General features: G+C 66.3%; 170 protein-coding genes, 3 pseudogenes and 1 riboswitch. Of the genes and pseudogenes, 78 read left to right on the forward strand and 95 right to left on the reverse strand.

Annotation, left to right across the window (positions count from 1 at the left end):
- Positions 1-52: 52 nt before the first annotated feature.
- Entirely contained in the window at positions 53-1,621 is a 1,569-nt protein-coding gene (locus tag D3H54_RS29090) for a PTS transporter subunit EIIC (RefSeq protein ID WP_149383125.1), read from the reverse strand.
- Positions 1,622-1,732: 111 nt separating this feature from the next.
- Here D3H54_RS29090 and D3H54_RS29095 point away from each other — a divergent pair, with 111 nt between their 5' ends.
- The 5 genes from D3H54_RS29095 to D3H54_RS29115 all read left to right on the forward strand — a co-directional run bounded on the left by D3H54_RS29095 (position 1,733) and on the right by D3H54_RS29115 (position 5,760).
- Positions 1,733-2,203: a PTS sugar transporter subunit IIA gene (locus D3H54_RS29095; protein WP_149383126.1), complete on the forward strand. Its 471-nt coding sequence runs from the start codon at positions 1,733-1,735 to the stop codon at positions 2,201-2,203.
- A 6-nt stretch (positions 2,204-2,209) separates the two neighbouring features.
- The gene (gene nagB / locus D3H54_RS29100) at positions 2,210-2,995 is read left to right on the forward strand and encodes a glucosamine-6-phosphate deaminase (RefSeq protein ID WP_149383127.1); all 786 of its coding nucleotides are present in this window, start codon (positions 2,210-2,212) and stop codon (positions 2,993-2,995) included.
- Positions 2,996-4,126 (forward strand): N-acetylglucosamine-6-phosphate deacetylase, encoded by a 1,131-nt coding sequence (gene nagA, locus D3H54_RS29105; protein ID WP_149383128.1) that lies wholly within the window; start codon positions 2,996-2,998, stop codon positions 4,124-4,126. It begins immediately after the preceding gene.
- An 86-nt stretch (positions 4,127-4,212) separates the two neighbouring features.
- The gene (locus D3H54_RS29110; RefSeq protein ID WP_149383129.1) at positions 4,213-4,680 is read left to right on the forward strand and encodes a DUF4262 domain-containing protein; all 468 of its coding nucleotides are present in this window, start codon (positions 4,213-4,215) and stop codon (positions 4,678-4,680) included.
- Positions 4,681-4,839: 159 nt separating this feature from the next.
- Positions 4,840-5,760, forward strand: a complete 921-nt coding sequence (locus tag D3H54_RS29115) for an esterase family protein (protein ID WP_286199337.1) — start codon at positions 4,840-4,842, stop codon at positions 5,758-5,760.
- A 6-nt stretch (positions 5,761-5,766) separates the two neighbouring features.
- On the opposite strand, the gene D3H54_RS29120 is transcribed toward D3H54_RS29115, so the two are convergent.
- Genes D3H54_RS29120 through D3H54_RS29135 form a run of 4 tightly spaced genes read right to left on the reverse strand, consistent with a single transcriptional unit; the run spans position 5,767 to position 8,259 of the window.
- A complete protein-coding gene (locus D3H54_RS29120; protein ID WP_149383130.1) occupies positions 5,767-6,120 on the reverse strand; it encodes a VOC family protein in 354 nt (117 codons plus the stop codon).
- 27 nt (positions 6,121-6,147) lie between these two features.
- Entirely contained in the window at positions 6,148-6,840 is a 693-nt protein-coding gene (locus D3H54_RS29125) for a mycothiol-dependent nitroreductase Rv2466c family protein (RefSeq protein ID WP_149383131.1), read from the reverse strand.
- The gene (locus tag D3H54_RS29130; RefSeq protein ID WP_210419619.1) at positions 6,837-7,619 is read right to left on the reverse strand and encodes a maleylpyruvate isomerase family mycothiol-dependent enzyme; all 783 of its coding nucleotides are present in this window, start codon (positions 7,617-7,619) and stop codon (positions 6,837-6,839) included. The genes D3H54_RS29125 and D3H54_RS29130 overlap by 4 nt, the downstream gene beginning before the upstream one ends.
- Positions 7,620-7,674: 55 nt before the next feature.
- Positions 7,675-8,259: a M15 family metallopeptidase gene (locus D3H54_RS29135; RefSeq protein WP_149383133.1), complete on the reverse strand. Its 585-nt coding sequence runs from the start codon at positions 8,257-8,259 to the stop codon at positions 7,675-7,677.
- A 69-nt stretch (positions 8,260-8,328) separates the two neighbouring features.
- On the opposite strand from D3H54_RS29135, the gene D3H54_RS29140 reads away from it, so the two are divergent.
- On the forward strand, positions 8,329-9,258 hold the full coding sequence (locus D3H54_RS29140; RefSeq protein ID WP_432246562.1) for a lytic transglycosylase domain-containing protein: 930 nt from the start codon (positions 8,329-8,331) through the stop codon (positions 9,256-9,258).
- A 1-nt stretch (position 9,259) separates the two neighbouring features.
- On the opposite strand, the gene D3H54_RS31385 is transcribed toward D3H54_RS29140, so the two are convergent.
- The 3 genes from D3H54_RS31385 to D3H54_RS29150 are packed head-to-tail and all read right to left on the reverse strand — an operon-like array spanning position 9,260 to position 9,905.
- Complete coding sequence (locus D3H54_RS31385; protein WP_163789027.1) at positions 9,260-9,412, reverse strand: hypothetical protein; 153 nt, start codon at positions 9,410-9,412, stop codon at positions 9,260-9,262.
- Between the two features lie 2 nt (positions 9,413-9,414).
- Positions 9,415-9,588, reverse strand: coding sequence for a CsbD family protein (locus D3H54_RS29145; protein ID WP_115317828.1), 174 nt, complete (start codon positions 9,586-9,588; stop codon positions 9,415-9,417).
- Between the two features lie 41 nt (positions 9,589-9,629).
- Positions 9,630-9,905: a S26 family signal peptidase gene (locus D3H54_RS29150; protein ID WP_172507258.1), complete on the reverse strand. Its 276-nt coding sequence runs from the start codon at positions 9,903-9,905 to the stop codon at positions 9,630-9,632.
- Between the two features lie 85 nt (positions 9,906-9,990).
- Between D3H54_RS29150 and sodN the strand changes: the two genes are divergently transcribed.
- Complete coding sequence (sodN, locus tag D3H54_RS29155) at positions 9,991-10,413, forward strand: superoxide dismutase, Ni (RefSeq protein ID WP_036342074.1); 423 nt, start codon at positions 9,991-9,993, stop codon at positions 10,411-10,413.
- A 60-nt stretch (positions 10,414-10,473) separates the two neighbouring features.
- Here the strand turns inward: sodN and D3H54_RS29160 are convergent, their stop codons facing one another.
- The 14 genes from D3H54_RS29160 to D3H54_RS29225 all read right to left on the reverse strand — a co-directional run bounded on the left by D3H54_RS29160 (position 10,474) and on the right by D3H54_RS29225 (position 23,288).
- Positions 10,474-11,190, reverse strand: coding sequence for an NUDIX hydrolase (locus D3H54_RS29160; protein ID WP_149383134.1), 717 nt, complete (start codon positions 11,188-11,190; stop codon positions 10,474-10,476).
- Positions 11,191-11,291: 101 nt separating this feature from the next.
- Positions 11,292-11,579, reverse strand: a complete 288-nt coding sequence (locus tag D3H54_RS29165) for a hypothetical protein (RefSeq protein ID WP_115317830.1) — start codon at positions 11,577-11,579, stop codon at positions 11,292-11,294.
- Positions 11,580-11,702: 123 nt separating this feature from the next.
- A complete protein-coding gene (locus tag D3H54_RS29170; RefSeq protein WP_149383135.1) occupies positions 11,703-12,524 on the reverse strand; it encodes an SDR family NAD(P)-dependent oxidoreductase in 822 nt (273 codons plus the stop codon).
- Entirely contained in the window at positions 12,524-12,925 is a 402-nt protein-coding gene (locus D3H54_RS29175; RefSeq protein WP_115317832.1) for a nuclear transport factor 2 family protein, read from the reverse strand. The genes D3H54_RS29170 and D3H54_RS29175 overlap by 1 nt, the downstream gene beginning before the upstream one ends.
- Positions 12,926-12,937: 12 nt before the next feature.
- Positions 12,938-13,294, reverse strand: coding sequence for a VOC family protein (locus D3H54_RS29180; protein WP_083117830.1), 357 nt, complete (start codon positions 13,292-13,294; stop codon positions 12,938-12,940).
- A 26-nt stretch (positions 13,295-13,320) separates the two neighbouring features.
- Entirely contained in the window at positions 13,321-14,211 is an 891-nt protein-coding gene (locus D3H54_RS29185) for a hypothetical protein (RefSeq protein ID WP_172507259.1), read from the reverse strand.
- A 6-nt stretch (positions 14,212-14,217) separates the two neighbouring features.
- Positions 14,218-14,646 carry a cupin domain-containing protein gene (locus D3H54_RS29190; protein WP_115317834.1) on the reverse strand — a complete coding sequence of 143 codons (429 nt, stop codon included), beginning with the start codon at positions 14,644-14,646 and terminating at the stop codon, positions 14,218-14,220.
- Positions 14,647-14,663: 17 nt separating this feature from the next.
- Positions 14,664-15,398: an SDR family NAD(P)-dependent oxidoreductase gene (locus D3H54_RS29195; RefSeq protein WP_115317835.1), complete on the reverse strand. Its 735-nt coding sequence runs from the start codon at positions 15,396-15,398 to the stop codon at positions 14,664-14,666.
- Positions 15,395-15,985: a sigma-70 family RNA polymerase sigma factor gene (locus D3H54_RS29200; RefSeq protein WP_149383136.1), complete on the reverse strand. Its 591-nt coding sequence runs from the start codon at positions 15,983-15,985 to the stop codon at positions 15,395-15,397. Before D3H54_RS29200 ends, D3H54_RS29195 begins: the two co-directional genes overlap by 4 nt.
- 107 nt (positions 15,986-16,092) lie before the next feature.
- A complete protein-coding gene (locus D3H54_RS29205; protein ID WP_149383821.1) occupies positions 16,093-18,888 on the reverse strand; it encodes a helix-turn-helix transcriptional regulator in 2,796 nt (931 codons plus the stop codon).
- Between the two features lie 204 nt (positions 18,889-19,092).
- The gene (locus tag D3H54_RS29210; protein WP_149383137.1) at positions 19,093-19,848 is read right to left on the reverse strand and encodes an SDR family oxidoreductase; all 756 of its coding nucleotides are present in this window, start codon (positions 19,846-19,848) and stop codon (positions 19,093-19,095) included.
- Between the two features lie 91 nt (positions 19,849-19,939).
- Positions 19,940-20,764 carry a cutinase family protein gene (locus tag D3H54_RS29215; protein WP_149383138.1) on the reverse strand — a complete coding sequence of 275 codons (825 nt, stop codon included), beginning with the start codon at positions 20,762-20,764 and terminating at the stop codon, positions 19,940-19,942.
- 56 nt (positions 20,765-20,820) lie between these two features.
- Positions 20,821-22,293 carry an FAD-dependent monooxygenase gene (locus D3H54_RS29220; RefSeq protein WP_149383139.1) on the reverse strand — a complete coding sequence of 491 codons (1,473 nt, stop codon included), beginning with the start codon at positions 22,291-22,293 and terminating at the stop codon, positions 20,821-20,823.
- 152 nt (positions 22,294-22,445) lie between these two features.
- Positions 22,446-23,288: an LLM class flavin-dependent oxidoreductase gene (locus tag D3H54_RS29225; protein WP_149383140.1), complete on the reverse strand. Its 843-nt coding sequence runs from the start codon at positions 23,286-23,288 to the stop codon at positions 22,446-22,448.
- Between the two features lie 142 nt (positions 23,289-23,430).
- On the opposite strand from D3H54_RS29225, the gene D3H54_RS29230 reads away from it, so the two are divergent.
- Both D3H54_RS29230 and D3H54_RS29235 read left to right on the forward strand, forming a co-directional pair.
- Positions 23,431-24,426 (forward strand): Lrp/AsnC family transcriptional regulator, encoded by a 996-nt coding sequence (locus D3H54_RS29230; protein ID WP_149383141.1) that lies wholly within the window; start codon positions 23,431-23,433, stop codon positions 24,424-24,426.
- A gap of 51 nt (positions 24,427-24,477) precedes the next feature.
- A complete protein-coding gene (locus D3H54_RS29235) occupies positions 24,478-25,353 on the forward strand; it encodes a polysaccharide deacetylase family protein (RefSeq protein ID WP_149383142.1) in 876 nt (291 codons plus the stop codon).
- A 19-nt stretch (positions 25,354-25,372) separates the two neighbouring features.
- Here the strand turns inward: D3H54_RS29235 and D3H54_RS29240 are convergent, their stop codons facing one another.
- Together D3H54_RS29240 and D3H54_RS29245 are read right to left on the reverse strand one after the other, a co-directional pair.
- A complete protein-coding gene (locus D3H54_RS29240) occupies positions 25,373-25,993 on the reverse strand; it encodes a TenA family protein (RefSeq protein WP_149383143.1) in 621 nt (206 codons plus the stop codon).
- 23 nt (positions 25,994-26,016) lie between these two features.
- Positions 26,017-26,649 carry a TetR family transcriptional regulator gene (locus D3H54_RS29245; RefSeq protein WP_286199039.1) on the reverse strand — a complete coding sequence of 211 codons (633 nt, stop codon included), beginning with the start codon at positions 26,647-26,649 and terminating at the stop codon, positions 26,017-26,019.
- A gap of 163 nt (positions 26,650-26,812) precedes the next feature.
- Here D3H54_RS29245 and D3H54_RS29250 point away from each other — a divergent pair, with 163 nt between their 5' ends.
- Genes D3H54_RS29250 through D3H54_RS29265 form a run of 4 tightly spaced genes read left to right on the forward strand, consistent with a single transcriptional unit; the run spans position 26,813 to position 31,408 of the window.
- Positions 26,813-27,682: an amidohydrolase family protein gene (locus D3H54_RS29250; RefSeq protein ID WP_149383144.1), complete on the forward strand. Its 870-nt coding sequence runs from the start codon at positions 26,813-26,815 to the stop codon at positions 27,680-27,682.
- A 4-nt stretch (positions 27,683-27,686) separates the two neighbouring features.
- A complete protein-coding gene (locus D3H54_RS29255) occupies positions 27,687-29,903 on the forward strand; it encodes an acyl-CoA dehydrogenase family protein (protein WP_149383145.1) in 2,217 nt (738 codons plus the stop codon).
- Positions 29,904-29,920: 17 nt separating this feature from the next.
- Positions 29,921-31,114: an amidohydrolase family protein gene (locus D3H54_RS29260; protein ID WP_149383146.1), complete on the forward strand. Its 1,194-nt coding sequence runs from the start codon at positions 29,921-29,923 to the stop codon at positions 31,112-31,114.
- Between the two features lie 9 nt (positions 31,115-31,123).
- Positions 31,124-31,408, forward strand: a complete 285-nt coding sequence (locus tag D3H54_RS29265; RefSeq protein WP_149383147.1) for a hypothetical protein — start codon at positions 31,124-31,126, stop codon at positions 31,406-31,408.
- 4 nt (positions 31,409-31,412) lie between these two features.
- Here the strand turns inward: D3H54_RS29265 and D3H54_RS29270 are convergent, their stop codons facing one another.
- Genes D3H54_RS29270 through D3H54_RS29285 form a run of 4 tightly spaced genes read right to left on the reverse strand, consistent with a single transcriptional unit; the run spans position 31,413 to position 35,272 of the window.
- Positions 31,413-32,378, reverse strand: a complete 966-nt coding sequence (locus D3H54_RS29270; RefSeq protein WP_149383148.1) for an ABC transporter substrate-binding protein — start codon at positions 32,376-32,378, stop codon at positions 31,413-31,415.
- A 2-nt stretch (positions 32,379-32,380) separates the two neighbouring features.
- Positions 32,381-33,154: an ABC transporter ATP-binding protein gene (locus tag D3H54_RS29275; protein ID WP_149383149.1), complete on the reverse strand. Its 774-nt coding sequence runs from the start codon at positions 33,152-33,154 to the stop codon at positions 32,381-32,383.
- A 1-nt stretch (position 33,155) separates the two neighbouring features.
- Positions 33,156-33,962: an ABC transporter permease gene (locus tag D3H54_RS29280; RefSeq protein WP_286199040.1), complete on the reverse strand. Its 807-nt coding sequence runs from the start codon at positions 33,960-33,962 to the stop codon at positions 33,156-33,158.
- Entirely contained in the window at positions 33,959-35,272 is a 1,314-nt protein-coding gene (locus tag D3H54_RS29285) for an aryl-sulfate sulfotransferase (protein ID WP_149383150.1), read from the reverse strand. The genes D3H54_RS29280 and D3H54_RS29285 overlap by 4 nt, the downstream gene beginning before the upstream one ends.
- 132 nt (positions 35,273-35,404) lie before the next feature.
- On the opposite strand from D3H54_RS29285, the gene D3H54_RS29290 reads away from it, so the two are divergent.
- From D3H54_RS29290 to D3H54_RS29300, 3 genes are all read left to right on the forward strand, one after another.
- The gene (locus tag D3H54_RS29290; protein WP_286199041.1) at positions 35,405-36,433 is read left to right on the forward strand and encodes a LacI family DNA-binding transcriptional regulator; all 1,029 of its coding nucleotides are present in this window, start codon (positions 35,405-35,407) and stop codon (positions 36,431-36,433) included.
- Between the two features lie 70 nt (positions 36,434-36,503).
- Positions 36,504-38,030 (forward strand): purine-cytosine permease family protein, encoded by a 1,527-nt coding sequence (locus D3H54_RS29295; protein ID WP_149383151.1) that lies wholly within the window; start codon positions 36,504-36,506, stop codon positions 38,028-38,030.
- A 10-nt stretch (positions 38,031-38,040) separates the two neighbouring features.
- Positions 38,041-39,351: an NtaA/DmoA family FMN-dependent monooxygenase gene (locus D3H54_RS29300; protein ID WP_149383152.1), complete on the forward strand. Its 1,311-nt coding sequence runs from the start codon at positions 38,041-38,043 to the stop codon at positions 39,349-39,351.
- 17 nt (positions 39,352-39,368) lie between these two features.
- Here D3H54_RS29300 and D3H54_RS29305 read toward each other — a convergent pair whose 3' ends face one another.
- Complete coding sequence (locus tag D3H54_RS29305) at positions 39,369-39,746, reverse strand: hypothetical protein (RefSeq protein WP_149383153.1); 378 nt, start codon at positions 39,744-39,746, stop codon at positions 39,369-39,371.
- An 88-nt stretch (positions 39,747-39,834) separates the two neighbouring features.
- On the opposite strand from D3H54_RS29305, the gene D3H54_RS29310 reads away from it, so the two are divergent.
- Positions 39,835-40,620, forward strand: a complete 786-nt coding sequence (locus tag D3H54_RS29310; RefSeq protein WP_149383154.1) for an SDR family NAD(P)-dependent oxidoreductase — start codon at positions 39,835-39,837, stop codon at positions 40,618-40,620.
- Between the two features lie 207 nt (positions 40,621-40,827).
- Entirely contained in the window at positions 40,828-41,481 is a 654-nt protein-coding gene (locus tag D3H54_RS29315) for a nitroreductase (protein ID WP_149383155.1), read from the forward strand.
- Here D3H54_RS29315 and D3H54_RS29320 read toward each other — a convergent pair whose 3' ends face one another.
- Positions 41,482-42,237 carry a DUF1906 domain-containing protein gene (locus D3H54_RS29320; protein ID WP_149383156.1) on the reverse strand — a complete coding sequence of 252 codons (756 nt, stop codon included), beginning with the start codon at positions 42,235-42,237 and terminating at the stop codon, positions 41,482-41,484.
- Complete coding sequence (locus tag D3H54_RS29325; protein WP_432246451.1) at positions 42,234-42,887, reverse strand: L,D-transpeptidase family protein; 654 nt, start codon at positions 42,885-42,887, stop codon at positions 42,234-42,236. Before D3H54_RS29325 ends, D3H54_RS29320 begins: the two co-directional genes overlap by 4 nt.
- A 97-nt stretch (positions 42,888-42,984) precedes the next feature.
- Between D3H54_RS29325 and D3H54_RS29330 the strand changes: the two genes are divergently transcribed.
- From D3H54_RS29330 to D3H54_RS29365, 8 genes are all read left to right on the forward strand, one after another.
- The gene (locus D3H54_RS29330; protein WP_149383826.1) at positions 42,985-43,593 is read left to right on the forward strand and encodes a TetR-like C-terminal domain-containing protein; all 609 of its coding nucleotides are present in this window, start codon (positions 42,985-42,987) and stop codon (positions 43,591-43,593) included.
- Between the two features lie 177 nt (positions 43,594-43,770).
- Complete coding sequence (locus D3H54_RS29335; protein WP_149383827.1) at positions 43,771-46,620, forward strand: MMPL/RND family transporter; 2,850 nt, start codon at positions 43,771-43,773, stop codon at positions 46,618-46,620.
- A 139-nt stretch (positions 46,621-46,759) separates the two neighbouring features.
- A complete protein-coding gene (locus tag D3H54_RS29340) occupies positions 46,760-47,233 on the forward strand; it encodes a hypothetical protein (RefSeq protein ID WP_149383157.1) in 474 nt (157 codons plus the stop codon).
- Between the two features lie 86 nt (positions 47,234-47,319).
- Positions 47,320-48,402, forward strand: a complete 1,083-nt coding sequence (locus D3H54_RS29345) for a sulfite oxidase (RefSeq protein WP_149383158.1) — start codon at positions 47,320-47,322, stop codon at positions 48,400-48,402.
- Between the two features lie 76 nt (positions 48,403-48,478).
- Positions 48,479-51,019: a DEAD/DEAH box helicase gene (locus tag D3H54_RS29350; RefSeq protein WP_149383159.1), complete on the forward strand. Its 2,541-nt coding sequence runs from the start codon at positions 48,479-48,481 to the stop codon at positions 51,017-51,019.
- 116 nt (positions 51,020-51,135) lie between these two features.
- On the forward strand, positions 51,136-52,290 hold the full coding sequence (locus tag D3H54_RS29355) for a C39 family peptidase (RefSeq protein ID WP_286199043.1): 1,155 nt from the start codon (positions 51,136-51,138) through the stop codon (positions 52,288-52,290).
- Positions 52,287-53,441, forward strand: coding sequence for a C39 family peptidase (locus D3H54_RS29360; protein ID WP_149383161.1), 1,155 nt, complete (start codon positions 52,287-52,289; stop codon positions 53,439-53,441). Before D3H54_RS29355 ends, D3H54_RS29360 begins: the two co-directional genes overlap by 4 nt.
- A gap of 37 nt (positions 53,442-53,478) precedes the next feature.
- A complete protein-coding gene (locus D3H54_RS29365) occupies positions 53,479-55,122 on the forward strand; it encodes a peptide chain release factor 3 (protein WP_149383162.1) in 1,644 nt (547 codons plus the stop codon).
- A gap of 6 nt (positions 55,123-55,128) precedes the next feature.
- Here the strand turns inward: D3H54_RS29365 and D3H54_RS29370 are convergent, their stop codons facing one another.
- Positions 55,129-55,806 carry an SDR family oxidoreductase gene (locus D3H54_RS29370; RefSeq protein WP_149383163.1) on the reverse strand — a complete coding sequence of 226 codons (678 nt, stop codon included), beginning with the start codon at positions 55,804-55,806 and terminating at the stop codon, positions 55,129-55,131.
- 255 nt (positions 55,807-56,061) lie between these two features.
- Here D3H54_RS29370 and D3H54_RS29375 point away from each other — a divergent pair.
- A pseudogene (locus tag D3H54_RS29375) lies at positions 56,062-56,988 on the forward strand (YbfB/YjiJ family MFS transporter); the annotation flags it as partial.
- A 42-nt stretch (positions 56,989-57,030) separates the two neighbouring features.
- Here the strand turns inward: D3H54_RS29375 and D3H54_RS29380 are convergent.
- On the reverse strand, positions 57,031-57,963 hold the full coding sequence (locus tag D3H54_RS29380) for a LysR family transcriptional regulator (protein WP_149383164.1): 933 nt from the start codon (positions 57,961-57,963) through the stop codon (positions 57,031-57,033).
- Positions 57,964-58,079: 116 nt separating this feature from the next.
- On the opposite strand from D3H54_RS29380, the gene D3H54_RS29385 reads away from it, so the two are divergent.
- Together D3H54_RS29385 and D3H54_RS29390 are read left to right on the forward strand one after the other, a co-directional pair.
- Entirely contained in the window at positions 58,080-58,784 is a 705-nt protein-coding gene (locus tag D3H54_RS29385) for an SDR family NAD(P)-dependent oxidoreductase (RefSeq protein ID WP_149383165.1), read from the forward strand.
- On the forward strand, positions 58,771-59,133 hold the full coding sequence (locus tag D3H54_RS29390) for a YybH family protein (protein ID WP_149383166.1): 363 nt from the start codon (positions 58,771-58,773) through the stop codon (positions 59,131-59,133). Before D3H54_RS29385 ends, D3H54_RS29390 begins: the two co-directional genes overlap by 14 nt.
- Here D3H54_RS29390 and D3H54_RS29395 read toward each other — a convergent pair.
- The gene (locus D3H54_RS29395) at positions 59,130-60,020 is read right to left on the reverse strand and encodes a DUF732 domain-containing protein (RefSeq protein ID WP_149383167.1); all 891 of its coding nucleotides are present in this window, start codon (positions 60,018-60,020) and stop codon (positions 59,130-59,132) included. The genes D3H54_RS29390 and D3H54_RS29395 overlap by 4 nt on opposite strands.
- Positions 60,021-60,154: 134 nt before the next feature.
- On the opposite strand from D3H54_RS29395, the gene D3H54_RS29400 reads away from it, so the two are divergent.
- Complete coding sequence (locus tag D3H54_RS29400; protein ID WP_149383168.1) at positions 60,155-61,186, forward strand: fused (3R)-hydroxyacyl-ACP dehydratase subunits HadA/HadB; 1,032 nt, start codon at positions 60,155-60,157, stop codon at positions 61,184-61,186.
- On the opposite strand, the gene D3H54_RS29405 is transcribed toward D3H54_RS29400, so the two are convergent.
- From D3H54_RS29405 to D3H54_RS29430, 6 genes are all read right to left on the reverse strand, one after another.
- A complete protein-coding gene (locus tag D3H54_RS29405) occupies positions 61,179-61,814 on the reverse strand; it encodes a chemotaxis protein CheB (protein ID WP_149383169.1) in 636 nt (211 codons plus the stop codon). The two genes, D3H54_RS29400 and D3H54_RS29405, sit on opposite strands and share 8 nt — an antisense overlap.
- A complete protein-coding gene (locus D3H54_RS29410; RefSeq protein ID WP_149383170.1) occupies positions 61,801-62,667 on the reverse strand; it encodes a CheR family methyltransferase in 867 nt (288 codons plus the stop codon). The genes D3H54_RS29405 and D3H54_RS29410 overlap by 14 nt, the downstream gene beginning before the upstream one ends.
- A complete protein-coding gene (locus D3H54_RS29415) occupies positions 62,660-66,202 on the reverse strand; it encodes a response regulator (protein ID WP_149383171.1) in 3,543 nt (1,180 codons plus the stop codon). Before D3H54_RS29415 ends, D3H54_RS29410 begins: the two co-directional genes overlap by 8 nt.
- Entirely contained in the window at positions 66,199-68,799 is a 2,601-nt protein-coding gene (locus D3H54_RS29420) for a two-component system response regulator (protein ID WP_149383172.1), read from the reverse strand. The genes D3H54_RS29415 and D3H54_RS29420 overlap by 4 nt, the downstream gene beginning before the upstream one ends.
- Before the next feature lie 201 nt (positions 68,800-69,000).
- On the reverse strand, positions 69,001-70,395 hold the full coding sequence (locus D3H54_RS29425) for an APC family permease (protein ID WP_353620041.1): 1,395 nt from the start codon (positions 70,393-70,395) through the stop codon (positions 69,001-69,003).
- A gap of 13 nt (positions 70,396-70,408) precedes the next feature.
- Positions 70,409-71,272: a universal stress protein gene (locus D3H54_RS29430; protein WP_149383174.1), complete on the reverse strand. Its 864-nt coding sequence runs from the start codon at positions 71,270-71,272 to the stop codon at positions 70,409-70,411.
- Between the two features lie 387 nt (positions 71,273-71,659).
- Between D3H54_RS29430 and D3H54_RS29435 the strand changes: the two genes are divergently transcribed.
- Positions 71,660-73,783 (forward strand): EAL domain-containing protein, encoded by a 2,124-nt coding sequence (locus tag D3H54_RS29435; RefSeq protein WP_149383175.1) that lies wholly within the window; start codon positions 71,660-71,662, stop codon positions 73,781-73,783.
- Between the two features lie 57 nt (positions 73,784-73,840).
- On the opposite strand, the gene D3H54_RS29440 is transcribed toward D3H54_RS29435, so the two are convergent.
- The 6 genes from D3H54_RS29440 to D3H54_RS31990 form a co-directional block, all read right to left on the reverse strand.
- Positions 73,841-74,320 (reverse strand): hypothetical protein, encoded by a 480-nt coding sequence (locus D3H54_RS29440; protein WP_149383176.1) that lies wholly within the window; start codon positions 74,318-74,320, stop codon positions 73,841-73,843.
- 53 nt (positions 74,321-74,373) lie between these two features.
- A complete protein-coding gene (locus tag D3H54_RS29445) occupies positions 74,374-77,250 on the reverse strand; it encodes an MMPL/RND family transporter (protein WP_149383177.1) in 2,877 nt (958 codons plus the stop codon).
- The gene (locus D3H54_RS29450; RefSeq protein ID WP_110918490.1) at positions 77,247-77,693 is read right to left on the reverse strand and encodes an MmpS family transport accessory protein; all 447 of its coding nucleotides are present in this window, start codon (positions 77,691-77,693) and stop codon (positions 77,247-77,249) included. Before D3H54_RS29450 ends, D3H54_RS29445 begins: the two co-directional genes overlap by 4 nt.
- A 120-nt stretch (positions 77,694-77,813) precedes the next feature.
- On the reverse strand, positions 77,814-78,644 hold the full coding sequence (locus tag D3H54_RS29455) for an LLM class F420-dependent oxidoreductase (protein ID WP_149383828.1): 831 nt from the start codon (positions 78,642-78,644) through the stop codon (positions 77,814-77,816).
- Between the two features lie 52 nt (positions 78,645-78,696).
- Entirely contained in the window at positions 78,697-79,281 is a 585-nt protein-coding gene (locus D3H54_RS29460; RefSeq protein WP_149383178.1) for a TetR/AcrR family transcriptional regulator C-terminal domain-containing protein, read from the reverse strand.
- Between the two features lie 153 nt (positions 79,282-79,434).
- Entirely contained in the window at positions 79,435-79,590 is a 156-nt protein-coding gene (locus D3H54_RS31990) for a hypothetical protein (RefSeq protein ID WP_286199045.1), read from the reverse strand.
- On the opposite strand from D3H54_RS31990, the pseudogene D3H54_RS31995 reads away from it, so the two are divergent.
- The 6 genes and pseudogenes from D3H54_RS31995 to D3H54_RS29485 all read left to right on the forward strand — a co-directional run.
- Positions 79,538-80,260 (forward strand): annotated as a pseudogene (locus D3H54_RS31995) (molybdopterin-dependent oxidoreductase); the annotation flags it as partial. The gene D3H54_RS31990 and the pseudogene D3H54_RS31995 sit on opposite strands and share 53 nt — an antisense overlap.
- Positions 80,261-80,585: 325 nt before the next feature.
- Entirely contained in the window at positions 80,586-81,692 is a 1,107-nt protein-coding gene (locus D3H54_RS32000; RefSeq protein WP_286199046.1) for a molybdopterin dinucleotide binding domain-containing protein, read from the forward strand.
- A complete protein-coding gene (locus tag D3H54_RS29470) occupies positions 81,689-82,462 on the forward strand; it encodes an emopamil-binding protein (protein ID WP_149383179.1) in 774 nt (257 codons plus the stop codon). The genes D3H54_RS32000 and D3H54_RS29470 overlap by 4 nt, the downstream gene beginning before the upstream one ends.
- 64 nt (positions 82,463-82,526) lie before the next feature.
- Positions 82,527-83,051, forward strand: coding sequence for a hemerythrin domain-containing protein (locus D3H54_RS29475; protein WP_149383180.1), 525 nt, complete (start codon positions 82,527-82,529; stop codon positions 83,049-83,051).
- Entirely contained in the window at positions 83,048-83,296 is a 249-nt protein-coding gene (locus D3H54_RS29480; RefSeq protein WP_149383181.1) for a hypothetical protein, read from the forward strand. Before D3H54_RS29475 ends, D3H54_RS29480 begins: the two co-directional genes overlap by 4 nt.
- A 4-nt stretch (positions 83,297-83,300) precedes the next feature.
- Positions 83,301-83,975, forward strand: a complete 675-nt coding sequence (locus tag D3H54_RS29485; RefSeq protein ID WP_149383182.1) for an alpha/beta hydrolase — start codon at positions 83,301-83,303, stop codon at positions 83,973-83,975.
- Positions 83,976-83,987: 12 nt separating this feature from the next.
- On the opposite strand, the gene D3H54_RS29490 is transcribed toward D3H54_RS29485, so the two are convergent.
- From D3H54_RS29490 to D3H54_RS29505, 4 genes are all read right to left on the reverse strand, one after another.
- On the reverse strand, positions 83,988-84,926 hold the full coding sequence (locus D3H54_RS29490) for a lysophospholipid acyltransferase family protein (RefSeq protein WP_149383183.1): 939 nt from the start codon (positions 84,924-84,926) through the stop codon (positions 83,988-83,990).
- Entirely contained in the window at positions 84,913-85,305 is a 393-nt protein-coding gene (locus tag D3H54_RS29495) for a DMT family transporter (protein WP_149383184.1), read from the reverse strand. The genes D3H54_RS29490 and D3H54_RS29495 overlap by 14 nt, the downstream gene beginning before the upstream one ends.
- Before the next feature lie 2 nt (positions 85,306-85,307).
- On the reverse strand, positions 85,308-86,294 hold the full coding sequence (locus D3H54_RS29500) for an IS481 family transposase (protein ID WP_149378248.1): 987 nt from the start codon (positions 86,292-86,294) through the stop codon (positions 85,308-85,310).
- A 109-nt stretch (positions 86,295-86,403) separates the two neighbouring features.
- Positions 86,404-86,718, reverse strand: coding sequence for a DMT family transporter (locus tag D3H54_RS29505; RefSeq protein ID WP_149383185.1), 315 nt, complete (start codon positions 86,716-86,718; stop codon positions 86,404-86,406).
- Positions 86,719-86,732: 14 nt separating this feature from the next.
- Positions 86,733-86,800: riboswitch (guanidine-III (ykkC-III) riboswitch) on the reverse strand.
- A 238-nt stretch (positions 86,801-87,038) separates the two neighbouring features.
- On the opposite strand from D3H54_RS29505, the gene D3H54_RS29510 reads away from it, so the two are divergent.
- The gene (locus tag D3H54_RS29510) at positions 87,039-88,568 is read left to right on the forward strand and encodes a phospholipase D-like domain-containing protein (protein ID WP_149383186.1); all 1,530 of its coding nucleotides are present in this window, start codon (positions 87,039-87,041) and stop codon (positions 88,566-88,568) included.
- Here D3H54_RS29510 and D3H54_RS29515 read toward each other — a convergent pair.
- A complete protein-coding gene (locus tag D3H54_RS29515) occupies positions 88,453-89,157 on the reverse strand; it encodes a TIGR03086 family metal-binding protein (protein WP_149383187.1) in 705 nt (234 codons plus the stop codon). The two genes, D3H54_RS29510 and D3H54_RS29515, sit on opposite strands and share 116 nt — an antisense overlap.
- Positions 89,158-89,244: 87 nt before the next feature.
- Here D3H54_RS29515 and D3H54_RS29520 point away from each other — a divergent pair, with 87 nt between their 5' ends.
- Together D3H54_RS29520 and D3H54_RS29525 are read left to right on the forward strand one after the other, a co-directional pair.
- The gene (locus D3H54_RS29520; protein ID WP_432246563.1) at positions 89,245-89,649 is read left to right on the forward strand and encodes a MarR family winged helix-turn-helix transcriptional regulator; all 405 of its coding nucleotides are present in this window, start codon (positions 89,245-89,247) and stop codon (positions 89,647-89,649) included.
- A 94-nt stretch (positions 89,650-89,743) separates the two neighbouring features.
- Positions 89,744-91,171 (forward strand): NAD(P)-binding protein, encoded by a 1,428-nt coding sequence (locus D3H54_RS29525; RefSeq protein WP_286199047.1) that lies wholly within the window; start codon positions 89,744-89,746, stop codon positions 91,169-91,171.
- Here the strand turns inward: D3H54_RS29525 and D3H54_RS29530 are convergent.
- The 5 genes from D3H54_RS29530 to D3H54_RS29550 all read right to left on the reverse strand — a co-directional run bounded on the left by D3H54_RS29530 (position 91,144) and on the right by D3H54_RS29550 (position 101,471).
- Entirely contained in the window at positions 91,144-92,490 is a 1,347-nt protein-coding gene (locus tag D3H54_RS29530; RefSeq protein WP_149383189.1) for a cation:proton antiporter, read from the reverse strand. The genes D3H54_RS29525 and D3H54_RS29530 overlap by 28 nt on opposite strands.
- 5 nt (positions 92,491-92,495) lie before the next feature.
- Positions 92,496-93,287, reverse strand: a complete 792-nt coding sequence (locus tag D3H54_RS29535) for an ABC transporter permease (protein WP_286199338.1) — start codon at positions 93,285-93,287, stop codon at positions 92,496-92,498.
- A gap of 67 nt (positions 93,288-93,354) precedes the next feature.
- Positions 93,355-94,203: an ABC transporter ATP-binding protein gene (locus tag D3H54_RS29540; RefSeq protein WP_149383191.1), complete on the reverse strand. Its 849-nt coding sequence runs from the start codon at positions 94,201-94,203 to the stop codon at positions 93,355-93,357.
- Positions 94,200-99,698, reverse strand: coding sequence for a type I polyketide synthase (locus D3H54_RS29545; protein ID WP_286199048.1), 5,499 nt, complete (start codon positions 99,696-99,698; stop codon positions 94,200-94,202). The genes D3H54_RS29540 and D3H54_RS29545 overlap by 4 nt, the downstream gene beginning before the upstream one ends.
- Before the next feature lie 3 nt (positions 99,699-99,701).
- Positions 99,702-101,471: an NAD(P)/FAD-dependent oxidoreductase gene (locus D3H54_RS29550; protein WP_286199049.1), complete on the reverse strand. Its 1,770-nt coding sequence runs from the start codon at positions 101,469-101,471 to the stop codon at positions 99,702-99,704.
- A gap of 270 nt (positions 101,472-101,741) precedes the next feature.
- On the opposite strand from D3H54_RS29550, the gene D3H54_RS29555 reads away from it, so the two are divergent.
- Positions 101,742-103,013 (forward strand): flavin monoamine oxidase family protein, encoded by a 1,272-nt coding sequence (locus tag D3H54_RS29555; protein WP_149383192.1) that lies wholly within the window; start codon positions 101,742-101,744, stop codon positions 103,011-103,013.
- An 11-nt stretch (positions 103,014-103,024) separates the two neighbouring features.
- Here D3H54_RS29555 and D3H54_RS29560 read toward each other — a convergent pair whose 3' ends face one another.
- Positions 103,025-103,372 carry a DoxX family protein gene (locus tag D3H54_RS29560; RefSeq protein WP_286199339.1) on the reverse strand — a complete coding sequence of 116 codons (348 nt, stop codon included), beginning with the start codon at positions 103,370-103,372 and terminating at the stop codon, positions 103,025-103,027.
- Between the two features lie 122 nt (positions 103,373-103,494).
- Positions 103,495-103,932 carry a MarR family winged helix-turn-helix transcriptional regulator gene (locus D3H54_RS29565; protein WP_149383193.1) on the reverse strand — a complete coding sequence of 146 codons (438 nt, stop codon included), beginning with the start codon at positions 103,930-103,932 and terminating at the stop codon, positions 103,495-103,497.
- Positions 103,933-104,120: 188 nt separating this feature from the next.
- Here D3H54_RS29565 and D3H54_RS29570 point away from each other — a divergent pair, with 188 nt between their 5' ends.
- From D3H54_RS29570 to mmuM, 4 genes are all read left to right on the forward strand, one after another.
- Positions 104,121-106,154, forward strand: a complete 2,034-nt coding sequence (locus D3H54_RS29570) for a toprim domain-containing protein (RefSeq protein WP_149383194.1) — start codon at positions 104,121-104,123, stop codon at positions 106,152-106,154.
- Positions 106,155-106,163: 9 nt separating this feature from the next.
- Positions 106,164-108,302 (forward strand): DNA gyrase subunit A, encoded by a 2,139-nt coding sequence (locus tag D3H54_RS29575; RefSeq protein ID WP_149383195.1) that lies wholly within the window; start codon positions 106,164-106,166, stop codon positions 108,300-108,302.
- A gap of 40 nt (positions 108,303-108,342) precedes the next feature.
- Positions 108,343-108,837, forward strand: a complete 495-nt coding sequence (locus tag D3H54_RS29580; protein WP_149383196.1) for a TspO/MBR family protein — start codon at positions 108,343-108,345, stop codon at positions 108,835-108,837.
- Positions 108,838-108,905: 68 nt separating this feature from the next.
- Positions 108,906-109,814 (forward strand): homocysteine S-methyltransferase, encoded by a 909-nt coding sequence (gene mmuM / locus D3H54_RS29585; RefSeq protein WP_149383197.1) that lies wholly within the window; start codon positions 108,906-108,908, stop codon positions 109,812-109,814.
- Between the two features lie 33 nt (positions 109,815-109,847).
- On the opposite strand, the gene D3H54_RS29590 is transcribed toward mmuM, so the two are convergent.
- From D3H54_RS29590 to D3H54_RS29600, 3 genes are read right to left on the reverse strand one after another with little or no spacing between them, the layout of a single operon-like run.
- The gene (locus tag D3H54_RS29590; RefSeq protein ID WP_149383198.1) at positions 109,848-112,232 is read right to left on the reverse strand and encodes a PEP/pyruvate-binding domain-containing protein; all 2,385 of its coding nucleotides are present in this window, start codon (positions 112,230-112,232) and stop codon (positions 109,848-109,850) included.
- Between the two features lie 4 nt (positions 112,233-112,236).
- Positions 112,237-113,214 carry a TIGR03617 family F420-dependent LLM class oxidoreductase gene (locus tag D3H54_RS29595; protein WP_149383199.1) on the reverse strand — a complete coding sequence of 326 codons (978 nt, stop codon included), beginning with the start codon at positions 113,212-113,214 and terminating at the stop codon, positions 112,237-112,239.
- Positions 113,211-114,338: an Rv3169 family protein gene (locus D3H54_RS29600; RefSeq protein WP_149383200.1), complete on the reverse strand. Its 1,128-nt coding sequence runs from the start codon at positions 114,336-114,338 to the stop codon at positions 113,211-113,213. Before D3H54_RS29600 ends, D3H54_RS29595 begins: the two co-directional genes overlap by 4 nt.
- Positions 114,339-114,383: 45 nt before the next feature.
- Between D3H54_RS29600 and D3H54_RS29605 the strand changes: the two genes are divergently transcribed.
- On the forward strand, positions 114,384-115,013 hold the full coding sequence (locus D3H54_RS29605; protein WP_149383201.1) for a TetR-like C-terminal domain-containing protein: 630 nt from the start codon (positions 114,384-114,386) through the stop codon (positions 115,011-115,013).
- On the opposite strand, the gene D3H54_RS29610 is transcribed toward D3H54_RS29605, so the two are convergent.
- From D3H54_RS29610 to D3H54_RS29620, 3 genes are read right to left on the reverse strand one after another with little or no spacing between them, the layout of a single operon-like run.
- Positions 115,010-115,957 carry an alpha/beta fold hydrolase gene (locus D3H54_RS29610; RefSeq protein WP_149383202.1) on the reverse strand — a complete coding sequence of 316 codons (948 nt, stop codon included), beginning with the start codon at positions 115,955-115,957 and terminating at the stop codon, positions 115,010-115,012. The genes D3H54_RS29605 and D3H54_RS29610 overlap by 4 nt on opposite strands.
- A gap of 17 nt (positions 115,958-115,974) precedes the next feature.
- Complete coding sequence (locus tag D3H54_RS29615) at positions 115,975-117,363, reverse strand: oxygenase MpaB family protein (RefSeq protein ID WP_149383203.1); 1,389 nt, start codon at positions 117,361-117,363, stop codon at positions 115,975-115,977.
- Between the two features lie 44 nt (positions 117,364-117,407).
- A complete protein-coding gene (locus tag D3H54_RS29620) occupies positions 117,408-118,610 on the reverse strand; it encodes a lycopene cyclase family protein (protein WP_286199050.1) in 1,203 nt (400 codons plus the stop codon).
- A gap of 139 nt (positions 118,611-118,749) precedes the next feature.
- Between D3H54_RS29620 and D3H54_RS29625 the strand changes: the two genes are divergently transcribed.
- Together D3H54_RS29625 and D3H54_RS29630 are read left to right on the forward strand one after the other, a co-directional pair.
- The gene (locus D3H54_RS29625) at positions 118,750-119,166 is read left to right on the forward strand and encodes a DUF4174 domain-containing protein (RefSeq protein ID WP_286199051.1); all 417 of its coding nucleotides are present in this window, start codon (positions 118,750-118,752) and stop codon (positions 119,164-119,166) included.
- Positions 119,166-119,750 carry a CIA30 family protein gene (locus D3H54_RS29630; RefSeq protein WP_286199052.1) on the forward strand — a complete coding sequence of 195 codons (585 nt, stop codon included), beginning with the start codon at positions 119,166-119,168 and terminating at the stop codon, positions 119,748-119,750. The genes D3H54_RS29625 and D3H54_RS29630 overlap by 1 nt, the downstream gene beginning before the upstream one ends.
- A 15-nt stretch (positions 119,751-119,765) precedes the next feature.
- Here D3H54_RS29630 and D3H54_RS31390 read toward each other — a convergent pair whose 3' ends face one another.
- From D3H54_RS31390 to D3H54_RS29655, 3 genes are all read right to left on the reverse strand, one after another.
- Complete coding sequence (locus tag D3H54_RS31390) at positions 119,766-120,650, reverse strand: coiled-coil domain-containing protein (protein ID WP_168215007.1); 885 nt, start codon at positions 120,648-120,650, stop codon at positions 119,766-119,768.
- A gap of 170 nt (positions 120,651-120,820) precedes the next feature.
- A complete protein-coding gene (locus tag D3H54_RS29650; RefSeq protein ID WP_149383208.1) occupies positions 120,821-121,696 on the reverse strand; it encodes a universal stress protein in 876 nt (291 codons plus the stop codon).
- Positions 121,697-121,748: 52 nt separating this feature from the next.
- Positions 121,749-122,060, reverse strand: a complete 312-nt coding sequence (locus tag D3H54_RS29655; protein ID WP_149383209.1) for a hypothetical protein — start codon at positions 122,058-122,060, stop codon at positions 121,749-121,751.
- A 146-nt stretch (positions 122,061-122,206) separates the two neighbouring features.
- On the opposite strand from D3H54_RS29655, the gene D3H54_RS29660 reads away from it, so the two are divergent.
- Positions 122,207-123,160 carry an amidohydrolase family protein gene (locus D3H54_RS29660; protein ID WP_286199053.1) on the forward strand — a complete coding sequence of 318 codons (954 nt, stop codon included), beginning with the start codon at positions 122,207-122,209 and terminating at the stop codon, positions 123,158-123,160.
- Between the two features lie 138 nt (positions 123,161-123,298).
- The gene (locus tag D3H54_RS29665; RefSeq protein WP_149383210.1) at positions 123,299-124,390 is read left to right on the forward strand and encodes a methyltransferase; all 1,092 of its coding nucleotides are present in this window, start codon (positions 123,299-123,301) and stop codon (positions 124,388-124,390) included.
- A 36-nt stretch (positions 124,391-124,426) separates the two neighbouring features.
- Here the strand turns inward: D3H54_RS29665 and D3H54_RS29670 are convergent, their stop codons facing one another.
- From D3H54_RS29670 to D3H54_RS29680, 3 genes are all read right to left on the reverse strand, one after another.
- Positions 124,427-125,539 (reverse strand): VldE C-terminal domain-containing protein, encoded by a 1,113-nt coding sequence (locus D3H54_RS29670; protein ID WP_149383211.1) that lies wholly within the window; start codon positions 125,537-125,539, stop codon positions 124,427-124,429.
- A 129-nt stretch (positions 125,540-125,668) separates the two neighbouring features.
- Complete coding sequence (locus D3H54_RS29675) at positions 125,669-126,109, reverse strand: pyridoxamine 5'-phosphate oxidase family protein (protein ID WP_149383212.1); 441 nt, start codon at positions 126,107-126,109, stop codon at positions 125,669-125,671.
- A gap of 60 nt (positions 126,110-126,169) precedes the next feature.
- The gene (locus D3H54_RS29680; RefSeq protein WP_149383213.1) at positions 126,170-127,783 is read right to left on the reverse strand and encodes an arylsulfatase; all 1,614 of its coding nucleotides are present in this window, start codon (positions 127,781-127,783) and stop codon (positions 126,170-126,172) included.
- A gap of 157 nt (positions 127,784-127,940) precedes the next feature.
- Here D3H54_RS29680 and D3H54_RS29685 point away from each other — a divergent pair, with 157 nt between their 5' ends.
- The gene (locus D3H54_RS29685; RefSeq protein ID WP_286199054.1) at positions 127,941-128,297 is read left to right on the forward strand and encodes a hypothetical protein; all 357 of its coding nucleotides are present in this window, start codon (positions 127,941-127,943) and stop codon (positions 128,295-128,297) included.
- Between the two features lie 492 nt (positions 128,298-128,789).
- On the opposite strand, the pseudogene D3H54_RS32410 reads toward D3H54_RS29685, so the two are convergent.
- From D3H54_RS32410 to D3H54_RS29735, 10 genes and pseudogenes are all read right to left on the reverse strand, one after another.
- A pseudogene (locus tag D3H54_RS32410) lies at positions 128,790-130,058 on the reverse strand (LAGLIDADG family homing endonuclease); the annotation flags it as partial.
- 15 nt (positions 130,059-130,073) lie between these two features.
- Positions 130,074-132,308: a replicative DNA helicase gene (dnaB, locus tag D3H54_RS32415; protein ID WP_149383215.1), complete on the reverse strand. Its 2,235-nt coding sequence runs from the start codon at positions 132,306-132,308 to the stop codon at positions 130,074-130,076.
- A gap of 483 nt (positions 132,309-132,791) precedes the next feature.
- The gene (gene rplI, locus D3H54_RS29700; RefSeq protein WP_149383216.1) at positions 132,792-133,250 is read right to left on the reverse strand and encodes a 50S ribosomal protein L9; all 459 of its coding nucleotides are present in this window, start codon (positions 133,248-133,250) and stop codon (positions 132,792-132,794) included.
- Between the two features lie 17 nt (positions 133,251-133,267).
- A complete protein-coding gene (gene rpsR, locus D3H54_RS29705; RefSeq protein WP_149383217.1) occupies positions 133,268-133,528 on the reverse strand; it encodes a 30S ribosomal protein S18 in 261 nt (86 codons plus the stop codon).
- Positions 133,529-133,589: 61 nt separating this feature from the next.
- Complete coding sequence (locus tag D3H54_RS29710; protein WP_083117754.1) at positions 133,590-134,108, reverse strand: single-stranded DNA-binding protein; 519 nt, start codon at positions 134,106-134,108, stop codon at positions 133,590-133,592.
- A 104-nt stretch (positions 134,109-134,212) separates the two neighbouring features.
- Positions 134,213-134,503 carry a 30S ribosomal protein S6 gene (gene rpsF / locus D3H54_RS29715; protein ID WP_036342207.1) on the reverse strand — a complete coding sequence of 97 codons (291 nt, stop codon included), beginning with the start codon at positions 134,501-134,503 and terminating at the stop codon, positions 134,213-134,215.
- A 111-nt stretch (positions 134,504-134,614) separates the two neighbouring features.
- The gene (locus tag D3H54_RS29720; protein ID WP_149383218.1) at positions 134,615-135,253 is read right to left on the reverse strand and encodes a DJ-1/PfpI family protein; all 639 of its coding nucleotides are present in this window, start codon (positions 135,251-135,253) and stop codon (positions 134,615-134,617) included.
- Positions 135,222-136,796: a glycosyltransferase family 87 protein gene (locus D3H54_RS29725; RefSeq protein WP_286199055.1), complete on the reverse strand. Its 1,575-nt coding sequence runs from the start codon at positions 136,794-136,796 to the stop codon at positions 135,222-135,224. Before D3H54_RS29725 ends, D3H54_RS29720 begins: the two co-directional genes overlap by 32 nt.
- 68 nt (positions 136,797-136,864) lie before the next feature.
- Complete coding sequence (locus D3H54_RS29730; RefSeq protein WP_149383220.1) at positions 136,865-139,195, reverse strand: transglycosylase domain-containing protein; 2,331 nt, start codon at positions 139,193-139,195, stop codon at positions 136,865-136,867.
- Positions 139,196-139,340: 145 nt separating this feature from the next.
- Positions 139,341-139,775, reverse strand: a complete 435-nt coding sequence (locus D3H54_RS29735; RefSeq protein ID WP_047333912.1) for a DUF5318 family protein — start codon at positions 139,773-139,775, stop codon at positions 139,341-139,343.
- A 63-nt stretch (positions 139,776-139,838) separates the two neighbouring features.
- Between D3H54_RS29735 and D3H54_RS29740 the strand changes: the two genes are divergently transcribed.
- From D3H54_RS29740 to D3H54_RS29770, 7 genes are all read left to right on the forward strand, one after another.
- Positions 139,839-140,741 (forward strand): DUF1707 SHOCT-like domain-containing protein, encoded by a 903-nt coding sequence (locus D3H54_RS29740; protein WP_149383221.1) that lies wholly within the window; start codon positions 139,839-139,841, stop codon positions 140,739-140,741.
- Positions 140,742-140,902: 161 nt separating this feature from the next.
- Complete coding sequence (locus tag D3H54_RS29745; RefSeq protein WP_005142205.1) at positions 140,903-141,448, forward strand: PadR family transcriptional regulator; 546 nt, start codon at positions 140,903-140,905, stop codon at positions 141,446-141,448.
- A 57-nt stretch (positions 141,449-141,505) separates the two neighbouring features.
- Complete coding sequence (locus D3H54_RS29750) at positions 141,506-142,609, forward strand: inositol-3-phosphate synthase (RefSeq protein ID WP_149383222.1); 1,104 nt, start codon at positions 141,506-141,508, stop codon at positions 142,607-142,609.
- A 77-nt stretch (positions 142,610-142,686) separates the two neighbouring features.
- Positions 142,687-143,604 (forward strand): Rv0045c family esterase, encoded by a 918-nt coding sequence (locus D3H54_RS29755; RefSeq protein ID WP_149383223.1) that lies wholly within the window; start codon positions 142,687-142,689, stop codon positions 143,602-143,604.
- Positions 143,605-143,667: 63 nt separating this feature from the next.
- The gene (locus tag D3H54_RS29760; protein ID WP_149383224.1) at positions 143,668-145,737 is read left to right on the forward strand and encodes a PhoX family protein; all 2,070 of its coding nucleotides are present in this window, start codon (positions 143,668-143,670) and stop codon (positions 145,735-145,737) included.
- Positions 145,738-145,790: 53 nt separating this feature from the next.
- Positions 145,791-146,666, forward strand: coding sequence for a recombinase family protein (locus tag D3H54_RS29765; protein WP_149383225.1), 876 nt, complete (start codon positions 145,791-145,793; stop codon positions 146,664-146,666).
- Positions 146,667-146,702: 36 nt separating this feature from the next.
- Entirely contained in the window at positions 146,703-147,488 is a 786-nt protein-coding gene (locus D3H54_RS29770; protein WP_149383226.1) for an LLM class F420-dependent oxidoreductase, read from the forward strand.
- Positions 147,489-147,502: 14 nt separating this feature from the next.
- On the opposite strand, the gene D3H54_RS29775 is transcribed toward D3H54_RS29770, so the two are convergent.
- On the reverse strand, positions 147,503-148,675 hold the full coding sequence (locus D3H54_RS29775; RefSeq protein ID WP_149383227.1) for a cytochrome P450: 1,173 nt from the start codon (positions 148,673-148,675) through the stop codon (positions 147,503-147,505).
- A gap of 113 nt (positions 148,676-148,788) precedes the next feature.
- Here D3H54_RS29775 and D3H54_RS29780 point away from each other — a divergent pair, with 113 nt between their 5' ends.
- The 4 genes from D3H54_RS29780 (at position 148,789) to D3H54_RS29795 (ending at position 152,554) form a co-directional block, all read left to right on the forward strand.
- Entirely contained in the window at positions 148,789-149,454 is a 666-nt protein-coding gene (locus tag D3H54_RS29780) for a GntR family transcriptional regulator (protein WP_149383228.1), read from the forward strand.
- 44 nt (positions 149,455-149,498) lie between these two features.
- On the forward strand, positions 149,499-151,292 hold the full coding sequence (locus D3H54_RS29785) for an ABC transporter substrate-binding protein/permease (RefSeq protein WP_149383229.1): 1,794 nt from the start codon (positions 149,499-149,501) through the stop codon (positions 151,290-151,292).
- A complete protein-coding gene (locus tag D3H54_RS29790) occupies positions 151,292-152,032 on the forward strand; it encodes an amino acid ABC transporter ATP-binding protein (protein ID WP_149383230.1) in 741 nt (246 codons plus the stop codon). The genes D3H54_RS29785 and D3H54_RS29790 overlap by 1 nt, the downstream gene beginning before the upstream one ends.
- 63 nt (positions 152,033-152,095) lie before the next feature.
- Entirely contained in the window at positions 152,096-152,554 is a 459-nt protein-coding gene (locus D3H54_RS29795) for a MarR family winged helix-turn-helix transcriptional regulator (RefSeq protein WP_149383231.1), read from the forward strand.
- A 44-nt stretch (positions 152,555-152,598) separates the two neighbouring features.
- Here the strand turns inward: D3H54_RS29795 and ggh are convergent, their stop codons facing one another.
- The gene (gene ggh, locus D3H54_RS29800) at positions 152,599-153,939 is read right to left on the reverse strand and encodes a glucosylglycerate hydrolase (RefSeq protein ID WP_083117907.1); all 1,341 of its coding nucleotides are present in this window, start codon (positions 153,937-153,939) and stop codon (positions 152,599-152,601) included.
- Between the two features lie 53 nt (positions 153,940-153,992).
- On the opposite strand from ggh, the gene D3H54_RS29805 reads away from it, so the two are divergent.
- Entirely contained in the window at positions 153,993-154,694 is a 702-nt protein-coding gene (locus D3H54_RS29805; RefSeq protein ID WP_149383232.1) for an SDR family oxidoreductase, read from the forward strand.
- A gap of 17 nt (positions 154,695-154,711) precedes the next feature.
- Here the strand turns inward: D3H54_RS29805 and leuS are convergent, their stop codons facing one another.
- Positions 154,712-157,579 (reverse strand): leucine--tRNA ligase, encoded by a 2,868-nt coding sequence (gene leuS, locus D3H54_RS29810; protein WP_149383233.1) that lies wholly within the window; start codon positions 157,577-157,579, stop codon positions 154,712-154,714.
- Between the two features lie 223 nt (positions 157,580-157,802).
- Here leuS and D3H54_RS29815 point away from each other — a divergent pair, with 223 nt between their 5' ends.
- The 3 genes from D3H54_RS29815 to D3H54_RS29825 are packed head-to-tail and all read left to right on the forward strand — an operon-like array spanning position 157,803 to position 160,097.
- Positions 157,803-158,726 carry an LpqN/LpqT family lipoprotein gene (locus D3H54_RS29815; RefSeq protein WP_149383234.1) on the forward strand — a complete coding sequence of 308 codons (924 nt, stop codon included), beginning with the start codon at positions 157,803-157,805 and terminating at the stop codon, positions 158,724-158,726.
- Between the two features lie 23 nt (positions 158,727-158,749).
- Complete coding sequence (locus D3H54_RS29820) at positions 158,750-159,094, forward strand: hypothetical protein (RefSeq protein WP_149383235.1); 345 nt, start codon at positions 158,750-158,752, stop codon at positions 159,092-159,094.
- A gap of 16 nt (positions 159,095-159,110) precedes the next feature.
- A complete protein-coding gene (locus D3H54_RS29825) occupies positions 159,111-160,097 on the forward strand; it encodes a bile acid:sodium symporter family protein (protein ID WP_149383236.1) in 987 nt (328 codons plus the stop codon).
- Here D3H54_RS29825 and D3H54_RS29830 read toward each other — a convergent pair.
- Positions 160,084-160,689 carry a YqgE/AlgH family protein gene (locus D3H54_RS29830; RefSeq protein WP_115317935.1) on the reverse strand — a complete coding sequence of 202 codons (606 nt, stop codon included), beginning with the start codon at positions 160,687-160,689 and terminating at the stop codon, positions 160,084-160,086. The two genes, D3H54_RS29825 and D3H54_RS29830, sit on opposite strands and share 14 nt — an antisense overlap.
- Before the next feature lie 71 nt (positions 160,690-160,760).
- On the opposite strand from D3H54_RS29830, the gene D3H54_RS29835 reads away from it, so the two are divergent.
- The 4 genes from D3H54_RS29835 to D3H54_RS29850 are packed head-to-tail and all read left to right on the forward strand — an operon-like array spanning position 160,761 to position 165,916.
- Positions 160,761-162,032, forward strand: a complete 1,272-nt coding sequence (locus D3H54_RS29835; RefSeq protein WP_149383237.1) for an MFS transporter — start codon at positions 160,761-160,763, stop codon at positions 162,030-162,032.
- Positions 162,033-162,059: 27 nt separating this feature from the next.
- Entirely contained in the window at positions 162,060-162,833 is a 774-nt protein-coding gene (locus tag D3H54_RS29840) for a TIGR03084 family metal-binding protein (protein ID WP_149383238.1), read from the forward strand.
- A 42-nt stretch (positions 162,834-162,875) separates the two neighbouring features.
- On the forward strand, positions 162,876-163,451 hold the full coding sequence (locus tag D3H54_RS29845; protein ID WP_149383239.1) for a molybdopterin-dependent oxidoreductase: 576 nt from the start codon (positions 162,876-162,878) through the stop codon (positions 163,449-163,451).
- Entirely contained in the window at positions 163,448-165,916 is a 2,469-nt protein-coding gene (locus D3H54_RS29850; RefSeq protein WP_149383240.1) for a putative bifunctional diguanylate cyclase/phosphodiesterase, read from the forward strand. Before D3H54_RS29845 ends, D3H54_RS29850 begins: the two co-directional genes overlap by 4 nt.
- Here D3H54_RS29850 and D3H54_RS29855 read toward each other — a convergent pair.
- Positions 165,826-166,338: a pullulanase gene (locus tag D3H54_RS29855; RefSeq protein ID WP_149383241.1), complete on the reverse strand. Its 513-nt coding sequence runs from the start codon at positions 166,336-166,338 to the stop codon at positions 165,826-165,828. The genes D3H54_RS29850 and D3H54_RS29855 overlap by 91 nt on opposite strands.
- Positions 166,339-166,345: 7 nt before the next feature.
- Entirely contained in the window at positions 166,346-167,806 is a 1,461-nt protein-coding gene (locus tag D3H54_RS29860; protein ID WP_149383242.1) for a CCA tRNA nucleotidyltransferase, read from the reverse strand.
- Positions 167,807-167,877: 71 nt separating this feature from the next.
- On the opposite strand from D3H54_RS29860, the gene D3H54_RS29865 reads away from it, so the two are divergent.
- From D3H54_RS29865 to D3H54_RS29900, 8 genes are all read left to right on the forward strand, one after another.
- Positions 167,878-168,672, forward strand: coding sequence for an NUDIX hydrolase (locus tag D3H54_RS29865; protein WP_210419622.1), 795 nt, complete (start codon positions 167,878-167,880; stop codon positions 168,670-168,672).
- On the forward strand, positions 168,669-170,999 hold the full coding sequence (locus D3H54_RS29870) for a DUF6049 family protein (RefSeq protein ID WP_149383244.1): 2,331 nt from the start codon (positions 168,669-168,671) through the stop codon (positions 170,997-170,999). The genes D3H54_RS29865 and D3H54_RS29870 overlap by 4 nt, the downstream gene beginning before the upstream one ends.
- On the forward strand, positions 170,996-174,517 hold the full coding sequence (gene murJ / locus D3H54_RS29875) for a murein biosynthesis integral membrane protein MurJ (protein WP_149383245.1): 3,522 nt from the start codon (positions 170,996-170,998) through the stop codon (positions 174,515-174,517). Before D3H54_RS29870 ends, murJ begins: the two co-directional genes overlap by 4 nt.
- 63 nt (positions 174,518-174,580) lie before the next feature.
- Complete coding sequence (gene sigM, locus D3H54_RS29880) at positions 174,581-175,144, forward strand: RNA polymerase sigma factor SigM (protein WP_149383246.1); 564 nt, start codon at positions 174,581-174,583, stop codon at positions 175,142-175,144.
- Between the two features lie 12 nt (positions 175,145-175,156).
- Positions 175,157-175,651 carry an RsmA family anti-sigma factor gene (locus D3H54_RS29885; protein WP_149383247.1) on the forward strand — a complete coding sequence of 165 codons (495 nt, stop codon included), beginning with the start codon at positions 175,157-175,159 and terminating at the stop codon, positions 175,649-175,651.
- Positions 175,652-175,730: 79 nt separating this feature from the next.
- Positions 175,731-176,702 carry a thioredoxin-disulfide reductase gene (gene trxB / locus D3H54_RS29890; RefSeq protein ID WP_149383248.1) on the forward strand — a complete coding sequence of 324 codons (972 nt, stop codon included), beginning with the start codon at positions 175,731-175,733 and terminating at the stop codon, positions 176,700-176,702.
- Positions 176,699-177,031, forward strand: a complete 333-nt coding sequence (trxA, locus tag D3H54_RS29895; RefSeq protein WP_036342267.1) for a thioredoxin — start codon at positions 176,699-176,701, stop codon at positions 177,029-177,031. The genes trxB and trxA overlap by 4 nt, the downstream gene beginning before the upstream one ends.
- Positions 177,032-177,234: 203 nt before the next feature.
- Positions 177,235-178,482: an N-acetylmuramoyl-L-alanine amidase gene (locus D3H54_RS29900; protein ID WP_168215009.1), complete on the forward strand. Its 1,248-nt coding sequence runs from the start codon at positions 177,235-177,237 to the stop codon at positions 178,480-178,482.
- Here the strand turns inward: D3H54_RS29900 and D3H54_RS29905 are convergent, their stop codons facing one another.
- From D3H54_RS29905 to rpmH, 9 genes are all read right to left on the reverse strand, one after another.
- Positions 178,483-179,211 carry an acetyltransferase gene (locus D3H54_RS29905; RefSeq protein ID WP_149383249.1) on the reverse strand — a complete coding sequence of 243 codons (729 nt, stop codon included), beginning with the start codon at positions 179,209-179,211 and terminating at the stop codon, positions 178,483-178,485.
- Positions 179,212-179,439: 228 nt separating this feature from the next.
- Positions 179,440-180,405, reverse strand: coding sequence for a ParB/RepB/Spo0J family partition protein (locus D3H54_RS29910; protein ID WP_149383250.1), 966 nt, complete (start codon positions 180,403-180,405; stop codon positions 179,440-179,442).
- A 12-nt stretch (positions 180,406-180,417) separates the two neighbouring features.
- The gene (locus D3H54_RS29915; RefSeq protein ID WP_149383251.1) at positions 180,418-181,359 is read right to left on the reverse strand and encodes a ParA family protein; all 942 of its coding nucleotides are present in this window, start codon (positions 181,357-181,359) and stop codon (positions 180,418-180,420) included.
- Positions 181,356-182,063: a 16S rRNA (guanine(527)-N(7))-methyltransferase RsmG gene (rsmG, locus tag D3H54_RS29920; protein ID WP_149383252.1), complete on the reverse strand. Its 708-nt coding sequence runs from the start codon at positions 182,061-182,063 to the stop codon at positions 181,356-181,358. Before rsmG ends, D3H54_RS29915 begins: the two co-directional genes overlap by 4 nt.
- A gap of 47 nt (positions 182,064-182,110) precedes the next feature.
- Positions 182,111-182,674: a Jag family protein gene (locus tag D3H54_RS29925; RefSeq protein WP_149383253.1), complete on the reverse strand. Its 564-nt coding sequence runs from the start codon at positions 182,672-182,674 to the stop codon at positions 182,111-182,113.
- A 34-nt stretch (positions 182,675-182,708) separates the two neighbouring features.
- Entirely contained in the window at positions 182,709-183,809 is a 1,101-nt protein-coding gene (yidC, locus tag D3H54_RS29930) for a membrane protein insertase YidC (RefSeq protein ID WP_149383254.1), read from the reverse strand.
- Entirely contained in the window at positions 183,802-184,080 is a 279-nt protein-coding gene (gene yidD / locus D3H54_RS29935) for a membrane protein insertion efficiency factor YidD (RefSeq protein ID WP_083117721.1), read from the reverse strand. The genes yidC and yidD overlap by 8 nt, the downstream gene beginning before the upstream one ends.
- Positions 184,077-184,433: a ribonuclease P protein component gene (gene rnpA / locus D3H54_RS29940; protein ID WP_149383255.1), complete on the reverse strand. Its 357-nt coding sequence runs from the start codon at positions 184,431-184,433 to the stop codon at positions 184,077-184,079. Before rnpA ends, yidD begins: the two co-directional genes overlap by 4 nt.
- A gap of 18 nt (positions 184,434-184,451) precedes the next feature.
- A complete protein-coding gene (gene rpmH, locus D3H54_RS29945; RefSeq protein WP_046365060.1) occupies positions 184,452-184,595 on the reverse strand; it encodes a 50S ribosomal protein L34 in 144 nt (47 codons plus the stop codon).
- Between the last annotated feature and the right edge of the window lie 460 nt (positions 184,596-185,055).

The raw sequence follows: 185,055 nt of genomic DNA on the forward strand, positions 1-185,055 counted from the left end.
TGCGCCGCGGGTGCGACACTTCCCCGTTTCAGCGATACTGCGCGCCCGGCCGTCACAGAGCGTCGTTGATCTCGTTCTTCAGCACCTCGGCCTGCGTCCCGAAGACGGCCTGCACGCTGTTGCCGACCTCGATCACACCGGCGGCGCCGAGGCTCTTCAACCGGTTCTGGTCGACTTTGCCGGCATCCACGACCTCCATCCGCAGTCGGGTGATGCAGGCGTCGACGCTGCGCAGGTTCTCTCGCCCGCCGAAGGCCGCGATCAGCTGCTCGGCCTTGCTGTCGGTGACCGTGGGGGCGGTCTTCACCGCGGTCCCGGCCTCCACGGCGGTGGCCGACTCGGCGCCCTCGCCCAGGTTGGCCCGCTCCTCGGCGTCGAACTCGGCGTCGGGTTCGCGGCCGGGGGTGCGCATGTTCCACCGGGTGATCGCGAAACGAAATAGCAGGTAGTACACCGCGAAGAAGACCAGGCCCATGACGATCAGTAGCGGAATGTTCTTGGCCGCCGGCGCGGTGCCGTAGAGCAGTAGATCGATCAGGCCGGCCGAGAACGAGAAGCCCAGGTGGATGTCGAGCAGGTAGGCGATCGCCAGCGACAGCCCGGTCAGCACCGCATGCACGATGTAGAGCGGGAACGCCACGAACATGAAGGCGAACTCCAGCGGCTCGGTGACACCGGTGAGGAACGCGGTCAGCGCGGCGGCGGACAGAATGCCGAACGCGACCTTGCGCTGTTTGGCGTTCGCGACGTGGATCATCGCCAACGCCGCTCCCGGCAGGCCGAACATCAGGATCGGGTAGAAACCTGACGTCAGCAGCCCGGCGCTGGGGTCGCCCGCGGCGAACCGGCTGAGTTCACCGGTGACCACATGCCCGTCCCCGCTCGGATAGCTGCCGTAGATGAACCACACGTACGAGTTCAGGATGTGGTGCAGCCCCAGCGGGATCAGCATGCGGTTGGCGAAGCCGTAGACGAACGCCCCGAGCGCGCCGGCACCGCCGATGAAGTGGCCCAGTCCGGTCAGCCCCGCGTCGAAGATCGGATAGAAGTAGCTCATCGCGAAGGAGACCACGAGGCTCGCCAGCGACACGACGATCGGGACGAAGCGCCGGCCACCGAAGAAGCCGAGGTACGGCGGCAACGCGATGGTGTGGTACCGGTCGAACAGCCACGCGGTGAGCAGCCCGACCACGATTCCGCCGAACACGCTGTAGTTGATCTGCGCCTGTTCACCGGCCTTGTCGAGTTGCCCCGCGAGCACGAACGGCGACATCGTTTTGAAGACCGCCTGCATCACCAGGTAGCCGACGACCGCTGACAACGCCGTCGAGCCGTCGGCCTTGCGGGCGAATCCGATCGCGACACCGACGGCGAACAACAACGCGAGATTGTTGAACAGCGCTCCGCCGGCCGCGCTCATCGCCTGGAAGAAAGGGCCGATCACCGGCGCCTTGATCCGGCCCAGCAGGTCGTCCTGGCCGAGCCGAAGCAGGATGCCTGCCGCCGGAAGCACGGCGATCGGCAGCATCAAGCTCTTACCGAGCCGTTGCAGCTGCGCGAAGCCTGGTATGCGCAGCCCCGACTTCTGCTGTGCGCCTGAGTCTTTGGTGGTTTCACTCATGACCGGCCGGCCTCCCGTTGTCGCAGCACAGCCGAAGCTTAGACAAATCGCCGGAGGTGAGGCGTTGTTTCCGCCGCGGCCAGGTGGGTCAACTCTCTATTGTCTTCGACAATGAGCACAACGTCCGTTCACGCGCCGGTCTCCGGGCGTGCCGTCGCGCTAGCCGACGTACCCGATCCCGTTTTCGCGCAAGGCATGGTGGGATACGGCGCCGCGGTCGATCCGCCCCGCGAGGTGATCGATGCGGTGGCACCGGTCAGCGGCCGCGTCCTCAAGCTGATGCCGCACGCCTACATCATCATGACGAGCGAGAATGTCGGAGTGCTGGTTCATCTCGGCCTCGACACTGTCGCATTGAAGGGGGCGGGATTCAGCGCCCACGTCAACGAGGGCGATACCGTGACCGCCGGCCAGACGATGATCACCTATGACGTGCCATCGGTGGTCGCGGCCGGGTTGAACCCGATCGTTCCCGTCGTGGTGATGGACGAACGCGAGCCGGGCAATGTCGCGGTGGGCGACGAGGTCGCTACGGGTACTGAAATCGCCGCAGCTTCAACACTTTTCACTGCCAACAAGTAGGGCCTGATGGAAGTCGTCATCCTCCCCGACGCCGCACAGATCGGCGCGGTGGCGGCCGATGCCGTCGAGTCTCTGCTCGGGCGCACGCCGACCGCGGTGCTGGGGCTGGCCACCGGCTCGTCCCCGCTGGCGATCTACGACGAGCTGGCCGCCCGGTGCGACGCGGGGCGCATCTCCTTTCGGCAAGCTCGCGGATTCACCCTCGACGAGTACGTCGGGTTGCCGGCTGATCACCCCGAGCGCTACCGCACCGTCATCGACACGGTGTTCGTCTCACGCGTCGACTTTGCACCGGGCGCGGTCGCCGGGCCCGACGGGCTGGCCGAGGACATTCCGGCGGCATGTGCCGAGTACGAGGCGGCCATCGCCGCGGTCGGCGGCATCGACCTGCAAATCCTGGGCATCGGCACCGACGGCCACATCGGCTTCAACGAGCCCGGGTCGTCGCTGGCGTCGCGCACCCGGATCAAAACACTGACGCGCCAGACCCGGATCGACAACGCCCGCTTCTTCGGCGACGACGTCGACCAAGTCCCGACGCATTGCCTCACCCAGGGGTTGGGCACGATCATGGCGGCTCGTCACGTCGTGCTGGTGGCCCTCGGCCGGAGCAAGGCCGAGGCGGTGCATCAGCTGGTGGAGGGGCCGGTGAGCGCGATGTGGCCGGCCACCATCCTGCAGCACCACCCGCACGTGACGGTCCTCCTCGACGGTGGCGCGGCGCGACGGCTGCAGTTGGCCGACTACTACCGGGAGACCTACCTGTCCAAGCCGTCATGGCAGGGCATCTGAGTGCTGATCACCGCTGCGACCTTGCTGACCGGCCGAGAGTTGTTGCGGCCGGGCTGGATTGAGGTATCCGGCGGGTCAGTGCTGGCGCTGGGTGCGGGTCCGCCGCCGCGGACCGCCGACCGCGAGCTGGGCACAGTGGTGCCCGGTTTCGTCGACACCCACGTGCACGGCGGCGGCGGTTCCGATTTCTCGGTGGCGACGACGGACGACACAACGACCGCTGTGGAGCTTCACCGCCGGTACGGCACCACCACCCTGATCGCGTCGCTGGTGTCGGCCGGACCGGCCGAACTGCTGCGTCAGGTCGAGGTGCTGGCCGGTCAGGTGCGCGACGGACTGATCGCCGGTATCCACCTGGAGGGGCCGTGGCTGGCGGCCGAACGGTGCGGGGCACACGATCCTGTGGTGCTTCGCGATCCGGACACCGGCGAAGTCGGCCAGCTGTTGCAGGCCGGCGGCGGAGCCATCCGAATGGTCACCCTCGCACCGGAACGTCCGGGGGCGCTGGCCGCGATCGAGCGCATCGTCAGTGCCGGCGCGGTGGCCGCGATCGGACACACCGAGGCGACCTACGAGCAGACCCGCACGGCGATCACCGCGGGCGCGACGGTGGGTACACATCTGTTCAACGCGATGCGCCCGATCCACCACCGCGAGCCTGGCCCGGTGATCGCACTTCTGGAAGACCCCCGGGTGACGGTGGAGTTGATCGCCGACGGAGTGCACGTCGACGCCGCGCTGTACCGGCATGTGGTCCGTGCGGCCGGTCCCGACCGGTTGTCGCTCGTCACCGACGCGATGGCGGCGGCCGGGGTGACCGACGGGCGATATCACATCGGCCGGATGGACGTCGAGGTGGCCGACGGCGTGGCCCGGCTGGCCGGGACGTCGACGATCGCCGGAAGCACCGCCACGATGGACCGGGTGTTCAGATTCGCCGTCGTCCACAGCGGGCTCCCCCACGACGAGGCACTGCTGCTCGCGGTCCGCCAGTCGTCGCTGAATCCGGCTCTTGCACTGGGACTTCCGTCCCCCGAACTGGTCGCGGGCGCACGCGCCGACCTGGTCGCGCTGGACACTGAGCTCGCGGTCACCGACGTCCTGCATGGCGGTGCGTGGGTTCCGCGCTGAGCACGACGAACGTCTGTTCGACTTTTTGTCAGACCCCCGGTGCATCGTGTCTCCTACGCCGTCGAACTGACGAAAGGGGCCCAGCAATGTGCTGGTTGTGCGACCACCCGGAGAACACCGTCGCCAACTATCTCGACGAAGTCCGCGCCAAAATCCTGCGGCGAGGCTGGGCAGTGCAGTACGTCGAATCGCCCCGGATGCCGTTCGCCTACACGGTCGGCTTGAGCGACTACGACGTCCCCGAGCTACTGATGACGAATGTGTCGCCGCAGCGGGCCGCCCGCCTGCTGAGCAAGTCGGCCGAGCTCGTGGTGCGCGGAGCCGAGTTGACCGCCGGCCAGCAGTTCACCCTCTGCGGAGGTCCGATGCTCGAGGTCGTCGAGGTCGAACATCCCGATGCACATATGGGTTTCGCGACAGCCCTGTACGGCAGGGAGATTCGGGCATTGCAGCTCGTCTGGTCGGATGGTCGCGGCCGGTGGCCGTGGGCCGCGGACTTCTGTGACCGCGAAAGCCGGCAACCGGTGTTGGGGGTGCGCACCCGAGCCGCGTGAGTTGCCACCGATCACAAAGCAATTACGGCAGGCGCGCCAGACCGTCTCGACGCCGGCGACGTTGTTACCTTGCTGCTCGTGAGGAACCTCGTGCACCGCGCGACCCGCTGGGTGCGACGGCTCGGCGTCCTCACCGCAACGGTGCTGCTGGTCCCGGGCATGGTCGGCCTGGCGGGCCCGATCGCACCCGCCGCGGCCTACTCGCGCTCCGGCTTACCGGTGGAGGCCCTCGACGTGCCGTCGCCGGCGATGGGCCGCACCATCCGAGTCCAGTTTCAGGGTGGCGGCGCGCACGCGGTCTATCTGCTCGACGGCTTACGCGCCCGCGATGACGAGAACGGCTGGGACATCAACACCGCCGCATTCGAGTGGTACTACCAGTCCGGGCTGTCTCTGGTGATGCCGGTCGGTGGCCAGTCGAGCTTCTACAGCGACTGGTACCAGCCGGCGGCCGGGTCCAACGGGACGCTGACATACAAGTGGGAGACATTCCTGACCCAGGAGCTGCCGTCGTGGCTGGCGCTCAACAAAGCGATCACTCCGATCAACAATGCGGTGGTCGGGCTTTCGATGTCGGGCAGTGCGGCCCTCACACTGGCGATCTGGCATCCCCAGCAGTTCATCTTCGCGAGCTCGCTGTCCGGCTTCCTCAACCCGTCGCTGGGCCTGTGGCCCACCCTGATCGGGCTGGCGATGAAGGACGGCGGCGGGTACCGCTCCACCGACATGTGGGGGCCCTCCAACGACCCGGCCTGGCAGCGCAACGATCCGATGGTCAACGTGGCAAGGCTGGTCGCCAACGGCACCGCGGTGTGGATCTACTGCGGGACTGGCGCCCCGTCCGAACTCGACAACACCGACGACCCGACCTTCGGTGGGCTGTTCACCGCCGGGTACCTGGAAAACATCACGTTGAACACCAACAAGGAATTTCAGCGCAAGTACCAGGCCGCCGGCGGCCGCAACGCGGTCTTCAACTTCCCGCCCAGCGGCACGCACAGCTGGGGATACTGGGGCGCGCAACTGCAGGCGATGAAGGGTGACCTGCAACGGGTGCTGGGCGCGACGCCCGCCGGCTAGCGCGCGCTAGTCCCGATGCGCCACAACGTTGATCACGTTGCCGTCCGGATCGCGAACGAAGAACCGCCGCACCCCCCACGACTCGGTCGTCAACGGATGCACAATCTGGTAGCCGCGGGCGCGGGCCTGCTCGTAGGCGGCGTCGACGTCATCGGTGGCCACCGAGATGACGGGCATCTCGGGCGCCGTCGCATCGGCGGTGACCAGTTGCAGATTCGCGCCCGTGTCGGGCGAGGTGTATCGGGCAACCCAGCCGAGGTTGAACTCCTCGGTGGTCAGCCCGAGGTAGTCGGTGTAGAAGCCTTTGGCCGCCTCGATGTCGGAGACCGGCAGGTCGGCAATGATCCGGTTGACTCGCATAGCTCGATCTAACCGCGACGGCGCCCGCTAGTCCCCGAAGCCGATCACCTCGCCCCGGTTGATCGACACCCAGTCGCGGGCTTCCAGGTATGGGCGGAACGTCGCGGCGATCAGCTGCTCATCGGCGGGTGTCTTGGGGCGTTGGAGTTCGTAGAGGTGCGGGAATTCCGTCCACGCGACGACGGCGTCCCACAGCCGCACCGCAGCCTCGCCGGTGGGCGGGTCGATCAGCACCGGGCCGAACAAGCACTGGCCGTCGGGGAAGAACAGTGTCGGCACGCCGTAGCCGTCGGCTGCCACGACGCGGTTGTGGTCGGCCAGCACCTCATCGCCGGTCGTGGGGTCGGCGATGGCCTGATCCACCAGCGCGGGATCAAAACCGAGCTCAGCCAACAGGTGTCGGGCCACCGCCGGATCGTGCGGTTTGTGTCCGTCGACGTGCAGGGCCTGGCCGGCGCGCTGATACCAGGCCTCCACGTCCGCCATGGACTGCCGCCGCAACAGGGCTCCGATGCGCATCATCGACCAGCCGTAGGACCAGTCCCGTTCCCACGGGTGCTTCTTACCCTCTTTGCGGTTGATCTCCTCGAGGCTGAAGAACCGCCAGTTCACCACCAGCCCGGTCTGGTCCCGAACCTCGCGGATCCACAGCGACGTCTGGTAGGCGTACGGGCACATCACGTCGAAGTGGAAGTCGACGAACTCCGGCCGCCCGCTCACATCGTGAACCGCAGATTGCGGGCGGCACGCTCACCAAGCTCGGCGTCACCGGTCCAGCTCACCGCACCCGAATCGATCTGGGCCTGCGGATCGATGCGCCCGCACGCCAGCATGATGAATGTGGTCGAGTCAGTGGTCAGCACCGCAGTCGGATCAGTCAGGTGCCCAACCTGCGTGGCCCGACCATCCACCGCGACATTGATCTCCCGCACCAGCGGGCCGGTCAGCCGGAAGGCGATGCTGCTGCCCTCAGGCACGCCCACCTTCTTGCCGGCGATGTACCCGATCGAGCTCTCGACCTGCCCCAGCGCGATCTCCGCCGCCACCCCGCCGTCGTCGGTGGAGCGGCCCAGCGGAATCGTGATGTCGCGCACGTGAACCCAGAAATCGAACACCCGGATCTCCAAAAACCGGCCGTAGGTCCCGCGCCCGGTGGGCATCCACGACGGCCGATCCAGATCGGCGGCCGTCAGCGAACTCAGCTCCCGCCTGCGCTCGGCGAAGACCGCGGTGACCTTCTCAGCGAGCGTGGCCGGATCGTCGGTCCCGGCCAGGAACTCCGCCGCCCGCTCGAACGGCGGCGGGGTGGCGTCGTCCTGCGGTACCCAGCCGGCCATCACGGCTTCGATGCTGACGACGTGCTGAACGACATCGCGCACCACCCAGTCCGGGCACAGCGACTGTGTCTTCCAGTCGGCGTCACTCAGATCAGCGCACAGACCCTCGATCGCCGAGTAACAGGCCTCCAGCGCGGAGCGGATCTCATCAAGACTCCTCATGATCCCGATCCAACTACGCCCGGCGCATACCCGGGCATGATCGACGGGATCTGCTTTAGCCCGCGGCGTTGGGCAGCAGCGGTGGACAGACGCCGGCAGCATCGGTGGCCAGCTCGAAGTGCCACACCTCGTTGGCATAGATGCGGCACAGACCGAATCGGGCGCCGTTGGTCATCAACCACTGGTCGGCACCAACACCGCCCACGTCGACGGCCTCACCCACCACATGTTTGGACGCCTCGGGGGTCTGTACGTACTCGCGGGCAGCCGCCAGGCTGCCGTACTGGGCGACCGCGCTGTCCAACAACCGCTGCTGGAATTCCGGTGAGCGCCACCCCGATGTGATCGTCATCGTGATGCCGTCGGCCGACGCCGCGGAGTCGGCCTGCTGAATGGCGTCGAGCAGTCGCGGATCCAACCGTCCGACAGCTGGGTTCTGCACGTCGAACGGTGTCAGAATCTGGCCGTCGACCAGCGAGCCGTCACCAGCCGCAACGGCCGGCGGGTCGACACTGACGGTGTTGTCGGCCAGAGCAATTCGGGGTGCGGGGGCCGGTAGGCCGGCGGCACCGACCAGCAGCGCCGTTGTCGTGGCCGCACCCAGCACAACGGCTGAGACGGAGGTGGCATCTATCCGCATGATCCACCCATCCTCCCAGACCGAATCCTGGTGCTGACCGTCGTCGTACGACAGACTTCAGCGGTGCGCATCCGATTCGCTCTCCTGCCCGCGACGGTCCTGCTGGCCATTGCCGCCTGCGCATCGAGCACTGTCCACCCGGTGAGCACGCCGGTCAGCGGGCCGCACGCCTCATCGGTGCCCGCGGCCGCGCTGGATTCGACTACTCCACCGGACGCGGCACCCGCCGACGCGCAGCCCCGGCTGGCGTCCGATCCTGCTCAACTGGCCGACGACCTGGTCGCCGATGAGCTGGCCATCCGCGATCCGTCGACTCCGCAGGCCGCGCTCGTCGCGGCGGCGCGCCGTCAGCAGGTCGCTTACCGCAGCATCGGTCGCCACCCCGAATGGGATTCGACTATCCGGCCGCGGATCCCGCCAGGTTTGGTCGATGCATACGACCGTAACGTCGACGCGCGGCGGCAACTCGCTTCGATGGCCCACCCGCGGGACACTCTGCCGGCGTGGCGGATCCAACCGCCGGCGCCTGCCGAGGAATTGCTTGGTTACTACCGCGAGGCCGAGGCTGCCACCGGCGTCGGCTGGAACTATCTGGCGGCGATCAACCTGATCGAAACCCGGTTCGGCAGCATCGTGGGACTGAGCTCCGCCGGAGCGGACGGCCCGATGCAGTTCTTGCCGTCGACATTTGCCGCCCACGGCGATGGCGGCGACATTCGCTCACCCCGCGACAGCATCATGGCCGCCGGACGTTACCTGGCTGCGAACGGTTTCGGCGCGGACCCCGATCACGCCATCTACCGCTACAACCATGCTGACGAATACGTCGCTGCGGTAAAGGATTACGCCGCGGTCCTGGCCGACCCCGCGACTTTCGCCGGCTTCTACCAGTGGGATGTCTACTACGTCACCACCGAAGGTGACGTCGTTCTACCGATCGGATATTCCGCCGATGAGCCCATACCGGTCGCCGAATACCTGGCCACCCACCCGCAGTAGCTCAGGTCTCGTCGGCGACCTGGTGCCTATCGACCTTGCCCGGGCCAGCTGGATCGTCGTTCTGACGATCCAGCTGGTCCTGCAGGATGCGCTGCTCTTCACTCGCTTTCCTGGCATCCGCCGGCGTGGCCGGTGGCTGCTGGCTGAGCTCCACACTCAGCTCTTGAAAGCGTCTTTGATCTTCTCGCCGGCGTCCTTCAGGCTCGACTTGGCCTGATCGACCTTGCCTTCGTTTTCGGTGCTCTTGTCGCCGGTGGCCTTGCCTACTCCCTCTTTGGCCTTGCCCGCGGCGTCGTCGACTTTATTGCTGATCTTGTCTGAGATACCCATGCGCCCCGGTTACCTCAATAACCCTGAAACGAAACTCAGACTCAGCTGTGTGTACCGCGGACGGTCCACACCACCCGGTAGGAGCCCGCGGCCGGAACCCAGCCGAATCGACGCGAGTCGACGACACCCGGCGCGTGCGGATTGTCCGAGCACGCCTCGAAGGTCGCGGCCCGGCCACGCCCCCGCACTGTCCCGACCCGCTTGATCAGCCACCTGGTCGGCAGAGTGGGATCGGGGAACACCCGCAATTGTCCGGTACGCGGGGTCCCGGCCCGAACCGCCAACAGCCCGTCACCAGGGCGAAGGGTCGGCAACATCGACTCCTCCACCACCCGAAACCGGCGCAGCGGCCAGGAACCGAGCCCATGGTTCTCCCGCACAGTGAAAGGGTAAGTTAGGGCCATGCTGCAACGACTTTTCGCCAACGCCACCCCTGCCCACGCTCATTGCGACCTGTACTGCGGCGTCTACGACCCCGCGCAGGCCAAGATCGAGGCGCTGTCGTGCCTCAAGACCATCCAGAAGTACAACGACTCGGATGATGAGCACTTCCGGACCCGCGCGATCCTCATCAAGGAGCAGCGCGCCGAGGAGGTCAAGCATCACCTGATGGTGTTGTGGGCCGACTTCTTCACCAAGGAGCACTTCGAGCAGTTCCCGAACCTGCACCAGCTGTTCTGGGACGGCGTGCACGGTGCCGGTGATGTCAAGAAGTCGACCGACGCCGCCACCGCTGAGAAGCTGCTCGCGACCATCGATCAGATCTCGGACATCTTCTGGCAGACCGAGAAGGCCAAGGGCATGGGCGTCTACCCGCCTGCCTGACAATCGTCGTCCACGTACCGCGCGGTCCTCACGGCCGCGCGGTACGTGCTTTTCAGGGGACTATTTCCAGGCAAAGACAGGTTGTTCGAGCTCGTCGACGGGATCGTGACGGCCTTCCAGGCACAGCCACCGAAGTTGAAGCAGCACAGCACCTGTGGGCGCATGGATGAGGTCGTTGCCCAACGGCATCTGCACGACGGGACGCGGGCTCTCCGGGATGGTGATGAACCGCGGCGAATCCGGGCGCTGCAATTGGTGCAGTCCTACCCGATAGACGGCGACAACCTCGTCGGGCGCCGGACGCGGGTCCAGGCGCCCGCCTCCCCAGATCACCACCGGGGTGATGATGTAGCCCGACCGCGTCGGGTAGTCGTCGAGCACACCGAGCACCGATGAATGGGGCAGCGTGACCCCGACTTCCTCGTCGAGCTCACGCAACGCCGCGTCGATCGCGGTCTCCCCCGGGTCCAGCCTGCCGCCGGGAAGAGCCCACTGCGCAGCATGCGAGTTCAACCGGGAAGCCCTGCGACACAACAGAAATGCGGCACCACCCGAGACTTCGACCATCCGGCCGTCCAAGCCGGGTTCCATCGGCCGGCCGGCAATCCAGTCGTCGACGGGAGCCGGGTCGACCCTGTCCTCACCCGCGTCGGAGTCGACGAGCACCACCGCGACGGCGGCATGCCGCTTGGTGGGGTCGGCCGCCGAGCGACGTTGATGGCCGCTCAAGTGATCGCGGATCTGGTCCCGCAGCGCGTCGTCGTAGGTGATCGTCACTGTTCGACCATAGAGCGATGTCCCGGATGCCCACACGCGAGGACGCCGCGGGTGCCGTCACCCCAGGCGATCAGACGGCATCCCGCGGCGTCATGCGCAGATCAGTAGGTCGGGACGAAGACCCCGTTGATCCAGACGCCCCAGTGATTCCAGCCCTCGTCCCACACCTGCTTGTTGCCGGCGGCCCAGGTCGGGTCCACGGGCTTCGGCGGGGCCCAGGCCGGCGGAGAGCCCGCATCGGGTCCGGCCGGCGGCAGCGCGGGCTGGACAGGGCCGGGAGGCGGGGTCCAGCCGGGGTCGGCGCCCGCGGTCGCGGCGCTCAATCCCAGTGCGGTAGCAGCCAATCCGCCGGCGACAGCGGCACCGGCGACAATCTCGATCAACTTCATGGCTTCGTGCTCCAATCGTGCGTCAATCGTGCGTGAGTAACGACCTGCCTGGTACCGGTACTAGCTATCCAGATCTGAGATCGGTAAACATCCGACGCACTGAACAGGGCAAAAACCCGAGCGTCAGTTCGGTCCCATTGCCGCGGTGATCGACTGTGCCATCAGCCGCGCCGCGTCGTTGCGATCCATCGATGCCAGCAACTGCCCGACACCGCGCATCTGCTCACCGACGAGCACCGTCGGCCCGTTGGTGAGGTTCGCGAAGGCTTCGGCCACCACGTCTTCGACCGGTACCGCGTCCTTGGGTGTCTCGTCTTCCGAGGCAAGGGTGCCGCGTTGGTGTTCGAGCTTGCGCAGCGCGGGGGTGTCGGTCTTGCCGAGGATCAGCCCGATGACGTCGACGCCCTTGTCGTGCAGCTCGCTCCACAGCGCTTCGGCGAACACCATGTCGAAGGCCTTTGACGCGCCGTAGGCCACCATGTTCGGCCCGCCGACAAAGCCGGCCCCGGAGCCGAACACGACGATCCCGCCCCGGCCCCGCTCGACCATCGGTGCGGCGTAGTGGTGGCACAGCTGCATCGGCACAACGCAGTTGCGCTGCACCATGTTCTCGGCCGCCTCGATCGAATTGCTCAGGAACGGCCTGAAATCGGGGTCAGCGCCCGCGCAGTACACCACAAAGCCGATGTCGAGATCTGCCGTCGCCTCGACCACGGCGGCCGCCGCACCCGCTCCTGCGAGATCGATTGCCAGCGTCCTGGTTTCGATTCCGTGCCGGCCGCGGATGTCCGCGGCGACATCGTCGAGCACCGGTTGCCGGCGCGCAAGCAACACAACATCGAGCCCGCGCGCGGCCAGTGCGTCCGCGAAGGCGGCACCCACGCCGTCGGAGGCACCGGCGACCAGCGCCCAGGGTCCGTATCGCTCGGCGAAGTTGTCAGCCATCAGTACACCACCTGCACAGTGGTGAAGGTGCGCCGCGCGATCCGCCAGCCGGCGTCGGTGCGGACGATCTCGTCGTCGTAGAAGCCCCTGGCGTTCACCCCGGAGTTGTTGTCCGCAGCCATGATCCACGCATCGACGTAGCAGCGGCTGGTGGCCCGATCGTCCTGCAGATCGATGACGATGTTGCTGATGCGATGCATGAGGTAGCCGGCGGCGGCATGCGCGACGTCCATGAACTCGGTGACCTCATCGACGCCGTCCCACACTCCGATCTGGCCGTAGTCCAGGTGGCAGTCGGCAGTGAACACGGTCCGGAACAGGTCCCAGTCGCGCCGGTCGATGCCGCTGGCGTAGCGGATCAGGAGATCTGAAATATCCTGCCGGTCTTGAAGTTCGGTCACGCGGGCCGTGCCCTACTTGCGCGCGAGCGGGCTGTAGAAGACCAGGCCGTTGCCCTTGTTGTCGTAGACGACGGCTCGACGTTCGTGCGCGTCGTCGTAGGGACCCTTGACAATTCCGCCACCACTGGCCTCGACGGCCTTCGCGGCTGCGTCGACGTCGGCCGTCTTGATTCCGACCACGACCTGTCCGGGGATCGGGTGGTCGACCTCCGTCGCCAGCGCCACAGTGACCGGACCGCCGTCGAGCGCCGCGAAATGCGTGCCGTCGCGGAACTTCACGGCCATTCCGAGGGTGTCACTGTAGAACCTGATCGATTCATCCAGATCGTCGGTCGACAGGATGATCATCTTGACTTCGTGCTCGCTCACTGGCGCCTCCTGTGTGTGAAGCGCATTCAGAGTACGACAGTGCGGCGCGCTTGGGGCTCAACATCGGCACCGGTGCGCACAACCGGGTGCAGCCAACTCGCGGCGTTGCGCACATAGTCCGTGAACACCCTCAGCCGGGCCGGATCGGCCAGGATCTGGCTCCCGGGCGGCTCACTGACGAACGACGGCGCTCCACGATTCACATCCCAGTTGTAGTCGGCGAAGTGGTGGAACGTCGATTCCGCGAGCGCCCGCCCCATCGGCAACCCGTCGTAGGTCTCACCGTCGATCGCGACGGCGAGGTTGAATCGGCGGCCACTGGCGCTGCTTCGCCCCTCGGCCACGACGACCGCGCAGGGAACGCTCGCCGAGACCGCGCCCTCGTGGGGGTGTGCGGGGAACCATTCGACTCGGCCACTGGCGGAGTGTCCAGTGCGCAGCAGCGGGTGCACCGGGTCCGTGGCGAGGACCGGCTGGTAGTCCCCGTTGGCTCCGGAATGGAAGTTGGGCCAGGAGATGCTCGGGGTGCCCTGATCGTCACAGAGGTGGCTTTGATCGACCGTCTTGTCCTGGAACTCGTTGACCAGTCCCAGCGACCCGAGCCGGGTAAGGCAGGACCCCAGGTCCTGGTGGTCACGGGCGGTCAGCACTCCGCCGCCACCGCGGCGGAACCTGGCGATGGCGTCGGCTTCGGCGTCGGTCAGGCCGTCGCCGGTGTCGACGGCCATCAACCACAGCTGATCGAACCCCAGGTCGTCCAGGGCGCTGAGCACCGGATCGTCGTCGTGGGATGCGCGGTTGCGGGCGAGCACGTCATGCCCGGCGGCGCGCAATTCGGCGGCAAGGAGTGCGAAGCGGTCGATGTCCCAGTCATCCGGCTGGGCGGTGATGGTCGTTTGAAGCAGGATGCGAGACACAGTCATTCAGTCCTTTCCGGCGGCGGGTTCGGCCGCTACCCGCAGGTGTTTGCGGGCGGTCAGTTCGCTATCGTCGACGAGTTCGAGCATCGGCCGGCCCGGGACGCACACCATCGTGACGACGAACCGGCTCTTGACGTCGTCTCGGTTGTTGGCGTCCGAGTAGTGGATGACGTCGCCGCCGGGCTCCCAGAAGGCTTCGCCCGCGCGGATGACACGTGGTGGCTCGCCTTCGAGTTCAAAGAGCATCTCGCCTTCCAGCATGTAACCGAACGCCGGCCCGCTCGGATGGCGGTGCGGTGGGGCCCCAGGACTGCCCGGCGGGTACTCGATGACGACAGTCATCACATCGGCTCCCTCTGGGATGAACGGCGGGTGCACGTCCTGAACGACGGTCAGTGCGTTCTCCCATTGCGGGTCATGGTTTTTCGTCATGATTATTCTCCTTGGTGTCAGACGGCGGTCCCGCCGCCGTCCGCGTGCAGGGTCGATCCGGTGATGAAGCTCGACCGGGGGGACGCGAGGAAGAGCACCGCGTTGGCGATCTCCTCGGGGCGGGCGGTGCGCCCGAGGGGCAGCGCACGGCCGAGTTCGTCGTTGGTGTCACCCCATTGCGCGACGACGCCTTCGGTATCGGTGGGCCCGGGCGCAACGCTGTTGACGCGCACGCCGAAGGGGCCGAACTCGACGGCCCACGATCGCGTCAGTGCTTCGACCGCGGCCTTCGACGCGCCGTAGGTGGATGCGCCGCCAACCCCTTTGGACGCGACCATCGATGTGATGTTCACGATGCTGCCCCGGCGTCGGCGCAGCATGCCCGGGACCAAGCCCGCGGTCAGAAAATACGTTCCCCGCACGTTGGTGTCGAACGTCGTCTGAAACGTCGTGAGGTCTTGGTCGACGGTGAGTGCTCCGGGAAAGCTGGCGGCGTTGTTGACCAGGATGTCCACCTCACCCACCCGGTCGACCAGTGCCTGTACCGCGCCGGCATCGGAGAGGTCCGCTGCCACGAAGCTCGCCTGGCCGGAGATTTGGCCGACCGCGGCCGCGCCGCGCCGACGGTCTCTACCGGTGACGATCACGGTGGCGCCGGCGCCGGCCAACAGCCGGGCGCATGCCAGCCCGATCCCGGCAGTGCCTCCGGTGACCAGCGCCGTCTGCCCGCTGAGTTCCGTCGCGGTGCTCATGCGATCTGAGCGGTCGGTGCGTACGCGCTGGCGGCGAGAGCCACCCGCAGCCGCGCCCGGCCGCGGGAGGCCCGGGACATCACCGTGCCGCGCGGGATGTTCAGGATCATCGCGGTCTCGGCGTAGGTGTGGCCCTGGACCTCGGCGTAAAACAGCACCGTGCGGAAATCCTCGGGCAAGGTGGCCATCGCCGAACGGAGGTCGCCGTCGGGCAGCCGGGTGAGCGCCTCGGACTCGGCCGAGCGCGAGGCGGTGGATGTCCGGGCTGCGCTGACGGCAAGGTCGCCCTCGGCGACATCGTCCACCGGGACCTCCGACGGCCGGCGCTGCTTGGCACGGAAGCCGCTCACCCAGCGGTTGTAGAGAATCCGGAGCAGCCATGCCTTGAAGTCGGTGCCGTCGCGGAACGTGTGATAGCCCATGAACGCGTGCAGCAGGGTGTCCTGCACCAGGTCCTCGGCGTCGGCCGTGGTCTTGGTCAATCCCCTGGCCCGGCGCAGCAGGGCCCCGAACAGGGGTTGTGCGTCGCGGGCGAACCGGTCCGCGGCCTCTGAGTCGGTTGGCCGGGGAACACACGTGACGGTCATGAACGGTCTCCTGGGTGCGAAGTGCTGATGACCTCAGCCTCGCGGTCACGCCGCGCAGGCGAACCCTTGAAAACCCGTAGTCCGTAGTCGTCGGCCCGTGGTCAGGCCTAACTTGCCCAGGACATCGCCCGCAGTTGTCTGCGTGAGGTGATGCCGAGCTTGGCGAACACCTTTCGCAGGTGCCACTCGACGGTGTGCGTGCTGATGAACAGCTGCGCGCCGATCTCTTGGTTCGTCAGGCCTTCGCCGGCCAGTCGCGCGATCTGCGCCTCTTGCGCCGTGAGCTCACCGCCCGAGGCCGGCTGCTGCGCGCGCACCTTCTCTCCGGTGGCCGCCAGCTCGCGGCGGGCACGCTCGGCGAAAGCGCCGGCACCCATCCGGACGAACATGTCGTGAGCCTCGGTCAGCTGCCGCCGCGCGTCGGCTCGGCGAAGCACCCGTCGCAGCCACTCCCCGTACACGAGATGCGCGCGGGCCCGGTGCACAGCGATCGTGGTGCGCCCCAACCTCTCGATGGCTTCGGTAAAAAGCGCGTCGGCGTCCTCGTCGTCGGCGAGCATCGCCTGGGCCGCGGCCAATGCGCCCAGGCCCCAGTCGGTTCCGCTTGCTCCCGCGCGATCGGCGAGGTCGTGGATCGCCGCGGCCGCAGTGTCCCGCGCGCCGCTGCGTGCGGCCGCTTCGACCAGTTCGTACAGACACCAGCTGTAGAAGCCGATGTCCTGGTATTCGCACACCGTCCGGGCGGCGGCCAGCGCCTCGTCGTAGCGGCCGAGTCCGTTGTATAGCACCGCCGCGGCGTACCCGGTCAGCCCGAGAACCCGGCCCTCACCCCGGCTGATTCCGTCCGCTTCGGTGGCCTTGATCAACCGTTCGGCTTCGGCCGCGTCGCCCCGCCAGGCGGTGAGCATCAATGCGTGATACTTGACCGCCGCGTAGTGGTCGGTGGCGGACGTGATCGCGTTGGCTTCTTCGACAAGTGTTGCTGCCGTGCGGAATTCGCCTTCGAGCAGGTGGACGCCGGCCTGGTACACCAGCGCACGCGGCAGGATGGCAAGGGCACCGGCGTTGCGCGCAGCGCGCACAGCCGCGGCGGAGAGCTGTTGCACGGTGGCCTGGTCCCACAGTTCGTGGGCCGACGATTCTTGCAGGATCGGGAACGCCGGTACCAGCCACCGCAGGACGTTGCGGTCATCGGCCGCGGCCTGAATGCACATGTGATCCAAGCCGATTCGCATCGATTCGGCCCCTGCGCCGACTCCCTGGGTGATACGCGCGGCGATACCCTTGAGTAAGAAGTCCACCGAACGGGACAGTTCGGCCTCACGGTCCAGTGCGGCTAGGGCCGCCTGCGCGGCATAGGTCAGCGCCCGCGGGTCACCGAGGCGTCCGGCATACAACAGCGCCGCGATCGCTTCGAGGTAGCTCTCTCGAGATGCGTAGTCGTCGAGGTGTTCCAGCGCGCGAGCGGCATCCAGCAGTGCCTGCGCGGTATCGCGCACCGACGGCGCTCCCGCCTCCCCGGCTCGGCTGCGGACAAAGTCCATCTGGGCTCGCAGGCGCGCCACCTGAGCCCGTTGCAGCCCTGACAACGGTCCCCGCTCCGCGACGTCGAGCAAGTCACGGGCGGCGGCCGGCGCCGCGGCATCCCGCTTGGCCTGGGCGGCAGCCAACGCCCGCGCGCCGCGCAGGTCCGGATCGGCTGTCAGGATCGCGGAGCGCTCGAGAAACGCTGCCGCCGCGGCGATTCCGCCACGGCTCTGGGCCCGCGCCGCCGACGTCTCCAGCTCCTGCGCCACCGCGTCATCTGGTCCTGCCGCAGCGTTGGCGGCATGCCACGCGCGCCGATCGGGATCCGCGTCGGGGTCGGTGGCGTCGGCCAGAGCGCGGTGGATCGCTCTGCGGTCGGCCAGATCGGCGGCGCGGTAGGCCGCGGACCTCAGCAGCGGGTGCCGGAACCGCATCCGCGGTCCGAACTCGATCACGCCGGCGGCTTCGGCCGGCGCCAGCGCGTCGATGGGGATACCCAGCGCGGCGGCGGCGCGCAGGAACAATGCCGCATCGCCGACCGGCTCGGCCGCCGCCACCAGCAGCAGCCGACGCGTCGGCTCCGGAAGCGCCTGGATTCGCTGCACATAACGTGTCTCGATCGCACCCGGCGCCGATGCCGAGCCCGCGATGTAGAAGCCGCCGGCGAGCTCGGTGGCCGATGCGTTACGCGGAACCTCAAGCAGCGCAAGCGGATTGCCCCTGGTCTCGGATACGATGCGATCACGTACGGGCGGGTCGATGCCGCCGAGCATGACCGAGTCCAGTAGCTCGCGCGCATCGCCGTCGGACAGCCCGCGGACGGTCAGCTCAGGAAGCCCGGCGAGCGGCTGGGCGCCGTCATCGCGGGCGTCGAACACCAATCCGATCGGCTCGGCCAGCAGGCGGCGCGCCACGAAGCCCAGGGTTTGTACGGTCACCTGGTCGAGCCATTGCGCGTCGTCGACCACGCACAGCAGGGGCTGACGTTGCGCGGCAGCCGCCATCAGGCTCAGCACCGCCAGACCCACCAGGAACCGGTCAGGCGGATCGCCCACTCCGCGACCGAAGGCGACGTCGAGCGCCGAACGTTGCGGATCCGGGAGCTCACCGAGGTGCTCGAGGAGCGGCGCGCACAGTTGCTGCAGGCCGGCGTACGCGAGCTCCATGTCCGACTGAACGCCGGCGACGTGCAGGACGCGCAGCGCCGACGCCCGCTCCGAGAGGTACCCGAGCAACGCCGTTTTGCCCACACCGGCTTCGCCCCGCAGCACCAGTACCTGCGAATCACCACCGGCGACGGTGGAGACCACCGATTGCAGCTTTCGGCACTCGGCGGTACGGCCATGCAGTTGCTCTGGCCGTCCGTCGCTCGAGATAGGCACCACCGTCTGCCCCTAGCGGACCTCGCCGGATTTTCCGGTCTTGATCGTAACCGGGGCCGGGGGTGGCGAGGTGACGGGATCTGGCCCGGGACGAACGTGACGGTCTCGTCAAGGGGTGCCCGGACAGTGTGTGCGTGGCTCATCGAGATGTCTTTGTGGCCAACGGACATGCCGCAGAACAGCATCGGCTCGTGGGGCCTACGACTTGGCGGCCGATTCGAGAAGCCAATCCTCGAATCGGGTGTCGAAGAGTGTGGCGCCCGGGCCGGGGACCAACGTGCGCTCGTCGATGTCGACACCCCAGTACGACGCAGCCGGATCGGTGACGACCTTACGGCTGTCTCCGCGGGCGGTCAGCGCTGTGCCGATGAGGTCGGCCAGCAAGACCATGTCGGGGCCGCCGATTTCGGCGCTGCCGTTGACCGGTTCACCGACGGCGGCGATGACGATCCCCTCGGCGACGTCGGCGGCGGCCATCGGCTGGAAGTATTTGGGCGGCAGCACCACGGTGTCACCCTCGGTCGCGGCATCGGCAAGCGTGTTGACGAACTCGAAGAACTGGGTCGCGTGCACGATCGAAAACGGAATCGGGCCTTCACTGATCAGCTTCTCCTGCAACAGCTTGCCCTGGAAGTAGCCGCTCTGCAGAGCGAGCTTGTCGGTGCCCACCACGGATAGCGCGACATGGTGGGTAACCCCGGCGTTCTGCTCGGCGGTGAGCAGGTTCGTGGTGGCGGTGCGGAAGAATTCGATCGCCGAGTCGTCCAGCGCCGGGGAATTGGAGACGTCGACGACAACGGAGGCACCCGCCATCACTTCGGCGAGACCTTCGCCCGTAATCGTGTTCACCCCCGTCGAGGGGGCTGCGGCGACGGCATCGTGACCACGCGCGGTCAAATTCTGCACAACTTTCGAGCCCACCAGGCCGGTGCCACCGATTACGACGATTTTCATGATGATCCCTTCTGGCTTTCGGGGGCAGGACAGCTCCCTGACGGCCAGAACGGATGGGGTCGTGAAAACTCATCCCGACGGCGGAACCGGGTCAGGCGGTGTGGGCGGACAACTCCGTCGGCGCGGCGGTCTGCGTCGCTGTCACCAGGGTGTAGAGCGGCGTGCCCCACGCATGCGGGCCGCTGAGGGCGGGCGCGTACGAGGTGTGGATGGCGATCGCCGCATCGGAGATCTTCCCGGTATCGGGGTTGTAGTCGCAGACCGGGTCGCCGACATCGCACACGCTGATGGTCCGGGTGCCGATGGCCGGCGGCAGCGGGGAGGTGTTGGTCGACGCCAGGAACGAGTGGTCTTGCGCGACGCCCTCCCCGTGGCCCAGCGCGACGGCCGTCGACCCCAGTTTGATCGTGGTGTCGACCGGCAGCCGGTCGCCGTCGGCGATCAGCAGTGCTGCGGCCAGATGCGGATCATCCGCCAGGTCGTACAGGTTGCGGTGGACGATCATCGCACCCTGCGAGTAGCCGGCCAGGACCACCTTGGTGTCCGGGCACCGCTCGGTGAACGCCTTGTACTGCTTCTCGGTCGCGTCGGTACCGTCACCGACACTGCCGAGGAAGCCCAGCCAGCCGCTGATTCCGCCCTCCAGCGGCACCGGGGCCGCCGGATACTGGACGGCCTCCGCGTCGATGGTTCGGCCGTCCGCGGCGAGCTGCGCCTTGAGCTGCTGGTAGGACTGGTACACCACGGAGCCCATCCCGCCGTTGGCGGTCAGGTTGGCACTGTCACGCTGACCGGAGCCGGCGGCACCGATCCAGTGGTAATCCGCGCACCCCGGCGCCGCCGACGCGGTTGCGGCCGTCAGCCCGGCCAGTGCCATACCCGCGGCCAGCACGGCCGATCCCAGGCGCCCAATCACAATGCATTCCCTCCACGGTTTCTCAGCAAGTTGATCGCCCCCAGGCCCGCCTGTCGTTACATCGGGGGGCCGAACCAGCTGGTCAGCGCCTCGGTGAGCCCCTGCACCGAACCCTGGCCGACCCATGCGACATGCCCGTCCGGGCGGATCAGCACCGCGGTGGGCGCGCTCACCTCACCGAGCGCCGGCAGCTCCCACCCGCCGTGGTACTGCGCGCTGACCAAGCTGACTCGATCCCCCCAACCGGTGAGGTCGACGCCGCCCGGCTCGCCGAGGTCGAGGAGCACCGGGCGCGCACCGTGCAAGAGTTCGAAAACGCGGGCCGGTCCGGCGGCCGTGCGAACGGCGAGGTCGGGCATCCGTCGTCCCAGCAGAGGATGACCCGATCCGAGGTCGTAGCGGATGTCCAACCCGGACATCCGAGCGGCGAACCTCTTGCGCGGCTCCTCCATGCCGAGCATCTCGGAGATGTTGTCGTGCAACGCTTTTGTGCGGTCGTCTGTGCCCAGTAACGCCATCTGCGCCATCGTGATCTGCAGTACGCGCGCACCCACCGGGTGCCGTTCGGCGTGGTAGGTGTCGAGCAGGGTGTCCGGCGCGGTTCCGTCGACCACCTGGGCGAGCTTCCACCCCAGGTTGACCGCATCCTGCAGACCGGTGTTGAGGCCCTGGCCGCCGATCGGGTGGTGGATGTGCGCGGCGTCGCCGGCAAGCAGGATCCGGCCGTCACGGTAGGTGTCCGCCTGCCGCGCCGCATCGGTGAACCGGGCTATCGAGGTGGGACTGTGAATCCCGAAGTCGGTGCCGTACACCGCCACAAGTGCCGCACTCAGGTCGTCGAGCGTGGGTTCGGTAGACGGCCCGACGGTGCGCTCGGTCACCATGACCCGAACCGGTTCGGTGTCGTTCTGCCGGTCTAGCCCGTGGATACCGAGGGCGTCGCGGTGAATACCCCATTTCGGTTCGTCGCGGACCTCGACCTGAGCGATCAGATACGTCGTCGTGGGTTCCCAGCCCGGGAAGCCGATGCCGGCCGCCTTGCGAACCAGGCTGCGACCGCCGTCGCACCCGACGAGATACCCGGCGCGAAGGCCACCACCATCGGAGAGTTCGACGTCGACTCCGGACGCAGCCTGGGCGAAACCCGTCACCTCCATTCCTCGGCGGACCGGAACCCCCAGTTCCTCGACCCACTCGGCCAGGAGCCGTTCGATGTCGTTCTGCCACAACGCCAATCCGTAGGGATGGGGTGTGGGAAAGTCGCTGATGTCCAGCCGGATCTGCGCGAACCCGGCGACTTGAACTGCCTGCCCGGCCGCCAGGAACCGGTCGGCGATCCCCCGCTGGTCGAGCAGTTCGATCGTGCGGCAGTGCAGACCGCCGGCCCGCTGGCCGATCACCTGCTGGCTGGTTCGGCGTTCGACTATCGCGACGTCCACCCCGGCGAGCGCCAGCTCGCCCGCGAGCATCAGCCCGGTCGGCCCTCCCCCGGCGATCACCACGGCATGGTCGTAGTCAGAATCACGCATTTATGCCCCCTGTGCAGTGAGTTTCCCTTGAGGGCAGCGATTTTGCGCCATGCAGGGGGTCTTGCCGCAAGCCCCCCAGTGCGCTATATGTTGAAAGTGGCGGGGCGCGTCTCCCCGCGAATCCGCGAAATTCGAATGCACCGCCGTGCCGGCTACAGCACAGCGTCGGCAAGTAGGTCGACCTGGTCGATCGACGCGACAGCGGGATGAAAGAGCAGCCGGTCGAAACCGAGGTCGCGGTACCCGCGTACCGCCGCACGCGCATCGTCGGCGGAGTGAATCATGTCGTCCACGTTCAGTTTTGCGTAGTCCGGTTTGAAGCCGTAGTAGCGGCCAAGGTGTTCTCGTCCTCGTTGCACTGCGTTGCCATCGCCAAGCGCGAAGTTCACCGAGGCGTGAATTTGGGGCGTTCCCGGTCGCCCCGCCGCCTGCCAACCCGCACGTATCCGCTCGGCGAATGCCGACTGCGTATTGAAGTCGCGCAGCGCCCCGGCCACCCAACCGTCGCCGATGGTGGTGGCCCTGCGGATCGTGGCCTCGGACCGTCCGCCGAAAAGCAGTGGAATCTGCACCGGCGCAGGGCATAACCCTGCATCAGCGCTCCAACCGCGCCGCATCGTGACCAGCTGTTCATCGAGGATGCGTCCCCGCTTGGTGAAGTCCACGCCGACCGCGTCGTAATCATCGGCCCGCGATCCGACTCCGATGCCGACCGTCAGACGGGCGCCCGCACAGGCCGCCAGAGTGCCGAGTTGTTTTGCGAGCACAGGTGCCGAATACAGCGGTGCCAGAAGCACATTCGTCACCAGCCCGAGCGTGCTCGTCGCACCCGCCGCCACCGACAGCGCGATGATTGAGTCCAGGCTCGGGTACAGCAGCCGGTCGATGGTCGTGAGTGACTCGAACCCCCGCTCCTCGGCGCGACGGGCCCACGGACCGATCGCCGCACCGTTGACACCTGCGACGTGGTTTGGCAGCCCGACACCGATTCTCATGACTTCCTCCGATTCCCGCGGCCACGGCCGCTTCGCTCCTCCAGTCAGGCCAGTCTCGGATCACCTGGTCCGAACCACCACATCAGCGCTCAGATGCGGCGTATATCGGCACCCGCGTCGGATTCTCCGTACCGTTATCGGCATGACAGCCTCGCTGGACGGCATGATTCTGCACGCGCTGCAACTGTCCCCACGCGTGTCGTTTCGGCGGATCGGTGATGTGCTGGGCGTTCCCGAACAGACCGTCGCACGCCGGTATCGCGCCATGCTCCGCGGCGGTGCGATCCGCGTGGTCGGACTGGTGAACCCACAGGTGTATGGCGAGTGTCAGTGGGTCGTTCGACTGCGAACCAGGCCCGACGCACTACTCAGCGTCGCCGAGGCGCTCACCCAGCGACCGGAAGTCACCCACGCGAACGTGTTGTCCGGATCGACCGAGCTGGTGTGCATCGTCCGTGCACCGCTGGCCGAGACCAGCGACGGGATCCTTCATCGCCTGCCACGCACATCGGCGGTGTTGAACATGAGAGTCGATCTGGTGCTGCACGTCTTCGGCGACTCCTCCGGTGCGGTGTGGACCGGATACGGTCACACCCTGACCGCCGAGCAGGCCACGGCCCTGGTGGACGTGCGACCCGACCGGCCCGGCACCGCGATCCCGCCGATCGGCGACGATCTTCCCCTGCTGGAAGCACTGGCACGAGATGGTCGGATACCCCACGCGCAGTTGGCCGAGTTGACCGGCTGGTCGCCGGCTCGGGTCACACGCCGCATCGCGGCGATGGAATCAGCGGGCACCCTGACCTATGACGTCGACGTACTGACCGAGCGGTTGGGCTTCGGTGTCCATGCCCTCATCTGGATGGCGACTGCGCCGCGCGATCTGCCGGGTGTCGCCGAACAGCTTCTCGCACATGCCGAGATCGCCTCGGTGATCGCGGTGAGCGGACCCCACAACCTGCTGGCAGTCGTGATCGCCCGCGATGTCGATCACCTGCACCGCTACCTCACCGATCAGTTGGGGACAGTGCGTCATGTGCAGGGGTACGACGTCAGCGTACGAACGCAGCGGCTGAAGCAGGCCGGCTCGTTGATCTCGCACGGTCGGCTGCTGAGCATGCGGCCGGGTCGGAGATAGGCCATCATCTACGAACATGACTCGGCTGCACCGTCGGCGGGCCCGCCGGATATGACCGCGACACCGGCCGAACCCGTGGCGTGGCCCGCGGGTAAGCGGGCCGCGGCGTGCTTCACGTTCGACATCGATGCCGAATCGGCCATCTTGAACATCGATGCGGCGCATGCCGATCGGATGTCGGTGATGTCCCACCAGGCCTACGGGCCGCTCGTCGGTGTGCCCCGGCTTCTGGCATTGCTGGCAAGACACGATGTCCGCTCGACGTTCTTCGTCCCCGGTTACACCGCGGTCCGCTATCCCGATGTGGTGCGCGCGATCGTCGACGGTGGCCACGAGGTTGCGCACCACGGCTATCTGCACGAGGTTCTCACCGGCATGACCCCTGAGCAGGAGGGGGTGATCCTGGATCGCGGCACCGAGGTACTGGCCGCGCTGACCGGTGAGGCTCCGGTCGGCTTCCGCGCTCCGATGTGGGAATTGAACTGGCACTCACCGGAATTGCTGGCCGAGCGGGGGTTCCTCTACGACACCAGCCTGATGGACGCCGACTATCCGTACGAACTGCGGGTGAGCTCCACTGGCAGCCTCGTCGAAATCCCGGTGCAGTGGGCGCTCGACGACTGGGAGCAATACTGCTACCTGCCGGAGATCTCCGGCAGCGGACTGATCGAGAGCCCCCGCAAGGCCGCCGAGATCTGGCGGCTGGAGTTCGAAGCTCTGCGCGCAGTCGGGGGCTGCTTCGTGCTGACGAACCATCCCTTCTTGTCGGGTCGGCCATCGCGAGCCGCCGCGCTGGAGGAACTTGTCCAGCACGTGGTGTCGTGCTCGGATGTCTGGGTGGCACCCCTGCGGGACATCGCCCTGCACGTTCGTGGTCTGGGCCTGTCACCCCGCTCGGTGGAACGGCCTGACCCCGCCGACTTCTGACGGCTGTCGCGGAACCCGGTCAGGTATCGGTGTTGTCGGCCGCCTCGAAGAACCCCAGTTCCAGCTGCATCGCGCGCCGATACGCGCTGCGCACCTCGGGCGTGTCCGGCGACTGTTCGTCGAGCAGATTCTCCAGCTGGCGGGCGATTCCGTCGAATTCCGGTGCGGCGTATGTCTGTACCCACTCTGCGTACGGTCCGGCCGACGTGGCGTCCAGCGCCTGGCCAAGCCACGCGTACAACCGCATGCACGGCGTCATCGCCGCATAGGTGACCTCTGGCGGTCGCGTCGCCGCGGTCGCGAGAAGAAACTCGGTGTAGGCGCTGGTTGCCGCCAACGGTTCGATGCCCGCCATGTCGATGTCCCACGACCGGGCGTAGGACGCATGCAATCCCAATTCCTCGCGAACGCCGGCGATCAGATCGGCCAGCACCAGCAGTGTCGAGGTGTCCGGACTGCGAACCAGGGCCAATGCGTATGCGCGGGCGAAGGATTCGAGGAAGAACGCGTCCTGGGCGATGTACGCGGCGAAGCGCCGGCGCGGCAGCGAGCCATCTGCGATTCCGCGAACAAACGGGTGTGCCAGAATCTCGGCGGCCAGATCGGCATTGCGCGACCACAACTGAGCAGACAACGTCATATCGCTCGAGCCTAGTCGCGGACCTACGCGTGCTGCGCTTCGGCGAGCAACACCCGGGCCACCCACTCCACGTGATTCAGCGATTCGTCCAATGTCAGTCGGCCGGCCCGCAAGCCGGCGAGTGCAGCGCTCAATGCGGCGTTCAGGCCGAAACTCACCTGCGGGATCAGCTCCGGCGCGACCCCGGTCAGCAGGCGGTTGTACAACTCGACGTTGGTTCGCTCCATCTGATCGATCGACGAACGCACCTCGGGATCGGTCGACGTCATCATTTGCAGCATCAGGGCGGTCATGGCCGGGTTGCGGTTGAACGCGCGCTGGGCGCGGCGCAGGTAGTCCAGAACCGCGGGCAACGGGTCCGTGTCGGCGGGCCCCCCGCCGGACAGCATGCGGCGGGTCAACCGCTTCTGCCAATCCGCCAGCGCGGCGGCCAACAGGTTTTCTTTGGAGCTGAAGTATCTGTACAGGGTGGCCAGCGCGACCCCCGCGCGCTGCGCCACATCCCGCATCTGGACCGCATCGGCACCGACCTCACCGATCAGATCGATCACTTCTTCGATGATCTTGGCGCGGCGGGCGAGCTGACCGCTGGTCATGTCCGACATCGGGATGATCCGGCCCGTCGGCGACATCAGATCGGGAGCTGGTGTGTTCACGGTGTCACCTCCGATCAGCCCAGAACGGTCTTCTGCGATGCTACGGCAGGTTAGTCGAGAATGGGCATGTAACGCCAGCTAGCGGCTTGACACAAAGTAGAACCGTGTTTCACTATGGTGGTCGCGGCGGTACCCCGCCGGTCTCTTGGGATGGGAGGACGCCATGGCCGGACCGGTCGGTCTGCCGGTGATCGACACGATGATCGGATTCCCGCACGAGGGGACCGCTCAGTACGACTTCATCCGCAAGCAGACCAAGGATCGCCAGTCCAAAGAGGACTTCGACTTTCCGGTCGAGTACATGTTCAAAGACGTGCCCAAGGGCTTGCCCACCGATGATCCCGTATCGCTGCTGCTGCAGCAGATGGACCGGTTCGGCATCGAGAAGTCGATGATCGGCGTGAGCGAGGGCTCTGCGGCGGAGCTCGCGCTGAAGATGTTCCCCGATCGATTCATTGCCTCGGGCAATGTCAACGACCCGAACGACGTCATGGGCACTGTCAACAACATCCGCCGGGAATACGAGACATACGGCATCCGCGCTGTGTCGTGTTTCCCGTCGGGCACCTTTCCCCAGGTGCCGATCGACGACCCGAAGATGTACCCGGTCTACGCGACCTGCGTCGAACTAGGCCTCCCGATCTTCTGCTGCGCCGGTGTCCCCGGCCCACGCATTCCGATGGCGCCACAGGAAGTTTCGCGCATCGACATCGTGATGTTCGACTTCCCCGACCTGGTCTTCGTCACCCGCCACGGCTGCGAGCCCTGGCAGGACCTCGCCGTCAAGCTGATGCTCAAGTGGCCCAACCTGTATTACTCGACCTCGGCCTTCGCACCGAAGTACTACCCCAAGGAAATCATCGACTACGCGAACACCCGCGGGGCCGACAAGATCATCTACGCCGGCTATTTCCCGATGGGTCTGTCACTGGAACGCATCTTCAGCGATCTACCCAAGGTGCCGTTCAAGGACGAGGTGTGGCCGAAGTTCCTGTACGGCAATGCCGCTCGGATTCTAGGACTGGAGAACTAACGCAGTGTTGGCGATCACGATCGAGCAGGAGCAGCTGGCCGAGGCTGTGAGCCAGTTCGCGGCCCGGCACGCCCCGATCGACAAGACGCGGGCCGCCCTGGACTCGATCGCGGCCGGTGAATTGCCAACGTGGTGGGAGGAATTCACCGCCAACGGCTTCCATGCGGTGCACCTTCCCGAAGACGTCGGCGGCCAGGGCGGCACGCTCGCGGATATGGCGTGCGTCATCGAAGCGGCCGCGGCTGCGCTACTGCCCGGCCCGCTGCTCAGCACGGTCTCCGCCAGCGCCGTTGCGAGCCTGGCCGACGACTCGGCAGCGGCACTGCTGTCCAGCCTCGCCGGCGGTGCGACGGCCGCGGTCGTGCTGCCGGAGGACTCTGATGTGCGGGCGGTGCCCGACGGCGACGGCTGGCGATTGACCGGATCGATCGACAGCACGTTGGGACTGGTTGCCGCGCAGCGCGTCCTGTTGGCGGCGCACGGCGAAGACGGCACCGGGCTGTGGTTCGCGCTGTCGGTGGGACCGGACATTGCCGTCGAGCAGCAGCGGGGCACGGACCTGAGCACCGACGTCGGTGTGCTCACGCTCGAGAACCACCCCGTAACGGCGGATCAACGGATCTCGGGTATCAAGACCGAACGGGCTCGATGCGTCGTTGCTGCGCTGACGGCGTGCGCTTCGGCGGGTACGGTGCGCAAGGGCGTCGAGACCGCGGTGAACTACATCCGCACCCGCGAGCAGTTCGGCAAGCCCGTCGGGTCGTTCCAGGCACTGCAGCATAAGGCCGCGATCCTTCTGGTCAACGCGGAACTGGCCTCGGCGTCGGCATGGGATGCGGTGCGCGCGATCGACGAGAGCATCGAGCAGCACCGGCTGGCCGCCGCCTCGGCCGCGTTGATGGCGGTCTGCGCCGGCCCCGACCTGATGCTGGACGCACTGCTGATGTTCGGCGCCATTGGCTACACCTGGGAACACGACACCCACCTGTACTGGCGGCGCGCCACCAGCCTGGCCGCATCGCTGGGACCGTCGCCACGGTGGGCCCGGGAGGCAGGTGAACTGTCCCGCACGCTGAAGCGGTCTACCGCAATCAATCTCGGCGACGACGTCGAGTCGGAGTTCCGCGCCGGCCTGGTCAAGACGCTCGACCAGGCCATGGAGCTACGGAACGAGACGCCCACCGACGACCGTCGGGCGCCCGGACTCGCCTACGGCTCGCAACGGGACCTGCTCGCAGACGCCGGCTTGGTTGCCCCGCACCTGCCCGCGCCGTGGGGCGTCGCGGCCACACCGGTACAGCAGGTGATCATCACCGAGGAGTTCGACAAGCGCCCGGATCTCGTGCGGCCCTCGCTCAACATCGCGGAGTGGATCCTGCCGACGATCCTCGACAGCGGAACCGACTCACAGCGTGAACGATTCGCGTGGCCGATGCTGCGAGGCACTGAACGCTGGTGCCAGCTGTTCAGCGAGCCGGGCGCCGGCTCGGATCTCGCGTCGCTGACCACACGCGCCGCGAAGGTCGACGGCGGCTGGCTGGTCAACGGGCACAAGATCTGGACCTCGTCGGCGCACGTCGCCCAGTTCGGGGCGATGCTGGCACGCACCGACCCGGATGCGTCGAAACACGGTGGCATCAGCTACTTCCTGGTCGACATGTCCTCCCCCGGCATCGAGATCAGCCCGATCAAGCAAGCCAGCGGACACTTCGACTTCAACGAAGTCTTCCTCACCGACGTCTTCATCCCCGACGACATGCTGGTCGGTGAACCCGGCCAGGGCTGGGACCTTGCCGTGGCCACCATGGCCGTCGAACGCACGGCGATCGGCAACTACGTCAACCTCGATCGGTCCGAAGCCCTGCGGCGGGTGGCCGACGCCGACGGGCCCGATCACGACACCGTCCTGCAGGCGCTTGGCGGAATCGAAGCGCACACCACCGCCATCAAAGCGATGGTCCTGCGTGAGACGTTGCGCCTGGTGCAAGGGCAGGGGCCGGGACCGACATCGAGCATCGCCAAGTACGCGATGGTGCTACTACTGCGCCGCGCCTCCACCGCCACGTTGAGTCTCACCGGACGCCTTGCCATGCTTGAGGATTCGGATCCCCCGGTGATCAGTCCCTACTTCGACATGCCGTCCGAGCTCATCGGCGGCGGCACAGCAGAGATTCAGCTGACCATCATCGCCTCGATGATTCTTGGCCTGCCGCGGAAATAGTTGGAAAGGACCGAGCCATGACCACTGCGCTGCCGTTCACGTTCTTCGACTGTGACAACCACTATTACGAGGCCGAGGACGCGTTCACGCGCTACATCGACCCGAAGCTCAAGAAACGCGCCATCCAGTGGGCACAGCTCGACGGCCGACAGCGGCTGCTGGTCGGTGGCAGGGTCAATCGATTCATCCCCAACCCGACGTTCGATCCGGTGGGCAAGCCCGGCGCCCTCGACGAGTACTTCCGCGGTCGCAATCCGCATGGTTCCGACCTGAATTCGCTGTTCGGGGAGCTCGAGCCGATCCGGCCGGAGTATCGCAACCGTGACGCGCGGCTGGCGACCATGGATGCCCAGGGCATGCAGGGCTGCATCATGTTGCCCACCCTCGGAGTCGGTATGGAGCAGGCACTGCTTCCCGACTTCGACGCGACGGTCGCCACGTTCCGGGCATTCAACCGCTGGCTGGACGACGACTGGGGATTCGCTTATCAGGAGCGGATTTTTACCGCGCCCTACATCACCATGTGCCGTCCGGCCGAAGCGGTGCGCGAGCTCGAATGGGCGCTGGAACGCGACGCGCGTTTCATCGTCATGATCCCCGGTCCGATCACCACCGAGGTCGGCATGCGTCCGCCCGGCGATCCGATGTTCGACGAATTCTGGCAGCTGGCCAACGATTCCGGGATCACGGTGTGCTACCACTCCGGGGAGACCTACTACTCGAAGTTCATGCCGGCGTGGGGCGAGTCCGACTACATGATGTCCTTCAACGCGCTGCTGGGCTTTCGCAGTCTGTTCAGCGGTGACGCGATCCAGGACACGTTCGCCAACCATCTGCACAACGGGCTGTTCCTACGGTTCCCGAATCTGCGGATCGCCTGTATCGAAAGCGGATCGACGTGGGTGTTTCATCTCTTCGAGAAGCTCACCAAGTCCTGGGGTCAGATCCCGTTTATCTACAAGGAAGATCCGCGCGAAACGTTCAGACGCCACGTCTGGGTGTCGCCGTTCTACGAGGACGAACTGGCCAGTCTGCTCAAGCTGATGGGTGACGACCACATCCTCATGGGTTCGGACTACCCCCACGTCGAAGGTCTGGCCGAGCCGGCGTCCTACATCAAGGACTTGCAGAACTTCGACTACACGCCCGAACAGTGCCGCAAAGTGATGCGAGACAACGGTATCGAGCTGTCGATCCGCCGACCGGTGTAGCTGCCGTTCGTGAAGGTCGCCAAGGCCGGCGTGGTCGCCATGCTGCTGGAGGCCGGCGAGGAGAACGCCGCCGTTCTGCTGGCCCGCTCGACGCTGCCCGATGAGCTCGACACCGACACCGATCTCGACATCCTGCTGACCTTCGGGCTGGAGCGTGATCTCCTCGACGAGGTGGCGCGGATGACGATCGGAGCGATCGAGCCCGACGACGTGAACACCCGCCGCCGGCGCGACCTTCTGGACAAGACCATCTCCCGACGATGGGCCGCCCTCGTCGACCGCTGGGTCACCTAGGCAACTAGGCCCCGATGAACTTCCCGTTGAAGAAGGATTGGTAATCCGGCAGCGTCAGGTTGGCGTCTAGTTTTCCGTTCGACTTCGCCCAATTCCCCAGTGCGGTCAGTTCATCGGCGAGTTGGGGCTTGAGTTGCAGCGTGAAGTCGTATTCCTTGAGGACGCTGGAGACCAGCGCCGAGTCCAGTTTGATGGCCTCCGACACTGCGGCGATCGCCTCCGGCTTCTGGGCGGTCAGGTCCTTGCCCGCTTCGCCGAGCGCGGCGAAGAACGCGGACAGGTCTGCAGCTTTACCATTGGTCGTCGCTTCGGTCGACAGATAGAGGCAGTGATCGACAAACGGGTTGGGATCCTCCAACACCGCGGCGTCGTTGCCGAGAGCTTGGATCACTTGAGTTTGGTACGGCTGGAAGATCGACACGGCGTCCACGTTGCCCTGGGTTGCCGCGGTGACGATGGCCGGGGGTGCGACCTGAACCAGCTTGGCGTCGGTACCGGAATGCTGCACCACCGTGGAGGCGAAGAACGCGCCGCTGGTGCCCAGCGGCGTGCCGATGGTCTTACCGTTCAGGTCGGCCAGCGATGAAATGCCCGCGCTCTTGCGAGCGACCAACCGAAAGCCGTTCCAGCGAGAGCCATCCGCGACGATCCTCAGTTCCGGGGATTTGGTGACCGCCGCCGACGTGGGCACCGCCGCGGCTGTGGCCACGTCGACTTGGCCCGCGGTGAGTGCCTGCAGCGCTTCGACGCCGGTGGAGAAGTTCACCACTTTGATATCGAGACCGTGGGACGTGAAATAGCCGGCCTTCTGCGCGACTGGGACGTGCGACCACGACGGGTCCACGACGTAGGCGACGGTGAGCTGATGAGGGCTAGACGACGTGCTGGACGAGCAGGCCGTGGCGCCCGCAGAGGTGATCGCCAGTGCGGCGAGCGCCGCAACAGCAGTGGTGCGCCGGATGGATGTCACTGTCAATGCTCCTTGCTGGTGGGGACTTTGGTGGGAGTGTCGAGCTGGCGATGCAGCCACCGCCGCAGTTCGCTGTAGCCGGCGAGGTCGGCGAGGCTGTCAGCGGGCCGTGGACGCGGAAGCGGGTTGTCGATCGTGCTGCGGATTTCCCCGTCGGCCAACACGATGATTCGGTCGGACAACCGGATGGCCTCGTCGACGTCATGGGTGACGAACAGGACCGTGCGGCGTAGCCGCGACCACAGGTCAACCACGAGATCCTGCATGCGCAGCCTGGTCTGCGCATCGAGGGCCGCGAACGGCTCGTCCATGAGCATCACCTCGGGCTCGCCGGCCAGCATGCGGGCCAACCCGACGCGCTGGCGCTGGCCTCCGGAGAGCTGACTGGGCCGCCGACCGGCGACCTCGAGCGGAAGACCCACTGCGGTCAGCAGTTCACGAATCCTCGCGCGGTGATGCCGGGCAGGAACACCGGTGGCGCGCAACCCGAACCGGATGTTGGACTCGACGCTCATCCAGGCGAACAGGATGTCGCGCTGGAATGCCATGCCACGGCGGGGATGTGGCCCGGTAACCGGCCTTCCGTCGTCGATCACCTGTCCCTCGGTGGGTGCAAGCAGTCCGGCCAGGCAATACAGCAGCGTCGACTTACCACTGCCCGACGGACCGACCAGAACGGTGAAGGAGCCCGCGGCGACGTCGAGGGTGACATCCCGCAACGCCGGCGCCGCCGTGCCGGCGAAGTGGACGGTCAGGTCGCGGGCTTGCACTGTCATGTCACCGCTCCTCGACCGACCAGGCGATGAGCGGAGCGGTGAGCCGGGCGATGAGCTGATCGGTCAAAGCGCCGAGCACCCCCAGCACCACCAGGCAGAAGATCAGCTGGTCGGCTTGAGAGAACAGCTGCGCCTGGTAGATCCGGAATCCGAGACCGTTGGTGGTGCCTGTCATCTCCGCGACGACAATCACGACGAAAGCCATCGCCGCACCGACCCGAAGGCCCGCGACGACGTCGGGTACAGCCTCCGGAATGACGATGCGGTACAACGTCAACCACCTGCTCGCGCCCAGGCACCGCGCGGCCTTGAGGAAGTCCTCCGGTGTGCTGGACAGTCCGGCATGGCTGCTGATCCAGACCGGCACGAACACGCCGAGCGCGATGACGGTCACCTTGCTGCTCTCGCCAAGGCCGAACCACAGGATCGCCAGCGGGACAAGGCCGATGGTGGGAATCGGGGCAAACAGCCGCAGCACCGGCTGAAGCAGCCGGCGACCCGCACGGGTAACCGAGGTCAACACCGCCAGGCCGAAGCCGATGACCGCGCCGAGGAGGAACCCGCCGACAGCCCGTTGCAGGCTGTGCAGGATATCGGCACCGAGGTCCCCTGATGCCCACAGTGACCATCCCGCGCGGGCGATGGTCGGCACCGTCGGAAACAGTGCCCGGGGAAACACACCGGTGGCCGCGATGATCGACCACACCACCACCGCCAGGCCCAGTCCGAGTGCTGTGGTCCCGGCACGACCGAGCGACGGGTGCACCAGGCGCCGCGCCGGGGCAGCTTCGGTCAGTACGGCACTCACGGGGAGCGCCTGTCCACCGGGTCTTGTGACCGCCCGGTTCCCGCCGGCACCCACTCGAACGGAACGGCCTGCGAACGATAGATGAGTCTGGTCAACGTACGGCGGTCGACCCCGTCGACGGTCGGTGTCTTGACCTCCGGCTCACCTGCGACCGCGTAGTCCTCATACGGCGTGAGGTATTCCCACACCACCTGACCCGACGGGGTGACCTGAAAAATGCGGCCTTGCATGCCCTCGGTGATCAGGGTGTTGCCGTTGGGCAGGCGTTGCGCATTGCTGACGAACGAGCTGAAGAACGTCCAGGCCGGGCGGCCGGAGTCCTCGGCTGTGTACTGCCACACGATCTCGCGGCTCTGCGGATCGATCTCCAGAACGCGTGAGCCTGCATAGATACCAAGGGCCGCAGGCGGATAACCTGCTCCGCCTTGATTGTCGAACACCAGCAGATTGCCTGCGCCGGGCAGCCCGTCGGCGATGAAATGCGGGTTGTGCTGCCCGGAGATCTGGTCCAGCGGCCGGGGCAGCGAGTGTGAGTTGATGCGCTGATGTTGCGCTCCGGCCGGTTCGTCGAAGTAGGGCCCCAGGCGCCACACGATGGCTCCGGTGCGCCTGTCGATCAAGGCGATGATGTTGGCCTTGCGAGAACTGATGAGGATGTTGTCGGGCTGGAAGACGGTGGCTGGATCTGCCCGGTGCCATCGGTTGGGGCCGAGCGTGGAGGCGCTGTTGATCTCCAGGTAGCCCCAGATGTTGTCGGGCTCGCGGGCGACGTTTCGGCGCAGGTAGTCCAAACCTTCGGCACTGAAACCGAATTCGTCGATATGGTCGCCGGCTTTCCATTCCCAGATGATGCTGCCGTCGGGCGCGACCTCGTAGATTCCCTGATCCCCGACGACCTGCGGGCCCAGTGGCTCCACGACGCGGGGGATCGCAACCAGCAGGAGCCGGTTGCCGTTGTCGAGCAGTTGCCAGTCGTGGTTCTGCCGTGCGGCACCGCCGGGGGCCTCAGTTCCCCACTCCCACAGGGTGTCTCCCTCCCAGGACAGCTGGCCGACAGTCCGGTTGGCGTAGATACCGCCGGGAGAGTCGTCCACCTGGCTCAGCTGCACGCCGATATCGCCGATACGTCCGCCGTTCAGGGCAGGGTCGATGATGCGTGCCGGCACTCCCGGGTGCGGCCACTCGTGACGGACGATGCCGTTGAGATCGATCAGCCGGGTGACCCCGTCCGCCCCGGTGTAAAGGACATAGCTGGCATGGGCCAACTCCGGATCGTGATACGTCACCCCACTGAACTGAACAAACGCCATGGCGAGTAGTCCTACCAGCGCCGACACCAGAGGCAGATAGTTCGGATCGCGATGATCTAACCGATTTGCGCACCTGTGCGAGCCGCCTACTCTAAACGATTTGTGCGCACCGGCCAGGATGAGACGAAGCGTGTGACGATCGCCGATATCGCGCGCCGCGCAGGCACGTCGACGGCCGTGGTCAGTTATGTGCTCAATCCCGGCTCACGTCCGGTGTCGGACGCATTACGCGCGCGGGTGACCGAGGCGATGGACGATCTCGACTACCGGCCCGACCGGCACGCCCGCGGATTGCGCCGGCAATCGCAGTGGGGCCAGATCGGTCTACTCGTCCCTGATCTGACGTTCCCGCTCTACGCCGCACTGGCCGGGTCCATCACTCGGCAGGGCCGCGCTCGGCGGCAGCTCGTCATCACCGGTAACACCGGTTTCGATGTGGACACCGAGGCCGAGCTCGTGCGTGGGTTCGCCGACGTCGGGGTCGACAGCTTGCTGGTGACCGGCATCCTCGACGGCGCCGCGTGCGCGCGAATCTGCGGTCTGTCCCGCATCCCGGTGGTCTGGGTACACACCAACCGCGACATCGTCGGTGCGAAAGTCGTAACAGCCGACCATGTTCAAGCCGGCAGGCTGGCCGTCCAGCATCTGATCGAACACGGACGGACGTCGATCGCGTTCGTCGGCGGGTTCACCGAACAGGACACGACCTCCGGTGACCGCGACACCGTGCAACAGCGTTACGCCGGCTACCAGTCGGTCGTCGGCGCCGTTCCCCGGCACGTCCCCACCGACCTAACGCTCAAAGGTGCCTACCGGGAGGTCCGGAAACACCTGGCGGCTTCGGTTCCACCGGACGGCATTGTCGTGGGCACCTATGGACAAGCGGCAGCCGTGCTGCGGGCCCTAGCCGATTCGGGCTTGAAGGTGCCCGATGACGTCGCGGTGGTGGCCTTCGACGGTGACAACCGAAATGCCTACGGCCAGATCATCCTGACCACCGTGCAGCAACCGCTGGAAGCGATGACCGAGGTGGCTCTCGACCTGGCGTTAGGGCTTCGCTCTGAAAGCAATTGTCCCCCAGCCCTGTTCGAGGTGAGCCTCAGCCCTGGTGAGAGCTGTGGATGCGCGGTGCCACCCGGCTACGCGGCGGGCGCGTCCTAGTCGCGTGGCAAAAAATCAGCTCGACGCAATAGCTATCCGGCCCAGCACCGCAGCGTGAACATTGACCCTCGTGTCAACTGAGATCGCGCCGTCCACCGGGTCGGCGACCACACCCGCGGAGCCACAACGCTTCTCTGCCATCGAATCCCGGTCCATCGACTGGATTACGCCGGCCGAGCGCGGCGGCAGCGCATGGCGCGTCAGCCCGCTGTTCTTCATCGCGAACTGGAGCTTCTTCACGATCGCGCTGGGTTTCACCGGTCCGTCCCTCGGGCTGAGCATCGGGTGGGCGATTCTCAGTTCGGCGCTCGGCCTCATCGTCGGCACCTTCTTCATGGCGTTCCACGCCACCCAGGGACCACGGCTGGGCCTGCCCCAGATCATTCAATCCCGAGCGCAATTCGGGTTCTACGGCGTCGTCGTCGTGGTGGCGATGTCGCTGACGTGCTACCTGGCGTTCGGCGTGGTGTACACGATCTTGACGGCCCAGGGACTGAGCCAGATCTTCGGCTGGTCACCGGTGCTGGTCGGTCTCGCGATCAATGTCATCGGTGGCGGGTTCGCGGTCGCCGGCCATGACCACCTGCACCGGGTGTCGCGCTGGGTGTTCTACATCACCGTGCCACTGGTGGCGGTGTTCTCGGTGGCCATTCTGATCGGCAAGGCGGGCGGCACAGCCGCCCCTGCGACGGGCGGTGGCTTTGTCGCGTCGGCGTTCTTCACGGTCTTCGCTGTTTCGGCTGCCTACAACATCGCGCTCGCGCCGGTGGTGTCGGACTACACCCGGTATCTGCCGGTGAAAACACCGTCGCGGTCACTGATCGCGAGTGTCTATGTGGGCGCCGGTGTTTCAGCGCTGTGGCTGATCTCGGTCGGGGCTTGGCTATCCGCGCGCTACAACGCAAGCGACGCACTGGTGGCGCTCAACGACGCGGGCAACGCCGTATTCCACGGTTTCGGCGCTGTGTTGGCACTGGCGTCCGCCGCGACGTTGATCGTCTGCATTGCGACCGCCGCCTACAGCGTCACTCTGCAGTTCCTGACCGGTGTCGACCTCGTCAGGCGCGTCACGCCCTCGCGCGGGCTTCGCATCGGGGTGACGGTTGCCGCCATCGTCATCTACCTTGTCGTGGGCCTCGGATTCGGTGACCACGTGATCAACGCCGCATCAAATGCGTTGTCGCTGATGCTGTTTCTGCTGGTGCCATGGACGGCGGTGAATCTGACCGACTACTTCTTCGTCCGCCGCGGGCATTATGCGATCACTGAGTTGTTCAGCCCGAACGGGGTGTACGGCGGGTGGTCCTGGCGCGGGTTGCTTGCCTACTTCCTTGGATTCGCGGCCATGCTGCCGTTCGCAGTGCTGCCGTTCTTTACCGGACCGGCCGGGGAATGGCTCGGCGGCATCGACGTTTCCTGGCTGGTCGGGCTGGTGGTGTCCTCGGGAAGCTACTTTATCGTCACCCGTCGACTCGACCTCACAGCCGAGCGCGCAGCCATCGAGCGCAGCGATGCGGATCTGCGTTCGCTGGCGGCCGCGCCCGCAGCGGATGCGCACCGCCCGGCTCAGGAATATGGTCTGCTCGACGGAGAGTAGGGCGGAATCAGTGACGAACGCGAAGAAATTTCATCTGGGCTGGTTTGCCAACTTCTGTGTCGACGCATGGAACGACCAGTGGGGTTCAACCGGCGGCGCGGACTGGTCGGGGAGCTTCTACGTCGAACTGGTGCAGCATCTCGAGCGTGCGAAGTTCGATTACCTTCTGCTCGAAGACAAGCTGATGGTCTCCGACGCATACGGCGGGAGCTTCGAGCGTGAGCTCAAACACGCGCTGCACTCCCCCAAACATGACCCTGCGCCGCTGGTTCCGTTGTTGGGCAACGTGACCAAACACCTTGGCCTGGTGGTCACACTGTCCTCGACGTTCTATCCGCCGTTCCTGCTGGCGCGGCTGTGCAGCACCTTGGATCACCTGACCGGCGGGCGCCTCGGCTGGAACATGGTCACCTCGGCCGAAGACCGCTCCGCGCAGAACTTCGGGCTCGATGAGCTGCCGCGGCACGACGAGCGCTACGCCCGCGCCCACGAATACGTCGACCTGGTCCGGCAGCTCTGGAGTTCATGGGAGCCCGATGCGGTGGTTCGTGATCGGGACACCAACACTTTCGCCGACTACACCAAGGTGCACACAATCGATTTCCAGGGGCAGTACTACCGCAGCCGTGGCCCCCTCAATACTGTGCCGTCGCCGCAATATCACCCGGTACTCGCTCAAGCCGGCGGCTCACCGCAGGGCAAGGACTTCGCCGCCAAGTACGCCGACACGGTGGTGGGGACGGCCGCCGACCCGCAGGGCATGATCGCCTATCGCGACGATATCCGCCGGCGGGCAGTCGGATACGGCCGTGACCCCGATTCGATCAAGGTGCTGTTCCTGATCACCCCTCATCTGGCGGACACCGACGAAGAGGCCTTGGCGAAGCTCAACCGCATCGTCACCAACGATTACTACATAGAACGGACATTGGCTCACCTGGCTGCGATCGTCGAAATCGACTTCACCAAATTCGATTTCGACAAACCGCTACCGGACGACCTGGAGACCAACGGTGAGAAGGGATCTCTGGAAGCCTTCATTCAGCGCGGGAGCGGAAAGACGCTGCGGGAGCTGACTGCCGCGTACCTGTCGACCGAGGATGCACTCGCGGGATCGCCCAGCACGGTCGCCGACAAGCTCGAGGCGCTGATGGCCGAAGTGGGCGGTGACGGCTTCCTGATCACCGCCCCTGGCATGCGGCTGACCCGCAAGTACGTGATCGAGGTAGTCGACGGACTGGTACCCGAGTTACAGCGCCGCGGACTGGTTCGCACCGAGTACGACCACACCCTGTTCAAGGACAATCTGTTGTCGTACTGATCACACAGGCCGTTCTGCTACACCCGGTAGGCGAACCATTCGCCCAGGGAAATCATCGCTGACGCTGCGAGGAGACCGATCGGTATGCCGAGCAGCGGCGTCCACCGGATCCGGGTAACGAGATACGCACCCACCAGAGCCGTTGGGGCGCCGACCGCGAGACATACCCAAGGAATCCACACGAGCACATGCTGACCGCGCGCCGACAGCGAGCAGATTCTCTGGGTGCTGCCCTCGTGGCAGCCATCGGTGGCCATCGCGAGCGGGAACATCGAGAGAAACGCGACGAGAAAGCCAGCCGTCAACAGCAGCGCCAGGATCCCGCCGAACCACGCCCAGTGCGAATCGAAACGTCCGTGCCCGGGGCGCTCCCCCCGCGGTTGGGGCCCGCTCATGCGATCACCGTAACTCGCGCGCCGAGCGACGCCCCGTGGTCTTCACATTGGAGCGCTGAATCCCCACCGGTGAGGCACAGTGTCAATGGTGGACATCAACCTCACCGACAAGATCGCCGTCGTCACCGGCGCCAGCAAGGGAATTGGCCTGGCCATCAGTCAGACGTTCGCGGCCGCCGGCGCCCACGTGATCGCCGGTGCGCGGCACAACAGCGACGAGTTGCAGGCCTTGGAGGCGGCCGGCTCGGCGACCTTCGTCGCGGCCGACCTCTCAACCGCCGAAGGACCGAAGGCGTTGATCGCCGCCGCCGCGCAACGCGGTGGCCTCGACATCCTCGTCAACAACACCGGGGCGGTCACGCCCCGATTCGATGGCCTGCTGTCGGTCACCGACGACGACTGGCTGGCCGGATTGTCGGTGAACTTCCTGTCCGCCGTGAGAACTACCCGCGAAGCCATCCCGCACCTGCTCAGTCGCGGCGGCGGATCGATCGTGATGATCGGTTCAGTGAATGCGACGCTGCCGGAGTGGAACATCATCGACTACGGCGCCGCGAAGGCCGCCCTGGCCAACTTTGCCAAGGCCGTCTCGAAGGAGTTCGGCCGCAACGGTATCCGCGTCAATACGATCAGCCCCGGCCCGGTGGCCACTCCCTTGTGGCTGGCCGATGACGGGATCGCCGCGCAGTTTGCGGCCGCCAGCGGCGCCACCCCAGATCAGGTGGTCGACTCCGTGGTCGCAGGATCGGCGACCGGTCGATTCACCACCGCCCAAGAGGTCGCCGACCTCGCGATCTTCCTGGCGGGCGACCACTGCGCCAACATCACCGGCTCCGACATTCGCATCGATGGCGGTTACGTCACCACCCTGTAGGAACCCGCAAGGACCTTTGTGACAACAAAGCTCATTTCCGACGTCTTCATCCACGGGCTGTGGATCCACGCCAGGGTGGCTCCGACACCGAGTTCCACGAGTTCGAAGGTCGCGGCCACTCGTTGACCATGGACGACGGCTGCGGGATGCAAACCTCGATCGGTGACGTTTCCCGCTGCAGAACGGACTGACAAAAGGCGGGAAGCGATGTACGACCTCGAGAACGCGATCCGGGACCGGCGGTCCATCCGCTTGTTTCTCCGTGACAAGCCGGTGCCGGAGGAGTTGATCACCGAATCGCTCGAGCTCGCAATCCGCGCGCCGTCCAACTCCAACATCCAACCGTGGCAAGTGGTCTTCGCTTCCGGGCCGGCCCGTGACCGCCTGGCCGAAGCGCTTCTTGAGCAGGCTGATATCGAGGCGCCCAACGTGCCGCAGCTTCCCGAATCTTTCGCCCACCTCCGCCGGGAGCTGGGGGCACTCGTGTACGGCACCATGGGTATCGCACGCCACGATGCGGAGGCCAGACGCCTTGCGGTGCTGCGCAACTGGGAGTTCTTCCGCGCTCCCCTGGCCGGCATCGTCTGCATGCACCGCGACCTGGACCACGTAGACGCGGTGGGGGTCGGCATGTTCCTGCAGACCTTCTTGCTCGCGCTCACCGCGCGTGGACTCGGCAGCTGCGTTCAGGTCTCGGTGGCCGGCTATCCCGAGGTGCTCCGCGAGCAGCTGGGCATCGGCGAGGAGATGCGCATCCTGTGCGGTGTTGCGATCGGCTATCCCGATCCGGAATTCGCCTGCAATCAGCTGACTGTGCCGCGCAATCCACTCGCCGACAACATCACCTTCATCGACAGCTGATCAGCGGGCCAGGTCCCACTGGCCGAAGTCGGGCGCCAACACGTCGTCGACGTCGACATGCACACCGTCGATGAGCGCACCCGGATCCGACGCTGTGACGACCTCTCTCTGGAAGAGGACGGCGGCAGGCTCGCGCACACCACCCGACCACGCTTTGGTCTGCCAGGCCCAGCGATAGCCGGGCGTCGTGGAATGGCCGACGACGCCGTCCCCGATCGCCCATCCGACCTGCCGCGCCCCGCCGTAGATTCCCGTGCGCTCGACGCCGATCACCGAGTTGATGCCGTGAAACCATTGGATCGCAGTGCTTTTCCAGGTGTCGGAGCTGATGTCCTCGTCGACGCTGAAGAAGATCGGCGCCGAACTCGGGCCACCGGCGGCGCCGTGGATTCGCAGTGCGGTCTGCGCGTCGGCGACTCCCCCGTCGAACCCGCGGGTGAAGTCCGACGGCGTGGGCCAGCCGGGCTTGCCGAACTGGTAACAGCTCACGACGTGCAGTCCGGCGGCGAGGAGTCCGTCGGTGTACTCGCGGGTGACCGGCTTGAAGTCGAAAGTGGCACCCGGTCGCAGCTCGGACACGTACACCAGCGCCCCGTCGTAACCGGCGGCCTTGATCTGCTCGGGGCTCACCAGCCGGTCGGCGAAATCGATGAGCTGCAGTCCATCCGCAGCTGCCCTGGGCGCTCCCAGCACGGCGGCGCCGGCCAGCGCGGTGAGCGCAAACCGAAAGACATCGCGCCGACTCGGCTCAGTCACGACCGCGCCGTGATCAGAGACGGGTCACCCACCCCGATGGTGATCTGCGGATTGGCCGCGGGGTCAAGCCAATTCAATATCGACCGCATCTCGTCGCGGCCGATTGCGACGCATCCCCAGGTGGGATCGTCGTCGGACACGTGCAGGAAGATCCCGGCCAACTTGCCGGGGATGCGGTTCGGGTTGGAGGTGATGTTCACCGCGTAGTCGTAGACCGGGCCGGAGTCGTAGAGGTTCTCCGCGATCGCCGAAGGTTGACCACTACTGCGGACATGGGTGTTGTATCCCGGGGACTTGGGGTCCTCGTCCCACCAGTCCTGGTCGGTGGCCTGGAAGTACGGCATCTTGGTACCGGGGTTGGGCTGGCGTCCGAAGGCCTGGTCGAAGCCGAAGGTGCCTTCCGGAGTGCGGTAGACACCGTCGGCCGGTGCGCCGACGCCCAGTTCGCCGACCTTGGCCGGCGTGGGGCCCAGCACGACCTTCCAGTCCTGCCCCACCCGCTGGAAGGCGGTCAACGTTCCGGTGGTGGCGTTGGCGGCGGGCACGCCGACGACGATCCACTGTGAGGAGTCCGGCGCCGCGTTCGCCGCCGGCGCCAGTAGCAAGCTCAACAGCATTGCCAGGCCGATCCGCACCACGACGCTCGCCACGGCGTTCATGGTAACCGGGGGGTGCGCGCGATCGGCGGTAGCGAAATGGCTTTTCGCCAGGATTGGGCAGTACTGGACCGTACTGCCTGTGCGCTCTATGGTGGGCGCTGTGACCAGGATTGCCGACTACGAGGCGGAATCGTCGCCGTGGTCGGCGCGCGAGGCGGAGCTGCTCGCGGCCACACTGCAGCTGTTGCAACAGCACGGCTATGAGCGCTTGACCGTCGATGCCGTCGCCGCGACCGCCAAAGCGAGCAAGGCCACGGTCTATCGGCGCTGGCCGTCGAAGGGCGAACTGGTGCTGGCCGCCTTCATCGAAGGCGTCCGATGCGCGGCGGTGCGCCCCGACACCGGGTCGCTGCGCGAGGACTTGCTGCGTCTGGGCGAAGCGATCACCGAGCACGCCGCGAAGCACTCCGCCACCATCCGTGCGGTCATGGTGGAGGTGTCCCGCGATCCGGCTTTGCGCGAGGCGATGCAGCACCAATTCCTGGACCAGCGGAAGGCCCTGATCGAGTCGGTGCTGCAACACGCTGTCGACCGCGGCGAGATCAAGGCGGAGGCGATCACCGAAGAACTCTGGGATCTGATGCCCGGGTACCTGATCTTCCGGTCGATCGTCCCCAACCGACCTCCGGATCGGCGGACGGTCCGGGCGATCGTCGACAACGTCATCATCCCCAGCCTCACTCGTCCTATCAGCTGAAACGAAGTGTAGCCTGAGGTGATCCAGTACCGTACCGTACCGCCTAGAGCGATCAGCCCCTGCTGACTGGGAAAAGATCTCTCCCCGCCAAGTAATCGTGCTCGCCGGTTATCGAAAGGCTAACGGGTGCAGAGGGTTTCGACAGAGGCTCCAGACCAGCAGGCCGCTGACCGTTCGCTGACCCACCGGTTTGCGCGGCTGACTCGCGTGCTGTGCATCCCGATCCTGCTCTTCTGGCTGATAGTCGCCGCCCTCAGTAACGCGTTGGTGCCCCAGCTGGAAGTCGTGGGCCAGGAGCAGAACGTGGCGTTGAGTTCGCCCGATTCGCCGTCGCTGAAGGCATTCAAGCGGATCGGCCACGTCTTCGGTGAATTCAATTCCGACAGCGTTGCGATGATCGTGCTCGAGGGAGACCAACCGCTCGGTGCTGACGCACATCGCTACTACGACGAGTTGCTCAAGCGGGTGGCGGCCGACGGTAAACACGTTCAGCACATTCAAGATTTCTGGGGCGATCCCCTGACCGCCGCGGGCGCGCAGAGTCCCGATGGCAAAGCCGCCTATGTGCAGGTCTATCTCTCCGGAAACCAGGGCGAAGCACTATCGCTCGAATCCGTCGACGCTGTCCGCGACATCGTCGATCACACTCCGGCCCCACCCGGGGTGAAGGCCTACGTCACCGGCGCAGCGCCGCAAGTCGCCGACCAGTTCGAGACCGGCGACAAAGGAACCGTGAAAGTCACCCTGCTGACCATCGGGGTGATCGCGATCATGCTGCTGCTGGTCTACCGGTCGGTGGTCACGATGGTGCTGATGCTCATCACGGTGCTGATCGAGATGTCGGCCGCGCGCGGTGTCGTGTCGTTTCTGGCCAACACTGGACTCATCGGGCTGTCCACCTACGCGACCAATCTCTTGACGCTGCTGGTCATTGCGGCCGGCACCGATTACGCGATCTTTCTCGTCGGGCGCTATCACGAAGAACGGTCCGCCGGCGTGGACCGGCAGACGGCGTTCTACGACACCTACCGTGGCACCTCCCACGTCATTCTCGGTTCGGGTCTGACGATCGTCGGCGCCGTCTACTGCTTGGACTTCACCCGCAATCCCTACTTTCGAACGTTGGGTATCCCGTCGGCGATCGGCGTTTCCGTCACGCTCATCGCGGCGCTTACGCTGGCCCCCGCGATCCTGGTGATCGGCAGTCACTTCGGCCTGATGGATCCCAAGCGGCGAGCCAAGACCCGCGGTTGGCGGCGTATCGGTACCGCCATCGTGCGCTGGCCCGGGCCGATCCTCGTCGTATCGCTGGGGATCGCGCTGATCGGCCTGCTGGCACTGCCCGGATACAAGACCAGTTACGACGTCGGGGCCTACATGCCCGCGGACGCCCCCTCGAACGTCGGCTACACCGCCGCGGAACGGCACTTCTCCAAGGCGCGACTCAATCCGGAACTGGTCATGATCGAAGCCGATCACGACCTGCGCAACCCCACCGACATGATCCTGCTGGAACGCGTGGCCAAGGCTGTCTTCCACACGCCCGGCATCGCCTTGGTGCAATCCATTACGCGCCCGCTGGGCACACCCCTCGACCACAGCTCGGTGCCGTTTCAGATCAGTGCTCAAAGCAGCGCCCAGATCAACAACCTGCCCTACCAACAGGCGAGGGCGGCAGACCTGCTCAAGCAGGTCGGCGAGATCGACAAGACGATCAGCATTCTGCGCGAGCAGTACTCCCTGCAGCAGCAGAGTTCTGAAGCCACCCACGAACAGGTCGAAGCGTTCCACAAGACCGTGGAGGTGGCCCAGGATCTGCGCAACAAGATCGCCAATTTCGACGACTTCTTCCGGCCGCTGCGCAACTACTTCTACTGGGAGCCGCACTGTTTCGACATTCCGATCTGCGCGGCGCTGCGATCGGTGTTCGATGCGCTCGACGGCATCGATGCGCTGACCGACCAGTTGGCCAATGTCACAACCAGTTTGGACAAGTTGGATGCGCTCCAGCCGAAGCTGCTGGCCCTGATCCCGCAACAGATCGACAGTCAGCAGGCCAATCGCGATCTGTCGATGACGAACTATGCCACCCAGTCGGGTATCTACGACCAAACGGCGGCGGCACTGCAGAACGCGACGGCCCTCGGGGCGGCGTTCGATGCGTCGAAGACTGACGACTCGTTCTATCTGCCCCCAGAAGTGTTCAGCAACAGCGAGTTCCAACGGGGCCTCAAGCAGTTCCTGTCCCCCGACGGTAAAGCCGCGCGGATGATCGTCACCCACGACGTGGATCCGGCTACGCCCGAAGGACTTGCACATATCGACGCGATCAGGCACTCCGTTCAGGAGGCGGTCAAGGGCACGCCACTGGCCGGGTCGAGCATCTACATCGGCGGCACGGCGTCAACGTACAAGGACATCGCCGATATGGCCAAGTACGACTTGATGATTGCCGGCATCTCCGCGTTGAGCCTGATTCTGCTGATCATGATGTTCGTGACCCGAAGCATCGTGGCCGCACTGGTGATCGTGGGAACGGTGGCCCTGTCGCTGGGGGCATCGTTCGGGCTGTCGGTGCTGGTGTGGCAAGACCTGCTGGGCAAGCCGCTGTATTGGGTGGTTCTCGCGTTGGCGGTGATCCTGCTGCTGGCGGTGGGCTCGGACTACAACCTGTTGTTGATATCGCGGTTCAAAGAAGAGATCGGCGCCGGGTTGAATACCGGCATCATCCGCGCCATGGCCAGCACCGGTGGCGTCGTCACCGCGGCGGGGCTGGTGTTCGCCTTCACCATGGGCTCGTTCGTCTTCAGTGATCTGCTCGTGCTCGGTCAGATCGGCACCACCATCGGGCTGGGGCTGTTGTTCGACACCCTGATTGTGCGGTCGTTCATGACGCCCTCGATCGCCGCGCTGCTCGGCCGGTGGTTCTGGTGGCCGCTACGCGTGCGGCCGCGGCCGGCCAGCACCATGTTGCGGCCCTACGGATCCCGGCCGGCGGTGCGCCAGCTGTTGTTGTGGGACGACTGAGAGCACTGTCAGCTAGAACACATCGTTTCCACATTGAGATCTAGGTTTGTCTCATTTGCAACACGGGTAACTTTAGTAACAGCGCCGTGGTATAGGCGCCGCCCTGACCAGCTAAGAAAGAATCGAATGGATCATCGTGATGAACACAATCCTGTACTTCAGCACCAACGGCCCCGTTTATGAGACACGCGCCTACTCCAAGGCCGATATCGATCGCCTGTTCAAGGGCCGTCAGCTTCACTGCCTGACCAGTCCCGACCGGCAATTCGACTTCTGGTTCAGCCCCTCGTCGCCAGGCTGCCAGAGCCGGATCAACCAGCAAGCAACAGAAGTTCTGCTGGCGACGACCAATTTCACCGCCAAGTCGGTACCGCTTCTGCCCGGCTGTGTCGTCGTCGCCACCCACGATGCGGACGGCGACCTCGACGGGCTGAGCTGGCAGCAGCTCGATCTCCTGGTCCGCAAGAACCGTTCTCTGACCACTCGCGAACTGCGATTGCTGGACAAGAGGATTCAGCGTCAGAACCGGCGCCAGGCCCGGCCCGCCCGCCCCGCCGCCGTCACTCCGATGCCCGTTCCCGCCCCGCTGCGGCGCACACCGGTAACCCACTGAGCACCTGTCTCGGCAGCGGGTAGAGAGGCTGCTGAGACTGCGGTCTTCCGGCCCGAGCCGGGCTTCGCAGGCGGCATAATGCGGTGATGCCGGACACTCCTCGACGTGGGCTCATCAAGCCGACTCCTGCGGAACTGATGGAAGACACCGGCTCAGGGCTGGACTACGGAACGCGGCCCGATCGATTGTTCGGCGATATCGTGGGCGCCGATCGCTTCTTCGTACGGAGCCACGCCGACACACCCGTCATCGACGCCGCCGACTGGGTGTTGCACATTCAGGGCGACGCTGTGCGACAACCGGTTTCGTTCACTTACAACGATCTGCGCACAGGCTTTCCGCTGACGTCCATTGTGCGCACCATTGAGTGCGCGGGCAACCGGCGCGTGCAGTTCGGACGGGAGGTCGGCCAAGCCTTCGAAGGCACCCAGTGGGGACGCACCGCGATCGGCACCGCCGAATGGACCGGCGTTCGGCTGCGCGATGTGCTGGAGTTGGCCGGTATCACGGCGGCCGCTCGCGAAGTCGTACCCGAATCGCTCGACGCGATCAGGGCTCGGCGCCCGCTGCCACTGGCCAAAGCCCTCGCCGACGACACCATCATCGCGTGGGCGATGAACGGCGAAGAGTTGCCGCCTGACCACGGCTTCCCGGCACGGTTGGTCGTATCGGGATGGCTCGGCGCCGCCAGCATCAAATGGCTTGGCCGGATCGACGTCGCCACACACCATGTCGAAGTACCCTGGAACACCATCGATTACGTGATGATCGGGCCGGGCTACCCCGCCGAGAGCGACCAGGCTCGCGGGGCCGCGATCACCGAACCTGCGCTGTCCAGTCTGGTCGAACTGCCATGGCCGGCACACCTGTGCCCCGGCCCGCAGATCATCCGAGGCCGGGCATTCGCCGGTGAGGCTCGAGTCGCCGCCGTCGACTACCAGATCGACGATCAAGCCTGGCAGAGCGCCAACATCACCTCGAATGGCGAACCTGGAATCTGGGCTCGGTGGGAGTTCCGGTGGGATGCCCGGCCGGGCGAGCATGTCCTACGAGTGCGCGCCACCGACGACCGGGGCCGCGTCCAGCCAGATTCCACCCCCTGGAACGAACTGGGCTACATGCACGAATCGGTTCTCGCCCATCCGATCTCAGTGGCCGGCGACTCCTGACGACGTTCCAGCACGGAACGATCCGGGCCTGCATCCGACCAGTTCGGCGCAACCTGACTAGGCTGTGCCAATCGCGATGACTGCTCCTGCTCCCCTCCTCGACGACCCCGGCGATCTGTCCTCCATTCGTGCGCTGGGGTCCGATCCCGACCGGCTGTTCACCACCTTCGCCGGCTGGGCCGAGGCCAACGGCACTCCGCTGTACCCGGCGCAGGAGGAGGCCCTGATCGAATTGGTCAGCGGCGCCAACGTCGTTCTGGCCACGCCGACCGGATCCGGGAAGTCCCTGGTCGCGACTGGGGCGTTGTACGCAGCGCTCGCTGCAGAGCGGCGAAGTTACTACACGGCCCCGATCAAAGCGCTGGTGAGCGAGAAATTCTTCGCGCTCTGCGCGACGTTCGGTGCCGCGAACGTGGGCATGCTCACCGGCGACGCCGCGGTCAACGCGAGCGCGCCGATCATCGCCTGCACCGCGGAGATCCTGGCCAACATCGCGCTTCGCGAGGGCGCGGACGCCGACATCGGCGTGGTCGTGATGGACGAGTTCCACTTCTACGGCGATCCCGATCGAGGCTGGGCCTGGCAGGTGCCGCTCCTGGAGCTGCCGCACGCGCAGTTCCTGTTGATGTCGGCCACGCTCGGCGACGTCAGTTTTCTGCGCGAGGACCTCACCCGTCGCACCGGCAGGCCCACCGCTCTGGTGGCCAACGCGCAGCGTCCGGTGCCGCTGTTCTACTCGTATGCGACCACTCCCATGCACGAGACGATCACCGAACTGCTGCAGACCAAACAGGCGCCGATCTACATCGTCCACTTCACCCAGGCGTCCGCGCTGGAACGGGCCCAGGCGCTGATGAGTGTCAACGTCAGCACCAAGGAGGAGAAAGCTTCGATCGCCGAGCACATCGGCAGCTTTCGGTTCTCGACCGCGTTCGGCTCGACGCTGTCCCGGCTGGTTCGCCACGGTATCGGCGTCCACCATGCCGGGATGCTGCCCAAGTACCGGCGTTTGGTGGAACAGCTTGCGCAAGCTGGCCTGCTCAAAGTCATCTGCGGCACAGACACTTTGGGCGTCGGCATCAACGTGCCGATCCGGACGGTCGTCTTCTCGGCGCTGTCGAAGTACGACGGGACACGCACGCGGCTGCTCAATGCCCGCGAGTTCCATCAAATCGCCGGTCGCGCCGGGCGGGCCGGTTACGACACCGCGGGCACCGTCGTCGTGCAGGCTCCCGACCACGAAGTCGAGAACCTCAAACAGTTCGCCAAAGTCGCCGACGATCCCAAGAAGCGCCGAAAACTGGTGCGCCGCAAGGTACCGGAAGGAATGGTGCCGTGGAGCGAAGCCACCATGACGCGGCTCGTCGACGCCACCCCGGAACCACTGACCAGCAACATGCGGGTGTCCACGGCGATGATCCTCGACGTGGTGGACCGCCCCGGGGACCCGTTCGTCGCGATGCGGCGACTGCTCACCGACAACCACGAGCCCCGCAAGCGCCAGTTACAGCACATCCGGGAAGCCGTCGGCATCGCCCGCTCGCTGCTGCAGGCCGGGGTCCTCGAACGGCTCGACGAACCCCAGGCCGACGGGCGCCGCTACCGGCTGACCGTCGACCTGCCGCCCGACTTCGCCCTCAACCAGCCGCTGTCGACGTTCGCGCTGGCCGCGGTCGGCGTCCTCGATCCCGACTCGGAAACCTTTGCGCTGGATGTTGTTTCGGTGGTCGAAGCAACGCTGGAAGATCCCCGTCAGATTCTGGCGGCGCAGTTGAACAAGGCCAGGGGTGAAGCAGTCGCCGCGATGAAAGCTGACGGCATCGAGTACGACGAGCGCATCGAGCTGCTCGACGACGTCAGCTATCCCAAGCCGCTCGAGGAGCTCCTCGGACACACCTTCGAGGTGTACCTGCACACCAACCCGTGGGCAGCCGACGCCCGGCTGTCGCCGAAATCCGTTGTCCGCGAGATGTGGGAGCGGGCGTTCACCTTCCGTGAGTTTGTCAGCGTCTACGGCCTGACCCGGTCCGAGGGGGCGGTGCTGCGCTACCTGTCCGACGCGTTCAAGGCACTGCGATCCTCGGTGCCGACAGCAGCGCGGACCGAGGAATTCACCGACATCGTCGAGTGGCTCGGCGAACTGGTCCGCCAGGTCGACTCCAGCCTGCTGGACGAGTGGGAAGAGCTCACCAGCCCCGACCAACCGCACGACGTCCCGGTCGCGGTGCCGATGCGTCCACGGCCGGTGACCGGCAATGTGCGGGCCTTCACCGCCATGGTCCGCAACGCTGTGTTCCGGCGGGTGCAGCTGTTCGCCCGGCGACGCTGGCATGAGCTGGGCGAACTGGACGCCGGTTCAGGATGGTCCGCACCGCGCTGGCAGGAGGTCGGGGACGACTACTTCGATGAGCACAGCGACGTGGGCACCGGCGCCGACGCCCGTGGACCTGCCCTGCTGATCATCGACCGGGGGCCCGAGTTGTGGCGGGTGCGGCAGATCCTCGACGACCCGGCCGGCGACCACGACTGGGGCATCGAGGTGGAGGTGGACGTGGACGCCTCGGACGAGGCGGGGACGCCCGTGCTGCGGGTGGTCGACGCCGGCCGTCTGGACTGAGCGACTCGGGATCTGGCTACTCACGCGAACTCTGGACGAGATCGACGGGATGCCGCTATTGTCAGCATCGCTAATTATCTTTTGCGGTGATGTGGGCGGGGGCCGGCGTGACATCCATGAGGCGAGCTGGGCGAATCACGACGTTCGGGTTCGCGGTCGGCGCCGGTTTGCTGATCGCCTCCGGCGCGGGAGCAGCGGTCGCCGCGGCAGCACCCGACGATTCCGGCCAGACGTCGTCCAGTAGTTCCGCCGCGTCGAGTGCATCGGCACCGTCGGCGCGCTCAGCACGCCCGTCCGGCAATACCGCGGCCAAGCCAAAACCGGCTCGCAGTGTCAGTGCCCGAAGCGGCTATTCGCAACCCGTGGTGCAGCTGAAGGCGAAGCGGTCCCTCACTCCGGAGAGCAAGGCGGTCACCCCGGAGACCGACATCGTCGCCGTCGTGCCCGCCAAGCAAGCCTCAGCGAAACGCGCTGCGGCACTGCCGACTCCGGCGCAACTGCAGCAGTCGATCGCCGTCGGCTTGGATGCGGCCCGCCGCAGCCTCGACGAACTACGCGAGAAGATCGAGACACTTGTCCAGAATCAGATCGTCGGCTTCCGGGACAACCTGGTCACCCTGCGTATTGACCTGGATCGGCTGTTCCACCCGAACCGACAGATCATCTACGGCAACTTGGCCAATAGCCAGTATTGGGCGGCCGGCGGCGCGCAAACCTCGGGACTGATGGCCGCGGCGATGGTGATCAGCCAACTCACCGGCCAAACCGTGACCGCGCAGGACATCATCACCGAAGCGACGACCACGGACAGCGTTGCCCAACCCGGCCGGAAGATGTACCTGGGCACCTCAACCAACGACTGGGTGTGGGCACTTGATTCGGTGCAGCTGATGGAAACCCATGGCCTCAAGGTGAGTACCGTCTACTACAGCAAATCCCAACAACAACGCGCGTGGAACGGTCTCCTGGCCGCACTGACAGACGGTAAGTCGGTGATCGTGTCCATCAGCGGCGACGTCCGCTCCGCGATAGATGGCAACACCGCGGTGTGGAACACCGAGCATCAGGCGGTGCTGCTAGGAATCAACATCAGCAAGAATCTGGTGTACCTCAACGACGGCGCCTACCCGGGAGGCGGCGGTCAGAACCTGACCATGTCGATCGATGACTTCTTGGATGCCTGGCAAGCCGGCCGTTACACAGCCATCTTCGCCGAATTGGCGCCTGCCGCAGCACAAGCCACAGCCTCAGAAGAAAGCCTTGCAGCATGACTTCCATCAAGCGGGCTGGGCGAATCACGACCTTCGGGTTCGCCCTCGGCGCCGGTCTACTGATCGCTTCGGGTGCGGGTGCCGCGGTGGCGAGCGCCGCACCCGACGATTCGAGTCATGCGTCGACGAGCAAGTCCTCTGCATCGAGTGCGCGTACGCACAAGCCAGCCGCGGCGGCCGCCACCCGCTCATCCGCGAGGCCCAAGCCGTCCTCGGCATCGGTCGTGCAACTGCCCGCCAAGCGCACAGCAGCAGCGACGAGCCCCTCCACGGTGCGTTCGGTGAGCCTGGTATCCACCGACGCTCCGACCGCTCCGGCCGCTTCCGTGAAACAGTATCGGGCCCAACGCCTTCCCACACCGACCGAGATCGAACAGGTCATCGTGGCCGGCCTGGATGCGGCCCGGCGCACTCTCGACACCATGCGCCGCGATTTCGAGCTACTCGTCAAGCATCAGATCGAAGGCGTCCGCGACAACCTGACGACCCTGCGCTATGACCTGGAGGCCATCTTCGGCCCGAGTCGACATCCAGTGAATCCGGACATTCCGCCGGACGGCACAACGGGAATCATCGGGAACCCCCGCGACAAGGTCGGCTACTTCATCTATCAAGACGGAAAGAACATCTGTCTCTTGGTGTCGTCGGCCATGGTCATGGGCCAGCTTCTGGGACCCGACAAGATGCCGACCGCGGCCGAAATCATCAACGAAGCCGCGACGACACCGAGCACCGTGACAGCCGGGGCCAAGATCTACGACCCGGTGGCGGACTCCTACGTGCAGAACGCCGACGCGTTGGCGCTGCTGGACGCGCACGGCATCACGGCGATGTCCACCCAGTACTCCAAGAACCAGGGCGACCTCGCCTACGCCAACCTCAAGAAAGCATTGATCGACGGCAACTCCGTCATCGTCACGATCAAGGCCCAGATCGCCTGGGGCCAAGGCACCCCTGACATGGCGTATTCGGGCGACCACGCCATCACGGTCTTAGGCATCGACACCGACAAGGACATCATCTTCGTCAATGACGGCGCCTGGAAAAACGGTGGGCAGGGCATGGGCCTCCCGCTGAACACGTTCATGAAGGCGTGGCGGGCCAACGACTACCAGACCATCACCGCGTACGTCACTCCAGCCCAGGATTAGAGGTTTTGCGTCGTCGGCAAATACCATCGACGATGTAATGAGCGATCACGACCTCGACACCCGGACGCCTTCTTCTACGGCCGCGGCCAACCGCCTCGCGACCGAAGCCGGTCGCAGGCGCACCTTCGCCGTCATCAGCCACCCTGACGCCGGTAAGTCGACGCTGACCGAGGCCCTGGTGCTGCACGCGAGGATCATCACGCAGGCCGGCGCCATTCACGGCAAAGCCGGACGACGGGCCACCGTGTCGGACTGGATGGAGATGGAGCAGGCCAGAGGTATCTCGATCACCTCGACGGCATTGCAGTTCCCGTATCTCTCGCCCGAGGGACAAGACTGCGTCATCAACCTGCTCGACACCCCCGGGCACGCCGACTTCTCCGAGGACACCTACCGGGTGCTCAGCGCGGTTGACTGCGCGGTCATGCTGATCGACGCCGCCAAGGGTCTGGAACCGCAGACGCTCAAGCTGTTTCAGGTGTGTAAGCACCGCGGACTGCCGATCCTCACGGTCATCAACAAGTGGGACCGTCCTGGACGGCACGCGCTGGAGCTTCTCGACGAGATCCAGGAGCGCATCGGTCTCAAGCCGACGCCGTTGACGTGGCCGGTCGGTATCGCCGGCGACTTCAAAGGTGTGCTGGATCGCCGCACCGGCAATTTCATTCGGTTCACCCGCACCGCGGGTGGTGCCACCGCCGCACCCGAGGAGCACATCCCGCCCGAGCACGCCCGCGCCGCGGCCGGCATCGACTGGGACAACGCGGTCGAAGAATGCGAGTTGCTCTCCTCCGATGACGGTGACCACGATCAGGAAGCCTTCCTGCAGGGCGTGACGACGCCCGTCCTGTTCACTTCCGCCGCACTCAATTTCGGCGTCAATCAACTTCTGGACAACCTGACGAGGCTCGCGCCTCCGCCGAGCGGCCAAGTCGACATCGACGGCAATGTGCGACCGGTCGACGCTCCGTTCAGTGCGTTCGTCTTCAAGGTCCAGGCCGGCATGGATTCCGCGCACCGCGACCGCATCGCCTACGCCCGGGTGTGTTCGGGAACCTTCGAGCGCGGCGACGTCCTGACGCACGCCGCAACCGGCAAGCCGTTCGTCACCAAATACGCCCAGTCGGTGTTCGGCCAGCAACGGTCGACACTGGATGACGCCTGGCCCGGCGACGTGATCGGCCTGGCGAACGCCAACGTACTACGCCCGGGTGACACCCTTTTTCGCGATGTGCCCGTACAGTTTCCGCCGATCCCGAGCTTCGCTCCGGTGCACTTCTCAGTCGCCCGGGGCACCGATCCGAGTAAGCACAAGCAGTTTCGCAAGGGGATCGAGCAGCTCGAGCAGGAAGGCGTGGTGCAGGTACTGCGGTCGGATCGCCGGGGCGAGCAAGCACCGGTACTCGCCGCCGTCGGCCCTCTGCAGTTCGAGGTGACGAGCCACCGGATGGCCACGGAATTCAACGCACCGATCTCGCTGGACTCGCTGCCCTACACCGTGGCGCGCGCCGTCGACCCCGAGGACGCACCGTTCGTGGACAAGCAGGTGTCGACCGAAGTACTCACCCGCACCGACGGCGTGATGCTCGCCCTGTTCACCACGAAGTGGCGACTGCAGGGGTTCCAGGAGGACAACCCCGCGGTGACGCTGCGCCCGCTGGTCGCCGCCGGCGACGACTGATCGACGCTAGCCGTTCGCGGTGGACAGCCCGGCCTTGACCTGCCGGGTCAATTCGTCGGCCAAGATCTCGGGTTGGCCGCTGAGCAGTCCGTCCACCGCCAGCTTCGCCACCACTGCGGGATCGATCTTCTGGTCGGCGGGGACGAAGGAGGCCATGTCGGTGTCCATATATCCGACGTGCAGGGCTGCGACGTGAACTCCCTTGGGCGCCAGTTCAGTTCGTAGAGCATCCGTCATCGCCCATCCCGCGGCCTTGGCTGCCGAGTAGGCGCCGAACGACGGGGCGTGGTACCAGGCCAGCACGGACAGAACGTTCAGGATGGAGCCGCCGCCGTTCTTCTCGATGATCGGGACGAACTCGCGGGTGACGTTGAGCGTGCCGAAGTAGTGCGTCTCCATCTCCAGACGGATGTCCTCGATCGGGCCGCTGAGCAGGTCGGCCTCCGTCGAGACGCCGGCGTTGTTCACCAGGACCGTGACGTCCTCGGCGATCGCCGCCGCTCGGCGCACCGACTCGGGGTCGGTGATGTCCACCTGGATCGGCACCACACCGGGCAGGTCGATCGTTTCCGGCCTGCGGGCCGCGGCGTACACCTTTGCCCCGCGTGAGAGCAGTTCGGCGGCGAACTGCCGTCCCAATCCGCGGTTCGCACCTGTTACCAGCGCGGTGATCTGTTGTGTCATCGAAGTCTCCCTTTCCCGAACTCTCGTTGGCGACAACACTAGGACGAGCTGGGTTAATTCCGCTAGACCCAGCTGGGGCGGCGCGCGCTGAGAGTCTTCGCCTTGCAGCTGGGAGCTGGGCGGACGTGGCGATCTGCCTCGGATCGGTTCCACGATGGTGCGATGCAGCATCACAGGCACGTCGCACGCAGCGCCGCGGCGCTCGCCGCCGCAATGGGTATCGGCCGATTCGTGTACACCCCGATCCTGCCGCTGATGACGGCGCAGACCGGAATCGCCCCGCATGCCGCGGCCACCCTCGCCACCGCGAACTACATCGGTTACCTCGCGGGTGCAGTGGCCGGTTTCGTCTGGCCGCGGCTCGCCCGGTCCGTTGTCGCGTGCCGCATATCGCTGGTGTTGCTGGTCGGCAGTCTGGCCGGCATGCCGTTGACCGGCACGGTGCTCGAATGGGCGTTGCTGCGGGGTGTGGCCGGCGTGACCAGTGCACTGGTGTTCGTGATCGCCGTCAACACCCTGCTCGAGCACCTGCACGGGCAGCCCGCCCATCTGGCCGGGTGGGGATTCGGTGGAATCGGGGCGGGCATTGCCCTGTCGGCCGTCATGGTGCTGGCCAGCGAGCAGTGGCGACTCGCTTGGTGGACATCAGCGGCGGCCGCCGCCGTCCTGACCGCCGCAGCCTGGACGATGCACGGCACACCTGCAGCGGAGCCGTCCCCCACGGCGGAGCGAAAGTACCTGCCGCACAGATTGTTCGGTCTGCTCGCCGTGAGTTACTCGCTTGAGGGAGTCGGTTACATCATCGCCGGAACTTTTCTGGTCGCCGCGGTCACCCAAGACGCACCGCGCTGGCTCGGGGGCGCGACATGGCTCGTGGTGGGCCTGGCAACCATCCCCTCCGCCGCGCTGTGGGCAGCGCTGAGCTCGCGATGGTCCCATCCGGGACTGTTGGCGACGGCGTTGTGCGCGCAGGCGGGCGGAATCGCCGTGGCGGGCATCTTCGGCGGCGTCGCAGCAGCGCTGGTCGGGGCGGTGCTCTTCGGCGGGACGTTCATCGGAATCAGCACACTGTCGCTCGCGGCTGCGCGTCTGTTGCGCTATCCGCGCGCCGTCGCGCTACTCACCGCGGGGTATTCGGTGGGTCAGATACTGGGTCCCGTCGTGGTGGGCCCCCTCCTGCATGACGGCTTCCGGCCCGCCCTGGTGGTGGGTGCGGTGGTGGTCTTAGCCGCCGCCATGGTCGCGGGGTTGATGCGGATCATCGCCGGGAAGCCAGACAGCGGCGTCATCGAGCCCGAAATCACCGATATCCCGGGTGAATTCGTCGACGAGCGCGACCACAGTGGGGTTGTCATCGTCACGCCGCCACACCAGTGACCACGTCCACACCGGCGAGGGGTTGATGACCGCGCGTCGCACCAGATCCTTGGGCAGCGCGTGGTCCTGGCCCTTCGGGTTGTTGAGCACCGGACGGCCGAGTCCGCGCACGTGTTCCAGGAAGGTCGGTCCGGTGACGCCACCGTCGTCGGTGCGCATGACGCGAGCACCGGTGGCAGCCGAAAACTGTTCGGCGTAGCGATTCCACGACGACCAGCTGGCAGTGTCCGCGTCGATCAACACCACCGTGTCGGCGGCCTCGACGGGCGAATCGTCAGGGCCCGAGGCCAACGCGTAGAGCCGGTCCACTCCCAGCAACCGTGCCTGTAGCGACAGCTCTTCCAGGTCGGCGTTCTGCACCCAGCAGATCGCCAGGTCGAGGCTGCCGTCGGCGACCCGCGCGGCCTGGGTGTGCGACGGCATGACCCAGGTGTCCACCCGCAGCTGCGCGATCCCCGCCGCCCGCGCGGTCCAATCCGTCGGACACCAGTTGACATAGCCCACACGCACCGCTTCTGGCCCGCCGAAATTGGCAGCGCGCCTGCGTAATTCGTCTGCCTGCCCGATCAGCGCCCTGGCATCGGGTAGCAGCGCGGCGCCGGCAGGGGTCAACGCCACCGACCGGCGGTCGCGATCGAACAGGGTGATCTTGAGGTCGCGTTCCAGGGCCTTGATCTGCTGGGACAGCGAGGGGCCCGCGATCCGCAGACGCGCGGCAGCGCGACCGAAGTTCAACTCTTCGGCCACGGCGACGAAGTAGCGCAGCTGCCGCAACTCCACCGCTGCAGCCTAATAGGCGCAGCCTCCCAGCAGGGAGCGGATCTCTCATCCCGGCGTGGCATCGGCTCGCGTTCCGGGGCGTTGAGCAAGAAACACAACGTGGAAAGGATCATCAAATGGACACTGCAACACGGGTTGCCGTCATCACCGGCGCATCCCAGGGTATCGGTGCCGGCCTGGTGGCGGGCTACCGCCGGCTGGGCTACGCGGTCGTCGCCAACTCCCGAAGTATCGGCGACAGCGACGACCCGCAGGTACTCGCCGTCGCGGCCGACATCTCCCGACCTGGCGCTGGACAACACATCATCGACGCCGCGCTACAGCGCTTCGGCCGCGTCGACGCGGTGATCAACAACGCCGGCATATTCATCCCCAAGCCCTTCACCGACTACACCGACGCCGACTACGACGCCATCACCGGGGTCAATCTGCGGGGTTTCTTCGACGTGACCCGGGCGGCGCTGACGGTGCTGGGTCCCGGCGGCCACATCGTCAACATCTCCACCAGCCTGGTAGACCAGGCGAATTCGCGCGTTCCCTCCGCACTGGCGTCCCTGACCAAGGGCGGCCTCAACGCTGCGACCAAAGCCTTGGCTGTCGAATATGCCGGCCGCGGAATCCGGGTCAACGCGGTCGCTCTCGGTGTCGTCAATACGCCGATGCACGATCCGTCCACCCACGACGCGTTGGCCGGCCTCAATCCCATGGGCAGGCTCGGTGAGATCGACGATGCCGTCCAAGCGGTGCTGTACCTGGAGCAGGCCGGATTCGTCACGGGCGAGATCCTCCACGTGGACGGCGGCCAAAGTGCCGGACACTGAAGCCCTTCTGCGATCGGTGCTGGATGAATGGAAGGCCGGCATTGACGCTCACGATCCCCAGGCGGTCGCGGCGGTTTTCACCGCCGACGCGATCTTCCAAGGTCTGCGACCGTTCAGCGTCGGACCGCAAGGAGTCTTCGACTATTACGACTCGCAACCGGCGGGGATGACGGTGGACTACTCGATTCTGGAATCCCGGCGTCTCGGCGACACGGCCGTGCTCGGCTACGTCGCCGCGACATTCACGTTCCACGGCACGGCCAAGGACCTCCGGTTGGGAGTTGTCATCACCGGAATCGGCGACGACTGGCGGATCGGCTACTACCAAGCCAGCCCCGCACCGGACTAATGACCAAGGTGGATCTGCAGGCCGTGGCTGCGCAGCTGCTCGAAGCTGTAGCTGAAATCGCCTCGGCGGCCGATGGATACCACGTAGCGGTCTTGGCCTTCGTCGATGGAGAACGTGAACGAGAACGTACAGTTCGCGCTGTCTCCGGTGCCGGCACCCAGGGACGTGGTGGTGAGAATGTCGCCCTTGCTGTTCTTGACGGTCACCGGGGTGGTGCGACCGACATCGGCGTAGCCGCCCGTCCCGTGACAGGCGCCGCCGTCGACGACGATCGCACCGGTACCGAGGCTGTCCGTCAGGACGAAAACCCCTGAGATCTTGGCGGATTCGAGAATGCGGAAGCCCTTGTTGAACTGCGGGCAGAACACGTCGACTGCGATCTTGTCCGCGAGCAGACCCTGCTGTTGCCCGCCGTGTTCGAGTTGACTGCACACCTCGTGCCCATGGGCGACGGCATTGGCCTCGGAATTGAATTGATCGAACAGCCCCGCGGTCTGCAAGGCCTGCACATAGTCGACTTCGGGCGGCGGCGAAGGCCGGTGCCGCGCCCACAGCAGGCCTGCGACCACGCCGGCAACCATCACGATGACCGCGGTCGTGACCCCGGTGGCCAACCAGGTCAACCGGATGCTCGATCGAGCCACCGGCACCTCGACGTACGACGGCAACATCTGCCCGCCGACGGGGTCATTCGACTCGGACCTGCCGTTGCGCACCCGGTTGGTGGCGCGCCCGGCTGAGTAGTACCGGCCTTCATAGCGGGCGGTGGGATCCGGCCGCCAGCCCGTCGGCGGCGTCGGCTTCAGCACGCCGCCGCAACGCGCACAAGTGCCGCTTGCGTCGAGGTCAGCCCCGCAATAGGGGCAGGCCGCGGGCGCTCCCTTCATTGCTCACCCCAACCGCCGTAGGCTCGGTTCTCCGTGACAGCCGAATCGTATCGGCGTGTCACGCTATGTTCTCTGCGCGTTAGGGTGCTGTGGTCGGCTTCAGTGAACAAGCCGATAGAAAAGTTGAGCAATCTATGACCGCACCAGCAGAAACGTCGCCGATCGAAGCACGGGTCGGCCACTACTACCGGATGGCCGGCACCTACCTCGTCGGCCGGGAGAAGCTCCGTGAATACGCCCGCGCGGTGCAGGACTATCACCCCGCCCACTGGGACGTCGCCGCGGCAGCTGAGCTGGGCTATTCAGACGTCGTGGCACCGCTGACCTTCACCTCGGCGCCGGGCATGCAGTGCAACCGCCGGATGTTCGAGTCGATCGTCGTCGGCTACGACACCTACCTGCAGACCGAAGAGGTCTTCGAGCAACACCGCCCGATCGTCGCCGGCGACGAACTCGTGATCGACGTCGAGCTGACCTCGGTGCGCCGGACCGCGGGTCGCGACTTCATCACCGTCACCAACACGTTCACCGACACCCACGGTGAACGGGTGCACACCCTGCACACCACCGTCGTCGGCGTGACCGCGGAGGACATCGACGCCGGCGTGAAGATCGCCGTCCAGAACGCGATGATGCACGACATGAACATCCTCGACATCGGCGGAGACGACGCCGATTACGAGAAGGAGCTGCGCCCCGAAGGCGAGATCCGGATCTCGGACGGCGGGCTGACCCGTTCACCGGGGACGCGGTCGTTCGACGACCTGACGGTCGGCGAGGAGCTCCCCGCCCACCACACCCGGGTGTCCCGGGGCGATCTGGTGAACTACGCCGGCGTGGCCGGCGACGCGAACCCGATCCACTGGGATGAGGACATCGCCAAGCTGGCGGGTCTCCCCGACGTGATCGCTCACGGCATGTTGACCATGGGCCTGGGCGCCGGATATCACTCGGTCTGGTCGGGCGACCCGGGCGCGGTCACCCGCTTCGCAGTGCGGCTGTCGCAACCCGCGGTCGTCTCGGCCAAGGAGGGTGCCGACATCGAGTTCAGCGGCAAGGTCAAATCGCTGGATCCCGAAACCCGCTCGGGTGTCGTCCTTATCGGCGCGAAGTCGACGGGTAAGAAGATCTTCGGTCTGGCGACGATGAACGTGCGGTTCAGCTGAGGCGGTGTCGCCCGCCTATACCGGAAAGCCATCGGCCGATGCCCGGTGGATCCGCGACGTGATCCGGATCCACCCGGCGCAGGGCGGCATTGACTGCTACGGCCGCCTCGCACGTGTCCGGATCCTGGAGAACGACCCGCCCCCCGCCGGCCTTCACATCTTCGCAGCCACGGGCACCGTCGTCGCTGGCGCACGACAGCAGCACGGCCGTCACCGAATTCACCAGTTGCGCCGCGCTGGAGAACAACGCGTCGAGTGAGGGCCGCGAGTGCAGGATCGGCGCGTCCAGTGTCAGATGGGCACGCACAGCAGAGCCTGTTTGGTACTGCTCGACCGGAGTCGCCGGTTCCGTCGACGGGTTGCGGTCGTTGCCCACCAACATGTGGTAGCCGGCCGGGGCCAACGTCACTTCCCCCGGCGAGCACGCCCAGGGGCTGGTGTTCGGTTCACGGATCGGAATTGCGGTGTAGCCCTGCAGAACCCGGTCGAGCCCCGCGTACTGAGGCGCGCGATGCAGCACCACGAACACCACGATGTTGCGGGCGTCGCCGAGAGTCTCGAAGATTCCACGCAACGCCTTGATGCCACCGGCGCTGCCGCCGATGACGACGACGTCAGGGCCGGGCACGCTGGTTCTGGCTCTTGGCGTAGATCCCCAACCTACGGTCCTGCGGCTTGAACAACTGCAGGCCGTCGACGGTGAGGCCTTCACGTGGACCGATGACGAGATTACCGAAGGGAGCCAAGCTATCCCAGAACATTCGCTCGGCCCTGCGCTGCAACGTCTCCTCGAAATAGATGAAGACATTCCTGCACAAGATCAGATGGAACTCACCGAATGTGCTGTCCGTGGCCAGATTATGGGAGAAGAACTCGAGTCGCGACCGCAGTGTCGGGCTCAGAATGGATCTGTCGTACTTGGCGACATACCAGTCTGAGAACGGCCTTTCACCCCCGCTGGCCTGGTAGTTGCGGGTCGCGCTCACCATGGTATCGGCGGGGTAGATCGCCGATGCGGCAACACGGAGCGATTCGCTGTCGATATCGGTGGCATAGATGGTCGATCGATCCAGCAGACCGGCCTCGTCCAGCATGATCGCCACGGAGTACGCCTCTTCCCCCGTCGCGCACCCCGCCACCCAGATCCGGATCCGAGGGTAGGTCGCCAGCCTTGGCAACAACTCCGTGCGGATCTTGGCGAACACCAGCGGATCCCGGAACATCTCGGTCACGTTGATCGTCATCGTCGACAGAAACGAGGCCAGCAGACTCGGATCGCGAAGCACCCGGTCCTGCGCTCTGGAGATGCTGCCGAGTGAATGGCGATCGACGAATGCCATCAGCCGCCTGTTGCGTGACGCATCTGTGTAGTGCCGAAAGTCATAGCCGAGGAACTCGAATACCGTGTAGAAGAACGCTTCCGCCTCGATCGCCACCAGTTCTTTGGACCGAGACGGGTCATTCTCCGCGGGATCAGTCATTGGTGCTCGCCGCCCCCTGCTGGCCACGTAGCCGACTTCCGAGCCAGACCCTCAGCACCGAGGTGAGCTGATCCATGTCGACCGGTTTGGTGACGTAATCCGAGGCCCCCGCATCCAGACACTTCTGGCGGTCACCCTTCATTGCCTTTGCGGTCAGAGCCACGATAGGCAAACTGCGCCAACGTGATTCGGACCGGATCCGGCGCATCGCCTCGTAACCGTCCATGACGGGCATCATGATGTCCATCAGCACCAGACCCACCTCGGGGTGGGCGGCGAGGCTGTCGAGCCCTTCCTGACCGTTCCGCGCGGGAATCACCGTGATGCCGTAGCGTTTCAACGCGCTGCCCAGAGAGAAGACGTTGCGGACATCGTCGTCGACGAGCAACACGGTGTTGCCCTTCAGACTCTCGTCGATTCGCTTGGGGTTCGACAGGATTTCGCGAGCCGAGTCGGGCATGTCGTTGGCAACGCGATGCAGGAACAGCGCCGTTTCGTCCAGCAACCGCTCCGGTGACTTCGCGTTCTTCAACACGATCGCGGAGGCGAGAACCTCGAGGCGCTGCGTCTCGGCCACCGTCAATTCTCTTCCGGTGTGCACGATTACGGGCAAGTGCTTCTGCTTGAGCTGGTCCTTGACCCGCTCGATCAGGTCGATGCCATCCATGTCAGGCAGCCCGAGATCGAGGACCAGGCAGTCGTAGGACGTCGGCCCGGCCAGCTCGGCCAGCACCTGCTGACCGGTACCGACACAGGTGATCGCGATGTCGTCACTCTCGATCATGTGCTTGACGACCTGACGCTGGCTGGCGTCGTCCTCGGCGACCAGCACATGTCGCGGTCCCGGCTTCAGGAATTCGGCGACCGCACCGAACATCGACCGGAGGTCGGCGACATCGGCGGGCTTGTTCAACGTGTGAATGGCGCCCATCCGCCTACCGCGGCCGTCGTCATTGGATCCAGAGATGACATTGACCGGAATGTGGCGGGTGGCGAGGTCATGTTTGAGGACATCGAGGACCACCCAGCCGGCCATATCCGGCAGGCCGATATCCAGAGTGATAGCGGCGGGCTGGCGTTCCTTGGCCAGCGCCAGAGCCGTTCGCCCGCTGGCGGTGACAACCGCGTCGAAGCCGGCTTCCGTGGCCAGTTCGACCAATAACCCCGCGAACGTTTGATCGTCCTCGACCACCAGCAGGACCGGGTTGGTTCCGCGCGGCCAGTCGATGTCCGAAATGTCCACCGGACCGATGCGCGCGAGCCCGCCGTCGAGTTGCGCCGACGATGCGCCGTCTGCGGTCCGCCCCGCGCCGTTCCCGTCCACTCGCATTGGAACCGGTTCGGCCACCGGACTGCTCGGCACCAGCGTGGAGGTCGGGTTCGCAGGCGGTGCGGAGTCGGCGCCCTGTGGACCTGCGACCGGCAGGTGGCAGGTGAACGTGGAGCCCTCTCCCAGAGCGCTGCGAAGTGTGATCTCTCCACCCAGGTTTCGGGCCAGCTCACGGCTGATCGCCAGTCCCAGCCCGGTGCCGCCGTACTGCCTGGTGGTACCCCGGGCCGCCTGTTGGAAAGACTCGAAGATCAGGTGGTGATCGTTCTCGTCGATGCCGATCCCGGTATCGGTCACGGCCATGGTCAGGTAACCCGTGCCAGGGTTCCCTTCCTTGTCACCTGACGCCGACAACGCCACCGTCACCGACCCCTCGTCGGTGAACTTGATCGCATTGGCGACCAGATTCTTCGCAATCTGTTTCACCCGCGTGTAGTCGCTGGTGAGTTGCCCTGGGGCAGAGCCGTTCACGACGACCCGGAAGTCGACGCCCTTGTTCTCCGCTATCGGCCGGAACGTACGCTCGAGGAAGGCGACGAGATCGCTCACCACGATCACCTCGCGTTCGAGGCGCAGGGATCCGGATTCAACCTTCGCGAGGTCGAGCACCTCGTCGATGAGGTTCAACAGGTCCTTGCCGGACTGTTGAATCGTCTCGGCGAACTCCTGCTGCTTATCGGTGAGTGGGTCATCGGAATCGGCCAACAGACCGGCAAGGATCAAAATGCTGTTCAGCGGAGTGCGCAGTTCATGCGACATGTTCGCCAAGAACTCCGACTTGTACCGCGACGAAACAGCCAGTTCCTCTGCCTTCGCTTCGAGGGTCTGGCTGAGCCGGTGCAGCTCTTCGTTCTTGGCCTCCAGAGACTGTGCCTGGGTCTCCAGCCGTTCCGAACTCGCCTTGAGCTCCTCCTGCTGGGAACGCAGTTCCTCGGTCGTCTCCTCCAGTTCCGCATTCTGCGCCGACAGCTGGTCTTCGCGCTGGGTCAGCTGCTCGTTCGCCGTCCTCAGCTCTTCTTCCTGGGCTTGCAGTTCCTCGGTCTGCGCCTGCGACAGGCGCAACAACTCGCTGGTCTTCTGCGCCGATTCGATTGCGCTCAGCGCCACTCCGGCGCCCAGGGCGATATTCTCCGCCAGTTCGACATCATCATCGGAGAACAGCCGCAGCCCGGCCAGCTCGAGAACGCCATGTACCTCGGAGTCGGACTTGATCGGGATCAAGATGAGCGACACGGGCTCCGTTTTGCCCAACCCCGACACGATCTCGACGTAATCGCTCGGTGCGCCGGTGACCTCGATCCGATTGCCCTCCAAGGCGCACTGACCGACCAGCCCCTCTCCGAGCCCGAAGGAGTACGGCAGATCCTTGCGCCGGTGGAAGGCGTACGACGCGACCAGACCGAACTGGTCGACCGTATCCGTCTGGCGCAGGTAAAGGGCACCGTGCTTGGCGTCAAGTGCCTGAGCGGTGCGTGACACGATGATCGACGCCGCAGCCGGCAGGTCGGCTGCGGTCTGCACCTCGGTCATCAGACTCGCCTGAATTTCCTTGGCGCGCCGAGCTTTTTCGTTCTGCTCGGCAGCCCGCGTCACGGTGCGGTGGATGTTGCGGCTGGTGAAGTACAGCAGGACGCCCAGTACCAGGACGATGGCGCTGGCGAGGATCCACAGCATCGTCCGGGCGAAATTGACCGCCTTGGCCGCCTGGGTGTTGGCGTGGTCGACGGCCTTGACCGCTTCCTGCTCGATATTGCCCAGCTGACTCTCGAGCAGAGCGACCTGTCCATCGAAGTCTCGGTCGGAAAGTGCTGGTGTTCCGGCACTTTGGATGTTCTGGAGCTCGGGTCGGAACGTCGTCCAGGTGGCCAATGCTTGTTGGGACAGCATGCGGATGGTGCTGTTGTCATTGCTCTCGGCGGCCGTCCGAAGCTCGGTATCGACCGATTGATCGAGGTTATCCAGCTGGCCGTTGAGTTCGGTGCGGCGCGCTGGGTCGGTGGAGAGCAGCAATCTGTCGCGGGTGACGAGCAGCGCCTTCAGATCCCGCTGAATGTCGAGCGCGGCGACCTGGCCATTGCGGGCTTGGCTGCGTTCCTCGTAGAGATCGGTGATCCGCCGCAACTGAACGGTGTAGAGCGTGTTCGCCAAGATGAGGGCGAGCAGCGCACATCCGCACACGATCGCCAATCGGGTCGCAAGCTTCATATCACCTTTGCCTCACCGGAATCGATTTTCGTCCACGCATTGGGCCACTTCTTGATCTGGGCATCGAGGTCGACCGTCTCGATCGGGTGGGCATACGAAAATCCCTGTTGGAGCACGCATCCCGCGTCCCTGAGCCAGTCGGCCTGTTCTTGGTTCTCCACGCCCTCGGCGATCAGGTCCACCTGCATGCAGGCGGCCAGGGCGATCTGACTGCGAACCAGCCGTTGTACGCGTTGGTCGTCGTGTACCTCGGCGACGAAGGTGCGGTCGATTTTCAACCAGTCGACCGGGACGTGCAGCAGATTCGTCATGCTGGCGTGGTCGACACCGAAATCGTCTATCGCGAGGTTGAATCCGATGCTGCGGGCCTGCCGTAACACCACGCAGGCCGGAGCCGGGTCGGCGTAGAACGTTCGCTCGGTGATCTCCAGGCAGATGTTCTCCGGAGGTATCTCGTAGTCGCGCTGTGCACCGATCAGGTCGTCGAGGAAGCTGCCGTCCAGGACGTGATCTGGTGAGAGGTTCACGTGCAGTTTGAGGTCGTCCCTGCCCAGGGCGGCGTAGTCCTCGAAACTGCGCATCAGCACCCAGCGGCTCAGCGGGACGATCTGTCCGGCGCTCTCAGCCAACGAGATGATGTCGGTGGCGGGCATCTCGTCGTCGGCGATGCGCCACCGAACCAGAGCCTCGAGGCCGAAAAGCTCTCCGGTGGAGGAATTCACGATGGGTTGATAGGCCATCCGGAACTCCGATCGCGCGATTGCGCCCGCCACTTCTGATCGCAGATCCACTCTCCCCTTGTGCCGCGAACCGATCCCGTCGGTGTAGAGCACGCATTCGTCGAGGCGGTTCTTCTTGGACTCGAACATCGCGATATCGGCTTGGGTCAGAAGCTCTTCCGCGTTGTGAGCACTGCCGCCGAGGCACGAGATACCCATGCTCAACGACGGCTGCAGTGTCACCGCTTTGCAGCGGACCGGCTCCCCCTGCACTCGCTGCAGAATTCGGTTCCCCGCTGCGACAGCATGCTCGACCGACGGCACGTCTTCGAATACGACGATGAACTCGTCGCCGCCGATCCGGCAGACCAGCGCATCGCTGCCGGCCGCCGACCGAAGTCGTGCAGCCACTTCGATGAGCAGCTCGTCGCCGGTGTCATGGCCATAGGTGTCGTTGACCGACTTGAACCTGTTGACGTCCATGTACAGCAGGGCCGCGAGTTTCCCGTCGCGTCGACGGGACAGCTCCGCGAGCCGCTCGTTGAGTTGCCGTCGATTGGCCAGATCGGTCAGCGGATCGTGGCTCGCCAGATGGCTGATCACCAGCTGGGCTTGTTTGATCTCGGTCAGGTCATGAACCACGACCGCGACGTGCAGATCGACGGATTCGCCGATCGGCGACAGCGTGATCAGGACGTCGACGGAGCGACGGGTACCGGCGGCGAACGTCATCTCCATCGACACCTCTTGGTGTGTCGCCAGAGTGAAGTCCAGTTGCTCACGCAACCGGGCCCGGTGGGTATCGGTGGCGAGGTCGACGATGGACCGGCCGATCAGGGAGTCGGCGTGCCCGCTGAACAAGGCCGTCGCGGCTTTGTTGCAGCTGCGAATGGCGCCCGAGGCGTCGACGGCGAGGATCGCGTCGGCGGTGGCCTGCATGACGGCGGCGTACTCGGCTTGAACGCGGTAGAGGGTGGCGTTGGAAATCGCGAGTGCGGCTGCCGCCGAGACGCCGCGGAACAACGCCGCTTCGACTTCCGAGAAGGCTGGGCCGTCGGTTCGGCCGACACAGACGAAGCCGACATGTTCACCGCGTGCCATCAACTCCTCGACCAACACCGCCGTGTGTGGTGTGCTGCCACTGACGGCACCGGCCACCTGCTCGGCAAGCCACGACTGAACGGCTTCCGGTGTTCGATCCGCCTCCGGGTCCGAAAACGTGTCGTGCCAATCGTTGTCACGCACGGGCACTCGAAGTAGGCACTCTGCTGAGAAGATGCGGCTCAACTCGGTGACAATGGTCTTCTCCAGCGCGGCCAGATCGAGACTGCCTTCGGTGAAGATGGTTGCCAACCTTGCGCGCCGTCGCGCAAGGGCCAACTCCTCGCGCTGCCGGCTCTCGGCGGCTCGGGCGATCTGAAGCTGTTGGTCATGGAGCTTCGCCGCCTCGCTGCGCAGCCTGGCGAAAGACCGATCCAACTCCAGCAAAGCCTTCACTTTGGCGTACAGCACCGCCGCGGAGACCGGTTTGAGCAGAAAGTCGACCGCGCCGAGGTCGTAGCCGCGATCCAGATCCCCGTCGTCCGCCTGGCCGGTGAGGAAAATGATCGGAGTCGAGGCCAATTCGTCGGCTTCCCGGATGAGCTGCGCCGTCTCGAATCCGCCCATCCCGGGCATGTTGATGTCCAGGACGATCACGGACACCTTGCGCTGCAGAAGCGCGGTGAGTGCCTCTTCACCCGAACCAGCCTGGACAAGCTCGCAGTTCAGCGGCGTCAGCACAGTGCACAACAGGTCCCGCAAACGGGCGTCGTCGTCGACCACCAACACCGTCTGTTTGCTCTCGGTTGTCGTGGGCCCCTCCACCACGCCATCCATCAGCACAAGATCAATGTTCCCTCCCGCGCGACGTCCGGCACAAGCACTCGAACGTTCACCCCCGGACTCTTTTCGTGAACAACAATTCGTTCCACAAGTGTGCCGCCGGGCAGACCCGGGGCAGATGGCAATCGGCAAATTCAGCAAATTCGGGCGCGCAGCCGTGCCCTCGGTGAGCGCGGCCCGCGGACGCCCGGTGCTCTAGTGCTTGAAGTCCGGTACCGGCGTACCTTCCTCGGTCAGGGTCTCGTCTTCGATCCGCATCGTCAACTGGTCGCGGAAACCCTTGGTCAGGTAGATCAACACAATGATCCCGATCGCCAGCCAGATGCCGCCGTAGAGCAGCGCATCGAAATGCAGGTTGACCCACAGCGCCCCGGTCAGCGCCATGCCGATCGCCGGCAGCACGATGTTGGTGGCGATCTCTTTCGGGGTGCGCCGTCGCTTCAGGCGGAACGCGAACAGGACGATGATCGTCAGGTTCACCACGGTGAATGCGATGAGAGCGCCGAAGTTGATCATCGACGAGGCGAATTCCAGGGTGAATTTCACCGCGAGCAGTGACACCACACCGACGATGATGACGGCGTGAGCAGGGGTCAGGAACCGCGGGTGAATGTAGGACAGGAACCGCCCGAAGCGTCCCCTGCCATTGCGGCCCATCACGTAGATCATCCGCGCGACGCTGGCATGCGACGCGAGGCTCGACGCCACGACCGCGGCCAGCGCGGCTGATACGAAGAACACCTTGAACAACATGCCGCCGACCTTCAGCGCCATCTCGGGCAGCGTGTCATCGGTGACCTCGAACCCGTCGAGGGTCGGGAACACCGACTGGCTGAACCATGCCGCAGCGAAGAAGATGGCGCCGCCGATGAGCAACGCCAACACAATTGCCCTTGGGACGATGTCCGGAGATTTTGCTTCCTCGGAATACATGGTGATCGCATCGAAGCCGATGAACGAGAAGCAGACGACGGTCGCGCCGGCGACGACAGCCTGCATCTGGACGCCCTCGTGGACAAGCGGATCGAGGGTGAAGATCGTTCCCGCGCCGACGCCCTTGCTCAGCGCCATCGCCGCCAAGACCAGAAAGGCGCCGATGAGTACAACCTGGAACACCACGAGAATTCCGTTGACGCGCGAGGTTCCTTTCATACTCAGGTAATTCAGCGAGGTGATGGAGGCGACGTACACCAGCACGAAGACCCACGACGGCGCCGAGGGGAAGAACGACTCGAAATAGATGCGGGCGATGACCGCGTTCACCATCGGAAGCAGCAGATAGTCCAGCAGCGAGGACCAACCGACCACGAAACCGAAGTTCGGGTGGATGGTCTCCGAGGCGTAGGTGTAGGCCGAACCCGCCGACGGGTAGACCCGGGTCATCCGGCCGTAGCTGATCGCGGTGAACACCATCGCGACCAGAGCCACGATGTAGGCGAGCGGTACCACCCCGTTCGTTTCGCCCGACACGATCCCGAAGGTGTCGAAGACCGTCATGGGTGTCATATAGCCCAACCCCAGACCGACGACGGCCCACAACCCGAGCGACCTCGAGAGGTGCGATCGCGGCGGAGATGCGTTTTGCGACAAGTTCTTTGCCTTCCTAGTGGTCGGTGGCGCTGTCGGGGCCGGGCACGACGACGAGGGGCACGTGCAGAACCCGCATCATCTTCGCTGCCGTCGAGCCGAGGAAGAGCCGTCTCGGTTGGGCCAGCCGGCTGGAGCCGACGATGATGAGATCGCCGTCGCGCCAGTCGAGCTTCTCCACCGCCGCCTCGACCGTGGCGCCGTCGGCGACCACCACCGTCACCGGAAACCCCGTGGGCAGCGACGACTCGGCGGCCGCCAGAATTGCCGCGGCGTGGTCGAGCGCCTGTTGGCGAGTCACGTCGGCGCTGACGTTGCTTCTCGAGCCGTAGTGATCGAGTGCGACCAGTGACACCAGGCGCAACGGAACTCCTGCGGCAGTGCTGACGCGCACCGCAAGGTCGAGCAGATGCTCGGCGCCCGGCCGGGTGCCGACCCCGCAGGTGATGCTGCGGACGCGTTCGACGTCGGAGTGCCGGGTGCCGCGCGGGGCAACCGCCACGGGGACAGGAGCCGAATGCAACAGTTCGTTGACGACGGAGCCCAGCGAGAACCCGGCGGCAAAGCCACCCGATCCGCCGACCACGATCGCGGCCACCTCGAGCCGCTCGGCTTCCCGGCTGATGCCCTCGGCGAAGGATTCGTGAAAGCTCACATGGATGTGCGCAGTGACATCGTCGGGCACCGACTTCTGGGCCTCACGCAGCCACTGCGTGGCCTGGGTGGCGAGTTCGCTCTGATACTCGGAGTCAAGGGGAACGGGAACCGGCAGCACCGAGCAGATCTCCAGCTCGGCGCCGAGTGTCCTGGCCAACCGCACGCCCAGGGCCAGCGCGTCGGCGCCGCCAGGGGTGGCCAGGTATCCGATGAGCAGTCTCACTGCGGTCCGTTCTGTCGGTACGGTGCGGGCTGCGTTCACACGACACCGCGCAAACGCAAAGTGCAGATTATCGACCGCACCGCCGCCGCGTCCGGTAAGCGTGCACATCGGATGGACTGAACGGCAGATTGAACCGGAACCCCGCAGCAGACTCATGTTTCGCGGCACGACGAGCCGCGACCGCAGCCGGCCGAACAGCTAGCTCACCCCCCGGGGCGGCGGCCCCCATTGCCGCCAGCAACCCGCACCGACGCAGACAAGGGCACCCGGCTAAGCGCGTAGCCCGTAAATCGCCGCCTCCACGTCTGCGATCTGGGGGTATGGCAAACGTATTACGACCGGCGCATTCCGATGCAGATTCACAGGTGGTGCGGTCTACTGGTGCTTATGGGGTTCGACGGGGTCGACGAGCCGCTCGGAGAACACGGGCCGGAGCTTCCCGTCGAACTGGTCCGCACACTGCTGGGTCTGCTGCGCAACCGGCTGGGACTGGAGACGGCGTGGCTGTCGTCCTTTCGTGACGGCGTGCAGACATTCGAGGTGCTCGATGGCGACGCCGACGCGATCGGACTGTCCTCGGGCGACCGTACCTCCCTCTTCGACTCGTATTGTGTGCGCGTGATCGACGGGCGACTGCCCGCGATCATCCCGGATACCAGCGCCAACCAGACCACCGACGCCCTGCCCATCACCACCGAGTTGAGCCTGGGCGCCTACGTCGGCGTGCCGGTGATCGACCGCAACGGCGGGGCGGTCGGAATGGTGTGCGCGGTCAGCCGCGAGGCCAAGCCGTACCTCGCCGACATCGACCTGCGCATCGTCAAGCAGATCGCCGAACTCATCGGCACGTTGATCGAATCCCCTGACAGCGGTCGGGACACCACCGCTGCGCAGCGCGCTTCGATACGACGTGTGGTGTATCAGCGCGACTTCGAAGTGGTGTTCCAATCGGTTCACGACGTGGCGACCGGAAAGGTGGTGGGCGTAGAGGCATTGGCCCGCTTCCCCCGTGAGCCTTTTCGTCCCGACGGATTCCTCGCCCAGGCGGCACTGCTGGGCCTGGGGATCGAGTTGGAGACCGCGATCGTGGCGCGCGTCATCTCGATGGTGCCGCAACTGCCCGAGGACATTTTCATCGCGGTGAACATCTCCCCGTCGGCGGCGCTGGTCGCTCCGTGGGCTCAGCTCCTGGCGGATGTCGACCCGTCGCGAATTGTGCTGGAGCTGACCGAACATGATGCTGTCCTGGACTACGGTGCCCTCGATGACGCACTGGAACCGTGCCGCGCCCGCGGCGTCCGGGTGGCGGTCGACGACGTGGGTGCCGGTTTCTCCTCCTTCTCCCATGTGCTGGAGTTGAGTCCGGAATTCGTCAAGATCGACCAGTCGATCACCCGCCACATCGACGTCGACGACGCCCGGCGTCGGCTGGCGCACGCCATCGCCGAACTCGCCGGCCAGATGGGCGCGACGGTGATCGCCGAAGGCGTTGAGACACAGGGTGAACTCGACGCCGTCAGCTCGGTGGGCATCAGTTCGGCACAAGGCTATTACCTCAGCCGGCCACGTCCTCTCGTGCACGGGTTTCCGCCTGCCGCGGCCGCGGCATCGACCGATCTGTTGCCCTCGGCCGTGGACCTGTTGGGAGAGAGGCGATTCGAACTGGCCCTCGCCCATTCGCCGATCGGCATGGCTGTCGTCGGGTTGGACGGAACATTCCTGCGCACCAACCGCGCGCTGCGAAGCATGCTCGGGTACACCAAACGTGAACTGGCCGAACTGACCTTCCAGGAGATCACCCACCCCGACGATCTCGACGCCGATCTCGCCCTTCTCACCGAGTGCTTGGAAGGACGGCGGCGCTCCTACCGCATCGACAAGCGCTATATCGCTGCCGACGGCCGCATCGTCTGGGGTGCTCTGACCGTCGTCGTCGTGAACGCACCGCGAGATCAACCGCGCTACTTCGTATCGCAGATCGTGGATGTGACGGCCGATCGGATTCGCGAGGCCGACTTGGCACGGCAGGCTGCCACCGATCCCCTCACCGGGGTCGCCAATCGGTCGGCAGGCTGGAGCCGGCTCGAACAGCTCGACGTCAGCGGACGGGGTTACGGCATTCTTTTCTGCGACATCGAGCGCTTCAAGAGCGTCAACGACCAGTACGGCCACCGCGCCGGTGACCGACTGCTCGTCGAGGTGGCCGCCCGCCTACGCGCGGCGGTGGGCGATGAGGACACGGTGGCCCGCTGGGGCGGTGACGAATTTCTGGTGATCACAGATTCCGTGAACGACTGGGAGCTCGCCCGCCTGGTCGATCGGATCACCGATCAGTTCGACGGCGCGCCGGTGACAGTCGGCGAGGGTGGGCAGGTTCCCGCGCAGCTGACCATCGGCTTCGCCGCCCACCGCACCGGTGACGGTCGCTCGATCGACGGTGTCCTCGAATATGCCGATCAGGCCATGTACAACAAGCGCCGCCGAGACCGGGCCCGCGCCGCGGGAAGTTAGGCCGGTCCGGCCGCGACCCGCGCCGATCGCAGACTGAATGCGTCAGGCTGGTGAAAGTCAGTCGTGACCAACAGAAGTGAGCCGGTCGGTGTCTGCGGTCTGTGACACCGGAATATCCCGAAGCTTGCTTTTCATTCCTGCGACCCGGCGCAGCTGGGCGGCCATGTTCATCGACGTGAGCATCGGGATGCCGCCGATGAACGTCCGAAAGGATGGGTTGCCGCCGTCGAGGTGCAGCATGAACAGGCAGCCGACCACGTAGAAGAAGCCAATGGTGAACAGTGCGGCGGGAATGGCATATGCCAGCGGTGATCGAGCGTCGGCGACCAGCTCGCTGGCGTAGTCGAATTCGTCCTGCGACAGCGGTTCCCGCTTGCGGACTTTGGCCAGGACCAACTTGTGGGCGCCCACCTGGTCGCCCATCGGATGCGACGTGCGGCGCTCCAGGCGGCCGATGTAGACGAATACGCAAGTGGCGAAGACGATCTCCAGCACGCCGGCAAGAATCGTCAGATCACCCCAGGGGCCGAGGTCCATCTAGGCACTCCTATCTCCACTCGCGGATACCACAGACACGTTCCCGGCTTTCATCAGCTGGACGTAGTGGTGGCCGGGTCGTCGTCCTCCCACAGCAGCAATTGGCGGACCGACTGGCGGGTGCCATAGGGCTGCAGCATCTGACTGGCCGGGCGGGGACGGACCTTCAGCGGCCACCAGAACCACCGGCCGAGCAGCGCCGCGACCGCGGGCGTCATGAAGGACCGCACAATCAGCGTGTCGAACAGCAGGCCCAGCGCGATCGTCGTCCCGATCTGACCGAGGATCCGCAAGTCGGCGAAGATGAATGACGCCATCGTCGCGGCGAACACCAGACCGGCTGCGGTCACCACTGCACCCGACCCGGCCATCGCCCGGATGATGCCGGTGTTGAGACCGGCGTTAATCTCCTCCTTGAACCGGGAGATGAGCAGCAGGTTGTAGTCCGATCCCACGGCCAACAACAAAATGATGGCCAGCGCCAGCACGATCCAGAACAGATGGATGCCGAAGATGTCCTGCCAGATCAGCACGGACAGGCCGAATGAGGCGCCCAGCGACAACGCCACCGTTCCGACGATCACGAACGCGGCGACGATGCTGCGGGTGATGAACATCATCACGAGCAGGATCAAGCTCAGCGCCGCGATGCCGGCGATCATGAGGTCGTACTCGGCACCGTCCTGGATGTCTTTGTAGGTGGCGGCCGTGCCCGCGAGATAGATCTTCGAGCCGGCCAACGGCGTGCCTTTGACGGCTTCCTGCGCAGCGTGCCGGATCCCGTCGATATGCGAAATGCCTTCCGGCGTAGCGGGATCGCCGTCGTGGGTGATGATCATCCGCGCGGCTTTGCCGTCGGGTGACAGGAACAGCTTCATGCCGCGCACGAATTCGGGGTTGGTGAACGCCTCCGGCGGCAGGTAGAACGAGTCGTCGGTCTTTGACGCGTCGTACGCCTGGCCCAGTGCGGTCGAATTCTGCAGTGCCGCTTGCGACTGGTCGTTGATTCCCGAGGTGGTGGCGTAGTTGGTCAGGGTGAGATCACGGTTGGTCTGCTGACTTGCGATCTGTGGCGGAATCAGAGCAAGCAGCTTGGGTTGCAGCGCATCGAGTTTGGCGATACTGCCCGCGACATTGCCCAGCTGATCGGTGAGCGCGTCAATGCCGTCCAGCGCGTCGAACAGCGATCTCAGCGCTGCGCAGGCCGGGATGTCGTAACAGTGCGGCTCCCAATAGAAGTAGCTGCGCAGCGGGCGGAAGAAGTCGTCGAAATTGGCGATCTTGTTGCGCAGGTCCTGGGCGGTGGTGACGGTGTCCTGAAATGCCTTGGTCTGCTCGTCGGTGACCGCGCTGGACTGCTGTTGCAGCGCGTATTGCTGGCGCAGAATGTCGATCGAGTTGTTGATCACGTCCACCTGCTTGAGCAGGTCCTCCCCGCGGGCCTGCTGGAACGGCAGATTGTTGATCTGCGAGGCACTTCCGGCGCTGATCTGGAACGGGATCGACGTGTGGTCCAGGGGTGTACCGAGCGGGCGGGTGATCGACTGCACCTGGGCGATGCCCTCGGTGTGGAAGACGGCCTTGGCGACGCGCTCCAACAGGATCATGTCGGTGGAGTTGCGCAGATCGTGGTCGGTCTCGATCATCAGCAGCTCGGGATTGAGCCGGGCCTGGGAGAAGTGGCGCTCGGCGGCGGTGTAGCCGACGTTCGCCGGCGCACTGGCCGGCATGTAGCCGCGGGCGTCGTAACTGGTCTTGTAGGCGGGCAGCGCGATCAGACCGATCAGCGCGATCGCCACCGTCACCACCAGCACGGGCCCGGGCCAGCGCACGATCGCAGTGCCGATGCGCCGCCAGCCCTGGGTGCGCATCGGGCGGGCGGGTTCGAACAGGCCGAAGTGGCGGCCGATGACCAACAGCGCCGGCGCCAGGGTCAGCGCAGCGACCACGGCGACGAGCACACCGATGCCCGCGGGTACGCCCAGGCTGTTGAAGTACGGCAGCCGGGCGAAGGTCAGGCACAAGACTGCGCCGGCGATGGTCAAGCCTGATCCCAGGATGATGTGCGCGGTGCCGTGATACATCGAGTTGTACGCCGAGACTCGGTCCTGCCCGGCGTAGCGGGCTTCGTGGAAACGGCCGAGGAGGAAGATCGCGTAGTCGGTTCCTGCGGCGATCACCAACAGCGTCAACAGGTTTGTCGAGTACGTCGACAGTTGGATGATCCCGGCGTTGGCTAGCACGGCCACCGACCCGCGCGATGCGGTCAGCTCGATCATCACCGTGAAGATTACGAAGAACACCGTGGTGAGCCGCCGGTAGAGGAAGAACAGCATCACCGCGATGACCCCGATGGTGATCAGCGTGGTTTTCAGTGTGCCGTGGCGGCCCACTTCGAATTGGTCGGTCACCAGAGGCGCGGCGCCGGTGACGTAGACCTTGAGGCCGGGCGGGGGCGGGGTGTTGTTGACGATGTTGCGCACCGAGTCGACCGACTCATTGGCCAGCGACTCGCCCTGGTTGCCGGCCAGATACAGCTGCACCAGCGCCGCCTTGCCGTCGGCGCTCTGCGAGCCGGCGGCGGTCAGCGGATCACCCCAGAAGTCCTGGATGTGCTGGACGTGCTTGGTGTCCTGCTGCAGCTTCTTGATCAGGCCGTCGTAGTAGTGATGAGCTTCGGCGCCGAGCGGCTGGTCGCCTTCCAAGACGATCATCGCCGAACTGTCGGAGTCGAATTCGCCGAAGACCTTGCCGATCCGTTTCGCGGCCAGCAGCGACGGCGAATCCTGGGGGCTCAGCGAGACGTTGTGCGACTCGGCGACGGTTTCGAGCTGCGGGACGAAGACGTTCGTCATCACCGCAAGGCCCAGCCAGAACACTGCGATCAGAACGGAGTACCGGCGGATGAAGTCGGGAATCCGGTGGGTCATCCCGACTTGTCCAGGCAATACGTGAAGGCGTTCAGCGTGTTCACAGTTCGCTCGTCTTTGACGACATCATCGATCTTGATGCGGCAGCCGATCGAGTCACTGTCACCTTGAGCCGAGACATTCACGAAGACCGCGGGCTGGGTGGTGGTGGTGTCGTACGCCCACGGCAGCGTGACGGCGTCGGCGCGTTGCGGCTGCGCGTTGACGTCCAGGTAGGTGATGGTTGCGACGGTGCCCGGCGGGCCGAAGACCTCCAGCACCACGTGCTTGGGGTTGAACGGGACGATGTCGTTGCCCGCGCCGCTGGGTGTGGAGGTGACGTCGTGAGAGGCGAAAATGCCGTGCAGCCGATACACAGCAAACCCGGCCACCGCGACGACCACGACCGCAACCAGCAGCATCCAGCGTTGGCTGAGCCGTCGGCCGAGCGAAACCCGCTGCATCCGTGACCCTTTCATGAGCGGCGACAGGCGCGGACGGTACAACGTTCCCGAAGGGGGCTTATCAACTAGATTGACCGTACGGTACCGGACCGGACTCCACAACAGCGGCTCACAGACACGCTAGCCCCGATACTCGGCAACCTTCTGGGCGTAGTCGTCGAGCAACCGGAGGGAGTCGTCTCGGGACTTCGTCGGTAGCAGAAGGTTCGCCTGGCGGTACCCGAGGCCGTCGAGCGCCTGCCAGTAGTCGAGCTTGATCGGCGTGCCGAACGTCGTCAGGGGCACGTCGTGACCGGCGCCCGACCGGATCTGCTCGATGCGTTTGGTCAGCCGTTCGACCGGCAGCGGATTGGAGATCCACCCCGCCTGATGACGGATGATTCGCTTGACCAGCGCGTCCGAGTCGCCACCGATCACGATCGGCGGATGCGGCTTCTGCACCGGCTTCGGGCGCGCGTACGAGGGTTCGAAGTCGACGAACTTGCCGTGGTATTCGGCGGGTTCATCGGTCCACAGCGCCTTGATGGCTTCGATGCGTTCGTCCAACAGCGCGCCGCGCGTCTTCGGGTCGGTGCCGTGATCGCGCATCTCCTCGAGGTTCCAGCCCGCGCCTACGCCGAACACGAACCGGCCGCCGGAGATGAGGTCGATACTGGCGGCCTCCTTGGCGGTGGTGATGGGGTCGCGCTGGATGAGCAGGGCGATCCCGGTGATCAACTCGATGCTGGAGGTGACCGCCGCAGCCGCGGCGAGCGTGACGAACGGGTCCAGGGTGCGGTAGTAGACCGACGGCAGGTCGCCGCCCTGCGGGTACGGGGATTCCCGGCTGGCCGGGATGTGCGTGTGCTCGGCGATCGCGAGTGCGCCGAAGCCCCGCTCTTCGATTGCGCGGGCCAGTGAGATGGTGTCGATGGTGTCGTCATTGACGAAGGTCGAGATGCCGAATTCCATATCGACCACAGTGCCACTGTCGGTCGGACCGCGGGACTCATCGCCGGTGGTGTCACTGCTGGGACAGTGTCGCGGCCAATCCGGTGATGAGCACGTTCAGATTGAAGTCCAGCTGCTGCCCGTCGTCGGGTGCGGCATCGCGGAGAGCCACGACCTCGCGCAGAACTGGAAAGTGTTCCGCAGCAGCGGTGTTGAGCGCAGCCGCGACATCGGCGACGTACGGGTGCCCGCGGCTTCTGGACAGAAAGACCGCTTCCCGGCCTGCGGCATGGCCCAGCTCGCTGACCAGGCGCAGGATGTGGCCGGCATCCGCGACCGAGAAGCCGGCCTCGACGAGGACCTGCAGAACGCGCTCGACGGGTTCGAGTGCTCCGATGCCACTGGCGGGCAGACGAAAATAGGTGACGAGCTCGCCGAGTGTGACGGTGGCGTCGCGAAGGGCTGTGGCGTAACGGCGCAGGACGTCCCGCCAGTCGCCGCCGACGGGCATGTCGATGCGGCTCAGCTCCACGGCGAAGGCGTCGACGGCGACCAGCTCGCGCAGCGCTTCCCGATCGCCGACGTGGTAGTTGAGGGCTTTGGGATCCACGCCGAGGACATCGGCGACCGCCTGCATGGTCAGCTCATCGAACGGCATTGACCGGGCCGCGGACACAATGCGTTCACGGGTGATCTGTCGCGGCCGCCCGCGCTGCCGTGGCGCCGCTGACTCCTGCACACCGTGCCTTTCGATTCCGAACACTGCCGAGGCGTGATATTTTTCCCGTTCGGGATTAATTGGAGCACGCCACTACATGGTGATTAATGAGGACAGCGTAGAACCGAGGTCGACCACGACCCGGCCGGGGATCTGCCGCATCTGCTCGGCGCACTGCGGCGTGCTGGCCACCGTCGTGGACGGGAAGCTCACCAAGGTGGCCGGCGATCCCGACAACCCGCTATTCAAGGGTTACACCTGCGCCAAGGGCCGGGCGCTTCCCGACATTCACAACAATCCCGACCGGCTGCTGCACAGCCAGAAACGGACCGTCGGCGGCGGGTATGCACCCGTCGAGTCCGGGCAGGCGATGGATGAGATCGCGGCAACCCTGCAGCGACTGATCGCAGAATTCGGACCCCGCTCGGTGGCGCTGTACTTGGGGACCAACGGACTGCCCTATCCTGCGTCCGCGTTGATGGCCAATGCGTTCATCCGCGCCATCGGTTCGCCGATGTTCTTCACCGCCAACACGATCGACCAACCCGGGAAACAGATCGCGCTCGCGGCCCACGGCCACTGGCTGGGTGGTGATGTCAACTTCCACGAAGCCGACAGCTGGCTGCTGGTCGGCACCAATCCCCTGGTGTCCAAGGCGATCGGCATCCCCGGTCAGAATCCCGGCCAGAGTCTGAAAGCGGCGATCAACCGCGGCATGAAGCTGATTGTCATCGACCCACGCCGGTCGCAGACCGCCGCGCGGGCCGCGATACACCTTCAGCCGCGCCCCGGCGAAGACGCTGCGATCCTGGCCGGGATCATCAACATCGTCATCGACGAAAAACTCTACGACCGGGAGTTCGTCGAAGAGAACGTCGACGGCTTCGCGGCGCTCGCTGAGGCGGTCGCGGATTTCACCCCCGCGCACGTAGCCGGGCGGGCGGACATCGACGAGCAGCAATTGGTCAAGGCCGCGAGGCTGTTCGCGTCATACGGCAAGCGCGGCGGGATGGTCAATGCCGGAACCGGGGCGAACATGGCCATGCATGGCAACGTGGTCGAGTACCTGTGCCTGTGCCTGACGTCGATCTGCGGTCGGTGGCAACGCGCCGGCGAGCGGGTCACCCGACCCAACACGCTGCTGCCCGCATTCACCGCCAAAGCTCAGGCGCATCCGCCGTACGAGAGATGGGGGTACGGGGGAGCAGCTGCGGGTGCGCGGTCTGACCGATGCGGTATGCGGTATGCCTACAGCTGCCCTGGCCGACGAAATACTGCTCGACGGCGACGGGCAGGTGAAGGCCCTCATCTGCATCGGTGGCAATCCGATGGCGGCGTGGCCGGACCAGCGAAAAACGCTGCGGGCATTGGAGAATCTGGACCTACTGGTAACCCTCGATACCGAGATGTCGCTGACGTCGCGGCTGGCGCACTACGTCATCGCACCCAAGATGCAGATGGAAACGCCTGCCATGACGATGGGCAGCGAACTGATCAAGTACTACGCGAGCGGCACCGGTATCCCCGCTCCGTACGCACAGTACGCGCCGAGGCTCGCCGAACCGCCGTCCGGTTCAGACCTGACCGAGGAGTGGCAGTTCTTCCTGGGCCTGGCGAAGCGGATGGACCTGGAATTGTGGTTCATCAACTTTTTCGGCGGGGGCGGCGGCAGGTTCATGGAGTCACCGCCGATCGTGTGCAACTTCAACGGCGACACGCAGATCACCACCGAAGAGTTGTTCGAGAAGATGTGCGAGACGTCGCGCATCCCCCTCGACGAGGTTCGCAGACATCCGCATGGTCATGTCTTCGACGTGGAGGCCGTCGTCGAGGTCAAGGACGCGGACTGCGCCGCGAAGCTCGACGTTGGGAACGTCGTGATGCTGGGCGAGCTGGGCCGATATTTCGCAGAAGACTTCAGAGTCGGCTGGAACGACACGGACTTCCCGTTTCGCCTGATTCCACGGCGGCACAACAACTTCATGAACTCATCGGGTACCCGCCTGGCGACGTTGAACAAGGGCAAGCCGTACAACCCCACCTACATGCATCCGGACAGCATCGCGGCGCTGGGACTGAACTCGGGCGACTTGGTGACGGTGACGTCTCCGCACGACTGCATCCCCAGCGTCATAGAGGCTGACGACAGCCTGCGTCCCGACGTCGTGGCCACTCACCACGCGTTCGGCGGTCTGCCCTCCGAGGACGAGGAGGTGCGCGACCGGGGAAGCACCGTCGGCCGGTTGATCCCGACCGAGGTCGACTTCGACCGCATCACCGGCCTACCACGACAGGGAAACATCCCTGTGCGCGTCACCGCGCGATCCACCGTCGGAGAGGTATCGCTATGACCGATGTTGTTGAGCGCGAGCCAAACCTCGTCAGTCCGTGGGCGCCGCACCGGGTACGGATGTACGTCGCCACCGCCCTGTTCACCGGCCTGGTCTTCGTGGGGATGACGATCGGCGTTGGGACCGGGTTGATCGAACCGACCTTCACCTCCGACGTCGTCGCCAATCTCCTGTTCGGCATTCCCGCGATCCTGATTCCCCTCGTGCTGCTCTGGGATGCGCCGGGCGAGGTTCGCCTGCGCGAGGAGAAGGCCGCCGAACTCACGCTGTTCTACTTGCCCTACACCGCGTTCAGTCAGATCTGCTACGAGTTGGTGTTCCTCATCGGCCATCCGCTGGGGTGGTGGACTCCCACGAATGATCCGGGCATCAAGTGGCTGTGGTGGCAGTACGGCCTCGCCGACACCCGCTATGCCAGCGGCAACCCGTGGACCTTCGCCCTCGAAGTGGTCGGCGTGACGACCGGAGTCGTCGTGATCACCATGTGGTCCCGACTTGTCCGGCAATCACTTCCGATCGAGAAACGGATCCGGTGCCTGTGGGTGGCCTTCGCAGGCATCGCGGTGCTGATGAGCAGCACCGCGGTCTACTTCATCTCCGAGGTGGGTGCCGGCTTCGCGGATATCGGTCAGGGAGCGTTCGGGCTGTGGTTCAAGTTCATCGGCGAAAACATCCCGTTCATCGTGCTGCCCGCAATGGTGCTGTACGCCATCCACATTCAGATCGACTACCTTACCCGCAAGGTCGCCACCGCCGGCACACGCGGGTAGCGCCGGAGCCATAGTCCTGCTCGCGGGCGTTTCGATCCCTGACCGGCGGGGCAAGTTATGCCCCATGTCCGACATCATCGATCTCGTCTACGCCGATCACGACTGGCTGCGACGCCAGTTCTTCCGGCTCGACGACGCCAAGTCCGACGACGAGCTTGCCGCGATCTGGAAGACCCTCAGTGACCGTCTCGACGCGCATGCCGACGCCGAGGAGACCGTGTTCTATCCGGCCTTGCTCAAGCACGGCGGCGATGACGATCCCGGCAATCCCGAAGGTGACCCGGAGGACGAGACCGAGGACGCGATCACCGACCACAACGCGATCCGCGATGCGGTACGCGAATCACGCAAGCACAAGCCAGGCACAAAAGTGTGGTTTGAGGCCGTGTTCAAGGCGCGTGAAGAGAACGGCGAGCACCTCGACGAGGAAGAGCGCGAGGCCATGCCCGACTTCATCAAGAGCGCGACCTTGGAACTGCGCCACGAGCTGGGCATGAAGTGGTTGCAGTTCTACGCCGAGCGAGAGTCGATCGAGGGCGTCGACACCCGCGACAAAGACGCCGACGAGTACATCGCGGAGCACTCATGACCGGTGCCAATTCCTACATAGACGAGGTGGCACCGGGCGACCTGATCACGCTGGACCAGGGTTCCGGTGAGCAGGTCTACAAGGTGGTCCACAAGGAGGCCACCGGCTCGGGTTTCCTGGTCACCGTAGAAGGCGACGGCGGCGCGACATTCGATCGGGAATTGTCTGCGGGAACACCGGTCACGCGATCGTTGGAATCCAAGTGGGAGTCGTCGCAAAGCCCGACCCCGCATTCGTCGGATTGAGACGGTGTCCGACACAGTCGAGTACGCCCCGGGGCGCTGGGCCGATCTCTACGGCGAAGCGTCGGCTCCGACCGCGCTGCTCTGGCACGGCACGCAGACCGACTCCCGCGCAGCGGTGAGTGTCCTCGCCGAAGCGCTGGCTGACCGCGGCATCGGGGTGGTGGCGCCGGACTGGGATTCCCACGCCGACGACGGCGGACGCGCGGACCTGGTGGGGTCAGCGGAGTTCGCGCACACGCACGGCGGGGGTGGCGCGCTGATTGTCATCGGATGGTCTCTCGGCGGCGCCGCCGCAGCCGGACTGACGTTGCGCGCACAAGATTTCAATACTCCTGTGGCGCAGGTGATCTGCCTGGCCGGAGCATTCATGGTCAACGATCCCATCTCCGGCCGGCCGATCTTGGAACTCGTCGCCGACGGCGCCGCACGCACCCCGTTCACGCTGTTGTCCGGCAACGCCGACGACGTCGTCCCGACCTCGGTCGCCACCGAGTTCGCGGTGGCGCTACGTGCGATCGACTGGCCGGTGCAGGTCGTGGAGCTCGACGCCGATCACGGCTCGATAGCCGGTGCACGATACGACCGCGGCCTCGACCGCTACGACGCCGCCGACGACCCGGCGACACGGGCTGTTGTTGATGTGGTCGCCGACCGCATCGCCGCGATCACGTTCGCTTGAGCGATTTCGGGCTCAACCGAAGAGCGGCAGTGCCCGCTTCCGCGCCAACGCGTCCATACCGGTCTGGATGCTGCCCTGCACCTCCCGGTACTTCTGCTCGACGTAGTCGTCGTCCTCGGCACGGGACGGATTGTGATCGACCTCCACCGCCGGCATCAACCTGGTGCGGATCTTCGCCGGCAGCGGAAGCTGCGGCAGGGCCGCAGGCGCAATACCCCACGGTAACGACACCGCGAGCGGAAAGACCTTGAGCCGCAACAGCTTGTCCAGCCGCAGCGCCCGCGACAGCCCGTCCCCGCGGATGAGCACCGGCATCGCGTCGGCTCCGCCGACGGTCGCGATCGGCACAATCGGCACTCCCGCCCTGATCGCCATGCGCACGAACCCGGTGCGTCCGGCCAGGTTGGCGACGTCACGCTCGCTCCACGGCCGCAGCGAGTCCACCTCGCCGCCGGGCCAGACCGCCACGTCGTGGCCCTCGGCCAGCGCCGTGGCCATCGAATCGGGTGCGGCAGGCAGCTCCCCCATCGCCCGGAAGTACCGGCCGATCACCGGCATGGCCATCAGCGCATCGTGTGCTGTGCCGTGCAGGGTGCGTTCCTGGCCGAACCGACGCCACCACTGCACCCCGACCGTCCAGGCATCCCAGACGAACGGGGCGCCGGAGTGGATTCCGACCAGCAGCACGGGTGGGTCGGGCAAGTTGTCCCAGCCGTCGAATTCCATCCGAAACCAGTGATCCACCAAGAAGTTCCACAGGTACTTCTGGCGCTGCATCGTCGTTTCGTCCTGCCCACCCAGATCCCACTGCCCGGTGCGCTGGTTGAGCCAGCCGCTGACGCCGCCGTCGGCACTCTCCGCGCGCCGGTGCGCCATCGTGCGTCGGGCCTCGTCAGCGTGCCGTTGCGCTTGCCGGCGGACGGCGGCCGGGCGCGAATCAGTGTTGGTCATGCCGGCGGTGTACCCCGGCTGTGGGACGCGTCACACCTACCAAACCGCGACCGGTGCCAGAGTGTCCGGGCAGGACCTTGAGCCCGACGACCGCCACGATGATGCCCGCGAGGCACACCCCCTTGGCGATCGTCACCGACTCGTCGCCGGTGACTATCGCGAAACCGACCGTCAGCGCAGCTCCCAGGCCGGTCCAGATCGCATAGGCAGTACCGATCGCAATGAATTTCGTGGCCCACGCCAGGCCGAGCATGCTCAACACGAGCGCGACCACGAATACCGCCACGGCTCGCGGATCGGTCAGGTTGTCGCTCTCGCCGAGCGCCGTCGCCCAGACCGCTTCGAGGACAGCGCTGCCGATCAGAACCATCCACGCCATGACTAGCTGTACTGACCTGAGAGGTTAGGTACGCGGGTGGCGGGTGGTTGGCCGCCGAGTGCGGTGTGGCCGCGATGGTGATTGTAGGTATGCAGCCAGCGAGGGAACTCCGCGCACCGTTCGGCGTCGCTGGTGTAGAGCCGCGCATATGCCCATTCATCGGCAAGGGTTCGGTGGAATCGCTCCACCTTGCCGTTCGTCTGGGGTCGATAGGGTTTGGTTCGACGATGTTCGATCTGCCCGAGTGCATCTCGGAATGAGTGGGATCGGTAACAGGAGCCGTTGTCTGTCAACACTTTCCGTACGGTGAAGCCGCATGCGTTGAACCATTCGTTAGCCCTTTGCCAGAAGTCAGCAGCTGTGTCTTTGCGTTCGTCGATTAGCAGTTCGGAGTAGGCCAGCCGGGAGTGAGCGTCGATGGCGGTGTGCAAGAAGTGATAACCACGCCGCCCGGAACGGTCGCTGCCAGTTCCTATGCTTCTGTCCTTGCGGGAGTGATGATTTCCTGCGCTGCGGCCCAACATGCGCCATCCGCCGCCAGCCGGGATCTTGCCTACCTTCTTGACATCGACATGCACCAGGTCGCCGGGGCTGGCTGACTCCATCCGCCGGATAACTCGCCCGGTGGGCCGGTCCAGCCACCGCAGCTTGGCTAGGCCGTAGCGCCTCAACACGTTGTGGACAGTCGAGACATTCAGTCCCAGCAGATAAGCAATGCGAGCCGGTCCCCAACGTCGAAGTACTCGGACTTTAATGATGCGCCGCTCGGTGCGTGTGGGGGTTTGATTAGGGCTGTGATGTGGGCGTGAGCTGCGGTCGGCCATGCCGGCTTCGCCTAGTTCGCGGTAGCGGCGGGCCCAGCGCGCAGCGGTAGTGACCGCAACCTGGAACCGCTCGGCCGCCCGTCGCAGCGTCCAGCCATCCTCGACAACGCAACGTGCCAGCCGCAGACGACCGGTTTCGGACAAGGGGGCATTACGGTGGACCATGAAGACCTCCGGAGTGAGTTGGTGCGTTCCTTAAGCAGCTCGCACTTCACTCGGAGGTCTTCGTCATGTCACTACGCCACGCCGTACTTAACGTCCGTGGTCAGTACAACTAGCTCACCACCTTGAGCCCGATCACCGAGCCGACGAGCAGCGCCAGCATCACCAGACGTCCCGCGGTGGCGGGCTCCTGACGCCGGACCATCGCGCAGAGCACTGTGAGGGACGCGCCGATGCCGACCCAGACCGCATAGGCGGTACCGGTCGGCACGGTGCGCATCGCCAGCGCCAGGCCGATCATGCTGGCGATGAGCGCGACGACGAACACCACGGTCGGTACCCGGCGGCGCAGACCGCGTGACTCCCCCAGCGCTACCGCCCAGACAGCTTCAAGAATTCCGGAGAGCACCAGAATCACCCATGCCATGACCAGACTCCTCCTGCGAGTCAGTCTTGTCCTAGGCGGGTACTGCTCCCTCGTCCGCCAACACCCGAGATCGGGGTCGTGGCCGCCAGTTTAGCCGATTCGTTGACGTGGGTCACCTAATCGGGCCCGATCGAAATGGTCTGCGCTGCGGCCGGATTCACCGTGATGAGGGGTGACACGAGATCGGGAGACGCTCATCACCATCGACGCTCGCCACCATGACAAGTTTCTTACAGGCCGTCCCGACGACGTGGGCATGGGGGAAGATTGCACAAGATGTGCGCTGACGTACGTCGCGCATCCCAGAACAGGAGAGGTCCGTGGGTAGCGACGAATCAGCGGGTGGGAAGTCGCTGCTGGTGCCCGGCGACACGTGCTGGCAGTCGGCGGAAGCGGATCGCTTTGCCGCCATCATCGACGGCGCGGACTACCTGCGGCATCTGAAGGACGCCTTATTGCGTGCCCGACAGCGGATCGTCGTCGTCGGCTGGGACCTCGACTACCGAACCGCCTTCGAACGCGGCGAGAAGACCCTGGACGGGCCCAACCACCTCGGCCCATTCCTGCATTGGTTGCTGGGGCGACGGCGCGGTCTCAACGTGTATCTGCTCAAGTCCAACCTTCGCCTCCTGCCTGCATTCGACGGGTTCTGGTTCGGTGTCACCCCGGTGAGCGTGCTCAATCAGTTCACCTCGGCGCGTTTACATTTCGCTGTCGACGGCGCGCATCCCACCGGCGCGGTGCACCATCAGAAGATCGTGGTCATCGATGACGCAGTGGCGTTCTGCGGTGGTCTGGATCTGACGCTCGGACGCTGGGATACCTCCGAGCACCTCCCCGCCGACCGCCGCCGGACCGGCCTCGGCGGCGCCTACGGCCCCCGCCACGAGGTGATGGCCGCGATGGACGGTGCCGCAGCGTGTGTGCTTGCCGAACAGGCCCGGGACCGGTGGGAGGCGGCAACCGGACGCGTGTTACCGCCGCTCAGTCCTCCGCCGGAGGCGTGGCCCGATGGGCTCATCCCGGGTCTGCGCAAAGTCGAGGTCGGGGTGGCACGCACCCTTCCCAGGCTGCCGGGCCGCAGCGAAGTCCGAGAAGTCGAGGCGCTCGATCTCGCGGCGATCGCCGCCGCCCGCGACGTCATCTACCTGGAAAACCAGTACTTCGCGTCGCGCAGTATCGCCGGTGCGATCGCGGCCCGACTGCGTGAGCCCGACGGTCCCGAAGTCGTGATGATCCTCCCGCGCAGCTCAGAAAGCCGGTTGGAACAGGAATCGATGGACAGTGCCCGTGAACGGCTCTTCCGGATGCTCAAGACGGCGGACGTGCACGGGCGGCTCGGTGTGTACTGGCCGGTGGCAGGCCGGGGGGTGTCGGTCTACGTGCACTCCAAGGTCCTGGTGATCGATGGCCGGTTGCTTCGGATCGGCTCGTCGAACTTCAACAACAGATCGTTGGGGTTCGACAGCGAATGCGATATCGCGATCGAATCCCTGCCCGCACACGAGAATTCCGGGGCGGTCGAGGAAGAGATCCTTCGCGTGCGCAACACGCTCGTAGCCGAGCACCTCGGTGTGTCGGTCGATACTTTCCGCGACGAGATGCGCCGCCGCGGTTCCTTTGTGGCAACTGTCGAGGCGCTGCGGGGCACCGGTCGATCGCTTCGGGCGCTCACCGACACGATGGTGGCCGCCGACGCGAGTCCCTTTGCGGAGAACGACCTCATGGATCCTGTCAGGGTGCCGCAGTCCCTTCCGGAGAGTGCCTTGAGGCTGATCGAGTCGGTCGCGACATGGCCGCTACGCCACTCCCCTCTGGGTGCCTGGCTGCGGAAGCTTCGCGGCTTTTGAACTGAGGCCTGCGACCGAGGTGGCGCAGTATGCGATCGAAGTCGCCCCCGCCGTCCACCGGTTCGATCGCGGGGCCGAACGGGACAGCGTCGAGCAGACGAATCTCGCCTGCCGGCACTGCCTGCACCAGGGGCATTGCAGCAGTGAGGACCTCGGCCGGCAGTTCGTAGCCCACGCCGAGCGACGCGGCGACATCCCAGCCGTGGACGACGTAGTCCACGAAATGAAAGCCCATGGCCACCGAGCCGGGAAAGACTGCGTTGTCGCCGAATTCAGGTAGCGCGAACTGCGCGTCGTCGACCCCGTCTGTCGAGAATGCATCCAGGACATCGTGTGCCGCCTGGGTGTAGGCGCGGGCAGGATCGCGGCGCACCTCGCCGATCACGGACTCGACCCGCCAGCTGCCGAGGTCCGCGCCGCGTCCCCGCGCCGCCGCGGCGAATCCGCGGTGCTGAACGGCCATGTGCGCCAGCAGGTCGACCAGCTCCCAGCCTTCGCACGGGGTCGCGCGGTCGAGGTCGGCGAGTCGGACGGTGCTGACGATGTCGACCGACTCGAGGATGGCGACGCGATGTTCATTAATAAGCATATGCGTACCATATGCGTCTGCTTATGCTAAAGCAATGCCTATGATGGCGCGGTGGCGGACAGATCCCGACGCCCCGATCTCGCGGCGATGCTCGCTCCGCTGCTTCGCGAACTGATCGCGGCAGAACAGCCGGTGCTCGCTGCGCACGACCTCTCGATGTGGGGCTACGTGGTGCTGGTGGCACTCGACGGCGCGTCGATGCGCACCCAGGCCGCCCTCGCGGCGGCGATCGGCGCCGACAAGACGCGCATCATCCGCGATCTCGACGAACTCCAGGAGCGCGGCCTGATCGAGCGCACCCCCGATCCGGACGACCGCCGCGTTCGGCTTCTCGCGATCACCGACGCCGGCCGTGCCCTGAAGAAGGCTGTTCAGGAGCAGATCCAGCGCGGCGAGGAGCACTGGCTGGGCCAACTCAGCGCAGACGAGCGGAGAACCTTTCTGCAGGCGCTGGGCCGGTTGTCCACCCGGCGACGGGCCGATCGTCCGTAAAGTTGGATCCTGTACGCCCTGCCGGACGGAGTCATCGATGAAAGCCACCGCCGCCGTCGACGTGCTGACACCGATGCGGGGATGGTGACACGCCTTGAGCGCTCAGCAGACGCTTCATGCGGACTATCTCATCGTCGGTTCGGGTGCGGTCGGAATGGCCTTCGCCGATACCATCGCGTCCGAGTGCGACTCGACGGTTGTGATCGTCGACCGGTTGGAATCGCCTGGGGGCCATTGGACTTCGGCATACCCCTTTGTGCGGTTGCACCAGCCTGCCGCCTACTACGGCGTGAACTCTCGCGATCTCGGCACGGGCCGGCTCGAAGACAACGGTGACAATGCCGGACTGTACGAACTGGCCGGCGTCGACGAGATCCGATCCTACTACGAGGCGGTGATGCGGGACTTGACGGACGGCGGACGCGTCCGGCACTTCCCGCGAAGCGAGTATCACGGCGATGGCACCTTCACCACCGCATCCGGTGAACGGGTCACCGTCGACGTCGGCCGCCGGGTCGTCGACACCACCCATTCCAAGGTGATCGTGCCGTCCATGCGGCCGCCGAATTTTCTCGTCGAACCAGGAATCGACTGCGTGCCGCCGAATGCACTGCCCCGCAGCGCCCCCGGTCATGACCGTTTCGTGGTCATCGGCGGTGGCAAGACCGGGATGGACAGCTGTCTGTGGTTGCTGCGCAACGGAATCAGTCCCGAGCGGCTGACCTGGATCGTTCCCCGCGACTCGTGGTTGCTCGATCGGGCCAACCTCCAACCGGGACCGCAATTCGCCGACCGCGTCAAGGTGGCGTTCGGTGCGCGGCTGAATGCCATCGCAAATGCCGACAGCATCGACGATCTGTTCGCCCGCCTCGAAGACTGCGGGGCGCTGCTACGTCTGCACCCCGACGTGCAGCCGACCATGTACCGGTGTGCGACCGTCACCCAGGCGGAGGCCGAGCAGCTTCGCCGCATAACCGACGTCGTGCGGCTTGGCCATGTGCGCCAGATCGGTTCTCAGCGGGCCACGTTGGACCATGGTGAGCTGGCCGTCGATGTGTCGACGCTGTGGATCGATTGTGCCGCTGAGGGTTTGGGCTTGGGACCGACCAGCACGATCTTCACCGGACCCATGTTGACTCCCCAATGTGTACGAGCCTGCCAACAGATTTTCAGCGCGGCGTTCATCGCCCACGTCGAGCTCACTTACGACGATGACGCCACCAAGAACGCCTTGTGCGAACCGATTCACCTGCCCGGCAACCCGCTGGACTGGCTGACGATGAGCGTGATCGAGCACCGCAACCAGATCAACTGGTTCGCCGAACCCGAGCTCATGGAGTGGTTGCACTCCTCACGGCTCAACGCGATCCGCGCCATGATGGCACCGGTGATGGAACGCCCGCGCGTTCGTCAGCGGGTCTTCGATGCCATCTCGGGTCAGCTGCGGGCGGCCAACGACAAGCTTGCCGACCTTCTCGCGGCCGAGAGTCCCGCTCACGCGGCGGCCGGCTCCGCGCCGTAGGGTTCCTCCCCCTCCGGGCCGAACTTCGCACCGGTCCTGGCCAGGCGGCGCTCGAACAGTCGCTGCAACGGTGTGGCGACGAACGTGGTGATGATCGTCATGACCGCCAGAATCGTGTAGAGCTTGCCGGAGATCAGCCCCGCTTCCAGACCGATATTCAGCAGGATGAGCTCCATCAAACCGCGGGCGTTGGCCAATGCTCCCATCGAACCCGCCTCGTACCAGCTCATGCCCTGCCAGCGCGCCGCCAGACCGACGGCACCGAACTTCGCGGCGAACGACACGACCAGGACGATGCCCGCCATCAGCAGCGTCGACGAGTCGAAGATCAGCGTCAGTTGAGTGTTGAGTCCCGAATAGATGAAGAACGCCGGAAGCAGCAGGTAGGCCACCAGCGGCTCGAACCGCTCACGGATCGCATCCAGGAACGCACCGCGGGGCATCACTATGCCCGCCACGAAAGCGCCGAAGACGGAATAGATTCCGACCAGATCGGTGAACCAGCTCGCGGTGAGTACGACGAGGAGCACGATGCTCGTATGCGCGATCGGTAGGCCGCCGGTGCGTTCGACGTCGGCACGTGGTGGTGTCCAGGTCTCCAGCCGGCGCAGCAGTGGCCGGCCGACATAGATCATCAACAGCAGGTAGGCGATTCCACCTCCGATGGCCAGAATCGCACCGGACACATGACCTTTCGCTGTCGCGACCACGGTCGCCAGCAGTATCCATGAGCAGGCGTCGTCTATTGCGGCGCAGGACAACGCCATGGTCCCCAGCCGGGTTTTGAGCAGTCCGGAGTCGTACACGATCCACGCGAGCATCGGGAAGGCGGTGATGGCCACCGCAGCAGCCACGAAGAGACCGCCCTGCCAGTGCGCGACCTTGTCGGTGAAGTAGCCGCCGAGGCTCACCATCACCCAGCCCAGGACGCCTCCGAGGATCAGGGGTATCCCGATGCCGGTGGCGGCGGTGGCGCCCGCCTGCCGGGAGTGGGCTCCCAGGATGCTCAGCTGGAACGAGGACCCCACGAGGAACATGTACAGGACCAGGCCCAGCTGGCCGACGACATAGATGACCGTGAGGTTGGGGTGCACGATCGTCTCGGCGCCGATCGTCAGCTTGGCGGGAAAGAGCCACTGCTGTGCGGCGGGCCAGATCCAGCCCAAAACCGAAGGCCCGAGCAGGAAGCCGGCGACCATGATGGCGACGACCTGTACCTGGGCCAGCCTGCGGAACACCGGCCACAGCAGCCGGTAGGTCAGCAGGATGACGGCGATCTGCAGGAAGAAGTGGTAGGCGACGTTCAGCAGGGAGGGCATGCGGGTCAGCCCTTGTCCGACCATCGGAAGATGTAGAGGCAGGCCATCAGACCGCCGATGCTCCACGCGGCCAGCACCAGGAAGATGCGCCCGTGCTCCCAGCTGCCGGCCGGCTCGAAGGCAACCATCTGCGCGGGCAGCAGCACCGAGCGAAATCCCTGCGCCATCCACTTGACCGGGAAGATGGACCCGACGATCAACATCCAGGTCGGCAACGCCATCAATGGCACATAGGTGCCCGACACGAACTGCAGACCGACGGCCGGCCCGTTCGTCATGACCGCCGCGGAGACGGCGTTGCCGGCGAAGTTGCTCACCAGGATGCCGAGCAGCGAGCAGCTGATGATGCCCAAGACGAACACCCAGGCCAGCGTGAACCATGCGTACACGTCGGTAGGCAGTTCAAGCTGAAAAGCCACCACTCCCAAGGCCACGAGTACGACCGCCTCGGCGAGGCTGGCGATGGCAACCAACATGATCTTGCCGATGAAGTACGACGATGCGGTGGCCGGCGTCCCGCGCAGCCGCCGAAGAGCACCGGTTTCCCGGTCGGCCGCGATACCGATGCCGAGGTTGATGAACGACGTGGAGAGGATGCCGTAGGCCAGCATGCTGGCGGCGATCACCGCGCCGGTACTCGTCTGCGTACCAGGGATCTTCGCGGAGAAGATGGACCCCAGCAGAACGCAGATGATCGCCGGCATCGAGAACGTCAGGACCACTTGCTCAGGACGCCGATAGAACATCTTCAGCTCGGGGATGACCCGCGAGAACCCGATTCGTACGGCGGACGGCAGGGCTGCTCCCGGCGCAGCGCCGCGATGGCGTGGCTGCGCCCCGTTACGCGGGTTGAGTCGACCGTCATCACGCCATCCCGATCAGTTGCAGGTAGGCGTCCTCGAGGGTGGGCCTGGTGACGGTCAGCTGAACCAGCTCGGTGCCGTCGGCGGACTGTTGCCTGATGAACTCGGTCGGGTGGTCGGTGTGCTCCACGCGCAGCTGGTCACCGTCCATCCACTGCACCGTCGCCGCCGTGTTGACGTGGGCGGTCAGCCGGGCCGGGGAATCGACGGCGGCCACTCGGCCACCGGCCACCACGGCGACCCGATCCGCCAGTGCGGCAGCTTCTTCCAGATAATGGGTCGTCAGGAGGATGGTCGTGCCGTCGCCGGCCAGGAGCCTGATGAGGTCCCAGAACTGGCGCCGTGCTTCCGGATCGAATCCGGTGGTCGGCTCGTCGAGGAAGAGGAGCTCCGGTTCGGCGATGATGCCCAGCGCGACGTCGAGGCGGCGACGCTGCCCTCCCGACAGTGTCCGGACCCGCGAACCGGCGCTGGACGCCAAGCCGACAAGCTCGAGCAGTTCTTCGGGAACCCGGGCCCGCCCCTCGCCGTAGCATTTCGCGAACATCCGCACTGTTTCCAGCACCGTGAGAACCCCGAAGTCGCTGGTCTCCTGCAAGACGATGCCGATTCTGGCACGCCAGCTGCGCCCCGCATCTGCAGGATCTTCACCGAGGACCGCAACCCGCCCCGAGTCGCGCTTGCGGTGCCCTTCGAGAATCTCGATGGTGGTGGACTTTCCCGCGCCGTTGGGCCCGAGGATCGCGAAGATCTCGCCGTAGCCGACCTCGAGATCGAGATCGTGAACCGCCTGCAGCCGTCCATACGACTTGGACAGTCCCTCGACCTGGACGGCCGATGAGGCCGTCATGAGAAGGCTTCTCCGGCATCGGATTCGGACTCGTTCTCCAGCTGCGCGAGAAGCTCCTGCAGTTCGGCGTCGGACAGCTCGGCCATGAGTTGGTCCAGCTCGTCGTCGAGGTCCGACGCCTCGGCCGCCGGTGCCGATTCGGTGGTCGATGCGGCGACGTCACCATGAATGAAGTGCAACTCGGCGAGCACCCGATCGGCCAGTGAGTTCACGCTCACGCCACGAAGGATCTCGAGCACCGGCAGGTCGATCGAGAAGGTCATGTTGATCCGCACTCGGAACTCCATCGCCATCATGGAATCCAGGCCGATATCTTCGAGCATGTCATCCGGCTCGAAATCCTCTATGGCACAGTCGAAGACAGCCGCAACAATCTCCCGCAGCCGATCAGCGATGACAGCAGGGCGGTCGGCTTCGGGAGTCGTCGCGAGCATCATGAGTACCGAACCATCGGACTCGCCTGCGCCGGGCGCGGTTTCGGCGTTCCCGAGATCGGCGAACATCATCGGCAGCCGGCTGCCGAGACCGGCTTGGCGGGCCCGGCCCCAGTCCGCGCTGATGGCGACGACGTCGGGCGGTTGTTGGTTGATCAGCCGGTCCAGGATCAAGGCACCCACCGCGGGGGTGATGAGTTCGATGCCCCGTGCAGCGTAGAGCTTTTCGAGGTTGAGCTCTTCCACCATCCCCACCGACCAGGGCCCCCACCCAATCGTGAGCGCCGGCAGACCCTGCTGCCGGCGATAGTGCGCGAATGCGTCGAGGAAGGCGTTGGCTGCTGCATAGTTGCCCTGCCCCGGCGAGGCGATCGTCGATCCGGCGGAGCCGAACATCACGAAGAACTCGAGCTCGTGGCCTTTCAGGGCGTCGTGCAGCACGCGGGCGCCGGTCACCTTGGGCGCCATCACCGCGGTGAAGTCGTCTTCGCCGATGTTCACCAGCAGTTGGTCATGGACCGATCCGGCGGCATGGACGATTCCTCGCACCGGGCGCGCGCCGCCGCGGGCGTGGTCGCGCAACCATTCCGCCACCTGATCTCGGTCGGCGACGTCGATGCTGGCCGTGGTGACGCGCACACCGAGACGTTCGATGTCGACGATCGTCTTGACGGTCTCGTAATGGGCATGCTCTTCGGTGAGGCCGGGCCAGCTGTCCCTCGGCGGGATGACGCTGCGGCCCCACAGCGCGATATGGCGCGCTCCCCGCCCCGCGAGATACGTGGCGACCACCCGGCCCAGAGCGCCGGCACCACCGGTGACGACGTAGGTCGCGTCCGGGCTGAGCTTGGTGGGAAAAGGCCGCGTCAGCTGATCGCACGGCCGCAGACGCGGCACGTAGGTCACGTCGCCGCGGATGGCGATCTGGTCTTCGGGTCCCCCGTTGAAAAGGTGTTCGCAGACCCGGGCCGCGGTCTGGACGTGGTCGTCAGCCGCATCGATGTCGACGAGTCCGCCCCAGTGCTCCGGCAACTCTTGGTGGCCGATGACTCGACCCAGACCCCACACCGCGGCCTGGTCGACACCGCGGAGGTCGGTTCCCGGTGCGGGTTGAGCGTTCGCGGTGACCAGATACAGGCGAGCGTGGTCGCGGGTGCCTTGTCCGGCAAGCGCTTTCGCGAGCCGCAGCGCAGTGAGCACGCCGAGCTGTTGTTTTTCCTCGACCGAACAGGATTCAGTGATGTCCAGCGGCCAGCAGTCGACGATCCCGTGGAGATCGTCATCGACCAATGCGCCGAAGTCTTCCTCAGCGAGGTCTTTTCCGTCGCCGCGTCGGACAACGCGGACGTGATGGCCCCGGCGACGCATCTCTTCGGCGATCGCCGCTCCCACACCAGTGCCGTCGCTGAGGAGCAGCCACGACGTCGGGCCGGTGATACCGGGCTCGTCGCCGGGTGGCTGGTCGTCCATGCGTTGCCACTGAATCTGCAGGACTCCCTTGTCGATTCGATCGGGCGACATGCGCGACGATTCGCTCAACGACTGCACGACGAATCCGGTGATGACCGCGAGCGGTGTACCGCTCGGGTCGGTGATGGTGATGTCGCTTTCGACGTGCGACTTGGTCACCGACACCACGCGAACGTGCACCGTCATCTCCGGCGCGGGTGCGCCGTAGACGGCGAAATGCCGAATCCGGGTGGGCAGGAATGGATCCTCGTTCTCTTCCTGACCGAGGAACGGTGCGCCGAACAGCGCCTGGAATGCCCCGTCGATGAGGGCCGGGTGGAACCGGAATCGCGGCACCTCATCGGCGATCGAGACGGGTACCGCGATGTCGGCGACGGCCCAGTCCTCGCCCGCAGTCACCTTCCGGACGGTCCGGAAGGCGTCTCCGTAGTCGAATCCGATGGACTCGGTGCGAAGGTAGAAGTCGGCGCCGCTGATCGAGACGACCGGCTCTGCACTGCCTGCCGCGGCCAACGGCTTGGGTGCGGGTGGCCGGATGTTGAGTTCGGCCGTTGCGGTGATGGTCCATTTCGGTTCGCCGTCGGCCGTCGCGGTGAACGACGCGAATTCCAGTGTGCCGTCGTCCTCATTGAGGGTGGTCCGCAGGATCGGGTCACACGTCTCGTCGAGGATCACCGCACGATGGAGCACCACATTGTCCACACTGAAGTCCGCGCCATAGACGGCGTTCGCCACCGCCATGCCCATCTCCACGTAGACCGCTCCCGGCACGACCACGCTTCCCTGGACCCGATGGTCGGCGATGAACGGGTTGAACACGGTGCTCAGCTCTGCTTCCCAGGTCGGGTGCAGGGCACTGATCCGCTGTCCGAGAAGGGGATGCACCGGCTTGTAGAACAGGGATTCGGTGGCTTCCCGCGTTTCATTCCAGAAGCGTTTGGTCTGCCACGGGTAGCTCGGCAGCTTCACCGGGCGGGCGCCCTCGCGGTGCTGGAGAGCACCCCACGAAACGTCATGGCCGTTGCAGTGCAGCGTGCCAACGCAATTGAGGAATGTACGGACGTCGTCCTGGTCACGTCGCTGGACCGCGGTCACCGAGACTCTCTGCTGGCCCGCGGTTTCCAAGATTGACGCCGCGAGTGCCGGGTGTGGACCCAGCTCGACGAAGTGGGTGTACCCGTCCTCCACCATTCGCCGGATCCCGGGCTCGAAGAGCACCGTCGCCCGTGTGTTCTGCCACCAGTACGCGGCACCGGCCTGATACCCGTCCAACCGCTCACCGGTGACTGTCGAATACAGCGGCATGGTGGCATCTTTCGACGACATTCCATCGAGCGCGCCCAGTAGGTCGTCTTTGATCGCATCCATGAAATGCGTGTGGTACGGCACTTTCCCGGTGAGATACCGGTTGAAGATGCCGAGCTCGTCCAATTGCGGAGCCAATGCGGCAAGGACATCTGCGTCCCCGGCGACGGTGACCGCGGACGGGCTGTTGATCGCCGCTATCGAGATCCGCCTGCCGAATTCGGCCTGCAGCTGCGGGTCTATAACCCGCATCAGCGAATCCGCGTCCGTCCCGACGGCGAGCATTCGGCCCAGCCCGCTGGTGCGCTGCTGGAGGCGGCTCCGGTGGTAGACGACCTCAACCGCTTGTTCGAAGGTGAGCAGGCCGGCGAGGTGGTGAGCTGCGACTTCGCCTGCACTGTGCCCGATTACGGCGTCCGGGCGAATCCCGTACTGCGCCAGCTGTTCCGCCAGAGCGATCTGGACAGCGAAGTTGGCCGGCTGCGCCACCTCGGTTTCGGTCATCCGCGAGCTTGTCTCGTCACGTCGCAGTTCGTCGATGAGGGACCAACCGGTGTACTGCGCGAGCTCGCGATCGGTGCGCACGATGCTGTCGGTGAAGGCGGGAAGGACGTCGAGAAGTCCCCGGCACATCCGCCACCACTGCGGGCCCATCCCCGTACAGACGAAGGCGAGCTTGGGCGCGGTACCCGCGGTGCGTGCCGAAATCGGACCACCATCGGCCAGGAGTCGCAGTTGTTGTTGTGCATCGTCTTTACTGTCCGCGATGACGACGTGCCGGTAGTTCAGATGTGAGCGGCGCAAGCCCAGCGTGTACTGAAGATCCGCAAGCGTGAGGTCCGGATTCGCGTCGAGATGTCCGGCGAGCCGGTCGGCGGCCGCAACCAGCGCCTCCTCGCTGCGCGCTGAGATCGGAAGCACCGCAGGCACTTGCGGTTCGACCGATTCGGGGCTTGGTGCAACCCTCGGGGGCGGCTCCGCGAGCACAACGTGGGCATTGGTACCGCCGAAGCCGAACGAGTTGACGCCGACGAGCCGTCGCTTGTCGGCGGGGAACGGCCGGCCGGTCGCGGGGACGTCGATCTTGAGTTCACTCAGGGAGACGTGGCGGGTGGGCTCGTTCAGATGCAGGTTGGCGGGTATGTAGCCGTGTTTGGCCACCAGCGCGCCCTTGATCAGCCCGGCGACACCGGCTCCCGCTTCGAGGTGACCGATGTTGGTCTTGATCGACCCGATCAGCAGCGGATCGGCCGGCGGCCGGTCGGCCGTCAGCGCGCTGGCCAGGGCGCGCATCTCGATCGGATCGCCGACGGGCGTTCCGGTGCCATGCGCTTCGACATATCCGATGTCGTTGGCCGCGACGCCGGCTCGCGCCAGGGCCATCCTGATGGCGGCTTCCTGAGCCTCCTGACGCGGCACGGTGATGCCGTCGGTGTGACCGTCCTGCGACACGGCGGTACCGAGGATCTGGGCATAGATGTCGTCGCCGTCGTCGAGCGCTTGGCGCAGCGGTTTGATGACCACGACTGCGCCGCCTTCGCCGCGGGCGTAGCCGTCGGCAGAGTCACTGAATGCTTTGGAACGTCCCTCGGGACTGAGGAATCCGCTCTTGGACTCCGCGATCGCCGTGTTCGGCCCGCCCATGATGTTCACCCCGCCGGCCAGCGCGACGGTGCACTCGCCGTTCCAGATGCTCTGTGCGGCAAGGTGTACGGCGACGAGTGAACCCGAACAGGCCGTGTCGACCGTCACGCTGGGCCCGCGGAAGTCGAATGCGTGCGAGAGCCGGTTGGCCAGCATCGTCATCATCATTCCGGTGGCCGAATGCGCCTTGAACCGGTAGCGACTGGTCCGGCCTTGGTTCTGCAGCAATTGATAGTCGAGGGTGAAGCCGCCGATGAAGACCCCGACGTCGCTTCCGGCGAGACTGTCGGCGGGAAATCCGCCGTCCTCCAGTGCTTCCCACGTCACGTGGAGGAGAAGGCGCTGCTGCGGATCGAGGGAATGCGCCTCGCGGGGCGAGATCCCGAAGAACTGGGGATCGAATTGGTCGATCTCGCTGAGGAACCCGCCGCGGCGGGTCACGATTTTGCCCACCTTGGCCGGATTGGGGTCGTGATAGCGATCGGCGTTCCAGCGCGACTCGGGAACGACACAGGTCGCATCCGTCTCACTGCAGAGCAGGTTCCACAGTCTGTCAACCGAATCAGACCCGCCGGGCAGGCGACAGCCGATACCGACGATGGCCAGCGGCTCGCGGCCGCTGTGATCACTGAGCGTGGTCACCGGTCAGCTCGTCTGAAGGGCGGGCGAGGTGCTGACAATCCAGTCGCTGCTGAGCGGATCGTTTTCCTGCTGCCGGCGGTAAGCGGACCGTAACTCGTGCAGCAGCGGATCCCGTTGCCATTCCTGCACCTGGTGCATGACGTCGTCGTCGCCGAACATCGCCGACTTCTCGGCGAGGACCGTCTCGACCAGCTGCCCGGCCAGCCGGCGCAGCATGTCGGCGTTGGCGTCGAACTGCTCGTCGAAATTCTCGCTCGGGCCCATCATCGCTTTGTGCAGGGTCACCATGAAGTTCAACGGTGAGTACAGGTCGACGAACGGCACAGTGGGAGTTCCGGTTTCGACCGATGCCCACTCGCGGAAGAACTTTTGCACTCGGTTGCTCAGAGCGATCAGCCCGTCGAGATGAGGGACGAAGCCGGGATCATCGGCAAGGCCCACATACCGGCCGTTGACGTACAACAGCCCGATGAATCCCCAATAGAAGGCGACGTCCCAGATTATCTTCGCCGACATCACACTCGGCACGCCCATCAGTGAGTACTGGTCCTGGTACACCGCAAGCCACATCTCGGTGAGCGAGCGGAACAGTGTGTCACTGATCTGCGCGCGCGCGACGACATCGTCACCGTCGAGTTCGCGGGTGATCATGTCGGTGATCAGACCGTTTCCGATCGCGACGAGATCCAGGCCCGACGAGTAGAGCGGATCGAGGAATATGCCCGCGTCGCCGGTCACGCACCAGCGGGCGGTGCCGTCGTAAACCTGAGCCGCGCCGTGGCTGTACTTCTTCATCACGCGGAAGTCCTGGATGTCGTTTGCGTGCTCGTCGACCACAGCTGCGCACTGGGGCTCATGTTCGCGCAGCCAGGCGGTGGCCTTGGCGAGCGTGTTGAAGGTGTCGAATGGGTGGTAGACCGGATCGGCGACGATGCCGACGCTGGTGGCGCCGGACGCGAGGCGGATCAGCCAGACCCAATAGCCCTCGCCCATCAGATGATTGGTGGACAACGCGCGGTCACCTTCGACCAGGCGGCTCTGCCACTCGGGGTCGTCGCTCCACCGGCCGACGTCGATCTCCGTTGCGACGCGGAACCATACGGCGTTGCAATCGTGTGCATTGGCCTGCCGGATATTCAAGTGGCGGGGCAGGAGCCGGGTGCGTCCCGATGCGTCGACCACCCACCGTGCCGTGGTCTTGGTGGTGGAGTCACCGTCCTGGACCGAGATGGTGTGGGGACCGCGGCCCTCGCTGAGCTCCACTGCGCTGACCCGGCCGCGGGTGATCTCGACACCCTCCGCCAGACAGCGGCGGCTGAGTTCGTTCTCCAGTCGTCCGCGGTCGATCTGATAGGTCACCTGCGGCACGAACGATGAACTGCCGAGCTCCATCCGTTGGGCGATGTCGGTGTTGCGGTCGACGGAGAAGAACATCCGCAACCCCATCTTGCGGATCTGCTCGGTGCTCAGGTGGTCGCCCAGGCCGAGGCGGTCGCGCAGGTAATGAGCAGACACCTCGACGGTCGACTCCCCCACCGTGTGGGTCATCTCCGGGACCGGGTGGACGTGGGGTTCGATCACCTGGACTCGGGTGGTCGGCCGGGCGCGGCGAAGTTCCAGAGCCAGGGTCAGAGCCGCAGCGCCGCCACCCACGACACTCACATCGTGGTCGACGGTCGGCTCGTCGGCCTGTGTCATCCGAGACCGGATGCGCCGGGCGAGGGCCTCACGGCGTTCGCGACTCAGCTGCGAGACCTGCGCTTGGGCATCCACCCCGTGACCTCCCTCGAGTCGTGGCCGATGGGTACCCCGCATATTTGACGGGTACGCATGGCGGCGCTCTTGCGACAGGCAACGTCTCTGCACCGGATCGCTCATTGCATCGCGACGCCAGACCTTGACGAAGCGCTGGTACGAGGGAATCACAGCGACGGCAGGGGTGCCACGTCGACAGCCATTACCGATTGCTGACGTCTGCGTCGAGATTGCCGCCACGCTGGGAAGCTGGTGATGTGTTAGAAGACTCGACGGCCGGAGACGCCAATGACTGAGCAGCCCGGGGTCGACGACTGCGACGTTCTGGTGTTCGGCGCGGGCCTCGCCGGGTTGCGATGCGCGGTTGTGCTGGCCGAACGCGGGTACGAGGTGGCGGTATGGGAGGCCGGGGACCGGGTGGGCGGCCGCATCCGTACCGACATTGTCGACGGCTTTCGCTGCGACCGCGGCTTCCAGGTGCTCAATCCCGCCTATCCGGCGCTGCATCGAGCGGTGCCGGTCGGCGACCTGAGACTGCAGCCGTTCGACGCAGGCGTTGTCGTCCGCCGCGACCACGACCGCGTGAAGTGGGTGCATCCGCTGCGCCAGCCACGGGAAGTCCCGCGCATGCTGATCCGCGGCGGCCTGTCGCCGCGCCAGGTGGCGGCCCTGCTTCGATGGGCTGCTCCTGCCCTGCGGCCGGGAACCCTGACGGCGGCGCACCACGACACAAATCTCCGGGACGCCCTTGATCACCACGGCGTCGACGGCATCACCCGCCGCGTGCTCGACCGCTTCCTGGCGGGAGTGCTCCTCGACGACACCGGCTCCACATCCAACGCCTTCGCCCTCCTGCTGACGCGCATGTTCGCGCTCGGCGTTCCGGGCCTGCCGGCCGACGGCATGCAAGCGTTACCCGAGTTGCTCGCCAGCCCGATCCGGGACCGGATTCACCTGCAACACAGGGTGACTCGAATCTCACGCGCCGGAGCCGACTGGACGGTCACCGACGGTGACGTGACGGTACGCGCCCGAGAGGTGGTCGTCGCCGCCGATGCACCCGCCAGCAGCGTGCTGACGGGTGCACCCCCACCGGCGATGAAGGGAGTCGTGACCGACTGGTGGGCCGTCGACGACCTGCCGCCCACGCCAGCAATGCTGAGTGTCGATGGCCGGGCCGAGCCGCCGGGACCGGTTGTCAACACCGCGGTGATCAGCGCGGCAGCTCCGACCTATTCGCCGCCGGGTCGCCACCTCATCGCCGCATCGGCGCTCATCGGGCCGCAGCGCAGTACCCCGCCGGAAGCAGTGCTGCGCCAGCATGCCGCCGACATACTCGGTCTGGACGCGGCGGCGTGGACATTGGTTGCCCGGCACGAGATTCCGGATGCGTTGCCCGCCCAGCCCGCGCCCCTGGTGGTCAGGCGTCCCGTGCGCAGCCCGGACGGACTGTGGTTGTGCGGTGACCATCGAGACACCGCGTCGATCCAGGGTGCGCTGGTCAGTGGGCGCAGAGTCGCCGAGGCGATCATGGCGCGCCGAAGCGGGGCCACGAGCTGACCCCGCCGCCGTCACCGCTTGCCGCGCGGAATTCCCGTCGCCCACAGCGCCCACGCGATGAGCACCGGTTGGAACAGAAGCCTCACGAAGCGACTGGTGTCGCTGTTGAGCCCGAAGCCGTCCGCGTGGTTGACGTACTGCGCGATGTTGCCCGGGAAGATCAGGATGAAGAACGCCGCCAGCAGTCTGCCCACCAGCACACGGTCCCGGTTCAGTAGGGCCAGCCCCACTCCCAGCGTGATCTCGACACCTCCGGACGCCATCACGACACCGTCGGCGTCCATCGGCACCCACCGCGGGACCTGAGCCTGGAATTCCTCACGGGCCCAGAACAAGTGGCTGAATCCGGCGAAGATCATCGCGCCCGCGAGGACGAGGCGGGCGATGGTCCGCGCACGGGTGGTCGGCGGGGGCGGAGGCAATTCGGACAGAGGCACTACGGACACGGGTCAAGCCTTTCGTCGGATTCGGGTCGGAGAAATCAGTTGGTGGTGCGGGCGTGCAGGTCCGCGGTGATCAGGTGCAGCGCCTCGCGCAACGCCGCGAGATCCGCGGCGGCCGAATCGTTGGAGCCCAACAGCCGGTCGGGAATGCAGGCCGCCCGCTCTTCGAGGGCGCGCCCCTTGTCTGTCAAGGTGATCTCGACGCGCCGCTCGTCGGTCGTGCTGCGCTGCCGACGCACGAAGCCGGCCGATTCGAGACGTTTGAGCAGCGGCGACAGGGTGCCCGAATCGAGATGGAGCCGGTCGCCGAGATGGCTCACCGTGCACGGCTCCTCTTCCCAGAGCACCAGCAGCACCAGATATTGCGGATAGGTCAGGTCGAGTTCATCCAGCATCGGGCGGTAGGCGGCAGTGACCGCGCGCGACGCCGAGTACAGCGCGAAGCACAGTTGTTCGTCGAGACGCGGAGCGGGCATGCACTCACCATATCGCACACCATTTAATTGTGCACAACTCAATGCGTCGTTCCGCTGTGCCGTCTTGAATATGCCCATGAACTGGACTGATGCCGTGCTGTAAGCACGGCCACCCTTGCGGCTGCACGAGAAAGTCGTACCGGCCGCTTACGATTCCACCGGCGACGCATCCAAGGAAAGGGCCAGACGTGAGCTACACCGCCGCTGACATCACCGAGCTCGACGATGTCCAGCACACACGCCTTCGGCCGGCGGTCAACCTCGGTCTGGACGTTCTGAACACCGCTCTGCGCGAGCTGATCGACAACGCGGTGGAAGAGGTGGCTGATCCCAGCCACGGCGGGTCCCGGGTCACCATCACGCTGCACGCCGACGGATCGGTCAGTGTTGCCGACGACGGGCGCGGGCTGCCCGTCGACACCGACCCGACGACCGGAAAGAACGGCATCGTCAAGACGCTGGGCACCGCGCGGGCCGGTGGAAAGTTCTCCGCGCACACCGACGCCACCAGCACCGGAGCCGGCCTGAACGGAATCGGCGCGGCCGCAGCCGTCTTCATCTCCGCGCGCACCGACGTCTCGGTACGCCGGGCCGGAAAGACCTACCTGCAGAGCTTCGGCAGGGGCTATCCCGGCGTTTTCGAGGGAACAGACTTCGACCCGGATGCGCCGTTCACCCGTTCCGACACACAGAAACTTCGCGGCACCAGCAACCGAAAGCCCGACGCCCAGGGCACCGAGGTGCGCATCCTGTTCGATTCGGCCGTCGTGCCCGATTCCCGCGTTGACATCGGCGAGGTGCTGCTGCGCGCGCACGCGGCGGCGCGGATGTCGCCCGGTGTGCACTTGATCGTCGTCGACGAAGGGTGGCCCGGCGAGGAGATCCCGCCGGCCCTGCTGGCGCCGTTCGACGGTCCCTGGGGTACCGACACCTTGCTCGACCTCATGTGTACCGCCGCTGGCACTCCGGCACCCGCCGTGCGGGCCGTCGTGGAGGGCCGGGGCGAATACACCACCAGCCGTGGCCCGACACCGTTCCGGTGGTCGCTGACGGCGGGCCCTGCCGAGCCCGCGACAGTGGCGGCGTTCTGCAACACCGTGCGCACCCCGGGTGGCGGGTCGCACCTGACGGCGGCGATGAAGGGAGTGTCCGAGGCGCTGGCCGACCGCGCATCCCGGATCCGCGATCTGGGCCTGGCCAAGGGCGAAGAAGGCCCGGAGCCACAGGATTTCGCGGCGGTCACCGCACTGGCCGTCGACACCCGCGCCCCCGACGTGTCATGGGACTCCCAGGCCAAGACGGCGGTGTCGTCTCGGTCGCTGAACCTGGCGATGGCCCCGGACGTGGCGCGCAGTGTCACGGTCTGGGCGGCCAACCCGGCCAACGGCGACGCGGTGTCGCTGTGGACGAAGCTGGCTCTCGAATTCGCCAGGGCGCGGCGCAGTGCCGAAGGCGCCAAAGCCCGATCCCGTGCGGCATCGAAAGCCAAGGGCCTGGGCACGAATCTGTCGCTGCCCCCGAAGCTGCTGCCCAGCAGGGAAACCGGGCGCGGCTCCGGCGCGGAGCTGTTCCTGTGCGAGGGCGACTCGGCGCTCGGCACCATCAAAGCCGCACGTGACGCGACATTCCAGGCCGCTTTCCCACTGAAAGGCAAGCCGCCCAACGTCTACGGGTTCGCTCTGAGCAAGGCCCGGGCCAAGGACGAGTTCGACTCCATCGAACGCATCCTGGGATGCGGGGTTCGGGACAACTGCGACCCCGAGCAATGCCGCTATGACCGGATCCTGTTCGCCTCCGACGCCGACCCCGATGGCGGCAACATCAACTCGAGCCTGATCTCGATGTTCCTGGACTTCTATCGCCCGCTCGTCGAGGCCGGAATGGTCTACGTGACGCTGCCGCCACTGTTCGTGGTCAAAAACGGCGACGAGCGGATCTACTGCCAGGACGAATCCGAGCGCGATGCCGCTGTCGCGAAGTTGAAGGACACCTCCAGGAAGCGGGTGGAGGTGCAGCGCAACAAGGGTCTCGGCGAGATGGACGCCGACGACTTCTGGAACACCGTGCTGGATCCTGCGCGGCGCACAGTGATTCGGGTCCACCTCGATGACGACGAGAAGAAGCTGCACCATACGTTGTTCGGCGGACCGCCCGAGGGACGGCGCACGTGGATGGCCGATGTGGCCGCCCGTGTCGACACCTCCGCGCTGGACCTCGACTAGGAGTATCACGTGACCGCCACCCTGGACATTCCAGAGCAGAACGCCGACCTGGTGCTCGACCAGAGTGCCGACGAGTACTGGAACCACTACCAGTTGACGTTCGCTCTCTACAGCGTCAGCGACCGCGCCATCCCGTCGGCGTTCGACGGGCTCAAGCCGGGCCAGCGACGTCTGCTCTACCAGATGCACGACTCGAGGCTGCTGCCCGGCAACAAGCCGCAGAAGTCCTCGAAGGTGTGCTCGGCGGTCACCGGAAACCTGCATCCCCACGGCGGTGCGTCGATGTACGGCGCCGCGGCGCTGATGGCGGCCGAGTTCCAGCGCGTGAAAGTCATTGACGGACAAGGCGCGTTCCCCCGCATTCAGGGCGACATCCCCGCCGCCGACCGCTACACCGAGATGCGGTTGTCGGCGCCCGGTGCGGCGCTGACCGCAGAACTCGACGACCACGCGGTGCCGATGGTGGCGACGTTCGACGGCGAATGGATCGAGCCGACGATGCTGCCCGCCCAGTGGCCGGTGCTGCTGTGCAACGGCGCGGTCGGCATCGCCGAAGGGTGGGCCACGAAGGTGCCCGCGCACAATCCCCGCGAGATCATGGCCGCCTGCCGTGCATTGTTGAAGACACCGAACATGACTGACGACAGGCTGGTCAAACTCATCCCCGGACCTGACTGGGGATGCGGCGCGACCGTCGTCGGCACCGCCGGACTGCGCGAGTACATCACCACCGGCCGGGGCGCGTTCACGGTGCGCGGCACGATCAGCGTGGACGGCAAGAACTGCGTCATCACCGAACTTCCGCCCGGTGTCGCGAGTAACACTGTGCAGGAACGGATCCGGGCCCTGGTCGAGTCGGGCGAGATGTCCGGGGTGGCCGACATGTCGGACCTGACCGATCGCCGTAACGGGCTGCGCATCGTGGTCACCGCCAAGCGCGGCCACAGTGCCGAGGACATTCGCGAACAGCTGCTGGCCCTGACCCCACTGGAGTCGACATTCGCCGCCAGCCTGGTCGCCCTCGACGAGAACCGGGTGCCGCGCTGGTGGTCGGTGCGTGAACTGATATCCGCCTTCCTGCATCTACGTGACTCGGTGGTACTGCACCGCAGCGAGTACCGGCTGGAGAAGGTGACCGCGCGCCGGCACCTGGTCGCCGGCCTGATGACGATCCACCTGGACATCGACGCCGCCGTCGCGGTCATTCGCGGCTCCGACACCGTCGACGAGGCGCGCCAGGGACTTCAGGAGCGGTTCTCGATCGACGCTGTCCAAGCGGATTACGTTCTGGCCCTGCAACTTCGCCGCCTCACCAAGCTCGACGTCATCGAGCTGCGTGCCGAAGCGGAGAAGCTCGATGCCGAGTTCGCGGCGCTGACCGAGCTGGTGTCGGATCCCGACGCCCGCCGCAAGGTCATCGATTCCGAACTCGTCGAGACCGCGAAGCTGTTCAAGGGCCCGGAGTTCGACCGTCGTACCGTCCTCGATGCCGAGGCCACCCCGGTGACCTCGACCGCAGACGACGACAGTCCTCGCGAGCGAAAGATGAATACCGCCTGGCGATTGGACGATCGTGGGGTCTTCTCCGACAGTCACGGGGAGCTGCTCACCTCCGGCCTCGGCTGGGCGGTGTGGACCGACGGGCGGGTGAAATTCACCACCGGCAACGGTCTGCCCTACAAGACCCGCGACATTCCGGTGGCACCGGACATCACCGGGCTGCTGTGCTCGGGCGTGCTCCCGTCGGGCTACCACCTGGCGCTGGTGACCCGGCGAGGAAAGGTGCTGCGGATCGACCCGGCCGCGGTGAATCCGCAGGGCGCCGCGGGCAACGGTGTGGCCGGGATCAAGCTGGCCGGCGACGGCGACCAGGTGATCGCCGCCTTGCCGGTGTCGTGCGGTAACGGCGAAGCCATTCTGTCGACATCGGAAAAGAGTTGGAAGGTAACTGAAGTCGCTGACATCCCGGTGAAGGGCCGAGGCGGAGCCGGCGTCGGTTTCCATCCATTCGTGAAGGGCGAGGACGCCCTGCTGTCGGCGTCGATCTCGGCGACCGGGTACGTGCGGGGCAAGCGAGCGGTGCGTGCGGAGAGTCGCGCGAAGGCGTCGATCAAGGGATCCGGGACCGACGTGACACCGGCGGACTAACCTCGTGTAACGCCAGCGGTTCCGACAGAAATGGACGCAGATGACCTCGGGGATCCCGACCACGACGCACTCACGGCATATCCCCGCGCTTGTCGTATCACTCGTCGCGGTCGCCGCGGTGGCGGCCCTGGGCGGGCTTGCCTCTGCCAGTGCCGCGAGCCAGTACGGACGGCTTGTACAACCCGATTGGGCGCCGCCGCCCAATGTTTTCGGACCGGTGTGGACCGTCTTGTACGCGCTGATGGCGATCGCCGCCTGGCTCGTGTGGCGGGCCGACCCCCGATTCGGTAACCCGGCGATCATCCTGTACGCCGCGCAACTGGTCCTGAATCTGGTCTGGTCACCGTTGTTCTTCGGCCTCGGCTGGCGTGGTGTGGCACTGGTGGACATCGTGCTGCTCGACGTGGTCCTGGCCGCGACCCTTGCGCTGTTCTGGAAAGCCAACCGCACGGCGGCCGCGCTGCTTGTCCCGTACTTCGCGTGGAGCCTCTTCGCAACGGTCCTGAACTCATCGGTGTGGTCGCTGAACAGCTGACCGATCTCGGGATCGAGGCTGGCGAGCTCACCGCCACGATCGGGCGTCGGCTCCCTTACGGTGTCCCGATGACTACTTCGGGTTTCACCCTGCCCGCCGAGGGTGTGCTGATAGCCGACGGCGGCCTCGCGACCGAACTCGACGCCCGCGGCCACGACCTGTCCGACGACCTGTGGTCGGCGCGGTTGCTCGCCGAAGCTCCCGAGGAGATCGTCGCGGTGCACGAGTCGTTCTTCCGCGCCGGCGCTCACTTCGCGACAACCGCCAGCTACCAGGCGTCATTCGAAGGTTTCGCCCACCGCGGGATCGACCGCGCCGCCGCCGAACGGCTACTACGCCTCAGCATCGAACTCGCCCGGACCGCGCGCGACTCGTCAGCTCCCGCCGGATGGGTGGCGGCCTCGGTCGGGCCCTACGGCGCGATGCTCGCCCACGGCGAGGAATACGTCGGCCGCTACGGACTCAGTGTGGCCGAGCTGGCCGCCTGGCACCGGCCACGACTGGAGGTGCTCATCAGCGCCGATCCGGACGTGCTGGCGTTGGAGACGGTTCCCGACAGCGACGAAGCCGAAGCACTCGTGGGGTTGGTCCACGAACTCAAAGTTCCGGCCTGGCTGAGCTACACCATCGCCGGTGACCGGACCCGGGCCGGACAGCCGCTCGAGGAGGCGTTCGCCGTCGCCACCGACGTGCCCGAAATCGTCGCCGTCGGCGTCAACTGCAGCGCACCCGCCGACATCCTGCAAGCCGTGGCCACCGCGCGCCGGGTGACCGGCAAGCCGGTAATCGTCTATCCCAACAGCGGCGAGGTGTGGGACGGCGAGAAGCGCGTGTGGGTCGGATCGCCGGGTTTGGACACCGACCTGGCCACCGAGTGGGTGGAGGCCGGAGCCAGGATCACCGGCGGGTGCTGCCGAGTCCGCCCCGAAAACATCGCCGCGATGGCGGCCGCAATCGGTGACTTTCCCTCAACGTGAGCCGAGGCCGGCGCCATCGACAAACGCCGGGGATTACGGGAGCCGCGTGATCAGCCCCTTGTCGCCGTCCACTCTGACTCGATCACCGGTCTTGAGCACTTGGGTACCCACCAACGTGTTGACCACGCACGGTAGCCCGTACTCCCGCGCTACGACGGCGCCGTGCGACACCGAGCTCCCGATGTCGGTGACCAAGGCCGCGATCACGGTGAAGTACGGTGTCCAGCCGACGTCGGTCACCGGTGCGACGAGGATCTCGCCGCGCTGCACATCGCGCGCATCGTGTATCGACTTGGCCACGCGCACAGTGCCTTCGGCGATTCCCCGGCTGGCCGGCCGCCCCGTGAGTTGATCGTCGGTGAGAGCACCCTGAACCCGCGCGAGGATAGGGGTGGGCCGACCCACCGACACGTCGTCGAATTCCAGTGCCTGTTGAAACGGCAACGCATCGCGGCGCTGCTGCGCGCGGTGCACGAGGTCGGCGATGTCGTCGTCGCCGACGACCAATGGCAACTCGGCCCGATCGAAGAAGAAGACAAGGTCCGCGTCGGGAAGGCGTCCGGAGTCGGCCAGCACCTGGCCCAGGTGGTGGTATCCGAGCTTGAGGCGGTGGGCCATCAGCGCCATCTTGGACTTGGTCTCCTCGCGCCCGCGGGCACCGCCCTGAGCCAAGCGGGCCAGCAGCCGAACTGTCCGCGACCGGGGTGCATCGGCAGATGTGCGCCGTGACTGCTCGCCAACCGAACTCCGGGCAGACTGCACCATGACCTGCATCATCGACCCGAGTCCGTCGGCGTCCTCGGCCCACGCGGGGTCGCGCATGCACAATTCGCGGTATCCCCGGTGGCCATGCCGAATCAGGAACTGCCGCAACGCCGCACCCCCACGGCTGGACCCGCCACACAGGCCGATCACCGCCTCCGACGGCGTCGCGGCCAGGAACTGCTCGGCGGTAGCGTCGTCGGCCGCGATCTTTCCCACCACCGCGTGCAGCTCGTCGACCATCATGGCGCTCTCGACGTCGGCAGCACCGGCCATCAGGCGAGCAGCCTCGGCTTGACCCTCGTGCTCATCGAGACCGTTCTTGACGGCGTTGCGCACCAGGTAGCTCTCCAGAATGTTCGCGCCCACCGCAGCTCGCGATGACGACCGCACGTGAACCAGCGTGACGTAGCAGTACAGTTCGACGCCCGCTTCCAGTTGCTGCAGAACGTGTTTGGCGTCGCGACTGGTGGGAATCGGATACGCGGCGATCTGGTCGCCGAGCCGCCGGATAGCCGGACCGGCGGACAACGCATGCGAGCTGAGCCGGATCGTGTTGATCAGTTTGGGGATGAACGGCTTTGGCGGTTTGGGCTCGAGTTCGTCGACCACCCGCCCGCAGATCGACATGGAGAACTGCTCCAGCGAGTTCCCGAGGATGCCCGAACTCAGTGCCGTGCCTTCGGTCATGTTCAAGAACATGTGCCCGTAGAAGTAGCCGACTTGAAGCCAGGGCGTGGCGTAGCTGTCCTGTGCCCGCGCCACCACCTGCGTGGTCTGCATGGCGTAGTCGATCGCGTATCCCGATACCGACGCGGTGAGCGGACAGAAGGCCCCTGGCATCATCTCGCCGATGTTGCATCGGGTGTAGACGTGGGACGGGCCGGCCAGCGGGGTGTCCATTTCGTTGAGGTCCCCGGGCAGGGTGGTGATCGGCCGAGCCTGCAACCATCTGAGCTGCCCGGTGGTGTCGATCGCCCATTCCAGGTCCATCGGCCGGCCCCAGTGCCGGGATGCCCGCAGCGCACCGGCGCGGATCTGCGCGACCTCGTCGTCGGACAGGACGGGGTTCTCCCCGACGTCGCGGACGGCCTGGGTGCCATCCGAGGTCAGCACGAGGTGGTCGGAGACGGCAGATCCATCGACGAGTGCTTCACCCAGTCCGGCGATAGCGTCAATGACCATCAGATCCCGGCGGCCGGTCGTCGGGTCCGCGGTGAATACCACTCCGGCAGAACGTGCATCGACCATCTGCTGGACCACAACGTGCATGGTCACCGCGCCGGTGGCGGCATCGTGGCCGCTATAGGAGGACGCTCGTTCGGAGCCGACCGAGGCGGCACATGTGCGGACGGCCGCGGCGAACGCATCCAGCGAATCGACCCCGAGGACGGTGTCGTACTGTCCGGCGAACGACTGCTCGGCGCCGTCCTCTCCGGTGGCCGAGGACCTGACGGCGACCGGGCAGGCGCCCGTCGCCTGCATCTGGGCGAAGCGGTCCGTCACCGGGTCCGGGAGGGGCAGCAGGGAGGCATTGGCGATGACGAAACCCGTTGGGACGGAAAGCCCGATCCGGGTGAGCTCGGCCAGACCCAGGGCTTTGCCGCCGAACCGGTCGTCGATGATGTCCGCGAACTCGATCGTGGTGGTGTGCATAGTGTCAGCCCAACGCGTCGATGATCTCGGCAAGCGCCCCGGCATCGATGGGTCCGGGTTGATACAGGCAGATCCGGTCCGAAACACCGACGACACGATCGCGGATGTGTGCGGCCACCTCGGCCGGAGTTCCGCATGCGGCAATCGTGTGCAGCATCTCGTCGTCGATCAAGGTCGCCATCTCCTGCCATCGGCCTTGCTTGGACATGGCGTTGAGTTCCGGCTGCAGATCGCCCCAGCCGTGCGCCTCCAGCACCGGGCGGTACGCCGGGGTGGATCCGTAGAACGACAGCAGCATCCGCGTCGACGTGTGATCCTCGCCCACCGAAACGATGATCTCGGGTACCACCGCGAAGTCGGCGGCGTCGCGGCCGGCAGCGGCCAACCCGGCACGGACGGCCGGCATGGTCTTCTCGTGCAGGAACCGCTTGGACCCGAACGGCATCACCAGCAGACCGTCGGCCACTTCGGCCGTCGCGCGGGTCATCTGCGGGCCGAGCGCGCCGAGGTAGATCGGCGGCGGCCCAAAGGGATTGGGGCCCGGGTTGAACGTCGGCGTCATCAGGGTGTGCCGGTAGAAGTCACCGCGGAAGTCGAGGCGCTCACCGGTGTTCCACGCGGCGAAGATCGCCCGCAGTGCACCGACCATCTCCTTGATCCGCGCCACCGGTCGATCGAACTGGGCGCCGTAGCGTTTCTCGATCTGCGCGCGGATCTGGGTGCCGAGGCCGAGGATGAACCGGCCCTCCGAAATCTCCTGCAGGTCATTTGCCTCATGTGCGAGCTGAATCGGGTTGCGGGGGAACGCAATCGCGACGTTCGTCATCAGGTCCAGGCCCTTGACCGTCGATGCCAGCACCAGGGGTGTGAAGACCTCCCGCGGCCCCTCGAAGGTGAACACCCCGGACGCTCCGGCTTCGCGGAGCACGGCCGCGCGCTCCACCGCATCAGTGGGGCCGAACAGGGCTGTCATGACCTTCACGGCGTAACCGCTTCCTGAACATCGGTCCAGTCGTGCAGGCCCGACGGGTGGTGCGGGCCGATGACGGCGTGCTCGAACAGACCCGCGCCCTGGTGTGTGCTGCCGTCGGGTTCGGTGCAGACCGCCCGGCCCACATGGTCGATCAGACTGAACGGGGCCCGGGCGAGAACCTCGGGGTCGGTCATGTCGTAGGAGACGCGCTCGGCGGACGGCCCGCCCTTCCACGCGCCATGCGCCCAGGTGGAGTCCCCGCCGTAGCCGGACCCAAATGCGATGGGCGCGAACAGCTTCGACTCGACATCGAGCTGCAACCGGCTTCCGTCGCGGGTCATCATCTCGATGTGTGCGCCGTGCGGGATTCGAGTGCCGGGCGTGTAGTGGATCGTCGCGCGCACGCCGTCGAGCTGTTCGACCCTGCCGTCGGGCCAGCGCCGGCTGCAGTCGTAGAGACTGCGGTGGCCGTCCGGGTCCTCCTGGATGATCAGGAAGATCTGGTAGTCGGCGAAGGCCAGCGGCAGGTACAGCCACCACATGCCGCCGAATGCGGTGTCCGGTCGGCCGGCGGGTTCGGGCTCGCCGATGGGCCGGATTCCCCAGGACCGGTCGCGGCTGCCCACCGAGGTCGTCGCGTCGACACTGAGCCGTTCACCGTCGATGTAGATCCATCCCTCCCAGCTGCCCAGTTGGGCAAACCGGCACGCGTGCAACGTCACTCGTCGCTCCGAGTGCATCTGATGCGGATGCTCCAGCGCCGCGGGGAACAACCCGCGCCATCTGAGGTCAGCCGAGACGCCCTCGGTTTCGGCGACCGTGAGGTGCAGTTCCTGCAGGGGCTCGACGACGTCGAGCCGGTACCCGTTGACGTTCTGGTGGAGACGATCATCGTCGATCGCGTCACTGAACCGGACGGCGGTCTGAGTGTCTCCGCGGCGGATCAGGAAGTAGGCGTCCTTGACGCCAAGTCGGGGGTAGTAGCCGATCCCTGTCAGCGCCATGAAGCGGCCGTCGCGGTCGAGCACGTTGAAGTAGGAGCGGTCGTAGAAGTTGCGGTCCGAGGTCGCTGGAGCACTCATCGGCACCGGCGCCTGGTGGATCGGGTATTCGTCGAGCGGGCTCAGGATCAACGGGCTCTCCCTAATAACGATACGATGCGAGCTATATTGGAAATGATGAGAACAGATCCGCCCGACGATGACAAGGGACCCTCCCGGTCGCCGGGGCGGCCTCGTGACGAGAAGATCGACGCGGCGATCATCCGGGCGACTCGCGACCTACTTCTCGAGACGGGTTATCCGGCTCTGTCGCTGTCGGCCATCGCCGCTCGGGCCGGGACCACCACCGCCGCCATCTACCGGCGCTGGTCCGGTAAGGCGCAGCTGGTTCACGAAGCGATATTGCCCGCCGAGATCATGGCGATGCCCAGCGCCTCCGGTGACGTCGTGGAGGACATCCGAGCGCTGGTGGAGGCGACGCGCACGATGTTCGACCGGCCCGAGGTCCGGATCGCCCTACCGGCGCTGATCGCCGATACGGTTGCCGACCCGGAAGTTCACAGCAAGATGATCTCGCGGTTCGCCAGCAGTCTCACCAGTTTCCAAACCCGAATCGACCAGCAGTACAGTCCATCGCCCGGTGACGGTGACCTACCGCTGCTCGCCGAGGTCGTGGTGGGCAGTGCGATCTTCCGCATCATCATTCGCCACGACGCCCCGCTGGACGCGGCCTGGGTCGACGACGTGACCAACTTGATCAGCTCGGGCTGGCCCTCGGTTGCCGACGGCTCGAGCACCGCGGACTAACGGTCCGTTCGCTCGCCGATGAACTCCACCCCGGCGGTGATCGCCGGGCGGTGGCGCAGGACTCGGTAATGGGCCAGCCGGCCGAGTCCTTTTGTGGTCAGTAGTCGCGCACCGTCCCAGGACGCGGCCAGTCGCTCGGTGGCGACATACGGGCTGTCCGGGTCGTCGGGATCGTGGATGAGAAGCAGCGGAGGGTAGTTGGCTCGTCGACCGACCCGGGTCATATTGGTCTCATGCAGGGGCATGGCGATGCGTTGTTCCAGACGACGGTGTAGTCCCGCGCGGATGCGGCGACCGAAGCCATGGCGTGCGGCAAACAGATCGAGATAGAGCGGGAAATCGGCCATCGGCGCGAAGAAGACCAGACGTCCTACCGGTGCGCCCTGCGCCGCCGCCAATGCGGTGGCGTTCGCGCCCAATGAGTGAGCCACCACCGCGTGCGCCGGCCCATGGGTCTCGATCATGGCCGCGATCGCGTCGGCACACTCGGTGGCTGTGGTCCGTCCGGGAGCGAGCTCACCGGGATCTGATTCGTTGTGGCTGGGCAGGTCGAACGCAACGACCCGGTGTCCGGCTTCCACCAGCGGTTTGACGAACATGGCCAGGTGCGGGCGCTGCCCGCCCCACCCGTGCACCAGATAGATCGGCGGCCCCTCGCCCCATTCCTCACCGGCGACTCGATGCCCATCCCAAAACGCTTCCACCGGCCTGCCGGGGGGCACACCCGGCGGCATGCGCATAGCCGACTCGAGAACCGGTGGGGTGCACCACAACTCGACTGCCCACCGTGATCCAAGCCACGGCGCGAACCGCTCGAGCAGCCCAAACCGTCGGCGCACCCGGTCCTCGACCGGGGGAAGAATTCCAGACCCTTCCACATCGAGCGGGGGGACCTCGCCGATCTGCCCCTGCCCCGACGCGGGTTGAGGTGCTCCGTCGGTCATGAAACCCGATGGTAGTACTAGCCGGTGAAACCCTTCCCCGCTGTCGAGCGGTCGTGGTGGCTGTAGGTCAGCGGGATGTGCTTGCCGCGGGCGATCTTGTTGAGCATGGCAATCCGCTCACGCGCGGCGGCCCCACTCTTCTTCCTGCTCTCCCGGATGGGGTTGGAGAACGGCAGCCGATCGGCGACCCTGGCGATGCCGACGTTGAGCCTGGTGAGGTTCGTGAAGATTCGCACGCGCCGTTCGAAGTTGTAGCCGAGCGGTTCGAAGAGCGTGCCCGCCACCATCGCCTCGATCTGCTTGTACCCGAACACGACTCCCGCAGGCGCCAGGGCGACGCTGGCCGTGATCTGGTTGACGTGCCGGGCCACCACTTTCTTGACCACGCCGGGAAGCGCGTCCGTCAGGGTCGTCAAGTGCACCGGACCCGCGATGGCATCGACAAGTTGAGCGCGCCACGGAGACGGGTTGCCGCCGCGGGCCAGAACGTAATTCAACGATTTGATCAGCTCGATGCCGTTCGGGGAGTGCAGCGCCTCGGGAGCGCCCCACAACCGCCCGGAGAAGGACGAGTATTCGGCGAGATCCTCGAGCTGTTGTTTGGTGAGCTTGCGGCCGAACGCGTGGTCGACGAGACGGCCGAGCAGCATGCCGCTGCCGAACCCGAGCAAGGATGTGACGGGGATCGGTTCACCGAACTTGAGGTAGACATCGTCACCCCACTTCTGCCGTAGTCCTTTACTGGCCAGGGCGTGCATCAACCGCACCCGCACCACATCCTGGAACGCATCCGATTGCCGATCGAAGATGTCGGGCAGCGTGAACTCGGCGAAAACCTTTGCGGTCTCGATGAATCGGCGCGGGCCGTCGTCGGCGAATCGGCCCGTGGCTCCGGTGGCCGCGGAAATGTCGCCCGTCATCGCGGTCTCGTAGAACGCCCACCCGCGGATGATCGTGGTGGCGGCGAATGTGGCCGACATCGCGAGCATCCGGCCGCGTTCGGCTGCGACGAGATCGAACTGGGAAGGCAGTTGATCCAGGTGCTCGAAGAGGTCGACGAACTCCTGCGGCGGGTCCTCGAGGGTGTCGATGCCCTGGGTCAGGGCTTGTTCGAAGAGCGCCCGACCCTGCTCATAGCCGAGGCGCTCGAAGGCCTCGACCACGCCGATCATGAGTTCGTCGCGTTGCCAGAAATAGTCGTCCCGCAGGCGCGTGAGATCGCTGGGTTGGACCTCTCTGTCGATGTCGATCCATTCGCCGAAGATGAATTCGCGCATGAATCGCCACTGGTCAGCGAAATGGTCGCGGCCGGGCGGGATGGGACGCAACGGCCGGTCGGGATGATCACGCCGATTGAAGTCCACGTCGGAGAGGAGGATCTCCGGACGCTCACCAGTCACCGTCATGAGGCGACGTTATCGCGGGCACGACTTTCTGGCAACGCCCGTTGTCAGTTGGCGCGGATTGGCAGGGATGGGAGCTCATCGTTGGTTTCCAGCGGACGCATGAGTGCCGGCAGCACAAGATGACGGCGCATTCGCCAGTTCGAATGACGAAACAGACTCGCCATCGCCGCGACGGTGCCGCCGATGTCGTCGCGGCCGGTGAGGTAAGCCCAGCGGTGCGCATCCGGCAACGAGAAGAACTGCTCGAAGAAGCCGGGGACTTCACCGGCCGGCATTCGCAATAACGCCTCCAGGCCGATGCGACGAACCCGGTGAATCACCTTCGCGGCGGTGGGCCAGACCGTCTCCTGCGCTGCCGCGAGCGCTCGATCTGGATCCGCGGGCAGATGCTCGGCAAGTGCGCCGGCCACCCGCGGCGCCAGCTGAAGCGCGGCTGCGACACTGAATCCGGTTGCCGGGTGTATCAGCGGTGCGGCCGCGCCGAACCCGAGCACGCCTCGTCCCGAATGCCGGACCTGGTCGACCGGGAATGAAACCTTTTCCGTGCGTGCGTCTTTCGGCGTTGTGATGCCGTGGTGTGCGAGCCGGGCGTCGAGACGACGGCGCAGGGTCGCCAATGGCAGTCCGGGTCGGCGGGCAAGTGAGGTCTCTTCCACGAGCACCGCGCCGCCGCCCAGCGGAACAACGTACAGGAACGTCGGCCAGCCTGACTCGCCGTGATCGGCACGCCAGTCCATGAACAACGCTTCGCCGGGGGCGATCAGCGGTGCCACCGACGTTTCGTCGAGGATCACGCCGTACGCCGTTTGCTCGGCGGATACGCGGCGCGGCCAGTTGGGGTCCAGCGGGCGCGAGCGGCCGGTGGCATCAACGACGACCGAAGCGCGCAGGGTCGAGCCGTCGGCCAGCGCCACCGCACCGCGCGCCGGCGATCCGACAGCCCGCCCGGTGTAGACGGTCACGCCCACACTTTGGTCGGCGAGGTGGGCGCGCAGAGCGTCGACGTCGAGCACCACATATTCCCAACCCAGACGGTGTTCGGTGAGCGCGATGGCGCGGCCCGCGGCTCGCGCGGCGACCGCGGAGACCGGCAGGTCGGCGGGCAGTTCGGGGCTCCACATGCCGTAGGTCGCCACCCACCGCCGCTCCGGATTCGGATCGAGGAGGCCGACCGTCATTCCGCGTTGACAGCACGCCGCAGCCAACGCCATACCGGCCGGCCCCGCCCCGATTACCAAGACGTCCACGCGCTCTATCGTGCCCTCTTGGGCAAGAACCCCTCGTGCACGCTTCGGCACGGGGTGTGCGGCGCGGCTACAGTTGAGAAGCACCATGGCCGTGAAGCGCAGTATCTTCCGATGGACGGTTGTCCTGACTGTTCTGCTGATGAGCGGCGCCCTCGGATCTGCGACCGCCATGGCCGCTGAACTCGGCGACTATCGCTGGGAACGTCGCCCTCTGCTGGTGTTCGCGCCCGCGCACAGCGACCCGCGCCTCGCGGAGACGTTGCGCCGGATCGAGGCCACTCGCTGTGACTTCGCCGCCCGCGACATGGTGCTCGGGCAGGTCTTGGGCACCGGCGGCAGCACGCTCGATGATCACCCCGTCGACGCCGAGCAGTCACGGCAGTTACGAGCACAGTTCGCGGTTGATACGAACGCCTTCAAAGTGGTGCTGATCGGCAAAGACGGCGGCGAGAAGATGCGCGTCACCGACGTCCCGGACCTTCAGCAGATCTACGCCGTGATCGACGGTATGCCGATGCGCGGCAACGAGATTCGCACCAACCCGGGGCGGTGTTGATGATTCGGCACGGCCTGGTCGGCGCCATGGCAACACTGTCGACACTTCTGCTGGTGTCCTGCGGAAGCATCGAGGGATCCGCACACGCCGGACCTGAGGTTCCGCTGGTCTCCCTCGACGCCGGTTGGACCACGGTCAATGACCCCGTCATGGGCGGTCGGTCCACATCGCAGGTCGCATACGCCGATGGTGGCCTTGTGTTTTCGGGAACCATCTCTCTGGAGAACAACGGCGGTTTCGCCTCGGCCCGCAGTCCGGAAGACCCCGATATCGGGCGGCGAGCCACCGGCGCCATGTCTATCCGCGTAAGTGCCATCGGCGACGGTAAGACCTACGTGTTGAGAGTGGGCGCCGCGGGACAGCCGTGGTCCTACATCCAGCGTTTCCCCACTGAAGCCGGCGTCCAACGAACCTACGAACTTCCCGTGGGAGCTTTCCAGGCGGTGGGAATGCGCCTAGATCCGGCGCCGCAAGCCCCTGCGACTCTGGACCCGTCGAGCATCAGTCAGGTGTCGGTCTACATCCTCGACAAACAGCAGGGCCCATTCGCCATCACCATCACGGGGATCGGCGCGGCGTCGTAACAGCGTCGGTTGAACTCAGGAAACCGTGACGTGGACGTGGTTGAAGTGGTTGGCCACCCGCCACATCGTGTAGGACACCCCGAAGCGTTCAGCCTGGCTTTGCACGTCGGCGTTGATCGCATCGCCGAGCGCCATGTCGGAGCCGATCATGATGTCGATGGCATGGCCGCTCGGATGATCGGGAATCGGGTCCGGGCGGATGCCACCGATGGACTGCACGCCCGGGAAGGTCGCGATGATGTACGCCGCAAGGGTTCGGGCGTTGGGGGTCAGCCCATTCATCCCGACTGTGGGGATCGCGCCGCCGGGTCCTAGCAATGCTTGCTGAGCGGCCGGCAACGCGTAGTAGGTCGCCCGCACCAATCTGACCTGGCCCTCGACTTCCGACTGCTTGGTCTCCAGATCAGCTCGCACCGTCGCGGCGGCGTCGGCGGCCGCTTTGGCGGTGGCCGCGGATTCGGCGGAAGCTGCCGCGGCAACGGCGGCCTGTCGCTGGGCGTCGCGGAACTTCTGTAGCTGCCCCGTCATCTGGTCCGTGATCGTCCGCTGGAAGGCCAGTTGGTCGATCAGGCGCTGGGGCGACGCGGCAACGAAGAACGCCGTCACGCTGTCGGTACTCCCGCCGGCGTAGATCGCGGCCGCTGCTCTGTCGACGGTCCCCTGGTAATCAGCCAGCTGCGCCTGGGTGGATTCGAGCACAGCCACATCGTCGGTGTGCTTCTGCTCCGCGGCGCTCTGCAGCTGCAGCTTCTTCTCGAGGTCCAGCTGGACGGACTGCGCGGTTTCGATCAACTGCTGCGCCTGTTTGGTCAGCTCGTTCAGCTTGGCCAGCTCGTCTGATGCCGGCTCGGCGAACGCGGACCCGGCCGACACCACGCACAGGGCAGTGACGATCGCCATCGCTCCCGCTGCCCTGCTCGGACCTGTTTTCGGTGCGAAAGGCCGGTGAAACTTCACGACTGCGCATCCTTTAACTGCCGGGCGACGTCGTCTCCGTCGAATTGCAGACCCCTGTAGCTCAGGTCTCGGAAAGGTTACGAAACGGTGCGGAGGTTGTCCAACCGTGCCATTTACCGGACCACCAGCACCGGGCACTCGGCGTGATGGATCAGGTTCTGACCCACTGAGCCGAGGATCGAGTCGGCCAGCCGCCCGCGGCCGTGACTGCCCACGACCACCAGCTGAGCCTCCCGCGACAGATCGGTGAGACCTTTCGCGGGGCTGATGTCCTGAAAAACCTTGACGACGTGGGCGTTGGGATACTTCCGGGCCAGCGGTTGCACCAGCTCGTCCATCCGACGGCGCTGCTGGGTCTCCAGCACATCCAGCAACTGCCAGTCCATGTTCCCCTCACCGCCGAGGTCGCCCATTCCGACCGCCGCGTCGATCTCCCACATGTGCACCACCGTCAGCTGCGCATGCAATAGCCGGGCGATGTCGAAAGCTTCCGCGAGCGCCCGGCTGGATGACTCCGAGTCGTCGATACCGACCACGACCGGCAATGGTTTTCCGGTCCGCTTGGCGACGGGGGCTCGCCAGACCACGACCGGACACTGCGCCCGATGAACGGTCCGCACGGCGTGGCCACCCAGCGCCCGGTGGTCCGCCGCGCCGGTGCCCACCACCAGCAGCCTGGCCTCTTGCGAGGCGTCTGCCAGGGCCGTCGCGACCGCGGACTTGACCGTCGCCGTGCTGATCACGAGATCGGGGTGCGCCGACCGGACGTCCGCTTCTGCCGCCCTGAGCACCTCGTCGCCGGTGGACTCGGGTCCGGTGGGTGCTTCAGCGCCGGCGAAATGCCATTCGAACCGCGGAACCGCGTGCAGCAACGTCAGCGGGAGGGCATGAGCGGTGGCGAACTCCGCGGCCCACCGGGCCGCACCGAGTGAGGCGTCCGACCCATCGATGCCGACAACGACGGACTGTTCTTGGGCAGCGGAGGTCACGCTCCGAGACTAGGGGACCCGCTCGGACGGAAAGGACGTTCCCAGGCGGGAGCTACCCGACCCAGCAGGGAGCGTCGCCGGGGGTGTAGTACGGCAGCCCGTTGGGAGAGATACAGGGCTGTTCGCCGGGGAATGCGGGAACCAGCGAGAACGCATAGGTCTCCGGCAAGCCGTACCGAACCCAATCCCCCGCCACAGCCGCGTCCACGGCGTCGCCCGCGATACCCGGCGTGCACCCGCCGACGGTCACGTGCCGGCCGCCGATGTCGCCGCACACGTCGGCCTGGGCCATCGGGGAGATCGCCGCGGGGATGGCCGACAATGCGGCCGCGCTGAGCAGGACACCAGCAATTTTCTTTACCATGCCGTCAGTATCGCTGCCGGATATGCATTTCGTTACCGCGCTCGACGAGATTGGTGTTGCTGTGGTCCTGGCAGCTGCACGACGGCGCGTAAATTTGGTGTGCGGCGTACAGATTTACCCTCGAGCGCTGAGCGTGAGGAGAGCGTGTGGCCAGATCGAACGGTTTCGAATTGGTCGACGTTCACGCCCACTTCCTCACCGACGAGTACGTCAGCGCCGCGGTCGCTGCGGGGATCGAGCATCCTGACGGTATGCCCATGTGGCCGTCGTGGAGTATCGAAGCACAGTTGAAACTGATGCAGGACAATCGGATTCGCCACGCGGTCCTGTCTTTGTCCTCGCCAGGGGTGTCCTTCGCCGACTCATCGCAGGCGGCCGTACTGGCCCGGCACGTCAATGACTTCGCCGTCACTGCGGTAGCTGCCCACCCGGAGCGCTTCTCCTACTTCGCTTCCCTTCCGCTACCCGACGTCGACGCGGCGGTCGTCGAAGCACAGCGCGCGATCGACCGTCACGCAGCGGCCGGCGTGGTTGTCCTGAGCAACCACCGCGGACAGTACCTCGGTGATGCAGCTCTCGATCCGCTGTGGGACTGTCTGAACACGCGGCAGTCCATTGTGTTCGTCCATCCGACATCACCACCGCATGCCGAGGCCGTGGCGCTCGGTCGCCCCCGGCCGGTCATCGAGTTCATGTTCGAAACCACCCGCACCATAACCGATTTGATCTTCGCGAACGTTGTCGGCCGTTACCCCGGCATCAAGTTCTTGATCCCGCATTGCGGCGCCGCCCTACCTCTGCTGGCAGCACGCGTCGAGCAGTTCCGCAGCCTGTGGCCGATGCCCGACGGCAGTCCGCCCGGACCCCTGACCACCGAAACCCAGTTGCGCCGCTTCTGGTTCGACCTCGCCGGCTATCCGATGCCCACCCAGGCGACGATCTTGGCGGATGTGGTCGGCACCGAACGCATCCTCTACGGCAGCGACTTCTGCTGGACGCCCGAGTTCGGCGTTGGCAAGCAGGTCGCCGCACTGGACGCAGACCGGAGCATTGACTGGCGCCGGGTCACGTCCGAGAACGCGCAGCGAGTTCTCGGCTAGCTTTTCCACTGCCGGGCAAGGTGATTCACGAAGTCGCCCCTATCGCGCTCCCCCACTCAGTGACCATGTGGAGTGTGATTGCCCGTGCCGATGACAAATCAGCCGGGACTGCGGGTGCCGCACAGGTAGCCTGCACGGATGGCATCGACGCCCCTGCCCGTGGTGCTGGCCACGCTCGCGTTACGACGCACGCTCAAGCGACTCGCCGACAAAATGGTGCCACCGCAGTTCGCGATGCTCGACGTCGGCGAGGGCGTCGCCGGCGTCCAGATCGCCGCGAGTATCGCCGAACTCGGGATCGCCGATGTACTGGCTGATGGTCCGCTGACCGCGCCGCAGATCGCCGCGCGGATCGGCTCCGACGTAGAGACCACCCATCGCCTGCTGCGAGGCGCGACCGCATGCGGTCTGTGCACCCTCGACCGGCGGACCGGGGCGGCGAAGATGACTGCGATGGGCGACGTGCTCCGCAGCGACCACCCGTCGTCGCTGCGAGCCTGGATGCGCTACAAGGGAATGCGCTCGACCGTCGAGGCGTGGGGTGGGCTCGCCGAGAGTGTGCGCAGCGGCCGCAGCGCGTTCGAGATCGTGCACGGCATGTCGGTATGGGACTGGTACGCCGCTCATCCCGATGAGCAACAGCTCTTCGCCGCGACGATGCGGCAGGCCACGAGCATCATCGCCCGCGGGATCGCGCGGGTGTATCCGTGGCCCGACGGTGCGGTGGTGTGTGATGTTGCCGGCGGGATCGGCACACTGTTGTCGGTGGTCGTCACCGAATCGCAGGCGAATCTGCGCGGGGTGCTGGTCGACAGCGCCGGGATGATCGCCGAAGCGGAGCGCTTTCTCACCGAACGCGGAGTCGCCGACCGCATCGACCGTGTCGAGGGAGATATCTTCCGGTCCATTGACGCCACCGCCGACGTCTACCTTCTCAAAGACGTGCTCCACGACTGGGATGACGAACGCTGCGCGACGATCCTCGCCGCGGTGGCAGCCAGCATGCCCGCGGGCACGAAGTTGCTGGTGGTCGAGTATCTGCAGCCGCGCAATCGCCCGAATCCGTTCTCACCGCTGCTGGACCTGCACACGCTGACGCAACGCGACGGCGGCCGCTTGCGCTCACGGGCCGAACTCGACGACCTGCTGGTTGGCGCCGGTCTGCAGCCCACCGGTCGGTCGTTCTCCGTTGTGCCGCACGACATCATCGAGGCCGCCAAGATCGCGTGACCTACCGCCCGTGCGTGTATGGCGGCGGTCGATGAGTCAGCCGCGCGGGGTGGTGGTGATGTGTACGTGGTCGAAGTGTCCGTACCCCGTGGCTTGAGGCCCGGCCGGCGTGGAGTAAACCCCCCGCCAGATCACGTCCTGCAGTCCGAATCGCGCGGCGTTAGCCAGCGCGAACGCGCGGATCTGGTCGCCCAGGGCGATGCCTTCGGGACTCCCAGGATTGGGGATCATGATGTCGATCGCCAGACCGCGCGGATGCCACGGCTTCGAATCCGGCCGTACCCCGTCGATGGTGGAGATCTGAGGGAATTCTGCGCTGATCGTTCGGGCGGCCAAGATCGTATTTGGTTGTAAGCCAACCTCATTGGCGACGCCGACGGGCAACGCCGCGGGGTCGTCCGGGATTGCGGCCGCGGGTGGTGGAGCCAGGTCGCCGGCAGGCAGCTCGGGCATTGCGACGATCGCCGGGTCCTGCGGGGGCGCTATGCCCACCGGCGATGGCGGCGGCGCGGCGTTCTCGACCACCGCTTGCTGCTGGGGAGTCAAGGCCGCGTACTGGGCTTCCGCGGCGGCGATCTGGCGCAGCAGTTCCTGCCACGTGGCTTGCAGGTCCGCGCGGATCGCGGCAGCACGCTCGGCCGCCGAGCGTGCGTCCGCGACTGATTGCTCTGAGGCGCGGGCGACAGCTGCGGCACGCTCGCGCGCGTCTCGATATCCCCTCATCTGATCGGCCGTCGTGGCGGCCACCAGATGCTGCAGCGACAACTCGTCGATGAGACGTTGCGGCGACGACGTACTGAGAACCGCCGCCATCTGGCTTTCGCCGCCGCCCATGTAGGTCATCGCCGCGAGGCGGTCGACCGCGGCTTGATAGGGCGCCAGTTGATTGTTCGCGGCCTCCAACGCGGCCAGGTCGGCGCGTTGGCGGTCCTCCGCCGCGGCCTGCTGGGCCTGCGCGGCGTCAGCGTCGCGCTGAGCGGCGGTGACGGCTTCGCGGCTGCGCACCGCCTGTTGAGACAACTTGTTCAGCGTGCTCAACGCGTCGTCGGCTGGCTCCGCATGCACAACAGCCAGCGACGCGGCCATCACAAGCAACACAGACCCGGCACCGCACACCGTCCGGCGAAGGCAGTGGCGAATCCCGGTCATGCGGATTGTCACGATCCTTCGGTCATGGAGCGGTCCCGGCTGTCGATGTCCCGGCAAAGGCTACGAACTGTGCTGAACGTTGTCTAGCCGAGCAGCGATGAGGCTCGGCGCCATTGCGACGTTGGCGGACTAAGCGTGGTCCGAGGTGGAATTTCCGTAGTCCCACGACACGGTACGAACGGGTGTCACGCGGATGTAGGCGGCGCCGGGTCTCGGTGCGGTGGGCCATTCGGACTCTGGCACGCCCCTCCCCCGGGCGCCTTCCCTCGCGAGCTCCACCGCTTCCCCTGGTTCGCGAACGATGCGGGCGTGGCCTTGGAGCATCACGCCGCGAATGTCTGCCATCGTGGAGCCGTCTTCGAGCAAGATGCTCACGTTCGGGTTACTTTCGATGTTGGCCACTTTGCGTGTGCCATCTCGCACGCCCAAGATGATGTCGCGGCCCAGGCGGAAGTACCCGAGAGGTACGGAGTGCGGGAAGCCATCCTTCTCAATGGTGGTCAGTATCGCCCAGCCCGGGCGGCTATCCAGATACGCCTCAACTTCTTCGTCACTGAGTTTGCGTGGCATCAGCACAGGCTAAGCGCCGGCAGATTCCTCGACTCGACTGCCCACGACACACACGCGCGGTCAGTACGCCTCCACGTCCACCTCGAACAGCGACACGGGTCCGATGATCACGCCGTTCTCTTCGACGTAGCGGTCCCACAGCTCGATCAAGTCGGCCAGCTTGTCGGGCCGGGAGGCGGCCTGATCATGCACCTCGCCGGGATCACTCGAGAGGTCATAGAGCTGCCAGGTGCCTGAGCCGTAGGGCACAGGCAGATGAAGCGCCTTCCAATCGCCCTGGCGAATCGCGCGGCGGCCGAACAACTCCCACCCCGTGCCGGTGTCGGCATCGTGCACCACCTCTGCCTGTCCCGACAGGTAGGGCACCATCGATCGGCCTCGCATCGGCTCCACCTCCCTGCCCTGGTACTCGGTGCCGGGATGCGCGGCGTCGGCGAGCTCCAGCACGGTCGGTGCAATGTCCATCACGGTGGTGAACGCCGTGCCGATCTCTCCCTGCCGAGCGAAGCCCGGCCACGCGACGAAGCCCACCACCCGGATACCTCCCTCGGTGGTGAAGGCCTTGTGCAGCCGCGACGGCGCGGTGGCGGCCTGCGCCCAGCGCGGGCCGTACCAGGCCCACGAGGTGGGGGCACCGAGGTTGTCCACGCTGTTGTCACAGTGCTTCGCGACGAACGCTTCGATTTCGGGGCCGCGTAGCGGCATGGCCTCGACGATCGTCCCCTCCGCGCCGTTGTCCGACAGAAAGATCACGACCGTGTTGTCCAACTCGCCGGTGCCGTCGAGATAGTCGATCACCCGGCCGATGTTCCAGTCCATCCGGTCCACCATGGCGGCATAGACCTCCATGTTGCGGGCGGAGACGGCACGCTCCTCGTCGGTCATGTCCGCCCATTCCGGGGCGCCGTCGGCGACCACCGGGTGGGGCTCGACGTCGGGTGGGCACAGGCCCAGCCGGGTGAGCGCGGCCAGCCGCTCCTCGCGCAGTGCGTCCGGTCCGGCGTCATAGCGGCCGTGGTAGTTGGCGATGGTTTCCTGCGGCGCGTGCAGCGGCCAGTGCGGCGCCTGGAAGGGCAGGTAGGCGAAGAAGGGCTGGTCTTCACCGTCTTGGGGACGTTCGTGGAGGTAGCGCAGCAGCGTGTCGGTGTACGCATCCGACGAGTAGAAGTCCTCGCCTACGGTGACGAACTGATCGTCTTCGGTGAACATCGTCGGCACCGGAGAGAGCCCGCCACCCCCGCGGGTGCCGTAGTGGCTGGCACCGGCCGGCAACAGGGCGAATGAGCGGTCGAATCCCCTTGCCCACGGCGACCTGTCGATCGTGTCGCCCAGATGCCACTTGCCCGACATGAGCGTCAGGTAACCGGCGTCGCGGAGCAGTTCGGGCAGCGCCACGACCCGGTCGTTCAGATACCCCTCGTAGCCGGGGGCCCCGCGGAATTCGGGGGCGGCCATCTCGAGCATCGTGCCGATTCCGGCGACGTGGTGATCGGTTCCGGTCAGCAGCATCGCCCGCGTCGGCGAACAGGCCGGAGCGGAATGGAAATCGGTGAGCCTGATGCCCGTGTGGGCCAATCGATCCAGGTTCGGAGTATTGATTTCGCCGCCGAAAGCGCCGATGTCGGAAAATCCGAGGTCGTCGGCCACGATGACCAGGAAGTTGGGACGAGTCACGCTGACCCATCCTGTCACGGCCCACCACTGGACCCGCCGACAATTGGCTTTTCACCAGCGCGCCGTGCTGCCTGTGGGGTTAGCGCGCCGAGGTCTCTCGCGAACGGCGTCGCTTGGTTGGCGGCCCGGGAAATCTGCGAGGTCTAGCGTGGGCGGAATGGGTTTGTTCAGTCATGAGGAGTCCCCGGATCCGGCCGACGGCGTCGGTGGTGGGCTTGTTGAGCGAGCTCGGCGGGCTGAGGTGGACGAGTACGGGGTGGATGAACCTGTGGTCGTGGGTCCGGGGTTGCCGCCTGAGGATGGTTCGTGCGGTCAGTTCGCTGTGCAGTTTCACGTGTCGACGTCAATGCTGCTCGGGCTGAAACGTATTGCGGATATGCGTGGGGTGAGCGTGCCGGAGGTATGCCGGCAGGTGGTCGGCGTGTTTGTTGCCCAGCAAGAGGGCGAGCTCGGCGCGTTGCTTGCCGCCGAGGCGGAGGCGGCTGATTACCGGCCGAGTTTGGGTGAGGCGTAGTCGGGCCGAATCGCCCACTGGCACAACGGATTTCCCCGTGCCGGAATGTTGAAGTCCAGACCGCCAGATATCTCCGGATCGAGGCTGGCGTCGAGCGGATCTCGCGCTCGGGTGTCGCCGCCGGCGGGGACAGTGGACAGACGCGCCGTGACGAAGTACGACCGTCTTAGTCGGTTCAGATGGCGTGGCGACGGTCTAGCCGAGGCGAACCGACTTGTGGGCATCATCCGGGCCCGACCGTGGTGGACAACGACATCGTGCGCACAGGTCAAGGCGTAGGCCTTTGTTCGTGGTCTGACGTATCAACGGCCTGCGTCTACGCAAAACTGCCACAGCGGGGTCGGCCCCCGGCGCATCGGGACCACTGCTAGCTGCATCGTTCGGGCGTCGCTACACCCGCCGCAGTGCGCGGGAGTCGCGCACCTCCCGATCGGGTGCGTCCTTGCGTAACCCCTGCACGACGCCTGCGAAAAGGATCCGGCTAGTTCAGCCCGAGTGCGCGACAACTCCCTGAGCTATGACGTTGTCGCCGCCGTCGACCACCACGTCGTACACATCCTGTCGTCCGATACTGGTGATCTCCACGATTTCGTCCCAGAACACGTCGTTGGTGGCGAGGTCGTGGAGGTAGCGGTCTTCGAGGACGATGGCGATGTTGTGCAGGCGGCCGCGGCTCGGCGCGTGGTTCCATACGGCCGATCCGCAGTACTTAGTGTTTACCTTGGTGGCGAATTCGCGGTGAGTCATCGACTTCGCGGTCAAAGCGGTTCGGACATTGGCCCACACTGCTGAGGGAACGGTGTCCAGGTTTGTGTTGCGTTGCACCACTTCTAGTTTAGTGATTAGAGCTTCAGCTGCGGCGTCCTTCGCCCCATGAACGCCGATGTAGCGCAGAAATCGCAACTGGTTCTCGGCGCCATAGATACAGAGGTGCCAACCGTCTCGATAACCGGTCTTTCGCACCCGTTTGATCCGAGAGAAGACCTCAAAGCGCAGCAGCAGTTGCGCGACGTCATAGATCAGCCGTCGGCTGCTCGATGCGTAATACAGTTTGCCGCCGCCGGCCCGTGCATCCCAGCTCACATGCCCGTCCGTCGCCCAAAGGTGCCTTAAGAACAAACCCACCTTTACGTACGGAAGTGCGAAAACATCTGGCGGAACAAACTTCTCATAGCTTCTTAGGCCAAACAGCCCAAGCCCGTCCAGCCATGCCGCGATCGGGTTGCGCTTACCCTGGGTCAGCCTGAATGGCGCCGGGAGACGCAGAGTGGTCACTCGCGCGGCAGGGTAGTCATCACGAATTGCCGTGACGCCGAAGTGCCTCGCGGCTGCGCTAACCGCAGCGAGGCTCGCCTCGTCGATGCTGGCGTAACGAATGGGCTGGCGCTTCACACACGAACCGTCGCCGATCATGTGCGCGAGGAGGATCACTTCGGGGTCGGCCATGCGTTGCGGAATTAGCGGCTCCGGGACGCGGCGCGGAACCGCGATTCGGTAACCAATTGTACTGTTGCTCAACGGATTTGGGCCATCGAGAGTCATCAACAGTTGACCGCCTGTAGCCTCCAGCTCACGACCAGATGCTAATCGTATACGCAATAACTCGGCGTGGCCGCTGGCAACCACACTGACGATGGGCCGCGCTGCTAAACGCTTGCGCTGGTCCATCGACCAGACAAGTGGACGTTCGCCATTCTGTGCTAGCTCACCGACGGTGGCCTCAGAGCCGTTATCTGCCTGTAGGATCCGCGCTGACGCCGGTGATGCCATTGGAATCTAGCGCGCCATGTTGGTGAACCGCGACAGATGCAACTGGTGCGCGACCGTCACGGTACGGGTCGGTCCTGCACGGTGTTTCGCGACGATCAGGTCGGCTTCACCGCCGCGCGGGTCGTCGGTTTCGAATGCATCCGGGCGGTGCAGCAATATGACCATGTCTGCATCTTGCTCGATCGATCCCGACTCACGTAGATCAGCTAACATTGGTTTCTTATCGGTGCGCTGCTCGGGACCACGGTTCAGCTGGCTCATCGCGACAACCGGAACTTCCAGTTCCTTGGCCAAAAGCTTGATCTGCCTTGAGAATTCGGACACTTCCTGCTGGCGTGACTCGACTTTCTTGCCCGACGTCATCAGCTGCAGGTAGTCGAGCACAATGAGCCGCAACCCGGCCTTCTGATGCAGCCGGCGTGCTTTCGCACGGATCTCCATCATCGTGAGGTTCGGCGAATCATCGATATACAAAGGCGCTTCGCTGATTTCGCTCATCCGACGCGCCAGGCGTGTCCAGTCGTCGTCGGTCATCTTTCCCGAGCGCATGTCGGCGAGCTTGATCTTAGCTTCGGCCGAGAGCAGTCGCATGACGATCTCGGACTTGCTCATTTCCAGTGAGAACACGATGCTCGGAAACCGGTGCTTGATCGAGCAGGACCGCAAAAAATCGAGACCCAGGGTCGAGTTGTGGGTCGGGATCATCGCCCGCCCCGCGAGATACATGTGGTCACCGTTGTCGACCTCGACGCAGCGCACCGGAACGCTCGCGATGGGCCGGACGTCGGTGATGAACCGCGACGATGTTCGTACTTTCCCGCCGGCCCGCCGTTCCTTGTGCAACAGGGCTTTCCGGGGCAGCCCGAAAACCTCGTCATCGGTGGAGAAGTTCAGGATGAACGCCGTTGAACTCTCGTCGCGACGGCAGTCGTAGCCGAGGCTGACGATCAACTCGAACACGTCATCAGCCAGACGATGATTGGTCGTCGAGAAATCAACTGACCCGTCGCTACTCACCGCTCCGCTGGCATCCAACAGGCCGCCAAGCAGTGCACGCCGCTGAGATTCGGCGGCGCGGAGGTACTCCGCGGGAATGTGCGTGGCGTCGAAGGCGCCGATCTCGCCGCCCTCGCCCTCGACTCGCATGACGATCTCGGGTTCCGCCGGGCTGACTACCTGGCCCAGCCACACCCCCAGCGCATACGGCGGTACGGGGAGCGCAAGGACCGCCGCCTGAAGTGGCTTCGAATTGGCCACCGCGTGGTTCCAGTGCAATGTCTCCACGATGTCGCGCGTCGTCCTCACAAGCGCAGATTGCCGCGAAGCGCGGGTCTCCGTCAGCCACTGGTGCTCAGCGTCCGCGATAAGGACTGTGCCGTCGGAGAATTCGACCTCGTAGCAGGGCCGGCCCACCATGATGTCCGTTGCCGCGACCACGCGTGTGGGGCGTCCGTCGGCGTCGATCAGGTAGTCCCCGACCTTGACCTCGCCCATCGTGGTCCAGCCCGTCGGCGTCGGCAGCGGCGTGTCCAGACCCAGCGCCTTGCCCATACCCGGACGAGCCGCCACCACGATCATCTGACCGGGATGCAGGCCGTTGGTCAACGCATCGAGCTCCTCGAAGCCCGTCGGTACGCCCTTGGAGAGACCGCCGTTCGAGGCGATGGCGTCGATCTCGTCCATCGTCGGCTGCAGCAGATCTTCCAGCGGGAGGAAATCCTCCGCCGTTCGCCGCTCGGTGACGTCATAGATCTCGGCCTGCGCGCGGTCCACGATCTCGTTGACGTCGGCGCCTTCTGCGCCGGCGTAGCCGTACTGCACCACCCGGGTGCCGGCCTCCACGAGCCGCCGCAACAATGCCTTCTCCGCCACGATGCCCGCGTAGTACCCCGCGTTGGCGGCCGTCGGCACCGTGGAGATCAGCGTGTGGAGATAGGGCGCACCACCGATGCGGCGCAGCAGCCCGCGACGGTCCAGCTCGGCGGCGACGGTCACAGCGTCCGCGGGCTCACCGCGCCCATAGAGGTCCAGGATCGAGTCGTAGACGTTCTGATGGGCCGGCCGGTAGAAGTCACCCGGGCGCAGCCGCTCCAATACGTCGGCGATGGCGTCCTTGGACAGCAGCATGCCGCCCAACACCGATTGTTCGGCTGCTAAGTCTTGGGGAGGCTGGCGACCAAAGTCCTCAGAAGGAGGAGGACTGTCCATCCCGGGCTGACCGAGATCATCGACGACCGCCATTGGGCTGCCCCCACCTCCTCTTGAATTGGTCGAACTTCTGTTCGATGCAGTATCAGAGGTGTACCCCACGCCCCCGACAAGCTCTCGACGTCACGATGTGAACCGCACCGCCGACGGCTCACGCTAGACGTTGCTGGGGCCCTCGCAAACCGAGCCTGTTCATCAACCTGTTAGTGGTTTGTGGATAGCTGGGGAAAGAGGTGTTGAGGCGTTGGGGAAAACCTGTGGATGGCCGGCCGTTTTTGGGTTATCGCCCCAGCTAAACGCAGGGTAGTCCCGGTTGTGTGTTGTGGATGGCAAGTTCATCGGCGTGTCGGCCCCGGTTGCGATCTCGGGCGTGTTGTGTTGCCGGAGCTTATGCGCCAGGTTAACGGACGGTTAGATTAGCTGTGGCGACCCCGCCCGGATGTGTTCGCCAGAAATACAGCAATTCCCCGAGGGCAGCCACTAAGTGGCCGCCACCCGGGGAATTGACGCAGACGGCTAACTCTGGGGCACGACGTCGACGGTGATGTCGACGTTCACCTCGGGGTGCAAGTGCACTCCGACGGTGTGGGCGCCAGTCGCCTTGATGTGTGCCTTGGGCAGCTGCACGGTGCGCTTGTCCAGGCTGGGTCCGCCGGCCTTCTTGATCGCGCCGACGATGTCGTTGGCGGTCACCGAGCCGAACAGCTTGCCCGAGTCCGCAGCCGACTTCACCGGCAGCTGGATCGAACCCAGCGCGGTGATGGCGGCCTTGATCTCGTCAGCGTGCTCACGATCGCGCACGGTCTTGGTCTCGCGGGCACGACGGATCTCGTCGGCCTGCTTCTGCGCACCGCGCGAGGCCACGATGGCCAGGCCGCGCGGCAGCAGGTAGTTACGTCCGTAGCCGTCCTTCACCTCAACGGTGTCGCCGGCCGTTCCGAGGTGCTCGACCTCAGCGGTCAAAATCAGCTTCATCTCGATACTTCCGTTCTCTACCGCGCCGCCGACGTGAACGGCAGCAGAGCAACCTCACGCGCGTTCTTGACGGCGATCGCGATGTCGCGCTGGTGCTGCACGCAGTTACCGGTCACCCGGCGGGCGCGGATCTTGCCGCGCTCGCTGATGTAGGTACGCAGCAATTGCGTGTCCTTGTAATCGATGTCCTGCCCCTTGCCCTTCTTGGAGCAGAACACGCATTTGCGGGTCTTGACCGGCTTTTCCGGTGCGGGACGCCGCTTGTTGGTCTTGGCCATGGGTCAATCTCTTTCGTTCTTCACAGTCGCGCCGATGGCGCACAAAGGATTTCGTTGGGTATCAGAAGGGCGGTTCGTCGTCGCCGCCGGCGAACGAACCCGACGCCGGGGCGCTGCCCCACGGGTCGTCGCCTGACTCACTTGCCGCCGCTGCCGCCGGACGGGAGCCCCCGCCACCGCCGCCACCGCCGAAGCCGCCGCCACCGCCGCCACTGCGCGAGGCCTTGTTGACCTTGGCGGTGGCATAACGCAGCGACGGGCCGATCTCGTCGACCTCGAGCTCCACAACGGTGCGCTTCTCGCCCTCGCGGGTTTCGAAGGAGCGCTGCTTCAGCCGGCCCTGAACGATCACCCGCGAACCGCGGGTGAGGCTCTCGGCCACGTTCTCGGCCGCCTCACGCCAGATGTTGCAGCGCAGGAACAGCGCCTCGCCGTCTTTCCACTCATTGGTCTGACGGTCGAACGTGCGCGGTGTGGACGCCACCGTGAAATTGGCGACGGCTGCACCGGACGGGGTGAACCGCAGTTCGGGGTCGGCCGTCAGATTTCCGACGACGGTGATGGTCGTGTCACCGGCCACAGGGTCCTCCTGGCATAGGCGGATGGATTTACCGCGAAGCCTACGTAAGAGCTCCGACGCGCGGCGCGCTTATCCACTCAGCGGATAGTGAGTCCGAACTGGACTCAGTGCTTATCGGTCCGCATCACCTTGGTCCGCAACACGGACTCATTCAGGTTCAGCTGACGGTCGAGCTCGGACACGGTGGCCGGCTCGGCCTTCACGTCGACGACGGCGTAGATGCCCTCGGCGTGCTTGGCGATCTCGTAGGCCAGCCGGCGCCGGCCCCAGATGTCGACCTTGTCGACCGAACCGCCGTCACTCCGGATGACGTTCAGGAACGTCTCCAGGGACGGGGCAACGGTGCGCTCGTCGAGAGTGGGGTCAAGGATGACCATGATTTCGTATGGACGCATGGGAACCTCATCACCTCCTATGGTCGTAGCGGCCACGGCGTGTCCGTGGCAGAAGGGTCGCCTGCGTCGGCAACCTGCACAGGCTACCGGAGTACAGGCTGATCAGCGAAATCAGCTCCGCTGGCCGTAGTACTCCAGCGCCAGCTGCAGGGTGGCATCGGAGACCTGGTCCACCGCGCCGGCGTGGAACGGAGGCTGCGGGTCGTACTCGATCATCAGCTGGCTGGCCTCCGCGGCCCGGCGCCCGACCAGCAGCTCGACCAGCCGCAACGCCATGTCGATTCCACTGGACACCCCGGCCGCGGTGATGATGCGCTCGGGCAGATGCTCGACGACCCGTTGCGGGGTGTAGATCGCACCGAAAGACTCCAGCAACTCGGTGGCCCGCCAATGCGTACCGGCCGTCAGCCCGGTCAGCAGGCCCGCGGCCGCCAGCACCAGGCTGCCGGTGCACACCGAGGTTGTGAACGTGGTGTGCCGGTGTACCTCGCGCACCCACTCCAGGACCGCGGTGTCGTCGACGAGGGTGCGGGTGCCGATTCCGCCGGGGAACACCAGGATGTCGGGTTCGGTGATTTCGTCGAACGTGGCGTCGACCGTCAGCCCGAGCATGCCGTTGTCACTGCGGACCTCGCCGCGACGATGCCCGACGAACACCACGTCGATCGACGGGATGCGCTGCAGGACCTCATATGGACCGATCGCGTCCAGTGCGGTGTTACGCGGGAACAGTGCTATCGCGGCTTGCATCCGGTGCCTCTTGTTCCTCGGGCGCATCCGCAGCGGCCGTCGCGCGTGGGCGCAACCACCGCGGGAACCATGTCGGGTACGCGTCTGGGGCGCCGTCGAACACGCCCCCGGCGGGATCGTCCACCCGGCCGCCCCACCGCACCAAATCCAGTTCGGGCCGGTAGATCTGGCGCACGACCAACACCATCAGGCCCACCACCGCGATGTCGCGCAGCAGCACGGTTGCGGTGAACCACTGCTCGGGCAGGCCCTTGTTGGCCTCGCCGTACAGGTAGTACATCCGCGGCACCCACACGAGCATGTCGATGGTCATCCACGCCAACAGGATTCGGCGCTGCGGCAGGGCCAGCACCGCCAGCGGCACCAGCCACAGCGAGAACTGCGGGCTCCACACCTTGTTCACCAACAGGAACGCCGCCACCGTCAGGAACGCCAGCTGCGCCACCCGGGGCCGCTGCGGCGCGGTCAGGGCGATGTAAGCGATTGCCGCGCAGCACAAAACGAACAGCACGGCGACGAAGGTGTTGAGGATGACCGGCGGCTGCCAGAACCCGAGGTTCGTGTCGAAGCCGTCCCAGCCGGTGAACGACTTCACCACGTTGTACAGCGAATCCATGTCATCCCCGCGCCGGGAGTTGAGCCGGAAGAACTCCGACCAGCCGCGCGGAAACAGCACCATCACCGGAAGGTTCACCACGAACCAGGCGCCCACCGCGGACACCACAGTCTTGGCGGCCTCAGGCATCCGGTCGGTGCGGATCGCCAGCACCAGCAACGGCAGCAGCAGCAGCGCCGGATAGAGCTTCGCCGCCACCCCGAGCCCGATCAGAATCCCGGCGAGCACCGGCTTCTTGCGCGCCCACGCCAGCAAGCCACCGATCGCCAAAGCTGTTGCCAGTGCATCGAAATTGGTGAAGATCTGGAAGATAAGAACCGGGGACGCGGCCACCAGCGCGGCATCCCACACCCGCCGGCCGGCCAGCCACGATGACGCCCATACCGTCGTCAGCCACGCCAATGCCAGCCCGATCGCCGCGAAGTTGAAGAACATCACCACTTCGGCGACAACGGGCAGCGACACCATTTTGGCGACCGCCGTGTAAGTCTTGGCCAGCGCCATCGACACGTACTGGTACACCCCGGTCAGCACCGGATATTCCATGTAGCGGACCGCGGGCTTGCCGTCATACCGGATCTGCGGCCGGCCGCTCGAGTCTGTCTCGATCCAGCTCGACTTGTACGGAAAGCGGCCCTGGCTCAACAACTCTGCACCGTAGAGCGGCACGGTGTCGGAGTAGCACAGCTCGAAATAGGCGCGCTGGTTCTGCCAGTTGGCCACCCGCTGGTCGGGTGTGCCGGTACCCACCGTCTGCAGGCACGGCGCCTTTGTCGACCATCCCAGGGCCAGCACCACAAGCGCCATCAGGAACATGACCCGCAACGGGGTGAAGATCCGGCTCCGGCCGATCAGGGCGTGCCGGCCCACCGGACCGCCCACGACTTCCGAGAGTGCCGCGCCGACAGCGTCATTGCGACTCGGCATGTCACGATCGTCCGCACTGCGCCGATCCTCGGCCAGCGGTGCAGGTGAGACGGTGGGGCGGCCGTCGATCACGGCGGCGGAGGCAGCGGCGCGTTAGGGTCACCGCCACCCGGCGGGGGCGGTTCTGGTCCTCCCGGTGGCGGCGGCGGACCGCCGCCCGGCGGAATCGTGATGGTCGTCGGCGGTCCCAGCGGGATCGTGATGCCCGGTGCCACTTCGATACTGGGTTGGATGACCGTCTCCGACGGCGGCGCGGGCGGCGGAGGCGGCGGCGCCGGAACACCGGCGTATCCGCCGATTTCGGTCGGCTTGGGGAAGGACTCGTTGTCCGTACCCTTCAGCGCGCCGTCCATCGTGGCCTTCCAGATGTCCGACGGCAGGCCCGACCCGTAGACCGGTCCACCCGACGAGTTGACCAGCGGTTGCGTGCCGTCAGTGGTGCCGACCCACACGGCCGTCGACAACGACGGGGTGTAGCCGACCATCCATGCGTCACGGTTGGCGTCGGTGTCCCCGAGCTGATTGGTTCCGGTCTTGGCCGCCGACGCGCGACCACCCGCTAAGTTGTGCCCGCGCGAGTAGCCGGCGATGGGTTGCATCGCCGCGGTCACGTTGTCGGCGACTGCCTTTGGAATGCGTTGCTCGCCACTGTTGTCGGCGGTGCTGGCGTCGAAGAGTACCTCGCCGCGGGAGTTGACGACCTTCTGCACGAAGTGCGGCTTGTGGTAGACGCCCGAGTCGGCCAACGTGGCGTAGGCCGAAGCCATGTCGAGCACCCGCGACTGGTACTGGCCCAGGACCACACCGTTGTTCGGCGGGCCGCCCTTGCCGTCCTCGGACAGCGTGTGGTCCACGCCCGGGAAGCTTTCCGCGATACCGGCCCGGTGCGCGGCGTCGGCCACATCACTCGGGCCGTTCTTGAGCTTGAGCATCAGCCGGTAGTACGAGGTGTTCAACGAGCGCTTGAGCGCCTCCGCGATGTTGCAGACGCCGCAGCCCTCACCCTCGACGTTGGTGATCTTGATGCCGTTGACGGTGACCGGTGAGCTGTCGATCTGATAACCCAGCCCCATGCCCTGTTCGAGCGCGGCCACCAACGCGAACACCTTGAACGACGAACCGGTCGGCAGACCAGCCTGCGCGAAGTCGAAGCCCTGCGCGTCCGAGCCGCCGTAATAGGCCTTCACTCCACCGGTTTTCGGATCGATGGACACCACCGCCGAACGCATGTCCGGCATCTCGCCCTCGAGATACTTCGACACCGCGTCCTCGGCGGCCTTCTGCGCCTGCGGGTCGATCGTCGTGGTGATCTGCAGACCCTGGGTGTTCAGGGTCTGCTCATCGATGTTGAACAGGTCGAGCAGTTCCTTGGTCACCTGGCGTTCGATCAGACCGTTCGCCCCGGTGGTGACGTTGTTCGAGCGGGCCTGCTCCGGCGACACCGTCGGCGGGAAAACCTGTTGGGAACGCTCGTCCTTCGACAGCGCGCCCATCGACACCATGCCGTCGAGAACCCAGTTCCACCGCTTGGCCGCACCGTCGGGATCGATCGCCGGATCCAGGGTCGACGGCCGCTGGATCAGCGCGGCCAGCAGCGCACCCTCGGCGACGGTCAACTGCTCGACCGGCTTGTCGAAGTACGCCTTCGCCGCCGCCGCGATGCCATAGGCGCCGCGACCGAAATAGATGATGTTCAGATATGCCTGCAGCACTTGGTCTTTGGACCACTCGCCGGCCATCTTCGTGGAGATGACGAGTTCCTTGGCCTTGCGCACCACACCACCGACCCCGGAGCGGGCGTCACCGACGAGCGCGTTCTTCACATACTGCTGGGTGATCGTCGACCCGCCCTGCAGGTCGCCGCCGAACAGATTGTTCTTGAGTGCGCGGGCGAAGCCGGAGAACGAGAACCCCGGATTGCTGTAGAAGTCGCGGTCTTCGGCGGCCATCACCGCATTGCGGACCTGCACCGGTACCTGGTCGATGTTGACATCGACCCGGTTACCTTCCGGCGGAACGATTTTCGCCAGCTCGGAGCCGTCGCTGGCCAGGATCGTCGACACCTGGTTGGTGCGCAGGTCACCCGGCTGAGGCACCTTGACGATCAGGTAGGCCATGCCGAAGGTGATCAGCGGCAGCACGATCAACACCACGGCGGCCAGGTACAACGACCGGCGCACCCACTTCCAGTTGACCTGCTGGGAGAAGGTCGGCGGCTTGAACGGCGGCGGGCCACCCGGGCCGCCGGAGCCACCCGGGCGGCGCGGCGGGGGCGGCGGAAGCTTCGGCGGCGGAGTGCCGTCCAGAGCGGCCTTGACGACGTCCACCGGGTCACGCAGCGACGGCGGGGTGTCGCGGACCGGTTCGATGATCGACGTCAACCGGTCATCGGGAGGCACCTGCCGGCGGGGCGCCGATCGGGAGGGGCCAGAACCATCGCCCGCGGCGGCGAAGCGCGTTGTCGGTGGCTCGGAGCTACCGGACGCACTCTCGGCCCCTGATCCCGTGCGGTTGTCAGTGGCAGGCCGGTCGGGACGCCCTTCGCTATTCACTGGCCGTACGCGCGCCGGAGCGCGCCGTCTGGGTGCCACGGCGCCCTCGCGTCCCGTTGGTGGGACGCGGCGCTCCGAGCACGTAGGACTTGACCAGGTGATTCCACTCGCAGGTCCGGCATACCTCCACCACGTGTACCGAGAATTCGTCGAATCGAGTCGCCAGCAACACCAGCTCCTCGGCGGTGCGCGCGGATCCCGACACCGCACCCAGGTGATCGCCGAACACCCAGGACACCAATGTCAGCGGCTCCTTGCGGCAGATCGGGCACATCACCGAACTGGGCTTGCCGTGAAACTTGGCGGCGCGCAACAGATAGGGATTGGCGTCGCAGACCTCTGAAACCCCAGTTCGACCGGAGTACACCTCGGCCAGCAGGGAGCGTCGCCGGAGGGCGTAGTCCACCACCTGTCGCTGCAATCGCACGAGGACCAGAGTACGTCGGGGATCTGGGCAACGACACGCAACCGACTCGCGACGCCGCGGAATATGCGGCTGGTCTGCGCTCTTGGCGCCCGAACTCTTACGATCATCGCCGTGGCGACATCGCAGACGGCCAGCACGCGCGCCAAGGACACCGACCGCAACGACACGTGCCAGATTTTGGACACCGCGCTGTCCGAAGGGCAGCTGTCGATGACCGAGCATGGCCAGCGGGTGAAGGCGGCGACCACGGCGATGACACTGGGCGACTTGCGCGCGCTGGTGTCCGACCTCCAAACCGCGAACGCGCCGGTGCAGCTGCCCACGTTGAAGAAGCCGCGGCTGTCGGCGCCGGGGACCACTGGAAGCTGGGGCATCCGGCTCGCCATCATGGGAGTCTTGGTCGTGCTCGGCATCGGCATCGGCTGGGGGCTGTACGGCAACACCCCATCGCCGCTGAACTTCACCTCCGATCCGGGCGCCAAGTCCGACGGGGTGGCCCCGGTGGTGCTGACGCCGCCGCGCCAGCTGCATTCGCTGGGTGGGCTCACCGGCCTGCTCGAGCAGATGAAGAAGAAGTTCGGCAATACCGACGGCAACCGGCTGGTGGTCTATCCCGACTATGCGTCGCTGACCCGGCCGGACCCCAACGACGACCGTCGTGAACTCAACTACTCCTACCGCGGCGGCTGGGACGATCCGACCACCTCCGGGGCAAGCAACGACGCCAAGCTGGTGGACCTGAGCAAGTTCGACGCCAAAGCCGTCATCGGCGTTCTGCGCGGGGCGCCGGAGACGCTGAACATGAAGCCCGGCGACGTGAAGAGCACCTATCTGATCATCGAGCCCAGCCGCGACCAGACCGTGCCGGGGACGCTGACGATCTCGATCTATGTGTCGAGCGACTTCGGCAGCGGCTACATCCAGCTGAATCCCGACGGCTCGGAAAAGCAGATCAACTACCCGTAACGGGGCCCCTGCCGCGAGTGTGCGGCCCGATCCGGTTGTCACCGCGTGTCGCGGACGAATTCGCACGGTCGCGCGCACTGAAGTAGCGCCAAATATATCGCTCCGATACTATCGCCGGAGGTGTCGAAGTGTCGTAACGGCTGAGCAAAGGAGGTGACCCGATGCTGGAGCTTGCCATCTTGGGTCTTCTCCTCGAGTCCCCCATGCACGGCTACGAACTGCGCAAACGACTGACGGGTCTGCTCGGGGCGTTCCGTGCCTTCTCGTACGGCTCGCTGTACCCGGCGTTGCGCCGGATGCAGACCGACGGGTTGATCGTCGAGGACACCGCCCCCGCGGGAACCACGGTGTTGCGCCGTGCCCGCCGGGTGTACCAACTGACCGATGCCGGCCGCCAGCGGTTCGCCGAATTGGTGGCCGACACCGGCCCACAGAACTACACCGACGACGGCTTCGGTGTGCACCTGGCGTTCTTCAACCGCACACCGGCCGAGGCACGGATGCGGATTCTGGAAGGCCGCCGGCGCCAGGTGGAAGAACGTCGCGAAGGTCTGCGGGAGGCCATCGCCCGAGCGAGCAATTCGTTCGACCGCTACACGAAACAACTGCATCAGCTGGGCCTGGAGTCCAGCGAGCGGGAAGTCAAGTGGCTCAACGAGCTTATCGCCGCTGAGCGGGTGGCTCAGAGCCATCCAGATCAGGCCTGAGCGGCCGCCGAAGTACCTGAACAGCAGCCAGCAGAAGTACGAGTTAGGAGAACGTCCATGACGGAGCACAACGGAGCGTCGACAGATGTGCGGGTCGCCATTGTCGGCGTCGGCAACTGCGCGTCCTCACTGGTCCAGGGCGTGCAGTACTACCAGGACGCTGACGCGAACGCCACCGTTCCCGGCCTGATGCACGTGAAGCTCGGCCCGTACCACGTGCGCGACGTGAAGTTCGTCGCCGCGTTCGACGTCGACGCCAAGAAGGTCGGCTTCGACCTGTCCGAGGCGATCTTCGCGTCGGAGAACAACACGATCAAGATCGCCGACGTGCCGCCGACCGACGTCGTCGTGCAGCGCGGCCCGACCCTCGACGGCATCGGCAAGTACTACGCCGAGACCATCGAGATCTCCGACGAGCAGCCGGTCGACGTCGTCAAGGTCCTCAAGGACAACAAGGTCGACGTGCTGGTCTCCTACCTGCCGGTGGGCTCCGACGAGGCCGACAAGTTCTACGCGCAGTGCGCCATCGATGCCAAGGTCGCGTTCGTCAACGCCCTTCCGGTGTTCATCGCCTCGGACCCGGTTTGGGCCAAGAAGTTCGAAGACGCCGGTGTGCCGATCGTCGGCGACGACATCAAGAGCCAGGTCGGCGCGACCATCACCCACCGCGTGATGGCCAAGCTGTTCGAAGACCGCGGCGTCACGCTGGACCGCACGTATCAGCTGAACGTCGGCGGCAACATGGACTTCAAGAACATGCTCGAGCGTGAGCGCCTGGAGTCCAAGAAGGTTTCCAAGACCCAGGCCGTGACGTCGAACCTCACCGGCTCGCTGGCCGGCAAGGTCGAGGACAAGAACGTCCACATCGGCCCGTCGGACCACGTCGCGTGGCTCGACGACCGCAAGTGGGCCTACGTCCGGCTCGAAGGCCGCGCCTTCGGTGACGTGCCGCTGAACCTGGAGTACAAGCTCGAGGTGTGGGATTCGCCGAACTCGGCCGGCATCATCATCGACGCCGTGCGCGCCGCGAAGATCGCCAAGGACCGCGGTGTCGGCGGCCCGATCATCCCCGCGTCGGCCTACCTGATGAAGAGCCCGCCCAAGCAGCTGGCCGACGACATCGCCCGCACTGAGCTCGAGAAGTTCATCGCCGGCGAATAGTTTTCGCCGAGAGTGCGGTCAGATCCGGATGGGACGCCCCATCGCGATCTGGCCGCACTTTCGCGTTAGATGGCCATGTGATCTCCGATGACGAGCTGATCGGCCTCGACGAATTCGCCCTGCTGCCCGAGAACGCCGAGCAGGCCGGGGTCAGTGACGAGCTGCCGCCGGTCACCAGGATCGAGTCCGGCCCGATCAGTGCGCTGAAGTGGGGTGCCGAACCACCGCAGATCGTGTTTCTGCACGGCGGTGGGCAAAACGCCCACACCTGGGACACCGTCATCCTCGGCCTGGGCGTTCCGGCGCTGGCCATCGACCTACCCGGCCACGGCCGCTCGGCCTGGCGAGAAGACGGCGACTACGGCCCGCGGCTGAACGCCGACACACTGCGGCCCGTCCTGAGCGAATGGGCGCCCAGCCCACGACTGGTGGTCGGCATGTCGCTGGGGGGACTGACAGCGTTGCGCATCGCCACCGTCGAGCCGGCACTCGTTCCCGAACTGGTCCTCGTCGACGTCACACCATCGGCCCCGGAACGCCACGAACAGATGAGCCAGGCTCAGCTGGGCGCGGTCGCACTGACGCAAGGCGGACGCAATTTCCCGAGCTTCCAAGCCATGTTGGACGTCACGGTCGCAGCCTCGCCCACTCGAAGCCGGGAATCACTGCGCCGCGGCGTCTTTCACAACTCGAAGCAGCTCGACGATGGCACCTGGACCTGGCGCTACGACTCCTTCCGCAAGGGCGCCGACTCCGGCAGCGGGCTGCCGGAGTCGTTCGCCGGGCTGTGGAACGACGTGCCGTCGATCACGATGCCCACCACGCTGGTGCGGGGCGCCAATTCGTTCTTCGTCAACGACGAGGACGCTGACGAATTCGCCCGTACCGCACCGGGTTTCCAGCGCGTGATCATGGTCCCCGACTCCGGTCACTCCGTACAGGGTGACCAGCCACGCGCGCTCATCGACATCCTGCGCAACGTGCTCGCCAGCTGAGTTTGCTTGTTGTTCACCCGTTGATTCCCAGCTGATTCACAGCCGTGTCCTAGTTTCGGCCCCATGGCTCTGGTGCCGCTGAATCTGCTGATCAATCACGACGGACGCTCCGCTCGCCAGCGGATCACCTGCCGCTACCGCTGCGGTGACGCCTGTGCGCATCCGGCGCCGAACACGAGCGACAACGCCTACTTCGGTGACCTTGTCCGCGAGGCGACGACGCGCCGTTCGATCCTGAAGGCCGCCGGTGTCGCAGTGCTCGCCGTCGGCGCGGGCTCAGCGCTCGCGGCCTGTTCGACCGAGCCCACGCCAGTTGGCGATTCGGCCCCGCCGGCACCGCCGGCACCGAACCCCGGCATGAACTTCAGCGCGATTGCGCCCAACACCGAGGACGCCGTCGTCATCCCCCCGGGCTACCAGCAGGCGGTGGTGATCAGCTGGGGCGACCCGGTGCTGCCCGGCGCTCCTGCCTTCGATGTCACCAAGCAGAGCGCCACCGCGCAACGTCAGCAGTTCGGGTTCAACAACGACTTCGCCGGCTTGCTGCCGATCGACGGCTCCCCTGACCGCTATCTCCTCGTGGTGAACCACGAGTACACCACCGAGCGATTCATGTTCCCTGGATACGACGAAAAGCGGCCCACTCGTGAACAATTCGAGACCGCTCAGGCTGCGCACGGCCTGACCGTCGTCGAAGTCGAGCGCACCGCGAACGGGCTCAAGCCGGTGCTCGTTCCCTACAATCGCCGGATCACCGCAGACTCCCCCTTCACCCTCACCGGGCCGGCCGCCGGCAGCGAGTTCGTCAAGACCGCCGCCGACCCGGGCGGCCGTACGGTCAGCGGCACCATCAACAACTGCTCAGGCGGCGTCACACCCTGGGGCACCGTGTTGTCCGGTGAAGAGAACTTCAACTCCTACTTCGGCGCCGCCGACGGAGCGCAGGCATCCACCCCGATCGACGCCGACCGATGGAAGCGTTACGGCATCAAAATCAAACCCAGCGAACGGCTTTGGGAGACGTTCGATCCGCGGTTCGATCCCACCAAGACACCCAACGAGGTCAACCGTTTCGGCTACGTCGTCGAATTGAATCCGTGGGATCCGCGCTCCACTCCCGTCAAGCACACCGCGATGGGCCGCTTCAAACACGAGGCCGCCAACATCTACGTCACCCCGGATGGAACCGTGGTGGCCTACAGCGGCGACGACGAGCGCTTCGACTACATGTACAAGTTCGTCTCCGCCAAGAAGATTCAGCCCGGCCGCGATGCGGCGGCGATGGCCGCCAACATGACGATCCTCGACGAGGGCACGCTCTACGTCGCGAAACTCACCACCGACATCCCGGCCAACCAGATCGACGGCTCCGGCGCCCTGCCCGCCGCCGGCGCGTTCCGCGGGTCGGGGACGTGGCTCCCGTTGCTGCGCTCGGGGCCGGGTGGCGCCGCGGAGTCGTTGGTGCCCGGCATGACCCCACACGAGGTCGCGGTGTTCACCCGGTTCGCCGCCGACAAAGCCGGCGCCACCAAGATGGACCGGCCCGAAGACTTCGAAGCCAACCCGCGCACCGGCAAGCTCTATGTGGCCCTGACCAACAACAATGAGCGGGGAGCGCAGGGCAAGCCCGTCGCCGACGCACCGAATCCGCGCAACGACAACAAGAACGGCCAGGTTCTCGAGATCACCGACGACCACGCCGGCACCTCGTTCACCTGGGATCTGCTGCTGGTCTGCGGTGACCCCGCCGCGGCGGACACCTACTTCGGCGGTTTCGACAAGTCCAAGGTCAGCCCCATCTCCTGCCCGGACAATCTCGCCTTCGACAAGCACGGCAACCTGTGGATCGCCACCGACGGCAACGCGCTGTCCTCCAACGACGGCCTCTTCGCCGTCGCGCTCGAAGGGCCCAATCGTGGTGAGACACGCCAATTCCTGACCGTGCCGATCGGCGCGGAGACCTGCGGACCGATCGTGCTCGACGACCTCGTCACCGTGTCGGTGCAGCATCCTGGCGAGCACGATGACAACAGCATCGACGATCCGTTGTCCAACTGGCCCGAGGGCGGCAACGGCACCGCGCGCCCATCGATCGTGGCGGTGTGGAAGCCCGATGGGAATATCGGCGCCTGAATCGAGTTTGCCAAGAGGATTTGGGCCGCTCGACGGTTGGCTACATTCCGGAGATGACGGTCATTGATCGTACGTTCGTCGGATACGCGCGCTGCTCGATGGATGAGCAAGACCTCGTCGAGCAGCGCCAGCGCCTTCGCGAGCTCGGTGTCGGCGACGACCGGATCTACATTGACCAGGCGCTGACCGGCACGGACACCGAACGGCCGGCTCTGGATCAGGCGCTCGCGGCGGTGCACCCCGGTGACACGCTGGTCGTGTCGAAGCTGGACCGGCTCGCCCGATCGGTAGCCGACGCACGCGCCATCGGCGAAACTCTCGCCGGTCGCGGCGGCACCTTGTCCCTCGGTGAGCAGCGGTACGACCCGGCCGAACCGCTGGGCAACATGTTCTTCGGGATACTTGCCACCGTGGCCGAGTTCGAGGTCGACGTACTGCGAACGCGATCGCGTGAAGGCCTCACCGGACTGACGACGCGCGACGAGACGGTGGCGCGCCTTGGCGCCGCGCTCGAATTCCCCCGAGTTCACGGACCGCACCTCGGCGTCTTGTACTGCGACATCGACAATTTCGATGCGATCAACAACGCCTGGGGCCGCTCCTTCGGTGACGTCGTGCTGGCCACCCTGGCGGTGCGGATTCGCCAATGCGTCCGCCAAGGCGACACCGTCGGGCGAATCGGTGATGACGAGGCCCTGCTGCTGTTGCCGGGCGTCCACAGCCTCGCCAACGTTGCCCAGGTCGCGGAGAAGATCCGCAGCCGGGTCGCCGAACCGATCAGTCACTCCGGCGTGACGGTCAACGCAACGATGAGTATCGGTGCCACGCTGGCCATTACCGGTGAAACAGCGGAGGCGCTGACAGCCCGGGTGATGTCGGCGATGCGCAGCGCCCAACAGGCCGGCCGGAACACCGTCGCCTGCATCTGAACGATCGCCCTCCGCAGAAGCCCCTAGGCTGGCTTCATGACCTACCCCATCCGAATCGGCGTGCAACTGCAGCCGCAGCATGCCCCCGACTACAACCAGATCCGCGATGCCGTCCGCCGCTGTGAAGACATCGGCGTCGACGTGGTCTTCAACTGGGACCACTTCTATCCGCTGTACGGCGACCCCGACGGTGCGCACTTCGAATGCTGGACCATGTTGGGCGCGTGGGCTGAGCAGACCTCGCGGGTCGAAATCGGCGCGCTGGTCTCCTGCAACTCCTACCGCAATCCCGAGCTGCTGGCCGATATGGCCCGCACCGTCGACCACATCTCGGGCGGGCGGCTGATCCTCGGCATCGGCTCGGGGTGGAAGCAGAAGGACTACGACGAGTACGGCTATGAGTTCGGCACCGCCGGCAGCCGCCTCGACGACCTCGCGGGCGCACTGCCGCGTATCAAGTCCCGGCTGGCCAACCTGAATCCTGCTCCGACTCGCGAGATCCCGATCCTCATCGGCGGTCAGGGTGAGAAGAAGACGCTGCGCCTGGTCGCCGAGCACGGCGACATCTGGCACGGATTCACCAACGCCGAGACCTACCCCGGCAAGGCCGAGGTGCTCGACCGGCACTGCTCGGACGTCGGCCGCGACCCGGCCAAGATCGAACGGTCATCGGGTGTCGAGGGCCGCGATCACGACACCATCGTCGCCAACGCCGAGGCACTCACCGGACTGGGCGTGACCCTGCTGACGGTCGGCTGCGACGGACCGGACTACGACCTCGGCGCCGCCGAGGCGCTGGTGCGCTGGCGCGACAGCCGGTAGAGCCGACCACCTCGCTAACAGGGATCGAATTCCAGCGGCAACGATTCCAGGCCGAAAGTGCCGGCGGGCCACAATGTGGTGGCCTCGCCGGCCAACCGGTAATCCGGGATGCGCGCGTGGAATTCCTCGATGGTGAGCCGTAATTCGCGGCGCGCCAGGTGCGAACCCAGGCACCGGTGAATGCCGCCGCCGAATCCGAGGTGCACGGCCTTGGCGTTGAGGTCCATCTCATTGGCGGTGTGGGCGTACGGCCCGTCTCGGTTGGCGGTGAACAGCATCAGCATGACGTGGGAATTCGCCGGGATCGTCACCCCTTCGACCTCGACGTCGGCGGTCGTCACGCGCGGCACGCCGGGCACCGGGCCGTCGAGACGCAGCACCTCTTCGATGAACGGTGGAATCAACGACGGATCCCCGATCAACCGGTGCCGCAACGCCGGATCGTTGGCCATGTTGAGCAACGCGAAGCCGATGGCACCGGTGACGGTGTCGAGCCCGGCCAGGATGATCAGGAAGCACAAGCCCAGAATCTCGGTATCGGTCCACGCCTCGTCGCCGTCGAGGGCCAGGATGTTGCTGAGCATATCGTCGCCCGGGTGGCTGCGCTTGACCTCCAGCTGCTCGGCCAGGAAGCCGAAAAGCGCAATGCTGCAATCGATTACCGACTGTGACTGCTCGCTGCCCAGTGACGCGATATCGGCACCTTTGATGATCCCGCTGACCCAGCCGAGGAACCTGGGCAAGTGCTCCAGTGGCAGCCCGAACAGCGTCAGGATGGCCTGGGTGGGGAACTTGTAGGACAGGTCCGCCACGACATCGCAGCGGCCGAGCGGGGCGAACTTGTCGATATGGCCGCGCAACTGCGTACGCAGTTCCCCGTCCATCGCTTCCATGCGTTTGGGTCCGAACATCGGGTCCAGAACCCGCCGGTAGTCCGCGTGCTTGGGCGGATCGATCGCGATCGGGATCATCGAGATGGCGTTGGCCACGCCGTCGAAGGCCTTCGCCGAGGAGAACAACTCGGGGTGCTTCTGGGCGAAGCGGACCCCCTCGTAGCTGGTGATCAACCACATCTTGCCGACCCGGTACACCGGGCCCGGTTTACGCAGGTGGTCCACCGCCGCCGTGCGCCCACTCGGGACCGGTGTAGCCGCGTAATAGCCGTCGGGCATTTCCGTCGTCGTCATTGTCGGAGAGTAACGAGACTCACAGTCTCGTTACCTCATATTGCGCGAGATACCCGCAAGTAACCGGGAGGATTGCGACGAGTGCACGGCTTCTGGACACCCCGGAGAGGGAAATGCCCAAACGCTATGGGGTCAAAGAGAAGGACCTCGTTGTTGCCCACATCCAGGACATGCTGCTCGCCGGGCGGCTGAGGTCGGGAGATCGGGTGGACCGCAACAAGATCACCGCTGCCCTGGGGCTGAGCCGGGTGCCCGTCCAGGAGGCCCTCAACCAGCTCGAGCACGACGGCATCCTGGAGTCCCGCTATCACCGCGGAGCGTTCGTCCATCGCTTCGATGCCGACGTCCTGCGCGAACACCATGAAGTGCACGGCCTGCTGACCGGCGCGGCGGCCGCGCGGGCCGCCGCCAATCCTCGCCCAGAGGTCCTCGACCGGCTCGCCGAGCCGATGGCCGTCATGCGCGCCTCATCCGACTCGCCTGCCTTCCTCAACGCCGCCGACCTCTTCCGGAATATCGTCCTCGACGAGTACGCCGGTCCGCGACTGAGCGCAGCCATTCGGGCATCGCGCGGGTTCATGCCCCGCGAATTCTGGGCCACCTACCCGTACACGGTGAACCAGCTCCTGCCGCTGGCCGAGACCGAACACACCGCAATCCACCGCCGCAATCCGTCTGCCGCACGGCAGGCCTGCCTGGACCGCACCGACCTGATGGCCGACGTGCTCATCGCGGAACTTCACCGGACGGGGGTGCTCGCCGACTTGGATTCCGTCTGATCGCAAGGCGCGCCGGGATTGCTGGGGGCAGTACCTTGCTAGAGATGGCTGTTCACTGCGACCGGACACCGCGGGCCGGCATACGTCTGGCGGCACTGTTCTCAGTCCTGTTGATGATCGCCGGTCTGGTGGCCGCCGCGCCGGCGGGTGCAGACCAGTGCGCACCGCCCGGAGTCGGGTCGGCCAGTGCGCTGCCGACGAACCTCGCCGCCGCGGCCAAGGGACCGGACGAGGACAAATACACCACCGCCACCGTGCAGCCGCTGCCGTCGATCAACCGTGAGGCGCTCGGATTGATCACGCCCGGCACGCTGACGGTCGGCACGCTGTCGGATGCGCCGCCGAGTATCTGCATCGACTCGAAGGGACAGTTCACCGGGTTCGACAACGAACTGCTGCGGGCGATCGCCGACAAGCTCGGCCTGAAGATCTCGTTCGTCGGCACCGAGTTCTCCGGTCTGCTCGCCCAAGTGGCCGCCCGCCGCTTCGACGTCGGGTCGTCATCGATCACCACCACCGACGCGCGCCGGCGCACCGTGGGCTTCACCAACGGCTATGACTTCGGCTACTTCTCCCTCGTGGTGCCGTCCGGCTCGCCGATCACCGGGTTTCAACAGCTCGGCCCCGGCCAGCGAATCGGCGTGGTTCAGGGCACCGTTCAAGAGGCCTACCTCGTCGACACGCTGCACCTGGAACCGGTGAAGTTTCCGGACTACAACACCGTCTACGCCAGCCTGAAGACCCGCCAGATCGACGCGTGGGTGGCGCCCTCGCAGCAGGCGGTCGGCACAGTCAAGCCCCGCGATCCGGCCCAGATCGTCGAAAACACCTTCAGCTTGGACAATTTCGTCGCCTACGCCGTCGCCAACGAGAACAAGCCGTTGATCGACGCGCTCAACTCCGGCTTGGACGCCGTGATCGCCGACGGCACCTGGTCGAAGCTCTACTCGGAGTGGGTGCCGCGGGCATTGCCGCCGGGCTGGAAGCCGGGCTCGAAAGCCGCACCGGTTCCGCAGCTGCCCGACTTCGCCGCGATCGCCGCCGCACACGAGAAACCCGCGTCCGTCGGGTCGGCACCGAAATCGGTGCTGACCCAGCTGCGGGAGTCGTTCCTGGATTGGGACCTCTACAAGAAGGCCATCCCAGACCTGTTGACCACCGGGTTGCCCAACACGTTGATCCTGACGATCTGCGCCAGCGTGATCGGACTGCTGCTCGGCATGGTGCTGGCCGTGGCCGGGATCTCCCGGTCACGGTGGCTGCGCTGGCCGGCCCGGGTCTACACCGACATTTTCCGCGGGCTGCCCGAGGTGGTGATCATCCTGCTGATCGGCCTGGGCATCGGGCCGGTCGTGGGTGGCATCACCGGCAACAATCCCTTCCCGCTCGGCATCGCCGCGCTCGGGCTGATGGCCGCGGCCTACATCGGCGAGATCTTCCGCTCCGGCATCCAGAGTGTGGATGCCGGGCAGCTGGAGGCGTCGCGCGCGCTCGGATTCAGCTACTCCTCGTCGATGCGGTTGGTGGTGGTTCCGCAGGGCATCCGCCGGGTGCTGCCCGCCCTGGTGAACCAGTTCATCTCGCTGCTCAAAGCGTCGTCGCTGGTGTACTTCCTGGGTCTGGTGGCCAGCCAGCGCGAGCTGTTCCAAGTGGGCCGCGATCTCAATGCCCAGACCGGCAACCTATCGCCGTTGGTGGCGGCCGGCCTGTTCTACCTGTTGCTGACGATCCCGTTGACGCACCTCGTCAACTACATCGACGCCCGACTGCGCCGCGGCCGAACGCAACCCGACGAGGATCCGCTGGCCCCGAGCACAACGAGCCAGGAGATGGTGTGATGGCCTCGCTTCCCGAACCGGTTTCGTTGGCCTGCAAGGATATTCACCTCGCCTTCGGTACCAACAAGGTGTTGCGCGGCGTGGATCTCGACGTGCCCGCCGGCGCCACGACGGCGGTCATCGGCCCGTCGGGGTCGGGCAAATCCACGTTGCTGCGCACGCTCAACCGGCTCTACGAACCGGACCGCGGGGACATCCTGCTCGACGGCAAGTCGGTGCTGCACGACGATCCCGACGCGCTGCGCCAACGCATCGGCATGGTGTTCCAGCAGTTCAACCTCTTCCCGCATCGCAGCGTGGTGGACAATGTCGCGCTCGGGCCACGCAAGCTCAAGCGGCTGTCGGCCGACGAGTCCCGCGCGTTGGCGCTCGCTCAGCTGGACCGGGTCGGTTTGAAGCACAAGGCCGAGGTGCGGCCGGCCACGCTGTCCGGTGGTCAGCAGCAGCGGGTCGCGATCGCGCGGGCGCTGGCGATGGCGCCGCAGGTGATGTTCTTCGACGAGGCCACCTCGGCGCTCGACCCTGAACTGGTCAAGGGCATCCTGGCGCTGATCGCCGAGCTGGGTTCGGACGGGATGACGATGGTCGTGGTCACCCACGAGATGGGGTTCGCCCAGTCGACGGCGGACTCGGTGGTCTTCATGGACTACGGCCAGGTGATCGAATCCGGGCCGCCCGATCAGATCTTCAGCGCCGCCGAGACCGAGCGTCTGCAGCGTTTCCTGTCGCAAGTTATCTAACTCGGGCGCGTAAAACCGCGTATCGCGCGGTTGACAACCGCGGACAGGTTAGACTAGCGAACTATGATTGAGGCCGAGCCGCAGGTCACTGACCTGTCCGGGGACCTGCAGCGGGTCCTATCGAAGCTCTTTTCGGTCCTTCGCCGCGCCGACACCAAGTCCACCACCGCCGGCGCCGACCTCACCCTGGCACAGCTGTCCATCCTGCTGACCCTGCTGGATCAGGGTCCGATCCGGATGACCGAGCTGGCCGCACGCGAACGGGTGCGCACCCCGACCACCACGGTGGCGATCCGCCGGCTGGAAAAACTCGGGCTGGTCAAGCGGTCGCGTGACCCCTCGGACCTGCGGGCCGTTCTCGTCGAGGTCACGCCCCAGGGGCTGGTGCAGCACCGCGAAGCGCTGGCGGTCCGGCGGGCCAACCTGGCCGCGTTGCTCTCGAAGCTGAGCGACGAGGAACGCGAGACCTTGGCCAAGGCGCTGCGACCGCTGGAGCGGTTGGCCGACCAGGCGCAGAGCTAGAGGGATCTAGCCCCCGGCGGGCAGGAGCGCAGCGACTCGGGGATCTAGCCCAGCCAGTCGAGGACCGCGGCCGCGGTCCAGGACTGTTGCATGCTGCCCAGCGGCTCGCCGGTGAACGGCTCGTAATACTCGGCGAAGGTGCCGTCGCTGGCCTGCCGAAGACCTTCCTGCCGGAGCAGCAACGACCGCTCCGACCATCCGCGACGCGCGAACGCCCACGAGAACAGCCACGTCAACACCGGCCAGACCGGCCCGCGCCAATACTCGCGCGGCCGAAAGTCCTTGGACACCGGCGACGTCGACGGGATCACCGCGTACCGCAGATCCGGGTGCCCGCAGAACCGCGGGCCCTCCAGGACCCGCAGCAAGGCCCGTTCCCGGTCGTGCGGCAGGCCGCCGCACAGCAGTGGCGCGAACTGCGCGGCGGTCTCCGTCGCAATCCACTTGTCCGCTCGTACGTCGAAATCGCGCGCGGCACCGGTCCGTTGATCGGTCGTCTCGACGACGCCGGTCCGGAACCGCTCGGCCCACGAATACAGGTCACGGACATCGGCGTTGGGCCGCTTGTAATCCTCGCCGATATTGGCCAGCACATCGCACGCGACCGCGAAAATCGCTGAGACGAAGACGTCTTCGACGGCGAAGCTCATCACCTTCGGCAGCAGATCGTCGTCGTAGCGGACCGACTTCATCTCCTCGAGCAGCCACAGATACCGGTCGTACTCGGTGTCCGACGGGCGCTGGCTGGCGTCGGTGACGATGTGCGTGTCCTCGCGCTGATACTCCGGGAGGTTCCCGGGAATCACGTTGGCGTAGGCGGAGTCCCAGCGCGGCGAGTTGTCCATCCCGGACTCCCAGCCGTGATACAGCGTGACGCGACCGTGCTCGTTCTGATCGCGAGCCTCGGCCAGCCAGCGGTGCCAGCGCACCAGGTCCGGCCACCGTCGGTCCAGAAACGACTCGGCGACGGCACGGGTGGAACGGCCCCTGGTGCGGGCGCGGTCCAGAATGCGTTGCACCGCAATGGCATGCACCGGCGGCTGGGTGATCCCCGACGTGTGCCGGGTGCGCGGGGCGTGCGCCGCCAGCGCCGACGTGGCCCACCGGGCCGGGCCTGGGAAGTACCCGTCGACGCCGTTGGCGAACACGATGTGCGGGATCATCCCGTTGGTCCACTGCGCCGACAGCAGGGTGTCCAGTTCGACGACCGCGCGCTCGACACTCAGCGGAGCCAGGCCGACGGCGACGAACGCGGCGTCCCAACTCCACATGTGCGGGTAAAGCAGCGGCGCCGCGGAGGTCATCACACCCAGGTCGTTACCGCGCAGAAGGTAGGCCGCGCGGGCCGCCAACTGAGTCGGGCCGAAGCTCGGGTCGTATGCCACGCGTTCATTCTGCGGCGCGAACCTGCGAAACGCAGATCGGTAGGGTCAGTGACATGGCGATCGATGGGCAGGAGCGAAGCGACCCGGGTAAGAAAACAGCGTTGATCACCGGCGCCAGTGGCGGGATCGGATCGGCCATCGCCGATGCCCTGGCCCCCACCCACACCCTGCTGCTGGCGGGACGTCCGTCCGATCGTTTGGACGCCGTCGCCGCCCGTCTCGGTGCCACCACCTGGCCGTTGGACCTCACCGATCCGGACGGGATCGAGGCCGCCGCCGAGCCGCTCGCCGAATTGGACGTGCTGGTCCACAACGCCGGCGTCGCATACCCGGGCCGGTTCGACGACTCGACGCCCGAGCAGTGGCGGGCCTGTTTCGAGGTCAACGTGACCGGCGCCGTCGCCCTCACCCAGGCGCTGCTGCCCGCGCTGCGCGCGGCGCGCGGGCACGTCGTGTTCATCAACTCCGGCGCCGGACTGAACGCCTCGCCGGGCCTGGCCGCATACTCGGCGAGCAAGTTCGCCCAGCGGGCGTTCGCCGATTCACTGCGCGCCGACGTTCCCGAGTTGAGGGTCACCAGCGTGCACCCCGGCCGGGTCGACACCGAGATGCAGCAGGACCTGGTCGCCTACGAAGGCGGGCAGTACGACCCGGCGAAGTTCCTCAAGCCGGAGACCGTCGCGCGAATCGTCGCCGAGGTGATCGCCAGCCCGCCCGACGCACACACCCATCAGGTGGTGGTCCGGCCCCGGTGATGTGGGCGCCGAAACCGCTAGACGACGAGGTTCACCAGCCGGCCCGGCACCACGATGACCTTCTTCGGGGTGGCACCGGCCAGGAAGGCCTGGACCTTCTCGTCGGCGAGCGCGGCCGCTTCGAGGCCGGCCTTGTCCGCATCCGCGGCCACGGTGATGCGTCCGCGGACCTTGCCGTTGACCTGCACCGGGTACTCGACGGTGTCGGTGACCAGGTACTGCGGATCGGCCACCGGAAAAGGTCCGTGCGCCAACGACGTCGAATGGCCCAGCCGCTGCCAGAGTTCCTCTGCCAGGTGCGGTGACAGCGGCGCGACCATCAGCACCAGCGGCTCCAGCGCCGCCCGCGCACTGACGCCCTCCTTGGTGAGGTGGTTGGTGTACTCGATCAGCTTGGCGGCGGCGGTGTTGTTGCGCAGGGCCGCGAAGTCCTCGGACACGCCCTCGATCGTCCGGTGCAACAGCCGCAGCGTCTCCTCGTCCAGCGCCTCATGCTCGGAAGCCCTTGTCTCACCGGTGGACTCGTCGACCACAAGCCGCCACACCCGCTGCAGGAACCGGTAGGCGCCGACAACGTCCTTGGTCGCCCAGGGCCGAGACGCCTCCAGCGGGCCCATCGACATCTCGTACACCCGCAGCGTGTCCGCGCCGTAGCCGTCGCAGATCTCATCCGGGGAGATCGAGTTCTTCAGGCTCTTGCCGATCTTGCCGAACTCCTGGAACACCTCTATTTCGCCGTCCTCACCGGGCAGGAAGAACTTGCCGTCCCGCTCCACGACGTCGGCGGCCGCCACGTAAGCACCGCGGGAGTCGGTGTAGGCGAACGCCTGGATGTAACCCTGGTTGACCAGGCGGCGGTACGGCTCGCGAGAGCTGACATGTCCGAGGTCGTGCAGCACCTTGTGCCAGAAGCGGCAATACAGCAGGTGCAGCACCGCGTGCTCGACACCGCCGACGTAGACGTCCACTCCCCCGGGGTCGTCCGGGCCGTGCTCGGCCGGCCGCGGACCCATCCAGTATTGCTCGTTCTCCTTGGCGCAGAACGTATCCGGGTTGTGCGGGTCCGCGTAGCGCAGCTCGTACCAGGAGCTGCCCGCCCACTGCGGCATCACGTTGGTGTCGCGGGTGTAGGTCTGCAGGCCGTCACCCAGATCCAGCTCGACGTGCACCCACTCGTCCGCTTTGTTCAGCGGCGGGGACGGTTCGCTGTCGGCGTCGTCCGGGTCGAACATCACCGGCGAGTAGTCGGCGATGTCGGGCAGTTCCACCGGAAGTGCCGATTCGGGCAGCGGGTGCGCCCGGCCGTCGGCGTCGTACACGATCGGGAACGGCTCGCCCCAGTACCGCTGCCGCGCGAAAAGCCAGTCACGCAGTTTGTATTCGACGCGGGCGCGGCCGCGGCCGTCCGCCTCCAGCCGCTCGGTGATCGCCTTCTTGGCGTCCTGGACGGTCAGGCCGTCGAGGTACTGCGAGTTCACCAGCGCACCGTCACCGGAATACGCGGCCTCGGCGATGTCGCCGCCCGAGATCACTTCCACAATCGGCAGGCCGAACTCTCCTGCGAACTCCCAGTCGCGCTGGTCGTGCCCCGGCACGGCCATGATCGCGCCGGTGCCGTAGCCGACCAGGACGTAATCGGCGATGAATACCGGAACTTGTTGTCCGTCAGCCGGATTGGTCGCATACGTGCCGAGGAAGACGCCGGTCTTGGTCTTGTTCTCCTGGCGTTCCAGGTCGGACTTGGCCGCGATCGAGCGCCGATAGGCCGCCACCGCCGCGGCCGGGGTGTCGGCACCGTTGGTCCACCGCGGGTCCACCCCGTCGGGCCACTGCGCGGCGGTGAGTTGGTCGACCAGTTCGTGCTCGGGAGCCAGCACAAGGTAGGTCGCGCCGAACAGGGTGTCGGGCCGGGTGGTGAAGACCTCGATGTCCGCGCCGTCGGCGTCGAACAGCACCGACGCCCCGGTGGATCGGCCGATCCAATTGCGCTGCATGGTCTTGACCTTCTCCGGCCAATCCAGCACCTCGAGGTCGTCGAGCAGCCGATCGGAGTAGGCGGTGATGCGCATCATCCACTGCCGCAACCGCTTCCGGAAGACCGGGAAATTGCCGCGCTCGCTGCGACCGTCGGAGGTGACCTCCTCGTTCGCCAGCACGGTGCCCAGCCCCGGGCACCAGTTCACCAGCGAATCGGCCAGGTAGACCAGGCGGTAGCCGTCGATGACATCGGCTCGCTCACTCTTGGACAGGGTGGACCACTGCCTGCCGTCCTCGAGAGTGCGCGCACCGGAATCGAATTCGGCCACCAGATCGGCGATCGGGCGGGCCTTGTTCTGTTCGGCGTCGAACCAGGCGTTGTAGATCTGCAGGAAGATCCACTGGGTCCACTTGTAGAAGTCCACGTCGGTGGTCGAGAAACTGCGCCGCTGGTCGTGACCCAGGCCGAGCCTGCCCAGCTGGCGGCGGAAGTTGACGATATTGGCCTCGGTGCGGATCCGCGGATGGGTGCCGGTCTGGATCGCATACTGCTCGGCGGGTAGGCCGAATGCATCGAAACCCAACGCGTGCAACACATTGCGCCCGGTCATGCGGAAGTAGCGCGCATACACATCGGTGGCGATGTAGCCCAGCGGATGCCCGACGTGCAGGCCCTCACCGGAGGGGTAGGGAAACATGTCCTGGACGAACATCTTGTCGTCGGGAACGGCCGAGCCGTCGGCGGGTGCCAGCGACCCGACCGGGTTCGGCACATTGAAGGTGCCCCACGACTGCCAGTTGTCCTGCCAGGTGCGCTCGATCCGTCCGGCCAGCTCGGCGGTGTAGCGGAACCGCGGGGTGTCGGCGTCTGCGCTGCCCTGCGGTGCGGCGGTCGGGGTGTCGGTCACGAACACAGGGTATAAGGGCCGTTCACGGGTCCACCCCCGCGATAGCGCTGTGTGACCCCGGTCGCACCCTGTGCAACGGCCCGGTCTCGGATGGATTGCAGTGCGGTCGACGGTTGGTTCCAGCTCTGTTCCAGCCCTATCCGCCCTCCCCGGCAGGCCGATACAGTCGGCCTCCTGACAAGGGGCCTCACCTGGCCCAACCGTGTCGAAAAGGACAGCTGCGATGATCACGATTGCCCGTAATTGGCGGGTGGTAGTAGGTGGGATGGCCGCCGGTACGGCCGCCGTCCTCGGTTTCACCTGCGCGAATGCGTCAGCCGAGCCGGTCGTTCCCGTTCTGCCCGCCCCGGTCACCGTCACCCAGACCGTCACCGTCGCCCCCGAGGTCGCGGCCGCGAACGCGGCCCCCGCTGCCGTGCCCGCCGCGGCACCGGCTGCCGTCCCCCAGGTTGCCACTGTTCCCCAGGTCGCGGCCCCGGCCGTCGCGCCGGCAGTGGCCGCACCGGAGACCCTTGTCCCGGCCGCATCCGGCACCCTTGCCGACTTCTTCAAGGACAAGGGCGTCAAGATGGAGCCGCAGAAGGCCAGCGGCTTCACCGCGCTCAACCTGGTGCTGCCGATGCCGCGTGGCTGGACCGTCGTACCCGACCCGAACGTCCCGGACGCGTTCACCGTGCTCGCCGACCGGCTCGGCGGCGACGGGCTGTACACCTCGAACGCACAGCTGAAGGTCTACAAGCTGGTCGGCGACTTCGACCCGAAGGAAGCCATCACCCACGGCTACGTGGACAGCCAGCAGCTGTTCAACTGGCAGGCCACCGACGCCTCGCTGGCCGATTTCGGCGGCTTCCCGTCCTCGCTGATCGAGGGCACCTACCGCGAGAACGACATGACGCTGAACACCTCGCGCCGCCACGTCATCGCCCAGTCCGGCCCGGACCGCTACCTGGTGTCGCTCTACGTGACGACCGCCGCCAACCAGGTGGTGGCCACCGCTGATGCGACCGACGCCATCGTCAACGGCTTCCGGGTCGCGTCGCCGACGGCCGCCCCGGCCCCGGCTCCCGCGCCCGCCGCGGCACCGCTGACCGATGCGTCGGCGCCGGCCCCGGCCGTCCTCCCCGCGGTGCCCGCTCTACCGCGCTGAACCCGGGCTCGTATTGTGGCCCCATGTTCATCGTCGGCCTGGTGTGCCTGGGAATGGCCGTCCTCGTCGGCGGCTCGGGCGCGTGGACGCTGACCCGGCCGCCCGGCGCTGACGTCACCGCACAGGTGATGCGTGCAGTCGCGCCGACCCAACTGGCCGCGGCCGTCATGCTGGCCGCGGGCGGGGCAGTCGCCCTCGCGGCACCGGCTCGCACCGGGCTGCTGGTGCTGATCGTCTGCGTTATCGGCGCTGTCGGAACGATCGGCGCCGGCTCCTGGCAAGGCGCCCGATACGCTGCCCGTCGAGAAGCTCAGGCCGGCGGCGGCTGCGCGGGCAGCTGCGCGAGCTGCACGCTGTCCTGCAAGTGAGCCGCTCAGCGAGCTGATGGGGGCGGTGCGTCGCGGCGTCGGAGTCGACACGTTCCTGCTGCTGCTCGTCGCGGTGGTCGCGCTGGCCACCCTGCTGCCCGCCCGAGGGACGGCGGCCGATGCCCTGTCGCTGGCCACCAAGATCGTCATCGCCCTGCTGTTCCTGCTGTACGGCGCACGGCTCTCACCACAGCAGGCGTGGCACGGGGTGCGGCAGTGGAAGCTGCACCTGCTGGTTCTGGCCACCACGTTCGTGGTGTTCCCGCTGCTCGGACTCGCGGCCCGCGCGCTGGTTCCGTCGGTGCTGACCGACGATCTGTATACCGGCGTGCTGTTCCTGTGCCTGGTGCCCTCGACGGTGCAGTCCTCGATCGCATTCACCTCGATGGCACGCGGGCACGTGTCGGCGGCGATCGTCAGCGCGTCGCTGTCCAACATCGTCGGAGTGTTTCTCACACCACTGCTCGTTCTGGTGCTGATGCCGCTCGGCGGTGCACCCCGGGTCGACGGGTCGGCGGTGGGAGACATCGTGCTGCAGCTGCTGGCGCCGTTCGCGGTCGGTCAGCTGCTGCGCCGGTGGTTGGCGCCGATGGTGACCCGGCACGCGGTGCTGACCAAGGTGGTCGACCGCGGCTCGATCCTGCTGATCGTCTACGCCGCGTTCTCGGTCGGGATGACCGAGCACATCTGGAGCAGCATTCAGCCGTGGCGGGTGGTGGCGGTCGCCGCGGTCAGCGCGGTGCTACTGACCGTGGTGCTGGCCTTCACGTGGATCACCGGCAGGCTGGCCCGGCTGGATCGTGCGGATGCGATCGTGCTGTTGTTCTGCGGGTCGAAGAAGAGTCTGGCCTCCGGGCTGCCCATGGCGCTGGTGTTGTTCCCGGCCGCCAGCGTGGGCGTGATCATGTTGCCGCTGATGCTGTTTCACCAGATCCAGCTGTTCGTCTGTGCGGTGATCGCCGCGAGACTGGGTCGCGGCGCGACGGCGGTCAGTTCCGGCTGACGTCGATCGGATGCGTCGCCAGCAGTGACAGCGGCAACGGCTGGCGACGCAACACCCGCGACCACAAGTCCACCCGCTGCTCGACCAGTACATCGGAAGGCAACGCGGACAACACAATCCAGTCATCGCGCTCGATCTCGCCCTCCAGCTGGCCGATGGTCCAGCCGGAGTAGCCGGCGAAGATCCGCACTCCCTCGACGGCCGGGGCGATCAGATCGGGGTCGGCGTCCAGGTCGATCATCACCATGCGGCCCGCGACATGGCGCAGACCGGGCATGCCCTGAGGGTCGGTGCCCACCCGCAGCGTGCCCAGGCACAGTGCGGCATCGCGTTTCACCGGCCCGCCGATGAACATCGTCTTGGGTTTGGCGGCCAGTTTCGACCACTGCGGCAACACGTTGTAGACGGCGGTCTCGCTGGGACGGTTGAGCACCACACCCAAAGTGCCGCCGTCGTTGTGCTCGACGACGTAGATCACGCTGCGCCGAAACGTCGGCTCCATGAGGTCGGTGTTGGCCAGCAGCAACGTTCCCGGTCGCACGCGGTTCGCCGCAGGCGCGATGAAGTCTTCGGGGTCCTCAGACTGTGCCACCCCACCATCATGGCATCAGGTAGGTGTTGCTGTGGTAACGGGCGCGTGTGGATATTTGTACTGTTGGTCCGATGGCCGACGCCCGCGCACCCGGTTCGCTCTGGCGATCCGTGCGCAGCCTGCCCGAGTTCTGGCGATTGCTCGAGCTGCGGACCGCCAGTCAGTTCGGTGACGGGCTGTTTCAGGCCGGGCTCGCCGGCGGCCTGTTGTTCAACCCGGAACGGGCGGCCGATCCGTGGGCGGTGGCCGGGGCGTTCGCGGTGTTGTTCCTGCCGTATTCGATCGTCGGCCCGTTCGCCGGGGCGCTGCTGGACCGCTGGGATCGCCGGGCGGTGCTGGTCGCGGCGAACCTGGCCAGGCTGGTGTTGGTTGTCGGCGTCGCTGTGCTGCTGGCCGTCGGGGCCAGTGACCTGACCGTGCTGTGCGGCGCGCTGATCGTCAACGGGTTCAGCCGGTTCGTCACCTCAGGACTCTCGGCCGCGCTGCCGCACGTCGTGCCGCGCCAGTCGGTCGTGGTGATGAACTCCGTCGCGACGGCCACCGGAGCCACCGCCACGTTCCTCGGCGCGAACTTCATGCTGTTGCCGCGCTGGCTGTTTGGCTCCGGCGACGCGGGCGCGGCCACCATCATGTCGATGGTGGCGGTTCCGATCGCGGTCGCGTTTGTGCTGTCGCTGCGGTTCCCACGGCACGTGCTCGGGCCTGACGACACCGCACGCGCCGTGCACGGTTCGGTGTTCTACGCCGTCACCACCGGGTGGATCTACGGCGCGCGCACCGTGTTGACCACGCCCACCGTGGCGGCCACACTGTCCGGCCTCGCCAGCCACCGGATGGTGTTCGGCATCAACACCCTGCTGGTGCTGGTCATCGTGCGGCACAGCGACACCCAGGCCGTCGGTGGTCTGGGCACCGCCGTCATCTTCGTCGCGGCCACCGGCGGCGGCGCGTTCCTGGCCAACGTGCTGGCCCCGATGTCGATCGAGCGGTGGGGCCGGTACGCGACCGCCAACGGGGCGTTGGGGTGTGCGGCGGTCATTCAGCTGGCCGGCGCGACCCTGCAGTTGGTGGTGATGATCGTGTGCGGGTTCCTGCTCGGGCTGGCCGGCCAGATCGTCAAGCTGTGCGCCGACACCGCCATGCAGATCGACGTCGACGACGCGCTGCGCGGACATGTGTTCGCCGTACAGGATTCGTTGTTCTGGGTGTCGTTCATCGCAGCGATCACCTTCGCCGCCGCGGTGGTGCCGGCCGACGGCCATTCCGCCGTCCTGGCCTTGATCGGCTCGGCGGTCTATCTCGTCGGCCTGGCAGTGCACAGCGCGGTCGGGCGCCGTACCTGATTCGGGGACTGGGTCTAGGTTCGATCCATGGCAGCCGCGGATCCGATCATCGACGACCTTCGCGACGAGAGCGACGCCCTCGACGCCCTCGTCGCGCCCCTGGATCCGCCCGGCTGGGCGCAGCCCACACCGGCGCCCGGCTGGACCATCGCCCACCAGATCGCGCACCTGCTGTGGACCGATCGGGCGTCGCTGCTGTCGATCACCGACGAGCCCGCGTTCGGTGATCTGCTCACCGCGGCGCAGGCCGACCCGTCGGGCTTCGTCGACAAAGCCGCCGAAGAGCTGGCGCTCACCCCGCCCGTGCAGCTGCTGGCGCAGTGGCGAGACACCCGCATCCAGCTGCACGCCGCGCTGCGCGGGGTGGCCGACGGCCGCAAGCTGGTCTGGTTCGGCCCGCCGATGAGCGCACCGTCGATGGCCACCGCCCGACTGATGGAAACCTGGGCGCACGGCCTCGACGTAGCCGACGCTCTGGGTGTCGTGGTCGCGCCGACGGCCCGGCTGAAGTCGATCGCCCACCTCGGTGTGCGCACTCGCGACTTCGCGTTTACCGTCCACGGGCTGACCCCGCCGGCCGAGCCGTTCCGCGTCGAACTGACGGCGCCCGACGGCAGCTGCTGGGCGTGGGGCCCCGAGGACGCGGCCCAACGCGTCACCGGGTCGGCGCTCGACTTCTGCTACCTGGTCACCCAGCGCAGGCCGAGCCGCGAGCTCGACGTTGTCGCCGAAGGAGCCGATGCCGCAAAGTGGCTCGGCATCGCGCAGGCCTTCGCCGGGCCGCCCGGCCAGGGACGCTGACGTACCGGCCGATCGTTGCTTTGGGCAGTATTATCGCCGTTCATGCGCAACCGCCTCCTGGCCGCCATCGCGGCGGGGACGGTCGGCATTGCGGTCGGCGGGTGTGCGACCAGTCCCGCCCCGGCCCACCCCTACTCGGCCGCGGCGGAGTCGGAGTCCGACCAGGGGCGCAACCCCTACACCGCCGGGACCGTCGACCCCCCGGCTCCGAATGCACCGGTGCTCACCGTGACCGGCGGGGCGACGCCGCTGTCGCTGACCATCGACCAGCTCAATGCGATGGGCAACGCGACGATCTCGATCGACGAACCCTTCGTCAACAAGCGCGAGACGTACAGCGGTGTGCCGCTGGCCATCGTGCTCGCCAAAGCCGGAATTCCCGACACCGCAACGATCGACACCGACGCGATCGACCACTACCACTACGTCAGCGTCGTCAAACCGATGATCGACTCGCAGGCCCTGATCGCCACCCAGCGTGACGGCGGGCCCATTCCCTACGACCAGGGCGGGCCCATCCGGATCGTGTTCCCCGACCGCACCCCGCTGTCGTCGGTCCTCGAAGCCTGGAACTGGAGCCTGACGTCGATCACGGTGAAGCACCCGGCCGGCTCGTGATCACCGACCGCTGGCTCACCCCGCCCGGCCCCCGGCTGACCCTCAACCGCGGCCAGCAGATCGTGGCGACCGTGCTGGTGCTGCTGCTCATCGCGCTGGTCGCGATCGGCTTTCAGTCATCGGCCGATCAGAACGCCTACAGCCGGCACAGCGCCCGCAGCGAAGCGGCTGCCACCAACACGTTCTTCACCGTGCGCGACTCGCTCACCTACATCGACCGCGCGCAGCAGTATCTGCTCGGCGTGGTTCCCCGGCGCGACGTCCAGCTCGCCAGGGCGATGCTGGCTCAGCGCCTGCGCGTGATCGCGGCCAACGGTGTGGCCGCCGCCGACAGCACCGGCCCCGACTACCGCGCGGCGCTCGCCGCACTGGACGCGGTGGTCGCCAAGGCGCCGCCCGGTCTGCTGCCCGTCGCACAACGCGACCGGTGGGCCGGCACCATCCTGCCGCGTTCCGAGGCCCTCTCCGAGCGGGCGCACGAGCTGGCCGCCGACAACCAGGTCGAACAGCACCAGATGGATCGCCTCGCCGAGCGGAACCTGCTGCGCGGCCGGGTGGTCCAGCTGGCCATGCTGATCTCCGCGCTGATCCTGGCCGCAATCTTGTTGTGGTGGGTCTCGGCCAATGTCGTGCGCCAATACCGAAGCGCCCGAAAGGCTTTCGACAACGAGCGAGAAGTGCTGCGCCAGACCGAGTTTCGCCTTGATCGGGTTTCCGCGCTGGAACGCGGCCAGGCGCAGATCCTGGAACGCATCGCCACCGCGGGCCCGGTGTCGTCGGTCCTGCGCCAGATCGTGCAGCTGGCCGCCGACGTGTCCGGGGCACCGGCCGTCCGCATGTCGATCGGCAGGCGAACGGTGATCTACCCGCCCGGCGCCGACGTGTCGGGCACACCGGCGTGGACCGGTGTCGTCACCGACAACGTCGACGGGTCAGGGACGCTCCAGGTGTTCGGCGACGCCGAAGCCCTCGACGAACTCGCCCACACCGCCCTGGTGCGGTGCCGGGACCTGGCGGTGCTGTCGCTCGAACGGGACGCGTCCGCGCGTCGGCTGTCCTACCAGGCCAGCCACGACGCCCTCACGGGCCTGGCCAACCGCAGCCTGCTGCTCGCTCGGCTGTCGAAGAGCCTGCTGCTGTCCCGCCGCCGCGGAACTCCCCTGGCGCTGCTGTTCTGCGATCTGGACCGCTTCAAGATGGTCAACGACTCGATCGGGCACGCCGGCGGAGACCAGCTGCTGATCGAGGCGGCGCGGCGGCTGTCGGGCACCGTGCGCGAAAGCGACACCGTGGCACGCCTCGGCGGCGACGAGTTCGTGGTGCTCTGCCCGGAGCTGCCGGACCGTGCCCAGGCTCTTGCACTGGCCGAACGGATCCGCAGCGCACTCAGCGTTCCGTACACCATCGACGGCAAGGAAGCGTTCGTCGACGTCTCCATCGGCATCACCTTCGCCGACGAATCCACCGTCTCCGGTCACGAACTGATGCGCGAAGCCGACGTGGCGATGTACCGGGCCAAGCTCACCGACGGCCACCACATCAACGTCTTCGACTCGACGCTCGAAGCCGAGGTCGCCCAGCGCCTGGATCTGGACGCCGCCCTGCGCCACGCCGTGGAGCGTGGCGAGCTGCGATGCTCCGCCCAACCGATCGTCGTGCTCGACACCGGAGTGATCACCGGCTTCGAGACGCTGCTGCAGTGGCACCGCCCCGGGCTGCCCGTCCTGTATCCGGGTGCGTTCATCCCGCTGGCCGAGGACAACGGGATGATCGTCGAGATCGGCCGGTGGGTGCTGCGCGAGACCATCCAGACCCTCGCGCAGTGGCGCGCCGACGGGCTGGCACTCGACCTGACCATGTCGGTCAACGTGTCGCCACGCCAGGTACGCGAAGCCGGCTTCGCCGAAGAGGTGCTGCAGATGCTGGCGGCGTCCGGGTTGCCGCCCGAGGCCCTGATGATCGAGCTCACCGAACACGCACTTGTCGACCTGCGGGTGGCCCACCCGACACTGGCGCGGCTGCGCGAGGCCGGCGTCAGTGTCTCCCTCGACGATTTCGGCACTGGCTATTCGTCGCTGACCCAACTGCGCACGCTGCCCGTCGATCAGATCAAGCTCGATCGCTCGTTCGCCGCCGCGCTGGACGAGGGCGACGACAAACAACGCGCCGTCGTGCAGTCGGTGGTCGCGCTGGCCAGCGCGCTGTCGCTGGACCTGGTGGTCGAAGGCATCGAGACGATCGCCGAGCGCGACACCCTGCTGGATCTCGGCGCCGACACGGGGCAGGGCTTCCTCTATCACCACCCCGTGCTGTGGGACGCCGCCCGAGCGCTGCTCGAGTCGGGTGGGGTGTGCACGGTGCCGTCAGACGGCGGCTACACCGGACTGGCGTCGTCGGAGAGTCCGTCACCGTCGGAGTCGACCAACGTGACGTCCCAGCGGCCGTCCCCATCGGTGTCGACGTAACCGGTGTCGAACCCGCCGTCGGGCCCGCTTCGCAACGCCCGATCGGCCAGGCCGTCGCGGTCGACGTCGAGCACCCGGTCCGGGCGTCCGTCACCGTCGAAATCGATCGGCCCCTCCGCCGTGTGCTCGACGCCGTCCAGACCGAACCAGCGCAGCGGGCCGGCCGGGCCGACCGGAGTCATCGCCCACGTCCCCGACCCGTCGTCGGTGAACACGTGCTCCGCGAACCCGTCATCGAGGTCGAAGGCGGCGTGGTCGGCCAGGCCGTCGTCGTCGAAGTCGGCCAGCGCATCGTCGAAGGCACCGTCGCCATCGAGGTCCAGCCGCACCCCGTCGAGCTCGCCGTCACCGTCGATGTCCACCTCGGGATGACCGCTGAACATGGCCGCCGTACCGTCCCCGTGTCCCAGGCAATAGTCCATACCTAGGTCAGACGCCGGGCTGATCCTTCGCGTTCCGTTCGGTCCACCACGCCAGCAGAGCGGCGACGGCCTCGTCGTGTTCGAGCGGCCCGCGGTCCAGGCGCAGCTCCTTGAGGAACGACCAGGCCTGCCCCACCAGCGGACCGGGCGGGATGTCGAGCAGCCGCATGATCTCGTTACCGTCCAGGTCCGGGCGCACCCGTTGCAGATCTTCCTTGGCGGCCAGCTCCGCGATCCGCGCCTCGAGCTCGTCGTAACTGGCCTGCAACCGCGCCGCGCGCCGCTTGTTGCGGGTCGTGCAGTCGGCGCGGACCAGCTTGTGCAACCGCGGCAGCAGCGGTCCGGCGTCGGCGACGTAGCGGCGCACCGCCGAATCCGTCCACTTGCCGTCGCCGTAGCCGTGGAACCGCAGATGCAGATACACCAGCTGCGACACATCGTCGACCATCTGCTTGGAGTACTTCAGCGCCCGCATCCGCTTGCGGACCATCTTGGCCCCGACCACCTCATGGTGGTGGAAGCTCACTCCGCCGTCGGATTCGTGGCGGCGGGTGGCCGGCTTGCCGATGTCGTGCAGCAGCGCCGCCCAGCGCAGCACGAGATCGCGCTCGTCGTCATCCTCCAGTTCCATCGCCTGGCGCAGCACGGTCAGCGAATGCTGGTAGACGTCCTTGTGCTGATGGTGCTCGTCGATGGCCATCTGCATGCCGCCGATCTCGGGCAGCACCACCTCGCCCATCCCGGTGTGGACCATCAGGTCGATGCCTGCGACGGGGTCATCGCCCAGCAGCATCTTGTCCAACTCGACCGCCACCCGCTCGACCGTGATCCGCCCGAGCTGGGGCGCCATCTCCACGATCGCGCGACGCACCCGATCGGATACGCCGAACCGCAGCTGGGAGACGAAGCGCGCCGCCCGCAGCATGCGCAGCGGGTCATCGCCGAACGACACCTCCGGCGCCGTCGGCGTATCCAGGATCCGCTGCCGCAACGCGGTCAGGCCGCCCAGCGGATCGATGAAGTCGCCCGGACCGTCCGCGGTGATGCGCACCGCCATCGCGTTGACCGTAAAGTCGCGGCGCACCAGATCGTCCTCGAGCCGGTCTCCGTAGCGGACCTGCGGGTTGCGCGACACCTGGTCGTAGCTGTCGGCGCGGAAGGTGGTGATCTCCAACCGCTCGCCGTACTTGCCGACGCCGACCGTGCCGAACTCGATTCCGGTATCCCACACTGCGTCGGCCCATGGCCGCACGATCCGCTGAACGACCTCGGGCCGCGCATCGGTGGTGAAGTCGAGGTCCGGGTTCAGCCGGCCGAGGACGGCGTCGCGCACACTGCCGCCGACGAGGTAGAGCTCGTGGCCGGCAGCGTCGAACAGGGCACCGACTTCACGCAACAACGCACCCTGTCGATTGAGTGCGACGAGGGCCCGGGCGAGCAGTTCGACGTCGTGGGTGGCTTCGGACACGTGGCAGAAGCGTAGTCGTGTACCGGCGAGTGCGGTCGGGACGCCATCCCGTGCCAGCTACTATCGCTTGGGTGTCGGACGGCGAACAGGCCAAACCACGACGGCGCCGAGGGCGTCGCCGCGGCCGTCGCGCGGCTGGTCCGGCAAATCCCACCCCGGCAGACGCCGGCGCCACCGAAGCCTCGGACACCACCACCGGATCCCCCGCCGTCAACGGCACCAATGGTCAGCCCCGGCCCGGCAAACCCGGCCGTCCCCGTCGGGCGCCCGCGCGGCTGCGTACCGTCCACGAAACCTCCGCGGGCGGACTGGTCATCGACGGTATCGACGGGCCGCCCGAAGCTCAGGTGGCCGCCCTCATCGGGCGGATCGACCGGCGCGGGCGGATGCTGTGGTCACTGCCGAAGGGCCACATCGAACAGGGTGAGACCGCCGAGGAAACCGCGATCCGCGAGGTCGCCGAAGAAACCGGTATCCGCGGACAGGTCCTGGCCGCGCTCGGCAGCATCGACTACTGGTTCGTCACCGAAGGCCGCCGCGTCCACAAGACGGTGCACCACTACCTCATGCAGTTCTCCGGCGGTGAACTGTGCGACGAAGACGTCGAGGTCACCGAGGTGGCGTGGGTTCCGGTCGGTGAGCTCCCCAAACGACTGGCCTACGCCGACGAGCGTCGCCTGGCCGAGGTCGCCGGCGAACTGATCCAACTCCTGCAGTCCGACGGCGTCGCCGCGCTGCCGCCACTGCCGCGCACCACCCCACGCCGGCGGCCTCAAACGCATTCGCACACCCGCAGCCGTCGTTCGGACGATTCAGGACCGCGTCAATCCGGCCCGCGGACGAACGGCTGCGGACCGGGAACGTGACCATGCCGAGGCGGGTCGGCAAGCTGCCCCGGATCGTGCTGGTCCTCGGTTTCCTTGCCTTGCTCGCGATGCCAACGACCGCGCCGGCCGCTGCCGGCGAGCCCGGGTCGACGCCCTTCCTGCAGGTGCGGGTGGACAGCGTCACCCCGGATCTCATCACCACCACCAGCGAGCCGACGGTCACCGTCACCGGAACCGTCACCAACGTCGGCGACCGTCCGGTGCGCGACGTCGTCGCCCGCCTCGAACACGCCGCCGCAGTGACCTCCTCGGCGGGGTTGCGCACCAATCTCGACGGCCCCAACGACCAGTTCCAGCCCGTCGGCGAATTCACCGCGATCGCGCCGGAGATGCAGCGCGGTCAGGCGGTCGGATTCACCTTCAGCTATCCGCTCCGCTCGCGCACCGCGCCCTCGCTGGGCGTCGAACAGCCCGGGGTGTACCCGCTGCTGGTCAACATCAACGGCACCCCGGACTACGGCGACGCCGCCCGCCTCGACGACGCCCGCTTCCTGCTGCCGGTCTTGGGTGTACCGCCCGACCCGGCCAGTACGTCGGCGGACGCCCTGACCGACGTCGTCCCACCCGACACCACCAAACCTGTTGCGGTGACCATGCTGTGGCCACTCGCCGACAAGCCGAGGCTGGCCCCGGGCGTGCCGGGCGGCAGCACACCGGTGCGGTTGATGAACGACGATCTGGCCGTATCGCTGGCCGCGGGTGGCCGGCTGGACTCGCTGCTGTCGGCGGTCGATTTCGCCACCAGCCCCCCGGTGGATCCCGGCGGCGACACCGCGCGGGCCCTGTGTCTGGCGGTCGACCCGGACCTACTGGTCACCGTCAACGCGATGACCACCGGTTACGTCGTGGCCGACTCCCCCGACGGGCTCGGCGCCGCCTCCCACCCCGGCACCGGACAGGCCGCCGCGGTGGCCTGGCTGGACAAATTGCGCGCCCTGGCCAAGCGGATGTGCGTCACATCAACGCCGTACGCGCAGGCCGATCTCGGCGCTCTGCAGCGGGTCGGGGACGCCGGGCTCAACACCGCGGCAACCGTCAGCGCGAGCGACATCATCGACCAGATCCTCGGCATCGCCTCGTTGCGCGGCGCGACGGTCCTGGGCGACGGACCGCTGACGCCCGGCGCCGTCGACCTGCTCGACAGCCAGGGGCCGACCGTCGCGATCGCGGCCGCCAACTGCTCCGCCCAGGACTCCGCGACCGGGGAGCCGATGACCGCCGACGTGACCGCGCGCCGGGTATCGCCGCAAGTGGTGATGGCACCGTTCGACCCGGCCGTCGGCGCCGCCCTGGCCGGGGTCGGTACCGACCCCGATCTGCCCACCTATCTTGATGCGTCGCTGGACGTTCCACTCGACCACGACTCCATGGTCGCGCGGCGTCAGGACGCCGTCGCATCGATGCTGTGGCGGGCGTTGCAGCCGAGCGCCGAGCCGCGCCAGCAGATCCTGCTGCCCCCGCTGAAGTGGAGCCCGCAAGCCGGTGACGCACAGGCGATGCTGACCGCGCTGGCCACCACGATCCGCTCGGGGCTGGCGTTCGCCCGGCCGCTGGGCGACGTGATCACGCAGGCGGCGCAGGCCGGCCCGGGGCCCGGCCCCGATCTGCCGCGGGACACCCGGGGCGGCTTCGACGACGACGTCATCTCCACGATCACCGGACAGAGTGGCCGGTTGTGGGGGTTGACCGCGGCGCTCACCACCGATCCGCGCACCGGGCTGACCGGCCCGCAGTACACCGCGCCGCTGCGCGAGGACATGCTGCGCGCCCTGAGCCAGACCGAGCCCCCGCAGGAGCGCAACGATCTGGCCCGGCGCCGGCTGGGAGCTGTCGGCACGACGATCAACGACCTGTTCGGCGCGGTCACGATCGTCAACCCCGGCGGTTCGTACACGCTGGCCACCGAGCACAGCCCGCTGCCGCTGGCGGTGCGCAACGACCTGGCCGTCCCGATCCGGGTCCGACTGCAGGTCGACGCCCCGCCCGGCATGACCGTCACCGACCTCGGCGAGCAGGAAGTCCCGCCGGGATACCTGCCGCTGCGGGTCCCCATCGAGGTGCACTTCACCCAACGAGTCGCCGTCGACGTCACCCTGCGCACCTCCGACGGGCTGCAGCTCGGTGAGCCGGTGCGACTGTCGGTGCACTCGAACGCCTACGGCAAGGTGCTCTTCGCGATCACCCTGATCGGCGGCACGGTGCTGGCGGCGCTCGTCGGACGCCGGCTCTACCACCGCTTCCGCGGCCAGCCCGACCCCGCCGACCTGGACCGCCCGCGCCGGGCCACCGCCGAAGGCCGCGAATGACACCGCCACCCCGCCGACCGGTCGCCTATGTCCGGCCCGGTCCCCGCACTCGCGCGGTGCGCGCCGAACTGTCCGACGCCGCGGTGGTGTCGCGGTCCTGGGGCATGGCGCTGGCCACCTTGGTCAGTCGCATCACCGGGTTCATCCGCATCGTGCTGCTGGCCGCGATCCTCGGCGCGGCTCTCTCGAGTGCCTTCACCGTCGCCAACCAGTTGCCGAACCTGATCGCGGCCCTGGTCTTGGAGGCCACCTTCACCGCGATCTTCGTCCCGGTGCTGGCCCGCGCCGAGCGCGACGACGCCGACGGCGGTGAGGCGTTCGTACGCCGGCTGGTCACGCTGGCCACCACCCTGCTGCTGGTTGCCACCATCCTGTCGGTGGCGGCCGGCCCACTGCTCGTGCGCCTCATGCTCGGCCAGGACCCGCAGGTCAACCAACCGCTGACCACCGCGTTCGCGTATCTGCTGCTGCCCCAGGTGATCTTCTACGGGCTGTCGTCGGTGTTCATGGCAATCCTGAACAACCGCAACGTGTTCGGGCCACCGGCCTGGGCCCCGGTGGTCAACAACGTCGTCGCGATCGCCACGTTGGGGCTGTACCTCATTGTCCCGGGCCAGCTCTCGGTCGACCCGGTGCAGATGGGCAACGCCAAGCTGCTGGTGCTCGGCATCGGAACAACGCTGGGCGTGGTGGCCCAAACCGTGGTGCTGCTGGTCGCGATCCGCGCCGAGCGGATCAGCCTGCGCCCGCTGTGGGGCGTCGACGATCGGCTCAAGCGGTTCGGCGCGATGGCCGGCGCCATGGTGCTCTACGTGCTGATCAGCCAGGTCGGTCTGGTGGTCGTCAACCAGATCGCCAGCACCGCGGCCGCCTCCGGCCCGGCGATCTACAACTACACCTGGCTGGTGCTGATGCTGCCGTTCGGCATCATCGGCGTCACCGTCCTGACGGTGGTGATGCCCCGGCTGAGCCGCAACGCCGCCGCCGACGACACCCCCGCCGTGCTGGCCGACCTGTCGCTGGCCACCCGGCTGACGATGGTGACGCTGATCCCGATCGTCGCGTTCATGACCGTCGGCGGCCCGGCGATGGGCAGCGCACTGTTCGCCTACGGCAAGTTCGGCGAGGTCGACGCCAATTACCTCGGTGTCGCCATCAGCCTGTCGGCATTCACCCTGATCCCCTACGCGCTGGTGCTGCTGCAGCTGCGGGTGTTCTACGCCCGCGAACAACCGTGGACACCGATCCTGATCATCGTCACGATCACGGTCGTCAAGATCGCGGCATCGGTGGTGGCTCCGCACCTGACCGACGACAAGGAACTCGTCGCCGGCTACCTGGGCCTGGCCAACGGGCTGGGCTTCCTGGCCGGCTCCGTCCTCGGTTACGTGCTGCTGCAGCGGGCGCTGAAACCGCCGCGCGGCGGCCTGCTCGACCTTGCAGTGGTCCGCACGATCCTGGTCACCACGGCCGCATCGTTGCTGGCCGGGCTGATCGCTTACGTCATCGACCGGCTGCTCGGGCTCAAGGTGCTGACCGAACACGGCGGCGGCGCGGGGTCGCTGCTGCGGCTGGTGGTGCTCGGCATGATCATGCTGCCGATCCTCGCGGCGGTGATGCTCGCCGCTCGGGTTCCCGACGCGGTGGCCGCCTGGGCCGCGGTCAAGCGCCGGATCACCCGCACCCCGCCGCAGACCGTCACTTCACTTGCTGCGCTCGACCGCCCGCAGGTCCCGGGGCAGTTCCCGTACCCTGAGCACAGCAATTCGTATGGAGCCGCGGGCTCGACGGGGAAAGGACCGGAGGTGAACGACCAACCCTCGGGCAATCCTCCCGTCGAGCCAATCGGAGACGCCACCACGAAGATCCCGCGCCAGGCCGCGGACGACTTCCAGCCCGATGTGGCGCCCGAGGTGCACGTGGGCACGGTCCCCTCAGCGGTGCCGCCCAAACAGCCCAACGCCGACTTCGCCGGAGATCCGACCCGGGAGCCCCTCGGTTTCGAGTCACCGCGGGAGCCGGCGATGGAATCGGGCGCCGCGGTCGACGAAGGCACTCACCTGATCCCGGGCGCGAGCATCGCCGGCGGGCGTTACCGGCTGCTGGTCTCGCACGGCGGGCCGCCCGGACTGCAGTTCTGGCAGGCACTGGACACCGCGCTGGACCGGCAGGTGGCGCTCACCTTCGTCGACCCCGACCGCACCATGTCGGATGATCAGGTGCAGGAAATCCTTTCCCGCACACTCAAACTCAGCCAGATCGAGCGTCCGGGCATCGCTCGGGTTCTCGACGTCGCCAACACGGGTGCCGGCGGGCTGGTGGTATCGGAGTGGATTCGCGGGGGCTCACTGAAGGAAGTCGCCGACACCTCACCGTCGCCGATCGGCGGCGCGCGTGCCGTTCAGTCGCTGGCCGCGGCGGCCGACGCCGCGCACGGCGCCGGCGTCGCGCTGTCGATCGATCATCCCAGCCGGGTGCGGGTCAGCATCGAAGGCGATGTCGCGCTGGCGTTCCCGGCGACCATGCCCGGGGCCACCCCCGAGGACGACATCCGCGGGATCGGCGCCGCCCTGTACGCGCTGTTGGTCGACCGGTGGCCGTTGCCGGAGAAGGGCGCACCCAGTGGGTTGGAGCCCGCTGAAACCGACCCGGCCGGCGAGCCGCTCGAACCGCGCGCGATCGACGGCGCCATCCCGTTCCAGATTTCCGCAGCCGCAGCACGCTCGGTCCAAGCGGGCGGTGGGATTCGTTCGGCCCCAACCCTTTTGAACCTTCTGCAGCAGGCCACCGCGACAGCCGACCGCACCGACCTGATCGAGCCCGTCGATCCTGTCGGCCCGGCCACCGCTCTGCCCGCCGATCCGGCGGATGTCGAAGCCCAGGCCCGCCGCAGGCGCAATCTGCTGATCGGCGTCGGTGTGGGAGCCGGAATCCTGGTGATCGCGCTGATCGTGCTGGCCTCGGTGCTCAGCAGTATCTTCGGCGACGTCGGCGGTGGCCTCAAGGGTGACCAGCTCGGGCTGAACCCCTCGACGTCGCAGACCGCCGACAACAACGCGGCCAGCGGGAGCACCGTCAAACCCGTTAAGGTGACCGTCTTTTCACCAGGCGGCGGCGCCGACAATCCGGACAAGGCCGAGCTGGCCGTCACCGGCGGACCCGGCACCGGCTGGTCCACCGACACCTACACCGACCCGAATCCGTTCCCCAACTTCAAGAACGGCGTCGGTCTGCTGCTGCAGCTGCCCCAGCCGACCACGGTCGGCAGTGTGTCGCTGACGGTGCCCAGCACCGGTACCCAGGTGCAGATCCGCTCCGCGTCGTCGGCCAATCCGACCACCCTGGACGACACCACCGTGCTGACCCAGCCCACCGCATTGCAGCCGGGCGCCAACACAATTCAGGTCAACGCGAAGGCGCCGACCACCTACCTGGTGGTGTGGATCTCCACGATGGGCACCACCGACGGTAAGAACAAGACCGAGATCTCCGGGCTGACCGTCAAGGCCGCGTCGTAATTCCCTAACAGCCCGGCCCCCGGGTGAAGTGCCCGCGGACGGCGGGAAACCTACTGTCCGGCCATGCTCAGCTTCCCCGGCCCGGCCGTCGTTCGCAGCGATGCCCAGCTGCTGGCCGCCCATGTCGCCGGTGACCGCTACGCCTTCGAGGAGCTGCTGGGCCGCCACCACCGCCGGCTGTACCAGCTGGCGCGCCGCAGAACCCGCAATCCGGAGGACGCCGCCGACGTCATCCAGGACGCGATGCTGGCCGCCCACCGCGGTGCCCCCGCGTTTCGCCACGACGCGGCGGTCAGCAGCTGGCTGCACCGCATCGTGATCAACGCCTGCCTGGACCGGTTGCGCCGTGGTGCGGCACAACCGGCCACCGCCCCATTGGTCGACGAGCACCGAGTCGGTGACCGCACCGCCGAGGTCGACACCGTGCTGCTGGTGCGCCGCGCGTTGATGCGCCTGCCGGCCGACCAGCGGGCCGCCCTGTTGGCCGTCGACATGCACGGCTACTCGGTGGCCGACGCGGCCGTCCTCCTGGGTGTCGCCGAGGGCACCGTCAAGAGCCGATGCGCGCGGGGGCGAGCCCGGCTGACGGGCCTGCTGCGCCCCGACGGCGCCTGCGCACGCAGCTGACACACTGGTCGCGTGGAGCCCACACACACCGTCACCCCGGCGTCTGACGGCCCCGCAGCCCACGCGCGGCGCCCGGCCGCGCGAACCGGCCGGCTGGTGGCCGCCGGCATCGGCGCGGTGGCCGTGCTCGCCGCGGTCGGCCTCGGGATCGCGTCGCAGCTGAAATCCGGCGGGCCCGCCGCCAGCACCCTGACCAGTGCCAGCATGATCACTGTCACCCCGAAGATGCCGATCAGCAGCCGTGAGCTCAACTCGCTGATCGCCCGTGGCCCGGACTTCGGCCCGCTCGCCGATCCCAAGCGGCGCGCCGCGTGCCTAGGCGCGCTCGGCTATCCCGGATCGGTGCAGGTCCTGGGCGCCGAGCAGGTGCAGGTCGACGGCAAGCCCGCCGTCGTGCTGGTGCTACCCGGCGACCAGCCCGACGTGATCGTGGGCGTCGCCGTCGCCGCCTCCTGCAGCTCGATCGACACCGGGCTGATCGCCGACACGACTGTGCGCCGCCCATAGTGCACGGCGGGGAACAGCGCGGCCTACCCTGTTGTTTGACCAGGTGCCCCAGAACGGCACCCGACGCAGAAAGGCTGGTATGAGCGCCAACCCAGTTCATGACGTCATCGTCATCGGATCAGGCCCCGCCGGCTACACCGCGGCCATCTACACCGCCCGCGCACAGCTGCAGCCCCTGGTCTTCGAGGGCACGTCGTTCGGCGGCGCCTTGATGACCACCACCGAGGTGGAGAACTTTCCCGGCTTCCGTTCCGGTATCACCGGTCCGGAGCTGATGGATGAGATGCGTGAGCAGGCCCTGCGCTTCGGCGCCGACCTGCGGATGGAAGACGTCGAATCCGTCGACCTGGACGGACCCGTCAAGAAGGTGGTGACCGGCGACGGCGAAACCCACCTGGCCCGGTCGGTCATCCTCGCGATGGGCGCCGCCGCCCGCTACCTCGGCGTCCCCGGGGAACAGGAACTGCTCGGCCGCGGCGTCAGCGCCTGCGCCACCTGCGACGGCTTCTTCTTCAAGGAGCAGGACATCGCCGTCATCGGCGGCGGTGACTCCGCGATGGAAGAGGCGACGTTCCTGACCCGCTTCGCGCGCAGTGTCACCCTGGTGCACCGCCGCGACGAGTTCCGCGCCTCCAAGATCATGCTGGAGCGCGCCCGCGAGAACGACAAGATCACGTTCCTGACCAACACCGCGGTGGACGCGGTCGAAGGTGACACCACCGTCTCCGGGCTGCGCGTTCACAACGTGCTCACCGGCGAGGAGTCCACCTTGCCGGTCACCGGTGTGTTCGTCGCGATCGGCCACGATCCCCGCTCTGAGCTGGTACGCGGCTCGGTCGAGCTCGATCCCGAGGGCTACGTGCTGGTGCGCGGTCGCACCACCGCCACCTCGATCGACGGCGTGTTTGCCGCCGGCGACCTCGTCGACCACACCTACCGGCAGGCCATCACCGCGGCCGGGATGGGCTGTTCGGCTGCGATCGACGCCGAACGCTGGCTGGCCGATGCCGACGACACTGCAACCACCGAGATGATTGGAGCACACCAATGAGCGAAGGCGGCGCGACCGTAACGGTCTCCGACGACTCCTTCTCCCAGGACGTCTTGTCCAGCAACACCCCTGTGCTGGTTGACTTTTGGGCCACCTGGTGCGGTCCGTGCCGGATGGTCGCCCCCGTCCTCGAGGAGATCGCCACCGAGAAGGCCGGCGCGCTGACGGTGGCCAAGCTCGATGTCGACGCCAACCCGGCGACGGCCCGCGACTTCCAGGTGGTCTCGATCCCGACCCTGATCCTGTTCAAGGACGGGCAGCCGGTGAAGCGGATCGTGGGCGCCAAGGGCAAGGCGGCGCTGCTGCGGGAGATCGCCGACGTCGTCTGACCCAGGCGGACCAACTTCTTGCTCCTCCCCCGGTCTGAGGCTGGGGCGGCCTTATCGCCGCATGCCTGAGACGATTCCGTTACCGGCGGCCTCGCCTGCCGTTTTCCGGAATGCGGTGAGGTTCTGAGAGAATGCTCCCTAGCCTGTGTGCAATCGTCAGCCCTGGCGATACTGAGCTGACAACGGCGATCGAAGGGCCCTGTATGTCGAGTCTTCGCCACGGTGCTGGGGGCGATGCCTCCTCGCACCGGAGCGGTCGTGATGACGTGTTGCGCCGCGGTGACCGCAGCAACGCCGTCGTCGAGATCCGCGAAGCGCTCTCCGCGCTCGGCTTGGTCGACAGTCCCGACGCGGACCTCACCACCGGCAAGCGGGTGGCGGTCGACGTGTTCGACGCCGACCTCGACCACGCGGTGCGGGCGTTTCAGCAGCGCCGCGGTCTCCTGGTCGACGGGATCGTCGGCGAGGCCACCTACCGCGCACTGAAGGAAGCCTCCTACCGGCTCGGGGCCCGCACCCTGCTGCACCAGTTCGGCGCCCCGATGTACGGCGACGACGTCGCGACGCTGCAGGCCAAACTGCAGGAGCTCGGCTTCTACACCGCCTTGGTGGACGGCTACTTCGGCTTGCAGACCCACAACGGGCTGATGTCCTATCAGCGCGAGTACGGCTTGTCGGCCGACGGCATCTGCGGCCCGGAAACGTTGCGCTCCTTGGACTTTCTGGGGTCGCGCGTCACGGGCGGCTCGCTGCACGCCATCCGCGAGGAGGAGCAGGTCCGCCGCTCGGGGCCCCGGCTGTCCGGCAAGCGGATCATCATCGATCCGGGCCGCGGCGGTTCCGACCACGGCCTGATCACCCAGGGACCGGACGGGCCGATCAGCGAAGCAGACATCCTGTGGGACTTGGCAAGTCGGCTCGAAGGCCGGATGACCGCGATCGGCATGGAGACCTTCCTGTCCCGGCCGTTCAACCACAGCCCGGTGGACGCCGAACGGGCCGCCACCGCGAACACCGTCGGCGCCGATCTGATGATCAGCCTGCGCTGTGAGACCCAGCCCAGCCCGTCGGCCAACGGCGTGGCGTCGTTCTACTTCGGCAGCTCGCACGGCTCGGTGTCGACGATCGGTCGCAACCTGGCCGACTTCATTCAACGAGAAGTTGTGGCGCGCACCGGATTACGTGACTGCCGGACCCACGGCCGGACCTGGGATCTGCTGCGTCTCACCCGGATGCCTACGGTCCAGGTCGACGTCGGCTACATCACCAACCCGCGGGATCGGTCGATGCTGGTGACCAGCCACGCGCGCGATGCGATCGCCGAGGGCATCCTGGCCGCCGTCAAACGGCTTTACCTGTTGGGCAAGAACGACCGTCCCACCGGTACTTTCACGTTCGCCGAGCTGCTCGCCCATGAGCTGTCGGTCGAACAGGCCCGGCCCGCTTTCTAGCTAGCCGCGAACCTCCGCGCCGGCGCCGACCGGCTGCTGCAGCTGTGCACTTTCCAGCAGCCGCTCCAGCGCGGCCTCGACTTCGGCTTTCCAGCCCAACCCCTTGTCCAGTTCGAGCCGCAGCCGCGGGAAGTACCGATGCGGCGCGACGACCGTGAAGCCGGCGTCGAGCAGCAAGTCGGCGCTGATCATGCACTGGTCGAAGGAGCAGTCCCCCAGGACTTCGATGGCCGGCCGCAACTCGGGGTCGACGGAATCGGGATCGAGTAGGTCACTGGCGTCGGCGGTCCGGCCGAACGCCTCGAGAGCTCGGACGCCGCGTCGAACCAATTCGTTGACCACCTGGCTGATCAAGGCGTGTGGCAGTCCGTCGGTCTGACCGGACTCGATCCCGATCGATGTCAGCAGAACAGCGTCAGCGCTGACCGGTCCGGTCGGGAAGAGTTGCGCGCGCGGGACCGCCCGGGGCGGCGCATACAGCACATAGCCGAGGCACGGCTGCTCGTCGCCCGATGCCGATCCATCCGTCGGCGTCGTGCTGGCCACCTGACCACACGACCCCCACTCCAGCATGACCATCGACAGCCACGCTTCCTTCTCGAACTCGGGATCCGGAAGGTAGTCACCGCCGAGCGTTGCGGGATCGACTTCCCAGAACACACATCGGCGCGCGTGCTTGGGTAGTTGCTCGAATCCCTCGAGCCGAAGCGGCGTGATACGGACGGACACTAACCTCCCCGGCTTTCTTGCGGTGCGGATGTGCGCAACAGCCCCTCCAGGATAGGAGAGGCGGCCGGGGACGTGCCAGTGATGGCGCAGCTACCGAAGCCTGCGCTCGCTGGAAGCGGAATTCGTTGGCGCACTGTGTGATTCCTCGGTGGATACACTCGGCAGCGAACGCGGACCGGGGTTGGCGTCACTGTGACGGAACTGGCTGGTGTCGTCGTACCTGGAAATTCAGCCCGCGGGCCGGTTCATCATGTCCACAATGCGCTGCAAATCGTCCACCGAGCCGAACTCGACCACGATCTTGCCCTTGCGCTTGCCCAGGCTCACTGTCACCCGGGTGTCGAACGTGCTCGACAGCCGTTCGGCGACATCCTGGAGCCCGGGCATCTGGATCGGCTTGCGCCGCGGCGCGGGTGGCGTCTTGGCGTCGGACCGGTTGGCCAGGGTGACGGCTTCCTCGGTCGCTCGCACCGACAATCCCTCGGCCACGATCCGCGCGGCCAGCTCTTCCTGAGCCTCGGCGCCCGCCTCCAGTGCGAGCAGCGCACGGGCGTGCCCCGCCGACAGCACGCCGGCAGCCACCCGGCGCTGGACCGCGATCGGCAGGCGCAGCAGCCGGATCATGTTCGAGATCACCGGACGCGAACGGCCGATGCGGGCGGCGAGTTCGTCATGGGTGACGTCGAACTCGTCGAGCAGCTGTTGGTAGGCCGCCGCCTCTTCCAGAGGGTTGAGCTGGGCGCGGTGGATGTTCTCCAGTAGTGCATCGCGGAGGAGATTGTCTTCGGCAGTCTCCCTGACGATGGACGGGATCGTCGCCAGTCCGGCCTCCTGCGCTGCGCGCCAGCGCCGCTCCCCCATCACCAGCTGGTAGCGCACCGGTGCTCCCGGCGCGGCATCCGGAACGGCCCGCACCACGATCGGCTGCATGAGACCGAACTCGCGGATCGAGTGCACCAGTTCGGCCAGCGCCTCCTCATCGAAGACCTGGCGGGGCTGGCGCGGATTCGGTTCGATGGCCGAGGGATCGATCTCGCGGTAGACCGCACCGACACTGTCGACGTCTACCGGGGCACCGCCGCCGATCACCACATCGGCGGCCGCCGCACCGAGGCGGGGACCGCCGTCGGCCGGTCCGGTCGGGATGAGCGACGCGAGGCCACGGCCGAGGCCGCCCTTGCTCTTCGATGACATGTGCGCCTCCTCTTATGCCCGGGTAGCCCGCTGCGCGAGCTCTTTGCTTGCGTCGAGATAGCTCATGGCACCTCGCGAGCCGGGATCGTAATCGATGATCGTCATGCTGTATCCGGGTGCTTCCGACACTTTGACGCTTCGTGGAATCACGGTGGTGAGCACCTTGTCGCCGAAATAGTTGCGCACCTCGGAGGCGACTTGGTCGGCCAATTTGGTACGTCCGTCATGCATCGTGAGGATGACGGTCGACACGGTCAGTTGTGGGTTGAGGTGTGCCCTGACCATTTCGATGTTTCTCATCAACTGCGAGACACCCTCCAGGGCGTAGTACTCGCACTGGATCGGGATCAACACCTCAGGCGCCGCGACGAGCGCGTTGATGGTGAGCAGCCCGAGCGAGGGCGGGCAGTCGATGAAGACGTAGTCGAAGTCCGACTCGTCGAGCGCGGCCAGCGCGTTGCGGAGCCGATTCTCGCGCGCCACCATGCTGACGAGTTCGATCTCCGCGCCGGCGAGGTCGATCGTCGCCGGCACACAGAACAAGCGTGGGCTGTGCGGGCTCTGCCGGATGGCGGCCTGTAGCGGGATCTCTCCCAGCAGTACTTCGTAGGACGACGGGGTGCCCGATTGACGATCGGCGATGCCGAGCGCGGTGCTGGCATTGCCCTGAGGATCGAGGTCGACCACCAAGGTCTTCAACCCTTGGACCGCGAGGGCGGCCGCCAGGTTCACCGCGGTCGTGGTCTTCCCGACTCCGCCCTTCTGATTGGCGACGGTGAAGACGCGGCGCCGGCCGGGGCGTGGCAGCTGTCCGGCAGTGGTGTGGAGGACCTGCATCGCGCGTTGCGCTGCGGCACCGATCGGGGTCTCGAAGTCGTCCGGCGGATTCCATGTTTCACGTGAAACATCGGTGCCCGCGGTCCCGGACGGATCCGGGTTCGATGGGACAGTCATGATCCCCTTTTCTCCGATGTTCGCGCGGACTTCTTCTTCCCGCCTGGCGCCCGCTCCCCCCGCACCGCGATCACCACGGTCGCGGGAGGATCCGAATAGCTCTCGCCACATCTCACCACCCTCACATCGGTTGCGCCCAACGACGCCATCCCGCGCCGCCCTTCGACGACTTCCTCCTCGGCCCGTTCGCCCTTCATGGCCAACATGCGGCCACCCGGCCGCAACAGCGGGAGGCTCCACCGCGTCAGCTTGTCGAGCGAGGCCACCGCACGAGACACCACCACATCCGCCCCGCCGGCGCGAGTGCGGACACCCGGCTCCTCTGCCCGGCCGCGGATGATCTCGATCGGCAAGCCCAGTGCCGCCACCGACTCCTCGAGGAATTCGGTCCTGCGCAACATTGGTTCGATCAGCGTCACCCGAACATCGGGGCGAGCGATCGCGATCGGCAGCCCCGGCAGCCCGCCGCCACTCCCGATGTCGAGCACCCGTGCGTCCGGCTCGATGAGTTCAGCCACCGCGACACTGTTGAGAATATGACGTTCCCATAGCCGGTCGACTTCGCGCGGACCGATCAACCCGCGCTCGACGCCGGGACCCGCGAGCAGATCGGCGTAGCGCTGAGCGAGCTGTACCCGGTCGCCGAAGACGACCTCGGCCGCCGACGGAGGCGGGGGCGCAGTGCCATGTTTCACGTGAAACATCCTCCGGTCATAGCGGCGTCCGGGTCACGAACTACACCGATGTAACTTCAGCCCTTCAGGACAACAACGCGACGCGACGGCTCCACACCTTCGCTCTCGCTGTGCACGCCGTCCACGGCGGCAACCGCGTCGTGCACGATCTTCCGCTCGAACGGTGTCATGGGGGCCAGTTCCTCACGATCGCCGGACTCCAATACGCGGCGGGCAACCTTGTCGCCCAGTGCGCTGAGCTCTTCGCGGCGGCGGCGGCGCCAGTTCGCGATGTCGAGCATCAACCGGCTGCGCTCCCCCGTCTTCTGGTGGACGGCCAGTCGGGTCAGCTCTTGCAAGGCATCGAGGATCTCTCCCTTGCGGCCGACGAGCTTCGAGAGGTCTTCGCCGCCGTCGATGCTGACGATCGCCCGGTTGCCCTCGACGTCGAGGTCGATGTCGCCGTCGAAGTCCAGGAGGTCCAGAAGCTCCTCCAAGTAGTCGCCGGCGATCTCGCCTTCGGCGACGAGGCGCTCCTCGAGGTCCTCGCCCTTCACTTCGGGCTTGTCCGAGCTCTGGTCAAGGTCGTTGTCGACCGCGACGTCAGACTCGGTCACTTCAGTGGTGTCGGCATCCGCCATGTGTCTCTCCCTCTTTCGCCGGAGCGATCTCCGGTCAACGCTTACGTTTCTTGGGCCGCGCTCCGGGGCGCGGTGTGCGGCTGACCGACCCGTCGTCGGCAGCCTTCGCCGACTCGGCGTCGGTCTCGATCTCCGCGTCGCCGGCGGCCTCATCGGTCGCCTCGACCGCGGCACCGTTGGTCGCGGCGGGCGCGGCGGGCGCGGCGGGCGCACCCTTCTTCGGCTTGGTCGGCTTGACGCCCGGCGCCGGAGCGTTGGCGGCTCGGCGGGCCAGCGCCTCTTCCTTCTTGGCTTCTTCTTCCTTCTCAATCCGGCCGAACACGTAGTGCTGCTGACCGAAGGTCCAGATGTTGTTGGACACCCAGTAGATGATGATCGCGATCGGGAGGAACGGACCACCGACGACCACACCGAGCGGGAAGACGTACAGCGCGAGCTTGTTCATCATCGCGGTCTGCGGGTTGGCTGCCGCTTCCGGACTCTGGCGCGCGACCGACGCCCGGCTGTTGAAGTACGTCGCGATACCCGCCAGCAGCATCAGCGGAATACCGACCCCGATCACCGCGGGCCGGCTGAAGTCGAAGTTCTTGAACGCCTCGAGACCGGAACTCTGCGTCATGCTCGCGCTCAAGGGGGCACCGAACAAATTCGCGTCGAGGAAGTGCCCGACGTCGGTGGCGCTGAAGAAGTAGTTGCCGGTGGCGCGGTTCTCTTCCACCGACATTCCGAGCTGACCGAACCCGTGCTGCGTCCGGTTGAAGGAACGCAACACGTGATAGAGACCGAGGAACACCGGGATCTGCGCCAGCATCGGCAGACAGCCGAGGATGGGATTGAACCCATGTTCGCGCTGAAGCTTCTGCATCTCCAGCGCCATCCGCTGACGGTCCTTGCCGTACTTCTTCTGCAGAGCCTTGATCTGGGGCTGCAGTTCCTGCATCTGCCGGGTGGTGCGGATCTGCCGGACGAACGGCTTGTAGAGCAGAGCGCGAAGGCTGAAGACCAGGAACATCACCGACAGCGCCCAGGCGAAGAAGTTCGTGGGTCCAAGGATGGCGGCGAACAGCTTGTACCAGAGCCACATGATCCCGGACACCGGGTAGTAGATGACGTCCAGGCTGAACCAATTAAACATGCGTGCTCCTGCGTTCGTTGCACTCGGACCCGGGCGCCTGCGGGCGCCGCTCGGGTATTGGATCCCATCCTCCCCGATGCCACGGACCACACTTCCCGAGCCGGATCACGGTCAGCCAACCACCGCGAATCAATCCGTACTCGGTCAGCGCGTCCACGGCGTACTGACTGCAGGTCGGCGTGAACCGGCATGTCGGCAGTCGCAGTGGCGAGATGGTGTGTCGGTAGAGCTCGACGAGGAAGATCACGACGCGAGCCGGGAGATGGCTCACTGCGCCTTCTCCATCAACGAGTGGGTCCGTCGGATGCTCGTTCGCAGCTGCTGTTCGAGGCGGGCCGAGATCGCGTCACGGCTACCGGGCAACGCGCGGATCACGATGCGCTCGTCCGCGGTCAGGTCCGGGAGAACAGATCGGGCGATATGACGCAGACGGCGAGACACCTGGTGTCGCTGCACCGCGTTGCCGACCGACTTCGAGACGACCAAGCCGATTCGTGGGCCGTCAGCGCTGTCGATCATCCGTCGTGCGTGCACGACGAGATCAGGCTGCGCCGCTCGCACCCCGTGCTTGATGGTGGCGCCGAACTCCGCAGACCGTGTCATCCGGTACTGAGCCGGGAGCACGCCGCGTGATCCCGTGGATCAGGCAGTCAGTGACTGACGACCCTTGCGGCGCCGGCCCGACACGATGGCGCGCCCGGCGCGCGTCCGCATGCGCAGACGGAAGCCATGAACCCGCGCCCGGCGCCGGTTGTTCGGCTGGAAGGTCCGCTTGCCCTTGGCCACGGCTATATCTCCTCGTCGTTTGGCGGTCGCTGTCCGGAGCACACGCTTGCGTGTGTACCCGGACGAACGCGACTGCCGTTGGTAAGCTCTGGTCTCGCTCTAACCGGCGCGGTCCCGAATCGGTCGCAGCCGTATCGCCGACGTATGGGCGACTGTTCGAGGGTACTGACCTCACTTCCCCTGGTCAAACCGCCTTGTCGTGCCGTTGATCACCGCACCGGTCCACTACTGCCAGAGCTGTCACCGTTCACGCGTAGGGCCGTTATCTCGTCGTGATCCGAATGTTGCAGAACGGTTGGCACTCGCCTCGAAAACTGTTAGCTTCTGCCAAAGCCGTTTCAGATCGAGACGGCGCGCAATCACCAAGCGGGGGAACAGGTCGGCCGACGGTCCACACGACATCATTGCGGGGATTACTGCCGACCCGCGACCCTGCGCCGATATGCTCCGGAGGCGAGCA

The organism is Mycobacterium sp. ELW1 (assembly GCF_008329905.1).
Classification (GTDB): Bacteria; Actinomycetota; Actinomycetes; order Mycobacteriales; family Mycobacteriaceae; genus Mycobacterium.

Excerpts from the sequence above, each read along its gene's own strand:
- D3H54_RS29090 (WP_149383125.1), bottom strand. The coding sequence starts at position 1,621 with ATGAGTGAAACCACCAAAGACTCAGGCGCACAGCAGAAGTCGGGGCTG.
- D3H54_RS29095 (WP_149383126.1), top strand. The coding sequence starts at position 1,733 with ATGAGCACAACGTCCGTTCACGCGCCGGTCTCCGGGCGTGCCGTCGCG.
- nagB (WP_149383127.1), top strand. The coding sequence starts at position 2,210 with ATGGAAGTCGTCATCCTCCCCGACGCCGCACAGATCGGCGCGGTGGCG.
- D3H54_RS29110 (WP_149383129.1), top strand. The coding sequence starts at position 4,213 with ATGTGCTGGTTGTGCGACCACCCGGAGAACACCGTCGCCAACTATCTC.
- D3H54_RS29115 (WP_286199337.1), top strand. The coding sequence starts at position 4,840 with ATGGTCGGCCTGGCGGGCCCGATCGCACCCGCCGCGGCCTACTCGCGC.
- D3H54_RS29120 (WP_149383130.1), bottom strand. The coding sequence starts at position 6,120 with ATGCGAGTCAACCGGATCATTGCCGACCTGCCGGTCTCCGACATCGAG.
- D3H54_RS29130 (WP_210419619.1), bottom strand. The coding sequence starts at position 7,619 with ATGAGGAGTCTTGATGAGATCCGCTCCGCGCTGGAGGCCTGTTACTCG.
- D3H54_RS29135 (WP_149383133.1), bottom strand. The coding sequence starts at position 8,259 with ATGCGGATAGATGCCACCTCCGTCTCAGCCGTTGTGCTGGGTGCGGCC.
- D3H54_RS29145 (WP_115317828.1), bottom strand. The coding sequence starts at position 9,588 with ATGGGTATCTCAGACAAGATCAGCAATAAAGTCGACGACGCCGCGGGC.
- D3H54_RS29150 (WP_172507258.1), bottom strand. The coding sequence starts at position 9,905 with ATGTTGCCGACCCTTCGCCCTGGTGACGGGCTGTTGGCGGTTCGGGCC.
- sodN (WP_036342074.1), top strand. The coding sequence starts at position 9,991 with ATGCTGCAACGACTTTTCGCCAACGCCACCCCTGCCCACGCTCATTGC.
- D3H54_RS29165 (WP_115317830.1), bottom strand. The coding sequence starts at position 11,579 with ATGAAGTTGATCGAGATTGTCGCCGGTGCCGCTGTCGCCGGCGGATTG.
- D3H54_RS29170 (WP_149383135.1), bottom strand. The coding sequence starts at position 12,524 with ATGGCTGACAACTTCGCCGAGCGATACGGACCCTGGGCGCTGGTCGCC.
- D3H54_RS29190 (WP_115317834.1), bottom strand. The coding sequence starts at position 14,646 with ATGACGAAAAACCATGACCCGCAATGGGAGAACGCACTGACCGTCGTT.
- D3H54_RS29195 (WP_115317835.1), bottom strand. The coding sequence starts at position 15,398 with ATGAGCACCGCGACGGAACTCAGCGGGCAGACGGCGCTGGTCACCGGA.
- D3H54_RS29200 (WP_149383136.1), bottom strand. The coding sequence starts at position 15,985 with ATGACCGTCACGTGTGTTCCCCGGCCAACCGACTCAGAGGCCGCGGAC.
- D3H54_RS29210 (WP_149383137.1), bottom strand. The coding sequence starts at position 19,848 with ATGAAAATCGTCGTAATCGGTGGCACCGGCCTGGTGGGCTCGAAAGTT.
- D3H54_RS29220 (WP_149383139.1), bottom strand. The coding sequence starts at position 22,293 with ATGCGTGATTCTGACTACGACCATGCCGTGGTGATCGCCGGGGGAGGG.
- D3H54_RS29225 (WP_149383140.1), bottom strand. The coding sequence starts at position 23,288 with ATGAGAATCGGTGTCGGGCTGCCAAACCACGTCGCAGGTGTCAACGGT.
- D3H54_RS29230 (WP_149383141.1), top strand. The coding sequence starts at position 23,431 with ATGACAGCCTCGCTGGACGGCATGATTCTGCACGCGCTGCAACTGTCC.
- D3H54_RS29235 (WP_149383142.1), top strand. The coding sequence starts at position 24,478 with ATGACCGCGACACCGGCCGAACCCGTGGCGTGGCCCGCGGGTAAGCGG.
- D3H54_RS29240 (WP_149383143.1), bottom strand. The coding sequence starts at position 25,993 with ATGACGTTGTCTGCTCAGTTGTGGTCGCGCAATGCCGATCTGGCCGCC.
- D3H54_RS29250 (WP_149383144.1), top strand. The coding sequence starts at position 26,813 with ATGGCCGGACCGGTCGGTCTGCCGGTGATCGACACGATGATCGGATTC.
- D3H54_RS29260 (WP_149383146.1), top strand. The coding sequence starts at position 29,921 with ATGACCACTGCGCTGCCGTTCACGTTCTTCGACTGTGACAACCACTAT.
- D3H54_RS29275 (WP_149383149.1), bottom strand. The coding sequence starts at position 33,154 with ATGACAGTGCAAGCCCGCGACCTGACCGTCCACTTCGCCGGCACGGCG.
- D3H54_RS29285 (WP_149383150.1), bottom strand. The coding sequence starts at position 35,272 with ATGGCGTTTGTTCAGTTCAGTGGGGTGACGTATCACGATCCGGAGTTG.
- D3H54_RS29305 (WP_149383153.1), bottom strand. The coding sequence starts at position 39,746 with ATGAGCGGGCCCCAACCGCGGGGGGAGCGCCCCGGGCACGGACGTTTC.
- D3H54_RS29315 (WP_149383155.1), top strand. The coding sequence starts at position 40,828 with ATGTACGACCTCGAGAACGCGATCCGGGACCGGCGGTCCATCCGCTTG.
- D3H54_RS29330 (WP_149383826.1), top strand. The coding sequence starts at position 42,985 with ATGGTGGGCGCTGTGACCAGGATTGCCGACTACGAGGCGGAATCGTCG.
- D3H54_RS29340 (WP_149383157.1), top strand. The coding sequence starts at position 46,760 with ATGAACACAATCCTGTACTTCAGCACCAACGGCCCCGTTTATGAGACA.
- D3H54_RS29345 (WP_149383158.1), top strand. The coding sequence starts at position 47,320 with ATGCCGGACACTCCTCGACGTGGGCTCATCAAGCCGACTCCTGCGGAA.
- D3H54_RS29350 (WP_149383159.1), top strand. The coding sequence starts at position 48,479 with ATGACTGCTCCTGCTCCCCTCCTCGACGACCCCGGCGATCTGTCCTCC.
- D3H54_RS29355 (WP_286199043.1), top strand. The coding sequence starts at position 51,136 with ATGAGGCGAGCTGGGCGAATCACGACGTTCGGGTTCGCGGTCGGCGCC.
- D3H54_RS29360 (WP_149383161.1), top strand. The coding sequence starts at position 52,287 with ATGACTTCCATCAAGCGGGCTGGGCGAATCACGACCTTCGGGTTCGCC.
- D3H54_RS29365 (WP_149383162.1), top strand. The coding sequence starts at position 53,479 with ATGAGCGATCACGACCTCGACACCCGGACGCCTTCTTCTACGGCCGCG.
- D3H54_RS29370 (WP_149383163.1), bottom strand. The coding sequence starts at position 55,806 with ATGACACAACAGATCACCGCGCTGGTAACAGGTGCGAACCGCGGATTG.
- D3H54_RS29385 (WP_149383165.1), top strand. The coding sequence starts at position 58,080 with ATGGACACTGCAACACGGGTTGCCGTCATCACCGGCGCATCCCAGGGT.
- D3H54_RS29395 (WP_149383167.1), bottom strand. The coding sequence starts at position 60,020 with ATGAAGGGAGCGCCCGCGGCCTGCCCCTATTGCGGGGCTGACCTCGAC.
- D3H54_RS29400 (WP_149383168.1), top strand. The coding sequence starts at position 60,155 with ATGACCGCACCAGCAGAAACGTCGCCGATCGAAGCACGGGTCGGCCAC.
- D3H54_RS29410 (WP_149383170.1), bottom strand. The coding sequence starts at position 62,667 with ATGACTGATCCCGCGGAGAATGACCCGTCTCGGTCCAAAGAACTGGTG.
- D3H54_RS29415 (WP_149383171.1), bottom strand. The coding sequence starts at position 66,202 with ATGAAGCTTGCGACCCGATTGGCGATCGTGTGCGGATGTGCGCTGCTC.
- D3H54_RS29420 (WP_149383172.1), bottom strand. The coding sequence starts at position 68,799 with ATGGATGGCGTGGTGGAGGGGCCCACGACAACCGAGAGCAAACAGACG.
- D3H54_RS29435 (WP_149383175.1), top strand. The coding sequence starts at position 71,660 with ATGGGGTTCGACGGGGTCGACGAGCCGCTCGGAGAACACGGGCCGGAG.
- D3H54_RS29440 (WP_149383176.1), bottom strand. The coding sequence starts at position 74,320 with ATGGACCTCGGCCCCTGGGGTGATCTGACGATTCTTGCCGGCGTGCTG.
- D3H54_RS29445 (WP_149383177.1), bottom strand. The coding sequence starts at position 77,250 with ATGACCCACCGGATTCCCGACTTCATCCGCCGGTACTCCGTTCTGATC.
- D3H54_RS29450 (WP_110918490.1), bottom strand. The coding sequence starts at position 77,693 with ATGCAGCGGGTTTCGCTCGGCCGACGGCTCAGCCAACGCTGGATGCTG.
- D3H54_RS29455 (WP_149383828.1), bottom strand. The coding sequence starts at position 78,644 with ATGGAATTCGGCATCTCGACCTTCGTCAATGACGACACCATCGACACC.
- D3H54_RS29460 (WP_149383178.1), bottom strand. The coding sequence starts at position 79,281 with ATGCCGTTCGATGAGCTGACCATGCAGGCGGTCGCCGATGTCCTCGGC.
- D3H54_RS32000 (WP_286199046.1), top strand. The coding sequence starts at position 80,586 with ATGCCTACAGCTGCCCTGGCCGACGAAATACTGCTCGACGGCGACGGG.
- D3H54_RS29470 (WP_149383179.1), top strand. The coding sequence starts at position 81,689 with ATGACCGATGTTGTTGAGCGCGAGCCAAACCTCGTCAGTCCGTGGGCG.
- D3H54_RS29475 (WP_149383180.1), top strand. The coding sequence starts at position 82,527 with ATGTCCGACATCATCGATCTCGTCTACGCCGATCACGACTGGCTGCGA.
- D3H54_RS29480 (WP_149383181.1), top strand. The coding sequence starts at position 83,048 with ATGACCGGTGCCAATTCCTACATAGACGAGGTGGCACCGGGCGACCTG.
- D3H54_RS29490 (WP_149383183.1), bottom strand. The coding sequence starts at position 84,926 with ATGACCAACACTGATTCGCGCCCGGCCGCCGTCCGCCGGCAAGCGCAA.
- D3H54_RS29495 (WP_149383184.1), bottom strand. The coding sequence starts at position 85,305 with ATGGCGTGGATGGTTCTGATCGGCAGCGCTGTCCTCGAAGCGGTCTGG.
- D3H54_RS29500 (WP_149378248.1), bottom strand. The coding sequence starts at position 86,294 with ATGGTCCACCGTAATGCCCCCTTGTCCGAAACCGGTCGTCTGCGGCTG.
- D3H54_RS29505 (WP_149383185.1), bottom strand. The coding sequence starts at position 86,718 with ATGGCATGGGTGATTCTGGTGCTCTCCGGAATTCTTGAAGCTGTCTGG.
- D3H54_RS29515 (WP_149383187.1), bottom strand. The coding sequence starts at position 89,157 with ATGCTTATTAATGAACATCGCGTCGCCATCCTCGAGTCGGTCGACATC.
- D3H54_RS29520 (WP_432246563.1), top strand. The coding sequence starts at position 89,245 with ATGCTCGCTCCGCTGCTTCGCGAACTGATCGCGGCAGAACAGCCGGTG.
- D3H54_RS29530 (WP_149383189.1), bottom strand. The coding sequence starts at position 92,490 with ATGCCCTCCCTGCTGAACGTCGCCTACCACTTCTTCCTGCAGATCGCC.
- D3H54_RS29540 (WP_149383191.1), bottom strand. The coding sequence starts at position 94,203 with ATGACGGCCTCATCGGCCGTCCAGGTCGAGGGACTGTCCAAGTCGTAT.
- D3H54_RS29555 (WP_149383192.1), top strand. The coding sequence starts at position 101,742 with ATGACTGAGCAGCCCGGGGTCGACGACTGCGACGTTCTGGTGTTCGGC.
- D3H54_RS29560 (WP_286199339.1), bottom strand. The coding sequence starts at position 103,372 with ATGATCTTCGCCGGATTCAGCCACTTGTTCTGGGCCCGTGAGGAATTC.
- D3H54_RS29565 (WP_149383193.1), bottom strand. The coding sequence starts at position 103,932 with ATGCCCGCTCCGCGTCTCGACGAACAACTGTGCTTCGCGCTGTACTCG.
- D3H54_RS29580 (WP_149383196.1), top strand. The coding sequence starts at position 108,343 with ATGACCTCGGGGATCCCGACCACGACGCACTCACGGCATATCCCCGCG.
- mmuM (WP_149383197.1), top strand. The coding sequence starts at position 108,906 with ATGACTACTTCGGGTTTCACCCTGCCCGCCGAGGGTGTGCTGATAGCC.
- D3H54_RS29590 (WP_149383198.1), bottom strand. The coding sequence starts at position 112,232 with ATGCACACCACCACGATCGAGTTCGCGGACATCATCGACGACCGGTTC.
- D3H54_RS29605 (WP_149383201.1), top strand. The coding sequence starts at position 114,384 with ATGAGAACAGATCCGCCCGACGATGACAAGGGACCCTCCCGGTCGCCG.
- D3H54_RS29610 (WP_149383202.1), bottom strand. The coding sequence starts at position 115,957 with ATGACCGACGGAGCACCTCAACCCGCGTCGGGGCAGGGGCAGATCGGC.
- D3H54_RS29615 (WP_149383203.1), bottom strand. The coding sequence starts at position 117,363 with ATGACGGTGACTGGTGAGCGTCCGGAGATCCTCCTCTCCGACGTGGAC.
- D3H54_RS29625 (WP_286199051.1), top strand. The coding sequence starts at position 118,750 with ATGAGCGGCGCCCTCGGATCTGCGACCGCCATGGCCGCTGAACTCGGC.
- D3H54_RS29630 (WP_286199052.1), top strand. The coding sequence starts at position 119,166 with ATGATTCGGCACGGCCTGGTCGGCGCCATGGCAACACTGTCGACACTT.
- D3H54_RS31390 (WP_168215007.1), bottom strand. The coding sequence starts at position 120,650 with ATGGCGATCGTCACTGCCCTGTGCGTGGTGTCGGCCGGGTCCGCGTTC.
- D3H54_RS29655 (WP_149383209.1), bottom strand. The coding sequence starts at position 122,060 with ATGGTAAAGAAAATTGCTGGTGTCCTGCTCAGCGCGGCCGCATTGTCG.
- D3H54_RS29665 (WP_149383210.1), top strand. The coding sequence starts at position 123,299 with ATGGCATCGACGCCCCTGCCCGTGGTGCTGGCCACGCTCGCGTTACGA.
- D3H54_RS29670 (WP_149383211.1), bottom strand. The coding sequence starts at position 125,539 with ATGACCGGGATTCGCCACTGCCTTCGCCGGACGGTGTGCGGTGCCGGG.
- D3H54_RS29675 (WP_149383212.1), bottom strand. The coding sequence starts at position 126,109 with ATGCCACGCAAACTCAGTGACGAAGAAGTTGAGGCGTATCTGGATAGC.
- D3H54_RS29685 (WP_286199054.1), top strand. The coding sequence starts at position 127,941 with ATGGGTTTGTTCAGTCATGAGGAGTCCCCGGATCCGGCCGACGGCGTC.
- dnaB (WP_149383215.1), bottom strand. The coding sequence starts at position 132,308 with ATGGCGGTCGTCGATGATCTCGGTCAGCCCGGGATGGACAGTCCTCCT.
- rplI (WP_149383216.1), bottom strand. The coding sequence starts at position 133,250 with ATGAAGCTGATTTTGACCGCTGAGGTCGAGCACCTCGGAACGGCCGGC.
- rpsR (WP_149383217.1), bottom strand. The coding sequence starts at position 133,528 with ATGGCCAAGACCAACAAGCGGCGTCCCGCACCGGAAAAGCCGGTCAAG.
- rpsF (WP_036342207.1), bottom strand. The coding sequence starts at position 134,503 with ATGCGTCCATACGAAATCATGGTCATCCTTGACCCCACTCTCGACGAG.
- D3H54_RS29720 (WP_149383218.1), bottom strand. The coding sequence starts at position 135,253 with ATGCAAGCCGCGATAGCACTGTTCCCGCGTAACACCGCACTGGACGCG.
- D3H54_RS29725 (WP_286199055.1), bottom strand. The coding sequence starts at position 136,796 with ATGCCGAGTCGCAATGACGCTGTCGGCGCGGCACTCTCGGAAGTCGTG.
- D3H54_RS29740 (WP_149383221.1), top strand. The coding sequence starts at position 139,839 with ATGCGGCTGGTCTGCGCTCTTGGCGCCCGAACTCTTACGATCATCGCC.
- D3H54_RS29745 (WP_005142205.1), top strand. The coding sequence starts at position 140,903 with ATGCTGGAGCTTGCCATCTTGGGTCTTCTCCTCGAGTCCCCCATGCAC.
- D3H54_RS29750 (WP_149383222.1), top strand. The coding sequence starts at position 141,506 with ATGACGGAGCACAACGGAGCGTCGACAGATGTGCGGGTCGCCATTGTC.
- D3H54_RS29760 (WP_149383224.1), top strand. The coding sequence starts at position 143,668 with ATGGCTCTGGTGCCGCTGAATCTGCTGATCAATCACGACGGACGCTCC.
- D3H54_RS29765 (WP_149383225.1), top strand. The coding sequence starts at position 145,791 with ATGACGGTCATTGATCGTACGTTCGTCGGATACGCGCGCTGCTCGATG.
- D3H54_RS29770 (WP_149383226.1), top strand. The coding sequence starts at position 146,703 with ATGACCTACCCCATCCGAATCGGCGTGCAACTGCAGCCGCAGCATGCC.
- D3H54_RS29775 (WP_149383227.1), bottom strand. The coding sequence starts at position 148,675 with ATGACGACGACGGAAATGCCCGACGGCTATTACGCGGCTACACCGGTC.
- D3H54_RS29780 (WP_149383228.1), top strand. The coding sequence starts at position 148,789 with ATGCCCAAACGCTATGGGGTCAAAGAGAAGGACCTCGTTGTTGCCCAC.
- D3H54_RS29785 (WP_149383229.1), top strand. The coding sequence starts at position 149,499 with ATGGCTGTTCACTGCGACCGGACACCGCGGGCCGGCATACGTCTGGCG.
- D3H54_RS29790 (WP_149383230.1), top strand. The coding sequence starts at position 151,292 with ATGGCCTCGCTTCCCGAACCGGTTTCGTTGGCCTGCAAGGATATTCAC.
- D3H54_RS29795 (WP_149383231.1), top strand. The coding sequence starts at position 152,096 with ATGATTGAGGCCGAGCCGCAGGTCACTGACCTGTCCGGGGACCTGCAG.
- D3H54_RS29805 (WP_149383232.1), top strand. The coding sequence starts at position 153,993 with ATGGCGATCGATGGGCAGGAGCGAAGCGACCCGGGTAAGAAAACAGCG.
- D3H54_RS29815 (WP_149383234.1), top strand. The coding sequence starts at position 157,803 with ATGATCACGATTGCCCGTAATTGGCGGGTGGTAGTAGGTGGGATGGCC.
- D3H54_RS29820 (WP_149383235.1), top strand. The coding sequence starts at position 158,750 with ATGTTCATCGTCGGCCTGGTGTGCCTGGGAATGGCCGTCCTCGTCGGC.
- D3H54_RS29825 (WP_149383236.1), top strand. The coding sequence starts at position 159,111 with ATGGGGGCGGTGCGTCGCGGCGTCGGAGTCGACACGTTCCTGCTGCTG.
- D3H54_RS29835 (WP_149383237.1), top strand. The coding sequence starts at position 160,761 with ATGGCCGACGCCCGCGCACCCGGTTCGCTCTGGCGATCCGTGCGCAGC.
- D3H54_RS29840 (WP_149383238.1), top strand. The coding sequence starts at position 162,060 with ATGGCAGCCGCGGATCCGATCATCGACGACCTTCGCGACGAGAGCGAC.
- D3H54_RS29845 (WP_149383239.1), top strand. The coding sequence starts at position 162,876 with ATGCGCAACCGCCTCCTGGCCGCCATCGCGGCGGGGACGGTCGGCATT.
- D3H54_RS29855 (WP_149383241.1), bottom strand. The coding sequence starts at position 166,338 with ATGGACTATTGCCTGGGACACGGGGACGGTACGGCGGCCATGTTCAGC.
- murJ (WP_149383245.1), top strand. The coding sequence starts at position 170,996 with ATGACACCGCCACCCCGCCGACCGGTCGCCTATGTCCGGCCCGGTCCC.
- sigM (WP_149383246.1), top strand. The coding sequence starts at position 174,581 with ATGCTCAGCTTCCCCGGCCCGGCCGTCGTTCGCAGCGATGCCCAGCTG.
- trxB (WP_149383248.1), top strand. The coding sequence starts at position 175,731 with ATGAGCGCCAACCCAGTTCATGACGTCATCGTCATCGGATCAGGCCCC.
- trxA (WP_036342267.1), top strand. The coding sequence starts at position 176,699 with ATGAGCGAAGGCGGCGCGACCGTAACGGTCTCCGACGACTCCTTCTCC.
- D3H54_RS29900 (WP_168215009.1), top strand. The coding sequence starts at position 177,235 with ATGTCGAGTCTTCGCCACGGTGCTGGGGGCGATGCCTCCTCGCACCGG.
- D3H54_RS29910 (WP_149383250.1), bottom strand. The coding sequence starts at position 180,405 with ATGTCATCGAAGAGCAAGGGCGGCCTCGGCCGTGGCCTCGCGTCGCTC.
- D3H54_RS29915 (WP_149383251.1), bottom strand. The coding sequence starts at position 181,359 with ATGACTGTCCCATCGAACCCGGATCCGTCCGGGACCGCGGGCACCGAT.
- rsmG (WP_149383252.1), bottom strand. The coding sequence starts at position 182,063 with ATGTTTCACGTGAAACATGGCACTGCGCCCCCGCCTCCGTCGGCGGCC.
- D3H54_RS29925 (WP_149383253.1), bottom strand. The coding sequence starts at position 182,674 with ATGGCGGATGCCGACACCACTGAAGTGACCGAGTCTGACGTCGCGGTC.
- yidC (WP_149383254.1), bottom strand. The coding sequence starts at position 183,809 with ATGTTTAATTGGTTCAGCCTGGACGTCATCTACTACCCGGTGTCCGGG.